A 169,494-nucleotide genomic window follows, 5' to 3' on the forward strand; every position below is an offset into this window, starting at 1 on the left:
GCGCGGCCCTAGCACAAATGTGCCCCGCCCCTGCACGCGGATCAACACGCCTGCCGTTTGCAACTCGCGTAAGGCGCGGCGCACAGTCAGTTGTGAAACCTCAAACTCGGCGGCCAGATCGCCTTCAGAGGGGATCTGGAAATTTGCCGGCCACTCTTCGGTTTCAACACGGCGATCAATTTCGCATTTGATCTTTTTGTAGAGATGCTGGTCAGCGTTCACGGTATGCACTCATAAAATAAGTCAATGTGATATAAAACTTCCAACAATATGATATTATAATCAAGTCCATAAATTTTTATAAATTTCAAATTTGCACGCAGTAGATCCTTTAGGTCGAGAAAAGTCGCCAGTTTCAAGGTTTTCACATCGTTATGGGTCCATTTAGGTGGCACATCTTTTTTCTATTGACTTTTAAAGTGATATCACTTTGCATAGATAAAGATGTCTTTTGTGCATCAAAATGAATAATTCAGGGCCGCGCGTCGCAAAAGGAAGTTTTGCTTTCAGTACAAAGGCTCGCCAAGAGGAGGGGCAATGTCGACCCACGATCTGCAGAAACTTTCGATGTATATCAACGGTGAATGGGTAGAGCCATCATCGGGCCAATATATCGAGACCATCGATCCGTTTACGGCAAAGCCTTGGGCTTTGGTGCCTCGCGGCAATGCCGAAGACGCGGACAGAGCCGTAAAGGCAGCGCATAACGCCTTTTCCACAGGCCCGTGGAGAAAATTACATCCGAGTGAACGCGGGCGAATTATACAGCGCTTCGCCGATCTCATTGAACAGAATGCCGATGAACTGGCAGAGATCGAAGTGCGCGATAATGGTCGCCTTCTCGCCGAAATGCGACACCAAATTCGCTATATTCCGCGTTGGTATCACTATTATGCCGGGCTTGCGGACAAGATCGAAGGCGCTGTGCACCCCTGCGATAAGAAAGCATTGAGCTTCTCTAGACACGAGCCACTTGGCGTCTGCATTGGCATCGTGCCGTGGAATGCGCCGCTGTTTTTGTTCTCGCTCAAAGCTGCTCCCGCTTTGGCCGCCGGCTGCACTTTGGTGATGAAACCGGCTGAATATACGTCTGCAACAGCTATCAAACTGATGGAACTGGTCGAAAAAGCTGGTTTTCCTGCGGGCGTGATTAATGTCGTAACGGGTTATGGACCCGAAGTCGGCGAGCCGTTGGTGACGCACCCACTTACTCGCCACGTTGGCTTTACTGGATCGACACGCACTGGGGCGCATCTGTATGCTCTGGCCGCCAAGGACATCAAGCGGGTCAGTCTGGAACTAGGTGGCAAATCGCCCAATATCATTTTCGAAGATGCTAACCTTGATAATGCTGTACGCGGCGTCGTCGGCGGTATTTTTGGCGCGGTAGGCCAGACCTGTATCGCAGGATCTCGCTTGTTGTTGCAGCGTAAGATCCATGATGAATTTCTGGAAAAATTGACGGCGTTTACCAAAACGGCACGCATTGGAGATCCAAAACATCTCGATACCCGTATCGGCCCCATCGCGAACGCCATGCAGTATGAAAAAGTACTGGACTATATCAACATCGCCCGCCAAGAAGGTGCAGAGCTTATCCTGGGCGGCAAACGCCCTGATCTGGATGAATGTGCGGCGGGCTATTTCGTTGAACCAACCATTTTTGCTGGGGTGCACAATGACATGCGCATTGCCCGAGAAGAAGTCTTCGGACCTGTTCTAGCGGCCATCCCATTCGATGATCCGGAAGAAGCAATAGCGATTGCAAACGACAGCGAATTCGGTTTGGCCGCAGGTGTTTGGACGTCGGATATGCGCCGCGCCATCCTCATGTCCGAAAGCCTGGAAGCGGGGAGTGTCTGGGTAAACACATATCGTGATGTGTCCTACACTACGCCATTTGGCGGTTATAAAAAGAGCGGAATAGGCAGGGAAAACGGGATAGAAGGTATTCGAGAGTTCCTTCAGACCAAAGCCGTGTGGTTGTCCACAGCAGAAGAGATCGCAAATCCGTTCGTGATCGGTTGAGAAGGAACGGCATCACCAAAGTTAAAAAACAAGCGAGCCATTTGAGGCCGGGTGGCTCGCATACAATGATGGCCAAAGGGGAACTAAAAAATGAGTGTTGTAAAAGCAAGACGCACTAAGAAAGCAACGGCGCTTACCGTCGGGGCGGCTATAAGCCTTCTCATGATCACGGGCGCTGTCAGTGCCCAAACTGCAGCTGACAGTCTGCCGCAGAAATATCGCGATGCGGGTGTCATCAAGCTGGTTACCGATGCTAAGTATCCACCTTTTCAGTCCATCAACGACGCCGGCGAGATGGTCGGTTTTGAAGTCGATCTTTGGAATGCCATCGCAGCCCGTCTCAACGTAAAGATGGATGTTACGTCTGTCGCATTCGATTCCCTGATCCCTGGTGTGCAATCTGGGCGTTGGGATATCGCGATGGAGGGCATCACTGACAATACCGAACGTCAGAAGGTCGTCAGTTTCGTTGATTACGGTTACACGACATCATCAGCCTATGTCCTTGAACAAAAAGGCGCTGATATCAACGACCATCTTGGCCTTTGCGGGATGAAGGGTTCTGCACAAAGCGGTACCGAATGGGTCGAGATGATCACGAAGGAAATTGGGGATGCCTGCGTTGCGGCAGGCAAGGAAAAGCCGACAGTCTCCGAATTCGGCACATCCGAAGCCACATTGCTGTCCGTTTATTCCGGACGCAGCGATTTCGTTTTAACCTCTGCGGCGCTCGCCGGAGAAATCCAGAAGTCGGCACCGCATCCGGTAAAGGTCATTTCCATGGCCATTTTGCCCAGAATGCCTAGTGGTATTGCGTTTCGAAAAAATGAAACCGGTCTCGGCGAAGCACTGCTTGCAGCTCTGAAGGAAGTCAGGGCGAACGGAGACTATGGCAAAATCTACGCCAATTGGACTGTCTCGCCAATGGCGATGGAACACGAGCCGGGGATAAATCTCGCCACGATACCAGCTTTAAAATAGCAATCTCGGCCGGTGACACAGCTCATAATCGAGTGCATCGGCCGCATCAATGCGAATACGATTGAGAGACAGCCCCTTATGTCGGATGATTCAAATCTCGCCCTCTCGTCTTCCCCTGACCGGCCCATGCTGACATATGTTCCGGCCAGCGCCTGGAAGACGCGGATCGCTGCAACGCTGCTTATCATCTTAATACTTTATTGCGTCCAGAAGATTGCGGCGAATCCCAATTTTGGATGGAGTGTCGTTGGCGAATATCTGTTCGATAGTCGTATCCTGTGGGGGCTGTCACTCACGCTATGGCTGACTGTGGTCACCATGGTTATAGGGGTTGTACTGGGGACCATTTTCGCCATCATGGCGATGTCAAATAATGTCGTCATTTCGAAAGTAGCTAGCGCCTATATCTGGTTCTTTCGTGGGACCCCTGTCCTGGTTCAGTTGATCTTCTGGTACAATCTCGGAGCCCTGTTCCCCGAAATGTCGATCGGTTTGCCGTTCACATCATGGTGGATATCCGTTTCCACCAATTCACTGATATCGCCGGTAACCGCAGCGGTGCTTGGTTTGGGTTTGAACGAAGGCGCCTACATGTCCGAAATCATTCGGAGCGGCCTGATGTCGGTAGAGCCCGGCCAAAAACAAGCAGCAAAATCCCTTGGCATGACCAACAGCAAGACTTTGTGGCGCATCATACTGCCGCAGGCAATGCCCGTCATCATACCTCCGACCGGCAATCAAACGATCGGTATGTTGAAGACATCCTCTCTAGTAAGCGTTATATCGTTGGCCGACTTGCTCTACTCGGCTCAAACGATCTATTCCCGCAATTTTCAGACCATTCCTTTGTTGATCGTAGCGTGCATCTGGTATCTGGCGGCAACGACTATCCTGAGTGCCTTGCAGGTGCGCATTGAGCGACATTTCGGTCGCTCCAATCAGCAAGCCAATACCCCAATCCGTCGTCTGTTTCGTCAGAAAGCTCAATAAAATGTCCGATCCGATGATTGTCTTTGACCGGGTGTCGAAAAATTACGGCAGCATGACTGTGCTTAGTAACATCAACCTTGAAGTCGCCGCCGGTGAGGTGATCAGTCTGATTGGTCCGTCAGGATCGGGAAAGTCAACGCTTCTTCGCTGTGTGAACCATCTAGAACGCATTGAGCACGGCAGCATCACCGTTGACGGCGAATTGATCGGCTACCGACGCGAGGGAAATTTTGCACATGAACTTCCTGAAAAGCTGATAGCCCGGCAACGCGCCCGTATCGGCATGGTGTTCCAGAACTTCAACCTCTTTGGGCATAAAACAGCAATCGAAAACGTTATTGAGGCACCTGTCCATGTGATGGGAATAGCAAAACGCGAAGCCGAAAAACAAGCAGGTGAACTGTTAGCGCGCGTGGGATTGGCGGATAAATTGCACCATTATCCCCGCATGTTATCTGGTGGGCAGCAGCAGCGCGTTGCCATCGCACGCGCTTTGGCAATGAAGCCCAAGGTCCTGCTTTTCGATGAACCGACCAGTGCGCTTGATCCTGAACTGGTGGGTGAAGTGCTGGACGTGATGCGTTCGCTGGCCGCCGATGGCCTGACAATGATGGTGGTGACACACGAAATGTCGTTTGCGCGCGATGTCTGCAACCGAATTGCATTCATGCAGGCTGGGCAAATTGTCGAATGTGGTACTCCATCGGAGATACTGGATAATCCCGCATTCGAGCGAACGCGTTCTTTCTTATCCAAGGTTCACTAGATGATCGTTCCGCACAAGGCCAATTCTTCTGACAAATGGGACCTGATTATCGTCGGGGGTGGCATCGTGGGTTGTTCAACAGCCCTCTATGCGGCCCGATCAGGCTTGCGCGTGCTCATCGTTGAACGTGATACCCCCGGGGCAGCCCAGTCCGGCCGAAATCTTGGCTTTGTTCGCCAGCAGGGCCGCGATTTTCGCGAGTTACCCCTTGCAATGGCTGCTTTGAACCTATGGGATGGGCTGGAACAGGATTTGGGCCGAAAAGTCGGTTGGCTTCGTGGTGGCAACGCGGTTCTTGCCATCAATGAAAGCGACACCGCAAACCAGTCCGACTGGCAATCCAAAGCTAAACAGTTCGGGCTCGACACGGTTTTGCTGACACAATCGCAAGTGCGAGAAAAACTTCCGCTTATTTCAGACAAGGCCCGTGTGCGCGGGGCGATGTTTACAGCATCCGATGGGCGTGCCGAACCGGGCCGCGCAACCCGAGCCATGTTTGAAGCTGCAGTCGAATCCGGAATTTCTGTGATCCTCGGAGGCCGTGCTACACAACTGGACCTTCAGGCCGGACATATCAATGGCGTCTGGATTGACCGCAAGCTTTATCGCGCAGAACAAGTGCTTTGCGCAGCAGGTACTGAAAGCAGCAAGTTGCTACGTGCTGGCGGATACAATCTCCCGCAGGAAAAAATACGCGCAACCGTAGCACGCACGGTCCCGGCTGCTGGCTTCACGGTCAATCCGTGCGTCTCGCTACCACTCACCGGTATTCGGCAAGATGTGCGCGGAGCATTCATTTTTTCTGTGGCAGGGGGCGAATATGATGTGCGTTTCGATTCCTGGCGCTACATTCGGCACTACAGAGACACACGCAAAAGCAATCCTGATGCTGCGCGCGTGAACTATTTCGGCCCTCTGCAAAAGCTTGTTCCGTCGCGGCCAGCGGCAACGATTGCGGATATTGCGCCCACAAGCGAGGCAGTTGAACCTGCATATTATCGTGTGCAGCAAGCACATGACGAGATACGGACTTACCTGCCGGCGATAGCCGATCTCGAAATCGAAGCGGTATGGGCCGGCATCATCGATACGCTTCCCGACGTTGTTCCGGTTATGGGCCACGTTAAGAGTGTCGATGGACTTTTGGTCGCAACGGGGTTCAGCGGACACGGTTTTGGGCTGGGGCCCATGGCTGGCAAAGTGATGTCTGAACTGGCTCGGGGACGCCCCTCTTCGGTTGAAATATCGGGTTTGTCACCCGCCCGTTTCTAGCAGCTTGTACGCGCCCTGAACGACGCAATTCCTTCAAAGCACAATGAATAACTAAGAATTTGGAGACGCAAGAATGGCCCAGAGAATTTTTTCCGGAATAGCCTCGGAGGCAATCGCCGGATACGCGAAGGCCGTTATCGACGGAACGACTATTTATGTGTCCGGCACCACCGGGCGCGATAAATCGACAGGCACGTTTCCCTCCGATGCAGCGCAACAGGCACGCAATGCTCTCGCGGATATTGATGACGTTTTGAAGAAAGCTGGGGCAAGCCTCGTCCATGCCGTGGCAAGCCGGGTGTATGTTACCGATCTCGAATATGCAGACGCCGTGATGGCAGTACTTGGGGAGGTGTTCAAAGACATTCGGCCAACCAGTACGTTTCTAATCTGCCAGATCCCTGCACAAGGTGCGAAAGTCGAGATTGAAATTACGGCTTCTTCCGCACCTTAAAACGCAGCATACCAACAGCTAGGCTTACGTGCTGAGGGTATTCGTGCACGGATGCAATACCCGATCTAAGGTGCATATAGAATTTGATTGCACCAATTTGCTTTATATGGAGTTACTGATCGGTGCACGAGCCCAACATGCAGGGATACAGAACTTACTGCAAGAAATTTAGTATCTAAGCGCCGCTGCACGTGCTCCTCAACGAATATAATCAGTCGGTTGTTCTTCAAACTGAGTTGGGATTAGCTCCCGATCAAGCCGACGTCAGGCGCAGAAGCCCAGTAATCGCCAAAATCGGTAGACACAATATTTACCACAACCGTTATCGTGGGGTCTCAATTGGGGCAGCAAATTTCGACTTTGGGTCGGGAGCGCTTCGGATTTGGTCCCTGTCGTCATCTCGCCTGGACGCCATGTCTTGGCTCCGGCAATTGATGTATGACTAAGCCTGGTTGCTTGGACGACCGTGACTTCCCCGCGCATTTGCGTGGGGAAGGTTTTTTGAGTGTTGGGCCTCGTGAAATGTGTAGATCACTCTTGTTTTTGATCATGACTGCCAGCTCCAAGCGAATGCAGTACCTTTAAGGTGAGGTTATCCAACATGGTGGATCAGTTCCGTGTTCGGTCGACCAGGCCTTTCTCGGACAGCCATGGCATCATGCCGCGCAAATGTTCTCCCACTGCTTCGATAGGATGGGTATTGGCGCGGGCACGCTCCGCTTTGAATGACGTCTGACGCACCTTATTCTCCAACATCCATTCGCGGGCGAACTTGCCGGACTGGATCTCGTCCAGAACCCGTTCCATTTCCGCTCGTGCATGCTTGGAAATGATGCGCGGACCAACCTTGTACTCACCATACTCGGCGGTATTCGAGATCGAATAGTTCATATTATTGAAACCACCCTCATAGATGAGATCGACCATCAGCTTCATTTCATGCAGGCATTCGAAATATGCCATTTCCGGTGCGTAACCGGCATTGACCAGTGTGTCGAATCCCGCTTTGACCAACTCCGCCATGCCCCCGCATAGGACGGCCTGCTCACCGAAGAGGTCGGTTTCGCATTCTTCTTTGAACGTCGTTTCGATGATGCCAGCCCGCCCGCCGCCTATGGCCGACGCGTAGGATAGACCTAGATCGTGGGCGTTTCCGGTGGCGTTCTGGGCAATAGCTAGCAGGGAGGGTACCCCGCCGCCACGCAGATATTCCGAGCGTACCGTATGGCCAGGCCCTTTTGGCGCTACCATAAGCACGTCTAAATCTGGGCGAGGTTCAATGAAGTCGAAGTGGACATTGAAACCATGGGCGAACATCAGAGCAGCCCCTTGCTTCATCTGATCTGCGAGATGGCTATGGTAAATATCAGCCTGCACCTCATCCGGTGTCAGGATCATAACAACATCAGCCCAAGCAGCGGCTTCCGCCAACGGCTTGACGAGAAGATATTCTGCTAAGGCCTTTGCGGCTGTTGGAGAGCCGTCGCGCAACGCGACGCAGACATTTTCCACGCCACTATCGCGCAGATTCAACGCATGTGCGTGTCCTTGGCTTCCATAGCCAACGATGGTTACTTTCTTTGATTTGATCAGATTGAGATCCGCGTCGCGGTCATAGTACACGCGCATATTCAGGTCCTTCGCGTTATGTGGAAACACATGTTGGGACGGTCAAGCTAAGAGGAAGGCCAGATCGTCAAAGGGGGAAAGCTTCAGCCATTGCAGGCGGCGCTAAGCACTGCCTTGATCGAAGCCGTGGCGATGTCATCGTCAATCCCGATTCCGAAAATCCTGCGGCCATCACGTGAACGGCATTCGAGATAGGCGGCCGCCTGAGCATTCGTGCCACGTTTTAAGGCATGTTCGTGATAATCGACGATCTCGAGCACGAGGCCGAAGCTGTCTTCGAGTGCAGTGACGGCACTCGAGATTAGTCCATTGCCACGGCCAATGATGGAAACCTCGTCACCTTTGTGACGGATGCGTCCGTTGAAGATCCGTTGGTTACTGGTTTTGCGTGATATTGCATCTTGATAGCTGACCAGTTCGAAATCCTGCGATCCCGTCATGTGATAGGCATCCTGGAAGATTGACCAGATCATAGCGGAGGTGATTTCCTTGCCGCTAATCTCGGCGAATTCCTGCACCCGGCGGCTGAGATCGATCTGCAATTGTCGTGGCAGTTTCAGGCCTTTGTCCTGCTCTAGGATCCAGGCAATTCCGCTCTTGCCGGACTGGCTGTTAACGCGTATCACCGCCTCATAGGTTTCCCCGATATCTGCGGGATCTACTGGCAAATAAGGCATTTCCCAGATTCCGTCATTGCGTCGTCCATGTGCGACGAAACCCTTCTTGATAGCATCCTGGTGCGAGCCGGAAAAAGCAGTATGCACGAGCTCGCCTGCATAAGGATGACGAGGATGTATCGGCAACCCGTTGCAATGTGTAACGGTGTTCACGACGTCACGGATCGCGGGGAAATAGAGCTTAGGGTCGATGCCCTGCGTGTATAAATTGAGAGCCAGTGTCACCAGATCTACATTGCCGGTTCGTTCGCCATTCCCGAACAAGCAACCCTCCACGCGGTCTGCCCCAGCTAGCATTGCCTGCTCGGCCGCCGCTACGGCAGTTCCGCGATCATTGTGCGGGTGGACACTGATAATCACTGCGTCTCGGTTGGAGAGATTGTGACAAAACCATTCGATCTGGTCTGCGTAGACATTTGGCGTTGCCACCTCGACCGTCGCAGGCAGATTAAGGATCACTGGATGTTCGCGTGTTGGTTGCCAAACATCCAACACACGTTCGCATATTTCCAACGCAAAGTCGGGTTCTGTGAAGCAGAACGTCTCTGGCGAATATTCGAAGGTCCAGTGTGTATCTGGCCGCTTCAGGCTCTCCTCCAGGATTGCAGTGACACCGGTGATTGCCAGGTCAACGATCTCCTTCCGGTCCATCCCGAACACAACGCGCCTAAACAGTGGTGCGGTTGCATTATAGAGATGGACGATTGCTTGCTGTGCCCCGTCGAGCGCTTCGAAGGTCCGCGCGATCAGGTCTAAGCGCGACTGGGTGAGTACCTGGATTGTAACATCGTCGGGAATGCGGGTTTCGTCGATGAGCTTTCGCACAAAATCGAAATCAGTCTGAGAAGCGGATGGAAATGCGACTTCGATCTCTTTAAAGCCTATAGCGAGGAGCATATCGTAGAAGCGCAATTTGCGCTCCACGTCCATTGGATCAGCGAGCGCTTGGTTTCCATCGCGCAGGTCTGTCGACAGCCAGCGCGGGGCTTTTTCGATCCGGTTCGATGGCCAAACGCGATATGGCAATTCGATGGGTGAGATGAACGGACGGTATTTGGTTTCGGGGTTTTTCAGCATGTTTAAATTCCGTTGTGCGCAAAAGGGAAAGGCCAGCACGGCTGCAATACGGTCGCCAGGTGCCGTAAGTCCTGGCGACCGCAGATAAGTCGCAGCACAAAGAAATGAAGTTTCCCGTTCTTCGCACCGGGGAAGGCGCGAATGGCTGTACTCTGCATTTCAGAAGCCGCCAAAACCGCAATTTGCGGCTGAACAGAGCGGCGAGGGATCTTGGCGATAGTAAACACGGTGATATATAAAGACCTATGGTGGACTGGGCGCTATGATATCTGTATGTGCGATGATATTCTCACGCGTGAAGACCATAAATCGTCGCGAAAGGACCAAGTTGCTGAATCGAGGCAATCTATGATCGATAAGATCGCTGTCGTTACCAAGGACGCGCACCGCTTCTCCAGCATTCGCCATACGCATCCGCAAGGGCAGCTCATCTACGCGATTAGTGGGATTGTCTCTGTCACAACAACAGAAGGAACTTGGGTCGTTCCGCCCAGCCGGGCGGTGTGGGTACCAGCTGGTATCCAGCATGAAACGAAAAGCCACGTCACAGTGCAGTTCCGAGCATTGCTCATCGACTTGCCGGAGATAAGAGGTCTACCCAGCGCTTGCACCGTGGTGGAGGTGACGCCGCTTCTGCGCGAATTGATCTTGCGGCTCTCCGAGCTTGTAGAAAAACCAAGAGGCGCAGATTTTAGTCGCTCCGTCAAACAGCTTTTGCTACAAGAATTGACGTCCCTTCCGATCGAGCCACTTAGCTTACCCATTCCCCGACATGCGCAACTTGCTCTATTGTGCGAATGGTTACGGAGCGAACCGACCGCCACCATCGGATTGCATAAGGCAGCTGATTTACTTCACATGAGCCGATCAAGCTTTATGCGGTTGTTCCAGCGTGAAACCACCATGAGTTTCGCCTGCTGGCGTCAACAAGCTCGTTTGTTGCATGCACTACCGCTGCTTGCGGAAGGGCAATCGATCTTGAACGTCGCGCTCGCTTGCGGGTATGACAGCCCGAGCGCCTTTTCTGCTATGTTTAGGCGATCACTCGGAAGATCACCAAGCGAGTATTTTGCAGAAACATGAGCTCGCCAGCAATCGCCGTTATGGTAAGTGAAGAGGTAGCCCCCGGGGGGCGCGCTCGCCGTAATGAAGAAACCATTGCGCTGGTATCCGCGACAACTTGTGTTGACAGAAAACTACGATTACCAATTGAAATTCAGCCACAACGCGTAAATGTGAAACTCCGGCCTGATCTAAGCGCTCTGCGCCTTCGTCCGTTGCGCTGATTGACAAACTTCAACTCGTCTGGCAACGAATAATTTGTGAGGGACAATAACGCTACCAATTGCTTACCCTAATCAATCAATCGAACATCTATAGCGCATCCGCTTTTTGTTGAATAAAATCCTGTCGTTTGTTTGCAAAATGGATTTTGTAAGGTTCGCACGAGTTTTGGGTCCATGCGCTAAAACATCTCTGGAATGCAATTGGACCTGAGAGCTGGGTTCCATTGCATAGGTTATGCTAAACAGGCGTCAACGCCAGCATACCGCTAGTATCTTGCCCATTGATCTGCCACCCCGGCTCGGATGAGGACGAGTGGCTGGAAAATTGCGGACGGTGTTACAAGAATTGCTGAACTTTCGTCGGTCATGGATAATTCTGCCGCTTAAGGCCTAGAACGGACTGCAAGTCTTGCAAGTTGAGCCCTGGCGCATATGCCGTTTGGCGGTAACTTTGTTCAAGTGCGAGGGGCCAACAAACGGTGCACATATGCTGGAATTTTCCTCCGGTGTCAGAACGAATTGTAACGAACGGCGGGGAAAATGAAACCAGGCAACCGGTTACGCGTCAGTCTTGTCGGGCTGATGGTTGGTATTGATATCGGTTTAAAGGAGTATAACCCCACTGATGTTGCTACGGTGGATGATCGACGCCGCCTCGGTCGACATGCGTTGCTAAAGCGCTCACTCCACGTACAACGATGGAAAGGGAGAGGTTTCGCTCGTTGGTATATGCCCTGCGCTATGGCGCTAATACTTGAAAAATTGTAGAAGTTACAACCGTCACGTTTAGCGAGCCCGACAATGAACCATAAACCGAACTCCGCAGGACCACTAGGTTCAGGTCTGAAACGGATGACCGGGAGAGACCCTGCCCAGTTTCACCGCGTCGCCAGTCCCCTAGAGCTTTTGTTCGATCTGACATTCGTTATCGCATTCGGACAGGCAGCCTCCCAGCTCGCGCATGGACTGGCCGAAGGGCATTACCTCGCCGCCCTGATCGGATTCGGATTTTCTAGTTTTGCAATATGCTGGGCTTGGATCAATTTCACATGGTTCGCATCTGCATTCGATACCGACGATTGGCTTTATCGCATAGTGACGATGATCCAGATGATAGGCGTGCTCATACTGGCCGTTGGCATCCCGCGCATGTTTGCTTCCATCGAACAAGGCGCGCATCTGGATAATTCGATGATGGTGTCCGGTTATGTCGTCATGCGTTTTGCCATGATATTTCAATGGTTGCGTGCCGCAAAGCAGGGCGGGAATAGAAGTCGGGCCTGCCGGGCCTATGTCGTTGCGATATCGGTGGCCCAGATTGGCTGGATCGCGCAGATACTCTTCGATTTTTCGCTGCCTGTCAGCCTTCTACTGGGTGTTGTTCTTGCAGGCATCGAGTTGTCCGGGCCTTATTTCGCCGAGCGGATCGGTGGCGGAACGCCGTGGCATCCCCATCACATTGCCGAACGCTACAGTCTGTTTGCTATCATCGCTTTGGGCGAAGGAATTGTCGGAACCGTTGCAACCCTTTCGGCGGTTATTGACAATCAGGGTTTTTCGCTAGACGTCGGCTTGGTCGGATTGGCCGGGATGGGGCTGACGTTCGGGATGTGGTGGATTTACTATCTCTTACCTTCTGCCGAAGCGCTGGAGAAATCGCGTCAGAAATCATTCCTGTGGGGTTATGGGCATATGGCGATCATCGCCGCGATCGTTGCTACCGGGGCAGGATTACATGTAGCGGCGAACTTTATCGAACATAAGGCTCACATAGGGCCAGCTGCGACACTGCTCACGGTGGCGATACCACTCATTGTCTTCATAGCAGGTCTCTACGCTCTCAACAGTTATCTTATCGGAACCGTTGATCGTCTTCATGGCTGGCTCCTTCTCGCCACGATTGGGGTAGTTATTATGGCAGTTCTGGCGTCACAGGCGGGACTTCCAATGCCGGTTTGTCTGGTTCTTCTCAGTCTGGCTCCAGCGGTTTCGGTGATTGGCCATGAGCTGTCGGGCGATCATCGCCGTGCGGTCGATGCGCGATGAAATAAATCATCCGCGACAATTGAAAGTCGTTCAATTGCCCCCTTCTTCAAGGTAACCGATCAGGACAACCTTCGCGAGACGATTTGGTGGAGACGGCGGCGATAGTGCTCCTCCGCAATAGTGCCGCAATAGGAGGAACTGGGATTGCAAAGCTGAATGGCTTCAGACTAGCAAAAGCATGAATTGATGTTATCTCCCGCTCACTCAAGAAGCGATGAGCGACCTGATGGACGGTGGGGAACACAATGCTATTGCATGTTCGGTCTTTTGCTTACACAGGATTCAGTCCGCTTCAGCGACTATGTTTATTGGGCAGACTAAAGCGCGGATGGCCAAAATTTGGCCTCCAGCTTCGCTCGCACAGACACGTTCAATAAAAAATTGCTTCAGCGGCATAATACGATCAAATCGCTCTACGAAATTCCGGGTTATTTGTCGTCACTCTTTCTACTGATCTCTTTAGCGATGGTATCGACAAATGCGCGAAGATCGTCAGGATTTCTTGATGTTATGATTTTGTTGTCTACAACTACTTCAGAGTCTTCCCATACGCCGCCTGCGTTCATCACATCAGTCTTGATAGAATTGTAAGAAGTCATCTTACAATCTTTGGCCAGCCCCGCCTCGATCAATAACCATGGCGCATGGCAGATTGCAGCTACGATTTTTGAACTTTTATGAAAGCCCTGTATCAGCGAAATCACTTCGACTTTTGTTCTCAGCACGTCGGGATTGATCTGTCCGCCCGGCAGTACCAACCCGTCAAATTCATCGATGCTGACATCTTTCAATACAATGTCGATGTCCACTGAATCGCCCCAATCTTTCTTATCCCAGCTTTTGATCGGGTTTTTGTTAAGAGATGCCACAATCACATCTGCCCCCAACTTCTTGAGCTCATCTAGCGGAAAACGAAGCTCCGATCTCTCATAGCCATCGGTCGCCACGATGAGTATTCTTTTGTCGTTCAGGTTCGTGTGGGCCATATTTATTCTCCTTGAATTATTTGCATGTTTAACAGCGCACCGTATCGGTGGAACTCTCCCGTCCGTCTAACTGACCAACCTACGTGTTGGTGAACGGGCTGTTCGGCCCACGGGAGTTAAGACAGCCTCAAGCACTCTATTTTGCACATAGGCCGCAAAAAAATTCTAACTCAATTAGAGAAACCGAGTACAAACATCGAGTGCTCCACTGCAATGTCTCACATGCGTTATCTTTCTCCACTTGGGCAGATTACTATCTCATGTGGGTTCACTTCTGTGGAATTAGTCTCAAAAAACAAATGTCATCACAAAAGATTTGCACAACAAATCAAACATTAACCGATACCCTTTCCACCGGTAGCGCCATAAATCTCACCATTGATAAAACTAGCTTCATTGGAAGCAAGAAAAACAAAGATCGGTGCAAGTTCGACAGGCTGTCCCGGTCTGCCGAAATCGCTGTCTTCGCCAAAATTGATGACTTTTCTATCCGGTTGTCCTCCTGATGGTTGGAGTACAGTCCAAACGGGGCCAGGTGCCACCGTGTTAACGCGGATTCCCTTCTTTATGAATTGTTTTGCCAATGCTTTTGTATATGCTACGATGCCTGCTTTCGTAGTGGCATAGTCGAGCAGTATCGCTGAAGGCTCATAGGCCTGGATTGATGATGTGGTTATAACTGATGATCCCGCCGGTAGATGCGACCCGGAAGCCTGCGCAATCCAATGCAATGCATAAAGGTTGGTTTTCATCGTTTTGTCGAAATCGTCGGTCGACAACTCGGAAATGGTGCTTCTGTACTGCTGCCGTCCGGCGTTTATGACCAAAATGTCCAAGCCGCCGAGTTCATGCGCGGCAATGTCTACCATTTCGCGACACCAGCTTTCTAAGCTTATATCACCAGGGAGTGCTACAGCTTTTCTGCCCTCCGCTTGGATCAGTTTAATCACTGTTTGTGCATCTTCTTGCTCTTCCTCAAGATAAGAAATGGCAACATCGGCACCTTCTCTCGCAAATGCAATTGCCGCAGCTCGTCCTATACCAGAATCTCCTCCCGTGATAAGAGCACGACGACCCGCTAAACGGTTATTGCCTCGGTAAGATGTCTCCCCATGGTCAGGCTCTGGTTCCATTTTTGCGGCAATTCCTGGGGCATTTTGTTTCTGCTGAGGAAATGGAGGAGCAGGGTAAAGCGACCGTGGGTCTTTAAGTCTGGGGAGTTCTTTCATTTGCGGTCTTCCTTTATAAATGAGGAAGAAAATCGTTCTTATGACATTTTCTTCCAAGCCACAGAAAGTGGTCTCGCGTCCACTTCTCTTCGGAACCGGTCTGGCGACTTAAATCGCTTCCAAGGCACTTGTCACATTTGCCTTATAACCTATTGGGATATGGACTGTTTCAACGCCTTTGACGGCGGCTTCCCAAATTCCGTTCTCGCCAAGCTTAAGTCCCGAGACATTACTAAACATTCGGTTTCTTTAAACCGTGTTTTGCCTGATGTCAGTGAAGCTGGTGGTGCCTTTTATCCAGGAATCTGGGGCTTTGGTGTTCGATATTGCAACCCTTGGTGTTTGAATAGCGGGACCGCTATCTTGGGTAAACGCAGAACACGGAGCAAGAAAACAAGCGTCGAATAACACAGATATGCCGGTGATCATCTGATTTCTCCAAACATCTAATTGATAGATAGCCCAACTCAGCCTCCGGTCAGAGGTTCCAAAAAACTTTGTGGGGTACATGAATCAGTTCTGAAAAATTGGGATGAATGCAGATTTATTCACGTCAAGCGGGTCGAAGGGAACTTGTTGCGCCTATCGGTGTTACATGATCAACGGTCCTATTACGGAAGTATTATTTGTGGAATCTGATCACAGCCTGAAATCGACCGACATACATCCCGATTTCTTTACAGGTTTGGCGCGTGGGCTTGCTGGGGCGCTTTTGTTTGCACTTCCTATGCTTATGACGATGGAAATGTGGGAGCTCGGCCTTTACGCTAATCCCGTTCGTTTACTCGTCCTTTGCGTGCTGAACATTCCGTTATTATTAGGTCTCGCTTATAGAATTGGATTTGAGCGGTCTATAAGTTGGAGTCAATCAGCTCGCGATGCAGTGATAGCATATGCGTTGGGCATCTTGCTGAGCGTATTAATATTATGGCTTTTTGGTCTCCTCGAAAGTGAGCTTGCGTTCTCTCATATCGTCGCGATGGTAGGATTTCAGGCAGTTCCGGCAAGTATCGGCGCGTTACTCGGTCGTAGCCAGCTCGGAATGAGGTCAGAAAACGAAGACAGTGACAGAGGAGAGTATGAAGGTGAGGCCGGATATTTCAATGAGCTTTTCATGATGGTAATTGGTGCGCTCTTCTTAGGGCTGAACGTCGCGCCAACTGAAGAAATGATCCTCATCGCGTATAAAATTGTCCCTCTGCAAACACTTTTGATCGCGCTCATATCAATCGCAATAATGCACGGTTTTGTTTATAGCATTCATATCAGAGGCGGACATCGCACAGAGCAGGGAACGCCATGGTGGCACACGTTCTTACGGTTCACACTTACTGGCTATGTACTGGCTTTCATGACGAGTGCGTACATCCTTTGGACTTTTGAACGACTGGACTCGACTTCAATTTCACAAACGCTTACCACAATTGTCGTTTTATCTTTTCCGGCGGCAGTCGGTGCTGCGTCTGCGAGACTAGTGTTGTGAGGACACATGACAAAAGAGGATAAGACCTCCGGTCCCGATATGGAAATGGAAAAGGTGCACTGGAGCGAATGGATGGCAGGGGGGATCTCTGCTCTACTGATTTTTTCTCTCTTGGGTTGGATAGTTTACGATATCTGGCGCTATAATCCACAAGAAGCCGATTTCATTGTTGGGATTACCGCGGTAAACGCGGTGGAGAATGGTTATCGGGTAACATTTTCGGTAACGAATATCACGCAGACCACCGCTGCTCAGGTCCGTGTGGTAGGGGTGTTGGATGATCGCCAGGGAAAGGCCGAAGCGTCCACGACAATGTTTAACTACGTGGCATCTGAGGCGAAAGCGAACGGCGCTTTATTTTTTGAAAGTAATCCAACTGATTACTTGCTTAAAGTTCGCGTCGAGAGCTACATCGAACCCTAGTGCTCGATCTTTGGCTTGAAAGGGAAATCAAATATTGCTTACCGATTATCCAGCAGAGCACAGTCGAATGTCCAATTTTTGTGACACTGGCATTCCGGTTCCCGAGGCGAAACACTTGGGGTCAATGGTCTGTATTATAATGTCATCGAAGATAAAAAAAGTGGGGCGAAACGCCCCATCTTAACAGCTATTAATCCTGTCCAAGGCGTCTGCGCAACTCAGCATTCTCCGCGCGCAGCTTAGTGGCCAACTCCTTGCGCAATCTGGTATTTTCAGCTTCGAGCGCCACAAGTGCGCTCAGATCGTCGCCCGCAGAGGACTTGCCTGTCGGTGAAGCTTTTGCGGCAGCGTTCTTCCAGTTATAATAGGTCTGTTCTCCGACATTTGCTTGCTGAAGTGCGACTTTAAGAGTGCTCTTGCCGCTCTTTATTGCTTTTTCGATAGACGCGAGCAGGGAGGCGCGCTCGGCAGGAGTATATTTTCTCACCTTGCGCGGCTCAGCACCAGCGGCAACAGGCGAGACTTTCGATGCTTTTGCGGTAACTTTAGGCGCCTTGGTTGGTTTGAGAGCGGGCGCTGCCTTTGTTTTTGCCGGTGTGGCGTCTGCTTTTTTGCGCGGCTTAGGTGTCTTCGGCGCAGTGCCAACTGACTCAGCAGTTTGTGTGCCGGTAGCAGTCTCGTTTACGTTTGCAGTGGTTTCATCAGCCATGGTAAATCTCTCGCAGATTGTTATTCGGTTGAGCTGTTTATTCTTCCAGTATACACGGCATTAGTTAACGCAAATATTTAGAAACTCGATGTGTCGGTGTATCTGTCTGCGCAGAGTGTAAGCGGTGTTGCTTGATCATGCAATCATCATTGAAAATCATGTCCGGGCTATATAAGTAGGGCCAATATCCTTCTGGACGCATTCTTACCAAGTTTGAACTGGAAACTATTCCGGATGAAAAATCCAAATCGAAACGTTATTGTTGAATATAAGAACCGCCGTACCCGCAAGAATAGGAACTCCCTATGGGGAAACCTGGATCTGAAATCAATCGCCCGGAGCGTGGAAGAAGATAACTCCGTACAATCAGCACCAGTCATACCCCCACAACCTGCTCCGATAGACCCCGACACTTCCAGTTTGATAGTAAATGCAACGGTCAGCGTGCCTGAGTTCAAAGCTCTCACGGAACCTGCCAAGGTTATCAAACCGGAAATGCCGTCCGGTATCCCTGATGAACTGCAAGAACCTCCGTTGAGCCCGAAAATGGCGCAGATACCTACTCTGTCCACCATCGCCTTGCCCACGAACGTCCGCTCGACAGCACAACGATGCAACACAAGTCTTCTTGTTTCAAAAAAGCGGCGTGTAGCGAAAATTTCGGTGGATTATGCGATCAAGGATGAATTGTCAGCGCTTGAGATCGAAAACACTGCATTGAAACACAGATTGATTGTCAAGCTACGGGCAGAGAATAAACAAATGAAACGGATGCTCGAATGTCTGGAAGAGAGACTGAAAGTTGTGCGCTGACACTTGAAAGATACAATCATGTCGACCCCAGCGCGACGGCACTTGGGCAATTGAATTACGGGTTTACATGGAGCGCCTGGTCAAGTTGGTGAATCAGTCGCCGACACCATCTCCGCTCGATTTCAATTGGTCGTTCAGTAGTCGTTTAAGACGCGTATTCTCCGCTTCAAGTGTGGCCAACTCGATGTCTGTAACCAGATGGTCGTCTGTCTCTAAGTTCTCGTAAGGAGACGCAAGGCGAGGGAGCCGCCCTTGGTCGGGAAAGGGAGTTTTTTTCTCCGGCGTGAAGTGAGTGGAAGCTTTGACGGGGAACGGTGAAATATTTGATTTTATCGGCTCTGAAAGATTAATGGCCGTGGTTTCCAATGCGGTCTCTTCAGACATTTTGCTTTTTAACGCGTCGTCATCTTCAGCGTGAATATCTTTTACTGCGATTTTGACCGAAACGGCCGCCGGTTCGGATTGAGCACCGGACGCCCGCAATTTCTCGTCATCGCTTTTGACCGCAAGGAATTTTTCAGCTTCGGATACGGATTTTTTACGCTGTATCCAGCTACTGATCCCTTCAATAAGATGCTTTCCTGGAAATCTCATTGTCGGTTTGCCTTTCTTCGCCATTAACGAAATAATGGATACACGCTCTGGCGTGCTGCATCGACTTTTCCTATTCAAGTTACCACGGCAACTTTAGCCTGAGCGAAATCGCAGTTCAATTCACACATGCTCAACAAAGCTTCACCTCTGGTGCAGATGTGACGTAATGTGACCAAGAGCAAGATGAAGATCAAAAGCGTTACTGTCCACCCGTGTGGAAAGAAGATTACCGCAAATTATGATAAGCTGCCACCTCCACGTGGCATAAAGTCAAATTCACAGGCCTCGATATCAATCGTATCGACATGGACATCGAGGCCTACATAATTTAACCTCTTTAACCATGGTTGAAGGCTAGCGCTTATCGGAGCGCCTCCTAGAAGACGCGGTCGTTGGTTCGTCCATGTCTCATAGTTTCGCCGGGGGCTGCATCTGGCGGGTCGATTGGCTTGCGCCACTCCAGTTTCTTAATAACGTCAGGAGCGGCCTCGGTGATGAGATTTCGAGGGCAGATGAACTGCCCCCGCCAATCTTCAAAGACCGCGATTTTTGTGTCGATGGGATCAGACATCCGGACATTATTTTGCTCGAGCGAGGACGCCTCCGTTTACGGGCTGACGAGACGTCGTCCCTTCAGTACAGCCCCGACGTGAGAAGATTAGCAGCAGCGGGAGCCGCGAATAGATATTATGGGCAGCCGATGGCCCCTTATCATTTTGTGAAGTTCGGCTGCGACAGTGATAGCGAAGGCCGCTGATCCCAGCCGGTGCACCTGCCTGAGACATGTCACCTGCTCGCTCGCTGAGATCGGGGCGGCTGCATCGACTATGGCTCGATCGAGAAGAACTCCGGCCGGTCACCGGGCCTGCACTAGTTTCCAGCCGTTTCCGGAGGGATCGCGGAAGCTCGCGTCGACGCTGCCAAAGCGGCTGATCGGTTCCTGAATGAATTCAACGCCTTTTGCTGCAAAAATCGCGTATGCGGTGTGGCAGTCCTTGACTACCATCACAAGTGGCGGCATGGCGCCTTTGGCGACGACCTCGTCCAGCAGTCTCGCTGTCGCATCGTCTACAGTGGGCGGTTGCGGCCGAAACAATCCAAGTTGGAAACCGGGTTGGTCCTGGTGCTGCACTGTCAACCAGCGATAATCGCCGTTTTTGGCGTCGGTGTGGATGCTGAACCCGAGCTTATCAACATAGAACTTTAGCGCTTCATCCTGATCGCGCACGTAAATGCCGACCACTCCTATTCCTTGGTGCATGACTGCTCTCCTTGTTGTAAGGGGTCCCTTGTATCAGCCATATCTCGGCACCGCTTCTCCGAAACTGCGATTGTGAGGTCTGGACGATGAGCTGCACTGACGAAACAGTGTGGTACCTTTTCCAGCTTGTGCGACGCTGCCCGCTCACGTGCGCGAAGATCGGAGGGGCTGTGCCCGGTAATATCGCGGAAAACGCGTCCGAACGTGCCCAAGCTCGCCCAGCCGGTTTTGAATGCGATCTCGGTCACCGGTTCGTCAGTGTCGCGCAGCAGCGCCTTAGCCCGTTCGATACGGCGTGAAAGAAGATAGCGGTGCGGTGGCACGCCAAACGCAATCTTGAACGCGCGGGCGAAATGAGCTTCTGAGACACCGCTCACCTGTGCCAATCGGTGGACTGTCCACGGCTGATGTGATGCAGTGTCTAGCCTGTCTTTCGCCCTGAGTAGACGACGTAGGAGGGTAGGATCTTGTCGTGGTGTAATGATGTTCATCATTCTGCAAATTATAAGAAAGTTAGCAGTTGAAAATTAAAACTCGGAGGTCGTCTGTAACTTAGTTGCGCTGTCAGGTGTAAAAAGGACGCCTGACTTCGGCGGGTTCTCGTCGCGGTGGCTGCAGCAGTTTCGATAAGCGCATGCCTTGCCGATACGTTCAGCGCAGCGCAATCGCACCGCTTTACAAAAGAGGGTACTTCCGCCAATCGTAAAATCCCAAAAAAGCGCAGACATCCGCCAACATCTTGGGTCGAGCGGGGCCATTACATGCTCGATTTCGGTCATTGGCGTTTCATTGTATACTTCTCAAATCTGTCGTTCCGCTTGCAACAGTAAGTTTGTGAATGACTGAAATCAGACAGGCAACTTTTGATGCAACGGGCAGGAAGCCAGCCCTCGGACGCCACGAAACTTCCAGCACAAAAACCGTGCGTTTCACCGCTTCCACGTCCAAAATCCGCCGCACCAAGGGCTCCGGGGTTCATGCAATGGTGTCCGAAGTCATGGAATAAGGGGGAATGAACTTATCTCCACGAGCCCAACGATCAGACGTGAGGAGTCCTGTCTGCCTGCTTTAATGTCCCCTTTCAACGCACGTTATGGCTATCTTTCCTTTACCAAATTTTGTTCGGAGTAAGATGAGCTGATGTATTCATTAATTATACTAGACATTATAGCGAATAACGTTATTAATTTTTCTTTACACTTTTTATCAGTAGTGAAATAACAGCATATCGGCGAGGTTCTTTAAGTTGTTATCGCATGCGATAGAACATACGAAGGGCAAGTCTGACCGTTCACGAACTAGCGTTAGAATGAGGGGACCGACAATGAGACACATCCGTTATATGCTGGTTTGCGTTGCGCTAATAAGTTTGACGACTGTTGCTCCCGTGAGGGCGCAGACAACGGCTGAAACAAACCAAAATCTCGATGCGCTGTTCGGCAACCATGAGCCTTATCAGCATTTTTTTTTGAAGCTACAAAAAGCCATTAAAGCAGAAGATAAACAAGCGGTTGCGTCGATGATCGATTATCCTTTTCGCGCACGGATCGGTGGCAAGGCGGTGAAGGTAAAAGATGCCGCACATTTCGCGGCTGATTACGACAAGATCATTACACCCAAGGTCAAACAGACAGTTCTCGACCAGACATATCCAGCACTTTTCGCCAATTGGCAAGGCGTTTCAATCGGTGATGGAGAGGTTTGGTTCTCAGGTGTTGGAGATCAAAACGATGTCAAAATCACCGCGATTAACGACTGACGCATTTCTCTAAAAGATTACTTCTGGCGCTACCTGCGCAACCAATCATCGCTCACTCCAGGAGAGGTTCTCATGCTACGATACATATTCAGTGTCTCGCTCGCACTTGGCTCGTTGGGGGGCATTTCTGGTGCGCAGGCGCAAACGACTGTCGAGTGCCAATCGAGGCACTATCAGTATGGGGAGTGCTGGGCAGGGCCACTGAATAAGCCACAGCTCATTCATCAAACTTCAGGAAGTCCATGCATTTTGAACCGGACCTGGGGGTATAATCCGCGCAGCAAATATATCTGGGTCGCGCAAGGTTGCTCCGGAGTTTTTGCTGATGTCGGGGGATACCATCATGGTCGGGGCGACAGTTTTGATCCCAATGCCCGTATGTATGACCACAGAGGTCATGACGTTGGCGCTGTGGTCGGTGGGGCTATTGTCGGTGCTTTGATCCAAGGGATGGCAGAGGATCATCATAAACATCAGCACACGACGAGCAACTACCGACGCGACGACAGTTATAATGGATGCCATGGAATAGGCTGTATGGTTGATAATCCAGACGAGGCCATCGATTCTCGGCCCCAATTCGATAGACAGGGTGAACCAAACTTCGATGTGCATGGCAACTACCAGGGCTGCCACGGTGCCGGGTGTCTCGTTGATAATCCTGATGCAGAGTAAGTTGATGAGCTGGCATGTCCATGTACACCAACGCGGCGTCGGTTGGGTATTGCGTGCGTCCGTAATCAAGGCAACAGCTGAGCTGAAGCATGTCCTGCAAATTTCTGCCGACCAAGAAGAGCCATATCAATCGATTGGTTGCTGCTCGTGGGATGGTGAGCGTATGAAACCCGTGTCCGAGCAGAGCACTCTTGCGAGGCGGTTCAAGTGCGGCTAGACGTTTAATAATAAGTATGTCTTAAGTATTCGAAAGTTTAAGGGGAGATTTACCAATTACATTCTTACCACATGGAAATGCCTATCCGCATTCGCAGTTTCGATGCTTACGCAGTTGGCTCCCTTAAGAAAGCCCTGCTAAGCTCGGCATACAACCATCGATATATTTTAGCTGCCGCGATGACGGCGTTATTGCCCTCTACGCAAGCCCTCGCGCAATGCGCGACTGCTCCGACGGGCCCGCTCAGCCAGAGTGCAGGTGCCTGCGTTGAAAGCAACGTCACACGCAATGGTGCGGGCGCCCAGGGAGCTGTCTCCGTTTCCAATAGTGCTTCTTACACCGGTACAGGCGTCACTATGACGGCGCCGAGCGGGATTTCGACCGTTACCGTCAACAATGACGCCTCGCTCGTGCTGACCGATAGCACGATCACTGCGGTGGGGGTAGGGACTGGCGTTGTGGGCCTGACGCAAATCAGCGGCACCAGTGCACTGAGCGGCGTAACCATCATATCCACAGCGACTGGCGCCGCCACAGGAATAGATGTCCGATCTGGCACCCTGACTATCGGCAGCAGCGCCACTGGTGCGACGCACATCACCGCCACCTCGACCGGCACCAGCTCCGGTGCCGGAAATGCCTTGCGGACGTCTGGCAGCGGCGCGGTCATCAATGCAACTGATGCCATACTTGAGGCCAGCGGGCAGAGCGCCAATACAAACTCGGGTGCTTTTGCGCTGGCTGGCGTGATCAACCTGACGGGGGGAAGTATTACGGCGAGCGGTAGCAACAGTTATGGTCTCCGGAGTTTATCGGGCGCCACCATCAATGCCGACGGCGTCAATATCCAGGCGGACCTTTATGGCGCCATCACCACCGGCACTATCAACCTCGGTCTCGACACGCGCGATCCCTCGGCACCCATTCACACGACCATCAATGCCGGCACGACGGGAATTTATGCGACCGCGGGGCGCGTCACTGGGACAGATGTCAAGGTCACCTCAGGGAACCAGGGCGTCGTCGTCACTCAGGCCGGTGTCGTAGACCTGACTGGCGGCTCAATCGCCGCAGTCACGGGCGTCCTTAATACCGATCTTGCGCAGGGCGGCACTTTCACTGGCAGTGGTGTCGCCATCACCACTACCGGCACTGGCGTCAATACCGCGGGCGCGAATAGCGTGAGCAAGCTGCAGGACAATGGCAGCACGCATACAACGATCAAAACCAGCAATAACGCCACCGGTATCCTTGTGCGCAGCGGCGGGCAGGTCACCGGAAGCGGCGTAATAGTGGACGCCAGCGGTCGCGGTATCGATGCCGGTGGAGCCAATACGCAAGTGACGCTGGAGGACGGCAGTTCTGGCGGTAATGCAATCGTCACTGCCGGCGGCACTGCGCTGCATGTGACAACCGGTGCTACCGCCATTGGCACCAATGCCGTGCTCACAAGCACCGGCACGGCGGCAGGCAACGCCTATGGCGCCTATGCTGATGCTGCGAGCATCGACCTGACCGGTGGTTCGGTCACCGCGCGGGGTTCCAACGGCGCCGGCCTTGCCGTAACCGGAAGCGGCAATATTAACACGACCGCCACCAATGTGACGGCGACTGGCGCCAACTCATCTGGTATTCTGGGCTTGGGTGCTGGCGAGGTGACGATGGTTGGGGGCTCCATGCTTGCCGAACAGGGCGATCTCGTTCGTTCGGAAGGTGGAGCGCTTGATGTGACGCTCGATACCGTCCTTACTGGTACCGGCAGCGGCATGGTACTCAACGTTCTAGACGACGCAGCTGGCAATCATGGTTCGGTCAACCTCAGCGCGCTCAATACTATTCTCGACGGCGATATTTTTGCCGCCGCAGACAATATCGCCAATGTAAGCCTCTCCGGCAGCGAACTGACGGGTGCGGCCAATAACGCGACGAATATTTCGCTCGACGCAGACAGCCTCTGGAACATGACGGCAAGCTCGACCGTTTCGGACACCGTCACCAATGCGGGTATGATTGCATTCTCGGCCCCTGATGCGGGCGCGTTCAAAACACTGACCACAACTAACTATGTTGGTGATAATGGCACCGTCGTGCTCAATACAACCCTTGGTGCCAACGCATCCCCGTCAGATCAGATCGTGATCAATGGCGGCACGGCGAGCGGTCAGACTGGGCTTGCCATTAACAATATCAATGGCACCGGCGCGCCAACAACCGATGGTATCAAGGTTGTCAACGCCATCAATGGCGGTATCACGACCGCGGATGCTTTTTTCCTTGGTAATGGCGACTACGTAACGAATGATGGCCAGAACGCGAAGGTCGCAGGCGCTTATGCCTACACGCTGCACCGCAGCCCCATTATCAGCGGCACGGATGTCTATGGGGATAGCTATGCGACCAATGACTGGTATTTGCGCTCGATATTGACCAATCCAGTCGATCCAGTCGTGCCTACCAGCCCTCAACCGCCCCGCTATCAGCCGGGCGTACCGATTTACGAGAATTATCCGAACGCACTACAGGTCCTTAATCGTCTGCCGACACTTGCGCAGCGCACCGGCAATCGATACTGGGGCGAAAGAGCTCCAGCCGAGACTGTGTTCTGTAAGGATCCAGCACAAAACTTCAGATGCACGCCGACGCAGGACCAGAACGCCTATTATCAGGATGGCGCGACAACGATTGTTGGCGGCATGGGCGTTTGGGGTCGCATCGAAGGACTGCATGGTCGTCAGCAACCCAACGTAACCACGAGCCAGTCGGACTATGAATACGATATGTGGAAGCTGCAGGCTGGTGTAGACGGTCAGCTCTATGAAAACGACGCCGGCAAGCTCATCGGCGGCGTGAGCGTTCACTATGGCCAGGTCTCCACCGATATTACCTCGGTTTTTGGCAATGGAAACATCGATACAACAGGCTACGGCTTCGGCGGCACGCTGACGTGGTATGGCAATAACGGCTTCTATCTCGACGCCCAGGGTCAGGTTACCTGGTACGACAGCGATCTTTACTCCGATACGCTGCGTCAGGGACTTGCCGATGGCAGCGATGGTTTTGGTTATGCTCTGAGCCTCGAAGCGGGCAAGCGCATCGCTCTTAATGAGAATTGGATCCTTACGCCGCAGGCACAACTGACCTGGTCGACGGTCGATTTCGATAGCTTCACCGATCCCTACGGGGCCCACGTGTCGCTCGACAAGGGTGACAGCCTGAAGGGTCGTCTGGGTCTGGCCCTTGGGCACGAGCGCAGCTGGAAGGACGATGACGGTCAGACGAGCCGGGCACAGGTGTATGGCATTGTCAATCTCACCAACGAGTTCCTCGACGGAACACGGGTCGATGTATCGGGTACGAAGTTCGACAGTCGCGCCGACCGGCTGACCGGCGGTGTCGGTCTTGGTGGCACCTACAGCTGGGCCAACGACAAATATGCAGTCTTCGGCGAAGTGTCTGCAGACACCAGCCTGAAGAATTTCTCTGATAGTTATGAGGTGGGTGGAACGCTCGGATTGCGCGTGAAGTTCTGATCGATATCACAAAAAGCGCTCCCGGGATCGAATAGATGCCGGGAGCGCTTTATTATCAGGCCGTCAATGGTGATGGATAAGAATTCAGCCAAAATCCGAGTTCAAATAGCCAGGCACCCTCCTTGGATATCTCATGACAACAATCCCGCTCGCAAAGTCGCTTTCTTATTCTGCTATCTCCCGGCGGAGTTTCATACTCGGGTTGCTCGCGGTGCAAGGTTGCAGCACCGTTAGCGGAACAATGTCTCCGTCCCCCGACGAAAGTCCCTATTCGTCCGAACCGTTTCCTGTTCGTCCGGTCAATCGTGGCAAATTCGCAAAAGATCTGCAGCCGGTCACGATGGCAAAAAAGGTTGATGCCCCGCCCGGAGCGATCATTGTCGATCCTCACAGCAAGCATATCTATTATGTCGAATCCAAGGGCACCGTCAGGCGCTACGGTATAGCTGTTGGCAAAACCGGGTATAGCTGGCGCGGGACGGCGACGATCGAGCGAAAGGCCAAATGGCCGGCATGGCATCCCACTGATGATATGCATGCCGAAACGCCTGGCTTGCCCAAACGTATAGCGCCGGGACCAGCCAATCCTTTAGGAGCACGCGCACTATACCTGTTCAGCGATGGCCGGGACACGCTGTACCGCATTCACGGTACGAATGAACCGTGGACTATTGGCACGGAAGCCTCCTCAGGCTGCATTCGCATGCTCAACGAAGACATCATTGAACTATACGAAAAAGTGCAAACCGGTGCCAAAGTTCAAGTCCTGTAACACAGTACACCTCAAACTTGACCGAAGTTTTTGATACAATAAAAACTATGCATCCAAGTTTGGCTCCAGATATCAACAGCTAGATGAGTATAAAACTATTTCTGCCTATCGCGATTTCGGAACAGATTTAAAAGAAGTGGCAGACGATTATAAATCAACGTCAACACTACGGACAATAGCAGCACATTAAGAGAAAATGTAATCCAGTTTACATGTGTTGGGAGCTGATTAAATTTGACCCAAGTCACTTTCAAATCATGTGGGTACCTCCCAAACGAAAATCGTGAAAAGTCCTGATATATCCACTTAAACGGCCAACCAAAACCGACTGAAAAAATATCCGAAGAGGAACTTACTGTTTCACTTTTGAGATTTGTGATAGTCCAGCATAGGATTGCAGCGATAGGTAGACTGCACAAAAACGTCTTAATGCGGTCGATGAGCATAGTTCTAACCTAATAATGCGGCCAAACGTTAAGGTACTTGCAGTAACAGAAATATATTTAGATCGATATACGATATTCCCACAGGCTCAATAAAGTCTTCGGTTCAGATGGAGGCACAAGCATTTTTCTTTCGCATGGCTTGTGGTGTTTTCGCTAACAATTGGTGTATTAGCACCACTTAACGCAGATTATCATTCTATGATCCCTGTGAACATTCACCGCCGCTGAATATGTCATGTCAAAAGCTTCGGCCGGGCAGACCATCACCAAAAATGCAGATCGAACTCACACCGATTTGGCTTACTTCCCTCGCCATGGGATCGGGCGTGGGGTTGGCATGGCCGCATCTGTTGACTTGTATGTTTCAGGTTGCGCCCGATGGCGAACAACAACTGCCTTCTGCCTCCAATACGAACGTGCAAATATTTGCCGCCGCACTCGGTGCAGCTTTGGCACGAATGGCGGCGAATGTATCCGGCTTTACTAATCCCGGAAGTTTTGCTGGCACAGCACGCGCCGATCCCCGGCATTCTTACTGGTCTCGGAGTGGTTCGACTTCGTTAGAAACTCGGGATTACTGTCAGGTTTAGAGGGAGCTGCCCCTCGATAATGTCGTCCGCAAGCTTAACCGCCAACTGTTCCGCGGCATTGGCCTCGATGTTCACAGTATCCAAAGGGGGCCGTCAAACGGCAGCGACCTCAATAAAAGTGTCTCGGTTACATTATTTCAATAAACAGCAAGCGTACCATAGGTTATGACAATATTGAATGAAATCCACACTTTGCAACGGTGACCGCGACACTCACGCGGCGCATTGAGGTTCTAATGTTCAGCCATGTCACCGTCGGAACGCGTAATCTCCAGCAGGCAGGGCAATTCTATGATGCCGTGCTTATACCGCTAGGGTTGAAACGCCGGATCGTCACTCCTGATGGCGGTCCTGCGTCACTGTGTTGGGTATCACCGCACGAATCCTTACCCCGTTTCTATGTCTATAGTCCCTTCAATGGTGAACCAGCCACAGTCGGTAACGGTAGCATGGTCGCTTTCCTGGCGCCATCGGAGGAGGCAGTAAACGAGGCCTATGCCGGCGGAATGGCGAATGGAGGAACGGACGATGGCGGTCCAGGGCCACGCCCGCACTATGGCGACGGCTACTTCGGAGCCTATCTGCGCGACCCCGACGGTAACAAGATCCACCTTGTTCATCGCGGTGACATTGGATAACTCCACCGGAGCGCAGCTTCATTTTCTGGAAGAGGCCCCAATGATCTTCAGCCAGCTCGCCCTCGTCTACGGCACTTACCTCATCGCAACCGCTAGTCCAGGGCCAAGCAACATGGCAATCATGGCTACCGCAATGCGTGATGGCCGTCTGCCAGCGCTTGTATTGGCGGCAGGTGTCATCACCGGCTCGCTCTTCTGGGCAGTGCTGACTGCGACGGGGTTGTCCGCGGTACTAGCCACCTATGCTCAGGCGCTGTTCATCATAAAAATCCTTGGCGGCGTTTACCTTTTATATCTGGCTTTCCGCGCGGGTAAGTCGGCACTCAAACCCATGTCTGGAATCGCACAGAATACCACGGCAGGTGTGCCGCATTGCCGCTCGCTCTACCGGCAGGGCCTGCTCATGCACATCGGCAATCCGAAGGCCATTCTGGCTTGGATTGCGATCATGTCACTGGGGTTTCGCGCGGATGTGCCCCCTGGAATGCTGCTGGCGATCATCGGTGGCTGCGCTTTCCTTGGCATAATAGTGTTCGGCGGTTATGCCATACTGTTTTCTACCGCCTCGATGATTGCCTTTTACGCCAGATTGCGGCGCTGGATCGAAGCCGTTCTATCGGTGATCTTTGCAGCCGCCGGACTTAAACTGCTTGTCTCACAGGTTTGAAGTGTACTCACGCTTCCCAACCTGGTCAGAATTGAAAGAGTAACGTTATGCCGCTTGCTATCCACATGGTTGATGTATTCGGTTCCGGGCCGTTTTCTGGCAATCCACTTGCGGTCATCACCGGTGCTGACAATCTCACGACAGATGAAATGCAGCGAATAACGCGGTGGTTCAACCTTTCCGAAACCACATTTTTGCTGCCACCCAGGCATCCAGATGCTGACTATCGGGTCAGGATATTCACGTTAGACAGGGAAATGCCGTTCGCTGGACATCCCACACTAGGGAGTTGTCATGCTTGGCTCGCAGCCGGCGGCACACCCAAACACGAAACGGGCATCGTGCAGGAATGTGGCGCCGGTCTGGTCAGAATCCGGCGCGCCGATGGGCGACTATCCTTTGCTGCGCCGCCGCTTATTCGTTCGGGCGCACCAACACCCGAAGAACTGGACGAGGCTCGGCGGCTATTGGGGATCGAGTCCCGTGACATCATCGACGCCGCCTGGATAGACAATGGTCCGGGATGGCTGGGGGTCAGGCTTGCGTCAGCAGAGAAAGTGCTACTGCTAGAACCGGTCCGCAATTGGTCAGGCCGCATCGATGTCGGTGTGGTTGGTCCTCATGCGAAAGGCAGCGAGGCCGCGTTGGAGGTGCGCGCCTTCTTCAGCGATCACCTGGGCGCTATCGCCGAAGATCCCGTTACCGGAAGCCTCAACGCCTCGCTGGCGCAGTGGCTGTTTGCGACGGGATTCGTTGCGGGAGACTATGTGGCCGCGCAAGGGACGCGCCTTGGTCGTCACGGCCGCATTTACCTCATCCGCGACGATATCGGCCAGATATGGGTGGGGGGCGAAACGCGTACCCACATAGAAGGCCGGCTACACGCCCTTTGAAAAGAAGAACGAGGCGATTTGATGGATGATAGTGTTTACCGACCGATATCCGAACGCGTATTGGCAGATGATTGGGGACGGCTAACCGAATATGAGTATGAACTTCGGCTGAGGGATGGAAGCTGGCAGCGGCAGACTCGCGAGGCATATGACCGTGGTAATGGCGCGGCATGCCTTTTGTACAATCCGGCAAGTGACAACGTCCTGCTTACCCGCCAGTTCCGGTTGCCCGTACTTTTGAACGGCGGTTTAGAATCGCTGATTGAAGCGCCTGCAGGACTGCTGGAGGGCGCTGATCCAGCAGAGCGAATGCGTGCGGAACTGATGGAGGAAACCGGATATAAGGTTTTCGAACTAACTCATCTGTACGATGTATATATGAGCCCCGGATCGGTCACAGAATATCTGGCGTTCTTCTATGGCGAATATGCCGAGAGCGATAAAGTGGGGGCAGGCGGTGGGTCGGTTGCCGAAGGCGAAGACATAGATGTGCTCGAAGTTACGCTGTCCAAGGCAATGCAGATGATCAGTTGCGGCGATATTCGCGACGCCAAGACGATTATTCTGCTTCAACATCTCACCATTCGGCTTTTGCAGGAAAAATACACGACGCTGGAATTCTGAAGAATCTGAGGATTGATCCAGATCGCAATGTTTTTGTTAATGAACGAGGGGCCGCGTGGTCATAAGTTCGCCTGTTAATTGGGACTAAGTCTCCCAGACCACGAATATCCGCAAAGTTGATCTTTAACTTGGGTATTTTAGAGATACATTGCGACAGACGGCTGATTGTTATCCGGAATTCACCCAGCTGGTTAATTTGGCTTGGGATTTGCCATAGGCGCCGGCTGTATTTAGCCAAAACCTTTGCTTTTATGTTTGTAAGCCTCGTCATGATGTGCGTTGCCTGATACGTGGCACCTTTCCTGGGAAGTGTCCAAATCGTGCACACGGTCTTGGGTGCTAATAAAACAACTCCAGCTTTATATGGGCGATGTATTATCAGTGATGTGTTCCGCTTAGGCATTGTCCCGCTTCGGAATTGGCGCTTCTCTCACCCTTTAGACATTGCCCTGTGATCAGCGCCTGCAATTGTTTGTTCCCCTATTTCGATATTCGTTTTAGCTGTTTCTTGCCGCCAACGGAAATTACTTCCGGCGTTATATCCGCCCATGGGGAGAGACCGCGCGGGCAGACTTTTACGCTCGCGGTACTCTCAAAATCGCTGCCTTCACCTTTCAAGACGTATCTCACAACCAGGACGTCAATGGCGAACCTTTGATTGTTTATGCCCCAGATAGCACGGGGCTGCCTTAACGTGTTAGTCCACTCGTCGAGACTGACCAAAATTCGAGATTGAGCATGCCCGTCACATATGAGACCAGAGGAATGCCGGACATGTAGTCGTCTTAAGGGATGATTTTGTAATGGCGATAAATGACTTGATAGGCGAATACGGCTCCACAGCAATCGCACCATAGATTTTTCGGTCTCCGTTGACCTCGCGCGAGTGGGAGGGGGAACTGCCGACGTTTCTTTGCTAGCAGTTCACCTTGGAGAACCCATCGATGGTCTATCACAGACTTCTGAGCTGGTGGTTTAACCGGAATGATTGCTGCAGTGCTCGATATTACTTACGCGCTGCGCTCTGCCTGGTCGGAGAACTGAACCTTGCGCGAAACAATTAAAGGTGGAGAGAAGTTTCGCGCGCGGGACATTGTTTTAAAAGCAAGCCTGAGATGCCGAGATTTGGTAGTTGATGGATGCTGAATGCTGAATGCAAACAAGGATTGTCGGCTGCCAAATCCTGATGCGGTTAAATCCCCGCCACCACTAGGCCCTCACTCTGATCACCTTCCTTTTTCCGTTCAGGGACTCTAGCGGTTGGTGGGAGAGCGTAGAAGACGGTAAAACAGGCCGTTCATTCCGTATTGGGAACGATAATGAGGTAATCAGGCGCGGTTGGGCGGAAAGGCCCTATCTTTAGTTAAGAATGCAATAACATAGGCGAGTAATAGTAACGCCAAAACCGACCAAGAAAGCCAGCCGGTGCCTAAGTGTTCGAGCAAAAGGCCACCCATGATGCCGCCGCCAGCTATCGCCAAGTTCCAGACTGTCACGATCATAGACTGAGCAACGTCCGAAGATCGGCCAGAGATATTCGTGGCTGCAGTCTGAAACAGAGTGGCGGCACCTCCAAAAGCCAATCCCCAAACACCAGCTGCCAGCCAGAATAGTTCCGACACCGCGCCAGCGACCCCAAGAATTAACGCGGCCACTGCGAAAAGCAGAATGCTTGCTAGTACGAGTTCGCGCAGCCTTCGACCAATTAGATATCCAACGATACCGATCCCTGCAATTGCCGCTAACCCGAACAAAAGCAGGACGAAATCGAGTTTCTGAGCTAACCCTGCGGGAACCACGAGCGGCGCGATGTAAGTATAAAGGATATTATGCGCCAGGACAAAGAGCAGGGTTACCATTAAAACCGGCTTAAATCCTGCAATTGCCAGTGTGCCCTTGATAGAGGCCCGCTTAGTGACTGTCATGCCAGGATAATCAGGCACTTTCCGCCATACCCAGATGATCAGAACCAAGGTTAATACCGTCATCACCGCAAAAGCACTTCGCCAGCCGATTGTCGCCCCTAGCAGCGTTCCTGCGGGAATACCCATCGATAGGGCTAACGGTGTGCCGACCATCGCAATCGCAATAGCGCGTCCTTTGAGCTCATCCGATACCATTCGTGCCGCATAGCCGGCGATCATCGCCCAAAGCAGACCTGCGCAGATGCCGGCGCAAAAGCGCGCCAATAACATGACGCTGAAGCTTCCCGTGATTGCTGTTATCGTGTTGACCACTGCAAATCCCCCAATTGTGTAAAGGAGGAGCGGTTTGCGCCGAAAATGCTGTGTAGCGGCCGTGAGCGGAATGGCCGCCGCCAGCGAACCTGCAGCATATACGGTAATGAGCTGACCAATAGCAGCGGGGCTAACACCTAGCTCCGCCTGCATCTGCGGGAGAAGTCCCGCCGGTAAGGCCTCAGTTAAGATGGTGATGAAACCAGCCATGGCAAGAGCAAGCAAGGCTGCCGTGGGCAATGGCGTGGAATCGTGCCTTTCGACCACTTTGCGATTATCCAGAATCGAACAGGACATGATGTTCAACCTGCCAGTCCGAGTTTGGGCAAAACCAGATCGCCGACATTGTATGTGTGGAACTCGCTCGTAGAGACAGCGTCAAGCTTGCGGAACTTCTCAACGAAAACCGGATCGGAGAAGAACTCGTCGACGTTTCCTGCACCCTGAATTGCCTCGATGTTAACCACGGTCAGTCCATCCGTGCTTTTGGCAAGGTTGCTCCAAAGAAATCCCGCTTTTCTCTCAGCTACGTAGTGAACGACATCCTGAATAATCTGGAACGCTTCGTCCTGCTTGCCGGGATGAACGTGAATGACATTGACGATAAACGTGGTTGGCATCGGTGAGGTAACAAATCCGGCGGCCAATTTTTTATCCATTTTATATTCCTCTCATGAAAAACGGCATCATTTGCCGAGCACACTGGATATCGGTTGCGTAATACGCGATAAACAATCGTGTATTCCAATGAGAGCGGAATAGTTTTCCTTAATCGGGGGCATATGGATAAGTTTGGTACGCTAGGTATCTTTGTTCAAGCGGCTGAAGGCGGCAGCTTTGTAGCCGCCGCCCATCGTTTAGGTCTCTCCAGTTCCGCAGTTGGCAAAGCAATTGCGCGTCTTGAACGAGAGATGGGCGTGCGCCTTTTCCATCGCTCGACCCGCAGTATGACCCTGACGGAGGAAGGCAGCTTCTTTTTGGATACTTGCCGACGCATTCTGTCTGAGCTGGACGCAGCACAAGCGCAGCTTTCAAGATCCCACACCACTCCCCACGGCCTGTTGAGAGTAAGCTTTCCTTTGACGGGAATGCTGTTGATGCCAGCTATATCGGCCTTCATGACGGCATATCCCGAAATCAGGCTGGACCTCGATTTTACAGATCGTTTAGTTGACGTAATCGAAGAAGGTTTCGATGCCGTTGTCCGTACGGGCGAGGTGCGAGATACGCGGCTGATGAGTCGAAAGCTTGGCACGTTTCAACATCGAATAGTCGCTTCGGCAGCCTACCTCGAAAAGGCTGGTGTTCCGCAAGTCCCCGAAGACCTGCTGCGTCATCGTTGTATGCATCACAGATATGCCAATTCGGGAAAATTGGAGCCGTGGCCGTTGGCGAGGGAAGGCAAAGATCTGCGCATCGTTCTTCCGACGACGACGATAGCAAGTACCCTTGAACCGCTCGTTAACCTTGCTGAGAATGGCTTTGGCATAACTTGCTTGCCACATTTCGCAGTGGCTCAACAGATAGCGGAACGCAAGTTAGTCCCGGTACTTAATGATTATACAGCAGAAGCGGGCATATTCCGTGTCCTTTGGCCCACAAGCCGTTATTTATCGCCGAAGATCCGCGTTTTCGTGGACTTTATGGCTGCAAATTTGTTTAACTTCGAAAACACGTCGGTACCGGCCACCGCGATGGCTAAGGACGCTGCAAAAGCTCGCCGGCCCCGTTGACGGCGGATTGGGTCGCATACCACCTCACATCGCCCTATAGTTTCACTAACGCCAACAGGTGCAGACCAATTCAGCCCTCACGTGTCAAAGGGGCGCTACTGCTTTGGTTTCTTCACTAGATGTTTGGTCCTAGCATTCTAGAGCATTTCCTGTTTAAGATGAATCGTTAGCGCCTATCTATTTGTTTTTACGCATGTCTTTATTCAAAAACAGGTTCCCACTTTTGGGAGACATGCTCGAGGCTGTCAATTTCAGCTCTCCGCCTCGACTTTCTCACTATCTGTGTTGATCAAACTATGCGACTAGCGTTTAGATTGGATCCAATCATCATTGGATAGTCGACTGACGGAGAGTTATCTGAAGCAAGCCAAAGCATGAATTGCATTAGAAAAGAATGAAACTTTCTCCGCGAAACTATTGAAGCTAGAACAGGACATAATTGCTGTCGTCAATTAGTATCTCAATGAGCGGTGGCAAAATAATTCCGCAGTCACTCTTAGTCTTTTCAGAGCAGGAACGCGGAAGCAGAAATAACGGAACCATTGCAATGCAACACTCGATGCGAAAATATCTTCTACCAAGAAATGCTATGAACTAATGCTTATGGGTCTAGAAAATTATAAATCCCGTATAGTCTAATTTCTCTTCGTTCGACTAAAGTATGATGTGTCAGGGAATGTCACTATCTGTAGTTGACATTGCGGAGAAAGTCACTCATTCGGATCACATTGCTTCGAGTGTAGTATCGTTGGCCAGACAACAATTGATCGGCTTCTAGCCAACCCTGCAATCGAGTTTTGGGAATTCAATCGAATCTTCGTGATCAGTATATTTAGCTGTTACGAACGATCTACCGACATGACGAGGGCCATGTTTGGTTGAATTGGGGATGTGACTGAAATGCAATTACAATTGGGCACGACGCTTTTAAGTGCAACTGTCATCATTTTGGCTGCAACCGTAGTATCGGTCCAGGGTCAAGATGCAGCAACATCGGAGAAGTCTGCAGTCCAATCAAAACGATTTGATGATTGGTATTATCGTTGCGCCGAAGTCAAGGCCGCAGACGGTAAAGCTCTGTCACAATGTGAAGTGGCACAGATTGCTCAGGTCAAACAGGGCGAGGAGAACGTCAATGTTCTCACATTGGCCATTGCAAAGGCTGCGCCCGAAGCTGGCAAGAAGCCTTCCGGCAATGAGCTGTTATTGACCGCGCTTGTGCCGCTGAATGTTGTACTGCCAATCGGGCTTGGGTTGGCTGCTGATGGCAAAGATGTCGTTACGATCCCTTACCGCAATTGTAATCAAGCTGGATGCTGGGCGCAGCAAAAGCTCGATCAGAAAATGCTCGCTGCTTTGCAAAAAGGGTCTGCAGGAGAAGCCCGTCTGCGCCTGATGAACGGTCAGAACATCAATCTGAAGTTTTCATTGAAGGGGCTCACCAAGGCTCTCGCAGAATTGCAAAAACCAACTAAAGCCTGACGGATAAGATTATGATGTATTCTGTTCGTTTGGGCGGCCAGCTTTGGCTTGGGCTTTGCGTGGCGCTGCTTGCTTCAACAGCTTCTGGTTTTGCCCAGCAGCCACCCAATCTGTTGCCGAATGCAGCGGCATCTCCTGCCGATGATTTCATGCGCCGTCAAGCAGAGCAGGATTCGGAGCAGCGATTACGTGCGTTGGGTGATGCAACTCCCCGTGAAATGACGCCAGCCAAACCCGAGCAAACGGGACCTTTGAGCAAAGCAGCACAAGGACCGTGTTTCGCAATCACCCGTGTCGAGGTTGAAGGCGTCACTCTGCTTTCAACGTCAGCGCTTGCGCCCACATTGGCTTCTTATCAGAACAAGTGTATCGGGCTTGCTGACATCAATGTTCTGTTGAAAGACATCACCAGTCTTTACATGGATGCAGGCTATATCACGTCGCGTGTCTACGTGCCGGAGCAGGATATTGCAAAGACCAAGGTCTTGCGCCTTGTGGCGGCTGAAGGTTCACTTTCTGATATTTACCTGAATGGTAAACCTGCAGTCTATCCGGGATTGATCGCAACAGCCTTTCCGGGTTTGAAGGGTAAACCCGTTAATATCCGCGACGTTGAGCAAGGCCTCGATCAGGTCAATCGATTGTCTTCTAACAACGCCAAGACGTCAATGTTGCCGGGCAAAGAACCTGGAGCGTCTATTCTCAATGTCGAGAATAAGCCGGGTCTGCCGTGGCATTTCTCGGTGGCCAACAACAATCTTGGTCAGAAATCGACCGGTTATTCGCGGTCTTCAGTTTCATTCCGCATGGATAATCTGTTCAATCTAAATGACTTGGTGTCGCTCACCTATGAACACACCGGACCTGATTATCCATGGCCCAATGATGGTGTTGGACAAAGCAACAGCATTTCGGGCTCGATCAGTGTACCTTACGGATATTGGAGCTTCACGCTCAATGGTTCCTACTACAAATATCGTAGCTTGGTTCCGGGGAATTTTGGCGATATCGACACGTCGGGCGATTCTGGTCAGCTTGGTTTCAATGTCGACCGCGTTATTCTGCGCGATCAAAATTCGATTACAACGCTCAATGCAGGTATTGCCTATAAGGAAACCAACAATTTCCTGATGGGTAACTTGATCGAAGTTGGAAGTCGGAAATATTCGGTCGCAAACTTAGGCATTTCCCATTCGCGTCGCATGCTGGGTGGGCTCTGGGTCTTTGACTTAAGCTATAATCAGGGACTTGGCGTGTTTGGCGCGACGAAACGCGGTGATCCCGGTGCGGGCGACGCAGAGCCGGAATTCTCCAAATTCACAGGCACGATAAACGTCACCAAACCTTTCCAGCTGGCAAACCAGAACTTCCAGTTCTCAACACTGATCAACGGACAGTATTCCCCAGACAATCTTTATGGTGCGGAACAGATTTCATTGGGCGGCTATTCCAATGTGCGCGGAACCCGCGACAGCATTCTGTTCGGCAATAGTGGGCTGTTCACCCGCAATGAGCTCGTCTGGCGCACGTTGCCGTGGAAGGACAGTGAGCTCCTGACCAAACGGCTCGGCGAATTGCGGCCCTATGCGGCCATCGATTACGGCCACGTGTTCGCACAAGACCGCTTCGGTATTGAGGGCGGCGACGTTTCTGGCTGGACAGTCGGCACCCGCCTGGCAGGCGGCAATATCGCTGCCGATATCGGCTACTCACGTATCATCAAGAGCACGGCCGAGACCAACGGCAAGGATTTATTTTTTGTCAGCACATCGCTGCAATTTTGAAAGTGGCAACCCAAATGACTTCATACTGCATTACGTCTTCGACCAAAAAACCGACCGCGCTTAAAGCGAGTGCGGTGAGATTGCTGTCGTTAACCATTCTACTTGGCGGTATGGCGCATGGCGCATACGCACAAGACGGCAAAGGCGACAAGCCTTCCACACTGCCCGGCGGAGCGTCATCTTTGACGGAAACCTTCGAGGATTGGACCGTCTCCTGTGCAGCTGCGAACGGTAAAACCCAATGCGTCGTATCGCAAACTCAGGCACAACAACAAAATGGCCAGCGGGTACTGGATATCCGATTGAGCCCTTTGCCGCAGGATAATGCCTATCAAGGCAATCTCACACTACCATTTGGTTTGGAATTTTCTCGTGGCGTGACGATGCAGCTGGATGATGGCCAAATAGGCAAACCATACAATTTCAAAACGTGTTTTCCGGCTGGTTGCATTGTTCCAATCAGCTTTGACAAAACCACTCTCGATGCGACCCGCAAGGGGAAAGCTCTAAAGCTTGCTGCGGTTTCTATCGATAATCAGAACATCCCCTTCACTGTTTCTCTTAAAGGTTTTGGCGCGGCTGTTGATCGTGCGAGCACGTTGGTTAACGGGAAATAGACAAATGATAACTTTCGTATCTCATCCAGTTTTCGTTTTGAAAGCCCTGACTATCACTGCTCTTTGTTTCCTAGTGGTTGCTTGTCAGACGACTGATCCTCGTCTTGCTGAGGCATTGCGCGGTACACACGTAGCCGAAGTTCGTGTCGAAGCGACCCCGGATGTTGGAACAGGCCTACCGATGATCAATGGCAAGACGCCAGAGCAACAGGTGGCGATCGTGGTTTCCGCACTGCAGAAAGTCGCAGTGCGCGACCTTAAAGGTCACCCAGGCGGAGCCACTCCGGCGCGTCTTGTCATCACGCTGCAGCGGGCAAACCTGGCATCGGAGCAGGGACGCGTTTTGATGGGCAGCGACAGCACAATTACTGGGACTGTGCGCCTGGAAGACATCAAAACGGGGCGCCTGATCGCACAAAACCCGCGTATTACAGGAGAGAACCGCGGTGTGAAAGGATATGGGCTCAGCGGTATGGCGATCGCTATGGCAGCAAACGCTGTGATGACGAAGAGCCAAGAATATCTGGCGGAAAAGCTTGCCGCCGACTTTACAAAGAATGCAAAGAGATGGCTTGCCCCGAAGTAACTGATCTCGGGTAGGCCGGAGCGCGATCCGGCCGCCTATCGCTGTTCAGGATACATTCTGCATCCAGTTTGAAACGATCTCATTAAATTCCAGACTATTTCAGGATCGGCCATGAAGAATTTTGCATACCGTCATTATTTCTCGCGTGTAACCGGTTTCTCCAAGGGAACCAAGCGGACACATCGCTGGTTTGATCCTGCCGCATTTGCCCGCAAATGTGTTGCCAGCCTACTTAGCGGGCTTCTGGTGTTCCAGCCTGTATTATTGCAAGCGCAGCAGCTAACACCTGATGTGAACGCGCCAATCGGTAATCAACCGGGTGTCGGGGTCGCACCTAACGGCGTGCCGCTTGTCGATATTGTGACACCCAACGGACAAGGTTTGTCGCATAATAAATATGGAGACTTCAACGTCGGCAATCCGGGCCTGATCCTTAACAATCACAATAGCGAGCTCGGAACCTCGAAACTCGGCGGTGTGACGCCCGGCAATGCCAATCTGAAGAATAGTGGACCTGCAAGCGTTATTCTCAACGAGGTGACGAGCGGCAATCGCTCGGCTCTGCAGGGCGCAACCGAAGTGTTCGGCGGACGGGCCGATGTCATTATCGCCAATCCCAACGGCATCACATGTGATGGCTGCGGCTTCATCAATACACCGCGTGCGGCGCTGACCACAGGCACACCGGATATTGATGGTACGGGTCATCTGACAGGTTTCACGGTTCAGGGCGGCGATGTCACCTTTGGATCTAAGGGGGCCAATTTTGCTTCCGGTGACGGTGCGGTCGATCTGTTCGACATTGTCTCGCGTCGCGTCCAGATTGACGGGCCTGTCAATGGCAAGCATTTGCGCCTTTCTGCAGGTCGACAAAAGTTCGACTACGCTACGGGTGAAGCCACAGCACTGGATGGTGCCGACGATGCGGGCGAATTCGCCATCGACGGCTCGGCACTGGGTGCCATGCAGGCTGACCGCATCAAGATCGTTGTGACCGACAAGGGCGCTGGCGTGCGCATGCGCAATGATATGGCAGCCAATGCGGGCGAGCTCACGCTTTCTGCCGATGGCAAGATATCGCTTGGCAATGCGTCCGGTCGTGACGGCGTTTCCGTACAATCGAAAAGCAGGCAGGTCGAAGCCAAGAAGATCACCTCGAAGAAGAAGGTGGTCGTCAAGGCAGCCAAAGGCATCACAGTTGAAGCGGTTTCCGCCGACGAGGACGTTATCCTCAGTACGGATACAGGCCTCCTGTCGATTGCTGGTGATGCAGCGTCTCTTGGAAATATCGAGCTGACTTCGTCCGGTGCGATTGTGACTGGCAATGTCGCCGCCGGAAAGAACGCAAGCCTGCAGGCAGGGCAAGGTATCACGGCTGGCCAGATCATAGCGGACGGTGCGGTAAATTTGGCTGCAACATCTGGCAACATCGCGCTCTCTGGAACCGCGAAAGCAGGTGGCAGCGCGCTGACTGTGACGGCAACATCGGGCTCAATCAGTGCTGCCTCTCTCGTCAGTTTCAACAATATGGCGCTCACCGCCGGGGCCGACATTGCCACCGGTGATATTCTCTCTGGCGGTACGCTCATCGCATCTGCCCGTTCCGTGAACGCTGCAAATGTCGTCTCGGGCGTTGATTTTGCTGCAACCGATGCAGCCAATGGCGCGATAAAACTTAAAACCTCAGGCGATATGCGCATTGAAGCGACCGGCGCCATCGATGTTGCTTCGCTGCTTTCTGCCGGAAACCTCAATATTAATGGTACCGCACTTGCTGCAAGAAACGTCACCAGCCATGGCGTCACCAAGATCGCTGGCGATACGAATGTCTCAGGTCAGATTCTTGGTGGCGGTAATGTTGATATTGCTGGCGCAAATATCAAGGCGGGAGGAATTCTTTCGGGCGTCGATTTTGCGGCCAGTCAATCAGCGCTAAACGGCCCGATTATTCTCAGCAACTCCGGCAATGTGACACTTGCCGCTGTAGCCGGATTGATTGACGTTGGAACAATTTTGTCGGCTGGTAATGTTCTCGCTGATGCGGCTACCTTTAAATCCGGCAACGTCACCAGCCATGGTGAGACCAATATCTCCGGCACGACGGCTATCAGCGGTCAACTGCTATCGGGTTCTGATATCACCATCAAGGGGGCTTCTATCGATCTCGGCACGGCTGTTGCCGGTGTTGATCTCAATGCACTGGCAAACGGCAATGTTGTTCTTGCCAATACGTCTCATGCGCTCAATCTGACGGCGACGGCAGGCAATCTGACAGCACAGCGCCTTCTGTCATCCGGTGCAGCGTTCGCCTCTGCAACGGATAATCTATCCGCAAATGCGCTTGCGCATGGTGATCTCGACCTCACTGCTGGCGGCACACTTAGACTTTCCGGTCAGTCGCTGGTTGGCGGCAATGCCACGCTCAATGCAGCTGCGCTCAATCTTGGAACTCTCGTTTCCGGCGTCGACTTTGCTGCGACGGAACAGTCAAGCGGTTCGCTCATCCTCAAAACGGGAGCGCCCGGAACCGGAATAATGGTTCTCAATGCCTCCAACGGTTCCATCACTGCTGATCAGTTGTTGAGCGGCGGAGACCTGAAGGCAAAGGCGCAACAGGATATTACCTATAACAGTCTGCAGAGTTTCGGGTCTGCCGATCTGAATTCGCTCTCAGGCACAATCAGCCTCGACAAGAATACCGTTGTAAAAGGCGACATTGCACTCACCCTTCAGAGCCTTGATCTCAGCAATGATCGTTCAAAGCTTGCCACGGCTGGAACATTGATCGTCAATGCAGCATCGGCCAATCTTGCCAATTCCACACTGACATTTGGCGGTTTGACGCTGAACCTCAGTGGTATAGCCGATGCTTCAAATGCAAAAATCCGTGCCGTAACGACTGATGGCGGTTCAGGCAATATAGCAATTACGGCTCAGACCATCACGACGACCACAGCAACCGCCATTCTTGCGGCCAATGATCTGACGCTGACGCTCGCATCCCTCACCAATCCGGGTCAGCTTGCAGCCAACAACAATCTGACCTTCAATATCGCAGGCAACTTCACCAATACCTCGACCGGCCTCGTTTATGCGGGACAGGATGGCCATCTTTATGTGGCGGGTGATCTTTTAAACGATCAGGGTGCAATCCTGGTTGGGCAAGACTTGATCATTGCCGCAAATTCCAGTGGTGGCCGCAATCAGTCGATCACCAATGTCTCCGGCCTGATCAAAGCCGAGCGTGATGCAACAATTACCACGGCCAATCTGACAAACAAGCGCAGTTCGGTTCCGACCTGGTCCACTGTTGTCGTGAGTAACGACGCTATTGCGAAGTTTGAGCTTAATCCTGAAACCTGGGGTAAGCCGCTTGGCCATATTTTTGCAAATTCGGCCACCAATGCACCGCTTAATCTTTATCCTGGTGAAGACTATGCCGAGCTTGCCTGGATGGCGCAGCTTTATGGCGTGATCACCTTTTCCGATGGCACGTCCTATCGCACGCAAAGCCTTCAGTCCTATGACGAGAATACGCCCTGGAATTGGGGTAAGAGCCTGGACAGCGTTGCTGAAATGCGGAGCTGGCTACTGTCGCGTTATCCGGGTGACGGAAAAGGCAACATTCTTCTGACGCCGGACCTGCAGAGTAAATCGGTCATCATTGTTAACAAGAGCGATCCGTTTGCCTGGACCTTCACCTGGGATGAAGGCACTCAGATGCGGCAGTCGATTGTAGAGCAGCAGTTCGACAGCAACCTTTCGCCCGAAGCGCTCATCCAGACTGGCCGCAATCTCAATATCGATGCGACGATCCTTAACAATGCTTACAGCTCGATTGAAGCGGGTGGAAATGCAAAACTAACCGGATCAGTTCTCAATAACGAAGGTGTCGCGCTCTATCGCACTGTGACTTCGACGTGTGAAGCGACAGGCGGCTGCGAAGCCTATGACGCCAATGGCAATCGAGACGGTGTCAACGATCTCGACAAAGGCAATTCTCGTGTTACCGGCCAAAGCATTGTTGGCGGCGCGTTCGGAAACATCAAGGCGGCTGGCAATATGGACGTCAGTGGCTTTGCCACTGTCAACAACACATCCGCTGAAGGCTCGATTGCTGGCGGCGCACAGCTTTCAACGGCGCCTGCTACGGATGATCCGACCACCATACTCAATGGAATGACTGCAGGTGGCGCACTTTATACGCCAAATGCGGCGCTTAATGGTTTGTCGGCCAATGGGACACCGCTTGTCGGTGATGATCTGATTGCAGCTCTTGGTAATTCTGCACCAAAGCCTAATTCGGGCGGGTTTGGCGGCACAATTCCAGGCCAGCTATTCCTTTACGAGACCCGCGCTGAATTCCTCGACGTGGGCAAGTTCTATGGCTCGGGTTATTTTATCAACCGCATCGGTTATAAGCCTGATCGGGAAATCCCGTTTCTGGGAGATGCCTATTTTGAGAACCAGCTGATCGATCAGCAACTGCGCCAACTCGTCAATCAGGGGCTTGGCAAAGGTTCATTTATACCAGGAAGTGATGCCATCGAGCAGATGAAGACGCTGCTTGATCGGGGTGTCGACTTTGCCAATGCCCATGGTCTGACGATCGGTGAGAAGCTCTCGCCCGAACTCATTGCCAATCTGACCGAGACGATGGTCTGGTATGAGAAGAAGACGGTGAACGGCATCGAGGTGCTGGTTCCAACAGTCTACATCGCCAATGTCGATAAGGCGAACCTGACGGTTGCTGGCGCAATCATCTCAGGTGACACGATTGATATGAATGTCGGTGATGTCAGCAATTCTGGCATTATCCAGGCTAAAACCGACTTAAAGCTTGATGCGACCAACATCACCGCTATGGGTGGCAGCTTTACGGCCGGAAACAACGTGTCGCTGTCGGCCTCGCAAAATCTGACGATTAGTGCAGCCGAGATGCAGATCGGCAATGAGACTTTCGTCAAATCCGGCAGTGGTGTTGAGGCCGGCGGCAATGCGAGCCTTGCAGCTGGTAATGACCTGAGCCTGCGCGGTGCAGAGGTCAAGGCAGGCAATGATGTCGATCTTACCGGGCAAACTGTAACGCTCGACACGGCAAAAGCGACCAATAATGGTTCCGACAATGCCATCGGCACCACTGTTCAATCGGGCAAAGACACAACGATCACCGCCAAACAGGATGTGAACGTTATTGGTTCCAATGTCGCAGCAGGTGGCAACCTTGGCATTCAAGCAGAAGAAGGCTCCGTCAATGTTGTCGCGGCAGGCGTTGAGAAGAAGGTCAATGGCGTTGCGGGCACCCGCATGTCGCAGACCGATTCCACCTTTGCACAAACATCCAACCTGTCGTCTGGTGGTGACACGTCCATCAAAGCGGGCGACGATATTCTGATATCAGGTTCAAAGGTGAAGGCAGGCGGTGACGCCAGCCTCGAAGCCAAGGACGATATCAACATCACGGTTGCCCAACAGCGCACCGAAACAATCGGCTCGGAAGTCAAGCAGGGCTCCGAAACTCATATTGGCTCGGAAATCAGTTCTGGCGGCTCGGTCAGTGTTGCAGCCGGCGACAAGGCGGATGCAGACAATTCCCATGATCTCAATATTATTGGCTCGAAAATTGATGCCAAGGGCAAGGTTGATCTCAGCGCTACCGACAATGTCACCATCGCAGAAGCGCGAGATACAGGCTATTCGCAGCTTGATACGAGTTCAAAGGGCATATTCAGCAAGAAGGAAAGCCATAGCCGTACTGAAACCGAAACGGCGGTTGGATCATCGATCAGCGGTGGTGACGGTGTCGATATCAGCTCCGGCAAAGATACGACCATATCTGCCTCGAACATTCAGGCAGGAACAGCCGATAACAAGGCTGATCTGAATATCGATGCAGGGGGCGATCTGATTATTGCGTCCGGCAAAGACACCGTTGAAACGGATGCTTCCAAATCGAAGTCAGGCCTTTTGTCGAAGAAGAGCGACAAGAGCCACGTTTACGATGAAACGACGGTTGCATCCGAACTTGGCGCATCTGGCAATGTGAACCTCAATGCTGGCGACAATGTCGTGATTGCAGGCTCCAAGGTCACGGCTGGTGACGATATCGCCATCGAAGGTGATAGCGTCTCGATCATCGGTGCGCAGGAACAGCACGATGCCTCGTCGTCGTCCAAGAAATCCGGGCTTGGTGCAGGTTCCGGCGACGGCTTCTATTCGGTCTGGGGCAAAGAAGAAAAGAGCAGCAAAGAAAACATCGTTGCAAATGTCGGTTCTCAGCTTTCGGCCGGAAATGATGTTTCCATCAAAGCCCGCGAGACTGATGTCAATATTATCGGCTCCCATGTGCAAGCCGGCAATGACATTGTGCTGGAAGCCGGACGAGACGTTAACATTCTGCCCGGTGCGGAAAGCTATGCATCCGAAGACAAGGAAAAGCGCTCTGGCTTTGGTGTTCAACTGAGTTCCGGCAACGGTTCAGCCTCGATCGGCATTGGATTTGGTTCAGCAAAGACAGAAGCCAGCGAAGGCGCAGAAACCAATGCGGTTTCAAGCCTGAGTGCAGGCCGGGATGTGATCATCACGGCGGGCCGTGATGCCAATCTTCAGGCGGCTCAGGTTGTTGCTGGATCCACTGTCGACATTCTCGCTGAACGAGACGTCAATCTGCTCTCGGCGCAAGACAAGACCAATTATGAATTCATGCATCAGGAACTGTTTGTCGGTGTTACCGCAACAGTCTCATCGCAGGCAGCAGCAGCCGTCGGCAATGCCTACGAAGCTGGAAAAAGGGTGGGTGAAGGTAGTACAGCCAATTCCATCGCGATGGCGACTATCGCTGGGATTAACGGCAAGTACGTCTATGATACGCTCGTAGATGGACAGCCATTCAAACCGGGCCTTTTGCAGAACGGCCCGCTCCTGAGCACATCGCTCAGTGTGGGCTTCCAGTATTCGAAGAACAGTGCCGAGGGATCGACATCGACACCTGTGCCGACCACGATCAGTGCGGGCGATACAGTCATCATCGAGGCAGGCCGCGATATCAATGCGGTCGGTGCGCAGGTCAGCGCGGGTTATGATCAGTACGGGCTTCTGACAGGCGGGAGTGGTGATATTGCGCTGATTGCTGGCAATGACATCAATCTGGAAAGTGCCAAAGCAACCACTGAAAACTCCAACAAGAATGTCTCTGGCGGAGCTTCTTTTGATCTTCTGACCAATGGCGTCAGTTTCAACTACGGTCAGGGGAAAGGTAACGATACCACCGTCACCAATATCAATACGCATGTGACAGGCAGCGGAACTGTCTATGTCAACTCCGGCAATGACACAAACCTGCGGGGTGCGACGGTTTCCGGTGAGACCGTGATTGCTGATATTGGCGGCGATCTGAACATTGAAAGTCAGCTTGATACCGCGACAGCCAAGGCCAATCAGGTCAATGTCAGCGGTGGTGTTGGAACGAACGCTCAAGGCAACATGACCGGCGGCATCTCCGGCTCTTACCAGACAGCCAAGGGTGATGCGGCAATCGTCTCCGAACAATCCGGCATTCATGCAGGCGAAGGTGGCTTCGACATAAAGGTCGACGGCAACACCAAGCTGACCGGTGGTCTGATCACGAGCGAGGCCGATCCTGAAAACAATCGCCTTGAGACTGGAACGCTCGAGTTCGAAGATCTCGACACGCATTCCAAATGGAAAGCCGACACCTATGGCGGTGGCTTCGGCGCAAGTGGTCCGCTCGTCTCGCCGCCGATCAAGGAAGGCGAAAGCGAAACTGGAAAGGCGCTTTCAGCAATCTCTCCAGGCGAGATCATCATTACTGATCCCAACAATCAGCAGCAGAACATTGATGATCTGCGGCGCGATACGACAGATACTAACACGTCGTTGCCCGGAATTCCTGATCTTCAGAAACTCCTCAGTGAGCAGCTGAAGACGCAGCAACTTTACGACGATGCGGCTGCCAAAGCGGCCAAGATGATCGGAGACTATGCTTCAGACCGATTTGCTGAGGCATATAAGAACAAAAACACTGAAGAGATGGAATTCTGGAAGGAAGGCGGAACCGGGCCGGCCATCCTTCACGCCATCGCGGGCGGACTCCTGGGTGGCGTTACCGACTTCAATGGAATGCTCTCCGGCATGCTCGGCGGTGCGTCATCAGCCTATCTTGCACCGAAGATCAAGGAACTGGTTGCAGAATTTGTTAAAGAAGCTGGCGTCACCGGTTCGGCTGCCGACTTCATGACCAACTCTATCACAGGGTCTATCCTACAAGGTTTGGGTGGTATCGCCGGCGGAACCGGTGCCTCGTACGCAGGGAATGCCTTTCAATACAATTATCTAACACACGAACAACGCGCCAAGGAGATTGAAGAGCTCAAAGCGTGTAACGGTGACCAAAACTGTCTTCAAACTGTAGCTAGGGCTTATCATGAGCTGAATGTCAGTCAGGAAAATGAACTAATTGCATGTAAAACAAAGGAGTGTGTGGACGCAATTGTTGCCAGTCTTGCAGATTCTGCTGAAACGCTAGCAGACGATTATCAGCAACTGCTAAAACTATCTCGAGAGGCTGCTGAAAGTGCGCTCACTTTTCAGCAAATGGACATAGTTACTGGACAAACAGACTTAACCCGAGATATTGCGTACGCGTATTTCACCGCCGCATTCTGCGAAGCTAACCCTGGCGACAATTGTAAGCGCACTGGAGGATTACTCTATGCGTCAAATCAGTCCCTAGTAGAAGCAGCCTACGGGGCTCTGGCTGGCTCGAGGCCGAGAGGAACGATAAAGCAGGATGAAATAAATCTTAATGAAACGGCACCGGCAACGTCAAAAGCTACCGCGGCTGACGTGGAAAACTATTTTCAGCAGAACAGGCAGTATTGGTCGAGTGATCCAATAGTAATAAACGGAAATAAGGTCTACCAGCGTAATGACCTAATAGATCCGAAATATGTTGATCCTAAAACAGGAAAGACAAATCTCGAATTGATGCAGTCTGGCCGAGCACCTATCGGGCCCGACGGGAACCCAATTAATTTGCATCATATGACTCAGTCTCAATCGGGACCGATTGCCGAACTGACACAAACTTTTCACCAGAAGAATTCTGGTACAATACATGTCAATACATGGGACATCCCATCTGGTATAAATCGTGCTGAATTTGCGAAATGGCGGCGCGAATATTGGATAAACAGAGTAAATGATTTCTAGGAGGCCGATATGGCAGAAGAAATTTCAAACATTATTGAAGAGGTTAATAGCCTCGATGATCCTACGAAGAGATCGCTTCCGTTGCCAGATGATGCTCTCATTCACAGATATGAGATTGCTACCGGGATTGGTTTTTCCCCAGACTACAAGGAGTTTCTAAAGAATGTTAGCAATGCATTTGTCGGTTATCTCTCGCCACTCACATTAAACGAAGAAATGGGTGGCGTGTATGGAGAGCTATATACGACAATCCAACATGCCCGATCGATAGGCTTGCCAGCTGACTGGTTACCGATTTGTGAGGACAATGGAGACTATTATTGCATTACACCCGACGATTCTGTTCGTTTCTGGAGCCATGATGGTCCGTCGAGTGAGGCTTGGCCAAATCTATCAGCTTGGGCAAACGAAGTTTGGTTGCAAGGCAATTAAATACAGATATGTTGCAAAATACGGTTGGTACGGAGCGCGCTTTAACTGGGGACAAGTTTATACAGTGATCGCTGTGAAGTGTTGTTTAAGCGAAGATGACACCTTTTCGCTTGAGCATCATGTGAACGAGTTTGATACCAACCGAAATGCTATCGGTAGCGGCCTTATGCTTTAAGCGCAGTACGTCACTGGATAAAGTTGGGGCTCTCATAGGCAAGCGTTCGCTGTAGAGCCCCTATAATCTAGCAACTTGTTTAAGTTTGGCTTTGTTGGCTCCATGAGGCGCCGCTTTTGAGGATCGCGTTTGCGATTGTTACGAGCCTTCTTGCGACAGCGACGATAACGAGCTTGTGGGGTTTGCCACGCTCTTTCAGTCGTTGTGCGACTGATTTCAGAACGAGGTTGTGATACGCAGCGGCGAGTGCGGCCTGATACAAGACATGGCGAAGTGCTCTCCGTCCTCCCGCGATCATGCGCTTGCCTCGCATCGTTCCGCTGCCATAGGGCACAGGAGCAAGACCTGTCATTGCAGCTGCTTCACCTGATGTCATTTTGCCCAGTTCCGGCATTTCCGCGATTAGCATAACCGACAGTGTAGACATTTTGTATTGTTTTGGGGGTCTATGAACAAGGTGGTTCATGCGGTTGCAGAATCTGTTGAATGTGTGTGAGTTTGGGTTCCGTTGCAAAAAATTGGCCGGCGCTGACCTGATGTGATGGAGGGCCTCTCCTCCCGGCACCGCGATGTGCGAAGATATAGGATGTCGAATTCATTTCAGGACACAGATGTTACTTGGCATCACAAAGATCAGCCAGGACAACTGCATCTTGTTTCGCGTAAACATCATACAGCACCGGGTCCGGCACCGTTACGTTAACCTGCCTACGGACATATCCCGGACTTTGATGCTGTTTCAAGCGGATTACAGGCCAGCGATATCGCGCCAGATAGTATTGGCGGTTTGGCGTAATTCTCGGTGAATGGCAGAGGTGAAGCGGTGGCGGGGAAAATGATGAAGGTTATAAATCGGGTCGTGAGTGGATGCGAAACGTTGCAAGTGCCGAGCTGACTTGAAGCGCTTCATGCCGCGCTCTCGCCGTCTTATCGGTTGATGTGAATTTTCGGCCCGATTGTTCAAACCCTTGTGCTGGCGATGATCACAGACCGTGAGACCGATCTCACGAATGGCGGCGCCATAAGAGCCAAGCTTGTCCGTGACCATGACACGGGGAACTGCGCCCTGACGTGACAAGAGTTTGCGGATAAAGCGCCTCGCAGCTCTGGTATCGCGGCGTTTCTGGACCAGCACTTCCAGCACAAAGCCATCCTGATCAACGGCGCGCCACAGAAAGTGCCGTTCTCCGTTGATCGTCACGACAGCCTCATCGAGATGTCATTTGTCACCAAGGCGCGGTGTGCGGCGACGGATTGTATTGGCATAGTCTCGTCCGAACTTCTCAGCCCACTCGCGCACTGTCTTGTGGGTAACGATGATCCCTCGGTATGCCAACATGTCTTCGACCATGCGAAAGCTCAGTGGAAACCGGAAATACAGCCACACTGCTTCGGCAATAATCTCAGGTGAAAAGCGATGGCGGTGGTAAAGCGAGGAGCGACGGTCGTGCATGCTCTCTTATCCACCGCTGAGACTTACATCAAAGTTAAGGTTACGGTGCCACAGTACGGTGAGCCTCAGATTGTTGCCTAATGGGCAATATGAATTTGATACACTAATCCCTGAAAAATCGTCTAGATTCTAGTAAATTGGTGATAAAATGCAGATAATTGGGAAGGTTATACGAGAATTTCGTGGAAGGTCATTTTATATTGAACGTCATATAGAGTGTAATTGTTTGGCGGTATTTATCGGAACAATCGACGATATTTGGTTTTCGATCACGATTAGTGAGGGGCTTGTCCAGATATTGAAAGAAAATGAGCCGGAGATTAAAGGGGTAGATGACATCTTGGATGATTATGCATATCCAGTTTTTGCATTGAATGGTTTCGAAAGATACTTTGGTAAGAAAATTTCAGCTTTATATTCCTATAAGATGAATGAGAAAGTAAATATATCAGTAGGGTTATATATTGAATGTGAGGATCGTGGGTTTACTATTTGGGAGGAAAACGATTGTTTAAAATTATGCCATGGAAAGAACGAGGGAATACTGGATACTTCTCACTTAAAGAGAATATTTTGAAATGAAGCATTTTTCGTAAGGGTCTGCAAGTCGGTCGAAACGGGTGCAGCTAATTGAAATAGAAGGAAGCCGTACCACTATAGAAACACCGAAGCTTTCCAGCGAGATTCCCGGCGTTGAACACGCTAGGCAATAAGCTTGAGATGCTTACGCTCTACCGTTACCAGAGAAATTAACGGCATTAAGGGCGTTCACAATGTCGCGTGCCTTGCGGGTATCGCCATCGAAGGTGACAGCGTTTCGATCATCGGTGCGCAGGAGCAGCATGACAGCGCATCATCTTCCAAAAAATCGGGTCTAGGTGCAGGCTCCGGCGGCGGCTTCTATTCGGTCTGGGGCAAGGAAGAAAAGAGCAGCAAGGAAAACATCGTCGCAAACGTCAGTTCCGAGCTTTCGGCTGGAAATGATGTTTCCATCAAAGCCCGTGAGAGCGATGTTAGAGCGTCTCCCTTTCAAGTTGGATCGTATCCGCATGAGTTGAAGTAATTCTGAGCCTCTTGCGGTTCGACCAGATCAATCAACTTGCCGATGCGATCCCAAAGCCCAGTGACTGTTCTCTCGGCAGCCTTTCGTAAAAGCGCCTTCAGCTTAGAGAAGGCCTTTTCGATGGGGTTGAAGTCTGGGCTGTAGGGCGGAAGGAACATCATTGTCGCGCCGACCGCCTCGATCAACTCCCTTGCTGCGGGCCGTTTGTGGCTGGACAGATTATCAAGGATAACAACGTCACCTGGTTTCAATGTAGGAACCAAAACCAGAGCGACGTACGCCTCGAACCAATCACCGTTGATGGGGCCGTCGATGACAAGTGGCGCGACCATTCCGGTGTTGCGCAGCCCCGCAACCAATGTGGTCGTCTTGCGATGACCGTGAGGAAAACCCATCCGCAACCGCTCGCCTTTGCGGCATCGCCCATGACTACGGGCCATATTGGTTGCCGTCCAGGTCTCATCAATGAACACGAGCCGCTCTGGATTGAGACCGAGTTGCTCCTCGAACTATCATTGCCGCTTTTCCAGAACGTCCGGACGGCTTTGCTCTACCGCATGCCCAGCCTTTTTTGCGCGTTTGTTCGTGCCGGACAAGAAAGCGATGCAATGCCGACTTGCTGATTACGATGCCTTGGGCAGCCAAGTCATTGCGGAGTTCGAAAAGGGTGCCATCCCGGTGCGTGCCGAGCCAGGTCATGATCAGATCGGCATGGGCTTCTGTTTTGTAGGAATTGCGGTCACCGCCCAGTGGACCGTGCCGAACATTTCCCTGCTGGAGTTGCAGGTTACGCCAACGGCTAACGCTGGCTGCGCTCACACCGAAACGCTCAGCAGCCTCTCGATGCGATGCGCCGCCGTCAACGGCGGCAAGGACACGTATGCGAAGATCAATGGAAAGGGTTCGCGACATATCTGCCGACCTCCATCGGCAGATAGCTTGAGACCCCATGTCCCTGGTCTGCATAGTGGCTCGTCTCGCAATATGGAAACGCTCTAAGGCCAGCAGCGGTGTGACGGCAGGCGGCAATGCCAGCCTTGCAGTTGGCAATGACCTGACCCTGCGCGGTGCAGAGGTCAAAGCAGGCACTGATGTCGATCTTACAGGGCAGACTGTCACGCTCGACACGGCAAAAGCGACCAATAATGGTTCCGACAATGTCATCGGCACCACAGTTCAATCGGGCGGCGACACGACGATCACGGCCAAACAGGATGTGAACGTTATTGGTTCGAGTGTTGCAGCCGGCGACAAGACGGATGCAGACAATTCCCACGATCTCAACATTATTGGCTCGAAAATTGATGCCAAGGGCAAGGTTGATCTCAGCGCTACCGACAATGTCACCATCGCAGAAGCGCGAGATACAGGCTATTCGCAGCTTGATACGAGTTCAAAGGGCATATTCAGCAAGAAGGAAAGCCATAGCCGTACTGAAACCGAAACGGCGGTTGGATCATCGATCAGCGGTGGTGACGGTGTCGATATCAGCTCCGGCAAAGATACGACCATATCTGCCTCGAACATTCAGGCAGGAACAGCCGATAACAAGGCTGATCTGAATATCGATGCAGGGGGCGATCTGATTATTGCGTCCGGCAAAGACACCGTTGAAACGGATGCTTCCAAATCGAAGTCAGGCCTTTTGTCGAAGAAGAGCGACAAGAGCCACGTTTACGATGAAACGACGGTTGCATCCGAACTTGGCGCATCTGGCAATGTGAACCTCAATGCTGGCGACAATGTCGTGATTGCAGGCTCCAAGGTCACGGCTGGTGACGATATCGCCATCGAAGGTGATAGCGTCTCGATCATCGGTGCGCAGGAACAGCACGATGCCTCGTCGTCGTCCAAGAAATCCGGGCTTGGTGCAGGTTCCGGCGACGGCTTCTATTCGGTCTGGGGCAAAGAAGAAAAGAGCAGCAAAGAAAACATCGTTGCAAATGTCGGTTCTCAGCTTTCGGCCGGAAATGATGTTTCGATCAAAGCCCGCGAAAGTGACGTCAATATTGTCGGCTCGAAAGTCGAAGCCGGAAATGACATTGCGCTCGATGCGGCGCGTGACGTGAATATCCTGCCTGGCGCTGAAAGCTACGCGTCTGAAGAGAAGGAAAAGCGCTCTGGCTTCGGCGTTCAAGTAAAATCAGGTAACGGTTCGGCATCCATTGGCATTGGCTACGGCTCATCGAAAGATGAAATAAACAAGGTTCTGAAACCAATGCAACATCGTCGCTCAGTGCGGGACGTGATGTGGTGATCACAGCCGGACGTGACGCAAATTTACAAGCTGCTCAGGTGGAAGCTGGTTCCACAGTCGATATTCTCGCCGAACGCGATGTCAATCTGCTGTCTGCGCAGGACAAGACCAACTACGAAACCATGCATGAGGAGCTGTTTGCTGGCATCACAGCGACGGTGTCTTCAAGTGTCGCGTCAGCAGCCAGCAACATTTATGATGCAGCAAAGAAGGTCGGGGAAGGCAGTTCCAGCCAGTCAATTGCGATGGGCACGATAGCTGCAATCAATGGTTATTATGCCTATGATGCACTGGTGAATGGGAAGCCAATCACGCCAGGTGAGTTCAAGCAGGATGGCCCACTTCTTTCAACTTCCATCACGGCAGGATTCCAATATTCGAAGAACAGTGCCTCAGGTTCAACATCGACACCAGTGCCAACAACCATTCGTGCTGGCGACACAGTCATCATTGAAGCGTCGAGCGGCGATATTAACGCAGTCGGCGCGCAGATCGCAGCTGGTTATGACGAGAAAGGTTTGCTGTCAGGTGGTCGCGGCGATATCGCTCTGATTGCTGGAAATGACATCAATCTCATCAGCGCTCAGGCGACAACGGAAAATTCCAGCAAAAACGTTTCTGGTGGCGTGCAGATCAACCTTGATCTCACAGGTGGCAACTTCAACTTTTCGAAGGGAAATGTCGACGGAACGACCGTCACAAACGTCAACACGCATGTTGTGGGTACTGGCGGGGTTTATCTGCAATCTGGCAATGACACGAACCTGAAAGGTGCAACTGTTACCGGAGAAACGGTAATTGCCGACATTGGTGGTGACCTTAATATCGAAAGTCAGCTTGATACGTCATCAGGAAAAGCCAAGCAGGTTGGTGTTGGCGGCGGTATTGGAACGAGTGGTGCTGCGATCTCTGGCAGTTATCAAACAGCCAAAGGCGACGCTGCTATTGTCTCAGAACAATCCGGCATACGTGCGGGCGAGGGCGGTTTTGATATCAAGGTCGACGGCAACACGAAGCTTAAGGGCGGCGTGATTTCTAGCGAGGCCGACCCCAAAGACAATCGTCTTGAAACCAGAACACTCGAATTCGAAGATCTCGACACACATTCCGAGTGGAAAGCAGATACCTATGGTGGCGGTATCTCCGGCAAAGGACCGCTCGTTTCCCCGCCAATCAAGGAAGGTGAAAGCGAAACAGGCAAGGCACTGTCAGCAGTTTCTCCCGGTGAGATCATCATAACCGATCCTGCCAATCAGCAGCAGAACATTGATGATCTGCGTCGCGATACGACAGATACCAATACGTCGCTGCCTGGTATTCCTGATCTGCAGAAAATTCTCAGTAAGCAGCTGAAGACGCAACAGCTCTACGATGATGCAGCCGCCAAAGCTGCAAATATGATCGGCAATCTGTCGTCAAAGCAATATGCCGAGGCGACCACAGACGCAGAGCGTGAATTCTGGAAGGAAGGCGGAACTGGGCCAAGGATCTTGCATGCTATTGCAGGTGGCTTGCTCGGTGGAGTGAATGATTTCAGTGGTATGTTGAGCGGCGCGCTCGGTGGCGCATCGTCAGCTTATCTCGCGCCGAAGATCAAAGAGCTGGTAGCAGAGTTCGTTAAAGAAGCAGGCTTAAGCGGTTCCGCTGCGGACTTCATGACCAACTCCATAACGGGGTCCATCCTACAAGGTTTGGGTGGTGTCACCGGAGGAACAGGCGCAGCGTATGCAGGTAATGTATATCAGAACAATTATCTCAAACATGAAGAAATCATCGCGTACAACGACGAAATGAGGCAATGCGGCGAGAATCCCGATTGCCAATATCGTGTCTTCTCGGAGTATTTCGAGATTTCGGCCAATCGAAATGATGAGGTAGCTGCCTGCGAGACCGAAGAATGTCGCAAGGCGCACTATGACGACTTCATGAAAGCGAAAGAAGTCGCCAATTTAGTCCTGAACCCCTTTAATCATAATAATGATGCGTATTATACTGCGCTGTTTGCTCTCCAGTCGAATGACCTGAATTCAAAGGTCAATGAGATCGCAATGGCTCGCGTACAGGCGCGGAATAACGCTGCGGAAGAATGTGGTTCTGATGCTGCTTGCGCCCAAGGCAAGACTGAAGAGTATTTCAAATTATGGGCCGATGAAAAGGAGCATAAAGAGCTACTCGGTTCGGTAGCGGGTGCTGTACTTGGTGCCTTTAATGGACTGAATAGCACGAAGCGTAAGATCGACTATGATAAGATATCTACAGCAAAGCCAGGGCAAGCTACGAAGCCTAGGCCGTGTGGACGGATTTGATTAAGATGAAAACCGCTGCGATTGCGACGATTGATCGGAAGTTTCTTGCTGTTTTCTCGCAACGTAAAGCGACACGTTTGAACCGTTTGAGCTTCCCCATCATTTGTTCGATACGTGCGCGGCCTCGATAAAGTGCTACGGCAAAATGTTTTGGAATATTCCGCCTGTTTGATCTGTAAGGGATCACTGGAATAGCGCCAGCCATTCGCGCAGTCTTTCGATTGTCATCGCTATCATAGCCCTTATCAGCAATGATAGCGCGGTGCGTGATTTGAGGACCTGTTTCCATGAGGCTTTTAAACTGTTTGCTATCGGAAGCTTCACCACCGGTCAGTTCAAACCCAAGGGGCTGACCATTTCGGTCGGTTTTCAGATGGATTTTGGTTCCAAACCCTCCACGCGAATACCCGAGCGCTTGGCCTTCCTGCCCCCTTTTGCACCGGCTGCAGAAACATGGGCGCGAATTACGGTGCTGTCGAACATAGCAATCAGATGAGCGCTTTCATCAAGCCCAGCTAAAATGGAGAAATAGTCTTCGAAAATACCTGCTTTCCCCAAGCGGTCAAAACGCTTCCATATGCTGTTCCAATTACCATACCGTTCCGGCAGTGCTCGCCACGAGATGTTGTGGAGGGTGAAATAATGTAGCGCTTCAAGGAATAGACGGTCATTTTTGGCTTTCGCGCCAACGGCTGGCAGACAAGCGCGGAAAACCTCCAGTGCCAGTTCATAGTCACTCTCTGTCATCTTGGTGCACATTGCCGACCTCCAAACACGTCGACAACATATGAATCACCTCAAGTGATAATCTGGAACCCGAAAACTTATACCTGAGTCAATTCGTCCACACGGCCTAGAAACCTCGACGAACAAGTATTGTGGAATGAGGTGATTCGTAATCCGTCCTCAGGCCAAAAACTCCAATTGAACAAAGATTTGCGATTTCCTGCAGCAAGTGGATGGCAAAAGATGGAGGTCACCCACACCCGCCCAGATGGAACGAAGATATCAATTCATTACCAATACAATTCCATCACGAACAAGGCATATGATATGAAACTTACAAACCCTCAGTAGCCCGGTGAGTTGAATGAAGATTGTTGAAAAGAATGGATTGGGTAATGTTGTTGACGTGTATGGACTTTATTGGGTGGATGGCATTAGGCATCACTTAATAATTCCATATATAGGGTATGACGGTTTTGTAGTTGTTACCGAAACCAATTGCGATGTCGTAGAGCCAGATGTTGACGATTTTGTTCTGCGAAAAGGTGACTATGGACGGGATATCCTACTCCACTGGGCCGTGGCAAAAGATGACTTAGTTTATCGTCTAACCGACCCACCCGATGCTGATGCTGTGACTGAATTACGCCGTCGTATCGAACATGGGCGTTAGGTCCATTGACCTGAAAGGGGGGGCGTTGGTCTCGGTGATATTGCTCTGTTGCTGGCAAGATTGCTCCTGATTTGCCAGCTCAGAATTAAGAAATTGTCACTTTCATAACCGGGACTCTGGCCCTAAGTTCGGTTTGTTTTCGTCTACTATCATTTAGAATTGACTAATGAACAGAACGGTGCTTCTCCACAGAGCTTCGCATGGATCTTCGCTGGAATCGATTAGCCAACAGACGGTTACTCCTGGGCATCAAGTGAATAGCTGGCTCACCGGTGGGAAATGATGAAATACTTCGAGTTAAATGATGATATTGCCTTTCCGAATAGATGGTGGTTAGGGAAGGTGATACAGATTGATGGGGATGTTTTTGCTCAACCGCCGTTCATTCCCATGAACGATGGACGCCGAGATCAAGTTTATGAAGTTGAGTTGAAGGTCAACGGTGTCAGCACGGATTACACAACGACAACTTTTCGTAGTGTTCCATTGGGAAGCTTTAAGGTTATACAAGCGCTATCGGGACTTGATGGTTTTACAGCGTTCCCAGCTCGGATAGTTAATTTCGCCCAAAAGACCTCCTATCATATTCTGCATTTTTGGGATGTTTTAGATTGTTTTGATGAAGAACAATCAGCGTTTGAAATTATTCCATTCAATGACCCGATAAGGCCTGATCTTGCAGGAAATTATCGCTCCGTTACCAAGTTAAGAATTGATCCTCATAAAGCTGTTGGAAAGCATATATTCAGAATAGCTCGGTTGGAGGGGCGCATCATCGTCAGCGAAGATGTTAAAAAGCGATTTGAGGATCTTGGCATAACCGGTGCCGTTTTCGATGCGGTCGTTTAGATACAGGACCGCGCCGCTTTGCCGAATGGTGCGCCCTGAGCTTGGTGAATCCGACATATTGCCTGGGTACGATGCCGAAACGAAGGGCTCGGGTTGTCCCGCTCAGCGATGGAATTCATCAACCTCATGAATCAATTCTGCTTAATAGATTCAAAATTTTCGTTGGACGCGCACGCTGCTTTTCTCCACGTTCACAGAATGATCGTGGAAATTTCAGGCTTTATATCGAATGCACTGTGCCCGCTCAAAACATGGCACGCTTTTATGTGTTAGAAATTAGGTTATGTCGCAAATTATTCAGTAGGTTAAAAGCAGCCTTATTTCTGGACGCAATTATGCTGCGATTTTTCCTGAGCCCCTTTTGTCTGACGACAGGGTGCGCGCAATTGAAGACACTTGACGAAGCAAAAATGGCTCGATCTATAAAAGTACAATGAGGCGCTGAAAGGAATTTTAAAGATGATGAATGGGAGCAAACTGCATTTTAAGCTTGCACTTTTGCTAGGTGCAGTTGCGTCCGTGCTTACGGGATGTGCTAGTAAAAAAGGGGGATTAAATATTGGTCTCTTTGCTGAAACGAATAAGCTAGATATAGAATGGAAGAATAATACAGTCGAATCGTTCGAAAAACGATTTGGCGAGCCGATTGAAAAATCGAATGCGAATAATACAGTTGTCATGCGATGGATGAAGACATCCGCGCCGTTTTGGGTGCCGTCGCAACTTTACTATCAATCCATGGGTCCCAATATGTCGGTGCGGGTTCATAAGCCAGCGCATTATGAGACAGCAAACTGCATCATCGGTGTATCGAATGTTAATGGACGCATAACCGGTATCAAGACAGTCAAGGATGGGTGGATTGATAAGAAGTCGTTCTGTCAAACATCTTTTGGAATATGATTAACTGCTAGAAAAGTGAAATCTCTGATAGGCATAGCTTCTTTGCAGCCAATGCAGGTTTTGCAGGCCTGAACGCTTATGATGCGATCAAGAACCTGCAGGGCATGGCCGATGGTACGGGCAACATAGCTTCTGCTTCCATCGGGGTAGGCTTCGAATATTTGAAGTCCAAGAAAAATGCTGAAAGTTCGATACCGGTGGTTACAGGTATTCGCGTCGGCAACAGCGTTTCCATTGAAGCCAAATCCGGCGACATCAACAGCCATGGCGCACAGATTGTTGCGGGCTATGACGAATACGGTCTGTTTTCCGGTGGTGCCGGTGATATCAGCCTGAAAGCAGGCAATGATATCAATCTGGAAAGCGCGCAGGCAACCAACAGTTCGTCCTCATCCAGTAAATCTGCTGGAGCAAGTGTCGGTTACTCTGTCGGGATTGGACTTGGCAGTGCGACCGGTGGCTGGACCGGAAGTGCAAATGGCAGTTCGGGCAAGTCGAACAGCGATGGCACGACGCAGGTTAACACCCACGTCACCGGTTCGGGCAACATCAATATTGAATCCGGTCGTGACACCAATTTGAAGGGTGCTGTGGTCGAAGGCGAGACGATCACTGCCAATGTCGGGCGTGATCTCAACATCATCTCTGTTCCCGATATCGGTGAAAGCTCCAACAAGTCATCCTCATTCGGCGTCAGCGGCTCATTGAGCGGTGGAACACCGAAGGTTACGGGCGTGTCGCCGGGCTATGGCACCGGCTCCGGTGAAACCAACTGGATCAGCGAACAGTCCGGTCTCGTGTCGAAAGGCGAGATGGATGTTCGCGTCGAGGGCAACACGCATCTCGGCGCTGGCAAGATCGTTTCTGAGAGCGGTGATCTCACCCTCGATACCGGCACGCTCTCCCATGAGGATTTCTCCGGCTCAAAGAAATATGAAGGTTTCGACATTCAGGCAAATATCGACCTGACGCCGAAGGATGCTGAAGGCAACAAGCAACAGCAGCCGGATCAGACGTCTCAGCCAAAGAACTCAGCTGAAGGCACCTATCAGCTCGACGATACACGTCAGGAAGTGCGTGCCACCGTCGGGCCAGGTGAGATCATCATCCGTGACAAGGACAAGCAGGCTGAGCTCGAAGCGAGCGGCCAGACCGAAGACCTCGCTGCCCTCAACCGCGATCCTGACAAGGCTTACGAGATCACCAAGGATAAGCATGTCGAGATTGAGTATTATCTGTCGGATACATCTCTAGATGCCGTTGCATCGAGCATCGGAAAGGCAATGGAGCCGGGCGGCTTCGTGGATCGCTATCTGCTTGGGAAAAACCTGACACAGGATGAGAAAAACGCCATCCAGAATGGGTTGGCAGCCATTGCGAATGGCGGAACCTTAGGAGGCTGAGGTCAACGTCAGGGGTTCAATTGGCTGAATCCGGCGAGTTGGATTGTGTCGTCTGCTTATGCGAGTGAAATCAGCTGTTACATCATCCAAGCCGATGGCTCACATATCGAGTTGGGCATAAAAACCTATGATGACTGTAAGGATGCGATCTACGCTTACATGAATTCATTGGGCTACGATGAGCGCATTACTGTTTTACAATCCGCAGGTTTTGGCACCAAAATGCTGGGAAATACCGCTATTGGCGAAGCGGTTTTCCTGACCGATTGGCTGATGAATGCTATTGATAAAATGGATGGGAAGCCGAATGGTTTCTATTCCCGACAGTTCTTTGACGGATATGTTGACAGCTATAATATTGACGAAGCCAAGAAGCTCGAGCTTCGAGCGAACTTGGCCGATTCCTCGTTGTCGTTTGATGAGAAAGCTCAGCAACTTGAAGCAGCAGGAATAGACATTCATGCGATGCTGGCTGCTTCTTTGCTGGGAGCAGCTGCAAAGGGAGGCAAATCTTGGATCATTTCAGTTGACGCGACTGGTAAGATTCCTACCACTTGGGGAAGTGGTCAACCCAATAAGAAAGGCGTTGGAACCCGTTGGCAAGACCCCAATAATCCGGGCAATGGCGTTCGCATTGATCAAGGAAACCCAAACCATAGTTTGCCGAGCCAGCGAGAAGATCACGTGATTGTCCGTTCAGGGGGAACAGTGATAGGCAGAGATGGTAAGCCAATCTCCGGGAGTATTCAGGATAATGCTGAGCAAGCCCACATTCCCTTATCAGAATATAAAAATTGGTCTAGTTGGAATTCACCATGATTAATAATGATCTAAAGTACCCATCAATGCGTGAAGAGCTTCTTCGTAGCCTCTTAGAATTATCTGACCCTGAGTATCAGAGGAATAAGTGGTTGCCGGAGAACTCTTCAAATGGCGTTCCGGAGAGTAATCTTGACTATTCGGTTCATTTTCTTTTTGACGACACTAGTTTATCGACATCTCCAGAAAAATGTATTGGTTGGTTTCTGAAGGATGAGTGTGAAGCAAAATTGGTCTTTGAAGTAAGTCAGAGGTTGAGTGATATATTCATGAAGTATGGAACTGAATTGGAGGATCGTGATTATATACAATTGCCTGAATGGGTAGACGTTGTAAGGAAAGCAAAATTCGCATATGATGCAATAAAGTAAAATAAAGTAAAATAAAGTAAAAGTATTCTTCTTTTGCGCTTTATATATGATTATACGTCATTTTTACTGCGCCACAGTTTTCTTTCCTAAAGCGGCGATTTGACGCTCGACACCGGTAGGCTAACCCATGAGAACTTCTCCGGTTCGAAGAAATATGAAGGTTTTGACATTCAGGCCAATATTGACCTGACACTGAAGGATGCTGACGGCAACAAGCAGCAGCAGCCGGATCAGACCTCACAGCCGCGAACAACGGCGGAAGGCACGTATCAGCTTGACGATACGCGCCAGGAAGTGCGTGCCACCGTCGGACCGGGTGAGATCATCATCCGTGACAAGGACAAGCAGGTAGAGCTTGAAGCGAGCGGCCAGACCGAAGACCTCGCAGCCCTCAATCGCGATCCTGACAAGGCTTACCAGGTCACCAAGGAAAAGCACGTTGAGATCGAGTACTATCTGTCGGATACGTCGGTAAAGGCAGCCGCTGATGCCGTAGAAATTGTCGGTAAGACGATCGGACAAGCTTTCGATGCCATTAGCACGAAGCTTGCTGCATCCGGAGATTTGACGCCAAAGGAATTGGAAACTGCGAAAAAAGTAGCAGAAGCTCTAGACGACGGCAGACTTGATGTCAAAGCCTTGATTCAATGCTCAGGTCGCCAAGGCTTCAATCTGATGGACTGGATCGTTGGTACGGCCCACGCGTCAACCGGATGCTCTTTGTATGACAATTTTGGAGCCAAAGTTGCAGACCTTACACCAGAGGAGCGAGAAGCATGCGTGCAGATCTTCGCGTCGCTGATGGAGAAATATGCCAACGATTATCTGCTTGGGGAGAAAGGTAGTTCCGCCGAGCTTCCGGGATCGCTACGCACAATTGCGGATGCTCTTCGCAGTATTGGTTCAGACGAGCAACTTGTTGCCGGAGCCCAAGCTATGGGGATGTAGGCTTCATTCATTCGTGATTTGTCGATACGTCTGGCGCTTGGAGAGGAAGGCCATCAAGAATTCCAAAAAGATGCTGGAGCCGTGGGCTCTTGCGGGTGAGATCACAAAAGAAGCTGCTGAGAACGCGATAGAAAAATTGGCGGCAGGTCACGGCCTTTCGACGCAGGACACCAAGGATTTGAAACTGTTAGCCGGCGTCACAACAGCGGCTATCCTCGGTGGGATTAAGTTGTCGGGAGTATCCAAATTTGCAAGTGCGAAAAAAATTGCAGGACCATTATAGTCGACATGGAGCAGATTTTGGGTCCAAAAATGTTTTACATTACCAGCAACAAGCGAGCGGTTTCCTTACTGGCAGCAAGCCGGCGGGCGTGTATGAGAAAAAGAGACTTAATGGAGATATTGTGCGGTATAATCCGGTAACCGAAGAATTCGGTGTTGTTTCCAGTAGTGGTGATATACGTACCTATTACCGCCCAGATCCTACGGTTCACGGCTGGCCAACTAATCTGGATTATTTCAATGATCAGTAGAAAACAGAAATTTAGATGTCTAGTGTGTGGCTACGATGAGTTAGAAAGCCCTCCTTACGATCAATTTAATTGTCCTACGTTTGAGATATGTCCCAGTTGCGGTACCGAATTCGGTTATGATGATGCAACCGTAAGGCATGCTGATCTGCGGGCGAAATGGATCAAAGGAGGCATGAGATGGTGGAGCAAGTCTACTAAGCCTCCGGCGGGATGGGAACCAAAGACACAACTCTCGGCTGCAGGTTTCATGGACATTAAGGGCCCATATTTCTGAGCGGCCTCTAATCGCAGCCGGATGAAACTACAGTGGCAGGTCAAAGGTAGTACAGCCAATTCCATCGCGATGGCGACTATCGCTGGGATTAACGGCAAATATGTCTATGATACGCTCGTAGATTGACCGCCATTCAAACCGGGCCTTTTACAGAATGGCCCGCTCCTGAACACATCGCTCAGTGTCGGCTTCCAGTATTCGAAGAACAGCGCCGAGGGATCGACATCGACACCTGTGCCGACCGCGTTGGTGCACGAATGTGATTACTGACGTACACGGGTCTTTGATGCTTGGATTATGCGATTTCCGCTTTCACACGGACGGATTTCGGGCGTGCACAGATCAGCATTCGATTAAGAATGCTGCATCCAAGTTTGATCTCGGTTTGCTGATTGGCAAATTTCCGTGAGCTTAGCCGGGGACCATTAACGGACTTATACCGGCTCATTGTGGTCTCAGCATTTGCACGCTTGCCATAGTCGGTGATCTCTTGCCACTTCATCCGACCATGTTCTGCAATTGTGTAGCTATGCCAATTACGCTGATCGGGTGGACCATAAGTGTTGGTTCGCAACTTGCGCACTCTCGGCGGAACGATAATGCTGATGCCGGGACTATGGCTGTGTAAAGCTTGATAGGTTCTATCACTATCATAAGCACCATCACCCATAAAGCTGGCAATGGGTTGTTCAATCTGTCCAAGCAGATCTGGAACTTGGCTGATGTCACTTGTGTTCTGATCGCTCAGCGTTTCCGCGATGATCTCACCACTATCAGCATCTATAGCAAGATGCAGCTTGCGCCATTTTCTGGGAGATTTGCAGCCATGCTTGTCTTCAGGCCACTGGCCTGCACCATAAACCTTCAACCCAGTGCTATCGACGAGAATGTGAATGGGCTCCTTATTCACGTTTACATAGTCATGGCGTGCTGTCTTGGAAACCGCAAGATCGCTACAGCGTCTGCTCAATGTCGTATGATCGGGAACTGGAAGATCAATATTCATGAGTTGCAACAAAGAAGTCATCAGACCTTCGCTCTGGCGCAAAGGCTGATGGAAAACGATCCCGCATATCAGTGTCGCTTCAATCGCCAGATCGGAATAACGTGGCTGCCCTCCTGGTGTCTTTCGTCGGGGTGCAAGCCAACCAGCAATCGCTGCATCAGTGATCCAGAAAGTGATACTGCCACGTTGACGTAAGCCCGCTTCATATTCTGCCCAGTTCATAACCTTGAACTTCTGCCTGGAGATCCGATGGCGACAAGCAGAATGATGTTTGAAAGGCATGGCATCATCCAAATTGTGAACTAACCAACACCTTAAAACGTAATTCTATATGATCACTAAACCGGAAAACGCATCTGTGCACCAAATCCCATGAATCTATTGCGGACACGCTGTTTGGCTATTCGCTTAGACGAATTTTCACTCACTGCTGACAACAGCGGATTTTTGCAAAATTCACCATGGAAATAATGACACATCCTTCATTGCTGCGATTAACCCGAAAATAAAATTATATCATGCAGCTTCAATCGAAACGTTTCATATTTGCAATTCATTATTGTATCGAATATAGTACTGAAACTAGTACCAAATATAAAGCGGGTTTAAGTTATGCAGCGTGTTGAAGCGAATGTGGCCGTCAGCGTGTCCGACCTTAAAAAAAGCCCTTCTGCGGTGATGGAAAAGGCGCATGGTGAAACCGTGGCTGTGCTGAATCACAATCGGATTATGGCATATATGGTGCCAGCAGAGCTCTATGAGCAAATGCTCGAAAGATTAGACGACTTGCAGCTTGCAGACGTTGTCCTGCAGCGCGCGTCAGAAAAAGGCGAACCGGTAAATCTCGATGAACTATAAGCTTGAGATTATACCGTCCGCGCGAAAGGAGTGGGATAAACTCGGATCCAATATCAAAGAGCAGTTCAAGAAGAATCTTCGTGAACGTCTCGTCACGCCACGACTGCCAAGTGCCGCACTTCATGGGATGAAAGACCACTACAAAATCAAATTGCGTCAGCTTGGTTATCGCCTGGTTTATCGGGTGGACGACGAACGCGTGACTATTTTGGTCGTCGCGGTAGGTAAACGTGACAAGGGCGACGTATACAAAGTCGCAAAGGAGCGTGCACAATAAGTGAATTGAATGACGACGATATCCCGATGAATCTCAAGCGCAGGAATGCGGATCAAAATACACAGCAGAAATGTCCGCTTGAAAACAGCTGCTATAGTCGCTCGTAGCCTCGCACAACCAAATTGGCAATGCCATCATCTGCCATTGCCATACTCTCAGTAATAATCTTTTCGTTGTGGAAAGAGCAGCAGCGGCGGCTTCGATAACCCCTAGCGCACGAAATGCTGCTTCCCCTCGTTCTCGTCGCCCTCGAGTAACTCGTTAGCGCTTGCGGTCTTGGTGCGACTATTACTGAAACGCTCCTCGATGAATGAATCGCGGCTGGCGCGGAGACGACAGAATTTTGAGCTTTCAAAGCGATTTCTCGTGCGTCATGCTTGATGTGTGAAAAAATGTGCATATATTGTGCATAAGATTGAGCGGAGATTAGATATGGCACAGGCTCAGACAGTACATTCCTACGCAGTCGTTTCTGGCTTTGTTGATAGCCTTCAGGAGCCGCGGACACCTTATATCTCGCCGTCTCGCCTGTCGAAGGCGCTCGGTGTTAAGGTCGCGAATCTTGCAGAATTGACCGGTGTTCATCGCAACACCCTGCGCAATCCCTCCTCCGAACGCTTGCAGGGCAGGATGCGGGAAATGATCAAGGCGATCTCTGCGGCCGCTGAGCTGACTGGCGATCTTGCGAAGGCAATCTACTGGTATCGAAACGAACCGATTGCCGATTATGGCCATCGCACGGCCGCCGAGCTTGTAGCCGATGGAGAGATAGAGGCTGTTCTTGCGTATATTCGGGACCTGGAGAATGGAGCGCGCGGGTGAAGATAACCCGTATTGGCCCGGACACGGTCTTTCACCAGTACCTGACACCGAAATGGGCGTTTCTTCCCATCAGCGGCGCTGGGGCCGCTGTTGATGGCGGTCGCTTCAATCGACCTGGCGTCGAGGCTCTCTATCTATCCATGGCGCCACAAACTGCACTGGAAGAACATCGACAGGGTGCGAGCATCACGCCGCCGGCTACCCTTGCAGCGTACAAGATCACGCTGAGCGAAGTGGCCGATCTGTCGAAGGGTTTCGATCCGCTTCATTGGGATATTGCCTGGGCTCAATGGCACTGCGCATGGCGGAAAATCGCTCGCATTGACAGAAAGGTTCCTACGTCGATGCGAAAGCGGTTGGTGTTACAGATAAGCGCAAGGACGAGACAAGCTATTCCAGCCCATGTCGACAGCATGGATGATGGGCTGAAAGCGCTGCTCGCTGCTCAAATTCTCGAACTTGAAAGCCGGATCGAGCACGTTATCACCCAGGAAAAAACTCTCGCCGACAAGGCAATGCGTCTACGCTCCATTCCCGGTATCGGACCCGTCTCTGCAGCTATGCTAATCGCGGAAATGCCGGAACTGGGCAAAATGACATCAGGTGAAGCAGCTGCAATGACAGGTCTTGCTCCTGTGCCCTATGGCAGCGGAACGATGCGAGGCAAGCGCATGATCGCGGGAGGACGGAGAGCACTTCGCCATGTCTTGTATCAGGCCGCACTCGCCGCTGCGTATCACAACCTCGTTCTGAAATCAGTCGCACAACGACTGAAAGAGCGTGGCAAACCCCACAAGCTCGTTATCGTCGCTGTCGCAAGAAGGCTCGTAACAATCGCAAACGCGATCCTCAAAAGCGGCGCCTCATGGAGCCATCAAAGCCAAACTTAAACACAGTTGCTAGGGCGTTAATTGTTGTTTCAAAGTTTCAGCAACGACTTTATCAAATGAAGCGTCGCTATTTTGAGTGTTCTTCTGGCGTTGAGCCTCGACGTATGCGTCTCGATCTTGCACCAGCAGGGTCATCTGATGCTCTAACTTGTTCCTGATTTCCATTGTCCCATCTATTATCTTCTTCTGTTCCTCGCGCTTTTTTCCCTTTAGTGCCTCAGGCATCTCACTGTCGGTCACCTCATTCCATTTCAAATTCTTGTTACGAATATCGTCCAAGAGATCGCCGCCGCCGGTGACGACTTCTTTTGTTGACGAGCGCTTCGAATAAAACTTGGAGTTCTCGACCTGTGTTTCTATGGGGGCCGCCGCCTTTGCAGCCAGCTTATCAATGAGCCCTTCCTTTACCGACACCGCGCCATACGGCATAATTGTCTCATCAATTTTCTGTTGAACAGTAATGATCTCTTGGTCAAATGGTGTTCTCACGTCATCGATGTGACCGCCATCTTGCGCAATCTGAATATAGTGTCCGGAGCCACGCTCCGCGATATCGTTCCAGATGTTCCGTGTTTCGCCACTGTTCCCCGCCTGAATCGCGTTAACGCGAATATTTCGACGTTTGGCTTCAGCGATGATTTCGGGATACTTGCGTTCACCCTTATAATCCATGTGAGGTGGGGCATCCCCGACAAGAAACATTATACGCTGCGTCTGAGGATCGCTAGTCCATGCCAGCTGGCTAACCGCTGTATCAAGCGCTTCGTTTACAGATTCAGGATCATCTCCACCGCCATCCGCCTCAAACCGTCTTAGATTGGCATAATGTGACTGTAAATCTGTGCTCATATCGAACGATTTGACTGTATACTCGTCGCCACGATCACGATAGCCAATCAGGGCCAATCGGATTTCGGCATCAGGCTGAACATCTACTATTGTGTTTGTAATTGACCAGATCTTACGCTTTGCACCTTCAAGCAGATCAACCATGGAGCCCGTAGTGTCGAGCACAAAAACCACTTCGATACGTTTGGATTGGGCTGGCTCCTGCTGTTGAGGCGTTGCTAAGGATGGTTTAGCAAGCAGCAGCGCTGAGAACCCCACCAATGCTTTTACGACAAGCGCATTCTTCATGAAATCTCCGCATGAAAACAATATAACATATAATGAATAGAGAAATTATGTTTTAAATTTGCCCAAGAATTTAAGAGCCCGACTGTATCGGCAAATCATATTTTATGTGTGTTTTCAATTTTATCTATAATTAGGGCGAGCCTACGCCGTGTGGACGAATTGACTCAGGTATAAGTTTTCCGGTTCCAGACTTTCACTCGACGTGATTCACATATTGCTGACGTGATTTGGAGGTCAGTAATGTGCACCAAGATGACAGAAAATGACTATGAACTGGCACTTGAGGTTTTTCGGACTTGTCTGCCAGCCGTTGGCGCGAAAGCTAAAAATGACCGCCTATTCCTTGAGGCGTTGCATTATTTCACCCTTCACAACATCTCATGGCGGGCTTTGCCTGAGCGGTTTGGTAACTGGAACAGCGTATGGAAGCGTTTTGACCGTTTAGGTAAAGCAGGTGTTTTCGAGGACTATTTTTCCATTTTGGCTGGGCTTGATGAAAGCGCTCATCTTATCGCTATGTTCGACAGCACCGTCATTCGCGCCCATGTATCTGCAGCAGGCGCTAAAGGGGGCAGGAAGGTCAAGCGCTCGGCCGGTCTCGTGGAGGGTTCGGAACCAAAATCCATCTGAAAACCGACCGAAATGGTCAGCCCCTTGGCTTTGAACTGACCGGAGGCGAAGCCTCCGATAGCAAACAGTTTGAAAGCCTCATGGACACGGGCCCTCAAGTCAGGCACCGCGCTATCATTGCTGACAAAGGCTATGATAGCGACGTTAATCGAGAGATTGCGCGAAAGGCTGGCGCTATCCCTGTGATCCCTTACAGATCAAACAGGCGTAATATTCCGAAGCATTTTGCCACGGCGCTTTATCGAGGTCGCGCACGTATCGAACAAATGATGGGGAAGCTCAAACGGTTCAAACGTGTCGCATTACGCTGCGAGAAAACAGCAAGAAACTTCCGATCCATCGTCGCAATCGCTTCTGCTTTCATCTTAATCAAATCCGTCCACACGGCCTAATGCCTTGTTCGATAAACCTTCGATTTCAACTATTTATGAAACTTGTTTTACAATAAAAATCAGGTAATTGCTGTTCCTATCAAAATATAATAACACGATATAGTACCTATATTTTAAATTGAAAGAAAACATATGAAATCTTTTATCCTAGCTGCAACATTAATGGGAGCAGCGTTTGCACCAGCGCTCGCACAACAGCCTACGCCTGAACAAATGGAAATGGCTTACAACGCTGCGCGCAACCAACTCGGTGTGCTCAAATACTGCCAAGATAAAGGCCATATTGACGGTAGCGCATCTGAGATTCAAGTTAAGCTGCTTGCGCTTGTTCCTGCGCCTGCGGATGTTTCAAAAGGCGATGCCGCTGAAGATGTCGGTAAGCAGGGGAAAGTCGCTGTCATGGGCATGGAACAGGACATCGCTGCAGCAGCAAAGGCTCAAGGTGTCGAAGAAGCTAAGCTCTGTGAAATGATGGCAAACGCTTTGAAGCAGGCCGCAGCGAACCTTCCAAAGTAGTGAATTCTTTGGGTCGTTTAAACGACGTTAAAACCAAAATACCCGTTTAGCAAATAAACGCTAAACGGGTTCATGATACCACTTGATATGCAGCGTCCGGCCAACACATTCCGATCAGTTCACAAGCTTTGGTCGCAGCTCAAACAAATGGCGGCCGGGTTTTTCGTTGAACAACGGACCTTCGGATTGCTTACTTTGGTGGGTGAATAATCCAAATATATCCTACTACAAGCACCATCGAAACCGCACAAGACACTAAGAATAGATTCAGAAAAACCATTATTGCCCCGCACTGTTCAATAGATGCAGCCGTAGAGTAAATCAGTCTTCAATTAAAGCAGGCCCCGGTAGGCGAGTAAGCCGAGCCGGGGCTGCGCACCGGAGTCATACGGGGTATCATTCGGTGAGCAAAATTATCATCTCACATCCGGAACAAAAGACAATAAAAATGTCGGTGACCGCGAAGCCTACTGGGGCCATGCACCTGATAAGAACCATTGTTTCATCGAGATCGACGTCCGGCACGCTAGAAACGTCCCATGCCTATATGGCGCCATCTAGCTTCCCAATTTCTTTGACCGCTTTTCAAGCTATTGCTAGACAATTCGGCGGAAGTGTATTGGGGTTAAGGTCACAAAGCATCAGAACGGGTGAGCCGATACCTTGATTACTGGGGGGCGAAATGAATGAAACATGTGCTTAATGGCATACGAAGATGAAAATTGCGGGGTATAATGATTAGTAAGTTTTGTATTGAATATACCCTATTCAAATTGATCGTACGCGCATTATCCTTAATGTTGATAATCCTTCAGCAGGCATCATTCGCTTACGCGGAAAGTTTGCCGCCTTACCAAGAACTTGGCATCCGGCATATATGTGAAGCCACGCCCGTAGACACAGAACCAAAACAGTCTACAGCGAGTACGCTCAAATCTGGCGACGAGGTTCGAATAAAAGACCTTACGTTTGGGACGGACAACCAACCATATTTCGCAATCGATTATGCAACTGGTAACGGCTTGCAACGTGCGATCGGGTTCGTTTCAATTGATAAGGTTTCAAATTTTTGTAACTTTGCAAAGCGGGCCGATAGCGGTGATAGTTTTTTGGCTCCTCCAAACACCTGTCACTTGATCGCAACCAAAACGGAAACTCTGGCAGCGTTAAATGAAGAGGCCTCGGCTCTGGAAAAGTTTCGGCCTTCCATGGCGGCCTATCGAATGGCCAATGGAAGATATGCGCTTTCTCTTGGCCTGCTCAATATTCGGGCGAACGCAACTATCTTGCAGCGCGCAAACACACTGCCCAAGGATAGTGAGTGCTCAACAGGTTTCGAATTTTCTGAAGCCTTGGTGAAGGAGGAGAAAGGGTTTCTTGAGTACGAATTCCCTCCTTTTAGTTCTCGGGTAGAGCGCCTCGCAGCTGCTCGTGCATTAATGATTGAAGCGGCGCAAGGAACCAATGGGTCTGGCTTAAAAGAAGCTTGCTACCAAGGATTATCTGAAGCCTGCAGTGGCTATGCTGAAACCATCTACAACGCTGAAGATCCACATGGAACGTTGCCTGCTGCGGTTACGCATTTTGCATTATTAGGCTGCATGGGCGGGAACGTGCTTGGTTGTAAGCTTGCCATTAACCGCGCCGAAAACACGTTAGAGAACGCGCAATTTCGCGCTGTCGAAGGCGGCACGGGCAATTCGGCAGATCTCGTGGGTTTAGAACTCGCCAAGATTGGCTGCGATGCGCGGCAGGCTGTGAGCTGTATCCTTCTTGCCCGCGGGACAGCTACCTATTCCACGCCTACGCTCATTGAGGCGGCATCAAATTTTGCAGCAAAACTCACCGCTTGCAAGACCGGTATCGGTTGGGCATGTGACGAACTACTAGATGCATTTGGGCAGATCGTGCAAGCTCGTGGCGAGTATGCCTCTCCAACAAAAGATGAAAATTATTCCCTCGGGGCACTTGTGGAAGAAACTTGTCATCCTGGACCTGCGAAGCCTGATGTCGTGCACTGTAAACCAGCTTACCTTAAATACCGAGATTTTTTGCAAGCAACCAAAGTTGCAACGACAGACATTGTGCGCGTAGCAAAAGCAAAAAGCCTGCTGGAGAGGGGATGTGAGATCGGAGATCCATCTGCCTGTGCCGCTCAAAGCAAACTGGATGCTCATTGGCCTGTTGAAGCGCGTAGTGTGGCAGCTGCACGAGCTATCGATCTTTGTGAAAAACAATCACAGAAAGACAGTGTCTGTAACGGGTTAGGAGCGTCGCTAGATGCAAATCTTATTGGGTCACAGCCTGCTCAGCGTGTTGTCTACGACGATCTTGTTACAAAATGTATGACAGACCAATCAGTTGCTGGTCACCAGGCATGCAGTTCTGCCGTGGCCGCTTACGCTTCATTGGAAGGCACTGAACAGACCCACAAAATTGAAGAATTACTTGCGAGCGCTTGCAACCAGGAAAAAGTCAACGGGTGTCGGGCGCTCGCGTTACTATTAGCTAAAAAAGAACAGGGTAATTCAATGCCAATTCAGCTGGGTATTGAAAGAAGCGAAGCCCTGTTAGCTGTACTGCGCACCGGCTGTCGCTTTGACGATAACCCAGCGGGCACGTGTCTTTTGCTGGCAGAAACTTTGGCGTCTGACGCCAAAAACCAAGCAGCATTGGACGTGTATGCAAAAACCTGCGACTATTTGATCGCGCATGCTTCCAAAAAATTGGACAACGTTGACATTTGTTATGAGGCTGCCAAATTCGCCTTGGCCCAAAAAGTCCGATATTATGATGCATTGCGGTGGTCAGATTTTGCCTGCACTTCCGCAGATTTAGGCCTTTCACCATACGCTTGCAAAGTTATGGGAAATATCTATTTTTCCGGTCTGGGCGTCGACACAAATCCGCAGGAAGCGATAATAGCTTACCAGGCTGGATGCTTTCATCCTTTTGTTTCAACGACTGATGGTGAAGCCTGTATCAAATATGGGAACATGTTGCTCGATGCCCATGAATATCTGAACAGAACGGGTGCGGCAAAGTACGTATTACCGGAAAATGTTTACGGCGATACACAAAATTTGGCGATGCTCTTGTCGGAGGCGTCGAGAGCTTACGACATGGGTTGCATGGACAATATTGATCAGGCTTGCCAATTAAACGCAAAGTTGCTCGATGAGTGGAGCAAAGGACGGTTTCCTCATGGCCGTGCTCGCTGCCGTGTCCAAGATGATTTTGGGCAAATTTCTTCGGATAAGATATGCCGAGCGCTTTCGTTTTATCAGGCAGCTGGACAACAAAAAGAACAGCGACGCCAAATAAAACTTGAGGTCTATGCATGGCCAGATGGTGATCGTACGGTGGTGTATCAAAAAGACGGCACCTGGCTACTTAACGAGGTGATAACCGCTGGTATTCATCGAGACGGACAGAGTAATTGCTGGCGCAACCCAATTTCAAAGCGAAGCTTCTGCATCACGCCTCTCGGAGAATAAGTGAAAGCCTCCGTGTTCGGTTTCGATAGCCGCTGAAACTAGAACCTGCGGTTGAGCCGATTGATTTTAAGCTTATTGCGCACTGGGAGTGAACTGTCGGATCCGCGTCCCGTGTTCGGATCCTTGTCCATTCGCGTTGATGGGCACCGCGCGATCCGATCGCGGTTGACCGCGGTGCTTGCGTGAATAATGTCACTGCAGATTTGTGTTTGTCCGAGCGAGGGCGGAACCCGGGACCACCGATGGAGCAGACCAAGGGCGTCCGCGTTTCCTTTGCTTAATTCCATGGTACAAGCAGGCGCGTATGTAACTTCTTGGTTGTACGCAGAATACGAGTTGCGTCTTGGGCGTACGCGATATACCGCGGCGTTATCTTTGGTCGTTGGGAAGTCAAATAATATCGACCCCGATCGGCCTGTCTTCGTCTTTCGGTTTTCGTTTAATCTTGTCCCAGTTTCCCGCGGCACGCAGCATGGTTTCTTTAGCGGAGAAACCTGAACTTGCTCATGTCAGGTTTGTATTTTGCGAAACCTTCAAAGCACGATTGGTGGTCGAAGTCGACGAAGCCATCGGCAAGTCGGACCCTGTCGACAAGATAAGAACGCCATAAAGACTCATAAATGCGTAATTAATGCACTCTCCTGATGGTCCTTTCTTTCAGGAACTTTCCAGCTTGATACTTTACAGTAGGGCCTGTTAGTTCTACGGGTGAAAGAACTGTGGTTGTTCGCACGGAACGATTTGCGTTCCGCAGGTATATGCAAACATAGGTTACTATCAGTCCAGGATCTCTTGATGCATAAAACGCTCCTACTTTCCGCTTTCGTACTTTCCTCGATCTCATATTCTGCATTGTCAGATGAACTGACCGTTAGCCAAAGTACGGTCGCTAAGGAGATGAATGAAACTGTTGTCACAAAAGGTGTAACTCAGCGTATCGTTGAGATGTGTGCCGAGTTCGCGAGCGATGACGATAAACTTTCAGCCAAACGTGATACCGTGATGAGCAACGCGAAGACGATGTTTGCGTCCGGACAAGCATTTATGGAAGCGGCTGGCATCAACGAAAAGGCCAAAACGGGAGAAGATCTCAGGCGTTTCTTTTTGGATCGAGGAGTAACATGGGACTCGCCATCCGAAAAGTATTGTGAATTGGCTAATACGTTGATGACAGTTAAATCTCCTGTCGGAGACTACCTTATTAGGCGAAATTAGTGTGCTAGATTTTATCCGAGGTGGACGGTGATATCAGTTCCGTGCAATCGGCAGCATTTTTGATGCGGAAGAATTGTATTTGGGCTGGTATCAGAATTTGACAGATATAGCGCTTTTTGCCGAAAGCTTGGCTCTATGGGGCAGGCAGGAACGGATCATTACTGATGTAAGCCGGACTAATTGAAGGCCACAAGCAGTACGAAGTGATTGGTGGCTCCGCGTCAATATACTGGTTGCCAGCCGCTTTATTGCTTTACACATTCGTTGTCTCTCATTAATTACGGCCTTTTCCAGCAATAATTCGACTGCAGCGAGCAGAGCGTTGAAAAGCCTGAGCAGTTTAGCCGCCGATCTTCAGATGACAAGCAGGCTATTGAAACGGCCCAAAAAGCCGACATTAGGTTGGGCGGCAGCCGCCTCTAACTCGTGTCGCGTAAGGTGACTAGAACTGGTTTTTTATAAGTTCTAGCTCCCAAGGACGCTTATTGGCAGACTATCCCCCTGCTCGGTTTTCGTTGGAATCCAGATTAACTTGGTTGACGAGGCTGTTTACAATACTGGCGACCTGCTTGTCGAAGCTTGCCTAAGCCGGACCATGGGCATTTACTGATCCAACGATCTGCACAAAAGAACATCATGGCATTGGCTGTTTGAACTGGGCATTTCACGAGCCGATTGGACAAATTAATTTACAAAGAAACGCCGATCCGGCTAATTTCTGGCAAGTGCGGAGTTTGAAAGCGCAGTATATAAGAACATAGATGCAGGCTTTCCCGTACTTTAAACGAGTTCGACCCTTCAGAGCTATTTAGCGAGCAAACGTCGGAACCGTTCCAGCGACCCAAAACTACGCTTTCAGAATGGAGCAGACAACTCCCATACAACAATTGAACGCGTCCAATGCTCCAGGGGCGGTAATCACTATGCTTTTTTAATGTCGAGCCGAATTCGCAGCTGTTATGTGAGATAGGTTGGACGTTAGAAAGGATAATTGGATGAACCTCGAACGACTGCGGATCGTTCTCTTTTTTAATGGAGTTTTCATCCTTGCTGTTTCGATTGCCATGCTCGTTCCCGCGGTGATCGATTTTTCGTTTTCCAATTTCGGGGACGCAGTAGTTTTTCTGAGAACCGCCTTGATAACCGGTGGGTTTGCACTGTTGCTGACCGTGGGCTTTCGTCCGGAACTGCAAAGCCTTAACGACCGTAGAATCGGTCTACTGATTACCGTGAGCGCTTGGCTTTCAATTTCGACAGTCGGCGCACTTCCTCTGTATAGCTCGTTTCTCAATTTAAGCTGGACTGACGCAGTTTTCGAATCCACGTCCGCGCTGACCACAACAGGTTCAACCGTCCTGACCGGCCTTGACGATATGCCAGAGGGAATATTGCTGTGGCGTTCGATTTTGCAATGGCTCGGTGGCATTGGTATTATCGTTATGGCGCTCAGCGTTCTGCCTGCTCTTGGTGTCGGCGGCATGCAGTTGTTTCGCTCTGAATCTTCGGATGTTTCCGAAAAGCCATTTCCGAAAGTTCGGCAACTCGCACGAAACATCATTATTGTTTATCTCACGTTGAGTGTGGCCTGCGCCGTTTCGCTTGGAATGGCGGGGATGTCGACTTTCGACGCAGTCAACCATGCCATGGCCACAATTGCGACCGGGGGGCTTTCAACTAAGGATGCCTCTATCGGCTTTTACAACTCATTGCCGATCGAACTTGTCATAATAGTGTTTATGATTGCGGGAGCATTGCCGCTGGCATTTTACGCAGTCATATTGATGAGCCACGGCCAGCGCCGAACGATCGAAGGCCAGGTGAAACCCTTCCTTGCGATTCTTGCTTCGGCAATCTTTGTCTGTATGTTGTGGAATATATCGCAAGGCATGAGCGCGGGCGAATCGCTGCGAAAATCGGCCTTCAATGTCACCTCGGTTCTGACAGATACCGGATTTGCTACGGATGACTTTTCTGCCTGGGGCAGCTTTGCCGTTGGTCTTTTCTTTATGCTGTTTCTTGTTGGCGGATGTGCCGGTTCAACCGCTGGCGCGATAAAGATCTTCCGCTGGCAGGTGCTTTTCAGCAGCGCAAACCGATCGCTCAAGCTGGTCTTATATCCAAACGTGGCTGCATCTGTTCGCCTCAACCGAAAGCCAGTTAGCGATACTGCCATAAGCAACGTTCGAAACTTCTTTTTTCTGTATCTGATGACCCTCCTGATAATGTCACTTCTGGTTACAGCGACTGGTCTTGATTATCTTTCATCGGTCTCTTCGGTCGCTCAGGCAATGGCAAATGCGGGGCCGGGACTTGGACCGGTGGTTGGGCCTGCAACTAATTTTGCGTCAATTCCGGATGTGGCCAAATGGTTGATTGCCTTGTCCATGATAATGGGACGACTGGAACTTGTGACCTTCTTTATTGTTCTTCAGCCGTGGTTCTGGCAGCGCTGACAAGGAGATCGTGATTTGCTTGTTTCGCCGTTCGGCTTGGTTTATGACGATAGAAGGTCTCGCTGAGATCGAAGATAAGGCATCAAACCCGCACAGAAACTAAAAATGACTGCGTGAATTCTACTGCAAAGTCCCGTTAAAAACGGGGAATTACCCGGTCACGTCGAGGATGCCGACCGATCCGCTAGGGCATGATCTCATGGCCGTAAAAAATGAATGGGAAGATGTTGGTTTAAAAAGCGTCGAGCGTATCGGGGATTGTCTGTCTCCTGGCATAATCGCTGCCACAATTTTTTCTGGCCATGCCTACGCTCAAAGCCACGATAACGCCGCCCCCTTCGAAAATTACGACATGTACAGATGAGGAAAAAATTTTGAGAGCGCGATTATTTACGCGTTTAAATGTGCGAGCGGTACCTGTTGTGGCCTAAGCCACGCTCCATTTTACCAGCGAATATTTGCGCAGATTTATCTGCTGGCACCGCAAACGGTATGCAGCTCCTTGCCTGAACTGGGCCGCGGGCTGGTCGTATTTTTGTGCTTGGTTACCACCATCTAAAACAGATGACCGTGTGTCGACATGCTTCTATATAAGAAAAATATGTTCGCTCCGATAATGACGTGAAGCATCACCATATCGGAACGACTGGGGCAATTGTGTGGAGATCGGGACCGCTCAAATTTCTGGCTGGAAATCGGCCGACACGGCTCATGAGTGTATGGTTCGGTCAGATCATCGATCGACAGAGGCCACCGTCAATTGGCAATGCTACACCATTGACGTAACTTGCCGCCTTGCTGGCCAGAAAGGCAACGACCTCGCCGAATTCTTCCGCTGTGCCGTAGCGTCCGGCCGGAATTTCTCTCTGGCTCTCGGCTGCGATGACTTCCGTATCGACGCCGCGCTCAGCGGCATCCAACGCGTCAAGACGTGTGGTGCGATCAGTCGCAAATCGGCCCGGCATCACGACATTGACCGTTACACCGTCTTCGGCAACTTCACTCGCGAGCGTTTTGGCCCATCCTGCGAGGGCTGATCTTACGGCATTGGAAGCAGCCAGATTGGGAATGGGTTCGCGAATGCTTGTCGAGGATACAGCTATGATCCGACCGAAATGGTGCGCACGCATGGCTGGCAGATAGTGAGCGGTCACCTCAATCTGGCTGAGGAACATGCTTCTGATCTGTGTGTTCCAATAGGTTTCATCGTATTGAGAAGCAGCAACCGGTGCGGGACCGCCGCCATTGAGAAGCAAGATGTCGATGCTGCCCACGGCTTTGTCTACATTTTCCATCATTTTAGAAACACTTCCAGGGTCGGTTAGGTCGCAGGTAAAAGACGTCACTGAACCCGCACGTGTGCCAAGGCGCTCTTCGGCTGCGCGTAAAGCGATTTTGTCTCTGCCCACGAGCGCGATATCAACACCTTTCTTCGCAAGAGCTTCGGCCACGCCTAGTCCAAGTCCTTTGCTGCCACCCAGAAGAAGCGCAGTCTGTCTTTTGTCATTCATTTTGATGTTCCAATTCACAAACTGGTGCTGCCGATCGATCTGATTGCATTGACGATCAACGCAATGTCTTCATCGGTGGTGTTTAAATGCACTGAAGCTCGAAGCAGCTCCGAAATGCCGCGCATCGACATATCGTAAGGAGTGTACCCCGGTCCGTTCATGCCGATATTGATGCCCTGATCAGAGAGACGTTGCTTTGCAGTCGCGCAGGGCAGACCATCGATGGCAAAAGTGACAGCAGCGCCTTTGTTGTTTCCACGATCAAGCAACTTGACCCTCGGCAGTTCAGCAAGCGCCTGACGAAGCGCGCCCGCTTTTTGATCGAGAGCTAACCGGATATGGTCGACGCCCAAGTCGAGTGCTTGTTCAATCGCTTTCCCAAGACCGAGCTTGAGCGCCACTGATTCCTCACCGAACTCAAAAGCCTGAGCGCTATTTGCCACCTCAACATTCCCGTCTCTCAAAGTGGAGGACAGGTTGTCAATGTTCCGGGGCACGATCTCGGACGCAAGACGGGGCGAAATATATGCCAATGCCGTTCCGCGCGGTCCGCGTAGAAATTTCCGCCCGCAGGCGATGAGAGCATCACAGCCTAACTCGGCAACATTGATCGGCACCTGTCCAATTACCTGGCTTGCATCGATGATGAAAAATGCCGACGACCCGGCTTGCCGGATTGCAGCGCCAATCGCTGCCGCAGGGTTGATCAGTGCGCTTCCTGCACCAATCCATGTCAGCGCAACAATGCGAACGTCCGGCGAAAGACTTTTACCGAGCGCTACAGGGTCGACCGCACTTGTATCATCCGAGGCCATCAGCGAAAGTGATGCGCCATTCAAATTCGCTGAGCGTTGCAGGCACAGAACGTTACCGATCCATTCCTGGCGGCTGACAAGCACCTTGTCGCCGGGCGCAAGCGGTATAGAAGCGATCAGGTTGCCATAAAGCTGTCCGTGACTGGTTCCGAAAGCGACATGCTGCGAAGAGCATCCCAAAAGCTGAGCTGCAGCTTTATAGACCATATTGCTAGCATCTGATGCGAGTGCGCCAGCCTCCATTGGACCACGTTCCGCTTCAAGCCGCAGATGGTTAACAATAACCTGAACGGTTTCCGGAGAAGGCAACCCAGCGCCGCTATGATTAAAATGCAGGACGGAAATTTGCAGGTCCTTTGATCAGCGAATGAGGAAAACGGCCTCGACTTCGACCGGTACATTGGCTGGTAATCCCGCCACGCCAATTGCGGAGCGTGCATGCACTCCTCGTTCACCGAATACGACATTCATAATTTGCGACGCCCCGTTGCCGACCTGTGAATAGGCGTTAAAGTCAGCTACGGCATTGATGAAGACCGTAAGCTTGGCCAATCCGACGACCCGATCAAGATCGCCTTCAAGCGCTTCATTCGCCCAGAATATGACATTTGCCGCGCAAAGTTTCGCGCTTTCAAGAGCATTATCGATATCGATCTCACCGCCAACTTGCCCGGTGTACGCAATCTCGCCGGCTTTCTCCGGTATCTGCCCCGAAACATATAGAAAATTATCGGCTTTTGTGGTTGGCGAGAATGGCAAGTCTGGACGGGCCAGATTGGGCCACTCGATACCACAAGCAGTCAGTTTGTTTTGATAATTCGACATTTTATGCTCCATTTCCTAGCTTCTGAATTCATATTGTCAAAGGCTATACCCCACGTGTAGTCTTATAATTCTTATTACAGTATAAGGGTTCATTATGGATGCCAGTTATGATCTCAGACTGCTCAGAATGTTCATCGCAGTGGCTGAAACGGGGACATTGAGCAAGGCTGCTGACCGTCTTGCGCGCACCCAGGCGGCCGTCAGCATGCAATTGCAGAGGATAGAAAAGGAGTTAGACACGCAACTCTTCACCCGCTCCTCGCGTGGTGTTTCTCTGACGCAAGCGGGAGAAGCCTTTTTGGCTTATGCGCGAAGGGTCATTGCGCTGACGGAGGACATGCAGCGCGGATTGGTTGATAAGAAGCTGGTGGGGCGTATTCGGCTGGGTCTTTTTGAAGACCTCGCAGTCACGCGCCTTCCCGGCGCGATTGCCGAGTTCAAACAGAAACATCCGTCGGTGGATATCGAACTAAGTTCGTCACATTCCACACAGCTGGCGCGATCCTTTGATGAAGGGCAAATCGACATCGTCGTTGCGGACCCCGCTCGGTTCACCCAACCGCCGCTAAGTTTTATTTCTTATCAGCTGGTATGGTGTGCAAGCCGCTTGCTCGATGTGAATGAGGAGGAGCCGCTTCCAGTCGTCCTCTTTGAAACATCCTGTTCCTGGCAGGACCGGATGGTCACTTCTTTGGCCGAAGCAGGCCTTGTATGGACCGTTGGCTGTCGCGTGAAAAGCCTGACCGCCATGTTATCTGCATTGCGGGGAGGGTTGGGCATTGGCGTCCTATTTTCTGAAGCGGTTCCCCCAGACTGCGAGACCATAAACGGACGATATAATCTGCCTGCAGCGCCGGTTGCCGAATTTGGAGTATACACCGCCAACGCCTCATCACCGCTTGTTTCCGAACTGGCGAAATCGCTCGAGGCGCTAGCATAGCGCATATCAGCGAGGCTAGGTGAGCGCGGCGGGATTCATCATCAAACCTGAACGGCGTCGATTGATTCGGACTTTGAAGGGCCCGATATCTCTTGCGACAGCTCCGGCTCCGTCACAAGTATGGAGATCACGGCCAGGGGTAAGATGCGATAGGCGATACGACGCCGAGTTTTCGCGGGTCACTAATAAGATTTTATTCGCTAAATGGTGGGTAAGCAGCCTCCTGACGTCGGCTTCCATGTTAACTCCTGTAGCTGGGCCAGATTCTGGATAGAGCCCTGTCAACCTGCTTGCTGGATGGCAACGGTCTGGTATCAGTGGCGGCGGCTTGACGCTTCGCGCGAGTTGAGTCCCTAAAAGTATATTCCACACTATCAAATGGGGCTCCAGATCCAAATTATAGTGCCATATATAGAGGACAATTGTTGCGGTGCTAGCAAAGCGATGCAGGCGATGCCGGAGCATCGCGGACCGGCATTCAAGCAAGTCGTTCGTTCTGCCAGAGTCTGCTACGGTGGAAGGACTGGGATAATGTTTCTATGACCGTCAATTACCGGATAAACAACGCGTCACCGCAACGTTCTCGGCACGCGATCGGGCTTACTGGGCCGATTTGATGGCATAAACCCGGTTTGGATCGAGATCGCAAAGATCCGTATTATAGCGATTTTGAGTGACGACCTGTCCACCGCACAAACTAACGGATACAGGGCCTTTTGCGCAAAAATGGCGGGCGACGATGTTCCAATTTCGCATATAGATCACTGCGTTATCCTAAGCTGCGAAGGCGGCGAAAGGCTGCATGTGGAGACATTCTGGATGGATAAGGTTGTTGATTTAGAGATGGTGCGGTTGGAAATCGATAGTCCCTAAATGAACTCAAATATCTGCATGATTTCAGCGGTTATTAAATCAGAGTTCGTTTACGTTGCCCGGCTTTTATAATCGGTGCAGCAGCTTGGCGTATTTCTCTCGTATTGAGTAATTGTTACCAATTACACTGAGGCGACAGTAAGTGAAAGGTAATGACAGAAAGTGTAATTGCTATGGTTAATAATTAATCTTAAATCGTGCTTTAAGAATTAAGCCAATGATCACTGTGTCGGTGGGACCGCTAGGCGATCTAAGTGGAGGGGCCATGGGGCAGCATAAAAGAATGCTCTTTACGAGCTGTTCAGCACTAACGTTTGCAATTTTCTTTGGCAGCGCAATACCTGTAGCGGCGCAGGCACCATCTACCACACAGTTGTATCAAATGATTTTGGAGCTTCAGCAGCGCCAGAAACACTTAGAGCAGCAACTTGCAAGCGCCCATGCAAAGACCGCTGAGGTTCAAAAGAGGCTGGCTACGCTCGAAGGTTCCGTCGCTCAGTCACAAAATATGCCCCTCTCGCCCGTGGATCGGCGTCTGCAGCTCGCATTCGCGCAGCAAGCTGACACTCGTGCTGTCTCGGCTCCTAACGTAAGCGTGGGCTTTGGAGGAGGGGCAAACAGCGACAGTGGATACGGATTTGCTGAGGGATCGGTCGCTGTTCCGTTAGGAAACAAATATGGCTTCCAGATTGATGCTCTTGGCGGCGTCTCGCGCAGTAATCCTATCGGCGGAGCGGCCGTACACCTCTTCCGGCGTGACCCTGAAAAAGGTGCAATCGGATTATATGGCAGTTATATGTACAGCGGCGGTGGCTACGACGATGGTCACGGCGGCATTGAGAATGGTTATGTCGAGGGTAAAGCAGGCATCGAAGGCCAGTATTATCTTGATCGTGTAACGCTTGAAGCACTGGCTGGTATTGAATGGAACTCGCTGGAAGATGAATTCGGTCCTTTTGCCGAAGGTCGGGTGGGTTACTATGCAACTGACAATTTCAAAGTTAATGCAGGTCTTCGATATAGTGATAGTTTCGGTGGCCGTTTACGAGCAGTTGGAGGTGCGGAATATCTTACCGAATTCGGCTCTACTGGCACCGCGGCTTCAATCTATAGCGAGCTTGCAGTTGATCTGAATAACTCCAGCGTTTCGTCAAGTGGTGATCTCAGTGCCATGGCGGGGCTACGCTTCCATTTCGGAACGGGCGCTTCAACGCAGCAGTACGGTCGTACGACCGTTTTCTGCAAAGACCCATCGAAAAACTACGAGTGTCTGCTCTCGGATGATCAGAACGACTATTATGCCGATAAACCAACCCGCTCACTGATCCAGCGTGACCGTAGCGACTTCATGCGAAATCATCTCATAACGGATGTCGGCGGCTTGCCAGAACCGACAACCAGTACGTGGGGTCAACCAGGCACCCCCGGTGCTCCCGGAATTCCTGGTACCCCAGGTGTCGGTACACCAGGCGCCCCTGGCACTCCAGGTGTCGGCACACCAGGCGCCCCAGGCACGCCAGGGGTTGGTACACCAGGCACTCCTGGTGCTCCCGGAATACCGGGTACCCCAGGTACTGATGGCACCCCTGGTGAGGCAGGACCTCCCGGCCCGGCAGGACCAGAAGGCCCTCAAGGACCGGAAGGCCCTCAAGGACCAGTAGGTCCGGCAGGACCTGCGGGTCCAATAGGCCCGGCAGGACCGGAAGGCCCTCAAGGACCAGAAGGCCCACAAGGACCAGATGGCCCGACCGGACCTACGGGGCCCTCCGGACCTACCGGACCTACCGGACCTACCGGACCAAGCGGAGCATAATATCGACAGAAGCATCGACGGGCTCCGCAGATGAGCTCGATGGTGCGGGGCAAGAGTGCAATATCTTAAGACAGGCAATTTCTGATCGTGCACGATGAGCACGATCAGATGGTCGTTGTGGTTTGTTCGTGGAGTTAGAGAGAAGTATGACTGGCACGCGACTTGATTGCATGATTCAAGCTCCCAATCCGCCCCAGCTCGTCGCTGCGGAGGGAACGCGCGATTGGATGGATGCGACCAATCAACGTTTTGCATACCGTTGCACACCGCTTTCAATCGCGAATGCAAGTGGATGGGAACTGTTAAATCCGATTGACATCACGATCACATGGAATGGCTTCAACACCACAAACGATGTGACCTTTCACGTTAACGAGCCGAATGTAACGCACCGCTTCATCAGTTCGACGTTTGGGCATGGAATTGTTACTTTTCATCCAGGCTACGTTTTTCGCACTGATCCGGGTTGGATGATATGGGCTAGAGGATCCCCAAACCGAATGAAAGACGGGATTGCCCCGTTGGATGGCCTGGTGGAAACCAACTGGTTGCCGTTCAGTTTTACAATGAATTGGCGGTTTACTCGGCCGGGTTCTGTCACCTTTGCTAAAGGTGAACCGTTTTGCTTTATCACTATGATGCCAAGTGTAGCTATCGAACAAGTACAGCCCGTCATTCGACCGATGGAAGATGATCCAGACTTTCATCATGAACATCGTGTCTGGAGCAGTGAACGGCGCCTCTTTTCGGCCGGACTACAGATGAGCGATGAGCTGACTGTCGAACAGAAGTGGCAAAAGCATTATCTAAAGGGAACTTCTCCAACCGGAAAATCCGTAGCCGATGAAAACCATCGAGTAAAACGAATGCTAAAAGAGCCAATACATATTGAACAATTACGCTCGCAGATTACAACTTCGGTTGAAGAATCCAAACAGGATCATACCAAATAGTGCGTATCTTCTTGGCTCCGATACTGGAAACTAAAAAAGTTTTCCTGCTGACGTTTGCAGCGCTGGTAGGATGTGCGGGGCAGTCTGATGATGGTCGTACATCTAGGGCCGCTCTCATCAGTCAGCAAGCGGCGTTCGCGAGTGAGCCGCACGAGGTACGTATTATCGACCGGAGCCGGTTTGATCGTCGCTTTTGGCCAACGGACATCAAAGCGCCACAGCCACTGCCGTCTGGCACAATTTTTATTGATACAAAGAACAAGTTTCTCTATCTGCACCGAAGTGATGGTACAGCCAGACGCTATGGAATTGCAGTTGGCGGAACTGGTCATTCGTGGTCGGGTACAGCAAAAGTTGGGCGCAAGGCGGAATGGCCGGCATGGTTTCCAACTGATGACATGCGCAACTTAACCCCCGGCTTACCGCACAAAATTTCGCCAGGTTCACATAACCCGTTGGGAGCGCGTGCGCTTTATTTATACCAAAACGGCAAGGACACGCTTTACCGTGTTCATGGAACATCCGAGCCTTGGACCATTGGAACCGAAGCGTCATCGGGTTGCATACGAATGATAAATGAAGATGTGATCGATCTGTATGATAAGGTGCCGATTGGAGCTACTGTTATCGTTAAATAATACTTTTCAGGGAATCTCCCTAAACGATGGGTGGATTGCATGCTCGTCGTTGTTGTTGTACAAATCTAGATCGCTTTCTCAGTAGCATTGTAAGGCTTGTGAGCAACTTATAGTTGAGGTCAGGTGGCCGCTTTTGCGTTTCTCAGCGACGCTCGAGAATTATGATCAGCTTCCAGACAAAGCGATTGCACCTGGTTGTGTCGGAGGCCTGTGCCTGTATTTGCTGCATTGCATTGTCACTAAAGCTTGAGCACATGTGGGCCAATCAGCGGAGAAAAACATGTGTGTTTGAAAATATCTTGAGCCTGTATCGTGGGAAGTTTAGCACGGCTGAAAATGGACGGGACTATATATAGCACTAAAGAACCATCGCTATTGATAATCACGTCGTAACTCATCATTGTTGAGTTGTTATCTAAGCGCACTATTTCTGTCCGGGCCTGGCAATACCAAGCGGTATTAATTGTTAACGGTTTGTCGACTCCCGATAAGCGGCAAGCTGTCTACATCCGAAAATTTAATGATGTGATTTTATAGTCAAGGTATAAATGCCTCCAGCTTTGCCTTGGTCGAAGTAATGTATGGAGCCGGCACTGAAAAAAAATATCCCTGAACATGCGTGGCGCCTGCCGTTCTTGCTGCATCGATCTGAGCCGCTGTTTCCACACCTTCAATGACGATCATGGGCGCGAAGCTGGATGCAAAACCAACAATATTTTGGAGGCTGTCGCGCCCCTTGAATGAAGGGCGAATATCATGAACGAATGCCTGATCGATCTTAACGATGTCGAAGTTGATCAATTGAAGAAGCCTTGGAGACGCGAAACCTGCACCAAAATCATCGAGTGCGACACGGCAACCAAGTCTTTGGACCTCTGCGATCAACTCAGCACAAGATGAAAGGCTACCCATTTCCTGCACCTCGGTCACTTCTAGGACAAGGCGCTGTGCAAGGTGCGCGCGATTAGCAATTTGGTCGAGAATGCCATTCCATGCAGCTACATTGGCGAGATTGTCAGGGGAAAGATTGCACCCGAGAACTTTTGTCGGTGCGTACTGGAGAAGGTCGAGAACGATTTTGACCATATGTCGGTCGAGAAGTGGTGCTTCACGCAGCGCCTCCAGACAGGGCACGAACGCACCCGCGCCGTAGATGCGTCCATCCGTTCCGGTCAGTCGCGCCAAACATTCACCGTATAAGATTTCTTCAGGCGCAGATGTCGAATAAATATCCTGAACAGCACAGGATATGCGATTGTCAGCAATCGCGTCGGCGACAATCTCCACGTGTTTTTCATCAAGAACATCAAGTTGATCAAACATACCCCACCCTCCCTGTAGTGAACAAAGAGGTGTTTCAAAAAGGCCCGGAGTTTTTCAGGGAGAGAAAAGACGGCTTGTGGCCGGATCTTCGCGCACGAGACAACCACCAAACCTGCAATCAACCCCGCAGGGGCAATATCAGTAGCCCCTCTCTTTATTCGTATCCGTAGCTTAAACTTTCACCGCGTACTGAACAATTTCATTAAATATCTGATCCTTACACTTCCTGTCGGTCGTTAATACTTATGCAGCGCAGGAGTGACAAAACACTATTATCCAGCGCGCAATACAATCCGCTAGTCCGCGAACGAAAAGCCTTGCCCGCGTATTGCATGCAAAGGAAGCACTATGTTGGCCTTTTTCGCCCTTCGACGCAGTCGGCTCACTATGGTGTCGAGATGCGCATAATTAAATTCATATACGTCTTCTCCCAGAGCCTCCACGAGCGCCTGCCGCTCGACGGTCTCGCCACGCTCAGCGAATAACCGTCCCAATAAACGTTGTTCCGCTGTGGTTAAACGAAGACGATTGCCAACCCCATCGGATAGTACCCAACCGCCTTCGAGCAGGGACCACCCGGAACCTTGACGCTGTGAAGAGAAACCGAGCCTGCTGAGACGGGCGCTGAGAGCTGTCACTGTGGCAGCCAGTTCGCGAACATCGATCGGTTTGACGAGGTAAGCATCTGCACCGTTTTTGAGGCCATTAATCCTGTCATCAATGGACCCGCGAGCTGTCACCATGACAATTCCCAACGATCGCGATGTTCTCAAATGCGCGGCAACAGATAACCCATCTTCTCCATTTAAGCCGATATCAAGAATTACGATGTCTGATGGCTTTGCTGCGTACGCTCTGTAAAGAGCTGCAGCATTTTCAAATCCATATACGTTCAGGCCCAGCCTGGATAAGCCCAGGAGCATTTCCTCTCGGAAGTCTCGGTCATCATCGACAATGTAAACAAGGGGAGCCGTCGTAACATCGTATTGCTTGAATTCCTCTGCTGTCATTGGTGGTCCTAAATCGTGCCCGAATATTCCATCTCATCTGTCTGCTTTAGGATAGATGATTGTAATTGCGTGTGCCTGTTCCCTGAATCTCTATTTTATAGTCTAGGCGTCTCATATCATTTATTCATCGCCTCGATTCCTGTGTTCTGAACCGCAACAAATGGGCTCGAAGTTCGGGGGAAAGCTGTCCGTTGAGCCTTTCCTGCCGTGCTTCATTAGGCGTTAGGCCGAATCGTATCCGGAAACAACGCGAGAAATGGGTGGCGTTCGAAAAACCATGAGCAAATGCGATCTTTGCAATAGATCGTCCAATAATATCTGTTCGTGTGAGCTCAAGAAAAGCTAAGTCCAGTCTCCGGTTCTGGATGATGCTTGATACGCCGCCATCTTGCACAAACGCACGATAAAGATGGGCACGGGAGACATTGAACCGACGCTGAATCGCATCTGGACTAAGGTCGGGATTATCGATGTTGTGCTCGATAAAATCCAGAACTCGTTGGCGTAAGGCGATACTGAGAGGTCGCAGGTCCCCCGCGTCGGGGAGCTGCCCCCCCCGAAATGCTGCGGCAAGTATAGTTACCAACGCTTCATGCACCGCGGTAATCTCGTCATCCGACAGATGCTTATCAAGGCCGCTTAACCCCTCAAGATACGCTGTGAGTAATTTGGTCATGGGCATATGTGCTTTAAGCACTAAGCCGTGCAGATTTGCGTTGCCCATTGATTTTGTTAGGATTTGGCGCGGGATGAGGGCTGACAGTGTACCACCTGTGGTCACTTCACTTTTCAGGACTTGTGACAAATCCAAGATGCAAATATCCCCGGATCGGGCTTTGACGTCGGTGTTCGCAAAGTCCCCCGAGATTTCGCCGTCTGTGACAACTGCAACGAGATAATGATCAAGTCCGCTCCAAGCAATGATGCGCCTGTCGCGATTGTATCGCTGGGCGTTGAATGTAACGGAAGCGAAGGTGAACCCAGCCACTTCCCGCGACCTAATGGTTCCTTCAAGCTGGTAGTTTTCGTATCCAATTAAGGGAGTGGTGTCGTAAAACGGCCGTGACGCCTCTCGCCAGAAGTCACTCTTCTGGTTTTCATCGACGAAATCGGTCGAAACCAACAACTCATAGACGGAGTCCGCTTCACCCTGTTCGTTCTTTACCGACATTTATTGCCCTTATAAAGCCATGCATACTGGTAGCGTTCAGTGGTTTTGAATATACGGTACGAAAAAAACGCAGATAACGATCCATAATACTCCGAGTTCGAGGTAAAAGAAATCTCCGATAATTTCATCCGCTCAACTAAGAAAATGGCTTCCGGTTCCTGGTGGATAGTTGAAAGTAGGTCGATAGTAACGGTAAATCCGGTCAGCGATACCGGCATCAAGAGCTCCTCACGTCACGGATAGAGTTATCCCGCCTTCACATCTGCGGGAAATCGATTGAAGGCCTCGATCGGGTCATCGCCTTGTTCTCTCTACTGCTGAAGACAGGCGGTTGCCACCGCAATTGTGTCGATTGACAGCTGACGCTGCCGGGCACGCCTTACCCGCTCAGTAGTGTCATGGCGATAATCTGACTTTCGGACTGTTGGTTACTATGAGAGGCAACGGGATGTGGTGCTGTCTAAAGTGCAGATTATCTTAGCCTAGTTACTGTATAATGCGTCCCCACGAAACGGGCGAATTATCAGCAGTGTTCGAACAAATTCCGAGTGTAGGGTTGATGTACTGTGGGATGCTGTCAGCCACTTCACCCAACTGTCTGAAACAGCTAAAGTGTGCAAATTTCTAAACCGGTCGACTTTCAGCCATTTTTCAACTAAAACGGCTGAGCTCCCGTACTGACAGCCACAAAAGAGGTAGCGGCTTTGCAATACCTCACTTATGACACTTCAATTTTTCGACAAAATGCACTTGTCTGCCGAACGTGCGACACCAACAACATGATTTGACTGGTAGTCTGGAAAGAGGTGTTTCGCCGTGGCCCAAGTCGAAGGTCATTTGATTTGGTATCCACTCACCAAATATAGTTCCAGTCTACAACTACACCTACAAAAATTTCCGGCTAAACTCATCGATAACGGCGTTGCTGTGCCTCGCGCTTCAGCCTGAACTCACAATGTTAGAGCACACTTAAACAACAATATGTGAGAATTCGTCAAAACATAGTCCATTATAGAATAGTGGTTGACATGGCTTAGCGCTGCAACCATAAGGCGTTCGAGATTGTATTGTGGCGGGAGCCGAATATTCGATCACAAACTTCGCGGTAAGCAAGCACGGCCTCAGCTGGACAACCACAGCTGCGTTGGGTTTTTGTTTTGCGTTCTGCGAGTTCCTAAATCGGAATCCCACTGCTGAACAATTTTTGGATGAGCTCCCACCCTGGGGAGCGTTTGACCTCATATAGCATTTTTAGATAGGCGTCGAAAATGAAAGCAGTCGTGTTTCCTAAAGCCGAGATTGGAGCTTCCCGGAACTTTGATGGAAACCGCATACGGCTTGAGACGCCAAGTGTTGTGCAGGTCCAAATCGGACCCGAGGAAGTGGCGCGCTTTGAGCGCGACGGAAACAACCTCCTCCTCATTCTGGAAGATGGTTCAGTCGTTGTCATCGAGAACTTCTTCGCCACAACCGGTGACGGTCGTAATGATCTGGTATTTGAAGACGGAAACGACGTTAGCTGGTGGGCGCAATATGGTGAAACCTGGACTGGCTTCGATATTGCCGAAATCAATTCAACCGCCGCAGCGGCACCTTTGCCGATGGCACTTCTAGCAGGCATTGGATTGGCTGCAGGCGGGGCGGCAATCGCTCTTGGCTCTGGCGGCGGCAGTGATGATGGCCCTTCCAACAGGGCGCCTGTTGTTTCCGCTGACCCAGTTGAGACTGCGGAGGATAGTGCCTTCAAAGGCGTGATTACCGCAAAAGACGCGGATGGCGACAAACTAACTTTTGAACTTAGCGGCGAGGGTCCTAAGCACGGGAATGTCACGGTTAATCCAGACGGAACCTATACCTACACACCTCATGCCGACTATAACGGTCCAGACAGCTTCGATGTCAGTGTATCTGACGGTCATGGCGGGAAAACGATTGTTACCGTTTCCATCACCGTGACCCCGGTCGTTGATATTGCTCCCGATGAAGCTGTGACCCATGCCGGTGAGCCTGTCACCACTGCTGTACTTTCCAACGATACTTTCAAGGATCCAGACGCTCGCATTAGTGCGGTTACCCCGGGCGCACATGGATCTGTGGTCGTTAATCCGGATGGAACGATAACTTATACACCAAAACCCGGTTTTGTCGGAACTGACACCTACACCTATACGGTTTCAAGCGGTGGCACCCAAGAGACAACGACTGTCACTGTTACCGTGACCAATCAGCCTCCGGTCACGGAGCCGGAATCCGTCACTGCCCCTGAAGATACACCGGTGACCGGTAATCTGCTCGGCAATGATAGCGATCCGAACGGCGATGCGATCTCCATCACCGGCTTCGAGATCAACGGTTCGATTTATCTTCCTGGCGAGAAAGTTACGATTGCTGACCTTGGCGTGCTTGTGATCAATGCTGATGGCACATATTCCTTTGAACCAGCTGCCAACTGGAACGGGAAGGTTCCGACTGTGACCTACACTGTCAGTGACGGAAACGATGGCGGCTCGACGACAAGCACTCTCGATATAGAAATCACACCCGTCGATGACGCGCCGGAGGTCGTTGGCACGATTGTCGATCACGCGAATGTTGACGCCGACGTTATCACCCCGATCGATGTAAGCGATTTCTTCAAGGACGTTGATGGCGACACGCTCACTTATAGCGCCACGGGTCTGCCTAAGGGCCTGACGCTTGATCCGAATACGGGCATTATCAGCGGAACCATTGATCCATCCGCCAGCCAAGACGGTGTGGGCGGTGCGCATAGTGTGACGATCACAGCAAGTGATGGCACAACCAGCGTTGATCAGATCTTCACATGGACTGTTTCCAATCCTGCTCCGGTTGCCAATGACGATGCAGTAAGCACAAACGAAGATACATCTGTCAGCGGCAATGTGTTGCTTGATAGCCCAGCAGGCGATGTGGCTGACAGCGATCCAGACGGTGATGCACTTGTCGTCACGCAGTTTGTTATCAATGGCGCCACCTACGACGCTGGCGAGAGTGCGACAATTGCGGGCGTTGGCACGTTTACGCTCGACAGCACCGGTGCTTACACCTTTACGCCGGATGCAAACTGGAACGGCCCGGTTCCAACGATCACCTATACGATTAGCGATCAGGAAGGTGGCACGGATACCGCAAATCTCACCATCACCGTAGATCCAGTCAATGATGCGCCAGTGATTGCTGGTGACGACCAGTCTGGCTTGGTTATTGAGGCGGGTCATCTTGATGACAACACATCAGTTCCTGGCATTCCGGTCACGACCGGAAGTTTTGACGCCTCCGATGTCGATGGCGATACGCTTAGCTGGAGCGTGCTGGGCACTCCTGATCAAACCTACGGCACCTTTACCATTGATGCTGTAACCGGAGCTTGGTCTTATACGCTCGACAATTCGCTGAGTGCTACTCAGGCGTTGAACGAAGGCGATCAGGTCGAGCTGAGCTTCGACGTCCAGGTGAGCGATGGGCAGGGCGGAACCGAAACCCGAACAGTCGTCATTACAATTAACGGTACCAATGATGCACCGGTCGCAAATGCCGACACTGGATCAGTTTCGGAAGCGGGCGTTCAGGACGGTGGTAATGATCCGATTAGCGGAACGGCCACAGCAACCGGCAATGTTTTGACGAATGACACTGATGTTGATGAGGGAGAAAAGGCCACGCTGGCCGTAAATGAAGTCAAATTCGGCGACACAGTCGGCATGGTTGGTTCAAGCATTCAAGGAACCTATGGTACGCTCACGCTCAATAGCGATGGCAGCTATACCTACGAACTTGACAACACCTCGACACAAACTCAGTCTCTGAAGCAGGGCGAGCAGGTAACCGAGACCTTCACCTATACCGCGGTCGATGTTAACGGTGCGACAAGCAGCAGTACCTTGACCATCACAGTCACTGGCGCAAATGATCGTCCGGAAATCACCTCCGGAACGGTTGAAGCAAGCGGCGAAGTGACCGAGCAAGGAACAGCTAATCCTGAACAAAAGAATGTCGTGAGCGGAACGCTAACAGCATCCGATGTTGACAAGGATGCGACACTGACGTGGAGCGTGGTTGCAACTGACGGAACATACGGCACAATCGGAATTGATGCAAAAACAGGTCAGTGGACCTATACGCTCGATAATAGTCGAGCCGCCACGCAGGCCCTGAATGATGGTGAAAAGAGAACAGAAACGTTCACCGCGCGCGTGACCGACGAACACGGGGCCTCTCGCGACGAGGTCATTACCGTTATTGTCAATGGAAGCAACGACGACCTCAAAGGCCTTGGCAATGAAACGTTAAATGTCCTTGAGGACGGTGTTGTCAAAGGCTCGCTGCAAGATTTCGTTTCTGATGTTGATAACGACATCATTTTGACCGGCTTTTCGGTGGATGCGAATGGCGACGGTATCCAAGAGACGTTTAACCCGGGCCAATCGGTTGAACTGAAAAATGGCAATGATGTCCTTGGTACTCTGATCATTGGAGAAGACGGGAACTATAGCTTCACGCCCGCTCCAAATTACGGCGGAAATGTCCCAACCGTAACCTACACCATGGCGGAAAGTGGCGGAGGCAAGTCGGTCACGCAGACACTCGACTTCACGATCACCAAGGTAGCCGACGCCCCTGAACTCGAGGCAAACAAAAACGCTAATACTGACGAAGATACTGCGGTTTCGCTGGGTCTGAAGACACCTGGTATCACTGATACCGGCACAGGCACTGTCAACGGTGACAATCCAGAGCGTCTAGGTGAAATCACCCTGACAATCAGCGGCGCAGGCGCCGATGGCGTAACGCTTTCCACGGGTGGGAAAACACTGACGCCATTCGATGGCAAAATCACGATTGTCTTGTCTGATGTGCCTCACGTGAGCGATACGCCTGCTGCTGACGAAGCCCGAGGGATCTATTATCTCACTGCGGCCGAGTATGCAGCATTGGTGGCAAATCCGCGCGCCGAAAGCGGTAATAATTTTATCATAACCGTTAGCGCGACCAGTTACGAAGTCGATGCCGGCGGCGGCAAGATCGCGGGCGTAGCGGGAGCCTCGAGCACGCAGGTCATCAATGTTGATGTTCAGGCAGTAACCGATGGGGCGGAGCTTAAGAGTGATGTCACCACGCTTACTTTTGCTGAGGATGGCAAAATCGATTTGTCGAGCCATCTCACAGCGACTTTAACAAGTACCGATGCTAATGCTGGCAGCGACACCGACGGCAGTGAACGTTATTCTTACACTGTCAGTGGCTTGCCTTCGGGATCGATCGTAACCATCAATGGAACGAATTACACAGTTGGCGCGAACGGCTCTGTCACTTCGCCTGAAACCAGCACGTTCACGTCGGCACCTACTGTTTCCATCACGCCACCGCGGAATTTCAGCGGCGATATTAAGGATGTGGTTATCACGCTCAATACCCGTGACACGGACAGTGATTCGACAGGTATTCCGGCGACAGTATCGAGCAGCGTGACAATCGATCTGCGCGTTACCCCCGTTGCTGGTGACGTCACTGCGACCGACAGTATAACAGCGGAAGATACGGCTGTTCACTTCCTTGCAGGTGTGGCGGTCACTGATAAGGGTACTGTAGCTGGCTCCGAGGTCATCAACGCAGTGTCTTTTGAAGTCCCTGCCGGTTGGACCGTCCAGACGCCTGCAACATCGCCAGGCTGGAGTTATGTTCTTTCTGGTAACACAGCAACGATCACCTTTGATGGTTCATTGAGCCAAGGTGACAGAGAAGCTATTCTTGATGCCTTTACGATCACGCCGCCAGCTCATAGCAGCCTGGATGCCACGATCAAACTGTCCATCACCAGCACCGATACCAATGGTTCGGACAGCGATACGAAAACGGTTGATCTCGACATGAAAATCACCGTTACCCCTGTGGCCGAGCGAACCGACGCCGACAGTGATGGGAATGGACAAAACGACGTCACGATGAATGGCGATTACGCCTATGCTGTTGCAGGTCAGGAGGATGCCTGGTTTGCGCTTGGGAGCAACTACACGGGTAGCTCGAACACAAGTGGCGGCTTCGCGGGACTGCAGTCAGCTTGGTCGAATGCAGATCCGGATGAGTTCACCTATGCCGTTTTGACGCCATCGCTTTCGTCTGACACGCCAAGTGATACAGTGATTGGCACTGAATTCCGTTATTCAACAGATGGTGGTGTTACCTGGCAGACGCAGAGCTATGTCGGTGAACCAATCTGGGTACCTTCAGCCTATCTCAATACGCTGCAGGTTAAGCTTCCGGCTGATGTTTCAGGCACTCTGACAATTGGAGTGCAGGCGGGGACGGTTGACTATGATGACGATCGCGACGTCTCGACATTCCCGCTCGATCCTCCGCATGAAAGCGCAGACGGCGTCAATGTAACCGTCAGCGGTGATGCCACGCTTACGTTGATCAAGTTTGAACCGGTTGCAGATGAAGTGACCATGGCGCTCAATGGTCGCGCCACGGGTCTTGAAGATACGGCAATCCCGCTCTCGATCAAAACCACGAGTTCGGATGATTCTGAGACCTTCAACGTGACCATTTCGGGAATTCCTGATGGAGCTGTAATCACCTATAACGGCGAGAAGCTCACTGTCAGTGGCGGTGCGGTTACGATCGTTGGCTTCAACAATAGCTTGCCAATGACCATCACGCCGCCGCTCAACAGCAACGATGATTTCAAATTGACTGTCAGCGCAGTTTCAGTCGACGGTGCGTCGACGTCGGCGCCTGTTTCCCGCACGATTGATATAGCGGTTACCGGTGTCGCTGATAATGCCGTAATCACGCTGCCAAATGTTGGCTATACCACGACAGAGGCAGCACTTGATGCAGGTGGCCACAAAGTTCAACTATCCAACATCATCACCGAGGTGGCATCCCCTGATACAGACGGATCGGAAGTCACCACGCTTCGCATTACCGGCCTTGCCGAGAATTTCTCGCTGACCGGAGCGACAATGGTTGTTTCGGGTACCGGAACCGAACGGGTCTGGATGGTTTCTGCAAGCGACATTTCAAAGGTGTCCATTGTCGCGCCGGAGAATTTTAGCGGGACGGTGGAACTAAAGGTTGCTGGTGTCACGACCGAAAACGATGGCGATTCTCGTACGGGACCTCTGACGGATATCAGCTTCACAATAACCCCTTCGCCAGAGGCGCTGATCACATCAACTGCCACCCTTATCGAGGATGAAATCTCCCTGCTCAATCTGGCAATCATTCCGCAAAACGGTGATACAGACGAGACATTGGGCCGAATTCTTATTCCGGTTGATTACGACACGAGTAAATTTACGCTCTATGTCGGTGGAACACCGATTTTAGCAGCAAACCTTGAAACGACTGAAATCGAAGGGAAAACCTACTATATTGTCCCTTCGGATCAGATAGATAGTCTGGGCGCGAAGGGCGTCGCCAATCTTGACGGTGACCTTGGCAAGTTGGATTTCCTATATGAAGTGATTGATCCATCCACTGATGGAACTCTGGCTCAAGTGACTGAATTGAAGAATGGCACGCTTACGATTGATGCGCTGCCGGTAACCGATCCCGTCGACGCATCGATTACCGCGATCACCATGACTTCTGCCACCGGCACAAGCTCTGATGATGTTGCCAGTGATGATGCAGAACCAGATACTGCAACCGTCACTACCAGCGGAACGGTAACTGTAAACCTGCATGTGAATTCAGCCGATACAGATGGCAGCGAGCATCTGGTCCGTGTGGTTATCGATGGCGTTCCTGACGGTGTCACCGTCAACGGCGCTTCTCAGATCGGTGCAGGTTCGTGGCTGCTTATCTATGATGGTGCGGATGCACGGTCGATTGGCACTGGCGGTATCGATCTCCCGGTTGAGTTCGTTGTCGGCAAGGGCGCGTCTAACAGCACATCGGGCATCACAATGACTGTGCTTGCACAGGACGAGGGCCAGAACGCCAATTCGCCTGCCAAGATCGAAACGGATTCAGTCAAATGGAATCTCACGGTCAATCTGGGCGACGGCCAACCTTACCCGGCACCAGTTATTGACGAATGGCGTTACAATGGTGTGGAAGGCACAGAAGACACTGCCTTTACCCTTGATGGCGTTATTGATGCAAAAGTCACAACCAGCGACCCAAATGTGGCTTATAGTTACACCGTCACGCTCACCAATCTGGCACCCGGCACTATCGTCGACGGCATGACCTTCACCACCATCAACGGCGTGCCGACCTGGACTGCAACCGTCGTTGTGTCTGCGAACGGCGATAGTCAAGCTGCGCTTGATGGAATGCTGGCTGGCATCACCATCACCCCGCCCCACAACAGCAATGACAATAACGCCGATTTCAATTTTGATGCCAAGTTGACGGCTGCAGCGGTCGGTGGGACCAGCACCCAAGCGCAAACAGAGGCAGACATGCCGATCGTTCCGGTGACTGACGAAGCGACGGTTACAATTACCGCCACTGACGTCGCAGAAGGCGAAACCAGCATCAGCGCAACGATTTCGGCTATCGATGTGGCAGACGGCACGTTTGGAGCGATCGTTGACGGCAAGCTTTATGTTCAGGTTTCCACCAACGGAAACGACAATGGTACGCTTACCGATAGCGCAGGTCGAACGCTGACACTCACCGACATCAGCGGTATTGCAGGTCTGCCAGACGGCAAATATTATGTCGTCGAGATAGGCACGGCAGGCGGTTCAGCCGAACTCACCTATACTGCTGCCGACGGATCCGTGCTCCAGCCCGGCGACGTTACGTTCAATGCCTGGGTACAGACGAAGGAAATCGGTGCAGCCAATACGGAAGCCGCTTCGGCTTCCGGCACCGCTGAAGTCTTGATCGTCAACAATGGTGTCACGGCGGAAACTCAGCCTGTCACCGGCAAGGAGAGTGGTTCTTCAGATAAGACGAACGCAATCGAGTTGACTGATCTCACGGTTGCTCTCAAAGACAATGACGGCTCGGAAGCGATCAAGTCCATTCTATTATCGGGTGTTCCGGTCGGCTTCCTACTCTATGTCGGTTCGAGTGCCGGGGATGCTACTGTCGCTTCACAGGCTTCGAACGCCGGTGGCGATGGCAGCACCAATACTTGGGTTATTTCCTCTGACGGAACAATGCCCGCTTATGTAGCAATACTACCCGCCCCGCATTGGAGCGGTACGCTTACGGATCTGTCTCTGGTGGTGGAATCGGGTGAGGCTAGCCTGCCGACGACCCGCATCGATACAGTCCCGCTTGAACCGTTGAGCGTTGAAGCGGTCGCCGACGGAATAGCAATTGATCCAACTTTGTCGTTTGGCAAGGAAGGTCGCATCATCAGTTTGAACCTGAATGCAGCCATGGTTGATGCGGTCCAGTCGGTCGCAGGCGTTGCGGATGCGAGCATCGAAACCACAACGTTGAAATTGACCGGGCTCGGCGCGCACGCGGCCTTTTATATCGGCGCCGCGCTTATCGACGAAAATAACGACACGATATCGATTGCTTATGATCAGCTCACCAATTCCTATACGATCACCGGCTTGTCGCAGGACAATCTCGATAAGCTAGGTGTCGTTCAGTCAGCATCTGCGCTTTCCGATCAGGACGCGTCGACGGCAGGCACTCAGATTCGGATCGAGGCATGGACGGTTGAAAGTGCAACAGCTGCGGAATCGGCACATGTAAGCGATACGCTGACGCTTGCGATGACGCCAACAACAGCCACAACAGGTGACGACACCTTTATCTGGAGTGGCTCCAACATCAACGGCCGAGCCGGTTCCGACACGGTCGCTCTGCGCTTTGGCGAAGATCTCAGTGGCGATGACCTCCATCAGCACCTCAAGAATATCGAGATCATTGATATAGGAATTCACGGGACGAACGCAATCACAGATCTGACCCCCGATGATGTTCAGACGATAACCGATGCGAACAATATCCTAACCATCAAAGGTACTGCGGAGGATATGCTATCGCTTTCTGGCCACTGGGTGCTGCAATCAGACGGATCCTACACTGGAACCGGCGAAAGCGGTACGACGGTCACCCTGAAGATTGATGGCGTGACAGTTGAAAGTCAGGAGGATGCCGTCGCATCGGGTTCTGACCATTCGAGCCTTATCTCCTTTGCAATGGCACAAGACGGCGATAGCTTCGGTCTGTCGTCAATTGATATTCAGATGCGCACAACGCCTGTGGTCGAGAAACAAGCTGCACTTTCAATCCATGAAGTGCTGTCATCTGATGCTGGGCACGAAGCGATTTCGGCCATCCTGCCTGACGAACACGCTACCAAGCCATTTTCTTCAGATATGGGTGAAAAAGCTTCGGATTTCGTAGATCTCAGCAGTCCGTTGCCGGCACTCTCGCTTGAAGACGAACTTCGCTCGGGCGTTCACTACGAGGTCTGATATTGTGAACGTCGAGCCAAACCAATCTGGGCACGCCCCTGTCGGCGTGCGCGCAAACCGAGGATGGATCGAAGCCGTGATGCGCGTCGCAACGCATTACGGCATGGCCATCTCGGTTGAGCGCATCAAACTTGATATGGCCTGGTCCACAGACGAGGGCCGGTTGGCTACACTTGCGCGCTCGGTTAGTCTGTCGATCCGCCAGATTGATGAAGGAGCAGCGGCTCTTTCCGCGCTCCGGCTGCCGCTTCTCGTTGAGTTCCGCGGCGGCGAAGTGGGGGTGATTGAACGCGAAACCTCTGAAGGGTTCGGGGTGGTCCTGGCCGGTGACAAGGGATTGATGACACCTTTGTCGAGCGAGCAGTTGGCTGCTCGCATGAAACGGCTGTTTGTGCTCCGACCTGTTTCATCGCGCCCCGACCGGCGGATCGATGACTATATTGCCCCTTGGCGTCCAGACTGGTTGCGCAGTATTGCTCTGGCAGACCTTAAGCCTTACCGCGCGGTCATGGTCGCTTCACTCGTGACCAACGTGCTGGCGCTGGCTGGCACGATTTTTTCGATGCAAGTCTATGACCGAGTCGTGCCCGGGCAATCTATGAGCACGCTCTGGGTTTTGTTCATCGGCGTTATGATGGCGATCCTGTTTGGGATGGGTGTGCGTACCGCCCGAAACCGTATTACCGATATAGCGGGCAAAGCGGCTGATCTGCGGATATCGGACCGGGTGTTCGGTCACGCACTTCGTATTCGCAATACCGCGCGGCCACGCTCCACCGGCACGTTTATAGCGCAAATCCGCGAGCTCGAACATGTGCGCGAGATGCTGACCTCCACCACTGTGGCAGCGATTGCAGATATTCCATTTTTCCTGCTGTTTTGCGTGTTGTTTTTTTACATTGCCGGTTCCTTGGTCTGGATACCTCTTTTGGCGATGGTTCTGCTGGTGGTACCGGGACTGCTGGCGCAAAAACGCCTTCGCCGACTGGCCGAAACAAATACCCGAGAGTCTTCGCTGCGCAGCGCGATGCTGGTTGAAGCCATCCAAGGGCTTGATGATATCAAGTCGATGCAGGCCGAAACGCGGTTCCAGAACCTGTGGAACCATTACAACGAGACCACGTCTGGCTCATCAATGGAGCTGCGCGATCTTGTGAACAGGCTATCGTCGTTTGCGCAGATGGTTCAAGGAGGAGTGTTTGCGGTCGTCATCTTTTTCGGCGCCCCCTTGGTCATGGCAGGTGAACTAAGCACCGGTGTGCTCGTCGCAGCCTCTATGCTGTCCTCAAGGATGCTCGCTCCACTGGCGTCAGTCACCCAAATCCTCAATCGTTGGCAACAGGCGCAGGTCGCGCGCAAGGCGCTTGACGGCCTGATGGCTCTTCCCGTGGATGCGCCTTTAGAGGAGCAGCGGATTCACAAGCCGACCATCAGCGGTGCATTTCGGATCAAGGATGCAGTATTCGGGCATAACCCCGAATCTCCCGTTCTTAAAATTAATCAGCTTACAATAGCGCCCGGCGAACGCATTGCTATTTTAGGGCGAAACGGGGCGGGCAAATCCACACTCCTTTCTGGTCTTGCAGGTCTTCTTGAGCCAATCGAAGGGCAGATACGCGTTGACGATATCGTTATGGGTCTCATTGATCCGACAGACGTCAGGCGTGACATCGGCGTAATGGGACAGGGTGCCCGGCTGTTTCACGGGACGTTGCGCGACAATCTCACTCTCGGCGCGCCTATGGCAACCGACGAGGATGTGTTGGAAACGCTCGAGAAAATGGGACTGGTGGATTTTATCAATCGGTTGCCAGAAGGTTTGGATCATCTGGTGCAAGAAGGTGGGCTCGGCTTATCGGGTGGACAAAAGCAAGGGCTTTTGCTTGCGCGGCTCCTCCTTAGAAAGCCACGTGTTTTACTGCTCGACGAACCAACAGCCTCCTTCGATGAAGTTTCAGAGGCAGCTGTCATTCATGTGCTTGGGCAACTTGGACGCAACATTTCGGTGATCGTTGCCACGCACCGCCCCGCCATGCTGCGGATCGTTGACCGGCTCATCGTGGTAAATAATGGTGTCATTGCGATGGACGGACCCAAAGATCAGGTTCTGAACCAATTGCGATCCGGAAAGGCCGCCGCATGAGCCTGCCGGTATCCACCACGGATGAGCGTGTGACCGCACGCGCTGAAAGCCGATTTGTCTGGCTGGTTTTCTTATTGCTCGCCCTCTTTCTCTCATGGGCCTGGTTCTTTCCGCTTGTTGAAGTCTCAAGCGGTCAAGGGACCGTGGTCCCTAGTTCAAGAGAGCAAGTTATCCAGTCGCTCGATGGGGGGATCCTGACGCAAATTTCGGTCAAGGAAGGTGACATTGTCGAGCGCGGGCAAATTCTCGCACAACTCGACCCGACTCGGACCGCATCCAATGTCGAGGAGGCGGCCGCAAAATTCCATGCCTCTATCGCTGCGGCCGCACGCATGCGCGCTGAGTTGGGGGATCGTGAAGAAGTGGTCTTTCCAGATGAGCTGGTCGGTGATGAATTTGCACAATTGCGTGCCAATGAGCTGGCTCTGTTTAAATCGCGTCGCGAGAGCCTGCGCGAATCCATGTCAGGCTTGACAGAAGGCCTCGAGCTTACGCGGCAGGAACTTGCAATTGCGGAAAAGCTTCAGTCCACCGGAGCGACCAGTCGAGTTGAGGTGATTAAACTTCGACGGGAATCGGCGCAGACGAAGCTCGAAATTTCTCGGCTGCGTGCTGACTTGCGTGTACAGACCGGCGAGGAATTGCAGAAGGTCAATGCCGAAGCAGAAGTGCAGGCATCGATCATGCGGGGTCGGGCTGATCAGCTTGATCGTTTGGTATTTCGTGCGCCGATGCGCGGCATCGTTAAAGACATTGCTGTTACGACAATTGGCGGGGTCATTCCGGCTGGGGGGCAGCTCATGACCCTGGTTCCGATGGATGACCAGCTCTTAATCGAAGCCCGCATCTCGCCGCGTGACATCGCATTTATCCATCCCGGACAAGACGCTTTGGTCAAGGTCTCAGCCTATGACTACGCTATTTTTGGTGGCCTTGCTGGTGAAGTTGTGACGATTTCGCCAAACACTGTGCGTGACGAGGTCAAACAAGATCTGGTGTTTTATCGCGCTTTTATTCGGACCCATGAAGACTTTCTGACGAACAAGGCCGGAGCGCGGTTTCCCATCGTTCCAGGCATGATCGCGACCGTGGACATCCGCACCGGCGAGAAAACAGTCTGGCAGTATCTGATCAAACCGTTCAACCGTGCACAGGAGGCGCTCCGTGAACGTTAACGTAGAGCGTTCCTTCGTCCCTAATCCGATATTTGCAACAAACAATATCTCCAAAAAGAGGTCCGAAATGCCTAGATGGTTCGGCGCGCGCGCCGCTCTCCTTCAACTTTCCATTATTAGCTTTGCATCATTTTGTCTTTCGCCTGCCCATGCACGGGATGCACTCAATGAGGTAAATCCTAATGCAGGCTTTACGTCGGTATCCAAGGCATATTCCGATATGGATAAGCGCTATGTTCGTGCAAGCATGCCGCGTGAAATACCTCAGGTACGCCGCATAGCGATCGGTCAGTCGAAGGCAACCTTACAGGCAGTGTTGGGCCGCGCCGCTCATCGTAACAATGACGGTTCTCTTGAGTTCAATCTTTCCTTACCGCTTGTCGGCCGTGACCGTTTAATCTGTCAATATCGGGTTTACTTTGACGGTGCGGGTAAGGTATCTCACGCGGCGTGGCGGCGCCCACAATGCGCCGATTTGGTCGCAGGCAAACGAAATTGAAGACCAAATGATCCCTTTGCGAGCTTACATGAAAATCTGCAGTCAAGCGGCACTGTTTCTGACGAGCGGTGTCCTGCTCTCCGGATGCGTTGGTTTACCCGCAGCCGACGGTACGGAAGCGGCCATTATTGAAAAGGCGTCTGTCATGCCGTCTTTGACGCCCATCAAGGGCACGCAAATCGGTGCTGTTGCTCGCAATGGTCTGCTCATTAACCCATCTGTGCGTGAAGCCGCAAGCGTGATTTCCGCAAGTGCGGACCAGGTAAGAGTGCAACGTGCTGCACTTTTCCCGGGTCTGTCTTTAACTGCTGGAGCTGGCGTCGGCGCTGGCGGCCTTGGCAAACCGGGCGTTGATCTAACAGGATCACAGTTGTTATTTGATGGTGGTAACTCCAAGCGCGCAGTAAAGTTGGCGGATTTTGATCTTCAGATCAACTACATAGCTTTCCAAAAAACAATAGACGACACGTTGCTGGAAATCCTTAAAACCTATGCTGACGTGCAGATGAAGAGCGAGTTGCTTGATGTTTATAAAAGCCAACTAAAAGCACTTTCCGAGCTCGACAAACTCGTTGCAGAACGGGCCACCAACGGGGCCGTTTCATCAAGCGATCATCTGGAAACCCGCAAGCGCGTTCAATCAGCAGCATTTCTCGCCAACGATACCCAACTCGAACTCGGCGAGGCGAAGGACCGGTTGACATTGTTGACGGGCCAGCCGCAAGGAGGGCGGATTGCTCTACCTACCAAATCGTGCAAAGCGCAAGGGGAAACCGACGATCTGCGGATGATCCGGCTGTCACAGGCACGCGCGCAGGTCGCCTTGGAAAAGGCAGAGAAGGAAGTCACACCGCGCATTGCATTAAAGCCTGTTGTTGGGGGAGAGCTCGGCGTCAACAAACTGCCGGTAGGACTTAACGTCGATGTTCGGTCTGACTTTTTGCAGGGTGGCGCGCTTACAGCGAGAGCGAATGTCGCACGCAATAATCTGGCTGGCACTGAAGCCAAGCTCGCATCAGTACAACTGCAAGACAGTTTGTCAGAAAGTGCGCTCGTACGCAGTCTTGCGGCGGGTGATATAAAGTCGACGATGCTCAAAAAGCAGATCGAATTGCTAAAAAAGACCCGGGTGCTCTATCGTGACCAGTATTTTGATATGGGAACACGCCAGCTCTCAGATCTGCTCGATAATGAAGAGGAATATTACAGTCGGCAGGCAGAACTTGTGAAACTGCGCGCGGAAATGAGCACAACGAAGGTGCAATGCGCTATCCGCAATCGTGCGCTGCGTGAAGATCTCAAGATAAACGGTAACAGTATTTACGGTTACCCACTCTCATCAGATTTAATTTAAACGGCAATTATCAAGACGGGAACCAGCGGGCATCAAGAATGGATCGGGCCCAAAACCCAAACTGGATCTGGCGGTTTGCAAGCCCCAGACTTGCCCTTTGTCGCGTCGATCCTTGCTTTGGGCTCAGGAGGAATAATCCTCTAGTATTTCAATAAAGTGCGAATGCCGTTTGCTGAATTGGTCAATCCAGAAATCACTGGCCGGCACGCAAAAGAGGGCCGTCGAGCCCATCACGATCGCTTATATGCCGGTGAACACCTTCGCTGCTATCATCTCACTCTCTTATGTTTAACGGTTTCGGAAAACCGGTTACAGTCAATCGTTGGAGGCGGTGGAAAGAGACGGGATCAACCTGCTAGCAAACCGTGGTCAAGATGTTTAGCGCTGTGTCACGCGACATTACAGAACAGATCCTGGCGGGGATCGGTAATGAAAAAATTATATAGCTTTGCGAAGATGCATAAGTTGTTTGGTTCTGGTATTGTGACGTCTTCACCCGAGGGCCGTCAAAAGTTGGCTAGTTTATCGAAGACGTCGATACATACATTCCACGCGACAGCTAGAAATGCATAAAGATATCCCTTGGCTCTCATTACCCAATCGAATATCAATAAAATCACTGTCCCACGCAATCATATCAGTCCACGGTTTATCCGCGCCAAAGGAGATTCATGAAGGTGTTGTTAGACGATTGTCCGCCTGAAGGGGTCGCGATAAACGGGGTACCACCGGCGCAAAATGAACTCCAACCACAAACATCACCTAACCTGCGTCGCCTGATATTTGGAATTGTCGCGGTCTGGCTAACTGTGGTGGCCGGTCTGGGGTGGTGGATGTCGCAACGCGTAATGAAAGACGAGTTGGAAACCTTGGCTATGAGCGCTGAATATGAAGCGCGAACGACAGCACGTGTTGTTGATCGACTGTTCACAGAAATGAACAGTGTGGCTAACATGGTGGCAAGCCAGAGCCGCGTTATTGAACTTGCTTCACGTTATCGCCAAGACCCACCCGATTTTGAGAAACTAACACGAGAAGAGCGTGCGGCTATATTTACGAGCGATCCGTTGGTTCGCAGGGTCGGCGATTTTATGACTGAGCTATCTGATGACTTGCGTTATGCACGAATTTACATGAACAATTTGTCGCATGATACGATTACGTCCAGCCAATGGTCGGAGTCCTTTAATATCGTGGGTCAGATATACACGGGCCGGGCCTATCTGCTCGACGCATTGCGTTACGGCAAAGGGCAGTTGTTCGGTATCGCGCGTTTGAACCAAATGCCATCCTATTTCGTGACCAGTCGTATCGATGACTTAAACGATCAGCCATTAGGTTCCGTAACGGTGCGGTTCGACGCGCCGGTTATGGCGCACTATCTGACAGGGCAGCACGTGGCGCTGATCGTAAATCGTCAGGGACGCGTGACCACCGCTTCGTCGCCACAATACATGCTGCGGAATGTGGCGGGACTCTTGCCGCCGGGAACTATGCGACATTCAGACAGCGACGAAAGCTCAGGTGAGCCCATGGAGGTGCGTGCAATAGGTGGTTCGGATGAAGGCGACCGATGGCTTATCGATGGTCGGCCATATCTGGTGCGCCGCCAGCCGCTGACGGACGCGCAGTATCAGTTGTTTACGCTCGCTGCGCTGGATCATCTTACACCTATGCGCCGTCAGCATTTTGTATCAGCAGGATTAACAGCGGTCTTTGGCGTGATTTTAATCCTGTTGGCGGGTCGTGTGGCCGGACAGCGCGCTGAGCGACGTGTGCGAGCAGAACAGGAGCGAATACTCGCCAACTCAAAAGCAGCCGAACGGACATTAACGATTAAGGTACGCGAAAGGACCGCGGAGCTTGCCGAAAGTAATGCCTCGCTTAAAGCGGAGGTGGAGCGTCGCCATGTACTTGAAGAGAAACTCAATCAGTCGCTTGATTCCGTTAATGATGCTTTGGCCCAGCAACGACAATTCGTGGCCGTCGTGTCGCACGAATTTAGAGGTCCATTGGGCGTGATTTCAGCTGCCGCTGAAAATCTGTTGGCCTCTCTGGCTGACAGCTCCGATAGCATTAAGTTGCGCATTGCAAAGATTAGCCGCACAGTCAAGAGGATGTCGATGCTGATAGACAATGTGCTAGCCGGTGATCGGCTCAATCCCGGGCCGAAACCGTTCTCAAACACAGAGGTTTTCGACCTCAATGAAGTCTTACTCGCCGTTGAAGCCGGGCTTGACGAGGACGCTGTCAGGCGCGTTGAGTTTGTTCAAGGCGATAAGGCAATAATAAAAGGTGACCGCATTCTGCTGGAAATTGTGGTACAAAACATGATCCAGAATGCTTTGAAATATTCTCCTGTCACAGAACCTGTGAACGTACAATTGTCAACCGATCATAGCGTAGCACTTGTCAGCGTGATCGACCGGGGCAATGGTGTGGCGACTGAAGACCGTGAACTGATATTCATGAAGTACTATCGCGTTGCCGGTCAGGGCGTAAGTGGATCTGGTCTGGGGCTTTACATCTCGCGGGAAATTGCCCGGCAGAACGGCGGCGATCTCACTTTGGTGGCTAGCAAAGCCAATGGGGCGACTTTCTGCCTTTCGCTGCCCATTGAAGCGACAGATTTGTGACAAGCACAATGATGATAAACTGGAAAAACTATTTGTTGGTTGTCTGGGGCGGTATGGCGTGGATTTCCCCCGGACTCGATGGTCTGCACGTGGCTCGGGCGAAATCGACTTTTGGCGTCCGGGCGCCGATCAGCGACACGAGCAGTCGTCGTAACTTTGTAATTTGCGATGAACGTGTTGTTGATATAAAGATATCCTCGAGCTTTTCGCCAAGCTAAGCGCGCCTGCACTTCGGCGGCAGGTTATCAAGCCAGTATCAATTCAGCAGCAAGTCGATCTGGTTTTGCGAGATACAGCAGATAGGTGCTATCGATCAATCTGGACCCGTTGTGATCGGACTGCGCAGATTTCATTTACCGGCATTTCTTCCCGTCCGTCAGTTCTTAACAGTGTGTGACTTGGACGCCTACCTTCATTGTAGCTGGTAATGTTTCCAGATTTTAGATCAAGAGCACATGACATTTACAGAATGAGGCAAACAAACCGCTATCTAAAGGGCAGAGAAAAACCATCTAGCCGCTGCTCTCTACCATAGTCTTCTTGAAACGATGATTGAAGACGACAGGAAGTGACAGAAAGTGACATTTAGTGCAGTTGCGACAGCCAAACGTGCCGCTAAGCATATAGAAACGGGATTGCTTCATTTGGGCGAAGAAGGCATCGCGCAGTGGAACATTCGAAGTGAATTTCGTTGTCCACTTTGCGGACATTGTTGCTTTATTTATTCATTTGGTTGAGCATTTCCCCACAGTACGTTTACTTCGTGCAACGATATACATCGCGGAAGTCGCGCAATGCGTCTTAGCTTGAATGGATACGTAGAAGTTTAAAGGTGGAAGGGGACATCTTGAGATCTAATCAAAATAAATCCGAAAGTTGCAAAAACTTAGCGCCGGTGTGCCATCATGGAGGTCACATGACCAAGTGGCGAGGCAGGGTTGCATCTGTTGCAGGTCTTTACGGTTCGGTTGCAATTATCACGGCGGCTGCGTCTGTCTCCACGGTGCTGGCTCCGTCTTGGACCGGAATCGCCGATAGGGCGTGGGCTGCATGCACGGTGCAGCCAGACAGCAGTTACCTTTGCTCTGGTGCTTCTGCCGGAGAGGTAATCACCAACTCGACTCCCCTTACAATTATCGCAGACAGTACATTCATTGCTGACAATCCCGCAGGTGAGGGCATCTATATAAGCTCTACAAACGGCGGGATCGGTTTTACACAGCAAAGTGGGAGCAAGATTACCGGCGCATCAACAGGTGTTTTTGTTGATGCGGATATCCCCGGTTCAGTGGATTTGGAAATTTCTGGTGATGTCAGCGGTAATGGAGACGCCGCAATTTGGGCTATAAACCGCACCACAGCCACAGATGTCTCGGTCACTCAGAAAGCGGGAAGCACCATAACTGGTTACACCCATGGTATTCGCGTTGACAACTATGGTACGGGTTCATCGAACGTTACAACATCGGGTACGATTGTTCAAACGCAGACTGGCGCAGGCAATTTCGATACCTATGGTGTCTATGCCTACAATGCGTCGTCCGCGACAGATATCACCCTCATCCAGACGGCAGGATCGATTTCCGCCAACTGGTTTGGAATGTATGGTAACAACCGCGGGACGGGCTCGACAAAGATTGTCAGTTTGGGCGATGTCACGGCAGTTGAGCGTGCTGGACTGTATGCCTATAACACAAGCACTGCGAAGAATATAGTCATCGAGAAAACTGCCGGTATGGCCAAAGGTGGAACATACGGCATTTTTGCAGACAACGATGGAACCGGTTCAACAACGGTTGCAGTCGCCGGAACTGTGACCGCTTCTGGCACCTATGGCGTCTTTTCCCGCAATGGCAGCAGAGCCACTGATCTGACCGTGAATCAGACGGGCGGTACGATCACGGGTCCATCCTACGGGATTTATGCTTTAAATCGCGGAACTGGAGCGACGACCGTAACCGTCGCGGGCAATGTAACTGGCACGAATGGTTATGGTATCGCAGCTTATGGCGAGGCAAGCACAACCGATGTTACAGTACAACAGACCTTGGGTTCTATTGAAGGCAAAACTGGTGTTCTGCTTTCTAACTACGGCTCAGGTGCGTCATTGGTTAGCGTCGCTGATAAAGTCAGGGGTGGCGCTGGCGCCGGCATCCAGACATTGGCTGCCAACGGTGCGACCATCAATATTGCTCAGACAGCAACGCTTTCAGCAACGTCCGGTATCGCCATCCGCGACGGTGGTGTCGCGGGTAATCCGATAGCATCGGACACGGTTGGAGGTAATGTCATCGTTAACAGCGCCGGTCTTGTCACGGGCGATGCAATTCTTGGTCTTGGCGATGATACATTCAATCTGGCTGGCGGTACCTATACCGGTAACATATACGGCGACGACCGGGACGAACCTCAGAGCAGTGATGGAATTGCAAACCATGAGGGTAACGATACGTTCAACTGGACGGGCGGCAACTTGGTCGGCGGCTTCTACGGTCAGGACGGTTCCGACACCGCAACGGTGAGCGCATCGTCCTATGATGGTTCGCAGGTGCTTGACGGCGGCGATGACACCTCTGTTGTCGATGGTATGATCGATACACTTACGCTCAAGGGTGTAACGGCGACCGCGAATGGTGGCAAGATTACCAATTGGGAAATCGTTACTTTGGACCAATCCAATCTGTCGATTGACGACGGTGCATGGCATGTCGGCGAGCCAAATGAGGGGACAACTGGCGTTAATCTCACGAACGGATCGACGCTCGATGGTATGGCATCGCTCGACTTCGACGGCAATATGACGATCGATTCAACATCGATGTTTATCGGAACTGGTGATGGTAGTGGCGTTTATTCATTCAGCGGCGACGTCACCAATGCCGGAACGATCACCACTGTTGATGATGCCGTTGGCGACGTTGTGATCATCGGTGGAAATTATACAGGCAACGGTGGACAGATGCTGTTCGACGTTGTTCTTGGCGACGACAGTTCTAAAACTGATATGGTTGTCATTAATGGCGATACCTCTGGTACGACAAATGTCGGCGTCAACAATGTCGGCGGAACGGGCGCACAGACCAATGAAGGCATCAGGATCGTTGAGGTCAACGGTGCTTCCAACGGTTCGTTCTCGCTTCTTGGCGATTACTCGGTTGGCGGCAAGCAGGCCGTCGTTGCAGGCGCTTACGCTTATCAGCTTTATAAAGGCGGTACGTCTACACCGACTGATGGCAACTGGTATCTGCGGTCACAACTTAAGCCGACTGATCCTGAAACGCCGCTTTATCAAGCCGGTGTTCCGACCTACGAAGCTTATCCGCAGGCATTGCTTGGCCTCAACGGCGTACCGACCCTGCAGCAGCGTGTTGGCAATCGCTTCTGGGCGGGTAATGGCAACAAGGTTATCGCACAGGGCGCTGATCCAGTCGGCTCACCATATGCTGCACCCGAAGAAGCCGGTGTTGCGATTGAAGGCAATGGCGTCTGGGGGCGCATCGAAGGTGCACATAACAGCATCGAACCGCGTTTTTCGACGTCAGGCACCGATTACGACCAGAATGTCTTCAAGCTTCAGGCCGGTATTGATGGTTTATTGAGTGAAACGGAAAGCGGCAAACTCATTGGCGGGATCACTGTCCATTATACCCATGGCAAAACCGACACCAGTTCTGTTTACGGAGATGGTGAGATTAGCACCCATGGTTATGGCTTGGGCGGTACGCTCACTTGGTATGGCGAGAATGGCTTCTACCTCGACGGTCAGGGTCAGGTGACGTGGTATAAGAGCGATCTCGACTCCGTTCTTGCCAATGCCAATCTTGCTGACGGCAACAAGGGGTTCGGCTATACGCTGTCTCTTGAAGGCGGCAAGCGCTTTGCCATCGATCCGGCATGGTCAGTCACGCCACAGGCACAGCTGGTTTATTCCAATGTCGATTTTGATGCATTCACCGATCCATTCGGTGCGCGTGTCAGTCTTGACCGCGGTGAAAGCCTCCAAGGTCGTCTTGGTCTAACGCTCGATCATGAAAACTCGTGGCAGAACGACAATGGCTTGCTCAACCGCACGCACGTCTACGGCATCGCCAATCTCTATTACGAATTCCTCGAAGGGACGAAGGTCGATGTTGATGGCGTGAGCTTTGCCAGCCGCAAGGACCGCGTATGGGGTGGCTTGGGCGTCGGTGGAACTTACAACTGGGATAATGATAAGTATTCGATCTATGGCGAAGGTCTTATCAATACCAGTCTTAACAACTTCGGCAACAGTTATTCCGTGAAAGGGACAGTTGGCTTTCGCATGAAGTGGTAACATAATCACAGAGGGCTGATGTTGGTGCCCGGACTCAAACAACGTCAGCAATCGTGACAGACCGCTATCAGTCCGCCCCCCTATTAACTGATAGCGGTCTCCTTTTTACAAAATCAGCAATGCCCTAAAATCCTCTGACGCGCATAGCAGCGGAGCTTCAACGAAGCCATTTGTGTTAAATTCCGGATAACGGAAAGTGCGCTGAACTCCGGATCCTCCGATGCGGAAATTGTAACTCTTCCATCCGTTGAACGGTTCAAGCGAGGGCAACGAGTTATGCCTGTGGCTGCGTCGGTGAGTTGAAACTGGAAACAATTGCGCATCGGCAGAGCGCACGGACGCGAACCTTCATAATGCTTCTGATGATCGGAACATCACATTGCGTGATTAGCTCCCGTTTTTGAAATGGTAAGCGGTCATTATTAGCTTTTATTATTTGCCCTTTGTGCCGCCAGGGATAGGGACCGTGTACCGCGTTCACTTCTGCAACACGATAGAAGCAGGTTCGTTACCAATTTTCCGTTATTTAATAAAGCCATAGTGTCCCACTATCGCCATAATGAAACTCTTGGCTATCACACCGCTTTTTCCACATTATTTTGAAAACTGTGCCAGATCATTTACTGCGCGCTTAAGTCAAATCCTGCTTCAAACACAAATTAGCACGACGTCGTCTGATGCCGGACATTGTTGGTGCGAGGCTGTCGTCGGCATATATGGCGCGAGATCTGAGGTCAAACCTTTGAATCCAACGATATCAGCCTGATAGGGAGTGTCCTGCCCGTGCTCTGATAGCATTTCCTCAGTTTAGGCAATGTTGAAGTTTGAAACTGATAATTCGGGTGCCCATACAGAGATTGTCCAAGTCCAAGCATTGGTAACCGCGAAGCGAATTAACCTGATAACCCTAATGGTGTCCCAATTTCACTTTTTCGTACCCTGAAATCGAAAGCATGAGACCCCAGGAGTTATCAAAGTGCGGAAGCTTGATCTCCAGCTCCCGTCGAAGTCGCTTTCTGCAAGTGGTTGCTTTCTATCGCTGCACGACGCTCGTGCGCAACTTGTTTTCACTCGTAGTGACTGCTGAGCTCAGCAACGCACTATGAGCTGACATCTTAATGGATTCTTCAAACTGCGTATCGCGACCAGCGATAACAAATGACCGTAAGTGTAAGAAAGTGAAAGTGCAAATACTTCTCTAAAACACTAAATAATAGCTCAGATAATGACTCGGGGTTCGTGCTGTTCATTTGATAATTTTTGAGCGCAGCAGGGTACTCAAGCGTATTGAAGGGGGAGCAGGTTCGTTGCAAGTCGAGCGCAAATTTCATGAAACATCCTCTAAAATGTGGCCCTACAGAGGCAGTACAGGCGCTTCATCTGCGAGAGCGATTAGAGGGCATTTGCTTTGTACTAGGGCGCCGCAAGGAGTCGCTGTATGTTCCCGGAAGTCTCAATTTCCGACAATAGGTCAATTTTTCGACCGCTGCAGGTCTGCTAAGCTTACGGCGCCGTCAGTTTGGTCGGTTTCGCCCCGCTCGCTTCTCTTTGATGTTCCGTCGTCATCGAGCGGCTTGAAGCCATCTCCGGTGACGACCGCCTCTGTGGTCGTTTCATTTGCGAGCCGTTCTCCTCAGCGAACCGACTGCAAACGCCAGTTCGCATTACTTCGATATTACAGCGGCGCGTACGGCTTGAAGCCTCTCGCGGGCCGCCAGTGTCTGGCGGAGCAGTGATTTGACAATTGCTAAGCGAGAGCACCATCGCGGCGGCCACTCAGACGCCGTGCTTCAATTTCTCAAACGAGATTCATTCGCACTCATTAACTCGATCAAACAGGATCTTCCATGACCATTTCAGACATTGAGCCATCAAACCTTGGCCAAAAAGGCCGACCCAGCAAACAACTGCGTGATAACGGAATGGGTTCCGCATGGCGTTGCCTTGTTTTGCGGGGTGGCCGCGTTGCGAAATATAAGGGCGTTGCCGGTGGCGTCGCGCCGCACGAAGCCACTGGTTCGTCTTTCATAACGGGTCTCGCTTCTACGTCGCTGATTGCGCTGACGTCTCTTATTGCTTTGCCTTCGGCCTCATTGGCGGGCTCTTGTACGACAGGTCCCGCTTCCGTTTGCTCGGGTCCCGCTGCGGCAGGCGATACAACGCAGGTGATTACTGGAACTGGCGTCGAAGTAACGACTGAAGCCGATTTCGGGCTTTCCGTTGGATCCGGTAATGCTGTAACGATCACCGGCACGAACGGCGTCTCGTTTAATGACAATGCCGCGTCAGCGATCACCGGCCAGAATTATGGCTTGGAAATCACAAACGGGACCTCCGGCGACCTGGTCGTAAACTCCAATGGCCATATCACAGGCGAAAACTGGGATGCAGTTTCGGTGACAAATGGCGCAGGAACAGGCAATATCACCATTAACGTCAATGATCTTGACGGCGGAAGACGCGGCATTGAAGCCCGCCAGTCTGGTACAGGTGCGGTTAATATTACGTCCACCGGTGTGATCAACTCTGTCTGGGACGGTATCGTCGCCGAGACGGGATCTGGCGCTGAGGGTGGCATCACAATTGATGTAAACGAGATCAACGCTCAGGGCATCGGTGGCAACGGTACCGGCATTTACGCACTTAATGGCGGAAGTGGTGATACATCGATCACCGCTTCAGGTACAGTGACTTCCGATAAGGGTGAAGGCATCCTTGTCTTAAACACAGCTAGCGCAGGGTCGATCAAAGTCGATGTCAAAAGCGTAGTTGCTGGCACGGTTGGTATTGATGTCCGTCACAGCGGAGCGGGCACTATCGAAGTCATTTCGGATGGACTGATCGAAAGTGGTGGCAACGGCGTTGTTGCTGTCGCGGGGCCAACCACAAGTGGCGTTACTGTCGACGTAAAAGACATTAAAGCCGGCGGTTTCGGCGTCAATCTGCCCGGCAACAATGGTACCGGCGATGTTACTGTCAGCGCAAACAACATCGAATCCGATAGCACTGGCATCAACTTCGATAATGGCCCACGCACGAGCAACTTCAATGTTGATGTGACTAAGATCGTTTCCGGCCTTGACGGTATAAACGGCTACGCCAGTGGCACTGGCAACGTTGATATCAACGTTGGATCGATCATTGCGGATCGTATTGGCGTTTGGATGGACGTGGATGCCAGCCCGAATGCCGGAACGACGACCCTTAATATCGGCGATATCACCGCTGGAAATGAAGGCATCAATATCGACACCAACGCGTACACCGCAGGGCTGGAAATTAACGTCAACGACGTTAACTCCGGGGCAAGCGCTATTCATTTTACTCATAGAGGTAGCGGCGATACGATCGTCACCGCGAATGATATCACGACCAAGACTGGCCACGGCATCTGGTTCAGCACCTATGGCACTGGCGACGTTAATATTGCGGCCCATGATATTAATACAGCCGGTATTGGTATGTGGTTTGATACCTATCTCACCACCAAGGACCTGAACGTTAATGTGAACAACATTACGTCAGGTGGCGATAGCATCAACGCTGTTCATAGCGGCACCGGTGTTGCGACAATTACCTCCACAGGCACGATCAAGTCGGATGGAGTGGGTATTAACCTGCTTAATGACACTGCGGCGTTCAACGCCTCAGCGCCTGACAGCCAGAATATTATTACAGTCAACAACATTGAAACGCCGAACAATGTTGCCATCAATGTCGACTCGAGTGCAGCTAAAGGGACCACAATCACCACCAACGGTGCCATCAATACGCCGGCAGCAGGTGCACTCGGCGGCGATGGCATTCGCGTGGTTGAGCGCAAAGGTCCTCTCGTCATCAATGTTGCAAAGAGCAGCACCATCACATCCTACAACAATACGATGGATTTGACGAATTACAGCACCGCAGGAACGACCATCAATGTCGATGGAACTCTGAAGTCAACTGCGGCACTAGGCGCTTGGGACGGCGTTATCTGGGTCTATGGAACGCCTGGCACGACCACCGTTAACATCAATGACGGCTCCACAGTTCAAGCTGCGGCCAAAGCCAGCTTCGCGATGACCGACAACGAAGGCGATTCAATCGTTAACGTTGGAAAATCGACAGTGACGGGCGGCTTCCGTCTTGGAACGGGCGATGATGCGCTGACCTTCAATGGCACCGACATGACAAATGTAGGGACACTTGACGGTGGCGCTGGCAACACCGGCGGCGATGTTTTGACGCTTAACGGTGTTGAGAACTTCACCCGCAATCTTCAGACTGCAACTCAGGAAATCAGAAACTGGGATGCCGTTAATCTGAACGGTGGCACTGCGGATCTAGTTGGAACACTGACGACTGACGTCTTCACTGTTGGCAAGGACAGCGGTGGTAATCCGGCTGTTCTGTCCATTGGTGCAGCGAATGTCGGTAACACACTGACAACCACCGGCGACTATGTCGGCGCAGGCGGCACCCTTGTTGTTGACACTGTCCTCGGAGGCGACAACTCCGCGACTGATCTGTTCAAGATCGGCGGCAGCACATCAGGTTCAACCGATCTGCGTGTGAACAATATTGGCGGCACCGGTGCACCGACTGTTGAAGGCATCAAGGTTATCGATGTGGCGGGTGCATCAAACGGCGCTTTCAAGCTCATCGGTGGTAACTACTCGCTCAATAATCAGCAAGTCATGGTTGTCGGAGCTTACGGTTACACGCTTTGGAAGAACGGCGTTTCCACACCAACTGATGGTGATTGGTATCTTCGTTCGCAGATCGCACCGGTTGCTCCTGTAGATCCAACCAATCCAGTCGACCCGAACAATCCAGTCGATCCAACCAACCCAACCAATCCGGGCACCCCTGGAGTTCCGCTTTATCAGGCTGGTGTTCCAACCTATGAAGCCTATTCGCAGGCTCTGCTTGGGCTGAACGGGGTCTCAACCCTGCAGCAGCGTGTTGGCAACCGCATCTGGGCCGGTAACGGCAACAAGGTTGTCGCGCAGGGTGCCGATCCAGTCGGCTCACCATATGCCGCTCCTGAAGAAGCCGGTGTTGCGATTGAAGGCAACGGTGTGTGGGGCCGTATCGAAGGCGCACATAACAGCATCAAACCACGCGTCTCGACTTCAAACACCGATTACGACCAGAATATCCTCAAGCTTCAGGCCGGTATTGACGGTCTGTTGATGGAAACAGAAAATGGCAAGCTGATTGGTGGGGTCACAGTCCATTACGTGCATGGCAAAACTGACACTAGCTCGCTCAGTGGTGATGGCAAAATCAGCACGGACGGTTACGGCTTTGGCGGCACACTCACCTGGTATGGTGAAAATGGCTTCTACCTCGACGGTCAGGGTCAGGTGACATGGTATAAGAGCGATCTCGACTCGCTCCTTGCCAATGCCAACCTCGACAATGGCAACAAGGGTTTCGGCTATACCTTGTCTCTTGAAGGCGGTAAGCGCTTTGCCATTGATCCAGAATGGTCGGTCACACCACAAGCACAGCTGGTTTATTCCAATGTCGATTTTGATGCATTCACCGATCCATTCGGTTCACGCGTCAGTCTTGACCGCGGTGAAAGCCTTCAGGGCCGTCTTGGTCTGACACTTGATCACGAGACGTCTTGGCAGGATGACAACGGTACGCTCAATCGCGCCAATGTCTACGGCATTGCCAATCTCTACTACGAGTTCCTGGAAGGAACACGGGTTGACGTTGCGGGTACGAGCATTGCCAGTGAACAAGAACGTCTGTGGGGCGGACTTGGCGTCGGCGGTTCATACAACTGGAACGACGACAAATTCTCGATCTTTGGCGAAGGCCTCGTCAATACCAGTCTAAACAACTTTGGTGACAGCTATTCCGTCAAGGGGAATGTTGGCTTCCGCGTTAAGTGGTAAAAATCGGGACATGATATCGGGCCGGAGCATCGACAACGATGTTCCGGCCCGATGACTGAACTTGACACTGATTTGACTAGAACAGACCGTCGAACCTCACACAACAAGAGGTGGCGATTAATCCAGTGGGGTTGAAGCTTGAGACATTTCACACCTTATGATTGGACCGGTGAAACGCTAGTTCGCAGAAAACGGATTAAGCGGTTTTTCTTAACTGCAAGCGGAGCGGTTTTCTTGATCCCGTTGTCAGCCGTCTTGATCTCTGTCCTACTTGGACGAACGTAATGTTTTCGGAAATCACAGGACTTCCTCCTGCTTTTCAGCTTCTTGCTCGTTTATGGACGATCTGTCTTGGAGAGCATTTATGAGTGAAAGAACAAGGTTGAATGGCCCTTCCAGCGACGAAACTGGAAGCATGGCGTACCAAAAAGAATGCATGTTTGCTCTTGAACCATCGATCAGCAAGCTCATTATGATAGCAATCGCTGCGGGCTGGGACAGGGACCAAGTCCTCTATGCGATCACTTGTCTTGCTGCGCGCGAGGCAACCGACAAGCAATATTTGTCATAGAAGATGCGCTTCCAGACTGATTCCAATAACCAACAGATGCTGCTGCAGAGCTGTAGCCGTTCATATTGCGACCGGTCATAGTCAGATGTCTAAACTCAACCAAGCCCGTCCCTCTGTCGTGACAGCGGCTTCATTTAAATGAGAACTCCTATATTCTCAACAATTGGATACACCCAGATGCCCAGCTCGTTTAACGTCATTGCCCACTTCGTTGCCGCTCTTTTCTTTTTTAATTCTGCCGCTTCAGGCTTGGCTCAGGAGAGCGCCAGTACATCCGCAGCTTCTCCTCCTCCGGCGTGGTCGTTAGCCTGTGCAAGTCCGAACGCTGCCACGGGCCCGTTGACTTGCCAGATCGAACAGCGATTTTTTCGCCAGCAGACGCGAGAGCTCGTTATGATTCTGGCGATTTCAAAAACGTCAGTAAATCAAGACGTTGCGATCAACCTTGTCCTTCCACACGGGTTACGTATTCCCAATGGGGTTAGCTATCAGGTTGACACTGGTGCAGTAGAAACGGCCGCTATCGTCAGCAGCGGACCTAACGGTGCAATAACTTCGATCCCCGTTTCCCCAGACTTTCTCGCAGGTTTGAAATCGGGGACAACTTTGTCCGTGAAGGTGCAAACTACATCAGGAACAGAGCTCTCGATCCCTGTATCGCTCGCCGGTTTTACCGCTGCTATAGACCGCATGTCGGCCATCCGGTAATGCCGGAAGCTTATAAGTAAAGCAGTATCTTCAGTCGTTTTTGGCTCAAAGTTCCAAAGTAAATTGAGGGCCCCGGCGCACACGCTGTCGATACGATCCTATAGACCGAACGGTTTGTTGATGAGCAACGCGATGAGCAGATGAGATCGAGTACCAGGGAATTTTTTAGGACCTCCAATGACAGCAGAGGAATTCAAGCAATACGATGTTACGACGGCTCCCCTTGTTTACATTGTCGATGATGACCGAGACTTCCGAGAGGAAATGCTCCTGGGCTTATCCAGGCTGGGCCTGAACGTATATGGATTTGAAAATGCTGCAGCTCTTTACAGAGCGTACGCAGCAAAGCCATCAGACATCGTAATTCTTGATATCGGCTTAAATGGAGAAGATGGGTTATCTGTTGCCGCGCATTTGAGAACATCGCGATCGTTGGGAATTGTCATGGTGACAGCTCGCGGGTCCATTGATGACAGGATTAATGGCCTCAAAAACGGTGCAGATGCTTACCTCGTCAAACCGATCGATGTTCGCGAACTGGCTGCCACAGTGACAGCTCTCAGCGCCCGTCTCAGCAGGCTCGGTTTCTCTTCACAGCGTCAAGGTTCCGGGTGGTCCCTGCTCGAAGGCGGTTGGGTACTATCCGATGGGGTTGGCAATCGTCTTCGTTTAACCACAGCGGAACAACGTTTATTGGGACGGTTATTCGCTGAGCGTGGCGAGACCGTCGAGCGGCAGGCGCTCGTGGAGGCTCTGGGAGAAGACGTATATGAATTTAATTATGCGCATCTCGACACCATAGTGAGCCGACTGCGTCGAAGGGCGAAGAAGGCCAATATGGTGCTCCCACTGCATGCAATACGCGCAAGAGGCTTCGCCTTTGCCGGCTAGCGTCTTTGCGTTTTAACGTTAATCTTGGCGGAAAGTGGAAGGGCGATTGGGAGCGTGATCAAGCCACGTGCCTTGCTTTAACGTCGTCATTGTTATCCAATTGATAGATGTGTTTGTAATTTCTGCTAAACCGTCACACGGTTAAAGATGTGGTGGCTTACAGATTGATCGTTCTAACTTTTATCTAGCAAGGTATTGAATAGTTTAGAAGACTTCTTATACCACACGATGCGCGTCTATCGAGCTGTAGGGTCAATGAAGGAGCGTAAGTAGGCCGCTGACCTTCTAACAAAAGTCCACTTCCCTCCTGGCAAGCGGAAGCCAGGCACTGCATCATTAAGGGTTGGAGATGCATTTCGAGTGAGAAGAGCGGATAGAAACCATCATCCCTTTGACATATGTGTGAAAAGAGTAAGCAGACTGTCGGCTTCGCGCGGAAACCGCATCATACTATAAATCTAATGGCACGCTGAATATCGAAGAAGTTCTCCGCTCGGAATCGAAGTGTTCGGGGAGACGGGTGCTCGGTTCCGGGGTACCAACTGCCGCGAAATGCTTCGACCGGAGTCGTGTATTCGACGACCAGTTCGAAGGTTTTTGCGAGCTTCGGAATAAATTTGGAAAAATCGCGTGATAACGCTTGTTCCACACGCTCGCGAATGGCTTTCACGGCACCTTGCGGCGACAACGATGATGTGGAGGGTCCGTGTCCTTCACTTGTAGCGACTGTGGTAATGCCTGGAACGAGCTTCTTGGCTTCCTCGCACATTCCGGCATCGCCTGAGAGAAAAACGGACGGCACGCTATACCGGGCTGCACAGTGGGCGTTTAATGTATACTCCGACGCAACTTCACCATTAATCAGCATTCTGGAGATTGTGCCAGTCAACGTGTGCGCTAATGGATTGGTGTCAGTGCCGGCTTTATTGTGATAGCCAGTGTAAATTGCTGCGCTGAAACTCTCGTCTATACCGAACATCATAGCGTCGGGGTGTCCGCTCCAACCACGGATAATGCGAACATAATCGGGAAGTTTGGAGAGGATCAAATTGCGTGCGGTTGAATGTGCGTCCTTCACCACAACTTCAGTGGCTCCAGCAGCGCGTGCACCTTCGCACGCAGCGACCAATTCGTCTGTCATATACTCGCGAAATTCGTCATAATCGGCGTGCCCTTTTCGGGCTTCATCCCAATTGGTGATGCCAGCGGTACCTTCAATATCGGCACTAATGAATATTTTCATAGTTTATGGTTCCTTGACTTACGAGAGTTCACTTAATGATGGCCGTGGACCATTACGCCAGTGGGGTTTGCACCTGAAGGGGCATCTTCACGGGAATATTCCGTTTGGGGTATTTAGCACGTGCGGCGACGCCTTCATCATAATTGGCTTGGCGATTTATGGCTCCTGCTTTCCTCAATCTATCAGCCGATTTTGCGACGCTCTAGGAACATCGGTCCAACGCGAATACCCTCTCGGCCCGTTTCATCAACGGCACCTAATTCTAGGATTTCCTCTTCATAAAGAAGGCCGCGCATGCGGAAGCGACCGCTGTCGACCGGTTCGCATGTATGGGTACAAAAGTATTCGATCAGGCATTTAAGCTGGCCATGACTATATGTGAGATATGTTATATTGAAATCTGGCCCATATTCTCCCAGATGCGAGCAGATTTCCGGCGGGACCTGTTCGACGGGCAGGCTATCCACTCTTGTCCAATCTTGCCCCTTCCAACTCATTTTACTGGGTACTTCGAACGAAACGTTCATATGAGGATAGTCTGCCCCGCGACCGTAAATCCGGCCATCAATAACAAAGTCGTCGCCCGCGACAGGGCGGATTTCTAGAGGCACGCCTTCGCCCATCAAATAGAGCTTTCGGCCATTTTTCTTCACCTCTACGACCTCGCCGCTGCCAGCATGGCGATAAAACCCGGGAAGTGTTTTGAACTGTTCATCCTTGATTGCTGGAGGTATGCGAGGAGCGGGTGGACGGCTGCCCATATTGCGCTCTGACAATGCCAAGCGGAGGCCATCACCGGCCAGTCGTGACGCAATCTGATTGGCAAAATCCAGCGTGGCGAAAATGAGCACAGCAATTCCAGCGGAGGGAAGAAGTGTCATTTGAGACGCATAACCATAAACAGCGCCGCCATGTCCGACTGACGTCCATCCGTCAATATCGCCGATTCCAAAGCAGAGTCCGTAGCCGTTCTGCGTCTTGTCATGATTACTTGGACGCTTTCCGATCACAGTCCACATTTCCCGTAAAGATGCGGGGCTGAGAATAGAATTTCCATCTGGTGCAAAACCACCTCTCAACAGACACTGGGCATAATTGGCCATGTCTTGATTGGTTGAAAAAATATTGCCTGCTGGGGACCCTCCGAGACTGAACACTGGCGCAGGACTGTCGCCCTCTAGTGTCCACATGTCTGCAGGTGCCAGACGATCACGAATGCCTTCCGCCATTCCTGAGGAAGTTCCGAGCATACCAAGAGGTTTTAAGATATTGTCTGTTATATAGTCGGCATACGTCTTGCGCGCGACCTTTTCGATAACCAGTCCCACTACGGCAATGCCGGCGTTGGAATAGTGCATAGTTCCGGCACTCGGGTCCTGCTTAAGGGTGGACGTTGCTAGTTCAGCCACGGTATCGGCAAGAGGCGGCCGGTGCGCGTCGAGATAATGTCCGCTTTTGGGCTCCCTGACAATGCCGGCAGTGTGGCTCATCAGCTTACGAAGGCTGACATGGGAACCAAAGGGGCCGCTTTCACGTCCGATAAACGGATTCACAGGCTGGAAACCTGGAAGATATTCTGATACATCGACGTCGAGGTCTAAAAGCCCTTTTTCAACGAGTTGCATGATCGCAACTGCGGTGAAAGTCTTCGTTATCGAACCGATGCGAAAGCATGTTTGATCATTCATCTTAAAATGACGGTCAGGATGCTGCACATGTCCTTGAGCCAGCAGACTGTCACGGTCCACAAGCGCATATGAAATAGACGGTATGGCTTTATCTTCTACTTCGTGGCGCAGAAGACTTTCGAATAGATCGATTGAAGTTTTTGATAGCGCAGACAAAACATTCCTCCCAGAATCTAACTCGTGTGGCGGGGGTCAAGGAGATCGCGCAGCGCGTCGCCGACAAGGTTCCATGACAAGACGAAGAGAAAGATGGCTGCGCCTGGAAAGACCAGGGTATACCAATATTGGAAAGGATTTCCTGGTTGTCCGACGATCCAATTGCGCGAATAGGCGATAAATTGGCCCCAGTCCGCGTAACCTTCCTCGGTGCCAACGCCGAGAAAACTCAGTGCAGAGGCGGAGAGAACCATCGAGCCAGTTGCCATTGTGGCCAAAACAAGCACCGGGAAAAAGGCGTTGGGCAGGATGTGAAGCACAATGAGACGCAAATCACCTGCGCCATAGGTCCTTGCGGCATGCACATAATCCATTTCGCGAATACGTAAGATTTCGCTGCGCACGACGCGCGCATAGCCCATCCAGCCAAAGGTCGTCAGTGCTATTGTGATTGGCCCTATCCCTTTTCCAAGAAGGGCAGTGAGCACCATCGCTGCAATCAAAAACGGAACGGCCATGAAAACGTCGACGATCCGCATGAGGACTTCGTCAACTGCGCCGCCATAATAGGCCGCAATTGAACCGATCAAAGTGCCAATAAACACAGAGATAGCGACTACACCCAAGCCGATCTTGAAAGCCGTCCGGGTCCCCCAGATAACTGCATAATATATATCATACTGCCCCTCCGTAGTTCCAAAGATAGCCCCGGCGGAAGGAGGCTGTGGCGTCGCAAGAAAACCTGCGCGCGGTGTATCGTAGACCGACATTTGAAACTCCTGCGGAGGTGCCAGCATCGGAGCAAAAAGCGCGATCAACCCGAATCCCAGCAGAATAAGCACACCAATCAAAGAAACCGGATTGCGCAATAAGTATCGAAGCACCTTCATCGCGTCTTCACCCTTGGATCGAGCAATGGATAGATCAAATCAACTATTAGGTTCATCAGTACAAGCACGACCGCAAAATAGAGGCTAAAACCAAGGATCGCGGGGAAATCTAGATTTGCAGCAGATTTCGCCGCGAACTGGCCCAAACCGGAATAGTCAAAAATAGTTTCTGTAATGACGACACCACCCATCATAGTTGCAAGTTCCATGCCGGCAATGGTGGTGACAGGCAGCAGCGCGTTGCGGCGCGCATGCTTTAGTTCAACAATGCGCCGGGGCATGCCCTTGGCACGCGCGGTCCGCACATAGTCCTGTCGTAGGGTTTCAAGCATCGACGTGCGCATCACACGGGTCATGCTCGCAAGATTAACATATGTTAGTGTGATAACGGGCGCCGCGAGATGGCGTAGAGAATCCCAAAATACCTGAAAATTGCCATTTAGGAGCGCGTCAATCGTATTGGCACCGGTATACCTCGTGAATTCGGCAGACATAACGGTTGCCTGTGCCCACTGGCTGAGCCGACCTGGCGGAAACCAATCAAGGGCAGAATAGAAGATCAAAAGCATTAGAAGGCCGAAAACATAGACTGGGAAAGACCAGCCAAGAATAGTGAATATCCTTATAACGTGATCAGGCCATTTATTCAGGTAAATGCCAGCACGCGAACCAAGAAAAATTGCTAGCAGAAAGCTCGGAATAAAGGCAAACACGACCAGTTCTAAAGTTGCAGGCAAAAGTGAAGCCAAGGCGTTTGCCACTGGCTGGCGCGCGGTCTCGGACCAGCCCAGATTCCCAGTCAAAATATTGCTGATCCATTTGCCGTATTGGATATGAAAAGGATCGTTAAGACCATATTGTTCGATCATACGCCGGATACTATCCTGTCCGCCTTTAAGAAAATCGGGCGAAGGCGCATAAGCTGCCAGGCGCTGTGTTGGTGAAAGCGACATTTGCAAAGCAAACAACATCACCGACAAAGCGAAGAGAACCACGGGAAGAGTTAGCAACCGCCGCAGAGCGTAATTCAGCACATCAGGACCTCTTGCGCTAAGGATTGGGGAAAGGTCGGGCGAAAATGTCACCCGATCCGTTTTAGCGAGGCTCAGTTTGCCTTGGTTATAGGGTAGAAATCCCAGGCGCCGTAAAGAATCATGTTGTGAACATAACCGTCGATGTTGTTGCGAGTGACGATGTAACCAAAGTCCTCCCAGAGGAACTGGGTTGTTGCGTAATCATGCGACATAGTCTGCAATTGTGCATAGATCGGTTCACGCAACGCTGGATCTGATGAACCCCAAGCTTCATCCAACAAAGGTTTGAATTTTTCAGTCATCAATTGGCGATAGCCATCGCCCAACATTCCGCCGACAAGACCAGTCGGCGAAAGATAATAGGTGGCGGCACCCAGTGGACCGCCTGGATCCGAATAGTCAGGTCCCCAACCCATGTAGGTGAGTGGGGAAGCAGGCTTTTCGCGGTTGTTAAGCTTGTCTGAGATCGATGCCCATGGCAGCGACTGGATCTTCATCTTGAATTTCGGATTAATGCGCTGCAGACCCTGCTGGAGGGCAGATAAAGCGGCGGTGCCCTGCGGCGTGCCTTCCTGCACGTAAGCAGTGAAGGTGAAGCCTTTTTCCCATAGCTTTCCGTCAAAAGCTTTCTTGAAATGTTCCGCAGCTTTTTGGGGGTCATAGCTATAGATGGGAGAGTCAGCGCGATAGCCCATAATGCCGCGAACCGACGGGCCACGCGACTGCACTGTCTTGTTTAGCAGCACCTGCTTGAGAAGCGCATCATAGTTCTGAGCATAGTTGAAACCCTTACGTACATCGATGTCTGCAAAGAAGTTCGGCGGAATGCCATTTCCATCGATTTGCCCACTGCCGATTGCTGGGTTGTCTGCATCATCCAATGGCCAAGCAAAATAAAGCCCTCGTCCGAAGACTTTTGGTAGGCCGTCCACCACCTTCACGCCGTCGGTTTTGCCAAGTTCATCAAGAAATTCGACAGGTGCTGTCACAAAATCGGCATCTCCTGACAGCAGTTGTAGACGTCGAGTGGTCCACTCGGGGACTGTGCGCATGACAACGCGCTCGAGCTTGGCTGGACCCATGAAATAATTGTCAAAGCGCTTGAGCGTGATGCGACGGTCGGTACGATCCCATTCCTCGAGCATGAAGGGACCAGTGCCGTTTTCCTGCGCAAACAGCGGATCATCCCCAAGTTCAGGACGGTAGTATTTTTTCCATGTATCCCCGTCGCCATCCCATCCGCCGACAGATGTAACCCACTCCTTGTCAACGATTGAGGCGCCAAACGGAAGTGCCAGAACGCCGAGGGTGGCCGGGAAGGGCTTGGGCAATTTCAAAATGACCTTATCACCTTCGACAGTGATCTGCGACGCGAGTTGGTCGTAGACTTTCCGAAGAGCTTCCGGACTTGCCTCATTGAAATTTTTGACGTTGCCTTCGGTCTCGACCCACTTGGTAACATCGGGATATTTACCCGCAGTCACCACTTCGGTGATTGCATTGGACATCCATGACTGGCCCATCAGGATAGATCTTAACAACGAATAGCGCACATCTTCGGGGGTAATTACCCCAAACCCGGGCTCGATTGCGTGCTTCTGATCTTCTGTCAGCCCATCGTAATTAGACCAAGTGATCTTGCCGTCATCGCCTTTGATGCCGACTTTGTGGGCATATACGTCCTTGCGGATGGGAAATGTGTACGTGATGGAGCCATCGTCGCTCTGCTTGATGAGACCATTTTCTAGTGTCGGAACTTCACTGGAGAGCGATGGCACGAATTCGGAAATTTCCGAGCCATTGTAATTGAGTAGGCGGCTGTAGACATTCAGTACGCCGTACGAGCTTGGGGTATTCGCAATATAGGCTGGATCGAAGGATTGGATATCATCAGTCCATAAAAACACGAACGTACCTGGATTTTTGGTCTGGGCGACAGCAGGGAGCGTCGCTAGGCCAAGCCCACAGGTGAGGGCCAGCGCCAAAGCAGTTTTCATAGATATGTTCCCCTTTTGGACTTATAATCTTCTTTAATTTTTCTTTCACGCTAGGAGCAGACTTGCACTGCTGTCCAATGCGTAGTTAGAATGAACTATGCAAAGAACGCATGAGGTGGTGATGGAGCTGGCTTGGCTCGAAGACTTCCTGGAAATTGTTGCCACACGAAACTTTTCCACGGCGGCTGCTTCGCGAAATATCTCTCAACCTGCGTTTAGTCGACGCATTCGATCACTTGAAACATGGGTGGGGGCAGACCTTCTGGATCGAAGCACCTACCCCGTTCATCTAACAAGCGCAGGCAATTTATTTGTACCGCGCTGTCAGGAACTCGTCCGCGATATGTATCGACTGCGGACTGACTGCCGCAATGTCGCAGGTGCAAGCTCGCAGCTTCTTACATTCACGGCGCTTCATACCTTGGCGATCTATTTTTTCCCCGACTGGATCCGACAGTCGCAGCAACCCGATTCACCCGTGCGCAGCAGCATGCATACCGCCGATTTTCTTGAATGCATCGAGCATCTTTCGTCTGGTAAATGCAATTTCGCGATTACATATGATCACCCCGATGGTCCGCCGGTTCTCGAGGCGGGGCCATTCGAATCCGTGCAGATTGGAAAGGATCGCCTCATCCTTGTTTCGGGATTGGATGCAAGCGGTAAGCCTCTTTACGAGCTGGAAGTGCCGGAAGGTACTAGAATCCCTTATCTGTCGTATTCGTGGAACGATGGCTATCTGGGCAAGCTAATATCGCTTATCCAGTCGCGCCGACGGCAGCCGCTAAATTTGAGTACTGTTTATCAGTCCTCGCTTGCAGTTAGTCTTAAGCAGATGGCAATAGCAGGTCACGGGGTCGCGTGGTTGCCGCAAATATGCGTTCAAAAGGCAATAAGACAGAACGAACTAATTCAGATCGGCGGACAACAAATGTCGCTGGAAATGGAGATCAGAATATTCCGGCGTGCTGGTGCAAAAAATCGTGACGTTGAAGCATTTTGGGATTATCTGGCGCGAAATCAGAGCAATGCTCGCAGCATTATAGACCCGGTGCTCAGTTTGCGCTGAACCACGGCGATTTATCGTCATGCGAAAAGAGATACGCCAATGCAAAGTTTGCATAACGTCGGTTAATTCATCCAATGACTGCGGGATGATCACGCAAAGCGGGATCATCAGTTCGCTTCGATAAGTAAGAGATCGGAAAAACGTCACCCACGTACAAAGCTTGGCCTGTTGACAGCAAACGGTCGGAGAGCATTAGATATCGTCAAAATGCGAGCCAATCGCCAGGGGAACTAGTTTTGACCAAGCAATCAACAACCAGTCTATCTCTTCCTGAAAATGTCATACTTTCTGTTGAAAATCTCGAAGTCTGCTTTGCGCCACATGCTGCACATCCTGTACGGGCGGTCAAAGATGTATCGCTGCAGATCAGTCATGGGGAAACACTCGCGCTGGTGGGTGAATCTGGTTCCGGAAAGTCCGTTACTGCTATGACGATTATGCGATTGACTGAATATGACGGCGCAAAAATTACCAGCGGCCGCATCGTTATGCGATTAAAGGATGGCTCGATCTGTGATCTGACCAAACTTCCCGAAAAGCGTATCGAGGCGTTGCGCGGTTACGAGGTCTCGATCGTCTTCCAAGATCCAATGTCCAGTCTAAATCCCGTCTTCACTGTCGCTGACCAAATAACAGAAGCCGTTATTAGACACCAAAAAAAATCACCGCGCGAAGCGAGACAAATTGCGCTCAGCGTTCTTAAAACGGTCCGGGTTCCCGACGCCGAGCGCCGACTTGACCAATTTCCACATCAACTCTCAGGTGGCATGCGCCAGCGCGTCATGATCGCTATGGCATTAGCTTGCAGACCGTCACTGATGATTCTTGACGAGCCCACCACTGCACTTGATGTGACCATCCAGGCACAGATACTCGATCTTGTTCGGGCGCTCCAAAACGAGATCGGAATGGCTGTTCTGTTTATAACTCATGATATGGGGGTCGTTGCCGAAATCGCTGACCGAGTGTGCGTTATGCGTCAGGGGGAGATCGTGGAAACCGGAGCGGTCAAAGACATCTTCAACAATCCAAAGCATCCTTATACGCGGGCCCTTATCTCGGCTGTGCCCCGATTGGGGAGTATGGCAGACAAGGAGAGTCCGGAAAAATTCCCACTCCTTATCTATGAAACTGACAGCCTCGTGGAGGGAGCGGTCTAATGATTGGCGTTCCGCAGCATAAAGGTGCCAAAACCCCGCTGATTGAAGTTCGTGATCTGGTAATCCGCTTTGACCTAAAGGGAGGACTATTGGGTCGAACGACGGGCCGGGTGCATGCGGTAGAGCAAGTTACGTTCAATGTCTTTTCTGGCGAAACGCTGGCACTTGTCGGCGAATCTGGTTGCGGTAAGTCCACAGTGGCCCGCTGTATTATGCAACTTGACCGACCGCAATCGGGATCAATCCGTTATGATGGAACCGAACTTGTTGGAGCTGCGAAATCCACGCTTGCACGGTTTCGCAGAGAAGCTCAAATGGTGTTTCAGGACCCCTTCTCCTCGCTCAATCCCCGCATGACGATTGCGCGAGCTCTGATGGATCCCATGCGCGTACATCGAGTTGGAGGAACAGTGGAATTGCGTAAGCGGGCTGCTGACCTTCTGGCAAAAGTCCATCTCTCTCCTGAGCATCTTGATCGTTACCCGCACGCTTTTTCGGGGGGGCAGCGCCAGCGCATTTGTATCGCACGTGCCCTTGCTCTTAATCCTCGCCTTATTATTGCCGATGAGGCGGTCGCTTCCTTGGATGTGACCGTGCAAGCTCAGGTCATTAATTTGCTGATGGATCTTCAACGAGAGATGGGCATAGGCATACTATTCATAAGTCACGATATGGCTGTGGTAGAACGCGTCGCGCATCGCGTCGCTGTCATGTATTTGGGGGAAATAGTTGAAATCGGGGACCGCCGTTCTGTTTTCAACAACCCCCAGCATCCATACACAAGGAAGCTTCTTTCCAGCGTTCCCGTTGCTGATCCCTCTCAACGTCCTATTGGGCGTTCACCAATGTCAGACGAAATACCTAGTGCAGTCCGAGCGCTGGATTTCGAACCGATTCAACTCCCGATGGTTCAGATCGGACCGGCGCATTATGTTCGACAGTTCCACGGATAGTCTTGATGCAGCAGATTTATAAGACACAGCATAAAATGCGGACAACCCTAATTGGCACGTGAGAACACAAGTAATTTCCGTGGGTGACTGTGTTGCTAGTTTTCAACAATTTTTATTGTTCTTCGCGCTTGAGAGGAGAATGCGATCCATGCGCAAAGTGCAGACTTAGTGCTGGGATCAACATTATCGGGATCGAAATAGTCACGTGGCCGCGCATGCGGAGGGCTTTGCATCAGCAAGCGAGCAGTCACTCCAACAGAAATTCGCTGAGCACACTATAGTGGGGGCCCGCGGTAAGCCACGCTCCCTACCAACCGAATTTTGTAACCGAAGGTGCGCTGTAGTTGACCCTATGCAGGGTCAAGCATATGAGACTTAACCTGACGAGAAATTCGTTCTTCGAGATCCGTGTTTATTTGTTCATTGTTACCTATTCTATCAATAAGTAAAACTGTGATCATTAATCGTAGTTTGTATTGTGTTTATTTTGACATATTAAATGTGTCACTCTAAACAGAACAAGCAAACTATTTCCATCCGGCTGAATCCGGTGAATATTTTGTGCTTGACGTCTGCAAGGCTTGGGTCAGACTGCCACATCAATTAAGGTTCAGCCGGACATTATGCCAAAACTGCTGCTTAAGCTCCTTCCTGACCTAATAGCAGCCGTTTGTGGATTGCTATTTTTCCCTTGGATATTGGGTGCCCCAGGGCATCCTTCCCTCTTAGTTGAATTAGGCTGGACGATCGGTATTGTCACGATCGTGTTCTATCTTGTCACTTACCAGATCGTGAAGTCGTCAGACCGGATCGGTGTTCTTAATAGGCCTGCTATCCGTACCCTTCTCGATCGCTTGTTGCTTATAGTCGCCTTTGGGTTGGTGCCAGTGATAGTCATTGCAGTCTTGCTGATTGTTTGCAGCTGAAATAACCCGCACATGACGCTTTTTTCAGGTCCGCCGCGATGACGAGTTGCCGATTAACGTTCTGCAAACTAACGTTAGCGATGAAACTGTATGTCCCGTGACTGACACCGCGCGAATACGCGTTTTTTTGAATAAGAGGTACCCCGCCGCGTTGTCGCTCATCAGATACGCCGTGCGATCACGAAGGATGCGAAGTTAGGTATAGGGTGACAGTCGAAGGCATGAGTGCAATCATTAAAATGATCGCGCGCGCCCGTTAATTTTGAATCCGGGATCGAACCAGATAGGAGCATCTAAACCATCAAGCGATAGGTCAACGATAGCACCACACGAATTTGCCCGTCTGGCGTTCCAGACAGAAGCGCGAACTGCATACGAATTTTTGCCGCGCAGCGGATGGCAAACCATGGACAACCGTCCCTTGATGGTTTTATGGTGGACCTCTGAACTGATATTGGCAGCATAACGAAAAGCGTTTTTGATGCGCCAAAGATCTGAATAAGTGTGTCGACCACAAGACCTGGCATCGGGGCTTGGCAATATCTTTAAAGCCGTTATCGTTTCAGCAAAAGGGCCCCGCAGGCAGTTCCATGATCTAAATAAAGTCAAACCCTATACAGAACGATCAGGCTTTTTAATGCACTGGCAATTGAGTTTGGGTTTGAAGTACATTGAGCGTTGGCAGAATGTCAGAATATACGAGAGACACTCAATCAGATATGTCATCAAACGGAGGCCCACCCACGGACCCCCGGTCTTATTCGTCTTCAATAACTATTGTTAGAGGTAACGACTGCGCTCACGCTCAATCTCGTCCACAGTATAGGGGTCAGCTTCAGCATCAAAGCGCCGCCAGCCTTCCTCATTGTAGATTCTCCGGCGTTCAACCAAATTGACACGATTTGCGCTCGAGAGAATGCCATCTGCTTCAGTATACCGTTCGTCAGGTACTTTAGCTGTTACGACCGTGCCGCCGCGCCTTACGCCTTCAGCATATAGGTGAGCATCTTCCTCAGGAACGCCAGCTTCAGTAAAGGCGCCGATAAGGCCACCTGCAGCGCCGCCTACAACAGCACCGCCCACCGCTCCCGCAAGTGTTGCGGCAAGCCAGCCAGCCGCTACCACTGGCCCCACGCCTGGGATTGCCATAATGCCTAGGCCAGCCAACAATCCACCAGCGCCGCCGACAGCCGCGCCAATCCCTGCACCAACACCGGCGCCTTCTGCCGCATTGGTTTCTTTGTCGCTATGATGCGAAACAATGCTAATGTCGGAAGATGGAATTCCTGCTGTTTCTAATTCCGCTACTGCAGCTTTGGCTGCTGCATAGTCGTCATATAGACCTGTAACAGTCTTCATTTCACTCACCCTATTCTTTATCTACTAGTATTTAGCTCGCAGGCTACATCGCCTTTTTCGTTACGCTTCCCTGATAATCGAGCTGAACCGACAGTTTTTCAGTCCCCTTCATAGCGGAGGCCTCCCAAATACCGTCAGCTGTGAGTTTCAGTTCCGTAACGTCTGAATACCCAGCCTTTTCAAAGCGTTCTTTGGCTTGATCTTCTGTAAAACTGTTTTCACCCTTAACAGGAGCAGACGGGTTGTTATTTTCCGGCGTTGCCACTGCGGGTGTCTCCGGAGTTTTCGCATCTTGGGAGAATGCCATAGAGGAGACGAGGACAACCGCACCTGTGAGAGCTATCGTTCTTATATCCATTGTTTTTCTCCTTACTGAATGATCCGTTGTGTCGATACCATGAGAACGTCCCAGTGTTCGTTGAGTTCCGTTTGAGATTTAATATGAAGTCAATCTAATTTAGGATACTTGCTCAGATCCATCTGAGAAAAAGGCTATACTTCACCGTCTGAAGCGGTCGCTAATCACGAATTTGATCGATCAGGATAGGGTTCCTGGGGTAGCTTTCTGTTCGGATTACCAGGAGTGTTCGATTGCTCATGTGTAGGCTCCTGGTGATGATCTTTTGGTTCGATCGAGGAAGGGTCAACTGCTTGATGGTCTCGATGAAGTGCGGGATCTGACCACGGACTTTTCTTTTTATCCATTTTATTCCCCTAGAGTTTGTGAACCCCGCCGAAGCGGGGTTCGTGGGTTTAGGCGGCTTTTAGATTAATCTTGGTCTCCGCCAGCTTGGTCAAATCTTCATCGGTTTGACCCTCTTCCTGGAGAGTGGTGTCAAGCAGCTTTACTATGTCCTTGTGTCCCAGTTCAGTGGCCCAGCGCTTCAGCGTGCCATAGCGTGTGATTTCGTAATGTTCCACCGCTTGCGCAGAAGAGATAAGCCCGGCATCAAGAGCTTTTGTTCCCTTGAATTCTTCAATAATCTCTTCGCCCTCTGAAATAATGCCCTCAATTGCATCGCAGGTCTTGCCCTGAGCGCGTTTTCCAAGGATCTCAAATACTTGCTGCAGCCGTTCGATGTGTTCCTGAGTTTGCTCTTTGTGCTTTTCAAAAGCCGCCTTAAGTTCTGGAGCCGCTGCGGCTCTTGCCATTTTCGGCAATGTCTTAACGATTTTGCGTTCGGCGTAGTAAATATCCTTGAGCGTGTCATAAAACAGATCGTCGAGTGTTTTTTCTTTCGAACTTGCCATTGTGGTCTCCTTTGGTGTAGACCCCGCATACAGAGTCAACGTTCATGGATGCCCTTGGTTCCTCCGATAAAGCCTGCAATTTGAATTTGTCCAAGCGCTCGTAACTAACTTTTTTTGAGAACTAAGCTCCAAAATAGTGATGATTGCTCGTCAATATCGTTGTTCGGCGCAGGCGTATCAATTCTGCATTAAGCCTGGTTTTGTCCTGGGAAGCTTGCCGCCACGTTCGGAGTTTGTGGGTTGTGTGCCGAATGATCGGCTTCGCCTTTAGATGAACAGACTGCAACACGCCGTTTCTTTTGTGGTCGGTATCGCAAAAACATTATACGCATACGGCCAAGACCGCGGGACATGGTGGTTTTCGAAAGGGCTTCGAGGAGAATCTCGTTCTCCGACGTCTTGCGACCGAGGATGTGCTCAAGCTAGCGCACTCGATCTTCCAGCTTCTTCACCTCGTAATTGCCGATTATCGGCTCATCGGAACCCACTGTTACAGCCCCTCCCCCGTTCAGGAGCCTACGCCAGCGATACAGAAGATTTTGCGCAACTCCATGCCGCCGAGCCGCAGAGGAAACGGTCACCCCGGAGCATAGCTTTCCTCGATGATCTGCAGTTTGCGTTCGGTTGTCCAGCTGCGCCGCCGGACGTCAGGTCACCCTGTTGAAACTCGTTAGCCATAAGCTTATCCTCAAGCCTGTGCTTGGGCCTTTCTGCTTATGCTAAGTGTCCGGTCAAAAATGGGGGCAGTTCATCGACAAAGCATTCTAGGAATTCTTGCCATTTTCTGCAGATCGCCATGCGTCGCCATCGCAAGTAATGGCGTTCCGCGCAAGATTGGCGTTGAAAAAGCAGGGCGATTCTAGCTGGAGCGGAGGCCATAAACACGATCCTGAAAATCACTGGCATAGATAAGATGATCGAAATCCTGCAGGTCAAATATCTCAACAATATTCTTGAACAGGTCATCGTTTCATCAAGCAGATTATAAAACACACCATGGGCTTCATGGCTTTTCACAGTGCAGAGACAACAATTGCTGGCATTGAAGGGGCTCATATGATCCGAAAGAATCAATTCGCGAATGACTATCGGTCACCATTTCAAGACTTTGCGGAACTCGCAGGTACTGCACTGTCGTGAACGGCGGGAATTCCTTCGGCAACTGCGCCCATTGGCAGCCTGTTGTCGCTATATACTGGATCGCATTCCACAATGTACGTGGATCATGCTCGCGCGGACGTCCGACCTTGCTCATCGGCTGCAAAAGCGGCGCGACGACAGACCATTCATCGTCGGTGCAGTCGCTTGCATAGCGTAAGCCTCGTCTGCCATAGTCGCGACGGGCGGTTTCAGTCCAGGCCATGTGATCCTCCGTAGTCTTGGTAAACCACAGAGAATCATAAACAACTGAAATCACTCAAATTAATTTACGGTTAGTCTCTAAGATGTGAGTAAATGTTATTTATAAAACGTATTGAATTGATAATATTTAAATTCAAAGAATACGGTTTCATTTATATATGGATTTAGCGTGTCTAATGGTGTTTTCGTGTGGACGATGCTTCTTTCACTTCCAGAAGAACGATAATTTCCGGTTATCAATGTATTAATTTCACGACAGTAGAGCTTTTTGCATCAGGCGAGCGCCTCGTTCACACCGTGATCTCGGCCGTTCCGCCGCACTTCCATTGCAGCCCGCCTGCCGCCCTCTATCGGATACGGCGAGGTGAAGTTGGTTGGTTGAAGCCAGTTCCCACCCCGCCGATTGATGATCTGCCCTGATTAGACGACTTGGGTCACTATGCAGTCGTATCGGAATAATGGGCTTTAGACGAAGTCACACTGACATGCGTTTCAATTATTGCCACCTGCTCAGCGATCTTAACGGGATCGTGTATCCCACGCTCAAATTCGCGGATGATGGCTCGCGCCACCCTGTCCTTGTCTTCATGGCCAGTAAGGCATCGATCGAGTAAAACGCAGCATTCTTCATATGCTTTTTGTAGAATGACTAATTCTGCGGGGCGGAAAGTTCCTTGATACTGTGCGTTTCGAAAAGGCATTGATATCACCTCCTATCCAAACCATAGTTAAACAAATGTTAACGGATTGGGCAAGTGAAGCAAGTGACTCTGTGCCCCAATTATGGAAGTTGTTAAGCAGTTTTATCTTCGCGGCACAGATATTTGATCATTCGTCTTCGAGGCGTTGCTGTCGAGCAAGATTGTGAGCGATTAAGAAAAGATAATGTTCACGATCCGCGCGGTGGTGAGACGGTGGTTTGCTGCTGATCGTCGCGAGTTGTTCGTAATCGGCAACGCCGAAGGAGCTAGATGGGCTAGTAAAACTTCCGCATCTCTTACCAGATTGGAGAGAACATGACCGACTTTCTAGAAATCAAAGCCGCTCAGACTTATGCGCTCGGCAAAGAAACTGAAAATCCCGTCGTTCAAAGTTGACGCTTCCTCTTTGAAGCCAAGGCGCTTGTGTCGCTAGGTGACAAGAGTGAAGGACACCAGAAACAAAATGCGCAGCGCTAGAGAAAAGCACGAAGCCTAAGTAGAAGGCAAAATTAGATGACGCATCGACAAAGACACGTAGGCGGCGAGTGTCGAGCTATATCGGATATGAGTCTTCACTCCAAATCCCAGCTAGAACCGGAGCCTTAAGGGCCGCTTGGAGTGGGCGATGGTTCCGATTAAACTTGCGTTATGCAAGCCTCAACGTCGCGTAGTGCTTTCCGACAGTGGTGATAAATCCCGCTATTGCGGCTACGATCCTACTCGGGGTACTGAACCGCGTGTTCGTGCAGTGCTCTAGGCTTACCACATGTCGGCGCTTGCATATTCAGCTTGGCAGCCAAAATGGGCAACCAATGTTGGCTTTAGACCATTTGTCCCAAACGTTCGCAAAGCGAGCATGAGGAAAGGCTTGACGGTCTTTGTAAAATGATGCGTCGGCATAAAGCAGCTTGGTTCTCAACAATTCCATCATGAAATTGAGAAGCAAATGCTTTCGTTTCGTGAGAAGATCGACAACCGGCGTAATGATGTCGGATTCAGTGAATTCGCCTGCTCTATATGGCAGGTCGAAAACTCTTACCCGTACAAGGTGCTTCATGATCGGATCTGGAATGAGTCTCCAAACAGATCCGCCCCGCTCATTATAAAACGGCTGGGTATGTTGATGGTTGTCGATGACAGCTTCGCAACATGCAAGAATATTGTTGACGATGTCGGAAAATACATCGGTCACTACCGAAGTGTGAGTGCTATTCGGCAAACTAAGAACAAGATTTGACCATCCATGCTTTCGTAGAAGTAGGGAAATCTGAAATTCATCAAAAATTTCGTTTTGTTCTTTAATCATCGATACATGCGCGCGGCGAATGGTCGTTTCAATTTAACTCTTTCCGCGCTTCTCCAGTCATTGCTGTCATTTGATCAGACTCGTTCATTGCTGTCGAGCCAAGGAGAAAAATTATGCCTCACATACGTTTCTTCGAAGGGGTTGACTGGAAACCCTACCGTAAGTCACGCTTATAAGGCTAGTTGGCGGGGTTGTGACAACCTTGCGCAGCTTCTCGGGTTGCTAGCAACAAGGCCTTGCGGCTAAGAAACGGATGAAGAGCGAGAAAAACGGCGCTCCATAAGGGCGCAGGCGTGTCAGCCAAATGAAATCGGCTGTCGGATAATATCGGCAGTTGAATTAATTGCTCCCTTTCGAACAATTGATATGAAAGCCAGCCAAATAAATGACGAGGTGGCAACACATGAATGCGCACCCAGCGAATTTTTGCTACCGCTGCCGCCACGCACTAAATCCAGCCTAAAGTAATCATGAGGTCAGTCTGGATTGTTAGGATCCCGTGACTTCCCAGATCCCGTGGAGAGCGCTACCTAAGGGGCCATCTGTACGAATTCATCCTTCCAATATTCAAACAAAGCTATGAGAAAATTACCATTTTACAGATAAGCAAGGGATTCTCATTGTACGCAATCCGCCACGACCCTGCTCCTACTGAGTTATTGCCAATGTTCCAAAGTTTCAAGCATTGTGGCCGTTTCAATCTGTTCGCTGTAGCGATCATGAAAGACTGTCATGAGCGCATCATGGGTTTGATCAACGGAACTGCAAATGGCATCTGTAACGATAACGACTCTAAACCCGCGATCAACCGCGCCAACAATAGTACCGAGTACACAGACGTCTGTTTCACCCCCAGTAATGACTAATGAGTCTATCCCCGATCCTCCCAACATCTCATCAAGCTTTCCCTCACTCCACGGCGAGTAAACATGCTTGTCGAGAACCTTGGCTGGTGGAGAGAAAACTGATAAATTGGGCATCAGCTCTATCAAATCAGGATCAAGGTTCTCCAAGGTCACATTTCTCCATCTTCGGTAGTAGTTTTTCCACATACCTCTGCCTTCCCCTATTCGCCTAGCCGGTATGAAACGCGTGAAGATTGTTCGCTCGGGTTTTTTCGCAGATAGCTTTTCTATGTTGGGTAAGACTTTCTGTGTCCAAGGAATTGCCCAAGGCCCTCCGGGGGCAAAAAGACGTTGCATGTCCACGCATAAATGGAGGCAACTATTGCCCAGCGGACCATGTATTAAACCATCTACAGGCATATCCACCCTTCTAGGCCGAGAGCACCGAAATTGGGACCATTACCATGAACAGTGGGGGAGGGCCCTCAGCGTTGCCACTCCCGATGGTTCACGGAACGTTTGTTGATATCAATACCGATAATCCCATAACTGTTATGTTTCAAAAAGGTTCACGCAACTCCATAGGAATTTTCGTGATTAATTTAGGTACGATCACAAAGGTCCGTCTTGTTGCGGCTAGCGTTTCTGCGCGAGTCGTTTTTAGCATCCGGATAACCATCGTTTTTGAGGTCCGCAGCAGCATCGAAAGCATTCTTTATGCGACCATTAACTCACATTCCTCAGATCAGTTATCTGCGACCTAATAAGCCCTCGAAAAGGTCAGCTCTTTGAGAGCCTATTCCAAAATGTGAAGAGTGATTTCAGCAGGTTATGACTCCATCTGATTTCTGAAATACGATGGAGATCACGATGCCCTAGACCGAAATCACTCGCCATCATTGGCCTTGCAGGGTAAGCCTTTGCCAACCTGTCGTATCGCCAGAGTAACGAATATCCTTGGCATCCGTGATATACGCCGTGTGCGTAACGCTGTGCGTCGTGATTTTTACCACCGCGCTTTGAATGTACACAGGTTCGCGGCTCATGTTTGTTAGGAAGCAGTGCGCGCCAATCGTTCGCCCTTCTCCACGATGTATAACTACGCCGTGTGGACGAATTGACTCAGGTATAAGTTTTCCGGTTCCAGACTTTCACTCGACGTGATTCACATATTGCTGACGTGATTTGGAGGTCAGTAATGTGCACCAAGATGACAGAAAATGACTATGAACTGGCACTTGAGGTTTTTCGGACTTGTCTGCCAGCCGTTGGCGCGAAAGCTAAAAATGACCGCCTATTCCTTGAGGCGTTGCATTATTTCACCCTTCACAACATCTCATGGCGGGCTTTGCCTGAGCGGTTTGGTAACTGGAACAGCGTATGGAAGCGTTTTGACCGTTTAGGTAAAGCAGGTGTTTTCGAGGACTATTTTTCCATTTTGGCTGGGCTTGATGAAAGCGCTCATCTTATCGCTATGTTCGACAGCACCGTCATTCGCGCCCATGTATCTGCAGCAGGCGCTAAAGGGGGCAGGAAGGTCAAGCGCTCGGCCGGTCTCGTGGAGGGTTCGGAACCAAAATCCATCTGAAAACCGACCGAAATGGTCAGCCCCTTGGCTTTGAACTGACCGGAGGCGAAGCCTCCGATAGCAAACAGTTTGAAAGCCTCATGGACACGGGCCCTCAAGTCAGGCACCGCGCTATCATTGCTGACAAAGGCTATGATAGCGACGTTAATCGAGAGATTGCGCGAAAGGCTGGCGCTATCCCTGTGATCCCTTACAGATCAAACAGGCGTAATATTCCGAAGCATTTTGCCACGGCGCTTTATCGAGGTCGCGCACGTATCGAACAAATGATGGGGAAGCTCAAACGGTTCAAACGTGTCGCATTACGCTGCGAGAAAACAGCAAGAAACTTCCGATCCATCGTCGCAATCGCTTCTGCTTTCATCTTAATCAAATCCGTCCACACGGCCTAGCATGGGAGTGGTCTGAGGGATGTTACTCCCCACGAAAATAAGCAGGTAAACAGACCAAATTGTCAATGTGCCAATGCTGGAAAAAGCTGCGACTATTGGCGCATTTTGCTATAAAAACGTGAGCAAAGGAGAGACGCTTTCAATAATGTATTATCGATTCCAAAACCAGTCCCGATAGTCATTGTTGCAAGAACAAATTTACAGACTTCAAATCTAATCGGCGCATTCTGTCGGATGTTTCAGTGGAACGACGGCCTTTACAGCGGACCGGTATAACAGTGGCTGCATAAAAGCGACACTGCAACTTGGTACCATCCCAGATCAAAACAACGACACAGGAATCCGTGCGCGTAATTTAATATCAGTACCAAGAACTCGGTATCTATGAGTAGCGTGAACCACTCAGAAATAACCTTTGTCGATGCCTATCACTTATGTAAGTCGCCTTGACCGCGCCATTCAAATGGGAAGCGTCGAAGTGTATCCGACTTTTTAACGGGCGAAGCCAGCAATAGAGCAATTTTGCTGCATCATCGTATCACATCCCATCGATGACTAAATACCGAAGCGCATTTTCGTTCAGGTGAAAGATTGCGAGAGCTTTCCTGCGTTGCAACTCCATGACTTTACTTTATGAGATTGACGCAGCAAATGCGTTATGATCCTCGCGTGTGGTCTCTCACTTTGTTGTCTAACTTTCGCGCAGAGGTTGATCTGTTCCATTTAACAGAAAAGACAATTAATTGGGTGTAACCCGGAGATTAAAAAGAAACTTGCTAGTCGCCATGTATATCTCCTGCTATTTTATGAGCCGAACCGATTTCTACGGGGACCAGCTGTAATCACTCCCCAAAGCTATCTGCCAGGGTAAGGGTTCTTCGCCATTAAAGTTGCTAGGTGCACAGCATTACGAGTTAGCATGTCAACGGCATTGGAAACCACCTCAGGCACTTCGGTCAAGTCGACAAAGTCGGTACTACCCATAGCCTCACCGACCCAATAACTCACGGCATTCGCAGCTATGGTGAAGCCGACGTCATTTAACGCCTGATAAACCTCGGCAGATACATGATGTGCACCATCTTCGTTGCCGACAACCGCTACGGCGGCCACCCTTCCGTAAGATAACATGCGACCTTGGTCATCTGTTTCGTTTAGAAATGCGTCCATTCGTTCTAAAGCCCGCTTTAGGAAACTACTAGGCTGACCCAGCCAGATTGGTGTTCCTACCACAAGGATGTTAGCGGCTAGAATTTTTTGCCTAATTGTAGGCCATTCGTCGCCATCTCCTTCATTGGAGGAGACACCAGGTTTGATTTGGTAGTCAGCGAGACGAATAATTTCAGTTTCAACTCCCGCTCGCGCCATTGCCTCCGAGATTAGATGCAGCATACATTCCGTCGATGAAGGATTACCGCCCGAGTTTTTCAAAGTAGCGTTAAGTGCGATCGCCTTCAATTTCATGGGCTGGCTCCTTTCGTCGTGACTGCTAACGCCTATACTATTGCTTTGTTCCACAATTTCGCGGTTCTGTTGCCAGTAACGGTAACTAAATGGCAAAAACATTGTTTTTTAATAATGACTTAGGTGGAAGTATTAATATTATCAGCGAGTTTTCGGACGCACTCTATCTAGTGTTACTTGAAATGCTAAGCCAAGGCCTTGTCCAGCTGATACCCAGCCCCTCGCTTGGATGCTTTTTACAATGGTCGACACGGGTCTCGAGCTAATGGAACGATATTGTTACGCGTCTCTCAGTTTCCGATTTCCATAGTTGGGCAAAGCTTTGTGCAGTAGGTTGGTGGGGATGGAGGGGGCTACAACATGTGCCGGCAAATAAAGACCTTCCAAAACGTTACGCAGGTTAACGAGGATTTTCGCAAGGCGGCAACAAGTCAGGCTCCTGTCTAACCAGTGTCGGCGGCATCGTTTCAGAACGAATATTCGAAACTGTAGCGAAGAACAAAAGATCCCATTGCTAGGCGCACCGATATGAAACGAGGCCGTAGCCGCGGCTCACTTTAGACCACAATGAAGAACTCATCTTTTGTGTTGCTGGCAACTGGCGCAACTCGCCTGTTGACGGTGAACTCCTCGACATGTTGACGATGGAGGCCGACGCATCTAGTGAACGACAAACGTTCTCTGATCTGCGCTTTCGTCTATAAGTGAGGAACACAATACGCTTTGGACAGTTTTGTTTTCGTGGGGCCCAGCCGTATTCGGCGGACGCGGCCTTTTTGTGTTCACGTTGCAAGCGGATCAACACTCGAACGTCCCGAATGGCTCGCCCTTCTGGTGGCTGACGATATAAATTGAGGGACTTTTATGGCCAGCGACAAGCTCTCAACCTATAAACGAAAACGGGATTTTAAAAAGACACAGGAGCCGAGCGGCAAAGCGAAACTCAAGGTTTCGAACCGAACGCGCTTCGTCATCCAAAAACACGCTGCCACCAGGCTACATTACGATCTTCGTATCGAGCTGGACGGCGGGTTTAAATCCTGCGCGGTTACAAAAGGACCGTCACTTGATCCCCATGATAAGCGCCTTGCTGTCGAAGTTGAGGATCATCCACTCGACTACGGTGATTTCGAAGGCACCATTCCGAAAGGCCAATACGGCGGGGGTACCGTGATGATCTGGGATCGCGGTTATTGGGAGCCGGAGGGCAATGCGAACCCCAAACAAGCGCTTGCCAAAGGTGATTTCAAGTTCAAACTTGAAGGCAAACGACTGCGCGGGAGCTTCGTGCTGGTTCGCATGCGCAATGACCGTGACGGCGGCAAGCGCACTAACTGGCTGCTGATAAAACATCGTGACGCCTTTTCGGTCGAGGAAAATGGCGAGACGATCCTCGAGTATAACGCGACCTCGGTCGCGTCGGGACGGACGATGGAAACAATCGCTGCCGGTAAGGGCAAGGAACCTAAATCGTTCATGATCGAAAGGGGCGAAGTGCAGGCGGACGCGGTCTGGGACAGTAATCATGGTCTTGCAGCCGATAAACGCGGCGCAGAAGCGAAAACCCAGTTAAAGTAAGCAGGGGCAACAGTAAAGACTGCGATGCCCGACTTTGTTCCTCCACAGCTGTGTGAAACGCGCGAACGTCCGCCTGCGGCCGACGGTTGGATCCATGAAATCAAATTTGACGGTCACCGCATCCAGATGCACATAGATAACGGCGTGGTGACGCTGAAGACACGCAAAGGACAGGACTGGACAAGCAAGTACCCGGCGGTCGTGGCTTCGGCCTCCAAGCTTCCCAATGCCATTATCGACGGAGAGATCTGTGCTCTAGACGAAAACGGAGCGCCAGACTTCGCTGCCCTTCAGGCAGCGCTATCTGAAGGGAAGACGGACGCTTTGGTCTTCTTTGCCTTCGATCTGTTGTTCGAAGGCAACATGGATTTGCGCGAATTGCCTCTTATCGAGCGTAAAGACCAACTGCAGACACTCTTGACGGATGCAGACGATGATCCACGCCTGCGCTTCGTAGAGCATTTCGAAACTGGAGGCGAGGCAGTTCTTAAGTCGGCCTGCCGAATGTCGCTGGAAGGAATCGTCTCGAAACAGGCTGACGCTGCCTATCAGGCTGGCCGTACGGCGACCTGAGTCAAGGCCAAATGCCGGGCGGGACATGAAGTGGTGATCGGAGCCTATGCCAAAACGAATGGAAAGTTTCGCTCTCTGCTGGTCGGCATTAACCGGGGCGACCACTTCATCTATGTCGGTCGAGTCGGGACGGGATATAGCGCAAAGATCATCGACAGGATTCTCCCAAAGCTTCGCGAACTAAAAACCAATAAATCTCCGTTTACAGGGATCGGCTCACCCAAGAATGATTCCGATATCGTCTGGCTACAGCCGGTGCTCGTCGCCGAGATTCAGTTCGCCGGCTGGACTTCTGATGGACTTGTGCGCCAGGCGGCGTTTAAAGGCCTGCGAGAAGACAAGTCAGCGCGGGAAGTCGTCGCCGAAAAGCCTGCACCGCCTGTAGAGGCCGAAGTGCCCTATCAAGAGGTCTTTTTGGCAGGGCGAGAAAGCAAGTATTATGGGCGTACTGATCTCCAATCCTGAGAAACCGCTGTGGCCCGATGCCAGTGATGATCAGCCGGTGATCAAGGTCGAGCTTACGCAATATTATGAAGCCGTGGGCCCTTGGCTCATCGAACATATCAAGGGCCGGCCATGTTCGATCATCCGAGCCCCGGATGGCATTAGGGGTGAGCAATTTTTCCAGCGGCATGCAACGCATGGAACGTCGAGCCTGCTCGAAATGGTCACTGTCTTCGGCGATAAAAAACCTTACCTGCAGATCGATCGTGTCGAGGGGCTCGTCGCCATCGCGCAGATTGGCGGCGTCGAACTGCATCCCTGGAATTGCGAACCGAAACAACCAGAAGTGCCAGGCCGGCTCGTCTTCGATCTTGATCCGGGTCCGAACGTGCCCTTCTCCACTGTGGTCGAAGCCGCCCGCGAGATGCGTGATCGGCCAGAAGAACTCGGACTTGTTAGCTTCTGCAAAACCACTGGGGGAAAGGGTTGCATGTCGTGACGCCGCTTGCTGTAGCAAAGAGCCATAAACTGGGCTGGCCAGAAGCAAGAAGCTTTGCCCACGACGTCTGCTTGCAGATGGCGCGAGAGAACCCAAATCTCTATCTGATCAAGATGGCCAAGAATAAGCGCGAGGGTCGCATCTTGCTCGATTACCTGCGCAACGACCGGATGACTACCGCTGTTGCGTCATTGTCACCGCGAGCCCGACCCTGCGCCACAGTATCGATGCCATTGACATGGAGCCAAGTCAAAATAGGTCTCGATCCAAAGCGGTTCACCCTTCGTACGGTGCCCCACTACTGGCGAATATAAATGCATGGCAGGATTATTGCGACGGGCATCGTTCGCTCGACCAGGCGATCAAGCGCTTGGCAAAGTCAATGAAGCAGGCGGCCTGAACGAAAGACGTTCAAACGGCGCGTGAACGTGAATTTACAATTTAGCGTTAGGGAATAAACAGAAAACCGATAGCGATGCATCCCTCACCGATTGGAGGCGCCTTCTTTCCTCTCGTGTTTCGTGTCGTACAAATCCGTCGGAGTCGAGGTAAAGCGCTCCAGTATCTCCGATAGACGAATTTTAAACTCGAGAAGACATTACTACGAAAAAGGCTGTGGAAATGCGGTTGATATCCATTGGAAAACGCGTGGATAAAATTCTCACTACAGAGCCGACATTCGGATTAAGTATTCGTCAATCTTTCTTAAATTCCATCGAATAGCCGAGCCGAAACAGTACTAAACCTACATATCGAATCGAGGGATTGGTGCCGTCCATGAATAATTGGCTGACACGAGATCTGGATACGCCGAGAAGGTCTGCCAAATCTGCATGAGACATACCTTTTTCCTGAAGCGCAGTCCTCAAGGTCTCTTGGAAGGCGATAACATAATCTTCTGCAACATATTTTTCCACGTCATCCCAACGCTTCATAATCCGCGCCATGAGCTATAACCCCCATCTTTGTCGAAAGCTTGCTAACAATTGGCCTGTAAAGCTCCGATTTGTTTGGCTTATATATCACTCTTTGGTAGCCGGTAATATCTTTCAGGCCTATCAGGGGTCCTGCGAGAAGTCCGCTGCCGGCGGGCCTCATGATTTGAGCAGGTTACTTTTTCGCAGAGCAGTTGAAGGCGTTGGAAGAGGGGCGGAAGTCATAAACGAAAGATGGTGGGGATAACTGATAGTATAAATGTCATCAAAGTCTACACTATTCGTGCTATTCAAGGAATATAAGAGCTGCCGTTACAGAAATTATCGGTATTAACTGCAGTATGTGATTCAAGTGCTCGTATTGTTCTAGCGCAATTGATTTGAAAACACCAATCGTTAAAAAAAGGGACCCTTAAAAGGGAGCGCTATTTTTTCATTGCTGGCGTCATACAGCCATCCCATCGCCTTTTTCAATTAGAGGCGTTCTAAACGGAATGCGGGGTGCCCATGCGTAGGCGCTGAAAGCAGAAGCGCACCGCCAGATGAAATGGGACCGCAGCAACTGATAGCTCTTCGTTCAAACAGCGAGCGACACAGTGAGACTAAGCCGGACATTCTTCCGTTTTGGTTAAACCGACAACGCGTATTAAGACCAAATTGCCAAACGGCAAAATCGATTGTGACTAAAGCCGCTACTGCCATTAGATAGCGTACCATTTTTTATCCTGCATCTTGATTAAGCAGCATTTTGAATTTGCGCAAAGAATAGATGCAAGCAGTGCCATTGGCGGGACTCTTTCATTTGGCGCGATAAGTTCGTTCAGAAACCGCTCGCTCCCCCGCGCTTCTTATTGCTTACGTGATCGGAGGATAGTCCGTAGTGCAAACAAGAGAAAAACTGCCGCGACGATGCCCCAAAGCTGGCCGCCACTGGTGAGATTGCTCCCATCTTCAGTTAAGCAGCTCGATGACGCTTCGGCGATACAATCGTGCCAGCGCCAATACCGTTCATAGTAAAAGTAGCCAAAGCCAAAGCTGGCCAGAAGATAGCAAATGGTTTTCATGAAAGCGATATCGCGCGATACGAGCCTTAAGTAAACATGAAGAACAGCTATTTGTTGCGGAGCGACATCCATTCAACACGCGTTTAACGTCATGCCACTTGAATAGTTTGCTAGTACGGTTAAAGTAACGTTGTCTGTTTCTAAACGATAGGAATGTTCAATGACGACTTTTGCATTAGCTAATTTGCACGATGTTGTCATGGGCAAGGATATTCTCGACTACCTCAAAGGAATAGATGCTACACTTGCACCCTTCGGGGGAAAATACGTTCTTCATGGTAATGGCAATAAAGATGTTCTAGAGGGCGAATTCTCGGGAGATCTAATAATGATCTCATTCCCAGATCGAACTTCAGCCGAGGGCTGGTATAATTCTCCAGAATATCGAAAACTGCAACCACTACGAGCTCAAAATTCGAAAGGTTACGTAATTCTGGTGGACGGAGTTAAAGAAGGACATCGAGCAACCGACATTTTGGGATAAGCGAGAAGCAGCCTGACAGAGCACTCATCGGGTGCTGTAATTGTGCCAGAGTATATGGCCTAGTAGATAACCTTACGAAGGGGCTAACGTCGGTGGGCCACTAATGAGAACGGTGACGCAGAATTGGTGTTGGGAGGGCGAAAGAAGCTCTCTTGCTGGTCGAGTCCCAGCTGATCAGCTTGCCCAAGTCTTATCCCCGACTTGGTTGAGCCTATAACGAATATATAGCGAGTTATCACCACATTCAGCTGCCTCGCTGACGCGGGGCCTTTTCGTTGGACGGCAGCATGACCCGCAGAGCAAGGAAGCTGAATTAATCAACGATATGGTTGAAAAAATCAGCTTTCATCGCTGAAGATTTTGCACGGGTTCATCTTGCCGAAATTGCCGCAATCCTTGAAGAAATTGGTCATCGTCACGAGCTTGTATCAATATCCACACGCTTAACATGAACGTGGGGCAAACGATGTCTAAACGGAAGGTAGCTAGGTCGTACTTTCCTCGATCTGGTTGCTACAAGGTAGGTACCAGATTGAAAAGAAGCAACAAAGCGTCAAAATGAAGAAGCCTTAATTTTTGGAGTTTTCTAATAAACTTTACCTCTCTTAGCTCGACTTTGCACAAAATTGGCATCGATTTTGAGTGCCGCACTGAGCGTCTTTGGTGAATCAATTCGCCGCAGCTTGTGACCTTGCGTCATTCGTCTGATCGGATTCGAACTGTTGAATGACCAAAGCAGATGAATGCAATAATGAGACCGGGGATGCGGTTCCTCATCGTCTTCACCAATGGCTAGAGCCTTTTCGTTGCGGGTTCACAGCGCCCACATGGAGTCATCTGCTCGTCCTTGTCATGGGAGCTCTCCTTGCACCGGGGAAGCGAACAGTGACATCGTGTCTGCGAATTACGGGTCGCGCCGATGTGACCAGCTTTGCCACTTATCACCAGTTTCTCAATCGGGCTCGCTGGAACCCACGCTTGTTGGCAAGACACTTATTATCCATTGTTGTGACACGGCTTGTACCCGAAGGCCCCGTTGTCATTGGAATGGACGATACAATAGAACGGCGATGGGGTCAGCGTATTGCTGCTCGAGGTATATACCGAGACCCGATACGTTCCAGCCATGGTCATTTCGTCAAGGCCAGTGGATTGCGGTGGCTGAGTTTTATGGTTCTTTCACCGGTCCCCTGGGCCAAATGCCTCAAAGCAATGCCTGTGCTGACAATCCTGTCTCCCTCAGAACGATATAGCCAGAAGATGCTCCGAAGACACAAGATGCTGACCGATTGGGCAAGGCAGGGCCTGCTGCAGATATGTCGTTGGCTACCAGGTCGCCAGATCATCTTTGTCGGCGATAGCAGCTTTGCGGTTCATACACTGGCCGCAGCACTTCCAGACAGGGCTACGCTCATCACTCGGTTGCGCCTCGATGCTAATCTTTTTGCAGCACCGTCTCAAAGGCATGAACACACGCTCGGACGACCCGCGCAAAAGGGGCAACCCTTGCCAAAACTAAAAGCTGTGCTCAAGGACACAAATACCTCGTGGCAGCAGATTGCAGTATCGTCGTGGTATGCCAGACAGACCAACAAAGTTCTCGACATCACGTCGGGAACAGCTCTTTGGTATCGACGTGGAACACCACCCAAACACATTCGCTGGGTCATCGTTCGCGATCCAACATCTCGCCGCGAACCGCAGGCCTTCATGAGTACGAATACGGATCTTGATCCTGTGGAGATCATTACCTTCTACGTTCGTCGCTGGCAGATCGAGGTCACTTTTGCCGAGACCCGTGCGCATCTTGGTGTGGAAACGCAAAGACAGTGGAACGATAAGGCCATTCTGCGCACGACGCCGTCTTTGATGGCACTCTACAGCCTCGTAACACTGTGGGCGTGTGATCTACTCGGTCCGAACAGTCTTCCATATGCCGCGTCATGGTACAAAAAAACAAGCTGCACTTTCTCCGACGCCATCGGTGCAGTTCGTATGGTTTTATGGCACCAGGATATTTATCGACAGTCCGCGTTTCACCCGGACATACCTAAAATACCGCCAGGCCGGATCAAACGTATGGCCGAGGCACTTTGCTTCGCTGCTTAATGTGCAAAGTCGAGCTTAGCAGGTTCAACTGTTGATCTCTCATCACGGAAGATAGTTTGAAAGCAATAATCGGATGGCATCGCCATCTGACGTCAGGCTAGACTGCGCTGATGCAATGTTCGGGAGAGACACCTCGTGGAGTTACACAACAAGACTATAATCGTCACGGGCGCAAGCAGCGGAATCGGTGCGGCAGCAGCTCAATTGTTCGTAGACGAAGGAGCCAATGTGGTTCTCGGTGCCCGGCGAGCACGAGAACTTGAAGCTATTACAGAAGGACTCAATCGGGCAAATGGCAGAGCCGTGTTTTTGGCTGGCGACGTGAAGGATGAGGCCTACGCCGCTGCTCTTGTAGACCTCTCCAAAAAAGAGTTTGGTGGGTTGGACGGCGCATTCAACAATGTCGGAATTGTGGGCGAGATGCAGCCCGTTCCGGATATGAGCCTCGGCAATTGGAGCAACGTGATTTCAGTAAATCTGACAGGTGCATTCCTGGCCGCCAAGGCGCAGATACCAGCAATGAGGGTACGCGGACAAGGCTCCATCGTTTTCACTTCATCATTTGTTGGGTTTAGTAACGGTGGCATGTCTGGTATGGGAGCTTACGCGGCGTCTAAAGCAGGATTGATCGGTTTGGCAAAGTCGCTGGCATCAGATCATGCGGCCGAGGGCATACGTGTTAATACCTTATTACCAGGCGGTACGGTCACACCAAGTGGGGGAGAAGGAAATCGGGACGCTCTGAAGTTCATTGCCAGCCTGCATCCCATGAAACGGATGGCAAGTCCCCGAGAGATTGCGCAGGCTTCCTTGTTTCTTCTTTCAGATCGGTCTAGTTTCGTAACCGGGAGCCCATTAATCGCAGACGGCGGAATGTCCGTGAGGTTGACGTAACGACGGTAAGAAACGCTCCCAATAGCTATAACCGCACTATTGGGAGGCGGGGAGTACTTAATATTACGGCCAAGCGAACTACTGTGCAAATCTCTCGCCGATCGCAATCGAAACGGCTTCCCAAACCGCGTCCACTGCAGCGGCGGAACGGCTCACAGATCAATTCAAATTGCCCTGTTATGTAGTTCATAATGCAGGGCGAGTTGAAAGATAATGCGCTGGTGATCGTTTAACATCCCCAGACGAAAACCTCGTTCTCGTCTTAGCGCCTCAATTGGCAATAACTCATTGAGTTTCGCCAATCAGATTTACTGAGATCGCCTTCCTTCACAACTGCCCCCCGAAAGTTGCTTTGGTTCAGATTTAGCTCAACGCGTCAGTAAGGTGCACCCCGAATTTTGGTAGTATAAGCGTTTTCATTGAAACTCAGCTATTGGCAATTCTACAGGATGTACTACATTCTTAAAAAAAACACGGGATCATTCTGTCGATTCAAAAGCCGCTTCGGTAACACAGCAATTATGCGCTGGCTCGATAGTATCACACCTAGTTGCCGTAGCGCCCGGAAAGGCGTGGGGAATCAAATTCAGAACACGGGCTTGACCCGTCGCAACATAGTCTGGGAGGACACTATGATGAGGTTTATCACCACTCTGGCGACGACACTTGTTGTCTCGTGCGCTGCTTTCAACGCAAAAGCGCAAAACTATCCCGACCGGACGATCACAATGGTCGTGCCTTTTGCGGCTGGTGGGCCGACCGATACTGTGACGCGACTTGTTGCGGAATCCATGTCCAAGGACCTCGGACAACAAGTTATCGTCGAGAATGTCGGCGGCGCAGGCGGAACACTTGGCGCCGGGCGCGTTGCAAGCGCTGATCCTGATGGCTATACGCTACTGCTTCACCATATCGGAATGGCTACGAGCGCCACTCTCTACCGCAAGCTCGCCTATGATACGCTGAACGCGTTCGAATATGTCGGTCTGGTCACGGAGGTTCCTATGACCATCGTTGCGCGCAAGGATCTTGAGCCAACCGATCTCAAGGAACTGACCGAATATGCCAAGGCCAACAAGGATACCGCGACAGTCGCCAACGCTGGTATCGGCGCAGCTTCGCATCTTTGTGGCATGTTGTTTATGAGCGCGATTGACACTCCACTTGTCACAGTTCCTTACAAGGGGACCGGTCCCGCCATGACTGATCTTCTCGGCGGCCAGGTCGACATCATGTGCGACCAGACAACCAACACCACGAAGCAGATTCAGGCGGGTACAATCAAGGCTTATGCGGTAACCTCACCTGAGCGCCTTGAGGTGTTGAAAGACATTCCGACATCAAAGGAAGCCGGTGTGGACGGCTTGGAAGTGGGTATCTGGCACGGTATCTATGCGCCTAAGGGAACCCCGGACGAAATCACCGAACGCCTGTCGAAATCACTTCAGGTTGCCCTTAAGGACGAGAACGTTGTTGGCCGTTTTGCCGAACTTGGAACAGAGCCGTCTTTTGAAGCCGATGCCACACCAAAAGCATTGAAGTCCAAGCTAGAGTCCGAAGTTGCGCGCTGGAAGCCGATTATTGAAGCAGCCGGACAATACGCGGACTGATCGTATAATAGGCAATTAGGGTTTGGGTGAATATCCCTTGATTGCATTTCCGCCGTTCGCAAAAGCCGCAGCAAAGTACCCCTGACCTCACTTGCCGGGCCACCGGCGCAGCCCTTTCAACGGCAAATCCGAAAGACGATAGGCCCATGACCGAGCCTTCAAGTAAATTTTCGATAGATACGGCCAACGGTTTGTGCGGTGCGCTCCTCACCATGACCGGCGTTTTTTTTGCCTATCAGTCGCTGACTCTGGACCTTGGTACACCGCTGCGCATGGGGCCGGGATATTTCCCGCTTGTCCTTTCTGGTGCACTGATAGTGCTTGGACTGGTTGTTTTTGTCCAGGCGACACGTCTCTCCGGCGAGCCGATAGGCCCAATTGCATGGCGCGGCCTGCTCTTCATACTGCCGGCGCCGATATTCTTCGGCTTGACTGTGCGTGGCCTCGGCTTCATACCGTCACTGTTCCTGACATGCCTCATTGCTTCTTTCGGTTCGTTGCGCATGAACCCGTTCACAGCGATCATTCTTGCTGCTGCGATAACGGCATTCTCCGTCATTGTTTTTAGCTATGCGCTTGCACTTCCCTATCAACGTTTCGGACCCTGGTGGCCGGTTTAGGGAGCGCGGATATGGATCTTTTTGGCAATCTTGCGCTTGGTTTTTCGACCGCATCGACGCTTGCGAACCTCGGTTTCTGCCTAATCGGCGTGTTACTTGGCACATTGATCGGGGTCCTTCCAGGCATCGGTGCCACGGCAACTATCGCCATGCTTTTGCCGATCACGTTCCAGATCGGGGATCCGGTATCTGCGCTGATCATGCTTGCGGGTATCTATTATGGAGCCCAGTATGGCGGCTCGACCACCGCAATTCTCATCAACATGCCCGGAGAATCCTCGTCTGCGGTGACGGCCATCGACGGCTATCAGATGGCGCGGCAGGGCCGCGCCGGTGCAGCACTAGCAATCGCAGCAATAGGTTCGTTCTTTGCCGGTACTGTCTCCACCTTTCTGGTCGCAATCTTTGCTCCTCCACTCACCGAAATTGCTCTCAAATTCGGATCGGCTGAGTACTTCTCGCTAATGGTCGTCGGACTGGTGTCCTCCGTCGCGTTGGCGCACGGTTCGATAATTAAGGCTCTTTCGATGGTCGTTCTGGGACTTTTGCTCGGCCTTGTGGGGACCGATATCTATACCGGTACGCCACGTTTCACGCTCGGCATCACGGAATACGCTGATGGCCTCAATTTTGTCGCTGTTGCCGTTGGCGTATTTGGTATTGCAGAAATTCTACGCAATCTCGAAAACGAACATTCGCGCGAATTGCTGATGGCCAAGGTCACAGGATTGATGCCGACGCGAGATGATTTCAAGCGCATGACGGGACCAATCCTGCGCGGAACTGTGATCGGATCCGCCCTCGGTATTCTGCCTGGAGGTGGAGCTATTCTTGCATCATTTGCATCATATACTGTGGAAAAGCGTATATCCACGACACCTGAGGAATTCGGCAAGGGCGCAATTGCAGGTGTTGCAGGGCCAGAATCCGCTAACAATGCGGGCGCGCAGACATCCTTCATTCCAATGCTAACACTCGGCATTCCTGCCAACCCTGTTATGGCGCTGATGATCGGCGCCATGATTATTCAGGGCATCGTGCCGGGCCCGAATGTTGCAACCGAACAGCCAGCATTATTCTGGGGCGTGATCGCATCCATGTGGATCGGCAATCTTATGCTAATCATCCTGAACCTACCGCTGATTGGTCTATGGGTGAAGCTCCTAACCGTGCCTTACTATGTGCTGTTCCCGATTATTATGACGTTTTGTTCCATCGGCGTTTATAGTGTCAATTCCAATGTCTACGATCTCTTCGCAGTCGCATTTTTTGGCTTCATCGGCTATCTTCTCACCAAACTGCGTTGTGAACCTGCTCCCCTGCTATTGGGCTTTGTTCTCGGTCCATTGTTGGAAGAACATCTGCGTCGCGCCATGATCCTGTCTCGCGGAGATCCTGCAACGTTCGTCACCCGGCCGATCAGCGCCACTCTGCTTACCCTGGCGGCAGTCGTTCTCGTGGTTGTGCTGCTTCCATCGGTACGCAAGAAGCGCGACGAGGTCTTCGTCGACGAGGGATAACCCGGCTTGAACCAAGAGCTGACCATGATACTGTGGTTTTATATAAGAAGTGATCTTGGACAATCGTTCCACGTTGTCAGTCTATGCGTCGCGAAACTTTTTTGCCTTTGACTCACCCAGCCTTATACCTCGTCAAGACAGATGGAATGTGAGTCCGATCAATCCTGGTATGTTCGTACAACTGACAGTGGAATGTGAATGGCCGCAAAGCGAAATTCCACCGCAGGATTCCTCTTCTCATCGGCAGCCAGATTTACAGGAAACAGGATAATCTCTATGAAGCCTCGACGTCGCTCGATCGGCCCCCGTCGCCGTTATCCCATTGCCTGTTCATAGTTCATCCGCCAGGGCGATACCCAAAAGCGCGGTTGTGTTGTGCGCGTAGCCATTGCTGCGCTTTGCTTTAAATGTATCAACCCAGCTCGAGCTGAGTGAATGTGGCGTAGATTGCAAACTTCCCTCGTACGGAACGTTCTAGCGAATGCTGAAAACTTCTGGATAGGGGGACGAGGCGACACATCATCACATCTGCGTCGACAACAAAAAACACGTGTCTTGCTGAATCTACGTTTTCGCTTGAAGCGGGCAAAAACTGAGGAAAGTGAATGCCGTCGGATGTCGACAATGCGCTAGAAATGCGTTGCCAGATCATCGCTATGTAGCAGATTGGATGGCCAGAAGGTTTGCTAATACCTTCTTTTACCTCCACACCATTCCCGTTTTATGTCGCTCGTATAGACGAGGGTCAGCTTTTGCGGCCAACCCCTGACGGGGTAAGACTCGCCCGCATTTTTTGCAAAATTCGATTTAGTTTTTCCATGCGAGGGCAGGCACTTTCACCCGCAAGCGGCAAAAGTGCGCCATCACTTAAATATGGCAAATAGAATTTTGCAAAAAATGCGGGTGAGCTGACCGCAGCAGATCCATCGTCTCTTCGTGCGCCATCGGGAATGGTCCCGAGCAACCGAAGGAAACAGAACCATGGCCACCACAATCGCAACCCTGACGCAGAAGACTGACGGTACTTTCGAGGGCGTTTTCGCCACCATCCGGGTCAATGCCCCGATCGCCATCGTCCCGAACACTACCAAGGTCAGTGAAGAAGCCCCCGATTTCCTGGTTATTCATCGCCTAAGCGGTTTCGAGATTGGCGCCGGATGGAACCGTATCGCCCGTCAGACCGGTGAAGAGTACGTCTCCATAAAGCTGGAAGCCCCGGAAATTGGCGTGCTCTTCGGCAACCTCGCGCAAGCCCCGGGCGGTGATCCGGATAGGAAAGTCATCCTCTGGAATAACCAGAACTGAACCACGAATGGAGCCGGTCCCGAATTTCGGGGCCGGCTTTTCTATGTAAGGTCCGGCTGTATCTGCACTGACAGTGGAACGAGAGCAGGTGTCGAACCTGCTTTCGTTCTTCTTATGACGAACAATCATCAGCAGAATGGAACCGGTTCTGATCCAGTGATTTTGTCTTGTATCCCCGTGCTCATTTTATCCGCAGCAGATCGAGGAACATTGACACTGCTTCTTCTTCCCGTTTGAAATGATGTATCTTTGTTTGTCCGGTTGCGCCGATACGATCCCATCTGCGTATCAGAAAGGGAGCCTGAACAGGGTAGTCTCGATAGACAGCACATAGGAATGCGGCATGGCATATGTTCGGGCGGGCCGCCTTCGACAATGGGATGCTGTGCGCTTCGCCTATGGAGCTTCTTTGAAACTGAGGGTTTAAGCGCCGTGTTCGACGAACGACCAAACATCGACGCGCATGCAGGGTTGCAGAACCTGCTTTGCCTGTTTCATCCGGTCGTTGATGTGTTAATGATCCGCGGATCATCACGCTGCCCATTGTGTTTGCGGCTTTCGTCAAGACCGAAGTCGCCCATGGGGTGCCTTATCGGTTGTTCCTTTTGATGACTGTCGGCTTTGTTGGAATATCGATGGGTTATTCGAGGTTCGCTGATTGGTTCGCGCTGCCCGGTGCTGAATCCTGCAGCACTCAGTTGCTGCCCTCCGCTGCGCTCACAATATTCAGTGACTTTTATGTTTCCCCGCTTTGACGAACCGGTTGACTTCTGCGGCTTCGTCCATTTCCTTTCGCCGGAAATAGATCGCACGACCACACCGGATCGGACTGTGTGGCCCTGTAGGATGATGATCTGCTCGTCATTGGGCTGCATCTGAAACTGTAACATCTCCGCGCTCAGACACAGGGGATCGGAAAGCGATCTCGCCCAAATCCTGCAAGCGTTGATATTCTGTTGTTGCGGGTGACAATCTCGCCAGTTCCAGAAGTCCGCCCAGCAGGAATGCCCGATCGACATTTGATAAACCCGCACGAATGACGATACTACCGAGCAGGATTTTCTCTCGGGCCACTTTTTTGCGATCAGTTGCCATGAGGAGCCTCCGCCGCCGCTCCAATCTCGCCATTTGTCTGTTTATGCGGCCAAGCTGTTTCCCCATTGGTCTTCTTTGTTGGCGCTTTAGGAAATCGCGCGGCGATCTCTTCGACGATGCGATCGATGTCCTCATCGCTCAGTTCCATTTCTGCTAATCCTGCCTTTGTTGCAGCACGCGCAAAGCGGTCAGCCGATTTGACTATCAAGAGTTTTCGACGTTCACGCAGCTTTTCGATTTGTGTGTCGATATCGGCTATCGAAACTTTGGCGGCCATCAGTCGGCTTCCTTCTGTAGGGCAAAGTAGTTGGAAGCTTAACTGACTAGAAAACGACAGTCAAATAAGCTAGCCTGCATAGGCCTCCTGAACGTCACTGCGGCTATTTCGTCATGGATCATCTTTGGGAAAGGCGGCATCGGCCCTTGGGTCCGAATGATTTGAGGGCGCAATATACGTCGCTCGCGCGACGTTTCCTGGAAGGCGAGGAGATCGGTCGTGGCGATCATGTTCATCAGAGCGCAGGTAATCAGCAGAAGCGCGGGGCGTAGCGTCGTTTCGGCGGCCGCTTATCGTCATCGCGCCCGGATGTTGGACGAACAGGCTGGGACCTCTTTCAGCTATCGTGGTGGCGCCAGTGAACTCAAGCATGAAGAATTGGCGCTTCCGGACCAGGTCCCAGCGTGGCTGAGGTCCGCAATAGACGGCAGAAGTGTCGCTGCAGCAAGTGAGGCTTTGTGGAACGCGGTCGACGCGTTCGAGACGCGGGCGGATGCACAGCTTGCGCGTGAACTCATCATCGCACTGCCGGAGGAACTGACGCGGGGGGAGAACATAGCCCTTGTCCAGGAATTTGTTCGGGACAATCTGACTTCAAAGGGGATGATTGCTGACTGGGTTTATCACGACAAGGACGGCAATCCTCACATCCATCTGATGACGGCCTTGCGGCCGCTGACTGGAGAGGGGTTTGGGGGAAAGAACGTGCCGGTGCTTGGGGGTGATGGTGAGCCGCTCCGTGTGATCACGCCGGATCGACCGAATGGAAAGATCGTTTACAAGCTGTGGGCTGGCGACAAGGAGACGATGAAAGCCTGGAAGATCGCCTGGGCGCAAACAGCCAATCGGCATCTGACGCTTGCTGGCCATGACATTCGTCTTGATGGACGCTCCTATGCTGAGCAGGGCCTTGATGGAATTGCCCAGAAACATCTTGGGCCGAAAAAGGCGGCGTTGGCACGCAAGGGTATTGAGATGTATTTTGCACCGGCGGCCCTTGCCCATCGACAGGAGATGGCTGATCGGCTCCTGGCCGATCCCGGCTTGCTGCTGAAACAACTTGGCAACGAGCGCTCGACCTTTGATGAAAAGGATATGGCGAGAGCGCTGCACCGCTATGTCGACGATCCATCCGATTTTGCCAATATCCGTGCGCGGTTAATGGCATCGGACAATCTTGTCTTGTTGAAGGCGCAGCAAGTGGATTGGCAAACTGGCAAGGTGACTGAACCCGCAATATTCACCACGCGCGAAATTTTGCGCATCGAATATGACATGGCGCGCTCGGCGGAAGTTTTGTCACAGCGCAAGGGGTTTGGGATTGCGGACGCGAAGATTGCGAGGGCTGTCCGGAGTTTTGAAACGGCTGATCCGAACAAGTCTTTGGTGCTTGATCGTGAACAGGTTGAAGCCGTCCGTCATATTGCTGGTGACAGTGCCATTGCTGCTGTTGTTGGACTGGCAGGTGCCGGCAAGTCGACGCTTCTTGCCGCTGCCCGTGTTGCCTGGGAACATGAGCATCGTCGTGTCTTCGGAGCAGCTCTTGCAGGAAAGGCTGCGGAAGGACTGGAGGAGAGTTCTGGTATCAAATCGCGAACCCTTGCGGCGTGCGAACTTGCCTGGGAAAATGGTCGTGATCTGCTCAAACAGGGCGACGTGTTGATCGTTGATGAAGCCGGTATGGTGTCCTCGCAACAAATGGCGCGGGTGTTGAAGGCGGCAGAGAATGCTGGTGCGAAGGTGGTTTTGGTCGGTGACGCGATGCAGCTTCAGCCCATCCAGGCGGGTGCTGCTTTCCGGGCCATAGCGGAGCGCATTGGCTTCGCTGAGCTTGCCGGTGTGCGCCGTCAGCGAGAAACATGGGCACGTGATGCCTCACGAATGTTGGCCCAGGGCAAGGTCGGGGAGGGGTTGGATGCCTATGCGCAACACGGGCATATATTCGAAGCTGAGCGGCGTAGCGAGGCCATAGAGCGTATTGTCACTGACTGGAGCAAGGCGCGCCAACAGGCAATTGCGACCTGTGTTGCCGCGCGCAACGGCGGACGACTGCGCGGCGATGAGATGCTCGTGCTTGCCCATACCAATGAAGATGTAAAGCGGCTCAATTCCTCCCTTCGTACTGTGATGAACAGGGAAGGCGCGTTAACAGAGGTTCGAGAATTCCGGACCGAGCGGGGTGTCCGCGAATTTGGCTCTGGTGATCGGATCATCTTCCTTGAAAATGCTCGGTTTGTTGAAAAGCGCGCAACCCGCCCTGGTCCACACTATGTCAAGAACGGCATGCTCGGCACGGTCGTTTCCACCGGTAGCAAGCGCGGTGGCCCACTGCTTTCAATCCGTCTCGACAATGGAAGTGATGTGGTCCTTAGTGAGGACAGTTATCGCAACATTGACCATGGCTATGCGGCGACGATCCATAAATCGCAAGGGTCGACCGTTGATCGGACCTTCGTACTTGCCAGCGGCATGATGGATCAGCATCTGACCTATGTGTCGATGACCCGCCATCGTGATCGGGCTGATCTTTATGCAGCGCGTGAGGACTTTGAACCAAAACCGGAATGGGGCGGGAAATCGCGTGTCGACCATAGGATGGGTGTCACTGGGGAACTGGTTGAGACGGGCGTGGCAAAGTTCCGGCCGCAGGATGAGGAAACGGAGCAAAGCCCCTATGCCGATGTGAAGACCGATGAGGGGACTATACATCGTTTGTGGGGCGTCAGTCTGCCCAGGGCCTTGTCCGAGGGTGGGGTGTTGAAAGGCGACACGGTTCTTTTGAAAAAAGATGGTGTGGAAATCGTCAAGGTCAAAATCCCTGTCATAGATAAGGAAACCGGACGGAAGAGTTTCGAGGAACGCGAGGTCGAGCGAAACGTTTGGACGGCAAAACAGCTCGAAACTGCCATTATACGAAGTGAGCGGATTGAGCGTGAAAGCCACCGTCCGGAACTGTTTGGGCAACTGGTTGAACGTCTTGGCCGTTCAGGTGCAAAAACCACAACGCTCGATTTTGAGAGTGAAGCTGGCTATCAGGCGCATGTTCGCGACTTTGCCAGAAGGCGCGGGATCGACACGCTTGCCGGGGCTGTGGCGGGAATAAAACAGCGTGTCGAACAAAAGCTGGCGTGGCTTGATGACAAGCGCGGGCAGGTGGCGAAACTCTGGGAGCGGGCCAGTGTGGCGTTTGATATCGTGATCGAGCGCGAAAGAAGCGTTTCCTATAATGACGACCGTTTTGAAAACCTTGCAGCACGATCACCTGAAACATCAGAGCGGGGCGGCGGCGGGCCATATCTTATTGCACCCACAACCCGGTTTGCACGCAGCCTCGAGGAGGACGCCAGACGTGCTCAGCTTCACTCGGATCGCTGGAGGGAACGAGAAGCCATTCTTCGGCCTGTATTGGAGAAGATCTATCGCGATCCCGACCGTGCGCTGGCCAGGCTCAATGCGCTTGCGTCGAACAGGCACACAGAACCCCGCCGCCTTGCGGAGGATCTTGCGACCACGCCGCAGCGTCTTGGTCGCCTGTTAGGATCGGATCGCCTCGCTGATGGCCGTGCTGCCCGTGGTGAGCATAAACAAGCACGCGCTGCACTGTCAGAACTCAGCCCTCTCGCGCGTGCTCATGCGACAGAATTCCGGCGCCAGGCCGAAGGCTTTGGCCTTCGCGAGAAGCAACGGCGAGCGCATATGGCATTGTCGATCCCGGCGCTTTCGAAACCGGCAATGGCGCGCCTCTTAGAAATCGAAGCGGTCCGCAAGAGCGGCGGGCCTGATGCCTACAAGACCGCCTTTGCCTATGCCGTCGAGGATCGTCTGCTGGTTCAGCAAGTGAAAGCCGTCAATGAGGCGCTGACGGCGCGCTTCGGCTACTCCACTTTTACGGATAAAGTGGATGGGGTTGTTCAGCGCAATAGGCTTGAGCGCATGCCGGACGGTCTTACCCCTGAACGTCGAGAGAAACTGACACATCTGTTTGGCGCTGTGCGCCGCTTTGCAGACGAACAGCATATTGCTGAAAGGAAAGACCACAGGAAGTTGGTTGCAGCCGCCAGCGTTGAGCCTGGCAAAGAGAGCACTCTGCGTCTTCCGATGCTTGCAGCCGTGACAGAGTTCAAAACGCGCGCTGAAGACCAGGCTCAAACGAGGGCGCTCGCAGCAAACCATTATAGACACAATCGCGCAGCCCTGGCCCAAACAGCGTCCAGCATCTGGCGTGATCCTGCTGGCGCCGCGAGCACGATTGAGGGTCTGATCCTGAAAGGCATTTCTGGCGAGCGGATCGCTGCGGCTGTGGCAAACCATCCCGAAGCCTACGGCGCGTTGCGCGGTTCTGAGCGCATCATCGACAGACTACTGGCAGGCGGTCGCGAGCGAAAGAACGCCGTTAAGGCCGTTATGGAGGCGGAAAGCCGTATCAGATCGCTGGCAGCGTCCTATGTCACCGCTCTCGATAGCGAGCTCAAGGTCATCGTCGAAGAGCGTCGGCGTATGGGAATTGCAATTCCCGGAATGTCGCCAGCGGCTGAAGATGCGTTGCGTGAGCTTACAGCGGGGATCAAAACGAAGGAGACCAAGCTCGATATTGCCGCACGCTCACTCGATGCCAGAACCTGGCAGGAATTTACCCGGGTAAGCCGGGCGCTCGATCTCAGGTTTGGACGCGATGCGATCTTGCGCGGTGAGAAATCGGTCGTCAACGTCGTACCACCACAGCAGCGCCAAGCATTCGAGGCCATGCAAAAGCGACTTAAAACTTTGCAACAGGTCGTTCGCATGGGAAGTACGGAGCAAATTGTAGCAGAGCGTCAGCGCCGGGTCGTGGAACGTGGTCAGAGTATTCAGCACTGAGTTTTAAGGAGAAAAAACGGCGAACGCCATTAACGGAAAGTATCTCATTGCGGCCAGCCTAAGAAGCCCACTACCGAGATATTTAGCCAAGCGCCTGGCGTTGTGATCGAGGGCCTTAACGCTCCATGCAGTGATCAGGATAGTGCGAAAACGCTACGATTTGCTTCAGAAATAAAGGTGAGGATTTGTTAGTTTGATTGGCCAGTATTTCTTTCGAATGGGGGGAATAACGCGTCTCTCGACGGGGTCCATTCAAGTTGGCCTCCAGGCCCTGTTTTGCATAGGTCGAGCCCTACTTGTAGGAGAGACCAAATCCCATGGAACGTGGCGAGATCAAAGGCTTCCACACGCAGGTGAAGGCCGTTTGCAGTGGGACTGAGGATCGCGCGCCCGTCGCCAAATGTAATCAGCTTATCATGGCCTGAAAAATCGACTGATACAATATACGCGCGGTATTCAAGGCAGAATGTCTTGCCGACTTTCTCAGGGTTGGTGATATCGATGAACGTTTCGGCGGTATAATTGGGAATGTACATGAAATGGGTATACCTCCTCGTTTGTTGGAAAAATTAAGCCTCAACTGCGCTCTAAACTATCTCAGGAAATAAGGGGGGGAAGGGGTATGACTGGCGCAGGCATGAACGCCAACATTCGACCTAGCTTATGGGCTCGGTTGAGTTGATCGTAAACTTGCGGATAGTTAGGCTCGTATGCTCTGCCACAAAGAACAGTTCCTCGTCATCTTGTGTTTCTGTGAAAACCTTCGGTAGCATCAGATCTCAAGATTTGCGGACCACATCAGGGAAAACATGAGTTGTCTGGCGGTTTTCTTTGCCGGCTTGACTTAAAAGGGTGAGGCATGCCGCACATGAGAGATTGTATCCACACATTTCAAATCCCACTCGATAGATTGATTAAAAGCCAGATGGCCGATGAAATCTTATGAGAACAAAATTGGGTAAGTATTCTCAGCACCAAATTTAGCTACAAGGACACGATCATGCAGTAACTTCGTTGTAAGTAGGGATTCTGGATCAGGCTTGCCACCAATTGGCATAGACCGCTTCTTTGGTCGTTTTTCATGACGAATCCCGTTGGTAAAAGGTATGGTGTTCGCTTTTCGTTAAGCTATGACATGACGCATGATATACGACGGGCTGGAGGCAAGTAGCAGCGTCAATGGCGCGGAGTTTGGTCCGATTTTTCACGATGCTCTGGCGGATTAGGATGAGGGGGTGCCAAATGAATATTAGCTTGCCCCCCAGCAACCGTTCTCCTGATTGATTATCCGGGTGTGTAGGCATTTTTCCGCTATCGCCCATACCAGTAATTGGAATCACCGGCGGCTTCAAGATTTAGATTGAGGATCAGGCGTGGCTCGGCTTTTAAAACCCGCAATCACACACTGGATGCGATTATGGAAAAAGCGATGCTCTTCCCACTCGAGAGACTGCTCGCGAACTTTCAGGCAAATGCTCAACAAGTGCCGGTCTATATTGACTGCGTGAAAGCCGGCTTACGGGGGTGCCAGTCAGCCCTATATTTGAGCAGTCACGGCTAACCTTCGTCCTCTTTACGCGAATGACTTTGACTGTTTGACTGCCTGCCGGGTTGTGGTTCGGGCGGGGTGCTCCATTCCGTATGGATTCTGAGGATACTAGCAACTGAAAGTGCGCAATGTGGCGAGCGAGTGCTGATAGCGATCAGTCTCAGTTTCGGACCAGACAACGTCATTCATTACACCAGCTTCCCGTCAGCCGATATGTGAGATGGTCCAGAGACCGGCAATTCATTCGTACAAACAACCATAGCCATAAAGCAGATAGCACTGGAAATTTTGCCAAGATCTATGGCTTCGATGCGGACAAAACTCGCCTAAGAGGAAAGCAAGCCGGAAACGCAGCAATGTTGATCTACCGGCTACCAGTCGGCTCGTACCAGCTTCGCGAGAGATGTGAGAGCGATTGACATAATGATGTAGCGACGTCATGATGTCGGTATGATGATAGAGACAGACCACGCACCACTTTACGCTAAGGTTGAGGCTACGTTGGCATCCGAAATTGCCAACGGCATTCTCGCTCGCGGCGCTCAACTTCCACCTGAAGATATTCTGATTGAAAGGTTCGGTGTCAGCCGAACGACTGTTCGAAAGGCAGTCGAAAATCTCGTCGTGCGCGGATTGGTGGAGATTCGTCGCGGCAAGGGAACATTTGTTACCGAGCCGAAGATTCTGCAGGAGCTGACTGAATTGAGCGGGTTTGTGGAGGACATGATCGCTCTAGGCCGGAATCCAACCGCAAAACTGCTGGATAAACGTCCCGTGCCCGCCAGCGATGTCGTCGCGGCGCATTTGGGCATTTCCGTCGGAACGCAGGTTTACCGTATCGAGCGGGTTCGTTTGGCCGATGGTGTTGCTATGTCGTTCGATGAAACCTATTTACCCTTGGACATTGGCGAGAAGATCGGGAGCAACGATCTGGAAGCGGAGCCGATCTTTTCGTTGCTCGAGAACAAGTATGGCCTGCCGCTTGTCGAAGCGGAATATCATCTAGAAGCTATCACAGCAAACGACCAAGTCGCCCAGGCGCTGGAGATCACGCCCGGAAGCCCTGTCTTTCTGATCGAGCGGACCTCCTTTTGTGAAGGTCCGAAGCCGGTTGATTATGAAAAGCTCTATTATCGCGGCGACCTCATTAAGTTCACCACCCGCTTATCGCGCCGGTCAAGGCAGAACCCATGATTGGAGTTCCTGATATGGGGGCGACCGGTGCTCTATCGCTATTTGTTGCTGCCTTCGGCGCAAGCGCGCTTGGGGGTGTTCTCGGTATGGCAAGCGGTATATTCATTGTCCCAGTCCTAACAATTCTGTTCGGTATCGACATCCACGCTGCGGTCGCTGCTAGCTTGGTGTCGGTAATTGCGTGTTCGTGCGGCAGCGCGGCACCGCTCCTGAAAGCGCGTATGACCAATGTAAGGTTAGCTGTCGTCCTGGAGACTGGAACGACGTTGGGCGCGCTTACCGGGGTGTTTCTGATCGGGATTATTCCGGTCGCTTATCTGTATTTGTTATTTGCCGCTATTCTCGTTGTGTCAGCGCAACAAATGCTCAACCGCCGCCGTGATGTGAACCAGCCGACCGTATACGCGCAACGAAGTTGGGCAACACGGTTGCGCCTGCACTCCGCAGTTCCCGATCGCACAGGGGGAACCGTTGCGCCTTATCATGTAGGCTCCGTGCCGATGGGTTTGTCGCTAATGTATGGGGCCGGTCTGGTCTCGGCGTTGCTCGGAATTGGTAGCGGTCTGCTAAAAATCCCCGCCATGGATACGGCCTTGCGGCTTCCAATCAAGGTTTCTTCAGCAACCTCGAATTTTATGATTGGGGTAACGGCATCCGCGAGCGCGGGCGCCTATTTCGTTCGCGGTGACATAAATACAGCAATCGCCGGTCCAGTTGCGCTCGGCTCTGTTGCGGGGGCCTTCGTGGGTGCGCGGATGCTGATGGGTTTTTCCGGTGACAAGCTCCGCATCGTCTTGGTGATAGTGCTTATGTTACTGGCTATCGCGATGGCGGTAAATGGATTCAACCTGCATTTCGCAGCGTGACAGGAAAATTCCCATGGACAAATACTTTAGCAGAGCCGCGGGGGAGGAGCGAGCTATCGCCAGATTGTTGCATTATGGCACGGGACTGGCTTCATTTGTCATCGCAGCAGGATTGGCGCTTCAATGGCTGCACCCCTTCATAAGGACGATTTTTGGCGTGAGCGGATACGAATTGGTGAAAGCTGGCGTTGGCCTATTCATTTTTCTTCCCGTCTCTAGAGTGATCCTTATGCTCATCCAGTTTTCACTAGCACGGGATCACGCCTTTATCGCGATTTCAGCGTTGGTCCTGACAGTGGTCGGAGCTGGCTTCTTGTTGGGCATTTAATACGTGTTTTTCTGTATGGCCAGCAGTGTTCATCGCATACGTGCCAAGCTTTCACGCACGACACCTCTCGTCTTAATGGCTATCGCGGCATATGCAGAGATTGTCGATCGCATCTGCAAACTCTGATAGCGTTCAGCCATCTCTTCAGTTTAAACGAGGATTGTGAAAGCAAGATCGCCAGTCAGGTGCATGAAACGGAACAGAGTGCCCAGCAAGTTCGAGTCCGGGCAATTTTCAGTTCTTCAAGTGACTGAAATATAAACGATTTGGAAATGCTTACACGACGTTTGGGAGGAAACGTCAATAATTGGGTCGAAACGATCATCTGACGCTCGAACATAAGCTGATAGCCAAAACCCAAATGAGAGGGGCGCGCTCACAGGCAGTGTATAACGCCTTTATCGGCTCTCAACTTCATTAAAAAAACATACACAGATCACCCTGCATGTGTGATGTTGGAAGAATTGAATTTTTAATTAGTGTACTCGAGTGCCCATGCGTAAGCCTGCGCCTGAGGCACAGGCTCGCCATGCCTAAGGACGGAGGTTTCGAAGACATCTTTGGCAGGAACTTTTACAGGCGAGGTTGACATTTTGGGCTGATTATATTGATATCAAGGTAGATTATTGATCATCACTGACAAACTGTGGACCCCAAAGGGAGTTCAGTATAGACAATGCAGTCACTGCCCTTCCTGGGGAGAAAGGCGCAGCAGGCGATAACCCCGCTTGTCGCGTGGTGTCGGTGGCATTCTAAATGATACGCGCTGACAGAAGGCGAGCAGTGCGGCGTGCGGTATCAAGCTTGTTCGAAATAGTAAAGTTTTATTCTGGGAGGAAATAATTATGAAGATCGTGACCAGCTTAAGTTTTCAGGGCCAGTGCCGCGAAGCGTTTGAATTCTACGCCAAGGTTCTGGGCGGGAAGATCACTGCGGCCATGCCCTATGGTGACGGTCCTCCAGACATGCCAATCACCGACGATAAACACAAAACCTGGCTCATGCACTGCTGGCTCGAGGTTGGCGATCAAGCTCTAATGGGCGCCGACATGGATGTTAAATGGGCACCGAATATTGAAAAGCCCAAGAACGGCTTCGATGTCACCTTGCATGCTGCAGACAAGGCCGAAGGGCAGCGTTGGTTCGAGCATCTGTCTGAAGGCGGCAAGGTAGTCATGCCGTTTGAGGAGACCTTCTGGTCGCCGGGCTTTGGTTCGCTGATCGACCGGTTCGGGATCCCGTGGATGGTCAATACCATTCCGTCGACCGGTTGGGCCTCGTCTCAGGGCTGATCCAGAAACGCCGTTAAAATATTCGGTGGGGTGTCAGTAGCGTTGATAAGAGACATTCCTCTGACATAAACCACTTTCCAGTGCCTGAACGTCAGCGGCTTTCTGGATCGGGGGAGCACATGGATCTTTCATATCGCTGGGTCATCGTGGCGGCAGGTGGCCTTTTGGGCTGCGTCGCCATTGGAGCCATGTTTTCGTTGCCTGTGTTCCTGCGGCCGATAGCTCTGGATACCGGTTGGTCGATAACCGGCATATCCGCTGCTATGACGTTTGGTTTCCTTTCAATGGCCGCCGCCAGCATGGTGTGGGGTGGCCTCTCCGATCGGTTCGGGCCACGGCCGGTCGTGCTCACGGGTTCAATCGTTCTGGCGGCGAGCCTCGCTCTCGCCAGTCGGGCGGGAACGCTCAGCGAATTCCAGACACTGTTCGGCGTTCTGGTCGGCGCAGCGACCGCAGCCGTCTTCGCGCCGATGATGGCCTGTGTGACCGGCTGGTTTGATACGCAGCGCGGTCTCGCCGTTTCGCTGGTTTCTGCAGGTATGGGCATGGCGCCGATGACCATGGCGCCATTGGCGGCATGGCTGGTGACAATCCATGACTGGCGAACTGCAATGTTGATCATCGCCGGAACTGCGGCGGCTGTGATGATTCCCGCAGCACTTTTGGTCCGCCGACCACCAGCGCTCGATGCGGGAACAGGCGAATTCGCAACGAACGAACCGAAGTCGAACATGAGCGTCAGGCAGGCGGTTCGCTCGCCGCAGTTCATCACCCTGATGCTGGCGAACTTCTTTTGTTGCGCGACCCATTCCGGCCCGATCTTTCACACTGTAAGCTATGCGGTAACTTGCGGGATCCCAATGATTGCGGCTGTGTCGATCTACAGCGTCGAAGGACTGGCCGGCATGTTCGGTCGTATCGGGTTCGGTCTTGCAGGAGATCGGTTTGGTGCGCAGCGGATACTGGTGCTTGGACTTTTGGCACAGGCCTTCGGTGTTCTCGCCTATGTATTTGTTTCGACACTCGGTCCGTTCTACGCGGTGGCAGCGCTGGTCGGATTCATCTATGCTGGCACAATGCCACTTTATGCTGTGATTATCCGCGAGAATTTCCCACTGAAAATGATGGGTACGATCATTGGCGGCACTGCGATGGCAGGCAGTCTCGGTATGTCGACCGGCCCGTTGCTGGGCGGCCTGATCTATGATCGATTCAATTCTTACGCGCTAATGTATGTTGGATCGTGGAGCATGGGACTGGTGGCTGTTTTGATCCTGCTAACATTTAGGCCTTTTCCCGCCCGTCAGCCAAGTACGGTACCAACTTAAACAAGCCACAACGTAAACCCGAGCGGTTCATCAGCACAAACGAGCTTAGCATTCGAGGCATTGAACCACTTGCGCATCGAGGCAATGTTCTAAGGCATACTTGTCAAACATGGTTGGTAAAACGATCAACGCATCTTAAGAACCTCGCCGGTGCGACGATCGATTACAACGCGCATATCATTATCACGAGTATCAATACCCATCACTATATATGCATTCCGTCGTTCTACCACACTTTCCACTTCGTCCATTCCCTCATCACTTGAAATTCTGGTTGCACGACGCTCACTAGTTACGCTGCGATCCCGGCAGCTATCACGCTGTATTTGAGGGCTACTGTCCGGGTTAGCTCGAATTCCATTGGGAGCTATCCAACGCTTTATGCATTTGCCGGGCCAGTGGAAACTAGAGCCGACACGATCACCGCACCGATTGCCAAAAATTTCTACATGGCACCTATCCATTTCGGACTATCGCCCATCAACAAAGCAAGGCGTCATACCGCAATACGTTCCTGTTGAACCGTTCAACTCTCCTAACGTTCTGGATATCCTGTGACTGAACCAGTGCGAGAAACTTGTTTGACCGCACATCCACTTCAAAGAGCTCTGATCGCGCTAGGTGCCTTGTTTAGGCGAATGGAACTACGCCGTGTGGACGAATTGACTCAGGTATAAGTTTTCCGGTTCCAGACTTTCTCTCGACGTGATTCACATATTGCTGACGTGATTTGGAGGTCAGTAATGTGCACCAAGATGACAGAAAATGACTATGAACTGGCACTTGAGGTTTTTCGGACTTGTCTGCCAGCCGTTGGCGCGAAAGCTAAAAATGACCGCCTATTCCTTGAGGCGTTGCATTATTTCACCCTTCACAACATCTCATGGCGGGCTTTGCCTGAGCGGTTTGGTAACTGGAACAGCGTATGGAAGCGTTTTGACCGTTTAGGTAAAGCAGGTGTTTTCGAGGACTATTTTTCCATTTTGGCTGGGCTTGATGAAAGCGCTCATCTTATCGCTATGTTCGACAGCACCGTCATTCGCGCCCATGTATCTGCAGCAGGCGCTAAAGGGGGCAGGAAGGTCAAGCGCTCGGCCGGTCTCGTGGAGGGTTCGGAACCAAAATCCATCTGAAAACCGACCGA

General features: G+C 51.4%; 123 protein-coding genes and 10 pseudogenes (1 of these 133 only partly in view). 87 read left to right on the forward strand and 46 right to left on the reverse strand.

Translation table 11 applies throughout. The features are described 5' to 3' along the window. Positions 1–231 carry the beginning of a histidine utilization transcriptional repressor HutC gene (gene hutC, locus CES85_RS26310; protein ID WP_095448693.1) on the reverse strand. 531 nt of this gene lie to the left of the window's left edge, so 231 of the gene's 762 nt are visible here — the first part of the coding sequence; its start codon is at positions 229–231; its stop codon lies beyond the left edge, outside the window. A 306-nt stretch (positions 232–537) separates the two neighbouring features. On the opposite strand from hutC, the gene CES85_RS26315 reads away from it, so the two are divergent. The 6 genes from CES85_RS26315 (at position 538) to CES85_RS26340 (ending at position 6,491) form a co-directional block, all read left to right on the forward strand. Further along, the gene (locus tag CES85_RS26315) at positions 538–2,028 is read left to right on the forward strand and encodes an aldehyde dehydrogenase (protein WP_095448694.1); all 1,491 of its coding nucleotides are present in this window, start codon (positions 538–540) and stop codon (positions 2,026–2,028) included. Positions 2,029–2,118: 90 nt separating this feature from the next. Next, complete coding sequence (locus tag CES85_RS26320) at positions 2,119–3,009, forward strand: ABC transporter substrate-binding protein (protein ID WP_095448695.1); 891 nt, start codon at positions 2,119–2,121, stop codon at positions 3,007–3,009. 126 nt (positions 3,010–3,135) lie between these two features. Then, positions 3,136–3,999, forward strand: a complete 864-nt coding sequence (locus tag CES85_RS26325; RefSeq protein ID WP_208636320.1) for an amino acid ABC transporter permease — start codon at positions 3,136–3,138, stop codon at positions 3,997–3,999. 1 nt (position 4,000) lies between these two features. Beyond that, positions 4,001–4,765 carry an amino acid ABC transporter ATP-binding protein gene (locus CES85_RS26330; RefSeq protein WP_095448697.1) on the forward strand — a complete coding sequence of 255 codons (765 nt, stop codon included), beginning with the start codon at positions 4,001–4,003 and terminating at the stop codon, positions 4,763–4,765. Then, positions 4,766–6,037, forward strand: coding sequence for an NAD(P)/FAD-dependent oxidoreductase (locus CES85_RS26335; RefSeq protein ID WP_095448698.1), 1,272 nt, complete (start codon positions 4,766–4,768; stop codon positions 6,035–6,037). A 73-nt stretch (positions 6,038–6,110) separates the two neighbouring features. Beyond that, on the forward strand, positions 6,111–6,491 hold the full coding sequence (locus CES85_RS26340) for a Rid family hydrolase (protein ID WP_095448699.1): 381 nt from the start codon (positions 6,111–6,113) through the stop codon (positions 6,489–6,491). 609 nt (positions 6,492–7,100) lie between these two features. On the opposite strand, the gene ilvC is transcribed toward CES85_RS26340, so the two are convergent. After that, positions 7,101–8,120: a ketol-acid reductoisomerase gene (gene ilvC / locus CES85_RS26345; protein WP_095448700.1), complete on the reverse strand. Its 1,020-nt coding sequence runs from the start codon at positions 8,118–8,120 to the stop codon at positions 7,101–7,103. 83 nt (positions 8,121–8,203) lie between these two features. Further along, positions 8,204–9,874 carry a 2-isopropylmalate synthase gene (gene leuA, locus CES85_RS26350; protein ID WP_095448701.1) on the reverse strand — a complete coding sequence of 557 codons (1,671 nt, stop codon included), beginning with the start codon at positions 9,872–9,874 and terminating at the stop codon, positions 8,204–8,206. Positions 9,875–10,222: 348 nt separating this feature from the next. Between leuA and CES85_RS26355 the strand changes: the two genes are divergently transcribed. Both CES85_RS26355 and CES85_RS26360 read left to right on the forward strand, forming a co-directional pair. Then, positions 10,223–10,957: an AraC family transcriptional regulator gene (locus tag CES85_RS26355; protein WP_244923346.1), complete on the forward strand. Its 735-nt coding sequence runs from the start codon at positions 10,223–10,225 to the stop codon at positions 10,955–10,957. A gap of 1,004 nt (positions 10,958–11,961) precedes the next feature. Continuing rightward, positions 11,962–13,206 carry a low temperature requirement protein A gene (locus tag CES85_RS26360; RefSeq protein ID WP_244923347.1) on the forward strand — a complete coding sequence of 415 codons (1,245 nt, stop codon included), beginning with the start codon at positions 11,962–11,964 and terminating at the stop codon, positions 13,204–13,206. A gap of 428 nt (positions 13,207–13,634) precedes the next feature. On the opposite strand, the gene CES85_RS26365 is transcribed toward CES85_RS26360, so the two are convergent. Together CES85_RS26365 and CES85_RS26370 are read right to left on the reverse strand one after the other, a co-directional pair. Further along, on the reverse strand, positions 13,635–14,192 hold the full coding sequence (locus CES85_RS26365) for a type 1 glutamine amidotransferase domain-containing protein (protein ID WP_095448704.1): 558 nt from the start codon (positions 14,190–14,192) through the stop codon (positions 13,635–13,637). A 335-nt stretch (positions 14,193–14,527) separates the two neighbouring features. Further along, entirely contained in the window at positions 14,528–15,421 is an 894-nt protein-coding gene (locus tag CES85_RS26370) for an SDR family oxidoreductase (RefSeq protein ID WP_095448705.1), read from the reverse strand. A 595-nt stretch (positions 15,422–16,016) separates the two neighbouring features. Here CES85_RS26370 and CES85_RS26375 point away from each other — a divergent pair. Next, positions 16,017–16,904, forward strand: a complete 888-nt coding sequence (locus CES85_RS26375) for a TIGR02587 family membrane protein (protein ID WP_095448706.1) — start codon at positions 16,017–16,019, stop codon at positions 16,902–16,904. Between the two features lie 6 nt (positions 16,905–16,910). Beyond that, a complete protein-coding gene (locus tag CES85_RS26380) occupies positions 16,911–17,327 on the forward strand; it encodes a TIGR02588 family protein (protein ID WP_095448707.1) in 417 nt (138 codons plus the stop codon). A 190-nt stretch (positions 17,328–17,517) separates the two neighbouring features. On the opposite strand, the gene CES85_RS26385 is transcribed toward CES85_RS26380, so the two are convergent. Continuing rightward, positions 17,518–18,036, reverse strand: coding sequence for a transposase (locus CES85_RS26385; protein WP_095448708.1), 519 nt, complete (start codon positions 18,034–18,036; stop codon positions 17,518–17,520). Positions 18,037–18,270: 234 nt separating this feature from the next. Here CES85_RS26385 and CES85_RS26390 point away from each other — a divergent pair, with 234 nt between their 5' ends. Next, positions 18,271–18,849, forward strand: a complete 579-nt coding sequence (locus tag CES85_RS26390) for a hypothetical protein (protein WP_095448709.1) — start codon at positions 18,271–18,273, stop codon at positions 18,847–18,849. A 93-nt stretch (positions 18,850–18,942) separates the two neighbouring features. Here CES85_RS26390 and CES85_RS26395 read toward each other — a convergent pair whose 3' ends face one another. From CES85_RS26395 to CES85_RS26410, 4 genes are all read right to left on the reverse strand, one after another. Continuing rightward, positions 18,943–19,443, reverse strand: a complete 501-nt coding sequence (locus CES85_RS26395) for a hypothetical protein (protein ID WP_157743533.1) — start codon at positions 19,441–19,443, stop codon at positions 18,943–18,945. A 376-nt stretch (positions 19,444–19,819) separates the two neighbouring features. Next, positions 19,820–20,014: a hypothetical protein gene (locus CES85_RS27340; protein ID WP_157743534.1), complete on the reverse strand. Its 195-nt coding sequence runs from the start codon at positions 20,012–20,014 to the stop codon at positions 19,820–19,822. A gap of 285 nt (positions 20,015–20,299) precedes the next feature. After that, positions 20,300–20,704 (reverse strand): VOC family protein, encoded by a 405-nt coding sequence (locus CES85_RS26405; RefSeq protein ID WP_095448712.1) that lies wholly within the window; start codon positions 20,702–20,704, stop codon positions 20,300–20,302. Then, positions 20,689–21,198, reverse strand: coding sequence for a helix-turn-helix transcriptional regulator (locus CES85_RS26410; protein WP_095448713.1), 510 nt, complete (start codon positions 21,196–21,198; stop codon positions 20,689–20,691). The genes CES85_RS26405 and CES85_RS26410 overlap by 16 nt, the downstream gene beginning before the upstream one ends. 344 nt (positions 21,199–21,542) lie before the next feature. Between CES85_RS26410 and CES85_RS27345 the strand changes: the two genes are divergently transcribed. The 9 genes from CES85_RS27345 (at position 21,543) to CES85_RS26455 (ending at position 31,515) form a co-directional block, all read left to right on the forward strand. Further along, positions 21,543–21,710 (forward strand): hypothetical protein, encoded by a 168-nt coding sequence (locus CES85_RS27345; RefSeq protein WP_157743535.1) that lies wholly within the window; start codon positions 21,543–21,545, stop codon positions 21,708–21,710. Between the two features lie 363 nt (positions 21,711–22,073). Beyond that, on the forward strand, positions 22,074–22,463 hold the full coding sequence (locus CES85_RS26415) for a hypothetical protein (RefSeq protein WP_244923348.1): 390 nt from the start codon (positions 22,074–22,076) through the stop codon (positions 22,461–22,463). A gap of 72 nt (positions 22,464–22,535) precedes the next feature. Then, positions 22,536–23,138 carry a DUF3011 domain-containing protein gene (locus CES85_RS26420; RefSeq protein WP_095448715.1) on the forward strand — a complete coding sequence of 201 codons (603 nt, stop codon included), beginning with the start codon at positions 22,536–22,538 and terminating at the stop codon, positions 23,136–23,138. Positions 23,139–23,534: 396 nt separating this feature from the next. Then, on the forward strand, positions 23,535–26,885 hold the full coding sequence (locus CES85_RS26430; protein WP_157743536.1) for an autotransporter outer membrane beta-barrel domain-containing protein: 3,351 nt from the start codon (positions 23,535–23,537) through the stop codon (positions 26,883–26,885). A 133-nt stretch (positions 26,886–27,018) separates the two neighbouring features. Further along, entirely contained in the window at positions 27,019–27,657 is a 639-nt protein-coding gene (locus CES85_RS26435) for a L,D-transpeptidase (RefSeq protein ID WP_095448718.1), read from the forward strand. 1,272 nt (positions 27,658–28,929) lie between these two features. Further along, positions 28,930–29,331: a VOC family protein gene (locus tag CES85_RS26440; RefSeq protein WP_095448719.1), complete on the forward strand. Its 402-nt coding sequence runs from the start codon at positions 28,930–28,932 to the stop codon at positions 29,329–29,331. 40 nt (positions 29,332–29,371) lie between these two features. Beyond that, a complete protein-coding gene (locus CES85_RS26445) occupies positions 29,372–29,998 on the forward strand; it encodes a LysE family translocator (protein ID WP_095448720.1) in 627 nt (208 codons plus the stop codon). 47 nt (positions 29,999–30,045) lie between these two features. Further along, complete coding sequence (locus CES85_RS26450; protein ID WP_095448721.1) at positions 30,046–30,891, forward strand: PhzF family phenazine biosynthesis protein; 846 nt, start codon at positions 30,046–30,048, stop codon at positions 30,889–30,891. Between the two features lie 21 nt (positions 30,892–30,912). Beyond that, positions 30,913–31,515 carry an NUDIX domain-containing protein gene (locus CES85_RS26455; protein ID WP_095448722.1) on the forward strand — a complete coding sequence of 201 codons (603 nt, stop codon included), beginning with the start codon at positions 30,913–30,915 and terminating at the stop codon, positions 31,513–31,515. A gap of 1,328 nt (positions 31,516–32,843) precedes the next feature. On the opposite strand, the gene CES85_RS26460 is transcribed toward CES85_RS26455, so the two are convergent. Continuing rightward, entirely contained in the window at positions 32,844–34,049 is a 1,206-nt protein-coding gene (locus CES85_RS26460; RefSeq protein WP_095448723.1) for an MFS transporter, read from the reverse strand. 5 nt (positions 34,050–34,054) lie between these two features. Continuing rightward, positions 34,055–34,411: an antibiotic biosynthesis monooxygenase gene (locus CES85_RS26465; RefSeq protein WP_095448724.1), complete on the reverse strand. Its 357-nt coding sequence runs from the start codon at positions 34,409–34,411 to the stop codon at positions 34,055–34,057. A 123-nt stretch (positions 34,412–34,534) separates the two neighbouring features. On the opposite strand from CES85_RS26465, the gene CES85_RS26470 reads away from it, so the two are divergent. The 7 genes from CES85_RS26470 (at position 34,535) to CES85_RS26500 (ending at position 49,617) form a co-directional block, all read left to right on the forward strand. Further along, positions 34,535–35,485, forward strand: coding sequence for a LysR family transcriptional regulator (locus CES85_RS26470; protein ID WP_095448725.1), 951 nt, complete (start codon positions 34,535–34,537; stop codon positions 35,483–35,485). A gap of 900 nt (positions 35,486–36,385) precedes the next feature. After that, complete coding sequence (locus CES85_RS26475; RefSeq protein ID WP_095448726.1) at positions 36,386–36,967, forward strand: invasion associated locus B family protein; 582 nt, start codon at positions 36,386–36,388, stop codon at positions 36,965–36,967. 11 nt (positions 36,968–36,978) lie between these two features. Next, positions 36,979–38,751: a ShlB/FhaC/HecB family hemolysin secretion/activation protein gene (locus CES85_RS26480; protein ID WP_244923349.1), complete on the forward strand. Its 1,773-nt coding sequence runs from the start codon at positions 36,979–36,981 to the stop codon at positions 38,749–38,751. Positions 38,752–38,753: 2 nt separating this feature from the next. Then, entirely contained in the window at positions 38,754–39,368 is a 615-nt protein-coding gene (locus CES85_RS26485) for an invasion associated locus B family protein (protein WP_157743537.1), read from the forward strand. A 4-nt stretch (positions 39,369–39,372) separates the two neighbouring features. Further along, positions 39,373–39,954 (forward strand): hypothetical protein, encoded by a 582-nt coding sequence (locus tag CES85_RS26490; RefSeq protein ID WP_095448729.1) that lies wholly within the window; start codon positions 39,373–39,375, stop codon positions 39,952–39,954. Between the two features lie 111 nt (positions 39,955–40,065). After that, positions 40,066–49,185 (forward strand): hemagglutinin repeat-containing protein, encoded by a 9,120-nt coding sequence (locus CES85_RS26495; RefSeq protein ID WP_095448730.1) that lies wholly within the window; start codon positions 40,066–40,068, stop codon positions 49,183–49,185. A 9-nt stretch (positions 49,186–49,194) separates the two neighbouring features. Beyond that, positions 49,195–49,617 (forward strand): SMI1/KNR4 family protein, encoded by a 423-nt coding sequence (locus CES85_RS26500; protein ID WP_095448731.1) that lies wholly within the window; start codon positions 49,195–49,197, stop codon positions 49,615–49,617. Between the two features lie 254 nt (positions 49,618–49,871). Here CES85_RS26500 and CES85_RS26505 read toward each other — a convergent pair whose 3' ends face one another. After that, a complete protein-coding gene (locus tag CES85_RS26505) occupies positions 49,872–50,219 on the reverse strand; it encodes a transposase (RefSeq protein WP_244923350.1) in 348 nt (115 codons plus the stop codon). 159 nt (positions 50,220–50,378) lie between these two features. On the opposite strand from CES85_RS26505, the gene CES85_RS28425 reads away from it, so the two are divergent. After that, entirely contained in the window at positions 50,379–50,495 is a 117-nt protein-coding gene (locus tag CES85_RS28425; protein WP_157743538.1) for an HNH endonuclease, read from the forward strand. A 45-nt stretch (positions 50,496–50,540) separates the two neighbouring features. On the opposite strand, the pseudogene CES85_RS26510 reads toward CES85_RS28425, so the two are convergent. Further along, positions 50,541–51,245: pseudogene (locus CES85_RS26510) on the reverse strand (IS6 family transposase). A gap of 226 nt (positions 51,246–51,471) precedes the next feature. On the opposite strand from CES85_RS26510, the gene CES85_RS26515 reads away from it, so the two are divergent. Both CES85_RS26515 and CES85_RS26520 read left to right on the forward strand, forming a co-directional pair. After that, on the forward strand, positions 51,472–51,822 hold the full coding sequence (locus CES85_RS26515) for a hypothetical protein (protein WP_157743539.1): 351 nt from the start codon (positions 51,472–51,474) through the stop codon (positions 51,820–51,822). A 138-nt stretch (positions 51,823–51,960) separates the two neighbouring features. After that, a complete protein-coding gene (locus tag CES85_RS26520) occupies positions 51,961–52,308 on the forward strand; it encodes a hypothetical protein (RefSeq protein ID WP_095448733.1) in 348 nt (115 codons plus the stop codon). Here the strand turns inward: CES85_RS26520 and CES85_RS26525 are convergent. Then, positions 52,275–53,220 (reverse strand): annotated as a pseudogene (locus CES85_RS26525) (IS630 family transposase). The gene CES85_RS26520 and the pseudogene CES85_RS26525 overlap by 34 nt on opposite strands. 37 nt (positions 53,221–53,257) lie before the next feature. On the opposite strand from CES85_RS26525, the gene CES85_RS26530 reads away from it, so the two are divergent. Both CES85_RS26530 and CES85_RS26535 read left to right on the forward strand, forming a co-directional pair. Further along, a complete protein-coding gene (locus CES85_RS26530) occupies positions 53,258–54,565 on the forward strand; it encodes a hemagglutinin repeat-containing protein (protein ID WP_095448734.1) in 1,308 nt (435 codons plus the stop codon). Then, positions 54,559–56,871, forward strand: coding sequence for a hemagglutinin repeat-containing protein (locus tag CES85_RS26535; RefSeq protein ID WP_095448735.1), 2,313 nt, complete (start codon positions 54,559–54,561; stop codon positions 56,869–56,871). The genes CES85_RS26530 and CES85_RS26535 overlap by 7 nt, the downstream gene beginning before the upstream one ends. On the opposite strand, the gene CES85_RS26540 is transcribed toward CES85_RS26535, so the two are convergent. Beyond that, positions 56,849–57,250: an IS5 family transposase gene (locus CES85_RS26540; RefSeq protein WP_095444062.1), complete on the reverse strand. Its 402-nt coding sequence runs from the start codon at positions 57,248–57,250 to the stop codon at positions 56,849–56,851. The two genes, CES85_RS26535 and CES85_RS26540, sit on opposite strands and share 23 nt — an antisense overlap. Next, positions 57,241–57,630 (reverse strand): transposase, encoded by a 390-nt coding sequence (locus CES85_RS26545; protein ID WP_095444061.1) that lies wholly within the window; start codon positions 57,628–57,630, stop codon positions 57,241–57,243. The genes CES85_RS26540 and CES85_RS26545 overlap by 10 nt, the downstream gene beginning before the upstream one ends. Positions 57,631–57,961: 331 nt before the next feature. Here CES85_RS26545 and CES85_RS26550 point away from each other — a divergent pair, with 331 nt between their 5' ends. The 8 genes from CES85_RS26550 to CES85_RS26585 all read left to right on the forward strand — a co-directional run bounded on the left by CES85_RS26550 (position 57,962) and on the right by CES85_RS26585 (position 63,846). Continuing rightward, a complete protein-coding gene (locus tag CES85_RS26550) occupies positions 57,962–58,270 on the forward strand; it encodes a hypothetical protein (RefSeq protein WP_095448736.1) in 309 nt (102 codons plus the stop codon). 279 nt (positions 58,271–58,549) lie between these two features. Then, a complete protein-coding gene (locus tag CES85_RS26555) occupies positions 58,550–59,119 on the forward strand; it encodes an imm11 family protein (RefSeq protein WP_157743540.1) in 570 nt (189 codons plus the stop codon). 459 nt (positions 59,120–59,578) lie between these two features. Then, on the forward strand, positions 59,579–60,022 hold the full coding sequence (locus CES85_RS26560; protein WP_095448738.1) for a hypothetical protein: 444 nt from the start codon (positions 59,579–59,581) through the stop codon (positions 60,020–60,022). 104 nt (positions 60,023–60,126) lie between these two features. Next, positions 60,127–61,425: a hemagglutinin repeat-containing protein gene (locus tag CES85_RS26565; RefSeq protein WP_095448739.1), complete on the forward strand. Its 1,299-nt coding sequence runs from the start codon at positions 60,127–60,129 to the stop codon at positions 61,423–61,425. 45 nt (positions 61,426–61,470) lie between these two features. Beyond that, the gene (locus CES85_RS28030) at positions 61,471–62,244 is read left to right on the forward strand and encodes a hypothetical protein (RefSeq protein WP_244923351.1); all 774 of its coding nucleotides are present in this window, start codon (positions 61,471–61,473) and stop codon (positions 62,242–62,244) included. Further along, entirely contained in the window at positions 62,241–62,615 is a 375-nt protein-coding gene (locus tag CES85_RS26575; protein ID WP_095448740.1) for an SCO4402 family protein, read from the forward strand. The genes CES85_RS28030 and CES85_RS26575 overlap by 4 nt, the downstream gene beginning before the upstream one ends. Positions 62,616–62,714: 99 nt before the next feature. Next, on the forward strand, positions 62,715–63,563 hold the full coding sequence (locus tag CES85_RS26580) for a hypothetical protein (protein WP_095448741.1): 849 nt from the start codon (positions 62,715–62,717) through the stop codon (positions 63,561–63,563). Between the two features lie 70 nt (positions 63,564–63,633). Further along, complete coding sequence (locus CES85_RS26585; RefSeq protein WP_095448742.1) at positions 63,634–63,846, forward strand: hypothetical protein; 213 nt, start codon at positions 63,634–63,636, stop codon at positions 63,844–63,846. An 819-nt stretch (positions 63,847–64,665) separates the two neighbouring features. Here CES85_RS26585 and CES85_RS26595 read toward each other — a convergent pair. Continuing rightward, positions 64,666–65,658, reverse strand: coding sequence for an IS5 family transposase (locus CES85_RS26595; protein WP_095448743.1), 993 nt, complete (start codon positions 65,656–65,658; stop codon positions 64,666–64,668). Positions 65,659–65,988: 330 nt separating this feature from the next. Between CES85_RS26595 and CES85_RS26600 the strand changes: the two genes are divergently transcribed. The 4 genes from CES85_RS26600 (at position 65,989) to CES85_RS28035 (ending at position 68,223) form a co-directional block, all read left to right on the forward strand. Then, complete coding sequence (locus CES85_RS26600; protein ID WP_095448744.1) at positions 65,989–66,234, forward strand: type II toxin-antitoxin system Phd/YefM family antitoxin; 246 nt, start codon at positions 65,989–65,991, stop codon at positions 66,232–66,234. Then, positions 66,224–66,511, forward strand: a complete 288-nt coding sequence (locus CES85_RS26605) for a type II toxin-antitoxin system RelE family toxin (RefSeq protein ID WP_095448745.1) — start codon at positions 66,224–66,226, stop codon at positions 66,509–66,511. Before CES85_RS26600 ends, CES85_RS26605 begins: the two co-directional genes overlap by 11 nt. A gap of 432 nt (positions 66,512–66,943) precedes the next feature. Then, the gene (locus CES85_RS26610; RefSeq protein WP_095448746.1) at positions 66,944–67,333 is read left to right on the forward strand and encodes a hypothetical protein; all 390 of its coding nucleotides are present in this window, start codon (positions 66,944–66,946) and stop codon (positions 67,331–67,333) included. Next, positions 67,330–68,223 carry a transposase gene (locus CES85_RS28035; protein WP_095448747.1) on the forward strand — a complete coding sequence of 298 codons (894 nt, stop codon included), beginning with the start codon at positions 67,330–67,332 and terminating at the stop codon, positions 68,221–68,223. Before CES85_RS26610 ends, CES85_RS28035 begins: the two co-directional genes overlap by 4 nt. A 9-nt stretch (positions 68,224–68,232) precedes the next feature. Here the strand turns inward: CES85_RS28035 and CES85_RS26620 are convergent, their stop codons facing one another. Further along, positions 68,233–69,360: a vWA domain-containing protein gene (locus tag CES85_RS26620; RefSeq protein WP_095448748.1), complete on the reverse strand. Its 1,128-nt coding sequence runs from the start codon at positions 69,358–69,360 to the stop codon at positions 68,233–68,235. Between the two features lie 240 nt (positions 69,361–69,600). Between CES85_RS26620 and CES85_RS26625 the strand changes: the two genes are divergently transcribed. From CES85_RS26625 to CES85_RS26650, 7 genes are all read left to right on the forward strand, one after another. Next, positions 69,601–69,990, forward strand: a complete 390-nt coding sequence (locus tag CES85_RS26625) for a transposase (protein ID WP_095444932.1) — start codon at positions 69,601–69,603, stop codon at positions 69,988–69,990. Beyond that, positions 69,987–70,382 (forward strand): IS5 family transposase, encoded by a 396-nt coding sequence (locus CES85_RS26630; protein ID WP_235889509.1) that lies wholly within the window; start codon positions 69,987–69,989, stop codon positions 70,380–70,382. The genes CES85_RS26625 and CES85_RS26630 overlap by 4 nt, the downstream gene beginning before the upstream one ends. A gap of 132 nt (positions 70,383–70,514) precedes the next feature. Then, positions 70,515–70,898, forward strand: coding sequence for a pore-forming ESAT-6 family protein (locus tag CES85_RS26635; RefSeq protein WP_095448749.1), 384 nt, complete (start codon positions 70,515–70,517; stop codon positions 70,896–70,898). Positions 70,899–71,632: 734 nt separating this feature from the next. Next, complete coding sequence (locus CES85_RS26640) at positions 71,633–74,395, forward strand: sel1 repeat family protein (RefSeq protein ID WP_157743541.1); 2,763 nt, start codon at positions 71,633–71,635, stop codon at positions 74,393–74,395. 472 nt (positions 74,396–74,867) lie between these two features. Next, on the forward strand, positions 74,868–75,005 hold the full coding sequence (locus tag CES85_RS27355) for a hypothetical protein (protein WP_157743542.1): 138 nt from the start codon (positions 74,868–74,870) through the stop codon (positions 75,003–75,005). Between the two features lie 185 nt (positions 75,006–75,190). Then, a complete protein-coding gene (locus tag CES85_RS26645) occupies positions 75,191–75,610 on the forward strand; it encodes a hypothetical protein (RefSeq protein ID WP_095448751.1) in 420 nt (139 codons plus the stop codon). Positions 75,611–76,605: 995 nt separating this feature from the next. Beyond that, the gene (locus CES85_RS26650) at positions 76,606–78,063 is read left to right on the forward strand and encodes a TrkH family potassium uptake protein (RefSeq protein ID WP_095448752.1); all 1,458 of its coding nucleotides are present in this window, start codon (positions 76,606–76,608) and stop codon (positions 78,061–78,063) included. 728 nt (positions 78,064–78,791) lie between these two features. Here the strand turns inward: CES85_RS26650 and CES85_RS26660 are convergent. From CES85_RS26660 to CES85_RS26670, 3 genes are read right to left on the reverse strand one after another with little or no spacing between them, the layout of a single operon-like run. Further along, a complete protein-coding gene (locus tag CES85_RS26660; protein ID WP_095448754.1) occupies positions 78,792–79,574 on the reverse strand; it encodes an SDR family oxidoreductase in 783 nt (260 codons plus the stop codon). A 14-nt stretch (positions 79,575–79,588) separates the two neighbouring features. Beyond that, positions 79,589–80,698: an aminotransferase class V-fold PLP-dependent enzyme gene (locus tag CES85_RS26665; RefSeq protein WP_095448755.1), complete on the reverse strand. Its 1,110-nt coding sequence runs from the start codon at positions 80,696–80,698 to the stop codon at positions 79,589–79,591. Positions 80,699–80,749: 51 nt separating this feature from the next. Beyond that, positions 80,750–81,214, reverse strand: coding sequence for a RidA family protein (locus CES85_RS26670; protein WP_157743543.1), 465 nt, complete (start codon positions 81,212–81,214; stop codon positions 80,750–80,752). Positions 81,215–81,308: 94 nt separating this feature from the next. Between CES85_RS26670 and CES85_RS26675 the strand changes: the two genes are divergently transcribed. From CES85_RS26675 to CES85_RS26690, 4 genes are all read left to right on the forward strand, one after another. Beyond that, entirely contained in the window at positions 81,309–82,154 is an 846-nt protein-coding gene (locus CES85_RS26675) for a LysR family transcriptional regulator (protein WP_095448757.1), read from the forward strand. 1,255 nt (positions 82,155–83,409) lie between these two features. Then, positions 83,410–84,840, forward strand: a complete 1,431-nt coding sequence (locus CES85_RS27590; protein WP_208636313.1) for a collagen-like domain-containing protein — start codon at positions 83,410–83,412, stop codon at positions 84,838–84,840. Between the two features lie 146 nt (positions 84,841–84,986). Then, complete coding sequence (locus CES85_RS26685; protein WP_095448759.1) at positions 84,987–85,793, forward strand: DUF6065 family protein; 807 nt, start codon at positions 84,987–84,989, stop codon at positions 85,791–85,793. Beyond that, positions 85,793–86,431, forward strand: a complete 639-nt coding sequence (locus tag CES85_RS26690) for a L,D-transpeptidase (protein ID WP_244923352.1) — start codon at positions 85,793–85,795, stop codon at positions 86,429–86,431. The genes CES85_RS26685 and CES85_RS26690 overlap by 1 nt, the downstream gene beginning before the upstream one ends. A 537-nt stretch (positions 86,432–86,968) precedes the next feature. On the opposite strand, the gene CES85_RS26695 is transcribed toward CES85_RS26690, so the two are convergent. The 3 genes from CES85_RS26695 to CES85_RS26705 all read right to left on the reverse strand — a co-directional run bounded on the left by CES85_RS26695 (position 86,969) and on the right by CES85_RS26705 (position 89,935). Then, a complete protein-coding gene (locus CES85_RS26695) occupies positions 86,969–87,754 on the reverse strand; it encodes an EAL domain-containing protein (protein ID WP_095448761.1) in 786 nt (261 codons plus the stop codon). Positions 87,755–88,050: 296 nt separating this feature from the next. Further along, positions 88,051–88,764, reverse strand: coding sequence for a response regulator transcription factor (locus CES85_RS26700; protein ID WP_095448762.1), 714 nt, complete (start codon positions 88,762–88,764; stop codon positions 88,051–88,053). A 124-nt stretch (positions 88,765–88,888) separates the two neighbouring features. Further along, positions 88,889–89,935 (reverse strand): helix-turn-helix domain-containing protein, encoded by a 1,047-nt coding sequence (locus tag CES85_RS26705; protein WP_095448763.1) that lies wholly within the window; start codon positions 89,933–89,935, stop codon positions 88,889–88,891. 1,268 nt (positions 89,936–91,203) lie between these two features. Between CES85_RS26705 and CES85_RS26715 the strand changes: the two genes are divergently transcribed. From CES85_RS26715 to CES85_RS26765, 11 genes are all read left to right on the forward strand, one after another. Further along, on the forward strand, positions 91,204–100,359 hold the full coding sequence (locus tag CES85_RS26715; RefSeq protein ID WP_095448765.1) for a cadherin-like domain-containing protein: 9,156 nt from the start codon (positions 91,204–91,206) through the stop codon (positions 100,357–100,359). 79 nt (positions 100,360–100,438) lie between these two features. Beyond that, a complete protein-coding gene (locus CES85_RS26720) occupies positions 100,439–102,502 on the forward strand; it encodes a type I secretion system permease/ATPase (RefSeq protein WP_095448766.1) in 2,064 nt (687 codons plus the stop codon). After that, positions 102,499–103,677: a beta-barrel domain-containing protein gene (locus tag CES85_RS26725; protein WP_095448767.1), complete on the forward strand. Its 1,179-nt coding sequence runs from the start codon at positions 102,499–102,501 to the stop codon at positions 103,675–103,677. Before CES85_RS26720 ends, CES85_RS26725 begins: the two co-directional genes overlap by 4 nt. A gap of 67 nt (positions 103,678–103,744) precedes the next feature. Continuing rightward, positions 103,745–104,176, forward strand: coding sequence for a hypothetical protein (locus tag CES85_RS26730; protein WP_157743544.1), 432 nt, complete (start codon positions 103,745–103,747; stop codon positions 104,174–104,176). A gap of 28 nt (positions 104,177–104,204) precedes the next feature. After that, a complete protein-coding gene (locus tag CES85_RS26735) occupies positions 104,205–105,530 on the forward strand; it encodes a TolC family protein (protein ID WP_157743545.1) in 1,326 nt (441 codons plus the stop codon). A 671-nt stretch (positions 105,531–106,201) separates the two neighbouring features. Continuing rightward, a complete protein-coding gene (locus CES85_RS26740) occupies positions 106,202–108,166 on the forward strand; it encodes a sensor histidine kinase (RefSeq protein WP_095448770.1) in 1,965 nt (654 codons plus the stop codon). Between the two features lie 916 nt (positions 108,167–109,082). Then, on the forward strand, positions 109,083–112,481 hold the full coding sequence (locus CES85_RS26745; protein WP_244923353.1) for an autotransporter outer membrane beta-barrel domain-containing protein: 3,399 nt from the start codon (positions 109,083–109,085) through the stop codon (positions 112,479–112,481). Between the two features lie 1,847 nt (positions 112,482–114,328). Further along, positions 114,329–118,375, forward strand: coding sequence for an autotransporter outer membrane beta-barrel domain-containing protein (locus CES85_RS26750; RefSeq protein ID WP_095448771.1), 4,047 nt, complete (start codon positions 114,329–114,331; stop codon positions 118,373–118,375). Positions 118,376–118,739: 364 nt separating this feature from the next. Beyond that, entirely contained in the window at positions 118,740–118,946 is a 207-nt protein-coding gene (locus CES85_RS26755) for a hypothetical protein (protein WP_095448772.1), read from the forward strand. Positions 118,947–119,123: 177 nt separating this feature from the next. After that, on the forward strand, positions 119,124–119,654 hold the full coding sequence (locus CES85_RS26760) for an invasion associated locus B family protein (RefSeq protein WP_157743546.1): 531 nt from the start codon (positions 119,124–119,126) through the stop codon (positions 119,652–119,654). 177 nt (positions 119,655–119,831) lie between these two features. Continuing rightward, positions 119,832–120,545 carry a response regulator transcription factor gene (locus CES85_RS26765; RefSeq protein WP_095448774.1) on the forward strand — a complete coding sequence of 238 codons (714 nt, stop codon included), beginning with the start codon at positions 119,832–119,834 and terminating at the stop codon, positions 120,543–120,545. A gap of 445 nt (positions 120,546–120,990) precedes the next feature. On the opposite strand, the gene CES85_RS26770 is transcribed toward CES85_RS26765, so the two are convergent. The 5 genes from CES85_RS26770 to CES85_RS26790 all read right to left on the reverse strand — a co-directional run bounded on the left by CES85_RS26770 (position 120,991) and on the right by CES85_RS26790 (position 127,553). Continuing rightward, a complete protein-coding gene (locus CES85_RS26770) occupies positions 120,991–121,788 on the reverse strand; it encodes a M55 family metallopeptidase (RefSeq protein WP_095448775.1) in 798 nt (265 codons plus the stop codon). Between the two features lie 182 nt (positions 121,789–121,970). Then, positions 121,971–123,632: a serine hydrolase domain-containing protein gene (locus CES85_RS26775; protein WP_095448776.1), complete on the reverse strand. Its 1,662-nt coding sequence runs from the start codon at positions 123,630–123,632 to the stop codon at positions 121,971–121,973. A gap of 17 nt (positions 123,633–123,649) precedes the next feature. Then, positions 123,650–124,522: an ABC transporter permease gene (locus CES85_RS26780; RefSeq protein WP_095448777.1), complete on the reverse strand. Its 873-nt coding sequence runs from the start codon at positions 124,520–124,522 to the stop codon at positions 123,650–123,652. After that, positions 124,519–125,391 carry an ABC transporter permease gene (locus tag CES85_RS26785; RefSeq protein ID WP_095448887.1) on the reverse strand — a complete coding sequence of 291 codons (873 nt, stop codon included), beginning with the start codon at positions 125,389–125,391 and terminating at the stop codon, positions 124,519–124,521. The genes CES85_RS26780 and CES85_RS26785 overlap by 4 nt, the downstream gene beginning before the upstream one ends. Before the next feature lie 236 nt (positions 125,392–125,627). Beyond that, positions 125,628–127,553 carry an ABC transporter substrate-binding protein gene (locus CES85_RS26790; RefSeq protein WP_095448778.1) on the reverse strand — a complete coding sequence of 642 codons (1,926 nt, stop codon included), beginning with the start codon at positions 127,551–127,553 and terminating at the stop codon, positions 125,628–125,630. Positions 127,554–127,674: 121 nt separating this feature from the next. Here CES85_RS26790 and CES85_RS26795 point away from each other — a divergent pair, with 121 nt between their 5' ends. Both CES85_RS26795 and CES85_RS28385 read left to right on the forward strand, forming a co-directional pair. Beyond that, positions 127,675–128,622, forward strand: a complete 948-nt coding sequence (locus CES85_RS26795; RefSeq protein WP_280523400.1) for a LysR substrate-binding domain-containing protein — start codon at positions 127,675–127,677, stop codon at positions 128,620–128,622. 236 nt (positions 128,623–128,858) lie between these two features. Next, positions 128,859–130,735: pseudogene (locus tag CES85_RS28385) on the forward strand (ABC transporter ATP-binding protein). Positions 130,736–132,441: 1,706 nt separating this feature from the next. On the opposite strand, the gene CES85_RS26820 reads toward CES85_RS28385, so the two are convergent. The 4 genes and pseudogenes from CES85_RS26820 to CES85_RS26835 form a co-directional block, all read right to left on the reverse strand. Beyond that, complete coding sequence (locus CES85_RS26820; RefSeq protein WP_095448784.1) at positions 132,442–133,020, reverse strand: general stress protein; 579 nt, start codon at positions 133,018–133,020, stop codon at positions 132,442–132,444. Positions 133,021–133,063: 43 nt separating this feature from the next. Continuing rightward, positions 133,064–133,378 carry a hypothetical protein gene (locus CES85_RS26825; protein ID WP_095448785.1) on the reverse strand — a complete coding sequence of 105 codons (315 nt, stop codon included), beginning with the start codon at positions 133,376–133,378 and terminating at the stop codon, positions 133,064–133,066. Between the two features lie 395 nt (positions 133,379–133,773). Beyond that, the gene (locus CES85_RS26830) at positions 133,774–134,271 is read right to left on the reverse strand and encodes a YciE/YciF ferroxidase family protein (protein ID WP_095448786.1); all 498 of its coding nucleotides are present in this window, start codon (positions 134,269–134,271) and stop codon (positions 133,774–133,776) included. A 359-nt stretch (positions 134,272–134,630) separates the two neighbouring features. Further along, positions 134,631–134,920: pseudogene (locus tag CES85_RS26835) on the reverse strand (transposase); the annotation flags it as partial. Positions 134,921–135,074: 154 nt separating this feature from the next. Between CES85_RS26835 and CES85_RS27360 the strand changes: the two are divergent. Continuing rightward, positions 135,075–135,411 (forward strand): annotated as a pseudogene (locus CES85_RS27360) (DDE-type integrase/transposase/recombinase); the annotation flags it as partial. On the opposite strand, the pseudogene CES85_RS26840 reads toward CES85_RS27360, so the two are convergent. The 5 genes and pseudogenes from CES85_RS26840 to CES85_RS26855 form a co-directional block, all read right to left on the reverse strand. After that, positions 135,398–135,634 (reverse strand): annotated as a pseudogene (locus tag CES85_RS26840) (transposase); the annotation flags it as partial. The pseudogenes CES85_RS27360 and CES85_RS26840 overlap by 14 nt on opposite strands. A gap of 436 nt (positions 135,635–136,070) precedes the next feature. Next, entirely contained in the window at positions 136,071–136,334 is a 264-nt protein-coding gene (locus CES85_RS26845; protein WP_095448789.1) for a hypothetical protein, read from the reverse strand. A 784-nt stretch (positions 136,335–137,118) separates the two neighbouring features. Beyond that, positions 137,119–137,640 (reverse strand): hypothetical protein, encoded by a 522-nt coding sequence (locus CES85_RS26850; protein WP_095448790.1) that lies wholly within the window; start codon positions 137,638–137,640, stop codon positions 137,119–137,121. 178 nt (positions 137,641–137,818) lie between these two features. Then, positions 137,819–138,085 carry a hypothetical protein gene (locus tag CES85_RS27365; protein WP_157743547.1) on the reverse strand — a complete coding sequence of 89 codons (267 nt, stop codon included), beginning with the start codon at positions 138,083–138,085 and terminating at the stop codon, positions 137,819–137,821. Positions 138,086–138,296: 211 nt separating this feature from the next. Then, complete coding sequence (locus CES85_RS26855) at positions 138,297–138,905, reverse strand: cysteine hydrolase family protein (RefSeq protein ID WP_095448791.1); 609 nt, start codon at positions 138,903–138,905, stop codon at positions 138,297–138,299. A 778-nt stretch (positions 138,906–139,683) separates the two neighbouring features. Here CES85_RS26855 and CES85_RS26865 point away from each other — a divergent pair. Both CES85_RS26865 and CES85_RS26870 read left to right on the forward strand, forming a co-directional pair. After that, entirely contained in the window at positions 139,684–140,073 is a 390-nt protein-coding gene (locus CES85_RS26865) for a transposase (RefSeq protein ID WP_095444932.1), read from the forward strand. Further along, complete coding sequence (locus CES85_RS26870) at positions 140,070–140,465, forward strand: IS5 family transposase (protein WP_235889509.1); 396 nt, start codon at positions 140,070–140,072, stop codon at positions 140,463–140,465. The genes CES85_RS26865 and CES85_RS26870 overlap by 4 nt, the downstream gene beginning before the upstream one ends. Positions 140,466–141,320: 855 nt before the next feature. Here the strand turns inward: CES85_RS26870 and CES85_RS26875 are convergent. Beyond that, positions 141,321–141,929 (reverse strand): flavodoxin family protein, encoded by a 609-nt coding sequence (locus CES85_RS26875; protein ID WP_095448793.1) that lies wholly within the window; start codon positions 141,927–141,929, stop codon positions 141,321–141,323. Positions 141,930–142,793: 864 nt separating this feature from the next. Between CES85_RS26875 and ligD the strand changes: the two are divergent. Next, positions 142,794–145,423, forward strand: a pseudogene (ligD, locus tag CES85_RS26880) (DNA ligase D). A gap of 295 nt (positions 145,424–145,718) precedes the next feature. On the opposite strand, the gene CES85_RS26885 reads toward ligD, so the two are convergent. Next, positions 145,719–145,958, reverse strand: a complete 240-nt coding sequence (locus CES85_RS26885; protein WP_157743548.1) for a helix-turn-helix domain-containing protein — start codon at positions 145,956–145,958, stop codon at positions 145,719–145,721. 1,224 nt (positions 145,959–147,182) lie between these two features. Here CES85_RS26885 and CES85_RS26895 point away from each other — a divergent pair. The 7 genes from CES85_RS26895 to CES85_RS26930 all read left to right on the forward strand — a co-directional run bounded on the left by CES85_RS26895 (position 147,183) and on the right by CES85_RS26930 (position 155,564). After that, positions 147,183–147,506: a DUF1330 domain-containing protein gene (locus tag CES85_RS26895; protein WP_095448795.1), complete on the forward strand. Its 324-nt coding sequence runs from the start codon at positions 147,183–147,185 to the stop codon at positions 147,504–147,506. Positions 147,507–148,232: 726 nt separating this feature from the next. Further along, positions 148,233–149,615, forward strand: coding sequence for an IS701 family transposase (locus tag CES85_RS26900; protein ID WP_095448796.1), 1,383 nt, complete (start codon positions 148,233–148,235; stop codon positions 149,613–149,615). Positions 149,616–149,750: 135 nt separating this feature from the next. Next, entirely contained in the window at positions 149,751–150,509 is a 759-nt protein-coding gene (locus CES85_RS26905; RefSeq protein ID WP_095448797.1) for an SDR family oxidoreductase, read from the forward strand. A gap of 632 nt (positions 150,510–151,141) precedes the next feature. Then, entirely contained in the window at positions 151,142–152,119 is a 978-nt protein-coding gene (locus CES85_RS26910; RefSeq protein ID WP_095448798.1) for a tripartite tricarboxylate transporter substrate-binding protein, read from the forward strand. Between the two features lie 146 nt (positions 152,120–152,265). After that, a complete protein-coding gene (locus CES85_RS26915; RefSeq protein WP_095448799.1) occupies positions 152,266–152,739 on the forward strand; it encodes a tripartite tricarboxylate transporter TctB family protein in 474 nt (157 codons plus the stop codon). An 11-nt stretch (positions 152,740–152,750) separates the two neighbouring features. Then, entirely contained in the window at positions 152,751–154,259 is a 1,509-nt protein-coding gene (locus tag CES85_RS26920) for a tripartite tricarboxylate transporter permease (protein ID WP_095448800.1), read from the forward strand. A 981-nt stretch (positions 154,260–155,240) separates the two neighbouring features. Next, complete coding sequence (locus tag CES85_RS26930; protein ID WP_095445250.1) at positions 155,241–155,564, forward strand: DUF736 domain-containing protein; 324 nt, start codon at positions 155,241–155,243, stop codon at positions 155,562–155,564. Positions 155,565–155,745: 181 nt separating this feature from the next. Here CES85_RS26930 and CES85_RS28390 read toward each other — a convergent pair whose 3' ends face one another. The 4 genes and pseudogenes from CES85_RS28390 to CES85_RS26945 form a co-directional block, all read right to left on the reverse strand. Further along, positions 155,746–156,108, reverse strand: a complete 363-nt coding sequence (locus tag CES85_RS28390) for a WGR domain-containing protein (protein ID WP_434063373.1) — start codon at positions 156,106–156,108, stop codon at positions 155,746–155,748. Positions 156,109–156,290: 182 nt separating this feature from the next. Further along, positions 156,291–156,427 (reverse strand): annotated as a pseudogene (locus CES85_RS27505) (type IV secretory system conjugative DNA transfer family protein); the annotation flags it as partial. Then, the gene (locus CES85_RS26940) at positions 156,426–156,659 is read right to left on the reverse strand and encodes a conjugal transfer protein TraD (RefSeq protein ID WP_095448801.1); all 234 of its coding nucleotides are present in this window, start codon (positions 156,657–156,659) and stop codon (positions 156,426–156,428) included. The pseudogene CES85_RS27505 and the gene CES85_RS26940, both read right to left, overlap by 2 nt. Then, positions 156,649–156,936 carry a TraC family protein gene (locus CES85_RS26945; RefSeq protein ID WP_095445253.1) on the reverse strand — a complete coding sequence of 96 codons (288 nt, stop codon included), beginning with the start codon at positions 156,934–156,936 and terminating at the stop codon, positions 156,649–156,651. Before CES85_RS26945 ends, CES85_RS26940 begins: the two co-directional genes overlap by 11 nt. Positions 156,937–157,155: 219 nt before the next feature. On the opposite strand from CES85_RS26945, the gene traA reads away from it, so the two are divergent. Continuing rightward, positions 157,156–161,793: a Ti-type conjugative transfer relaxase TraA gene (traA, locus tag CES85_RS26950; RefSeq protein ID WP_095445254.1), complete on the forward strand. Its 4,638-nt coding sequence runs from the start codon at positions 157,156–157,158 to the stop codon at positions 161,791–161,793. A gap of 188 nt (positions 161,794–161,981) precedes the next feature. Here traA and rctB read toward each other — a convergent pair whose 3' ends face one another. Next, positions 161,982–162,329, reverse strand: coding sequence for an SMa0974 family conjugal transfer regulator (rctB, locus tag CES85_RS28395; RefSeq protein ID WP_095448802.1), 348 nt, complete (start codon positions 162,327–162,329; stop codon positions 161,982–161,984). 1,463 nt (positions 162,330–163,792) lie between these two features. Here rctB and CES85_RS26960 point away from each other — a divergent pair. The 7 genes and pseudogenes from CES85_RS26960 to CES85_RS28405 form a co-directional block, all read left to right on the forward strand. Continuing rightward, positions 163,793–164,536, forward strand: a complete 744-nt coding sequence (locus CES85_RS26960) for a GntR family transcriptional regulator (RefSeq protein WP_095448803.1) — start codon at positions 163,793–163,795, stop codon at positions 164,534–164,536. Beyond that, positions 164,533–165,402 (forward strand): sulfite exporter TauE/SafE family protein, encoded by an 870-nt coding sequence (locus CES85_RS26965; protein WP_095448804.1) that lies wholly within the window; start codon positions 164,533–164,535, stop codon positions 165,400–165,402. The genes CES85_RS26960 and CES85_RS26965 overlap by 4 nt, the downstream gene beginning before the upstream one ends. Before the next feature lie 13 nt (positions 165,403–165,415). Next, complete coding sequence (locus tag CES85_RS26970) at positions 165,416–165,730, forward strand: DUF1634 domain-containing protein (RefSeq protein WP_095448805.1); 315 nt, start codon at positions 165,416–165,418, stop codon at positions 165,728–165,730. A gap of 845 nt (positions 165,731–166,575) precedes the next feature. After that, positions 166,576–167,022 carry a VOC family protein gene (locus CES85_RS26975; protein WP_095448806.1) on the forward strand — a complete coding sequence of 149 codons (447 nt, stop codon included), beginning with the start codon at positions 166,576–166,578 and terminating at the stop codon, positions 167,020–167,022. A gap of 119 nt (positions 167,023–167,141) precedes the next feature. Next, complete coding sequence (locus CES85_RS26980) at positions 167,142–168,350, forward strand: MFS transporter (protein WP_095448807.1); 1,209 nt, start codon at positions 167,142–167,144, stop codon at positions 168,348–168,350. Positions 168,351–169,105: 755 nt separating this feature from the next. After that, a pseudogene (locus CES85_RS28400) lies at positions 169,106–169,309 on the forward strand (transposase); the annotation flags it as partial. A 51-nt stretch (positions 169,310–169,360) separates the two neighbouring features. After that, a pseudogene (locus tag CES85_RS28405) lies at positions 169,361–169,482 on the forward strand (IS5 family transposase); the annotation flags it as partial. Positions 169,483–169,494: the final 12 nt, after the last annotated feature.

Source organism: Ochrobactrum quorumnocens, from assembly GCF_002278035.1.
Lineage (GTDB): Bacteria > Pseudomonadota > Alphaproteobacteria > Rhizobiales > Rhizobiaceae > Brucella > Brucella quorumnocens.

Bases quoted from the DNA above. Each gene is read 5' to 3' on its own strand.
- CES85_RS26315 (WP_095448694.1), top strand. From the start codon at position 538: ATGTCGACCCACGATCTGCAGAAACTTTCGATGTATATCAACGGTGAA.
- CES85_RS26320 (WP_095448695.1), top strand. From the start codon at position 2,119: ATGAGTGTTGTAAAAGCAAGACGCACTAAGAAAGCAACGGCGCTTACC.
- CES85_RS26325 (WP_208636320.1), top strand. From the start codon at position 3,136: ATGCTGACATATGTTCCGGCCAGCGCCTGGAAGACGCGGATCGCTGCA.
- CES85_RS26330 (WP_095448697.1), top strand. From the start codon at position 4,001: ATGTCCGATCCGATGATTGTCTTTGACCGGGTGTCGAAAAATTACGGC.
- CES85_RS26335 (WP_095448698.1), top strand. From the start codon at position 4,766: ATGATCGTTCCGCACAAGGCCAATTCTTCTGACAAATGGGACCTGATT.
- CES85_RS26340 (WP_095448699.1), top strand. From the start codon at position 6,111: ATGGCCCAGAGAATTTTTTCCGGAATAGCCTCGGAGGCAATCGCCGGA.
- ilvC (WP_095448700.1), bottom strand. From the start codon at position 8,120: ATGCGCGTGTACTATGACCGCGACGCGGATCTCAATCTGATCAAATCA.
- leuA (WP_095448701.1), bottom strand. From the start codon at position 9,874: ATGCTGAAAAACCCCGAAACCAAATACCGTCCGTTCATCTCACCCATC.
- CES85_RS26355 (WP_244923346.1), top strand. From the start codon at position 10,223: ATGATCGATAAGATCGCTGTCGTTACCAAGGACGCGCACCGCTTCTCC.
- CES85_RS26360 (WP_244923347.1), top strand. From the start codon at position 11,962: ATGAACCATAAACCGAACTCCGCAGGACCACTAGGTTCAGGTCTGAAA.
- CES85_RS26365 (WP_095448704.1), bottom strand. From the start codon at position 14,192: ATGGCCCACACGAACCTGAACGACAAAAGAATACTCATCGTGGCGACC.
- CES85_RS26370 (WP_095448705.1), bottom strand. From the start codon at position 15,421: ATGAAAGAACTCCCCAGACTTAAAGACCCACGGTCGCTTTACCCTGCT.
- CES85_RS26375 (WP_095448706.1), top strand. From the start codon at position 16,017: ATGATCAACGGTCCTATTACGGAAGTATTATTTGTGGAATCTGATCAC.
- CES85_RS26380 (WP_095448707.1), top strand. From the start codon at position 16,911: ATGACAAAAGAGGATAAGACCTCCGGTCCCGATATGGAAATGGAAAAG.
- CES85_RS26385 (WP_095448708.1), bottom strand. From the start codon at position 18,036: ATGGCTGATGAAACCACTGCAAACGTAAACGAGACTGCTACCGGCACA.
- CES85_RS26390 (WP_095448709.1), top strand. From the start codon at position 18,271: ATGAAAAATCCAAATCGAAACGTTATTGTTGAATATAAGAACCGCCGT.
- CES85_RS26395 (WP_157743533.1), bottom strand. From the start codon at position 19,443: ATGAGATTTCCAGGAAAGCATCTTATTGAAGGGATCAGTAGCTGGATA.
- CES85_RS27340 (WP_157743534.1), bottom strand. From the start codon at position 20,014: ATGTCTGATCCCATCGACACAAAAATCGCGGTCTTTGAAGATTGGCGG.
- CES85_RS26405 (WP_095448712.1), bottom strand. From the start codon at position 20,704: ATGCACCAAGGAATAGGAGTGGTCGGCATTTACGTGCGCGATCAGGAT.
- CES85_RS26410 (WP_095448713.1), bottom strand. From the start codon at position 21,198: ATGATGAACATCATTACACCACGACAAGATCCTACCCTCCTACGTCGT.
- CES85_RS27345 (WP_157743535.1), top strand. From the start codon at position 21,543: ATGACTGAAATCAGACAGGCAACTTTTGATGCAACGGGCAGGAAGCCA.
- CES85_RS26420 (WP_095448715.1), top strand. From the start codon at position 22,536: ATGCTACGATACATATTCAGTGTCTCGCTCGCACTTGGCTCGTTGGGG.
- CES85_RS26430 (WP_157743536.1), top strand. From the start codon at position 23,535: ATGACGGCGTTATTGCCCTCTACGCAAGCCCTCGCGCAATGCGCGACT.
- CES85_RS26435 (WP_095448718.1), top strand. From the start codon at position 27,019: ATGACAACAATCCCGCTCGCAAAGTCGCTTTCTTATTCTGCTATCTCC.
- CES85_RS26440 (WP_095448719.1), top strand. From the start codon at position 28,930: ATGTTCAGCCATGTCACCGTCGGAACGCGTAATCTCCAGCAGGCAGGG.
- CES85_RS26445 (WP_095448720.1), top strand. From the start codon at position 29,372: ATGATCTTCAGCCAGCTCGCCCTCGTCTACGGCACTTACCTCATCGCA.
- CES85_RS26450 (WP_095448721.1), top strand. From the start codon at position 30,046: ATGCCGCTTGCTATCCACATGGTTGATGTATTCGGTTCCGGGCCGTTT.
- CES85_RS26455 (WP_095448722.1), top strand. From the start codon at position 30,913: ATGGATGATAGTGTTTACCGACCGATATCCGAACGCGTATTGGCAGAT.
- CES85_RS26460 (WP_095448723.1), bottom strand. From the start codon at position 34,049: ATGTCCTGTTCGATTCTGGATAATCGCAAAGTGGTCGAAAGGCACGAT.
- CES85_RS26465 (WP_095448724.1), bottom strand. From the start codon at position 34,411: ATGGATAAAAAATTGGCCGCCGGATTTGTTACCTCACCGATGCCAACC.
- CES85_RS26470 (WP_095448725.1), top strand. From the start codon at position 34,535: ATGGATAAGTTTGGTACGCTAGGTATCTTTGTTCAAGCGGCTGAAGGC.
- CES85_RS26475 (WP_095448726.1), top strand. From the start codon at position 36,386: ATGCAATTACAATTGGGCACGACGCTTTTAAGTGCAACTGTCATCATT.
- CES85_RS26480 (WP_244923349.1), top strand. From the start codon at position 36,979: ATGATGTATTCTGTTCGTTTGGGCGGCCAGCTTTGGCTTGGGCTTTGC.
- CES85_RS26490 (WP_095448729.1), top strand. From the start codon at position 39,373: ATGATAACTTTCGTATCTCATCCAGTTTTCGTTTTGAAAGCCCTGACT.
- CES85_RS26495 (WP_095448730.1), top strand. From the start codon at position 40,066: ATGAAGAATTTTGCATACCGTCATTATTTCTCGCGTGTAACCGGTTTC.
- CES85_RS26500 (WP_095448731.1), top strand. From the start codon at position 49,195: ATGGCAGAAGAAATTTCAAACATTATTGAAGAGGTTAATAGCCTCGAT.
- CES85_RS26505 (WP_244923350.1), bottom strand. From the start codon at position 50,219: ATGTCTACACTGTCGGTTATGCTAATCGCGGAAATGCCGGAACTGGGC.
- CES85_RS28425 (WP_157743538.1), top strand. From the start codon at position 50,379: ATGTCGAATTCATTTCAGGACACAGATGTTACTTGGCATCACAAAGAT.
- CES85_RS26530 (WP_095448734.1), top strand. From the start codon at position 53,258: ATGTCCCTGGTCTGCATAGTGGCTCGTCTCGCAATATGGAAACGCTCT.
- CES85_RS26545 (WP_095444061.1), bottom strand. From the start codon at position 57,630: ATGTGCACCAAGATGACAGAGAGTGACTATGAACTGGCACTGGAGGTT.
- CES85_RS26550 (WP_095448736.1), top strand. From the start codon at position 57,962: ATGAAGATTGTTGAAAAGAATGGATTGGGTAATGTTGTTGACGTGTAT.
- CES85_RS26555 (WP_157743540.1), top strand. From the start codon at position 58,550: ATGATGAAATACTTCGAGTTAAATGATGATATTGCCTTTCCGAATAGA.
- CES85_RS26560 (WP_095448738.1), top strand. From the start codon at position 59,579: ATGATGAATGGGAGCAAACTGCATTTTAAGCTTGCACTTTTGCTAGGT.
- CES85_RS26565 (WP_095448739.1), top strand. From the start codon at position 60,127: ATGGCCGATGGTACGGGCAACATAGCTTCTGCTTCCATCGGGGTAGGC.
- CES85_RS26575 (WP_095448740.1), top strand. From the start codon at position 62,241: ATGATTAATAATGATCTAAAGTACCCATCAATGCGTGAAGAGCTTCTT.
- CES85_RS26585 (WP_095448742.1), top strand. From the start codon at position 63,634: ATGCTGGAGCCGTGGGCTCTTGCGGGTGAGATCACAAAAGAAGCTGCT.
- CES85_RS26595 (WP_095448743.1), bottom strand. From the start codon at position 65,658: ATGCCTTTCAAACATCATTCTGCTTGTCGCCATCGGATCTCCAGGCAG.
- CES85_RS26600 (WP_095448744.1), top strand. From the start codon at position 65,989: ATGCAGCGTGTTGAAGCGAATGTGGCCGTCAGCGTGTCCGACCTTAAA.
- CES85_RS26605 (WP_095448745.1), top strand. From the start codon at position 66,224: ATGAACTATAAGCTTGAGATTATACCGTCCGCGCGAAAGGAGTGGGAT.
- CES85_RS26610 (WP_095448746.1), top strand. From the start codon at position 66,944: ATGGCACAGGCTCAGACAGTACATTCCTACGCAGTCGTTTCTGGCTTT.
- CES85_RS26620 (WP_095448748.1), bottom strand. From the start codon at position 69,360: ATGAAGAATGCGCTTGTCGTAAAAGCATTGGTGGGGTTCTCAGCGCTG.
- CES85_RS26625 (WP_095444932.1), top strand. From the start codon at position 69,601: ATGTGCACCAAGATGACAGAAAATGACTATGAACTGGCACTTGAGGTT.
- CES85_RS26635 (WP_095448749.1), top strand. From the start codon at position 70,515: ATGAAATCTTTTATCCTAGCTGCAACATTAATGGGAGCAGCGTTTGCA.
- CES85_RS26640 (WP_157743541.1), top strand. From the start codon at position 71,633: ATGATTAGTAAGTTTTGTATTGAATATACCCTATTCAAATTGATCGTA.
- CES85_RS27355 (WP_157743542.1), top strand. From the start codon at position 74,868: ATGGTTTCTTTAGCGGAGAAACCTGAACTTGCTCATGTCAGGTTTGTA.
- CES85_RS26645 (WP_095448751.1), top strand. From the start codon at position 75,191: ATGCATAAAACGCTCCTACTTTCCGCTTTCGTACTTTCCTCGATCTCA.
- CES85_RS26650 (WP_095448752.1), top strand. From the start codon at position 76,606: ATGAACCTCGAACGACTGCGGATCGTTCTCTTTTTTAATGGAGTTTTC.
- CES85_RS26660 (WP_095448754.1), bottom strand. From the start codon at position 79,574: ATGAATGACAAAAGACAGACTGCGCTTCTTCTGGGTGGCAGCAAAGGA.
- CES85_RS26670 (WP_157743543.1), bottom strand. From the start codon at position 81,214: ATGTCGAATTATCAAAACAAACTGACTGCTTGTGGTATCGAGTGGCCC.
- CES85_RS26675 (WP_095448757.1), top strand. From the start codon at position 81,309: ATGGATGCCAGTTATGATCTCAGACTGCTCAGAATGTTCATCGCAGTG.
- CES85_RS27590 (WP_208636313.1), top strand. From the start codon at position 83,410: ATGATTTTGGAGCTTCAGCAGCGCCAGAAACACTTAGAGCAGCAACTT.
- CES85_RS26685 (WP_095448759.1), top strand. From the start codon at position 84,987: ATGACTGGCACGCGACTTGATTGCATGATTCAAGCTCCCAATCCGCCC.
- CES85_RS26695 (WP_095448761.1), bottom strand. From the start codon at position 87,754: ATGTTTGATCAACTTGATGTTCTTGATGAAAAACACGTGGAGATTGTC.
- CES85_RS26700 (WP_095448762.1), bottom strand. From the start codon at position 88,764: ATGACAGCAGAGGAATTCAAGCAATACGATGTTACGACGGCTCCCCTT.
- CES85_RS26705 (WP_095448763.1), bottom strand. From the start codon at position 89,935: ATGTCGGTAAAGAACGAACAGGGTGAAGCGGACTCCGTCTATGAGTTG.
- CES85_RS26715 (WP_095448765.1), top strand. From the start codon at position 91,204: ATGAAAGCAGTCGTGTTTCCTAAAGCCGAGATTGGAGCTTCCCGGAAC.
- CES85_RS26720 (WP_095448766.1), top strand. From the start codon at position 100,439: ATGCGCGTCGCAACGCATTACGGCATGGCCATCTCGGTTGAGCGCATC.
- CES85_RS26725 (WP_095448767.1), top strand. From the start codon at position 102,499: ATGAGCCTGCCGGTATCCACCACGGATGAGCGTGTGACCGCACGCGCT.
- CES85_RS26730 (WP_157743544.1), top strand. From the start codon at position 103,745: ATGCCTAGATGGTTCGGCGCGCGCGCCGCTCTCCTTCAACTTTCCATT.
- CES85_RS26735 (WP_157743545.1), top strand. From the start codon at position 104,205: ATGAAAATCTGCAGTCAAGCGGCACTGTTTCTGACGAGCGGTGTCCTG.
- CES85_RS26740 (WP_095448770.1), top strand. From the start codon at position 106,202: ATGAAGGTGTTGTTAGACGATTGTCCGCCTGAAGGGGTCGCGATAAAC.
- CES85_RS26745 (WP_244923353.1), top strand. From the start codon at position 109,083: ATGACCAAGTGGCGAGGCAGGGTTGCATCTGTTGCAGGTCTTTACGGT.
- CES85_RS26750 (WP_095448771.1), top strand. From the start codon at position 114,329: ATGACCATTTCAGACATTGAGCCATCAAACCTTGGCCAAAAAGGCCGA.
- CES85_RS26755 (WP_095448772.1), top strand. From the start codon at position 118,740: ATGAGTGAAAGAACAAGGTTGAATGGCCCTTCCAGCGACGAAACTGGA.
- CES85_RS26760 (WP_157743546.1), top strand. From the start codon at position 119,124: ATGCCCAGCTCGTTTAACGTCATTGCCCACTTCGTTGCCGCTCTTTTC.
- CES85_RS26765 (WP_095448774.1), top strand. From the start codon at position 119,832: ATGACAGCAGAGGAATTCAAGCAATACGATGTTACGACGGCTCCCCTT.
- CES85_RS26770 (WP_095448775.1), bottom strand. From the start codon at position 121,788: ATGAAAATATTCATTAGTGCCGATATTGAAGGTACCGCTGGCATCACC.
- CES85_RS26780 (WP_095448777.1), bottom strand. From the start codon at position 124,522: ATGAAGGTGCTTCGATACTTATTGCGCAATCCGGTTTCTTTGATTGGT.
- CES85_RS26785 (WP_095448887.1), bottom strand. From the start codon at position 125,391: ATGATCGAACAATATGGTCTTAACGATCCTTTTCATATCCAATACGGC.
- CES85_RS26790 (WP_095448778.1), bottom strand. From the start codon at position 127,553: ATGAAAACTGCTTTGGCGCTGGCCCTCACCTGTGGGCTTGGCCTAGCG.
- CES85_RS26795 (WP_280523400.1), top strand. From the start codon at position 127,675: ATGGAGCTGGCTTGGCTCGAAGACTTCCTGGAAATTGTTGCCACACGA.
- CES85_RS26820 (WP_095448784.1), bottom strand. From the start codon at position 133,020: ATGAAGACTGTTACAGGTCTATATGACGACTATGCAGCAGCCAAAGCT.
- CES85_RS26825 (WP_095448785.1), bottom strand. From the start codon at position 133,378: ATGGATATAAGAACGATAGCTCTCACAGGTGCGGTTGTCCTCGTCTCC.
- CES85_RS26830 (WP_095448786.1), bottom strand. From the start codon at position 134,271: ATGGCAAGTTCGAAAGAAAAAACACTCGACGATCTGTTTTATGACACG.
- CES85_RS26845 (WP_095448789.1), bottom strand. From the start codon at position 136,334: ATGCCTTTTCGAAACGCACAGTATCAAGGAACTTTCCGCCCCGCAGAA.
- CES85_RS26850 (WP_095448790.1), bottom strand. From the start codon at position 137,640: ATGATTAAAGAACAAAACGAAATTTTTGATGAATTTCAGATTTCCCTA.
- CES85_RS26855 (WP_095448791.1), bottom strand. From the start codon at position 138,905: ATGCCTGTAGATGGTTTAATACATGGTCCGCTGGGCAATAGTTGCCTC.
- CES85_RS26865 (WP_095444932.1), top strand. From the start codon at position 139,684: ATGTGCACCAAGATGACAGAAAATGACTATGAACTGGCACTTGAGGTT.
- CES85_RS26875 (WP_095448793.1), bottom strand. From the start codon at position 141,929: ATGAAATTGAAGGCGATCGCACTTAACGCTACTTTGAAAAACTCGGGC.
- CES85_RS26885 (WP_157743548.1), bottom strand. From the start codon at position 145,958: ATGAAGCGTTGGGATGACGTGGAAAAATATGTTGCAGAAGATTATGTT.
- CES85_RS26895 (WP_095448795.1), top strand. From the start codon at position 147,183: ATGACGACTTTTGCATTAGCTAATTTGCACGATGTTGTCATGGGCAAG.
- CES85_RS26900 (WP_095448796.1), top strand. From the start codon at position 148,233: ATGACCAAAGCAGATGAATGCAATAATGAGACCGGGGATGCGGTTCCT.
- CES85_RS26910 (WP_095448798.1), top strand. From the start codon at position 151,142: ATGATGAGGTTTATCACCACTCTGGCGACGACACTTGTTGTCTCGTGC.
- CES85_RS26915 (WP_095448799.1), top strand. From the start codon at position 152,266: ATGACCGAGCCTTCAAGTAAATTTTCGATAGATACGGCCAACGGTTTG.
- CES85_RS26920 (WP_095448800.1), top strand. From the start codon at position 152,751: ATGGATCTTTTTGGCAATCTTGCGCTTGGTTTTTCGACCGCATCGACG.
- CES85_RS26930 (WP_095445250.1), top strand. From the start codon at position 155,241: ATGGCCACCACAATCGCAACCCTGACGCAGAAGACTGACGGTACTTTC.
- CES85_RS28390 (WP_434063373.1), bottom strand. From the start codon at position 156,108: ATGGGCAGCGTGATGATCCGCGGATCATTAACACATCAACGACCGGAT.
- CES85_RS26940 (WP_095448801.1), bottom strand. From the start codon at position 156,659: ATGGCAACTGATCGCAAAAAAGTGGCCCGAGAGAAAATCCTGCTCGGT.
- CES85_RS26945 (WP_095445253.1), bottom strand. From the start codon at position 156,936: ATGGCCGCCAAAGTTTCGATAGCCGATATCGACACACAAATCGAAAAG.
- rctB (WP_095448802.1), bottom strand. From the start codon at position 162,329: ATGTACATTCCCAATTATACCGCCGAAACGTTCATCGATATCACCAAC.
- CES85_RS26960 (WP_095448803.1), top strand. From the start codon at position 163,793: ATGATGATAGAGACAGACCACGCACCACTTTACGCTAAGGTTGAGGCT.
- CES85_RS26965 (WP_095448804.1), top strand. From the start codon at position 164,533: ATGATTGGAGTTCCTGATATGGGGGCGACCGGTGCTCTATCGCTATTT.
- CES85_RS26970 (WP_095448805.1), top strand. From the start codon at position 165,416: ATGGACAAATACTTTAGCAGAGCCGCGGGGGAGGAGCGAGCTATCGCC.
- CES85_RS26975 (WP_095448806.1), top strand. From the start codon at position 166,576: ATGAAGATCGTGACCAGCTTAAGTTTTCAGGGCCAGTGCCGCGAAGCG.
- CES85_RS26980 (WP_095448807.1), top strand. From the start codon at position 167,142: ATGGATCTTTCATATCGCTGGGTCATCGTGGCGGCAGGTGGCCTTTTG.